This window comes from Parapedobacter tibetensis (genome assembly GCF_024704835.1).
GTDB lineage: Bacteria > Bacteroidota > Bacteroidia > Sphingobacteriales > Sphingobacteriaceae > Parapedobacter > Parapedobacter tibetensis.
Window position 1 is genome coordinate 57672 of the sequence record NZ_JAMXBE010000001.1, and the last position, 230686, is coordinate 288357.

Consider the following 230686-nt stretch of genomic DNA (forward strand, 5'->3'; position numbering starts at 1 on the left):
CCGTAGCTCCGGACGTTGGCCCCCAAGCCGAAGGCCCTCTTCACGAAAAACATCGCCGATACCTCCGCCTGCGGACGCAGGCTCTCCGAATAGGTAACCAGCACTGATGGCCTGAACTGAAAATCCGTACCCAGATCGAACAGCGCTCCCGCCGTAAGGTGGTACACATTCCGGAAGTTATAGCGGCTGTCCGAATCCACCCCCAGGCTGCCCAGCATCAGCCGCGGCAGCGAAAGCCCTACATAGTACCGCTCCGGGCGGTAGAGCACCACCCCGAAGCCCACCAGTGCGTCCGTCTCCATAATGTCCTCCCGGAAGGCCGGGTCTTGCGGGTCGAGCTGCGAAAAGCGACCGTCCAGGTAGCTGAAGCCCGCGTTGAGTGACAGCCCCAAGTATTCTGATTCCGAAATACGGATGGCCTTGGCGAAGAATACCGAGGCCTCGGTGAGTTTCTCCACCGCCATGCTTTCATGTCGCATGTTAATGCCCGCGGTGGCACCAAACCGCTGGAAGCCGAGGTGCCCGCTCCCCCAAAATACCGAGGGTGCACCGTCGAGCCCTACCCATTGTCTGCGGCCGATGATGCTGACCTCCCCTTCCCCATGGATGAGGCTCGCCGCTGGGTTGAGTACTGTGCGCAGTTGCCCATGCTGGGTGTGCGTAAGTGGCTGTTGGGCCCGAAGGCAGGTACCCGCCAACACCCCTACTATCGTTATTAAAAGATACCTTTTCATTTTTATTGCTTATTTGTCTATTCGCTGTTCCTTGATTTGCAAATCTGCCCATTCGCCAATCTGCGACATGCGTATCCGCGAATCTGCAAATTGGTTAATACCCCAGCACAAACCACCCCTTCTCGTGCCTCCAACTGCCACTCACCTTCACCTCCACGATATAGAAATACGTACCCGCCGGCAGCAATAGCTGCGCCGTGCTGATGCCCCGGAACGACACCCGGTTGTTGTCGTACCCGCTGGCCTCCCACAGCAGCGTGCCGTTGCGATTGAATATCGTTACCCGATTCTCCGGATAGTCCTGTATTGCTTCGATCATCAGGTATTCGTTGATGCCGTCGCCGTTGGGCGACACCGCGGGATGTACCCGGATCGGCAAATCGGATGATGGATCCACCACCCGGATGGTGACAGTCACCGGCTCAGCAGCTTCATAATTGCCGTCACCTACTTGCGTGGCCGTAATCGTAACCGTGCCCAAGCGCAGTATATCCAATGTCAAACCATCCAACGTAGCCACTTGGGAGTTATCCAAGGTGAGCACGATGGGCAGGCCACTTGAGGCCGTCACATCCAGTTGAATGTTGTCCGCGTCACGATGTACTTCCATCGGCGCATTGAACGTGATGGTCTGGGCGGCTTTGCGTACCATCAGTACCTGCGTGGCTTCTGGGCGGTTGCTGTAATTGCTGTTCTCGGGAACGGTGGCCGTGATGGTGGTTGTACCCGCGCCCGTGATGTGTATTTGACCATCGACGATTTCGGCCACTGCGGCATCGCTGCTGGTATAGCTTACCTCCTCACCGCTAGTGGCTGCCGCCCCGGCGTCGAAGTCCGCATCGCCATAAGTCTTCTCCGGTATTGTGGGGAAATCGATGTTGCGCGTAGCCGGTGTAATGGTCAGGTCGGCGGTCAGTATCAGGTCTTCGTAACTGTCTCCGCTAACGGTAGCGGTCACTTCCTGTGTGCCCACATCCGTACGGCTGTTGCCCGTGTAAGTTACCGAAATGCCGTCCAGCAGCTCGCCTTCTATCCCCAGCGACTTGTTCATTCCGTCGTAGGTAAAGGAGGCATCTTCCAATGTGATACCCGTGATCACAGCTGGAGTAATTGCTAGCGAGCCTTCCTCGGAGGTGATCGCATAGTTATCACCGGCCGACAGGTTGCCCTGCGTAATCGCATAGTCACCCACATCTTCTCCCGCATCTCGGGACAGTGTGCCCGTAAAGGCATCGTCACCGATCAACTCAGGGGCAAAGGTGTAGGTCAATGCCGGATCATCCGAACCGAATACCTTGGACTTATTGTCTGCTGTCACCGTAATTTCCAGCGGTGTAACGGTCAGTTCGGCCGTCAGTTCCACATCCTCATAATTGTCCCCACCGTCGATTGCCGCGGTTACCGTCTGCGTGCCCGCATCCGTGCGTCCGTTGTTCCGGTACGTCACTGACACGCCTTCCGGCAGCTCGCCGGTGATGGTCAGTGAATGCAATTGCCCGTTGTAAGCCACCGTGACGTCTTCCAACGTAATACCGTTTATGGTTGCGCTATATTGCATTTCCAATAGGTTGGATGCACTATTTCCATTGTTACCGATATTTATTGCCACATCGGCAGGCACAGAAAGCTGTACAGTTCCACCAGCGGAGGGTGTCACAAGGAAAGTGTATGTAATATTATCAGTGGTCTGCAAATCGCTCAACGTAGCGTTGGTACCCATCATATCCCCGATTGTAAATCCGGTGACCGCCTCACTGAATGTCGCAGTAACGGTGAATGGCCCGTTCACAGGAGATATGGCTTCGGTTGACAGCGTTACAGAAGGAACCCCGGCATTGACCATGATGTTGATTGTGTCATTATCTGTTTGTGCTCCACCGGATCCATTTAATCCCAGATCGTTTGTCGTAATCTGCAAACTGGCCGCTCCATTATAGCCAGGTGTTGGGTGGAACAACACCCCGTTTAGTGCTAAGTTGATATCGGCGATGGTACCTTCGAAGGTAATGGTACCGTCATTCGTCCCATCACCTGTGATGAAGGACAATCCCGTTGTGCCAGCCAACGTCATCAGACCATTGCTGGCCGTCAATGTCACCTGTACCGTGCCACCTCCAGCATCGACGTCGGATATAGATATCGCATTGCCATTGCCGCTGCTGAATACCAGCACACCGTCTTGGTCGACCGACTGGGCGGCCGGAACGGTATTCACCGGCGCATCGTTTATTGCGGTTACCATCAGTGTGACCGTAGTGGCATCCGCTTCGGAGCTGCCGGTGCCCGAATTGCCCGGATCGGCTCCGGTATGGCCGCCGTCATCAATGCTTACCGTGAGCGTTACATTATTCGTAGCGTTGAGCGCAGTGGTGAAATTAAGGCCACTTGCTACGATAAACAAATTGAGGTCTGCGATTGTCCCCACCAATGTCAATGACGTCGTTCCCGATCCACTGACCGTCACTCCGCTGCCCGATGTGGCGGAGAGCGCTCCACTGGGTATCGAAAATGTTGCCGTAACATCCCCGCTGCCTGCATCTACATCGGCAAAGCTGATGCCCGTGAGCGGCGTTGGTACATCCTCATCCACCGCGATGGTGGCCGGTGCGGTAATGGATGGTGCGTCATTGATTGCTTCCACGTTAAAATATACCAGCGCTGTATCACACAAGGAAGGTGTTCCATTATCGCACACTTGATACCTCAGGCTATCCCGTCCGTTATAATCGGCATTGGGGGTATAGGTGAAACTGCCATCCGCATTCAGCACGACCGTCCCATTGACTGGCGCAATGACCAGCGAAGCCGTCAATGCATCTCCTTCCGCATCCGAATCGTTGGTCAAGACATTTCCGGTTGCAGGCAAATCCTCATTGACCGTTATTTCATCATTCACTGCTGCCGGAGCCGTATTCACCGCCACCACGTTAATGTCTTTTGTGGCCGGACTGCCATCGTCTGTGCCGTCATTGGCCACGAAACTGACCGTTCGGGTCGCGGTACTTGGATTCGATGAACTATTGCTATAGGTAACCGCCTGAAGGGCTGCTTCCCACTCCGTCAACGTCGCGGTAGCGCCTGCTGAGGTGAGTGTAAGCACGCCAGCCACGTCATCGTAACTGCCGGCGATATTATCCATCGAGCTGCCATCATTTTCGAAGGCGAGCATATCCTGGCCGCCTTGGAAATTACCTGTAATGGCCACTGTAGCCGAAGCCAGCGTGGTGTTGTCGGGATCGGACACCGTCAGCCCCGGATCGATCGTTACCGGTACTGGGTCGCCATCAGTTGGTTCGATAAAGGTGGTGCTTCCGCCAGTGGTCGTTACCTCCGGTGGTGCCGGGGGCAACACCCGTACTTCGACTGGAATACGAACTTCGCACCCGGCGGCATTCACCGTCGCCACATGATAGGTGGTCGTTTCCGAAAGGACCGGAGTCTCAAAACTCGACCCAGTATGCAGCAGGGCGTTGCCTTCTGAATACCAGTGATAGGTCAATCCCGGAATAGGATCGGTAATGGTAAACGTTGCCGACTCGTTTTCAGAAATATTGATCTGCGTCTGGTCGACAGCGGCAACCGGCGGAGCAATCCGTGCATAGTGAATATTTATGGCCGAAACGCTGGCAAGCAGTGCATTGAACTCAATCCTCAAGCTATCAAAGGCCACGCCCGGTGCGAAATGGAGTTCGGCGGGATTTCCGCCTTCAGCCGGATGTAACTCAAACACTGTATTATCATTATTATACTGTCTTACCTGTGTGTTTCCATCATATAACGTAAATGTAAGCCCTGTAAGTAAGCTTGCGTCCGTTAGTGGAACACCTGCGCTTATTCCAATCCGAAGGACATCGTGCGTAGCGGAAGTTGCTGCAAAGCCCAGTGCTTGGTATACTCCGCCCAGCAGCCCTGGACTCACTTGCAGTTCTGAATACGTATCTTTATCGGCATCAATGGCCAGTGGAGCATCTACAACGGTACAGCCCAGGCATGCCACACCAGCAGTACCTGCGAACTGTGTTTCGGCCCACCCGCAGGGCAACGGTACCACTACTGTAATCGTAAAGGATGCCTCGTATGTTCCTCCATTATTATCGGTGGTCCGGATGCGCACGCTCTTCGGCCCTGTGGACAATGACGACGGATTGGTTGCCCGCAGCGTTGAACTATCGATGTTAAAGCTGCCGTTGTCGTTATCCCCATCTCCGACTACCAAGGTATAGGTATGCGTATCGCCCGCATCGGCATCGGTGGAGGTGAGTGTGCCCACAACCGCGTTGGCACCCGCGCTTTGGTTTACGGAGCTGTTGCTGAGATCGATATCGGTGGGCGCATTGTTTACAGCGGTGATCATGAATCTGACCGTAGCTGTATCGCAAAGTGAAGGTGTACCGTTGTCGCAAACCTGATAGATCAGGCTGTCAAGACCGCTGTAATTGGCATTTGGTGTATACGTAAAGCTACCATCCGCATTCAATACCACGGTTCCGTTAACGGGTGCGATAACGAGGGATGCCGTCAGTGCGTCTCCTTCCGCGTCTGAGTCGTTCGTCAAGACATTGCCGGATGTGGGTATATCTTCCTCAACCGCGACCTCGTCATCCACAGCGGTCGGCCGTGCATTCACCTCCCCCTGAAACTCATACGCTCCCATGTCAATCACTCCATCACCTGTGAAATTATACACTCGCGGGTTGCCGGCGAGGTCTAAGTCGTTCGCCAGGTCTCCGCCCGCATCGGTATACGCCTGGTTGCCGCCCACACTGATGGCGGGGCTATTTGCTGACAACGAATAATCGCCGTTTGCAGGATCGGCGAATAGCGGATTATCGTGCAAGACCGCCGTGGTATTAAAAACGGTACCTTCATTACTGGAGATATCGTTATCGCCATCCGCATATAGGCTATGCGAGAGGCTGAGGTGATTCCCAACGATAGTAAGGTTAAACAGCTGATTACCAGCTCCATCAGCCGTATTCGCCCAGATGATGGTGTTTGTCAGGTTAGCCGTGTGGGCCCCGAGATTCGCTATCCCCCCGCCTCTGCCTGCTGCGTTATGGGAAATGGTACCGTTGGTTATGGTTAATATTCCTTCATAATTTTCGATCCCACCAGCTATAAGACTTGCTGCATTTTTGGAAACTACCGCGTTTATTAACGTAAGCATATGAAAACTCGTTATCCCCCCGCCCCGCGATGCTTGATTATGGGTAATCACACCATTGGCTATTGTGATGTCGCTATTCAGTTCACTAAACAGACCACCACCGTAGCCCATCACAGAATTATTTGCAATGACGATATGGCTAAGCAAAGTTGACGTCCCAAGGAAGTACATTCCGCCACCGTGTGCCCTCGTGACGCCTATCCCGTTTACGTTTAATCGGCCAGTGCCGTTCGCATTCCCGCCGGTCACCGTAAACCCATCCACGAGCGCACTGCCCACATCACTGACACTGACGATCAGGTGATGGGCGTTTTCTAGGTGATTATCGAAATTATCCGTATTGTCATTACCTGCAAAATCACCACTCAGGATGCTGCCCACTTGGGGGTCGTTGTTATCAGGCAGGATACGCGCATCATCCAGCGCTTCGATTCCGGCAGTTGGGTCAAACCCACCATACAGTTGTACATCGGGAACCAGCACAAAGCTGTTATCCCGACCGCCATCAGTGGTATATTGCCCGTCAGCCGCACTGTATAACGGTAGGTAAGTACCTACAGCCACGAAGACGCGCAGGGGTTCGGCTTCCGTCCAGCCGGGGCTGTCGCCATCGTGCTGCTCGCGCGCCCATTTCAGCGCATCAGCCAGCTCGGGAACAGCGTTCGCCCAGCTATCGCCTGCGCCAGTATAACCACCGGCCGTGGTATTGACGTTGATGTCTACGTAGAGGACGTTATTGGCATCAGGAATGAGGTCTCCGTCGCAATCTGCAGCTTGCGTATCGCCCGAGATCGTCCAGCCATGATCGTCGATCAGCGACTGCCGCTCACTGGCAGCGGCACAGTATTCCAGGCCGTCTGCGCCGAGGGTTACGTCGTTCTGCAGCGCCTGCCCGGCCCAACCAATCAAGGTGGCGTCGTAGTTTTCCGGGGAGAGGCCGGAATTACTTAACATTTCGAACATATCGGTCACGTTGGAAACATCCCAATTACCCAAATTCACATTAAAGGCAGGGGTATTAAAAAACATTCTTTGCATAATCGTAACCTTTGCTACGTTCCACCCGCTAAGGTCCTGACTGAACTCCACTGCGTTACGAAACATACTATTCATGTTGGTCACATTTCCCACCAGCCAGCTGCTGATATCCTGATTGAATGCATAGGCGTTGACAAACAGGCCATCCATATTGGTCACATTTGAGACAATCCAACTACCTATATCCTGATTAAAGCTGTTTGCACTGGTAAACATCCCGGACATATTCGTTACGCCGGATATATCCCAGCTGCCGATGTTCCCGTTGAACATGCTGGCACCCTGGAACATCCAGGCCAGGCTGGTGACCCCGCTCAGATCCGGTGTGTCTGTTGCATTGCCCATGAGGTTAGAGGCGCCATTGAATGCTCCCTCCATAGAGCTCCACGCAATATCTCCCCATTGCTCAATGGAAAGGATTTTCTGGCGGTCTCCGCCACCATTGAAGAAGATGCGGGGGAAGTCGCCGGTGATTTCAACGGTGTAGGTTCCGGGTGCGGCATAGGTGTGGGTGAGCCCCTCCGGGGTGTCTCCATCCTGCCAGGTGGTCTGGTTTCCATCCCCCCAGGCAATGCTGAAGTTGTACCCACCGTCCTGGTGAATGGGGATGGTGATCTGGTTGTCTTCCGAGTCGCCGGGATTGTCGGTTTTCCAGGTGGTGATGAAATTGGTGGGGTCGCCGGGGATGATATCGGGGCTGGTACTGCTATTCCTCAGCAACGTGATATTATCATTGGATATATTATGTACTACGACGATGTCACGCCGGCTGTCATTATTAAAGTCATCCATCGCAAGCGATACCGGCGTGCCATCCAGGCCGACTGTAAATTGATCGGCAAAGGTACCATCCCCATTGTTCAGCAGGATAGACAACGTCCTTCCGTTGACATTAACGATGGCGAGGTCTGGCTTGTCATCATCGTTTAAATCGCCGATGATCACCGAATCAGTGTTTTCTCCTGCATCGTATAGTTCGTGGGGAAGAAACGTACCATCGCCCTTGTTCAACAATATCGATACGTTGCCGGAATTTCTGTTGACAACAACCAGATCAGCTGCATCGTCGTCATTTAAATCTCCGATTGCTACACAACGAGCATAATTGCCGGTAGGGTACGACACCTGTGCAGCAAACGTGCCGTCGCCCTGGTTCAAGAGCACTGAAACGCTATTCGCCCCCCCATTTGACGCGGCCAAATCTGCATAGCCGTCGCCGTCCAAATCGCCAATGGCCAACTGCGTACCTCCGGCTACGGGGTAGGTAACAGGTGCCACAAATGTACCATCGCCATTATTCAGTAATACAGCGACACTTTCACCAAAATTTGACGTCGCAATGTCAAGCGCACCGTCATGATCGAAGTCGCCGATAACGATCCCCGACAGACCAGACCCAACACCATAATAGGCTGCCTCCGAAAATGTGCCATCGCCTTCATTCAATAAGATCGCCAGGGAGTTGGTGGCACTCCCCAAAATCACCGCCAAATCGAGATGTCCATCTTGGTTCAAATCGCCCACGGCAACAGCAGCTGGCGGATCATCGAAGGAATAAATAGCAGGCGGTTCAAAATCACCATTCCCATCATTCAACAATATCGCCACATTGTAGGGCGACGGAAAGGTTGATAACCAATCATTATTGACGACCACGATATCCGCATGACCATCGTCATTGACGTCTGCTGTCGTGACAAACCAAGCCAGTCCGTCTGAATGGTCTTTGGATTCGATAAAGTCAATTTGCGCCGAAGCCGTAGTGCCCGACAGGAAAAAGAATAACAAAGTTGTCCAAAGGCAAACCAGCCTAACGGGCAGACGTGGTAGAGATCTTTCCATAGCGCTACAAAGTGACGATAAATCAACCAGAAATAATACCCCTCTTTTGGGGGGTCTCGGGGTGTTCCAAAAAGAGGACTGTAAATCTCCGGTTTAGGATCGGTTTTCGGAAAATACCGAATGCTTTTTTCGGAAAACCGATCCTCTTTTGCCGGGAGAGAATTGGTTTTCGGGGATTACCGATTAGTTTCTGTGGATTTCCGATTGGCGCCGTTGGATTTCCGATTCATTGATGGAAATTTCCGATTGGTATAAGGCAAAAGAGCATTTACAATGGTGAAGGGAGAATTGGTTTTCGGGGATAACCAATTGGAAAACGTTGCGAACGGGTTGACGAGCGTAAAAAACCAATTCGCTTTTGCGCTGTGCCGATTGGAAACCGCGGAAAACCGATTGTAATCCACCGCGGACCGGTCGTATTTTTGCGAAAACCGTTCGGTATGTTGCGCCTGGGGATTGGTTTTTGCAGAAAGGCAATTGGCTTGGCGATCGGACGAATTGCTTTTTATAAAAGAGCAATTCACAAGAGGCAAAAGGCAACTGTAAAATCCAGAAAAGCAGTTGTGAACTGGAGCATTCCGATTGTAAAATCCTAACAACCAATCGGCATTCCCTAAGTTACCATTGGTTTGCGGGAATTTCCGAATCTCATCTCCCGTAACCGTTCCTTTTTTTGGGGGGGTATTGTGCTGCGACAAAGGCGGAGGTGACTGTTGATTTTTGTAGTGAAAAGAAAAAATAGTTGTTTTTTTCATTCAACAAGTGTAAATTTACACTTTACAATAAGGCATGATTAAAAGTTTTAAGCATAAAGGGCTTAAATTGCTATGGGAAGACGGCAAAACAAACAAGCTGCCAGCAGAGCAGGTTGCCCGTATCGAACGAATGCTTGAGACCATCGACAGTGCATCAGCGGTGCCAGAAGATTTTGGAGCGTTCCCGAATTGGAACATCCATAAGCTATCGGGCGACCTGAAAGACTTTTGGAGCGTGAAAGTAAACAAGAATTACCGCATCATTTTCCGCTTTGACGGGCAACATGCATACGATGTGGATTATATAGACTATCATTAAGGAGGGCAGAACATGAAACGGAAAATGCGACCCATCCATCCGGGCGAAATCTTGCGGGAGGAAATCGTAAATGCTTATGACCTGAAAACAGGTGAAGCGGCTAAAATGTTGGGTATTTCACGGCAGATGCTTAATAACATTATCCACGAGAAATCCGACATCACGCCTGATATGGCATTTCGGATTGCACAGGTATTTGGCGGTACAGCTGAAATCTGGGCGAACATGCAAACCAAATACAATCTGCATCTCGCAGCCGAACGCGCCAAATTGTTCAAGCTAAAGCCATATCACGGGCAATTGCAAACCGTTTAAACGACAGTTTTTTTCTGAGTTCTACTTATACTTCCTACTGATCAGCGCATGGCGACTATTGACCTGTAGCTTCTCGTAGATGTTCTTGATGTGGTATTTGACGGTTTCCAGCGAAATATCCAGGCGGATGGCGACTTCCTTATTGGTCAGCCCTTCCTCGATGGCTTCCACCACCTGGGCTTCCCGGGGGGTCAGTTTTTCCTGAAGGTCTTCGGTGTGTTTAGGATTGAAGTACTCCACAACTTTGCGGGCAATGCCGGGCGACATGGGTGCACCGCCTTCATGGAGTGACACCACCGCTTCTTTGACCTTCTGCAACGGGGTCTGCTTGAGCAGGTACCCCGATGCACCGTTGCAAAGCGCCTGGAACACCCGATTGGCATCGTCGTACACGGTGAGCATGATTACCTGACACTTCGGTGCATGTTTCTTGATACGCTGCACGCCCTTGATGCCCGACTCGCCGGGGAGGCCGATGTCTGAGAGCACAATATCCAGCGTGATATCGTCTTTCCATTGCTCGAAAAACGACTCTACCGAATGTGCGGACAGTAGACAGGAAACCCCGGTTTGGTCTTTAAAAAAATTAACCAGCATGGCCCTAATCTGTTCATCGTCCTCTATTATGCCCAAACGTATCATGGTGTAAAGGTAGGTATTGCCCACGAAATCGCATATCCCCCTTTTGGGGAGTACGGTATTTCTGCCGGGAAACTACGGGATGACCAACGTGAGCTGGAATATGCCATCCGCATCGGTAAATGAAAGCTCCCCATCCATTTTTGCTGCCCGCTGTTCCATACTTTGGATGCCCCGCCCTCCCTGCCGGTCTGCGTCATGGACATCCGCCGTTGAATAGCTGTTTTTTAGCACCAATCGTAAGGTGTGTTCGAAACTCAGTTCGATAACTATTTCCGAGCCGTCGCCGTATTTGATGGCATTTGTAAGTGCCTCCTTGAAGATAAGGAATAGGTTTTGCCGGACAATCTGCGATAACGAACGTGATTCATAATCGCCCCGCATCTCAAACCGGTACGCGATCTCCAACTCTTCGCGAAGTTTGTAGACATAATCTTTCATGCGGATTACCAACTCGCTTATGGTGTCAAAGCGTGAATCGATGGACCAAACCATGTCGCTCATGGTCAATAGTGCTTGCCTGCTCGTATCGGCGATCAGTTGCAGTTCATTTTTGGCGCCCGATGTCGCCGCGCCCTTCGACGACAGGATGTTGGCCTGGTAGTAAATTCGCGTAAGCGAACTGCCCACCTCGTCATGCAGGTCTGCCGCGATCCGGTTGCGGATGGCCTGTTCGCGCCGTATCTTGCGGACCCGGCTCCGGTACCAGAGCAGCAGGAGCAACATGACCACTGCGACGATCAACGCGCTAAACCACCATGTTTGATAGTAATGCGGGCGTTTAACGATGGCAAACTCCTTTTGCCAGCCATCCACTGCCGTACTTCGGGTCTCCAATTTTAGGCGGTAATCTCCTGGCAAGGGTTCGATGAGCGATATAAACTGACCCAATTCCAGCGGCTCCCAATCACCGGTACTGAGCGTGTAGCGTATCTCGCTATCGGCGCGGTGGTTTCCGGGTGTACCTACATATAGGCCCGTCAAACTCTGGCCCGGCTGCAGTACCAATGTCCGTTCGCCACGGTAGGGCCAAGTGTAGTCTGCCGATTTCGCTCCTGTGTTCCCTTTGGAGGTGTGTATTTCGGTCACGTAGCTCTCCAACTGGTCGTTGTTATCAAACCAACGTTGGGTCATATCCAACACGGTATAGCCCATCAGTCCACCGACGTACACCCGCTTCCTGCGCTCGTCCCAAAACGACGCGCCGGAGTTGAATTCCGATTGGCTCAGTCCTTCCGCTGTACCGATGCGCCGAACCTGTTGATTCCTGATCAGGTTTAACCCATCCGCTGTGCCGGCGATCAGGATGCCATCGGCATACTCTAAGCTGTAAATAAGGTTGTTGCTGAGGCCTTCTTCCGTAGTGAAGGTTTGCAGTATACGCCCTTCGGCGTCAATCGCTACAAGTCCTTTCCCTTGTGTGGCCACCCAAAGGGTGTCGCCCACTGCCAGTGATTTATAAACACCTAAATTTCCCGATTGGGGGTACCGCTTTGTCAACGTTTCTTGGGACACTTCAAAAAGTCCGACATTCGTGCTCAGCAACATACCGCCCTGCGGTGTCAGCTGGATGTAACGAATGTGAAGGTCCAGTCCATGGGGTTCACCGGAAATATCGGTAAACCGCCGCAGGCTATAGTTTTCCTTATTGAGCAGCCAAAGGCCGCCAGTACTACCAATCAGGTAATCCGAATCGGTCTCCGCCAAGCTCATCACTTGGGTCGGAAGGTTAAAGGCATGCTTCTCCTTGGTCTCCGGAGTAAGTGCATAATTGATATCAGTGACCTGATGCCGCCTTCGGTCAAAAACTTTCAGGAAGCCCCCTTCCGTGCCGACTAACAACTCGTTGGCGTTGATCGGGTACAACACATAGGCATGGCGCAATTGCTCAAAGGGCCACACGGTTCCGTCGGATTCGACGAATCCGGCTCCCTGATACGTGCTGTAAAAGAAAGCGCCATCGGGATAGACATAGATTCCACGTGTACTTTTATTGGTGCTTTCATTGGGCGGGATAAACTGCGAAAGGCCCTTCGTTTTCGGATAAACCACAAAAACACCCTCTTCCGTACCCAAAACAGCCTCGTCGCCAACGATGCAAACGTGTTTGGGTCCAAATTCGTTTTTTAAAGGCATAGCGATCCGCTGCTCTATTCCCAAGTCTGCATCCAATAGGTAAGCCGATTTCGTATCAGCATAGACATGCATCTGCTTACCTTCCCCCAGTACGTAATATTCGTCCTCCGCTAATGAAAAGTCGCCAGGAATAAATTCATCCCATTCACCGTTGCTTTGTAACCGATATAAGTCATTCGGAAAGACGTTCACGATCAATCCATCATCGTGGGCAATCAGGTTCAGAATAATCCGGTGGATGTCTGGCAGCTGATGGTATTGAGTTTGGTATGCGTGGTCTGGGTCTATGGACAGCAGGGTACCTGCCGATGTGCCTATCCAATATTTCCCGTCCCATAGCGTCACGCTAAGCGGCAATACTTTGTAGTTGGCTGTCATGCTCTGATGATACAAGCCATCGACACGCACATAGTTATCGCCATTGATGAGCAGCAGGTGTCCGTTTTCGTAAGCCACCATCACGGTCGAGTCTGCAACTTGTTTGATCCAGCTCACCATGCGGAGGCTTACCGGCGGCAGCAGGTTGGAATCCACGGCGTGCACGGTCCACGTTTTGAGATCGAGGTAACTCAGATTGGCATTTCCGGCCATCCACAGTCGGTTTCGGCGATCGGCGAGGATACGCTGGGGCATGTCGTCGGTGAGCCGCTGATCCGCGATGGTCTTCAGGATATCCAAAGATCGGTAGCCATCATAGCGATAGATTTCACCATTGGTCAGAAACCAGATAAAACCCAGGCTATCACACGTCACGTCCTTGATCAAGACCTCATCGCGGTCGGGGAACAACTGAAGTTTGGCAATCGCATAGTCTTGGCTGAATCCTGATCTCGCGATAACTAAGAGCCCCAGAAAAATAAGCCATTTTTTATGACAGTACAACGCTTTCGATTTCATAGGTACTTTTGGCAGATCCACTGTCAAAAGTAAAAAAAAAACCGACATGAGACGCCTCACCCCCTCATCGAAGACTCCCTGATGACCAACTCCGAGGGCAGCACCACCTGTTTAAGCCCCTTCTCTTTGCCATCAAGCTGGTTGAGCAGGATGTTGATGAGTTCATCCGCAATGGCTTCAATCGGTTGAGATACGGCCGTGATCGTGGGCGAGAATAATTTGAATAGCGTATGATCGTCGTATGAAGCAACCGCAGGCATCGGCATATGGTGCTGCTTGATGGCTTTCAGACCGGTGATGGCCAAGTAATTAGTGGCAAAAAAGACCGCATCGGGATGCTGGTCTTCCAAAAAAGAATGGAAATCATTGATGGCCGTTTGTTCATCGTCGCCCAAATTGACTTTCTTGACATAGGGCTGCAATTTATAGGTATCGATGGCTCGCATATAACCATCCATACGGTCGCGCATCTGGGTTTGGGAAGAGTATAAGGTTACGAGCGCGATACGCTTGCATCCTTGCTGGGCCAAGTGAGCCGTGGCATCGTAGGCGCCTTTCACGTTGTCGGAAACCACATAATTGGTGTCCAAATCCGGGATATACCGATCAAACAAGACTACGGGCAACTGGCTGCTCAATAAAGATTGGACGGTATCGGTTATTCCTTCCGAGGGGGTGATGATATACCCGTCCACGTGGCGGTCGCGGAATAGCTGTATAAGTTCAACGGTTTTTTCTGTTTCGTTATCGGTGCTGCAATAAATAATCCGGTAACCACGGCTGTATGCTTTGGCCTCAATGAATCGGGCAATATTGGCAAAAAAAGGATTGGCAATGTCCTCGATGACGAGCCCAATGATTTTCGTTTTGCCCGTGCGCAGGCTTTTGGCTAACTCATTGGGTTTATACCCCACTTTTTTCACATGTTCTAGTACCCGCTTCGTCAACCCCTCACTGATGCGTTTTTCCTTGGCTTTACCATTAAGGATGAACGATACCGTGGTAACCGATATACCGAGGTCCTTTGCAATATCGCTGATGAGTATTTTTTTCTTCATTTTAGCAAAAAAGCTTAATGTTTAGCAACCCGACAAACCTATGGAATTTTTTATGAAGTCAAGCAAAATATTTAATGAAATTGTTATCCTTTCAGAATAATAAATTTAGTTTTACGGCAGATTAAACAATTAACTTCTCAATAATGGGCATGCTAAGGCGTTTAAGCACTTTCATCATCTTCGGGTTCCTTTACACCCTATCGTGGGCACAGCAACCTTTGATTTCATATGTCGACCCTTTCATTGGAACCGGTGGACACGGCCATACGTTTCCCGGGGCCGCGGTCCCTTTTGGGATGGTGCAACTCAGTCCAGACAATGGGCGAGCCGGTTGGGATTGGTGCAGCGGTTACCACTATAGTGATAGCCTTATTGCTGGATTCAGCCACATGCACCTCAGTGGCACAGGCATTGGCGATTGGCTGGACATATCGGTGATGCCCTTATTGGTTCCGCTTGACGACACCACCAAAACCTTGAAAGTGCCTTTCAGCCATGACAATGAAAAAGCCTCCCCCGGATATTACGAGGTTACGTTGGACAATGGCATCAAAGCGGAATTGACCACCACCGAACGATGTGGTTACCACCGGTATACATTCCCCCAAGGTAGCACACCCACCATACGTTTCGATTTGGCGTTCCACCTCAATTGGGATACGCCTACCGAAACCCATATCAGCATCCTCAACGATAGTACCTTGGTGGGGTACCGATATTCCACCGGATGGGCCAAGGTTCAACGGGTATATTTTGCGGCAAGGACGTCGGCATCGTTTACGAAAACCATTCTCAATGATGGGCAATCGGCATCCGATATGGTGGATATGAGCGAAACCTATGATGAGGGAACAGGGGTGACTGCCCAACTCCTATTTGATGGAGGCACGAGCAAATCCATTGACCTGAAAGTAGCGCTGTCCATGACCAGTTATGAAAAGGCATTACTAGCCCTCGATGAAATCCAAGGTTGGGACTTCAATGCTGTGCGGAAATCCGCCGAAGATAAATGGGAAAACGAGTTGAAAAAGGTTCGGATTCATTCAAAAAATGACGAGCTGAAACGCATTTTCTATACGGCCTGCTATCATACGGCCATGGCGCCCACGTTGTATTCCGACGCGGATGGTGCATACCAAAACGCCAATGGCGATATCCATACCATGCCCAATGGGGCCAGTCGGTACACCTTGTTTTCGCTATGGGATACCTTCCGCGCATTGAAACCGCTATTTACGCTTACTCAACGCGAGAAATATACCGACATGCTTAATAGCATGCTGACTTTCCATGACGAAAACGGGCTCCTCCCGGTATGGGACCTCAGTACTTGGGAGACGAATACCATGACGGGATATCACGCCATACCTGTACTGGCGGATGCCATCCTTAAGGATTGGCCAGGACTGGATGCTGAACGGGCTTACCAAGCCATGATCCGGAGCGCACACCAAGATATCCGTGGCGTACCGGACTATATTGAATATGGTTACTTACCCCAAAATAAGGCTGGCGGCAGTGTGACTATCACCCTGGAATATGCATACGATGATTGGTGCATTGCCCAAGTGGCCAAGAAACTGGGTAAAAAGGCCGATTATACCACATTCATGGAACGTGCAAAGTCGTATGCCCAACTTTTTGACAAGGAATCGGGATTCATGCGGGCCAAGAACAGTGATGGCGACTTCGTGGAACCATTCGATCCTTATTGGTCGGAGCACGACTTCGACAAAAGCCAGTACATCGAAGGCAATGCCTGGCAACATTCGTTCTTTGTGCCCCATGATGTACGTGGACTGGCCAACCTATATGGGGATGACTATAAGGGATTGAGCAACAAGCTGGATGAACTGTTTTCGGCGTCTTCCGTGATGCATGGGGATAACATTTCGCCGGATGCGAGTGGATTCATCGGCCAATATGCGCATGGCAATGAGCCCAGCCATCAAATTGCTTACATGTACACTTATATCGGCGAAGCTTGGAAAACCCAGGAAAAAGTACGCCACATTCTCGATTCCATGTACCACGATGGTCCGGATGGCTATGCGGGCAACGAAGATGCTGGCCAAATGAGTGCTTGGGCAGTGTGGAGCATCGCCGGGCTCTATCCTGTGAACCCCGCTGCTGGCGAATATGTCTTCGGTAGCCCAATGGCAGATGAAACCATATTCGCGTTGACAGATGGCCAGCAGTTTACCATCCGCGCACTGAATAATAGCGAAAAAAACATGTATATCCAGTCGGCCACCTTGAATGGAGAACCCTATGAAAACACCTATATCCGGCACCAAGACATCCTCAATGGTGGTGAGCTGGTTTTTAAGATGGGATCTAGGCCCAATAAACGTTTCGGCCGCAAACCGGAGACCTGGCCAGGAAATTAGAAAGATGGAACGCGGATGGAGCAAATCGCCACGGATTTTTTGCAAAAAGCCGGATACACCCCAAGGTATATCCGGCTAATGCTATTAATTGAAGAGACAGCTTACGCTTCTTTTGTCTCTGGACGTGGAATCAATACTTTACGTGAAAGTTTCAACTTACCTTGCTTATCGATATCCAGTAATTTCACGGTCACCATATCACCTACGTTGAAGATGCCATCCATGGTCTCAAACCGTTTCCAGTCGATTTCCGAGATGTGGAGCAATCCGTCTTTGCCGGGGATGATTTCGATGAATGCACCGAATGGCATGATAGATTTCACCTTACCCTCGTAGATTTCGCCCACTTCGGGTTTGGCAGCAATCGCTTTGATGCGACGTACCGCATCATCGATGGATGCCTTATCATCGGCAAACACTTGTACCACGCCTTTATTATCCACTTCTTCAATGGCAATGGTAGCGCCGGTTTCACGCTGCATTTCCTGTATGATTTTCCCTCCTGGCCCAATCACCGCACCGATAAACTCCTTGTCGATGGTAAAGCTGACAATGCGAGGTGCATGCGGTTTGTAATCGGCACGAGGCTCAGCAAGGGTTTTCTTCATTTCGTTGAGGATATGCAAGCGGGCTTCCTTAGCTTGCTCCAGGGCTTGACTAAGCACTTCCCATTTCAGGCCATTGATTTTGAGGTCCATTTGGCAAGCCACGATCCCTTTTTCGGTACCCGTTACCTTGAAATCCATATCGCCCAAGTGATCCTCGTCACCAAGAATATCACTCAAGATGGCATATTTGCCTGTCTTTTCATCGGTAATCAAGCCCATGGCAATACCGGATACAGGTGATTTGATTTTCACTCCGGCATCCATCAGCGCCAATGCGCCGGCACAAACAGTAGCCATGGATGACGAACCATTCGATTCAAGGATATCCGAAACGATACGGATGGTATAGGGGTTTTCATCGCCAGTAGGCAACACTTGCTTCAATGAGCGCATGGCTAAGTTGCCATGGCCTACCTCGCGGCGGCCTGGCCCTCTGTTGGGCCTTGCCTCACCAGTTGAAAAGGAAGGGAAATTGTAGTGCAGGATGAACTTATTGTATCCACGGAAAAGCACGCCGTCAACCAGTTGCTCGTCGTCTTTGGCGCCCAATGTGACGGAGGTAAGGGATTGTGTTTCGCCACGGGTGAATACGGCCGAACCATGTGCTGCGGGCAGGTAATCTACCTCGCTCCATATGGGGCGTACGGTCCGTGCATCCCGACCGTCAAGCCGGATGCCTTCATCCAATACGAGGTTACGTACAGCGTCATACTGTACATCATGAAAGTATTTCTTAAATAAGAACGCGGTTTCTTCATCGATCTCCTCGCCCAATGTCAACGCAAATTCTGCTGCAATTTGTGAGAATTCTTCTGAGCGATCATGCTTAGCCGATGCGGATTTGGCCACCGCATATACCTTGTCGTAAGTAGCCGCAAAGATTTGTTCGCGCAATTCAGGATTGCTGGGTTCATGGTTATATTCCCGCTTTGTTGTTTTACCGGCCAGCTCAGCAAGTTTCACCTGTGCTGCCACCTGTTCTTGTATCGCCTTATGTGCAAACTCAATAGCTTCCACCATTTCGGCCTCTGAAATTTCCTTAGCCTCGCCTTCTACCATACCGATATCTCCGGCGGAGCCAGCGACAATAAATTCCAGTGTAGCGCGTTCCAATTCGCTCAACAGGGGGTTGATGACCAACTTCCCGTCAATTTTGGCTACACGTACTTCAGATATTGGTCCGTTGAATGGGATATCCGATACGGCAATAGCAGCCGAGGCGGCTAAACCGGCCAATGCATCAGGCATAATATCTTTATCTGCAGATATCAAGGATATCATCACCTGGGTTTCCGCATGATAGTCATCCGGAAATAAAGGTCGAAGTGCCCTATCGATCAAGCGACATATCAGGATCTCGTGGTCCGATAAACGTCCCTCGCGGCGCAAAAACCCACCGGGTACGCGCCCTGTAGCCGCATATTTCTCTTGGTAATCTACGGTAAGTGGTAAAAAATCCACTCCTGCTTTAGCTTCCTGTGCGGAAACCACTGTGGCCAATAGCATGGTGTTTCCTTGCTTGACCACCACCGCGCCATCAGCCTGTTTGGCCAACTTTCCGGTGGAGATTTCGATCTGGCGTCCCCCGCCCATATCGATTGTTGTTTTGACTTCGTTGTAATTCATTTGTTGTTTCAATTCGATGTGCCGTTCATCTTTGGGCAACACACCATATATATAATAGACCTTTTAATTTGCAAGCAAAAGTACAAAAATAAAAAGCCATCCGCCAACTGGCGGATGGCTTTCATCAAAATTTTACCTGAAAGCTATTTTATGATATCCCGCAAGCCCAAGGCTTTGATGATAGCACGGTAACGTTCGATATCTTTCTTGTACAGATAAGCCAACAATGAACGGCGTTTCCCCACTAACATTTGAAGGGAACGCTGTGTAGCGAAATCTTTTCTGTTTTTTTTCAGATGCCCTGTTAAATGGGCAATTCGTTTGGTGAATAAGGCCACCTGGCCTTCTGTGGAACCGGTGTTTATCTCACCTCCGGCAAATTCAGCGAAAATATTCGCTTTGTACTCTTTACTTAAATACATTACTTGAATAATATTAAAGCGTTTAAAACTTAGTGAAACGATCTCATTGATACCATTAAAACAAACAATAGCATCAATAAATAAATTAATTGGCTGCAAAGCTACGCTAATTTTGATTGGTTTCCAAATGGGATTTTACTGGGGGTTAGTGACTTTGGTCTTCGCAACTTTCGGACTTTGGACTCCTTTCACGCAAAGCTCGCAAAGATGCCCACGCTCTACCCAAGTACGCCAAGATTTTCTTCCTGACTTTCCGACCTCTTTCTCGCAACGAATGAACACCGATAACGCGGATGAAACAGATAATCGCAGATTGACTAAAAATAAGCAGCGTAAATCCGCATAATCGGCGTTATCCGCGTTCCAACTCCTGACTTTCGGTCTTCCATCTTCAAACCTTAATATAAATCCCTTTCCTATCCAATAGGTAGCCAATCGCCCAGCAAAGCGCTAAAAAAGCCAAGGCATAACAGAATGACCCCACTTCCGGCGGACCCGGTGCCTTGGCACAGATTTCCGTATAAAACCATCTTAATGGTGTGGTATACAAGGTTTCACCTGTGTCACCCACCCCGGTTTTGATGCGCAGCAGGCCCAGTAAGCGCGGCAACAGACCACTCAACACAAAAATAAACAACGGGTTTTTGCCAAAGACATCAAAGAACCGTGTCAGGCCATTCCTTACCTTCAACACTTCGATAAACCAAATCATTACACCTATAGACATCAAGGCCAATCCAGTGGTATACAATACATAGGAGCTGGTCCATATCTTCTTATTGATGGGGAAATCCAACCCCCAAAACATGCCCATGAGGCAGAGCAAAATCGCGACGACAAACATACCGGATAACATCCGATAGGTACGGTGGCCACCGTGTTCGGCTACGGTATCCAAACTACTCCACAGCCAGTTAACCTTGCCCCCCGAACGGATATAGCAGCCAGCCATATAGCCCAGCACCACCTGTACAATGGCTGGTAATGTGCTGACAAGCCCTTCGGGATCAAAAGGCACCCCCTCCCCTTTATATAGATGGGCAACACCCAATACCTGCTTATCGATCGCTGTGCCAAACCAGCTCGCCAAGCTATAGGGATCTTGCCCTCCGAACGCCGCACAGAGCAACCAATAAAGCAATAGCAGTGCAGCGGAGACAACGATAACGGTCTTTTCCTTCAAATAATACACCAGAATAGAAGCAAAACAATAGGCCAACGCGATACGTTGCAGCACACCTAAGATGCGGATGCCTTGTCCAGGGTCATTGGGATCGACCCATTGCTTGAACACCAAGGCGTCTCCTTGCCATTTTACAAACGGCCACCAATTGAGGAATAATCCAATAAGAAAAATAAGCACCGTTCGCTTCAGCACTTTCTTCCAGAAAACAGCGCTGCCCGATTCGCGTAGACGGGGCATCACAAAAGCCATGGCATTGCCCACAGCAAAAAGGAAAAAGGGGAAAACCAAATCCGTAGGAGTACAGCCATGCCAGTCGGCATGCCCCAATGGGGAAAACAGGTACGACCAGCTTCCGGGATTGTTTACCAAGATCATCAGTGCTACGGTAGCCCCGCGAAACACATCAAGGGAATAATAACGTTGGTTCATTTTTTTTCAGCTTTCGGTTATCAGTTTTCGGACTTTTATAGAACACTGATGGCACAGATAGAACGGATAACCGCAGATTGATTAAAATAATAATCAGTGTGAATCCGCATAATCTGGGCTATCAGCGTTCCATTATCAAATGGTTCCAATAAACAGCCTTGTCTTATAAGATAATCGTACTTTTCCTTCCTTTTCGTATTCGTTAAACAAGGCCATCAGCGAGTCTAATACTTCTTTTAGGGTATCCGACGTCTCATCCGGCATATACGAATAGGAAAGTGTCCGGCCACGTAGTTGTTCGAAGGTAAGGAAATCCGCATGTTCAAAAACCCGGTACTCCGGTACATGCGGAGAAAAAAACGCCAACACTTCAGCTGTATCGGTCTGCCGATGGCTAACGTTCAGGTAATCCATCGCATAAGTGCGGATAAATGTTTCATATCCCACTTCAAAGGGGCTATCCGTATTCCGGAGATTCCAAATGACGGCCACATACGGATTGCCACGACCGATGCGTTTGAACTCTTCCTTCGCCTGCGCTGCATTAAACCAGTGAAAAGCTTGTGCTGAAACAATGAAATCCACGGATTGGTCTGGAAGTCCCGTTTCCTCGGCCGTGCCATCTATAAAAATGCACGATTGGAATGCCGACAATCGCTGAGTTGCCATATGCCTCATGTACATATTGGGCTCCACCACATAGATGGTATTGCCCCAGTCGGCAATTTGCTCAGTGAATATTCCCGTACCCGCAGCGATATCCGCAATGCTATGCTCGGCGTCCAGCGATACATATTCCTTGAGGAAATCAACCAACTCCGGAGGATAGTTTGGCCGGAATCGATCATAATTCTCGGCCCGATACGAAAACCGTTTTACGCTATCCTGCTGCATATGCGATCCCATGTAGAAGTCGGTATTTCGATTGGTTATTTTTCATCATTCGGAGTAAAAATACATAAATAGTTTGAAAAGTAAGTTATTAGTTCCAATACAGGGCATGGGGATTGATTGATACATTGTTACGAACATGCATCACAAAACATAATAATAATTAATTGATAAACAATAATATATGTAATCTTACTATTTTTTTTTAAAAAGTTATTGCATTCGGTATTATTATTTTATTAAGTTTGCATAACTAAGATACTATCCAACCATTTATACAATGAAATTGTGAAGATCCAGCGTCAAGACCAATTGAAGAAATCCGTAATTAAGTTGTTGTATTATAAGGGGGCATTGTCTTTAGCGGAATTGAGTATGTACACCAAGAAAAGCGTACCGAATATTACCAGCATTGTAAATATCCTTGTGAAGGAAGGGTACGCGGTGGAGCATGGCCTGGCCCCTTCTACCGGTGGGCGGCGCCCAGTGAAATACCTCTTAAACAAGAAAAATAAAAAACATATCGTATCGGTGGCAATGGACCAATTTGTCACCCGCATTGTGATATACAACTTATTGAACGAAGCGGTTCACCCTGAAAAATCCATCTCGTTGCCCCTGCAAGACAATCCCGGCGCTTTTAAACAGCTATGCCATTGCATCGATGCTTACATCGATGCGTCCGGGATAAAGCAGGAGCACATCCTCGGTATCGGTATTGCCATGCCCGGGTTTGTGGATGTGGAAAAGGGGGTAAACGCTTCTTTTTTGACCAGTGAAGATGATGGATTGCCCTTACGCGACCAGCTGACCCAGTACTTCGAATTGCCCGTATTCATAGAAAACGATTCCAGCGCCATTGCCGTTGCTGAATTGCACCTCGGCATGGCCAAGGGGATGCAGGACGTCATGGTGGTCAACATGGGATGGGGCATCGGGCTGGGGATGATTGTCAACGGCAGCCTGTTCAGGGGCCATAACGGTTACGCCGGCGAGTTCAGCCATATTCCCCTGTCCCATAGCAACAAACTCTGTTCCTGTGGCAAAAGGGGTTGCCTGGAGGTGGATGCATCGTTACTCGTGGCCGTGGAAAAAGCGAAACAGGCGATGGCGGAAGGCACGAAATCAAGCTTGGAATGCCTGTTCGCCGACACGTCCAAAGCCGAAGGCGACCACCTCATTGATGCCGCCCGCAAGGGCGACCAATTGGCGGTGGCCTCGCTGTCCGATGCGGCCTTCATGATGGGCAAGGGCATTGCCACGCTCATCCACATCATGAATCCGGAGCGGGTGGTGTTGAGTGGCAGGGGCTCGGCAACCGGCAAATTGCTGCTTGCCCCCGTGCAACGGGCCATCAATGAATTTTGTATCCCCAAGCTGGCCGAACAAACGGATATCGTTTTGTCCGAACTCAGTTATCGGGCGGAGCTGCTCGGGGCCGCGAGTTTGGTGATGGAACACGGCGATCTGGGCGATGAACATGAAGTGAAACCCTCCGAAAGGCCGTCGAAAATGAGCGCACAACAATAACAATACCATTAATATATAAACAAATGAATAATTAACTAATCTTTTAACCAATCAAACACACAAGATGAAAAATTTGTACATCAGATGTTGCATGGTAGCACTGGCGCTTTTGGTAACGGCGACAACTAGCTATGGACAGCAAGCCGTGACCGGGACGGTTACGGACAGTGAGGGGGGCATCCCGGGTGTAAGCGTTGCTGTGCCGGGAACTACCCGAGGCACGCAAACTGATGCCAACGGGCGTTATTCGATTCAAGCATCGCAAGGGGAAGTGCTGCGCTTTTCCATCATCGGCTATTCGGCAAAAGACATTACCGTGGGTACTTCGCCCATCATCAATGTTCAACTTGAAATGGACGCCAGTGAAATCGGTGAAGTGGTGGTGACGGCATTAGGTATAAAACGCGCGCCCAAAGAGCTGGGTTATGCAATGAGTACCGTCCAAGCAGAAGACATCACAAAAACCGGAAGCCCAAACTTCGCAGGCGCCTTATACGGCAAAGCACCGGGCGTACGGATTTCAGCGGCCCCGGGTGGCGCTACATCCGGCATCAACATTAATATTCGGGGCACGAACTCCATCACCGGCAACTCCCAGCCCTTGGTAATCATTGACGGCATACCTATGCGTCAAAACACATTTAACAACTCGGATTATTGGGGTGATCAACGTGCGCGAGGGAATGGCTTAGAAGATCTTAACCCCGAAGACATCGAATCCATCAGTGTATTGAAAGGCGCTTCGGCTGCAGCCCTTTATGGTTCTGAAGCCATGAACGGTGTTGTTTTGGTAACCACGAAGTCGGGCAAAGGCAGTCAAGGGTTCTCGATCGATTTCAATGCGACGTATACCAACGACCAGATTGCCTACCTACCCAGATTCCAGGATGTCAGGGGCCCGGGCTACACAACCGCATTCCAAGATAATGGTCAAGCAGATGATCTATTCTATTACTATGGAAACAGTCAAGCCGTAAACGGAGTCACCCGCGGATTACTGGGCTCAACGATCAATTTTGGCCCCAAATTCGACGGCAATGACGTAATCGCATGGGATGGCCAGGTAAGACCGTACGTAGCACAAAAAGCCTACGACAAGTTCTTCAACAACCCGAATAACACCATCTTTAACCTCGCCATCGGGAATTCCACTGAAAATTCAAATACACGGTTCTCGGTTACACGCCAGGACAACCAGATGACATCTTTGGACTCCTATAACAAAAAGAATATAGCCAACCTCAATACTTCGGTCAAGTTATGGGATAAGCTTACCACCGATGTTGTGGTAAATTATGTCAATCAGCACACCCATAACAGGCCTTTCATGACAGACCGGCTTATGAACAACACTGCGGGCATGATTTCGACGTTCGATAGTCCCGAATGGTATCTTGATAAGTACCAAACGAGTCTAGGATACAAGTATGTCGTCCAATCTCCGGACGCAGAAAGTCTCACACCCGAAGAAAATATCCGGTACAACGGCTTCAGGCCCGATGTCGGCGATTTCATCTGGAACACGAAAGCCAAGCAATATGACGAATACTCAAACCGGGTCATCGGATCGGTTACCAACACCTGGCAGGTGTTCAGCGATCTTTCAGTACGCGCTCGTTTCTCTGCCGATATCACATCAATGAAAACGGAAGATCGCGAACCGAATTACAGGCCGCTGCAATTCGGCGATAGCGGTTATTTTGGTTTAGGATCGCAAAACGCCAACATTTATTACACCGATCTTTTAGCTAACTACAGGAAGCAGCTCAATCAGGGTATTTCCATCGGCGCCATGGTGGGCTATACAGCAACCAAGAGTCTGGACACCTATGTGCAACGCGAAACAACAACGGGTCTGAGCGTCAGGAACTGGTACGACATCAACGCTTCCGTGAATACCATCGGTGGCAACACACGGTTCAATTACCGCAGGAACATGCTTCGGGATGCCGTGTTCGGCACCCTGAACTTGAACGTAAAAGAATTCTGGTTTGTGGAAGGTACGCTCAGGCGCGAGCGCATCTCTACGATGCACCCGGATAACAACGTGCTGTACTATCCTTCCGTTAACTCCAGCTTAATTTTAAATGAGGCATTTGACCTGCCCGAAGCCTTTGACTACGCAAAACTGCGGGGATCCTGGGGCATTGTAGGCAACTATCCGGATATTTACAAAAGTGCGCTTAGCTACACCCAGCAAACGTTAGGTGTACAGCAAACAAATGGTGCTGCAGTGATATACAACACCGTGCCGACCGCTGAATTCGGTAATGAAAACATCCAACCCGAGCGGAAGCAGGAGATCGAATTCGGCCTTGAGACCCGGTTATTCAACAACCGATTGGGATTGGATATCACCTATTATAATGGTCGCATCGAAAATCAAATCCTTAATTATACCCTTCCTATTTCCATGGGATCAGGGTCTATTCTCGCCAACGTCGGTACATTGCGTAACAAAGGATGGGAATTTGCCATCACCGGCACTCCCGTCCGAAATGACAACTTCCGTTGGGATGCCATCCTGAACGTCGGCATGAATAAAAATACGGTCGAGGAGTTGCCGGGAGGTGTCCAGGAACTGCTCCATCGCGACTATGACGGGCAAGCAGCACAATTAGTCTCTAAGGTCGGACAACCAATGGGCGATATCATGGTGCGCCCCCTTGCTACCGACGAAAACGGCAATAAAATAGTGCAAGACAATGGCTTATACCAATTGGATGCGAATGCATGGGTTAAAGCAGGAAACGCCATGCCCAAGGCTACAGGCGGATTCATTAATACCTTTACCTATAAGAATTTCACATTAGATGCACTTGTGGATTTCCGCTGGGGCGGTCACGTGATGCCCACAGGTATTAACTGGATGATGAGCCGCGGTCTGCTGGAGGAAAGTTTGAATTACATGGATGCTGCCAGCGGTGGATTAAGTTACTACGTAAGTGGTGATAAGGGCGTCGCCTATGATGGAACGGTCGGCCCTAATGGCGAAACCGTGTATCACGATGGGATGCTTATGGACGGCGTATTGTCTGACGGCAGCGCCAACGACAATATCATTCCGCAATCCAGATATTACTTCGAAACCTACAATTGGGGCGGCCCCCAATACAGTAGCTCGCGCTATGAATTATACGTTCAGAAGAACAACTACATAAAAATGCGGGAACTCTCACTCGGGTATAGGCTACCTAGATCAATAGCGTCACGGCTGAAAGCGAAAAACCTGCAGTTATCCGTTTTTGGCAGAAACCTCTTCTTTATCTACCGTACGATCAAAGACCTGGATCCTGAGCAGATGACGGGCGGATCGAACTGGATCAATCAGGTTTCCAACGTAGGAACAAGCCCAGCGACTAGGACTTATGGTTTAATGCTACGCGCTAGCTTCTAAATTTAAAAGAACATGAAAAGATATATTTTAATATTAGGGCTTTTTACCGCCACACTGATTTACACCACATCGTGCCAGAAAAGCGCCTTTGACGACTTTTACCGCGACCCTTCAAAAGTGACCGAAGCAACCGTAGAACGGCAATTTACAGGGATGATATACAGTTACCGGCAACTGATCATGCCCGAATACAGGAATCTATTCGTGACGCTACGCCCCACGATTTTCCGGTATCTACACATTACAGGATGGGAAAATGAAGAGAACCAGCTCTTGCCGGGGGGTGCCGCCATCGAAGATCGCTGGACACGCTACTACGAAGGCCTTGCTCAATACAGGGAACTCGAAACGATCTATAATAATTCTGTAGCCGTTGAGCAGGAAGAAAAGCGGATATTTTTCTTGGCCGCGAAAGTACTTTTCTATGACCAAACGCAACAGATAGTAGACCTGCACGGCGATATTCCTTGGAGTAAAGCAGGGATGCTGAGCACGAACAATAGTGATTACCTTTCTTCTTACCCGGCGTATGACCACGGAGAAGACATTTACAACGTAATGCTGGACGATCTGAAAGCAATCGGTGCAGAGCTGAAAACCATTACGGTAAGCCAGTCTATGCAAGACCGCTTTAAAACACAGGATCTAATTAACAACGGGGATGTCGCTTTGTGGGAAAAATACTGCAATTCCTTACGGGTTCGAATGTTGATGCGCATATCTGAAAGTCCGGAATTTGCTGCCAGGGCCACGCAAGAGCTTACCGAAATCATTGGCAATCCGGCATCCTATCCGTTGATCATGACCAACGAAGAGAATGCTCAGCTTGACGTATTCAGCATCGATGATAACAGCATCCACACCAAAAATATCGAAGGGGCATTCGAAGCTGAAGGCTGGTTCGCTAACTTAGCGAGCAAACGGATGGTCGACCACATGGTCGAAAACGAAGACCCCCGCCTACCGTTCATTTTTGAGCCGGGAGCTGAGGCTGACGGGGCGTATATCGGGCTTGACCAATCACTAACTACCCCAGTGCAATCCGGCTTAGCCCGAGGTGGCACGATATCCATCTTCAATCGCTCGACTTTTTCACGAAATCAGTATTTTCCAGGTGTCTTATTTTCAGCCACCGAAACAAATCTATTGTTATCCGAATACTACCAAAAGAATGGGAATGCTGCAGCTGCAAAAAGCGCATTTGGAAACGGCGTCGCCGCATCGGTGGATCTCTATCGATTGATCCGCAGTAAGAGCGCCAACAATGTCGTACCCGCCCCTGCTGCGCCCACCCAAGCTCAGATTAACACTTATCTGACAAACTTGGATTGGGATGGAACCAGCAATAAAATCGGATTGATCGCCACCCAAAAATGGATACATTTTGGCGTCATCCAAACCACTCAATCCTGGGCCGAAATCAGGAGATACGACTATCCCACTTTTGATTTCCGTGTCCAAAATTCAGACATCCAGAAAATAGCCCCGGTAAAATGGAACTTACCCCCTTCGGAGGCTACCTACAATACGGAAAATTACAATACTGTGCGTGACCAGGATAATGTGAATACCAAACTCTTCTGGGACGTTAATTAACTATTTTAATACCACAATTTATATGCCCGAAAAGCCGCCCAAGTGGCGGCTTTTTCTTTTCTAGCGGCTTTTTGAAAAATCCCCGCTACTCGAAGGTCCTGTCAATATGATCATTGACCCGTCCAGCCCGATGTAAGCGCTTTACCATCCGGTAGCCCAGGTACTAGGTTCACATCGGAGAAATTCTGCTCCCGGACATTCAGTACCGAACCACGGGAGCCGCTAAAACAACCGTATTGACCTATCACCAGCATTCATAAACTAGAATTCACAACAATGCTAATTTCGGAATCGTCGTAAAATCCTCTGGGATGTAAACTAAATCAGCAAAAAAATGTACCTTATCAGCGTATTTCTGGATAACGAGAAACACGCTGATTTTTTTATGAAAATATGGATATGCATATCGGTTATCCTGTTGCTATGCGTTATGCTTACGATAACGGGCGGAATGCACGTAGATCAACACGCGGCGAGGATAACACAACGCGATTCCGTGCTATCCGGGGCGCAATTAGCGCGTCAATATTGCGGAATGTGCCACCGCTATCCTGATCCGTCTTTATTGGACAAAAAAACGTGGACAGCTAACGTGCTCCCCAATATGGCGCTAAGGCTAGGCATTCGAAAACCGGGTCAAGATCCGTACGATGGCATGGACAAAGCCGAGCAAGACGTCCTTCGCTCGATGAATATTTATCCGGATAGCCCACTGATCGTGCTGGATGCTTGGGAGAAAATCGTCAGTTTTTACGAGCAGGCAGCACCTGATAAACCTGTACCACAACCTCCTCACCCACCGATAAGCCGTTCACTCGGTTTATTTGATGTTAAACCATTGTATTTTGAAGAAAAGCTGATTCCGCAGACGACCCTGTTAAAATTTGACCACCATACAGATCAACTCTATGTGGGCGATGCCTCCGATTTTTTGTATGTGCTGGACCATACTTTTACATTTAAAGCTGCATGGCAATTGGAAAGTCCGGCAGTTGATATCGATTTTCCATTGCAGCAGCCTCCCAGATTGCTTACAATAGGAACCTTCAACCCGTCCGATCTGGCACGGGGTCGTTTCTTCACCTTTGATACCATTGGCACTACACCCGCATCGCAGCTGATCAATATTCCTGATTTACCCAGACCCGTTGAATTTTCCGTGGCTGACCTAAACGGGGATGAACGAGAAGACCTGATCGTTTGCGGATTTGGAAATCATACCGGAAAACTATCCTGGTACGACAACTTCCAGCCAGACAAAGAACATTTGTTGAGCACCCTACCGGGCGCTCTCAATGTTCGGATCGGCGATTTCAATCGGGATGGGAAACCGGATTTAATGGTGTTTATGGGCCAGGCATGGGAAGGGATATCCATCTTCTACAACCAAGGCGGTGGACGATTTGAGGAGAAACGCATTTTACAATTCGATCCGGTTTTCGGTTCGTCATACTTTGAACTAGCAGATTTCAACAACGACGGGCTCGTGGATATTCTCTTAACCAATGGTGACAATTGGGACTATTCCCGTGTCGACAAGAATTTCCATGGTGTGCGTATATATTTGAATGATGGTAGCTTTAACTTCCATGAGGCTTGGTTTTTCCCGTTGCACGGCGCATCCAAAGCGGTAGCCCGTGATTTCGATAACGATGGCGATCTGGATATCGCTGCCATTGCATTCTATGCTGGTGAGGATGAGCCGGGTAACGGATTTGTGTATTTTTCCAACGGAGGTTCCTTGGATTTCAAACCTCATTCCTTTGAAGAAGCCGCTACCGGCAAATGGCTGTGCATGGAAGTAGCCGATGTAGACCATGATGGTGATGAGGATATCGTATTGGGTTCTTATATCCACAACATGGCGGAGCTAAACCAATTTTTGCGTCAGCACGTTACACAATACCCACATCTCTTGGTATTGACCAATCGGTTGATGAATATCAATTAAGGAATATTAGCTCTCCTACATGATTTCAATTGCAAAGATAATCAATGCCTTACCCCAATTTTCCGGATATTATACCAGAAAAGTGCTACTTGCTATGTCGCATTTCCCTTGCGGCCTTCGTTATTCATTATAGCTAAAAAGACAAAACCATGAAATATTCCGCTATTTATGCAATAGTCATTGCACTGTTGCTTTCTTGTCAGAAAAATGGAAGGGAATCTTATGACTATTGGTCTGAACAAGCCTATCAGACGTTTCTGGAAATGCAGCAACTCAGCCAGTCGGTTCCCTGCACGGATATTGACGCGTTCGAAACTGTTATGGCAGCAAATTTTTATTTTCTTGTACATCCTTCCATTCAACATGCATTTGGCAAATTAAGCGACCGTTATCAATCCAATTCGTCCAAAGCGCTGGAAGCAGCTATCAGGGAAGGAATCATCGTAGAACCGCCGGAGCACAACCCACCTTTACGGAGAGTCTGTGATAACGAGGTAGCCACGCTGGTCTTCGCTCAACAGCTGACCCTGGAAGAAATCAATGCTGAGCTTCCCATAAGACACGATAAAATCATCAACTTCTATCACGATGTCCCCTGCACCGATGCCGATGCCTGGTTCTCCCAATTCCTCAAAACAGGTTGCTGTTATGAAGGGATAGCCGCCCATAAAACTATCGACACCAAAATCTTTTTTGACCAGCTCACGATATACAACCAGCTTATGGAACGAAAGCTTTATCTCGAAAATACACCATGCGAGTACGAGACCTGCAAACGCTTTGCAAAGCCACCCCAATGTGTAGATGGCCAGCCGGTTGTTGAGCTTGTTGATGAGTAAAACAGATTACTCTAAAGACTCTAGTCATGAAGAAATTACTATCCTTTATCTTTGTTGCCACCTTGTTATTTACGCTGCCGTCATGTGAGAAAAAAGACAGCGTATTTAAAGAAAACGCTTTCAGGGTGACATTTCTACGTGAATCGGATGGCTGCCCTGCCGGACCTTTGGTCCAATTCAAAGCAAAAGACATTGGCCGATTGAAACAGTTTCTACCGGGAGGGTATACGGAAAACTATACAGGTTCCGGCATTATATCGGCCATTAATTTGGGCAGCACATATGACCCGGGGAAACCATTATCATAAAAATCCGCCAACTCATTGCCGATGAAAACCATCCGTGCACAGCAAATATACCATGGTACCCGGGCGTTTACGTACTGGAAGCTGAAACCAATAAAGCAAATTTATGAATCATATATTTTCCAGGGTAGCAACTGCGTAATCTTACCAAAGTATAGTCATTTATAACGCTGATTTGGCCAACACACCCGATGGTTGGCACACCAAACTATCTCGGACGGGATAAGGTTATTATGTAGTCCCGGGAAAAGTAAACGACTGCTATAGGTAAGCCACGGTTTAGCCACCCTTCATCCACCTATTAGCCACGTATTAGCCACGTTTCAGTAAGTGTTTAATACCTGTATTATCAGTGCCAGACACGACTGCAATAGTTGTCTTTACCGTAGGTAATCATTAACTTAGTCCCGAGTCACTGATAGTAATCATCAAATATGCAAACATGAACCAGCGCTCCTTCTTAATCGCCATCGCTGCATCGCTATTCCTCAATAGCTGCGACGATACCGGCACGCAATCCTCTTCCCTGAAACCGAAGATTGCCATTGCTGGCCTAGCCATCGAATCAAGTACGTTTTCGCCTGCAACCACGGATACCGCCGCATTCCACCCGAAAAGAGGGAACGAAATTTTTGCCAACTATCCGTTCTTCGCCGAAGGTTCGGAACTGCGAGAGGCGGCGGAATGGGTACCTACATTGACCGGGAAATCTATCCCCGGCGGTGCGGTGACACGGGAAGCCTACGAGGCGTTGGTGGAAGAGATGCTGGATTCGCTGGAAAAGAACCTCCCGTATGATGGTATATTTTTTGACATCCACGGTGCCATGAGCGTCGTAGGACTAGACGATGCCGAGGGCGATCTCATCACACGTGTCCGCGAGGTGGTCGGCACCGAAACGGTCATTTCCACCAGCATGGACCTGCACGGCTGTGTCACCGAAACGCTTGCCGCATATTCAGACATCATTACCTGCTACCGATTGGCTCCCCATGAAGATGCCATGGAATCCAAAGAACGTTCCGTGCGAAACCTGGTGGACAGGTTGGTGGCCGGCACGGGCAAACCCGCATATAAGGCCTTGGTCCGAATCCCAATCCTTTTGGCCGGCGAACAGACCAGTACACGGATAGAGCCGGGCAAAAGCCTCTATGCCGCCGTGGAGCCGACAGCAGCCCGGAAGGGAATCGTGGATGCCGGTATCTGGATGGGCTACCCATGGGCCGATGAACCCCGCAACCATGCGAATGTAATAGTGGTGGGTGATGATGAGGCAGGGGTAAAGGCGGCCGCCGAAGCGCTGGCTACGAAATTCTGGGACGTCCGACATGAATTTGACTTCGTGGCGCCAACAACTACGTTGGATGATGCCTTGGCTCAAGCATTGAAAAGCACCAAAAAACCGTTCATCATCAGCGATATGGGTGACAATCCCACCGCCGGAGGTGCTGGCGACGTAACCAGGACGCTTACCGATGTGCTGGCCAATCCTTCCTTCGCATCCCCAAACGGCCCAACGTTCATCTATGCTTCTTTACCTGGCCCTGATCTGGTGGAAAAAGCGTTGGAGGCGGGGGTAGGGAGTCCCGTGGAAGGCCTCGTCGGCGCACTGGTGGATAACCGGTTCGCCCCGCCCCTGAAATTGAGCGGCACGGTGCATGCCATCAAGGAAGGCGACCGGAATGCCGAGGTGGAAGTTGTGGTAAAAACCGACAACAACTACATCATCGTCACGAAAAAGCGCAAACCTTATCATAGGGAGCAAGACTTCACCGACCTTGGCCTCAAGCCGAGGGAAGCCGATATCCTCATGGTGAAAATCGGTTACCTAGTACCCGAACTATACGACATGCGGGGTGATTGGGTCATGGCATTGACCGTGGGCGGTGTGGACCAAAACCTGGAAGCGCTGCCTTATAAACGCATCCCGCGGCCGATATTCCCGTTGGATAGGGATATGGAAGATCCGGATTTGTCTGCGAGGCTTATACCATTGTCGCATGAATACCAGCCCGACAACTAGTCCTGAGTGAATATAAAGCTGAGCCAAGGAGTTTGACTGTTACCTTTGGCGAAATCATTTTATCCTCTCAAGTACGTATGGTTCAAGGTGTGTGAGAGAAATGTATGGAATCTAATGTGTGAATGCGCCCTAAAAGCACGGGGTATGCCCATGCAAAGCGCATGGCGTGCAGGTCGTACCGTACTTTACCAGTACTTCAATAGTACTTGATATGTACTTTACATGCGCTTATCATACGCACATCTCCAGCATCATCGATCTTTCCATCAGTGTAATCTATGAAAACAGCTTCGAATATTCACGTTGTTTAATCACCGATTATTAGTATCTTTGTAATGTGTTGTGAATTAACAATAAGAAACCATGGCTTGGCAAGATTACATCGTTTCGGACAAAAATATATTGATTGGGAAGCCAACAATAAAGGGTACTCGTATTTCTGTTGAGTTGATTCTCGAACTGTTGTCTTCCGGGTGGACTGAACAGCAATTGCTGGAAAGCTACCCACAACTGAAAGCCGACCACATCAAAGCAGTGTTTTCCTACCTCAGGGATTGCCTGAAAAACGAACTGTTTTTTTCGTTGACCAAAACTGCCTAATGTGACATTTCTGGCAAATGAGAATTTTCCGTTTCCGAGCATCAAGTTATTGCGAGTGCTAAAATTAGACGTAAAAAGTATTGCTGAGGAAATGTTTGGCATCGCGGACAATGAAGTTGTCGCTATAGCCCAACGGGAGAATCGGATAATACTGACGTTTGACAGTGACTATGGCGAAATCATTTACCGTCATGGTTTAGATAATCCTCCCGCAGTCATCTATTTTCGAGATAAAGGCCTTGAGCCGCTATTTGCTGGCCAGATGCTTCAACATTTGATGGAGACGACCGATATCGTATTCGAAAATGCCTTCACAGTGGTGGAAGCAAACAATATACGACAGCGCCAGTACAAAATGACTTGATTGTGTTATTACATCAGCGACGGCATTAGGCATGGTTCAAGAGGTTGTTTTTCTTATTTGGAAAGCAAACGCCCCTTCACTTCCGCAAAGAACACGCCCTTATCTTGGCCTGACTTCAAATCCTGTGATCGTTTATCCAATTCCTGTACCAACAGCTCGTCTTCCCACCAGTTGTAGGCCGAACCCTCTGGGTTGATGGAATAGCTCAGGCCTAATTTATCCAGCAGCGCCTTGACTTTCCGTTCAGCACCTTGGTCATCGATATTTACCGTCAGTGTTGCCATCGTTTTTGTGTTGTCTAACAAAGATAAGACTTAAAGTTTTGGTACGCAAGTGCTGCAAAAGCGCGTTGGGAATTTGTCATTTCTACAGATAAGCGACGTATAATCGCAGTTAATGAACCAATTTTTGCTATTTTTGGATCGAGTTATAGAATTTAATTATGATCTGAATCTTGACATATACATTGAACCCAATTGATATAATAAACATGAATAGCGCATTACAACAACACCACCCTAATTACTACGGCAAGGCATTAAGGCCCTTAATGATCATGCTATTGAGCATTATACTGTCTACGGCAATATCCACTAAGGCCAGCGCCCAACACCACAACGTTTCTGCCGGATACATCCCTCCATCAGATCCGGCCGTCCAACAAAACCTTGCCGAGTGGCAGGATCTCAAATTCGGCCTCTTCATGCATTGGGGCACCTACAGCCAATGGGGCATCGTGGAAAGCTGGAGTCTCTGCCCGGAAGATGAAGGCTGGACACAGCGCCGAGGCGAACATGCCGGCAATTACGTTGACTACGTAAAAGCCTATGAAAACCTGCAGACGACTTTTAATCCGACCGATTTCAATCCGGAAAAATGGGCCGAAGCAGCCAAACAGGCAGGGATGAAATACGTGGTCTTCACCACCAAGCACCACGACGGCTTTGCGATGTTTGATACGAAACAGAACAATTATAACATCACGGATACCAAGACCCCGTTTTCTACAAACCCACGCGCCAATGTGACCAAAGAAATCTTCAACGCTTTCCGTGCCGATAATTTCAAAGTAGGCGCATATTTTTCCAAACCCGATTGGCACACGGAATATTACTGGTGGCCTTACTTCCCGCCCAAAGACCGCAATGTCAATTACGACCCGCTAAAATATCCTGAACGTTGGCAGCAATTTAGGGACTTCACCTATAACCAGATCGAGGAACTGATGACCGGATATGGCAAGGTGGATATCCTGTGGCTTGATGGGGGCTGGGTCCGCCCACTCGCCAGTGTGGATACAACGGTGGATTGGCAACGAACAATAAAAACCGAGCAGGATATTGACATGCCGCGCATCGCGCAAATGGCCCGTAAAAATCAGCCCGGCATCCTTGTAGTAGACCGCACGGTAGCTGGCGAATTTGAAAATTACGTAACCCCCGAGCAGACGGTGCCAGCACAACCTCTTGATATCCCTTGGGAAAGCTGTATCACCATGGGCAATTCATGGAGCTACGTGCCCGATGACACCTACAAGCCCGCCCGTGACATCGTGCATACCCTCATCAAGATTGTATCGCGGGGTGGAAATTACCTGCTCAACATCGGCCCCGGACCGCATGGCGACTGGGATCCGGTGGCCTACGAACGCCTTGAAGCCATTGGTAAATGGATGGCGTTAAATGGTGACGGAATTTATAACACCCGCCCCATCGCACCTTATTCGAGCGATGCGTTTTATTACACCCAAAGCAAGGACCAAAAGCACAGTTATGTATTCAGCTTGTCTGAAACTGAAAAGGTCACGGTATCGAATACCTACCGTTTCCCTATTCCAGAAAACTTCCCGGTTAAAAAAGTGGAAATCCTTGGAGAAGATCGGGCCTTGAAGTGGAAAACCGTAGGGAACGAAATAGAGGTTTCCATCCCTAAAAAAGTGCAGCAAAACCAATCTTTCAACCATGCCATAACGTTTAAATTGTCCGTTTAGCCTGCGATCATGATCTGCAAAAAATTCCTCATATCCGTATATACGTTAACATTACTATTGGTTGCCAGCCATTCAAACGCGCAGCAGCCCAATGACATCGCGGTAATCGCTTACTATACCGGCGATGAAAAGGAAATAGGCAACTATGATATTCATAAACTGACTCATATCATTTTCAGCTTCTGCCATTTGAAAGACGGTAGACTGCATGTGGATAATGCCGGAGATACCGTAACGATAAAACATTTGGTGGAATTGAAACGGGAACATCCAACATTGAAGGTCATGCTTTCCCTTGGTGGATGGGGTGGATGTGAGCCCTGTTCCGATGCCTTCTCCACGTCTGAAGGCAGGCAATTATTTGCCCGCTCCGTGAAGGAGGTTAATGATTATTTTGGAACCGATGGCATTGACCTGGATTGGGAATATCCGGCCATTGAAGGCCATCCGGGCCATCCCTATGAGCCAGCAGACCGAGCGAATTTTACAGCATTGGTGAAGGAGTTGAGGACCGTATTGGGTGAAAAGCAGGAGTTAAGTTTTGCTGCCGGCGGATTTCAGAAATTCCTGGATCAGTCGGTCGAATGGAATGAAGTGATGCCACTGGTAGATCGGGTTAATATCATGAGTTACGACTTGGTAAATGGCTACGCTACCGTGACTGGACATCACACGCCGTTATATCATACCAATCCGGATGAAGAGTCTACCAACCGTGCGGTGGAGTATTTGTTAAATTTGGGTATTCCAGCAAAAAAACTGGTTATTGGTGCTGCTTTCTATACCCGGATTTGGAAAAATGTGGCATCTGCGAATAACGGAAGATACCAAACCGGTGAACATACCCGCGGCTATCATTTTAAACGGTATGAAACCGAGCTGGTGCCTGAGAACGGTTGGGAATACTTTTACGATGAGCAGGCAGAGGCCCCTTATTGGTACAACCAGGCTGCTAATCGGTACGCCACGGGTGACGACCTGCGATCGGTTCGGGCTAAAACAACCTATGCCATCGAAAAGAAATTGGGTGGCATCATGTTTTGGGAGCTTACACTCGACACCTACCGGAAGGGGATGCTCGATGCCATCGATGAAGTCAAAAGAAGTCATTGAACGGACATGAGCATACCGATCATCCGCTCAATTATAATTACAATCACCTTATCGTAAATGTCACATCGCATCATTATTGTTATATCCCTCGTCATCTTAACCACGTTATTGGGAAGGGCCCAGCAAACCCCGGTTTATAAAAATCCTCATGCACCCATCGAAGATCGGGTGAAGGACCTGCTTGCGCGCATGACCCCCGAAGAGAAATTCTGGCAACTTTTCATGATTCCCGGCGATTTAGACGGTGTGGATAAACAACAGTATAAAAACGGTCTGTTTGGTTTTCAAGTAAGCGCCGGTACAAAAGGCGGTGGGGCTGCAGGACAGTTGCTCAGCTATAACGCCACGGAGAATGCATTGACATTGGCTAAGAAGGTGAATGCCATTCAGCGGTATTTCATGGAGGAAACCCGTCTGGGCATTCCCATGCTGGCTTTTGATGAAGCATTGCATGGATTGGTACGCGAAGGCGCCACCGCCTTCCCCCAAGCCATCGGCCTTGCTGCCACATTCGATACCGTCCTAATGGGTGAAGTGGCCGATGCCATCGCCAAGGAGACCAGCGCAAGGGGCATCCGCCAGATATTGACACCTGTAGTGAACCTAGCCAATGATGTGCGCTGGGGCCGCACGGAAGAAACTTATGGCGAAGATCCCTACCTATCATCCGCCATAGGTGTGGCTTTTGTAGGCGCATTCGAGCGCCAAAACATCATCAGCACACCCAAGCACTTCGTGGCCAATGTGGGCGATGGGGGGCGTGATAGCTACCCCATCCACTTCAGCGAACGCTTTCTGGAAGAAACTCATTTCGTGCCGTTCAAAGCAGCATTCCATCAAGGTGGAAGCCGCTCGGTGATGACAGCATATAATGCTGTCGATGGTTCGCCAGCTACCGCGAACGACTGGTTGCTCAACAAAAAACTGAAAGGCGAATGGGGGTTCACTGGCTTTGTGATTTCAGACGCTAGTGCCGTGGGGGGTGCCAACGTGCTGCATTATACGGCTAATGACTATCCCGAGGCTTCCGCACAAGCGATCACCAATGGATTGGACGTGATTTTCCAAACCGAATATGAGCATTATAAATTGTTCATCCCCCCTTTTCTCGATGGCACCATTCCCAAAGCACGCATAGATGATGCAGTTTCAAGAGTGTTGCGGGCAAAATTTGAGCTTGGTTTATTTGAAAACCCTTATGTGGATGAAGCCGAGAAGCTCCTGACTGACAAAAGCCATAAGGGTATAGCAAGGAAAGCGGCCCGTGAATCATTCGTGCTATTAAAAAATGATAATCAGACGTTGCCCATCAGTTCCGACATCAATACGATACTCGTCATCGGTGAAGACGCTACCGAAGCCCGGTTAGGCGGCTACAGTGGTCCGGGCAACGGTAAGGTGTCGATTTTGGAAGGGATTAAAAGTCGTGCTGGCGACAACCTAACCGTCCAATATACCAAAGGCTCCAGCCGAAAGACGGAAAACGTACATCCAGTACCGACCGATTTTCTGAGTCATGCGGGAGGAAGGGGATTAAAGGCCACGTATTTTGATAACGTCACCTATCAAGGTAATCCGGTGTTGGAGCGCATCGATGAAACCATCAATTTTTCGTGGACATTATTTGCGCCCGACCCCAAGCTTCCACTAGACCATTATGCCATCCGTTGGGAAGGCCAATTAACTCCTCCTGAAACTGGCGATTACCGCATTGGACTGGAAGGCAACGATGGGTTCAGGCTTTACATTGATGGCGAGCTGTTGATCGACCGGTGGAGAAAAGAGAGTTACCATACAACAACCGAGACCGTAACCCTGGAAGAAGGCAAAGCATACACGATAAAAATTGAATTTCATGAAAACCGTGGCAACGCACACATCAAGTTGGTATGGGATAATGGGGTGGTCACGAATCATCGGGAAGAAATCGAAAAGGCAACACAACTTGCGCAACAAGCGGATATGGTAATCATCGCCGCAGGAATCGAAGAAGGTGAATTTCTTGATAGGGCCATGCTATCACTGCCCGGAAACCAGGAAGAGCTGATCAACGCAATCTGCGAAACGGGCAAGCCGGTAGTCGTTTTGCTCGTAGGTGGCAGCGCCATTACCATGGGGGAATGGCTGGATGACGCCTCCGCTGTGTTAAATGTGTGGTATCCGGGTGAAGAAGGTGGCCATGCGGTGGCGGATATCGTGTTTGGCGACTATAACCCCGCGGGTAGGCTACCTATTACCTATCCGATACATGAAGCACAATTACCCTTGGTGTACAACCATAAACCCACCGGAAGGGGAGACGATTACAACAACCTGAGCGGTGAACCGTTGTTTCCCTTTGGATTTGGATTGAGCTATACGACATTTGAATACAGCAAACTTCGATTGGATAAGCAGTCCGTCGACCAAGGCGAAACCACCGTCGCCTCATTTACCCTTACGAATACCGGTAAGCTTGCTGGGGAGGAAGTCGTTCAACTCTATATCCGTGATTTGTTAAGCAGTGTATCGCGCCCGGTACTGGAACTCAAAGGATTTCAGCGCGTGCATCTAGAAGCAGGGGAAAGCAAGGAGCTGTCTTTTGATATCACCCCGGATCTATTGCAAATGCTCGATGTGGATATGAATATCCTTGTCGAACCCGGTGATTTCCGTATCATGATAGGCCCCTCCTCTCGCGATTTACCACTGAAAGCTAATTTGTCCATTATGCCATAACATTTTAACAATTTTTAACTATGAAAAGATAATATTTAGCGTTACATTTGCACAAGCAGTCAACCGGTTAAGGGTGATTTTCCCTGAGAATCTGATACCAAGAACTATCAATTCCCATTACGACTTAGGAAGATTCAAAAAAGGGTTGAATATTAGGCATTCATTTGCCTTATCATATGATAATAAGGCCCAAGGGCCATCAAGATTTTGGTTTGTTTTAATAGGTAGGAAGATGCCGATTGCCTCCCGGCGATCGGCGCTTCCGTTTTTAGTCCTTATCCAATAGCTTGCGTTTTTTCTTTCAGCCATCGCTGATCCACCGCTTCCAAATGAGGTGCAAGTTTATCATATACCATGGCATGATAGGTGTTCAGCCAAGCGATATGTACCGCATCAAGTAGCGAAGTGTCGATTAACGAAGTATCGATGTAGCATAGGGTCAACGTCTCAAAGGCCATAAACGGGCCAAAGGATGTGTCTTGGTGGTCGACACTTAACACCAGATTCTCTATACGGATACCGTATTCCCCTTCGCGGTACAATCCCGGTTCAATGGAAGTAATCATCCCCGGTTCGACCGGCACGTCCACGGCAGCCGAATTGAAGGTATGCGGCCCTTCATGCACGTTGAGGAAAAAACCCACCCCATGACCCGTGCCATGGCCATAGTTGCGCAGGTGGTCCCAAAGCGGTTTCCGGGTGATGGCATCTAGTTGGTATCCACGGGTACCCTTAGGGAAAACAGCGGTGCTCCCTTCGATCATTCCTTTCAGTACAAGTGTATAATCGGTTTTTTCCGCCTCGGAAGCATTGCCAAGTGACACCACGCGGGTGATATCAGTGGTGCCGGTGTGGTATTGCCCGCCGGAATCTACCAACAACAAGCCTTCGGGCAACAACGCGCTGTTACTTTCAGGCGTGGCTTTGTAGTGTGGCAATGCGCCATGGGCCCGATATCCGGCGATGGTATCAAAACTCTCCCCCACGAAACCTTCTAGCTCAGCCCGGAAACCACGCAGTTTTTCAGCTAAGGATATTTCCGTGATGGGTTCGTTACCAAGAGTTTCCTCCAGCCATTTGAAAAACCGGGTGAGAGCCACCCCATCTTTCACCATGGTATGGCGGGTGTGCGTCACCTCCACGTTGTTTTTTACCGCCTTGAATAGTGTTGTCGGGTTTGTTTTTTCGAGAACAGTTACCTCATCAGGAATCCGATTATAAAAGTCGAAGCAGGTCCGCTTAGGGTCGATTAGCAGTACCAACCCAGTGTCTAAGTGGGCAAGCGCATTTTCGGCTTCAGCATAGTCTTCAACCGTGACACCGGCCTCCTGCAGGGATGTTTTATCCTTATCAGTCAGCTTCCCCTGGTCAATAAATAGTATGGCTGTTGTATCCGTAATCAACGCAAAGGCCAGGGCTACCGGGTTGCAGGCCACGTCGCTTCCCCGGATATTGAAGAGCCAAGCCACGTCATCAAGCGAGGAGATGAAGTGTGCCCCTATCCCACTCCGCTCCATTTCCTTGCGCAACCGCTGGAGTTTGGAGGCTGTCGTCGCTCCCGTTATGGTCTCATAAATTAAGTAAGCAGGGGAAGTGGGCAAGGCCGGTCGGTCGTGCCACAAGGGGGTGAGTAAATCAATGGCACTTTTTACCGCAATACCCCTAGGCACCAACCGTTCTTCAATCGCCTGGGCCAGCAATACCGAGGCCAGCTTACCATCAAATGCCACCACTGCATTTTTAGGCAATGTTTGCGCCAACCAATCGGCAAATTCCGGAGCCGTCTGCACCTTTAGTTTCATCAGCTCGTAGCCGCTTCCGGCTAATTGGTCGGCAGCCTGCACGAAATACCGCGAATCCGTCCATAGGCCCGCGAATTCTTGGGTGATGGCCAATGTGCCTGCAGATCCCGTGAAACCCGATGCCCAGGCAATGCACCGGTAATGGTCGGGCAGATACTCGCTGATGTGCGGATCGGATGAGGGGATAATGTAAGCGTCAATATGTTGTTGTTTCATCATGCCGCGGAGTGCAGCCAGTTTTTCTTTAAAGGTCATTATTGTTATTTTTGAGGGCTGCAAGTTAGGAAATATTTTGTTTTTTCTTTTTGCCGCCCTGCACAGTCTTGCCTGCTTCTGTGGCCGCTCGTTTACCTGGCAAGCCAAAGCATACCAAACCATGAAATCATCAATCTTTTGACGACCGGTATCTTTTGGCTACCTTAGCCCTTATCAATCCAATGAATAATGAAACAATTTGTGTTACCTATATTAGCTATCCTTTGTCTTGTTTCCCCGGCATCAGCCCAACCCATCTCTCAAAAGATCGCAACAGCCTTCAGCACGCTCGAATCGCATGAAAGCCTTGCAAATGGTATGGCCGCCATTACGGTCATCAACGCCAATACGGGTGAAGTGGTCTTTTCCAAAAACGACAAACTGGGCATGGCTCCTGCATCCACGCTCAAAACCGTCACGGCCTCGGCGGCATACCATATCCTTGGGGCGGAATATTCCTTTGAAACAACGCTGTCTTATACCGGAAAAATCGATGCCACGGGCACATTGAATGGTGACATCGTCATCCGGGGTAGCGGCGATCCCTCATTGGGCAGCGACCGCTTTCCCCAAACTACGGATACGGCATTACTTGCTGCTTGGGTGCAGGCCATACGAGCTGCAGGCATTCGGAAAATCGAAGGTACTGTTGTGGGTGACGACCGGCTTTATAGCGGCCAGACCGCACCTCGGGGCTGGACCTGGCAAGATATGGGCAACTATTATGGAGCGGGCGTATCTGCCCTCAATTGGCGGGAGAATTCCGTAGGGGTCAATTTCATTCCCGGCCGTGCATCGGACGCCTCAACAAGCATCGCCAATACCACCGCAGATATCAGTTACCTGCAACTGGTCAATGAAACCGTTACGGGAAACCGTGGTACGGGAGACAACGTATATGCCTTTGCCGCCCCATATTCTTCGCGCATCTACCTGCGAGGCACCTACGGCATCGACTTAAAAAAAACCATATATTTATCCATACCGGATGGCGCTTATGATGCTGCCTATCAGCTGCATCATGCCTTGGAGCAAGCCCATATCAGCCAAATGGGCACCCCCACCACTACACACCTACTCCTGCTTGCCGGCAGTGAAGTACCTAATGGCGGCACCATACTACATACCCATCGCTCACCCACGCTCAGTGAGCTGGTCTATTGGTTCAATCAGAAAAGCGTTAACCTATATGGCGAAGCCCTGCTCAAAGCCATCGCCTTCCAAATGGAAGGCAAGACCGACACCCGTGATGGTGCGGAAAAGCTGCGCGATTTCTGGGCAGGGAAATTGGGTATTGCCCCCGGGGAGCTCAAAATCTTCGATGGTAGTGGCCTCTCGCCCGAAAACCGGATCACGACCAACGCCTTGGCGCGTATCATGGCTTCCCTACGCCGCGAGCCCTGGTTTGCAAGTTTCCATGAAAGCCTGCCCACTTACAATGGCATGAAGATGAAAAGCGGCACCATAGGCGGAGTACTGGGCTATACGGGTTACCATACGGCGAAAGATGGAACGCCCTTAGTGTTTGCCCTGCTGGTCAATAATTACCAAGGCTCGGCACAGTCCATGCGGAAGCGGATGTTTCGGTTACTGGATACGTTGAAATGATTTATTCTTTTCACCCTTGTTCTCCCAAAAGTATTTTACCTTTGCAAAAGAATGCTGTAGCAGAACCTTAATTATAACATGAGCAAAACTAATCGTAAGCAAGATGCCCTAGACTACCATTCGAAAGGGAGACCTGGCAAAATTGCTGTTATACCAACAAAACCGACTCATTCACAGCGTGACCTCTCACTGGCATATTCCCCCGGAGTGGCTGAACCTTGTCTAAGGATAGCCGAAAACAAGGAAAATGTCTATAAATATACCGCCAAAGGCAATCTGGTGGCTGTCATTAGCAACGGAACGGCCGTATTGGGCTTGGGAGACATCGGCCCTGAAGCTGGTAAACCCGTCATGGAAGGCAAGGGCCTGCTCTTTAAAATTTTCGCAGATATCGACGTATTTGATATCGAATTGGACACCAAAGATGTGGATGAGTTTGTACGCATCGTTAAATGCCTAGAACCTACCTTTGGCGGGATAAACCTGGAGGACATCAAGGCGCCTGAGTGCTTTGAAATAGAGCGTAGGCTCAAAGCGGAAATGAAAATCCCGGTGATGCATGACGATCAGCATGGAACAGCCATCATCTCCGGCGCAGCGCTAATCAATGCCTGCATACTACAGAAAAAGCGAATAGAAAAAGTAAAAATTGTGGTAAATGGCGCCGGTGCTGCCGCGATTTCATGCACACGTATGTATGTGGCTTTGGGAGCCCGTAAGGAGAACATCGTGATGCTCGACAGCAAAGGCTGCATCCGTCAGGGTCGCCCAGACTTGGATGCCACCAAGGCCGAATTCGCCACAAGGCAAGCTATTGATACGCTGGGTGAGGCACTGAAGGGTGCGGATGTGTTCATCGGCCTCTCTAAAGGAGACGTGATGACAGCCGACATGCTCAAGAGCATGGCCAAAAACCCCATTGTATTCGCCATGGCCAATCCCGATCCCGAAATTGCTTATCCCTTAGCCGTGAAAACGCGCAAGGACGTAATTATGGCTACGGGCCGTTCGGATTACCCCAACCAGGTGAACAATGTGCTCGGATTCCCCTATATTTTCCGCGGTGCACTTGATGTCCGTGCCACCTCCATCAACGAGGAAATGAAAATCGCGGCCGTAAAAGCGATTGCCGAATTGGCCAAACAATCCGTGCCAGAATCCGTAAATCAGGCTTACAACACCAATAACCTTAAGTTTGGGCCTGACTACATCATCCCCAAGCCCACAGATCCGCGCCTGATTACCGTGGTGGCTCCGGCGGTGGCGAGGGCAGCCATCGATTCCGGCGTTGCACGGTTAGCGATTACCGATTGGGACAAGTATTACGAAGAGTTGCGGCAGCGCCTGGGTCAGGATGACCGCATCATGCGTAATCTCAGCGAAGCGGCCAAACGTGATCCTAAACGGGTGGTCTTCGCCGAAGCCGATAATTATAAAACCCTACGTGCCGCACAAATCGTGAAAGAGGAGGGAATAGCCGTTCCCATTTTACTAGGCAACAAAGCCAAAATCAACCAACTCATCAAAGACAATCTGCTTGATTTGGATGATGTCGATATCATAAGTCCCTTGGATGAAGTGGGAACCGAACGCTTCGGGAAATATGTAGAGTTCCTGTATGCCAAACGACAAAGGAGAGGCATTTCCCTCCTCGACGCGCGGAAACTCATGCTTGACAGGAACTACTTCGGGGCTAGCATGGTGCAATTTGGTGAGGCCGACACGCTCATTTCGGGCCTTACAAAAAACTACGCCACCACCATTCGGCCGGCCTTGCATGTTATCGGCACACAACCCGGCAGCAAGCTTGCGGGCATGTACATGATGCTTACCGCCAAAGGCCCCGTATTCTTCGGGGATACTACGGTCAACGCAGACCCAACAGCCGAACAACTGGTAGACATCACCATGCTCTTGCATGAAGCGGTCAAAAAAATGAACGTATCCCCCCGGATTGCGCTCCTCTCCTACTCCAACTTCGGATCCAACAGTGGAAACGTGCCAGAGAAGGTTCGCGAGGCAGTGAAAATACTCCATGAAAAGTATCCGGATATTTTGGTGGATGGCGATATGCAGGCTAACTTTGCCATGAATAGCGACCTGCTTGCATCCAATTTCCCCTTCAGCTCATTGAATGGAAACCCTGCCAATACCTTGGTATTCCCCAACCTGGAATCGGGTAATATCGCTTATAAATTGCTGCAGGAGATCGGTAATGCGGAAGCTGTGGGCCCTATTCTATTAGGCATGAACAAACCGGTCCATGTGCTGCAGCTTGACAGCTCGGTGCGCGAAATCGTCAACATGGTCACCATCGCTGTGGTGGATGTACTGTCAAGAGAAATCGTTACCGACAAAAAGACAAGAAGAACCAAGTAGTATGTACATATCCATGATAAAACAACCCAACTAAGAAACAGCTATGTACGAATACCTAAACGGCAAATTGGCTTATAAGGCGCCCACCCACGTTGTGCTCGACGTAGGTGGCGTGGGTTATCATGTGCACATCTCGTTGCATACCTATTCGCAAATCAAGGATGTCGAACAATGCAAGCTATTCATCAGTTTTCAGGTGCGGGAAGATGCCCATACCTTCTATGGCTTTGCAGAAGAGGGTGAGCGTCGTTTGTTTGAGCACCTCATATCGGTGTCAGGGATAGGTCCCGGTACCGGAAGGATGATCCTCTCTTCCATCACGCCGGATGAAATCCAATTGGCCATCATTAATGGAAATGTACCATTAATCCAACGGATCAAAGGCATTGGCCCCAAAACGGCCCAGCGCATGGTGCTGGAATTGCAGGATAAGCTCAAAAAACAAGGGCCAGACGCGTTGATTGCCGGGCCAAGGCAGCAAAGTGTCCCGGAGGAGGCGCTCAGTGCTTTGGTAATGCTGGGATTTACCCGTACACAGGTGGAAAAAGTATTGGGAGGGATTGCACAAAACAATCCAGAGATGACCGTAGAAGCACTTATCAAGGGAGCATTGAAAAAATTGTAAAAAACTTATTTCATTATATAATTAAAAAAAATAAATTGCATGACTATCCGAGCCAGCATAAAAACGCCAATTCGACGAATCGGTAGCGTATTGATGGGTTGGAAGACGGGTGATAATTAATAATTAAAACATTTACCACTAGAGTTCATTAAAATGATTTGCACATTCCGTTTTGATCGTATAACGGCATACGGACAACACAAACTTCTAATAGGTATCAGTAAATAGCCAGTAATTGTTTTTCACTTAAATTGTTAAACCTTTGAAAAGAACAATACTGTTTCGCTGTCTGCTGCTGGTGCTGCCTTTTTCCCTGGCTATTGTAACCAATACTGCCGGACAAACCGCTATTGACTCGCTTAAGCGTGATAGTATAAAGCTCCGTTATCCGCTCAAAGACCTCCCTTTTCTCAATCTATACCCCAAAAGGGGGGCATTCGATCTCAGCATGCCATCAAATATCAATAGAGAGATTATCTTCGACCCGTTGACCCGGCAATACATCATCCGTGAGAAACTGGGCAGCCGCTTATACCGGCCACCGCAATACCTCACCATCGATGAGTTCCAAGAATATGAAAATAGCTTGCTGAAAAGCAATTATTGGCGCGAATTGTCTGACCGGCAATTGACCAATGCAAGACAGGATCGACTGATACCCACGATATATGTGCAAAGCGAGGCATTCGAAAAAATCTTTGGGGGCAATACGATTGACATTATTCCTAGGGGAAGCGCTGATATCAGCATCATGGCCCAGCGAAACACGAATGCTAACCCGATGTTCAACGAAAGGCAGCGAAGGCAGTGGGGCTTTGATTTTGACCAGCGTATCCAAATGAACCTGACGGGGCAGATTGGCGACCGGCTGAAACTAACGACCAATTACAATACGGAAGCTCAGTTTGACTTTGAAAACCAAATCCGGCTTGATTACACCGGCAAGGATGACGACATCATCAGACGGATAGAATTGGGTAATGTGAGCATGCCCCTCAATACCACACTCATCAGTGGTACCCAAGCTTTATTCGGCCTCAAGACACAATTGCAATTCGGACGGTTGAATGTTACGGGTATCTTCTCCCAACAACGCTCGCAGCAACGGGAAATTGTGATCAAAAATGGCGCACAGGAAAGTGAATTTGCTCTGAAAGCGGATGAATATGAAGACAACCAGCACTACTTCCTTGCCCAGTACTTCCGCGATAATTTCAATCGTGCGCTTTCCATCGCACCGATCATCACTACCGATGTGAATATTACGCAGATTGAGGTATGGATAAGCAACCGGAGCAATTCAGTGGACGATTCAAGGGATGTATTGGCATTGATGGATTTGGGTGAGGTTAACGCCTACAATCCCATTGTTCAGCAGGGTGCCTCCCGATATCCATCAACGGGGATTCCGGGTGAGCCAAACCAGCAGCTATCAAACAGGCTTATTCCCCAGCTTCAGGAATACGACCCTAATTTCAGGCAAACACAGTCCAACGCCGTACAGACTTTTTTCAGTGGCACCGGTCGCAACGACAACTACGCCAAACTTACCTACGCCCGGAAACTCCGTGAAGGGACGGAATATACGGTAGACAGGCGACTGGGCTTCATTTCCCTGAATATGCCACTGAACAATGACCAAATACTAGCGGTATCTTACCGATATACCGCCGGTGGCCGTGAATACCAAGTGGGGGAATTTTCTACCGATATACCCGTAACTCCTTCTCAACCTCAAATGCTGGTTGCCAAGTTGTTGAAAAACGAAATACTGAAAACAAACCTGCCGATATGGGACTTAATGATGAAAAACATCTATTCCATCGGGGCCTATGGTGTGGGGCAGAACAATTTCAGGTTCAATATCTTCCGTATCGAAGACGAAAGCGGGGTGGAACGCCCAGCCATGTATGAGGGGCAAAACACGCAAAATAAACTTTGGATACAATTGACGGGGTTGGACCGGCTTAACCCACAAAATTCGCAACGACCGGACGGTTTCTTCGATTTCCTTCCCGGCTTGACCATCGATCCGGAAAGGGGAAAGGTGATGTTTCCCGTGATTGAGCCCTTTGGCAGCGACTTGGCAAGGCAATTCATTCAGGGCGCCGAACAGGCCTTAATCGATAAGTACACCTACCAGGCCTTATACGATTCTACCAAGGTAATCGCCCAACAATTCTTCCCCAAGCAAAACCGATATTTGATTAAAGGCACCTATGAATCAGAAGTGGGCACCGAATTCCAATTGGGGGCCATCAATGTGCCCCGTGGTTCAGTGCAGGTCTTTGCTGGCCCGGCACCGCTACAAGAGGGGGTGGATTTCATGGTCGACTACGATATCGGCCGTGTACGTATCCTCAATCAGGCGCTGTTGCAATCCGGACAACCCATTCGTATCAAAATGGAGAACAACCAACTGTTTGGTCTCCAACAACGCACCATGGTGGGTGGTAGGCTCGACTACCTGGTCAATGACAAGCTCCAACTTGGTGGAACCATCATGAACCTGACCGAACGGCCGCTCACGCAAAAGGTAAATATCGGTGAGGAACCCATATCGAATACCATGTGGGGTCTGGATATGACATACAACTCGCCCTCACGTTGGCTGACCCGCATGGTGGATAAAATTCCCTTTATCGATACCAAGGAAGCTTCATCCATTTCGTTCTACGGCGAATTTGCCCAATTGCTCCCCGGCCATCCCAGGGCGTTAAATTTTGCCGGAACAAGGAGTGGTATCTCGTATATCGACGATTTTGAAAACAGTCGCTCCTTCATCGATATCAAGGGTGCTTTTAACTGGCAGCTTTCCGGCACCCCACAACTATTCCCAGAGGCGCAGCTGATGGACGATCTTGCCTCTGGATTCAACCGCGCGCGATTGGCGTTTTACAACATCGACCCGATTTTTTACCGGAATATCAACCTTACTCCCCCAAACATTAACAACACCGAGCTGTCCAAACATCGTGTACGTGAGGTGCTCGAACAGGAAGTATTCCCCTTCCGCGAATCGACCACGGGATTGCCTATATTCCTATCCACATTGGATTTGGCATTCTATCCGACTATCCGTGGGTCATATAATTACACCACTACTAGCGTCAATCCTGATGGTACCCTAGCCAATCCCCGCAGCAGATGGGGCGGCATGTTCCGCAAAATTGATGCACCGGATTTCGAGGCACAGAACATCGAGTTTATCGAAGTGTGGATGATGGATCCTTTCCTCACTAACCCCGGGTCGCAGGGTGGCGACCTCTATTTCAACCTGGGGAACATTTCGGAAGATATCCTTAAAGACGGGCGAAAGGCGATGGAGAACGGTATGTCGCCTTCAGGCGACCTCTCTCAAATAGATGAAACCAACTGGGGACGTGTACCGCGTAACCAGCCAGTTATCCAAGCATTTGACAATGACCCTGCGGCTCGTGCACGGCAGGATATCGGATTAGATGGATTGAGCGACGCCGATGAACGCGGTTTCCATAGCAACTTCCTAAGTCAATTGCAGCCCCAACTCAACTCCATGGCGGCGCTGGCTTTGTCTGACGATCCTTCCGGGGATAACTTCCAATATTTCCGGGGGACAGGCCTCGACAATCAAAATGCGGGCATCCTCAAGCGGTATGAACGGTTCAATGGCCCCGAGGGCAACTCCAAAACCCCAGAACAGGCCACAGGCGGTGTGGAAACGTCGGCTTCTACCCTACTTCCCGATGGAGAGGATATTAACCGCGACAATAACATGAACGAGGCTGAGGAATATTACCAATACCGCATATCACTCCAGCCACAGGATATGCAGGTGGGGCAAAACTACATCAACGACATGCACACTGCCGAGGTAAGACTCCCCAATGGGACTACCGAACAGGTGAAATGGTATCAATTCCGTATTCCACTGTCGCAATACCAAGAACGTGTGGGCGACATCCGTGATTTCAAATCCATCCGCTTTATCCGCATGTTTATGACGGATTTTGCCGATACAGCAGTGGTAAGGCTCGCCCAAATGCAATTGGTACGGGGTGAATGGCGCCGCTATAATTCGGAGCGAAACACGGCCAAGGTCATTGCCGATCCTAGCATGGGCCATGTAAGCCTCGACAATTCGACGATAGAGGTGGCAGCGGTGAATATTGAGCAAAATGGCAACCGCCAGCCTATCCCCTATGTGGTGCCCCCCGGTATTGAACGCCAGTTGGACTGGGGCAACCTGAATACCAATGTACAGCTTAATGAGCAATCGCTCTCATTGGACGTGAAAAATCTCCGCGATGGATATGGACGCGCCGCATACCGTACCGCTACCAACGATTTCAGGGCTTACGGCCGATTGGAAATGTTCATCCATGCCGAGGGGCCGAATCTTCAAGATGGGGACTTCAGGGCCTTCATCCGTGTGGGCACGGACGACCAATTTAATTACTACCAGTATGACATGCCCTTGAAAATCACTCAGCCCGGCACGCGTGATCCCGAGGTGATATGGCCCCAGGAAAACCGGATGAATGTACGCATCAGTCTGTTCCAAGATGCCAAAGAGGCGCGCAACAAGGCGACACTCAATGGGCAACCTTGGCCTATTGATGTGCCGTTCTCTTATTTCGATGGTGCCAATAGGGTGACTATCCTTGGCCAACCGGACATTAGCAAAGTCCGGTTCTATATGCTTGGTGTAATGAACCCACTCCGGGGTACGGAGGCAAGCATACCGAATGACGATGGATTGGATAAGTCAGGCCTGTTTTGGTTCGACGAGATGCGGCTCACCGATTTCGACGACAAGGGCGGATGGGCAGCCATGGCAAGGGTGAACGCCCAGCTTGCCGATTTTGCCAACATCACCGTTTCTGGCAGCAAAAGCACCATCGGTTTCGGTTCCATTGAACAACGCATCGGAGAGCGAAGCCGCAGCGATGATTTGTACCTTGATTTTGTGACCAACGCCGAACTCGGCAAATTCTTCCCTGCCGATTATGGCCTCCGGATTCCGCTGTTCTTCAGCTACACCAACCAGACCAGCACACCGGAATATAATCCGCTGATGCCTGATATCGAAATGAACAGTGCCCTGGCAAACTTGTCACGAAACCAGCGCGATTCCTTGCTCCGGGTGACACAGGATTATACCACACGGAGAAGCTTTAACCTCACTAATGTCCGCAAGATACGCACCAATATAGAAAAACCCGTACGCCCATGGGATATTGAGAACTTCAGTGCCACATATGCCTATTCACAGTATTACCACCGTGATTACCTTACGGAAATTTCTTTGCAAAAAAATTACCGGGCCGCACTGGATTACAATTTCAGCAGTAGTAATGAGAAATATTTGGAACCCTTTAAAAACATCTTCAAGAAAAAATACCAAAGCTTGCTTGGGGATTTCAATTTCAACTTAGTGCCTTCATTGTTGCATTTCCGGATAGACGTAAACAGGATTTACAACGAAAATACACTCCGTGACAACTCGCCCGACAATTTCTTGCCGAGCATGGGTACTTTATATAATAAGAATTTCACCATGAACCGCATCTATGGTATCAGTTGGAACCTCAGTAAGTCGTTGAAACTTGATTTCAATGCCACCAACTATGCGATCGTCGATGAACCGGATGGACGCTTGGATGGCCTCAAACGCGATACGCTATGGGACAATTTCTGGCGATTGGGCCGTACCACCGATTACAACCACATGATGAACCTTACCTACTCGCTGCCCGTCCATAAAATACCAGGGCTGGATTGGGTGAATGTGGATGCACGGTATGGCGCCCAATTCAACTGGCAGACCGAGCCCTTGCTATCTATACAGAGTGCTGATATCGATATGGGCAACAGCATCCAGAACTCACGTACCATCCAGCTTAATCCCACGTTCAATATGGCGGGATTGTATAATAAATTTGGCTTCATCCGTAAAAACACGGGGCTGGACGCGAGCGGAGCGGGAGCGTTTTTCACCAACCTCCTTACTAGTATCAAGAACGTAAACGCTGCATATACACGAGTAGAAAACACATTCCTGCCCGGATACACACCACGGACGAACATCATGGGCTATGATTTCGATCATAACGCCCCCGGACTGGGCTTCCTTTTCGGCAGTCAGCGCGACATCCGTCAGCGAGCGGCAGTCAACGGGTGGATTACCACGGATACCTTGCAAACGCAGCTCTACATGACCTCATTGACGGAAGACCTTTCCATGCGTGCCCTTGTAGAGCCTGTCAGGGATTTGAATATCGAATTGACCGCCGTGAAGCTGAATAACAAGAACTATTCTACCTCTTTCCAATACTCCGCTCAGGAAAACGACTTCAAAAGCCTTACACCCGTTACCACAGGCAATTACAGCATCTCATACTTCTCCATTGGTACGGCCTTTAAGAACCCCGAGTCACTCTTCCGTGCCTTTGAGCAGAACAGACAAACTGTTTCCCAACGACTGGGTCAACTTAACCCCAATTCATCTGGGCAGACCGGTGGTTTTGCGGATGGCTATGGCCGCACTAACCAAGATGTGGTGGTGAATGCTTTCCTAGCGGCGTATACGGGTAAGGATGCTAGTCGCAGCAAATTGGTAAACTTCCCTAATATCCCTTTCCCGAATTGGAATGTGACGTACAGTGGATTAGGCAAAATACCGCTTTTCAGTGAACTCCTGACCTCCCTCACCCTACGTCATGGGTATAATACACGCTACTCCATCAACGGGTATAACTCCCTGATTCGGTATAACGAAACCAGTGGCTTCCCCTCCGAACGGGATGTCAATGAAGATTTCCTGCCCGAATTCCAGTTCCAGCAGGTATCACTTTTTGAGCAGTTTGTCCCACTCATCGGATTTGATGCTCGGTTTAAGAATAACATCACGGCAAACTCAGAATACCGGCGTGCCCGTACCCTGAACCTCAGCCTGCAAAACAGCCAATTGGCCATGCTGAGTGACCAGTCCTTTGTATTGGGCATGGGTTACCGTACCACAGGATTCAGGATGCCTTTCGGATGGTTCAGCAATTTCAAGATGAACAATGATCTGAATTTCAGACTGGACGTATCGCTCAATGATCTGAAAACAATGGTATATCGCGCTGACATCAATGAAGCAGAAGTATCGGCGGGCAACAGGAGCATTTCTTACCGTCCGTCGGTTGATTATGTCATCAACCAACGGTTCAATATCCGCCTGTTCTTCGACAGCAATTCAGTTCGGCCTTATACTTCACAGACGTTTGCCACCTCGTATGCCAATTTCGGATTTAACCTGAGGGTAATGTTGCAATAGCCAAAAGAATTGGTTCAACTATCATACTCCCCTTGCAAGGCATACCAGCCAAATACGCACAGTCCGCCGGTAATGATGGGCATCAGGATGAATGTATAGATAATAGCGGGCACCAAATCTTCTGATTTATCACTTTGAAACTGCGGCAAGGCTTGGCTAATCAGCAGGTAATATCCTGCTGCAAGGCCAAGACCAATCCAAACGACACCTAATATTCTTTTTATCGTATTCATAAATTCTCCTCGATTATTGGACGTTCCGATTTTTATTCTTGATATAAAGCAACCCGATTACGAAACTTACACCTGCAATGATGATTGGGTACCATAATCCTTGAAGATAAGGTTTATCATGTGGCATGGAAGCCTCGCCAGTCCCCAAAACTTCGTTTGCCATCTGCGCCTTCGCAACCAGGTAAGTGGCCACTGCCGGTAACAATCCCCCGAATATCCCATTACCGATATGGTAAGGTAGCGACATGGAGGTATACCGGATACGAACAGGGAACATCTCCACCAAGAAAGCTGCAATGGGCCCATATACCATGGTCACGTAAAGCACTTGGATAAATACGAGCAAAACAAGGGATGCAAATGTACTGTTCCCCACATGCACAGTTCCTTTGACCGTTGGCGCCGAATAATCAGCCGCATCAATCGGTTTCACCGATCGTACTTCTTCCTTGTATGTAGACCCATCATGATAGACTTTACTAATCGTGGTCACCTTTATGGATTCTCCTGTTTCGGTAGTGTGTATAAGGGGATCACTGGTTATCCGTTGATCGAGCAGCTCTTGTTTATTGCTTACATCGGCCAACTGATAGATACGATCATAAATGGGCCTGTAAGTCAATATAGCTAGCAACATACCGGTTAGCATCACCGCCTTCCGACCAATTTTATCCGATAGCCAGCCAAAAAAGACAAAGAAGCCGGTGCCTGCCAACAATGCAGCGCCTATGATGTAATTCGTCTGGTCAAAGTCGACTCGGCAGACACTTTGGAGGAAAGATAATGCATAAAACTGCCCGGTATACCAGATGACCCCCTGCCCCATGGTTGCCCCGAACAATGCCAACAATACAAACTTGAAATTATATTTTTTTCCAAAAGATTCCTGCAGTGGATTCGATGAGGTTTTTCCTTCGCTTTTAGCTTTCTTGAAAAGCGGGGATTCATCCATGTTCTTTCGAATAAAATAGGATACAACCACCATAACAGACGATATCAGGAACGGAACACGCCAGCCCCAAGCATCGAAAGCCTCTGCAGACATGCTACTTTTGGTAAGCATGATGACTCCAAGGGAAATAAAAAGACCGAAAGTAGCCGTGGTTTGAATCCAGGAAGTGCGGAGCCCCCGTTTGTGTGGTTCGGAGTATTCAGCCACATATGTAGCGGCCCCACCGTATTCCCCACCAAGTGCAAGCCCTTGTAATAGGCGCAATACCAATACGATAATAGGTGCTGCAAAACCAATGGTCTCATACCCAGGCACCAAGCCAATCGCACAGGTTGCTAACCCCATGACTAACAAGGTGACCATAAAGGTATATTTTCGGCCGATGATATCGCCCAGTCGGCCGAAAAATAAGGCTCCGAATGGCCGCACCACAAATCCTGCGGCGAATGTGGCTAATGTAGAAAGAAATGCAGCTGTAGGATTATCCGGTGGGAAAAATTTGGTAGAGATGACAATGGCTAGGCTACCAAAGATATAGAAATCATACCATTCAATCAGTGTGCCCAAGGAAGACGCACCGATGACTTTCCATAAGGTCTTTTTGTCGGGAGCCGTAACGACGGCTGGAGTTTCTTGCATAAGTTAGCGTTATAATCGTAGGTGTTCAATGAGTTTGCTAAGGCTATTGATGAAAAGCGTAGCCATTTTGCTAAAATAAACTATTTGCCCAAATAGTTGCTAAATTATTTAAAAATGTACTATCATCAATCGTTTGCATGAAATACGCATCTTTAATTCGTTTTAGCATAAGATTCCTATATTTGGACATTAGATAATCCTTTGTAATTGTTTTAACGAAATCATGATAACGAAGAAATCACCTTCCATTTTTGCAGCATGTTTACTCATGACCACCATGGCAATGGCTCAACAATCGGCTCCCAATTTGGCCATTATTCCTGCCCCTACGGAAATCCAGACTTTGTCTGGGCAGTTCCCCATTGATGCGGCAACCAAAATTGCCTATGATAATGAATCCGATAAAAGGATCGCTGAGTTTTTCCAAGCTTATGTGCAGGAGACATTGAACATGGCCATTCCCTTTCAATCGGGCGCGGAAGGAAAATCCGTTATTCATTTTTCATCCAGCAATACCGACGGAATACCGAACCGAGAAGGGTACACACTTACCGTTTCCGCAGACCGTATTAGTTTGCAAGGCAAGGAAGCCGGTCTATTCTATGCGATGCAGACTTTGGTGCAGTTATTACCTGAAAAGGCAGGAGAACAATTGGCCATTCCCGCTGTATCCATTAAGGATGAACCACGTTACATGTACCGAGGCCTTCATCTCGATGTAGGCCGGCATATGTTCCCCGTTTCATTCATCAAGAAATATATTGATTTCATCGCGGCCTATAAGCTCAACAACTTCCACTGGCATCTTACCGAAGACCAGGGTTGGCGCATTGAGATCAAGAAATACCCGAAGCTGACCGAGATCGGTGCTTACCGTGACCAAACGCTTATCGGTAACTATAAAAAAGATGGCGATTATGATGGCACACGTTATGGTGGATTTTATACCCAAGATGAGGTAAAGGAAATTGTAGCATACGCCGCTGAGCGGTATGTAAATGTTATTCCTGAAATCGAGCTTCCCGGCCACGCCCTAGGCGCCCTAGCTGCATACCCCCACCTGGGATGTGGCGACAACCCCGGACCTTACAAGGTGGCCCAAACTTGGGGTGTGTTTGACGATGTCTTCTGTGCGGGAAAAGAAGAGACCTTTGCCTTTTTGGAAGGTGTGCTTGACGAAGTCGTTGCGCTGTTCCCCAGTGAATACATCCACATCGGGGGAGATGAATGCCCTAAAACCAAATGGGAGACCTGCCCACACTGCCAAAAAAGGGTTAAGGATGAGGGCTTAAAGGATGAGCATGAACTGCAAAGCTATTTCATTCAGCGCATGGAGAAATACCTCAACAGCAAAGGCCGTCGCATCATCGGTTGGGATGAAATTCTCGAAGGCGGTTTGGCCCCCAATGCCACGGTGATGAGCTGGCGGGGTGAAGACGGTGGCATTGCAGCTGCAAAGCAAGGCCACGATGTCATCATGACAGCAAATAGCTATGGCCTTTATTTTGACCATAAACAAGGTCCAGATCCCAACCGTGAACCCTTGAACATCGGGGGATACTCCACATTACAGAAAGTGTACGCGGCAGACCCTACCCCTAAAGCACTGTCTGCCGAGGAGCAAAAGCACATCCTCGGCGTACAAGCCAATGTGTGGACGGAATATATGGAAACCGATAAAAAAGTGGAATTCATGGTCTTACCACGCTTGTATGCACTTTCGGAAATTGCCTGGACAGATCCCTCGCGCAAAAATTGGACGGATTTTTCGGAAGCGCGCGTACCGCAACACCTGGCCAAACTTGACCAAACGGAAACCGTATACCGTGTGCCAGAGGTCTTGGGTCTCAAAGATACGGTAATCTATGCCAGCGAATACACATTCCGAGCGTTGAAACCTTCGGTGGCAGGTGGAAAGATTTACTACACCATCGATAATTATAACCCTACGGATACCGATTTGGAATACCAAGATGCGGTGAAAATAGTTGTGCCGGAAGGTAAGGAAAGGGTGTTCAAGGCGGTGGTAATCGCACCATCAGGACGACAAAGCAATTATGTACGGGCGGTAATCGTAAACAGCAAAACACCCGAGGTGGCCAGTAAATAATCGAAGTTTGTCACCTCGATGACAAAACCCATGCGATTTCTGTATATTTTTGCAGTAATCACATGGGTTTTATTTTTCGTCATCATGGCAGAAGAACTATTTATAGCTAGGGGCACCAAGGAAGAACAATACCAAGCCTTATTGCCGCAGATTGAAGCGCTGGTTTCCGGAGAACCTGACTTGATTGCCAACATGGCTAATGTATCGGCTGTACTCAAGGCGCAATTTGGCTTCCTTTGGGTAGGATTCTACCTCGTTAAAGCGGAGCAACTCGTGTTGGGTCCTTTCCAAGGCCCATTGGCCTGCACCCGTATTGCTAAAGGCAAGGGCGTATGCGGCACGGCTTGGGAACGTGGAGAAACACTCATCGTATCCGATGTGGACGCTTTCCCCGGCCACATTGCATGCAGTTCGCTATCAAAATCAGAGCTAGTGGTTCCCCTTTTCCATGAGGGCGAAGTCATTGCGGTTTTGGATGTGGATAGTGAGCAACTGGACGATTTGGATGAGGTGGATGCGAAATATCTGGAGCGAATGCTGAAATTCCTTTGATAATCCAGACTCCTATAGGGAAACATCCCATACCATCGCTTTTTTATCATCGCTTACGGAAATCAATTGGTCTTTGTAGCTATTCCATATGATGTTATTGATGGATAGGAAATGGCTGTCAAAACCTTTCTCCAAACTGATGATGCGTAGCAGCTTAAAATCCTCTGCGGACCAAATTTTGATACTTTTATCCCGACTAGCCGTGGCGAAAATGGGTAGCGTAGGATGGTATTTGATGGCATACACCGTAAAGAGGTGTGGGGTAAACGTGTTAACTATTGAAAAATCCGTCCCATTAAGCACGTTCAATTGCGCGTCCCTTCCTCCAGTAAGTAAATATCGGCCATCGGGCGAAAAACAAAGTGAGGTGACCGGAAGGGTATGTGCCGCTATCTCAGACACAAAGGAATAATCCAACGCATTGTATAGTTTCAGCTTGCCGTCTTTTGTGCCAAACACCACCCATTGCTCGTCATTACTGATGGCTATGGTTCGGACGGTTTGCTGCGCTACTTTAAAGTGGTACAATAGATTGAAATTGTCGGTATCCCATACCGAAACCGTACCATCTTCCGAGGACAGGATCATTTCGGGTTTCGTTTTAAAGGATTTAACATCGAAAACCGGTCGTTGGTGATGTGCAAGTTTCGCCAAGAGCTTAGCCGTACCGATGTCGACAACATGTACTTTACCTTCACGCGTACCGATGGCTAACAGGGAAGTATTTGGAAGCAGGTGTAGCGTATATACTGAAAATTGGACGGGATGTAGGATACGCGCAAAAGCCATAGTATTCAAATCCCATTGCACCACTCCTTTATCATTGCCTCCGGTAAATACCATATGAGGCTCGGGTCCATTTTCCACAGCGAAAATTGGATTTTGATGACCTGATAAGGTTCCTGCTTTATGGATTTGGAGTTTACTCATCGTTCTTCTTTCACGCAAAGCTCGCTAAGACGCCTACGCTCTTGCCAAGTACGCCAAGGCTTTTCTTCCTGACTTTCGAACTTCCCAACTTCCGGACTTTCAGACTTTCCCTACTGATGCCTATTCTCCAAATTTTTGGCGATGGCTTCCAATGGGATATTTTTCTCTCTCAACAACACCAATAAATGGAACAAGAGGTCGGATACCTCGTCGACAAAGCCCGAATCTTTTTCGGTCAATGCAGCAATTACGGTCTCAACGGCTTCCTCACCTACTTTTTGGGCGATTTTATTTAATCCACGTTCGTGCAATCTGTTTACATAAGAATCCACCGTAGGAAATTGGTAACGATTGTTAATGATGTTGACTAATTCAAAGATAAAATTCTGATTGTAGTCCGTATTGAAACAACTTCTGGTTCCCGTATGGCATGTCGGCCCTTTAGGCAATGCCTTGATCAATATCGTATCATGGTCGCAATCGATATGTGTGCTTATGACGTCAAGGAAATGGCCGCTCTCCTCGCCCTTTGTCCACAGTCGGTTTTTACTCCGCGAGAAAAAGGTGACGCGTTGTTCTTCTTGGGTCTTCTGCCAAGCCTCTTCATTCATATGACCCAGCATCAATACTTCCAAGGTCTGGGCATGCTGTATGATGGCTGGGATAAGGCCACCGCATTTTTCAAAATCCAACATTTTTGCTTGTTCTTTTATTTGCCGATTCGTTTATTTGCCGATTTGCTTATTCGTCTATTTGCTTTGTACATCTTTACGAATCAGCGAATTCGCGCATTGGCGAATCAATACATCAGCTAATCTACCTCACTTCAATTCCTTGTTTCCGGAGCTCATCTTTTAATTCAGGGATTAGTATTTCCCCGTAATGAAACACTGAGGCCGCCAATGCAGCATCCACATTGCTCTCCTGAAATACCTCCACAAAATGCTGCATATTGCCCGCTCCGCCGGAGGCTATGAGCGGTATGGACAGCTTATCGTTTATTTTTTTCAAAAAATCGCAATCGAATCCGTTTTTGGTGCCATCATGGTCCATGGAGGTCAATAAGATCTCTCCTGCCCCACGGCTCTCCGCTTCCTTTATCCAATCTTCCGTTTCGATATCCGTTTTCAAACGCCCGCCATTGAGGTGGACATAATTTTTTCCGTCTACATGCCGGGTATCTACCGCCACCACCACAAATTGTATACCGAAAGCTTCCGCCATTTGGTTAATCAATCCGGGATTTCTTACCGCCGCCGAATTGATGGAAATCTTATCGGCGCCCGAATGTAATAACACATCGGCATCAGCCAATTCATTGATCCCCCCTCCAATTGTAAACGGGATGTTTACCTGCCGCGCTACCGCCTTTACAAGTTCCGCAGTTGTTTTCCGCCGCTCATGCGTAGCGGTTATATCCAGGAACACCAACTCGTCCGCCCCCTGCCGTGAATATTGCCATGCCAGTTCCACCGGATCCCCTGCATCGCGCAAATCCACGAAGTTGACGCCTTTTACCGTCCGTCCGTCTTTTACATCCAAGCAGGGAATGATGCGTTTTGCCAACATGACAAGCTAAAAGCGGATAAGTGATTTAAGGTTCCACTCCTTAATCTGTTCGATACTGATGCGGTTTTCATAGATGGCCTTCCCGACTACACATGCCTCTACCTTAATGGCATCCAATGTGTAAATATCGTCTATGGAGCTGATGCCTCCTGATGCTATCAGCTTGATAATGGGTGAGTGATCCAATAACTTCTTGTACAACTCCACACCTGCCCCACCCAGCTTCCCGTCCTTATCGATATCCGTGCATAGGAAACGGTAAAAACCTAATGAAAGACACCTATCGATATAGTCCATCAGTTTTACCGGGGAGCTTTCCATCCAACCGGAATACTTGATTATTTCATCCAGCACATCAATAGCGATAACCACTTGGTCTGCATACTTGTGTCGCCCATGGTTGAGTTTGCTGAGTTCATCCAGAAATTCAGGGTTTGTGATTGCTTGCGTACCTACTACCACGCGGTGTATGCCTGCATCCACCAATTCCTTCACTTTATCGATGCTTCGCACGCCTCCCCCATACTGCACCTTCATATCCGTACGTTGTATGACGCCAAATAGGTATTCCTGGTTGGAAAAATCTCCTTTGGCGCCATTGAGATCTATAATGTGGACAAATTCGGTTCCATTAGATTGGTATTTCTCAATCATCTCTTCGAGGCTCACCTCATAGACGGTCACTTCGTCATAGTTCCCTTCGCGCAGCCGGACGACTTTCTTGTCCAATACATCTATCGCTGGAATAATATACATGTCTTCTTTGGTTGATTTCTAATATAAGTTTGAAAAATTCAACAATAACCTTTCGCCCGCTTCCCCAGATTTTTCAGGATGAAATTGCACGCCATAAAAGTTTTTATCCTGTATAGCTGCTGAAAACTTCAATCCATATTGGGTAAATGCGGCCGTAAAAGTAGCATTATATTCAATAAAATAAGAGTGTACAAAGTAAAAGTATGCATCTTTTTTTATATTGTCGAATATTGGGCTTTCATTTTCGTGGAACACCTTATTCCAACCCATATGAGGTACTTTTTCAGTTATACGGCCTTCAAAATGTAACGTTTTAAGGGGTGTGATATTCAATAATGGACTGTCGCCCTCCTCTGAAAATGTGGTCAGTAATTGCATACCCACACATATACCCAACACGGGTTTTGTAATCTTACCGATGGAGGCGGCCAGTCCCGACTCTTGCAATTTCCGCATGGCGGTACCCGCATGGCCTACCCCCGGAATGACAATCCGGTCGTAGCTGGCTATCTCATCCACTTCATTGATCATGCCGTATGGAATGCCTAGCCGATTCAAAGCGGCTGTAAGTGAAAATATGTTTCCTGCCCCGTAATTGATGATTCCTATCATGTCTTTGCTATCAGCTTTCGGCAATCGGCCCTCAGCCTTGTTCTTGCATTTCTAATTTCGTGTCTCGCACTTCTAATCTCGTACCTCTCAAAGCACCCCTTTTGTGCTTGGCAATTCCATATGATCCGCATCGCGTCTCACCGCTTTTTTGACGGATTTGGCAAACGCCTTGAAAATCGCTTCTATTTTATGGTGTTCGTTTTCGCCTTCGGCTTTGATATTGAGGTTGCACTTGGCGGCATCCGAAAATGATTTGAAGAAATGGTAGAACATTTCCGTGGGCATATCCCCTATTTTCTCCCGTTTGAATTCGGCATCCCATACAATCCAGTTGCGGCCACCGAAATCAATGGCCACCTGCGCCAGGCAATCGTCCATAGGCAGCGTAAACGCATAGCGTTCGATGCCTCGCTTGTCTCCTAATGTTTTCCCAAATATTTCCCCCAATGCAATCCCCGTATCCTCGATGGTATGATGTTCATCGATGTGCAGGTCGCCTTTGGCATGTATGGTGAGATCGATATTACCGTGCCGGGCTATTTGATCGAGCATGTGATCAAAAAAAGGTAGGCCCGTGTCGATATCGGCTTTTCCTTTGCCATCGAGGTCTAGTTTGATATAGATATCCGTTTCATTGGTCTTGCGACGATGTTCTCCCATACGGGATCCTAGTTTCAAAAACTCATAAATGGTCTCCCAGTCGGAAGTTTCCAGTGCCACTACAGATGCTATTATTTGATGGGTCTCGGCCGCACCAAGCGCATCATTATTGCGCAACCAAATGGCTTTGGTACCAAGATTTTGAGCCAGTTTCACGTCATTGATGCGATCGCCAATCACAAAGGAATTGGCTAGGTCATACTTATCCTTGTCAAAATACCGGGTGAGCAATTCGGTACCCGGTTTGCGCGTGGGTGCATTTTCATGAGGAAATGTACGATCGATATGCTCAGCCGCAAACACGACTCCTTCTCCCGCAAATGTGTTGATGATAAAATGGTGCACCGGCCAAAAGTTTTCCTCGGGATGAGAAGCGGTACCCAGTCCATCCTGATTGGTCACCAATATCAATTCAAACTCCAACTCCTTGGCGATGCGTGGCAAGTATTGCAATGCTCCGGGATAAAAATGCAATTTGGCGAATGAATCAATTTGTTCATCTTCCGGTTCGGTTATCAATGTGCCGTCACGGTCTATGAATAGTAATCTTTTGATTGTATTAGGCATGGCTCACTTATTTTTATCGTATGGTTTTTCTATGCTGAATAATCCGGTTGGACATACTTAGCTAACGCTTCTACCAATACCTCGTTCTCAGTAGGTGTGCCCACAGTAATCCGAAGGCATCCTTCACACAGTGCTACCTTGGAACGGTCGCGAACGATAATGCTTTGATCTACCAGGTACTCGTATAGTTGCCGTGGTTCAGTCGTTTTGACCAGTATAAAGTTAGCATCAGAAGGGTACACGTGTTGAACAAATGACAGCGTCAGCACTTTTTTGGCTAGTTTATCTCGTTCGTCTACTGCCTCCTTAATCCACGCGTTCACTATCGCTACCTTGTCCAGCGCTTTCAAAGCCAGTTCCTGCGTGGCTTGGTTGATATTGTACGGCGGTTTGATTTTATTGAACACTTCGATGATTTCCTCACTTGCAAAGGCCATACCTAACCGCAGCCCTGCTAGTCCCCATGCTTTTGACAGTGTCTGTAACACCACCAAATTGCTATATTCCGTCAGTTCCTGGATGAATGTTTTCTGCCGGGAATAATTGATATAGGCCTCATCGATGACCACCAATCCATTGAAATTAGCTAAAATTGTCTCTACATCTTCCCTGTGCAGCGAATTTCCGGTCGGGTTATTGGGCGAGCACAGGAAAATTATTCGGGTATGGGTATCAATAGCTTCTGCAATACCCGCTAGGTCAAGCTGGAAGTCCGTTGTCAGATTCACTTTCTTTATCGCCACATCATTGATATTGGCTGATACCTCGTACATACCGTAGGTGGGTGGCACCAAAATAACATGGTCTATTCCGGGGCGGCAGAATGCTCTGAATAGGATGTCTATCGCTTCATCGCTACCATTCCCAAGAAAGATATTCCGTGCGGGGACACCTTTGATGCTACTCAATTTCAATTTCAACTGATGTTGTAACGGGTCGGGATAACGGTTGTAATCCTGATCCAATGGAGAGCCATAAGCATTTTCGTTGGCATCCAACAATACAGATGCTTCCCCGTTGAATTCGTCGCGTGCAGATGAATAGGGGATTAATTTTCTAATATTTTCCCTCAACAAACTAGTTAAGTCAAATGAATTAGCCATTTATCAATTCAAAATTAATGCTTTTTTGTATCTTACTATACGCTAAACCAAATTCCTTCCTGTGCCAATTGTGTTTCCGCAAATGTGGTTTTACTCTCTTGCAGCAATGGTCTCAAATCCCTATATCTTGCCGAATAATGTCCGATGACTAATTTTTTCGCCCCTACTTCCGTTGCCACCTCTCCCGCTTGCAAAGCAGTGGTATGGAAGGTGTCCACCGCCCTGTCGTGCATGTCGTGCAGGAAAGTGGCTTCATGGTACAGCAAATCCACCCCTCGAATGTTTGGCAGGTAGCTAGCTGTTTTGACGGTATCCGAGCAGTATGCATAGCTGCGAGGGGCAGGGGAGGCATTCGTAAGATCTTGCCAAGGGTACACTGTCCCATCTGGGGCGATGTAATCGTGTCCGCGCTTAATCATCGGCAATTGAGCATTGGGTATACCAATGGCCCCGACCTTTTCCTTATTGATGCTAGGTAGTCGTTTTTTTTCATCAAAGCGGAACCCCGTACAGGCAATCCGGTGGCTGAGCGGAAAACTACTTACTTCCATAGCACCATTTTCAAAAATCACTTCCTTTGACTGATCTTGGGTGGCGTGGAAATGTAGTGGATAACGCAATACCGTTTGAGAATGCAAGAACTGCAACCTAATGATTTCTTCCAATGCCGGTGGTGCATAGAGATGCAATTCTTCCTTACGTCCAATCAAATGCATGGATGAAATAAGACCTATCAATCCTAAATAATGGTCGCCATGCAGATGGCTGATAAAAATATGCTTGATGCGGTTGCTTTTGATGCCATATTTAACCAGTTGTATCTGCGTGCCTTCTCCGCAGTCAATCAGATACAATTGCTCATTGAGGTTGATTAATTGTGAAGTTGGGTGACGTCCATATATTGGTGTGGCTGAGCTGCATCCTAATATCAGTACTTCAAACTTCATCCTTCTTCTACAGCGCCTCTCATTTCCTTTTCCAGTTCTTTCATGAATATCAAATCTTCAGCTTTAGACATCTTAGATGCCAATGTGAGAACGCCATCCAGTTTACACATGGAAATAAGGCCTCTTATCTGTTCGTTGGCACCTACCAATACAAACACCCCACCTGCCGCCTTGCATAGTCGATGCGCCAACAGGACAGTGCGCAGCCCTGAAGAGTCCGCTTCCTGCACGTGAGATAAATCAAGCAAGATATTGCTTTGCCCTCCTGTATTTCGCAACAGGAACTCGGCCTTAATTTTGGGCGCATTATCTCCATCTAATATCTCCACATGGGGTTGGATGGCTACGTATTTTTCATGCTTATCTACGGTGAACTTCATGACGTTAATTTTTTCGTTGAACGATTCAATTCGTGATTTCCAACAGGGCAGTTGTTATATGACTGGATACCTGTTCCAACCTATCTGCACCATCGGGGTATATAAATTGCTCTCCCGTGATATGTTCAAATAGCTCGATGTACCGTTCAGAAATCGAAGATACGATTTCATTCGTCATTTCAGGAACTTCTTGGCCATCTTTTCCTTGAAATCCGTTTTCGATTAACCATTTACGTACAAATTCTTTCGATAATTGCCGCTGAGGTTTACTTTCTTTTTGCAACATATCATAGCTATCTGCATAGAAATAACGGGAAGAATCGGGTGTATGGATTTCATCGATCAGCACTATTTCCCCATCCAACTTACCGAATTCATATTTGGTGTCTACCAATATCAAACCTCGCTCGGCTGCTAAGCTGGTACCCCGACTGAACAAAGCTTTGGTATAAGCCTCCAGCTGCAGGTAATCAGCCTCCGAAACGATGCCTTGTTTCAGGATATCGGCCCGTGAGATATCTTCATCATGTCCCACGGCAGCCTTTGTGGTAGGTGTAATGATTGGTTCAGGCAAACGATCATCTTCATGAAGGCCATCAGGGAGCGCTTCCCCACAGATTTGACGTTTACCCGCATTATACTCACGCCAAGCGTGCCCTGAGAGGTAGCCACGGATAACCATTTCCACCTTAAACGGTTGGCACAAATGGCCGATGGTCACACAAGGGTCTGGTACATCAATCACCCAATTGGGCACAATATCCTGGGTGGCTTTCAAAAACTTTGCAGCAATTTGGTTGAGCACTTGTCCCTTGCATGGAATGGCGCGCGGAAGTACAACGTCAAATGCAGAAATCCGGTCTGTTGCCACCATGGCGAGGTATTTATTTGCAATCGTATACACATCGCGCACTTTGCCCCTGTAAAAAGCTGTTTGGTCTTCAAAATTGAAGTTCGTTTCTTTTAAGGTATTCATGTTCTCTTTTCGGCTGTCAGCTTACAGTCATTAGCAAGAAGCCTCTACTTATCAGTTTTATTCAGCACCCTTTAAAACCGAAGGGCTCATCAATGCCAATAATAACAAATGCGACATCAATAATCTAAAATCGTCAATCTAAAATCGTAAATCGTCAATCTAAAATCGTAAATCGTAAATCTAAAATCAAATGTCCCCATAAGCTTCCAATATCCGTCTGACTAGCTTATGCCGCACCACATCACCTCCATCGAGGTAAATGATATCTATTCCTTCGATATTTTCCAACAGCTTGAGCGCTGTATTCAGGCCCGACTGTTGTTTTTTTGGTAAATCTATTTGTGTAACATCGCCGGTAACGATAAATTTTGCCGTAGGACCCATGCGTGTCAAAAACATTTTCAATTGCATGTCGGTGGCATTTTGTGCCTCATCCAAGATGACAAAACAGTTATCGAGCGTTCGTCCCCGCATAAAGGCAAGGGGGGCCACTTCTATTGTCCGATTTTCCAGATAGGTCTTCAGTTTTTCAACTGGGATCATATCATCCAATGCATCATAAAGCGGCCTTAGATACGGATCTACTTTCTCCTTGAGGTCGCCGGGCAAAAAGCCGAGGTTTTCCCCAGCCTCCACAGCAGGTCTTGTGAGAATGATACGCTTCACCTCTTTATTACGCAGTGCCCGGACGGCCAAGGCCACCGCAGTATAGGTTTTGCCTGTTCCCGCTGGGCCAATGGCAAACAGGATATCGTTCGTCAGGATACTTTCCACGATCCGCCGTTGGTTGGCTGTGCGTGCCTTTACCACAACGCCGTTGGGGCCAAAAACAATAGGCTCTCCCCCAATGTTCATCGCCACCTTCTCTCCATTTTTGGCTGTATCACCTATGGCGACTGCAGCACCCAAAATCCTTTCCACATCGTTTGAAGTTAGATTATTGTATTGTTCAACATGTCTGATCATTTTGTCAAAATAGTTCTTGAACAAACTAATCTCCTGTCCATCTCCCAATACTTTCACCTCATTGCCCCTGGCAACGATTTTCAATTTTGGAAATTGCTTTTTGAACATTTCGAAATGTTCATTTCGTGCCCCCCACAAGACGGCAGGGCTTACATATTCCAATGTAATGTTTAATTCGCTCAAATTCTTTTACTATTAATTTTGCTGTAAGCTATATGCGCCCAAACCTTTTGCCATCAAAGATAGGTATAAATTGGCATTCGTATAATCGAAATAAAAAATCATATTTTGGCTGTTCTGTTGCCCAGAGCGAACGTTACGTCATTACATCGTTATGCGCTTTGCGGGTGCAATTCAAATTGTCGCATCGGATACGATCAACTTTGACGTCTTTGCGAGGTTGGGTAGGGTTGCGTGAGCCGACCACGAAGCAGCTCCTGCACCCCGCTCGGGTTCGCAATGACGGTAAGCGACAATTTGAATTGCACCCCACTTTGCTAATCTCAAAATTTCGCATTATACTTGCTGTAGAAGACATCAATGGTACGATTATGGTTAAAGCCATGTGGTAGAACAAGCCGACATAACTATTGGATACTTACGAATTGCGAATAATTGCATATAAAAGCAAGTTTATCTAAGTTTGCACCAATTCTCCTAGTGGTTTTCATCAATGGAAATTTGGAGGTGTATACATTTCTTTACAGGCGGCATCAACGCGTACTTGATTGCCAAATGAAAGTGACCGTTTATTTATTGGCAGGGAATATCGAAATTAAGCAGCAACGCTGGTATGGGCATCATCACCTTAACGACTGATTTAGGACATAAGGATTTTTACCAAGCGGCCCTCAAAGGCAGCATCATCAGCCAATTCCCTGCCGTGCAGTTGGTGGATATCTCCCATGATATCCCTCCTTTTGATATCCAATATGCTGCCTATGTGCTCAAAAACGCGTATACTTATTTCCCAGCGAAGACTGTGCATTTGATTGGTATTGATTCGGTTTTCGATGAAGAAGCCCGCTATCTTGCGCTCCGGTATAACAACCACTTCTTCGTGGGGGCGGATAACGGCATCTTTTCCTTGGTGTTAGATGGGGCGCCGCAGGAAATTGTCGAGCTAAACATCATCCAAGATTTGAAATACCTCCATTTCCCACTTACCGACATTTTCAGTAAAGCCGCATGTCATTTGGCCAAGGGGGGCAAGCTCACGGAAATAGGCGACCCTGTGGATTCAGTAGTGGACCGCACATTGGTACAACCCGTCGTGGAGAAAGATAGTTTGAGGGGCAGCGTAGTCTTCATCGATTCGTTTGGCAATGTGATCAGCAACATCAGCAAGGAGCTGTTCAACAAGATACAACGCGGACGGAATTTTGTCCTGTATTTCAGGCGCAATGAAACCATTGACCAAATGAGCTGGCATTACAATGAGGTGCCTGAAGGCGAAAAGCTTTGCCTATTTGGCATCAGTAATTACTTGGAAATTGCCATCAATAAAGGGAATGCCAGTGGACTATTGGGGCTCAACAAGGGAGATATCATCCGCGTGGAATTCGGGAAATAAGGGATTGGTCTGTTTTTTGAAAGGGATACCGAATGTTATTTCATAAGACTTTAAATCTGATATATAACTATATGTTGAACGTTGCATTAGCATGTTGCATCCTCACGTTTTCCTTTACCGGATCCTTCGCTCAGCAGGAGACACAAGACACATCAAGCTATGAAAGCCAGCGCCAGAAGGTGAATGAGCTATTGGTTCAGCGGAGTGCCCGATTTGGCCAATTTGATGAAAGCCTCAAGCAACGCACCGGCATCTTCGGGCTCAAAACGAAAAAAGACATGCAGGCTTCCATCGATATTCTGAAACAAATCGTATTGACGGACAATGACATTTTCCGTGAAACGAAATTGCTGCTTGACTATAAAGACTTTGAAAAATCCCAAATTGTAGAACAGGCTTCTGAGTTCGATGGGCGTATCAATGGCTACATCAAAACCATTAGTAAACTACAACGCGAACAGGAACAGCGCCGACAAGAAATACAATCCTTGCAAAACACCAATCGAATATATTCGGGACTATTGATTTTGGCTTTATTTGGCTTTGTCATCGCCGTGGTACTTTTCGCGATCCAACGTCAAAAATTGACGAAAGTGTGATATGTGCTAGTGTTATTGTCTATACTTTTGCCCCTATAAATTTTAGTTATAGGACATGGCAAGAGCAAGGTTAAATAGTGGGGACGCGCCACCTGAGGACCTACCGAAACCCAAATTGAATAAGGCTACATTACGGAAAGCTGCTAGGTTATTGGCTTATCTAAGGCCCTACCGAGCAAAGTTTATCGTGGGTATGGTCTTTCTGTTTTTGTCAAGCCTTACAGCGCTTACCTTTCCCGCCCTACTGGGGGGAATGATTGATGCCGCGCAGGGCAAACAGAGTTATGCATGGATTCCGGCTGATATTCGTAGCATTGGTGTCATCGCATTCATTATCCTATTTGCCCAATCATTTGTGTCATTTTTCCGGATACGCTTGTTTGTGGAGGTGGCCGAAAAATCCCTGGCCGATATCCGTCGCGACTCCTACTACAAACTGATTACACTGCCACTCGATTTTTTCGCCAATCGCCGGGTGGGCGAGCTCAACAGCCGGCTGTCGGCTGATTTGTCACAAATCCAGGACACGATGACGACCACGCTTGCTGAAATCATCAGGCAGGTTCTCTTCCTCACCGGTGGTGTATGCTTATTATTCGTCGTATCTGGAAAACTCACCTTACTCAACCTAAGTATACTACCCATTTTGGTGGTGACTGCGGTTGTATTCGGCAGATTCATCCGAAAACTGTCTCGGCAGGCACAGGATAAATTGGCCGAATCCAATACCGTAGTACAAGAGACGCTGCAAGGCATCAGTAATGTGAAGGCCTTTGTCAATGAAGCCTATGAGGCCGCCCGTTATGCTAAGGTATTACAATCCGTGATCAAAATTGCTGTCAAAGGCGCCACATTCCGCGGTATTTTCGCCTCGTTCATCATCTTCTGCCTCTTTGGTGCGGTGGTCGCCGTCATTTGGTATGGCTCGGCACTGGTGGCCTTAGGTGAGATTTCTGTAGGCGACCTAACCACCTATATCCTCTATTCCATATTCGTGGCAGGCTCCATGGGCAGTTTCCCTGAATTATATGCCAATATCCAGAAAGCAATAGGCGCTAGCGAACGGGTCATGGAAATCATGGATGAACAACAGGAAGATATAGGCCTACTGCAGGAGGAAAAGATTATTAAGCATCGTATCGACGGAAATGTCGCATTTGATGACGTCACATTTGCCTACCCTTCCCGTAAGGAAATCACTGTGCTGAAAAACATTTCGTTCGAAGCACGTGCTGGCGAAAAAATTGCCCTCATAGGGCCCAGTGGAACAGGTAAATCCACCATCGCCGCCTTAGTACTGCAATTCTACAAACCTGATCGCGGCCGTATTCTTTTCGATGGTCAGGAGGCCAATAGTTACCCGCTGACTGACATCCGTAATCAGGTGGCCATCGTACCACAGGATGTGCTGTTGTTTGGGGGAACCATCCGCGAAAACATTGCTTATGGTAGGTTGTCTGCCGATGCTGGAGAAATCATCACCGCAGCCGAACGTGCCAATGCACATGATTTCATCATGGCTTTTCCAGAAGGATATGACACCATGGTGGGTGAGCGTGGTGTGAAATTGTCCGGCGGCCAACGCCAACGTATTGCCATTGCAAGGGCCCTGCTCAAGGATCCTGCCATCCTCATCCTCGATGAAGCTACATCCTCATTGGATTCTGAATCGGAACGTCAAGTACAGCAAGCTTTGGAAGAGTTGATGAAAAACCGGACTTCCATCATCATTGCACACCGACTATCCACCATCCGCCAAGCCGACCAGATTGTCGTGGTTGAATCCGGACAGGTAGTCGCTTCAGGAACACATGAGGAACTCATGGATAAAGGTGAGGGGTTGTATCATCATTTGTATAAACTTCAATTAGTTGATAAATAAGGAAGGGTTAAATTACTACCTTAAGTAAATCACTTCCAGCAAACATTTTCCATCGTCTATTGTTCTCTACATAATGGAAACGAAGAAAAAGAAGCATAAAAAAACTAAAAGGGACAATACGATGAATACGAAAAACAATATCGTTGCTTTTGCTTTGGTAGGACTTGCAGCTGGCACAATTGCTTGGTTGTTAATGGGTACAAAGGATGGCAGGAAACAATTGAACCGTGCTGGTGATGGTTTACGTCATCTCTCCGAAACCATTAGAAACAACACCAAAAAGGGTGTTAAAAAAGCTTCGGAACTTGCCAACAGGGCAGCTAAAGAAATCGACGAATTACGTGCCCAGGCAAAAAGCACTGGTAAAACCGCCATCAATAAAGCAGACCAAGCAGCCAAAAAAGCTGTTAACAACGCGAATCAAGCTACTAAAGAGACTGCTAACAAGGTAGATAGTGCCATCAAAACCGCCAGACGTAAAGCCCAGAAGGTTTAAAACGGAATCATACTGCTTTCGTTCAGCAAAAACGTTCGCCCGCAATAAGGTATGAATCGTATCTTTGCGGCGATGAGTTTGCTGAAAGAGGTTAAATCCCTCATCCGTAAAGACATGGTGCTTGAGTGGCGGTCGAAATACGCCCTCAATGGCATACTGCTCTATGTGGTGTCTACGGTATTTGTATGCTACCAAGCGTTTAAATCGGTGGATCCCGCTATGTGGAATGCGTTGTTTTGGATTATCATGTTGTTTGCCTCGGTCAATGCCATCAACAAGAGCTTTGTCCAAGAAAATCAGGGTAGGCAGTTATATTATTATTCCATAGCGAGCGCAAAGGCCGTAATCCTGGCCAAGATTATTTACAATATGCTTATCATGCTGTTGCTATCGGCAATAGCATTTTTTGTATACTCCGTCATTTTCCGCAACCCCGTGGGCGATCCGATGCTTTATTTAGCTGCGGTGATATTAGGCAGTATCGGTTTTGCTTGTGTGTTTACCATGGTCTCGGGAATCAGCGCCAAAGCGGGCAACAACAGCACCTTAATGGCCATTCTCAGCTTCCCTATTATCATTCCATTGCTCCTTGTACTCATCAAGCTTTCCAAGAATGCGATGGACGGGTTGGAACGTAGCGTCAGTTATGACGAAATGATGGTATTGGCGGCCATCAATATCATAACTGTTGCTATTTCTTTATTGTTATTTCCTTACCTTTGGAGAGACTAGTTGATTTTAGATTTACGATTTTAGATTTTAGATTAATTGAACACTGATGACGCAGATTGAGCCGATACGCACAAATATTAAACATATGCACAATAAACTCAAAATGTGCCTTATTAGCCCAGTTTGATAGCTAATACCAAGTATCTCATATCTAACGTCTCATAATATAAAACAATGAAACACTACTGGTGGAAAATTTTGGGAATCCTATTGCTATTATATAGTATTATCTTGGGTTTATTGGGTCCTGTACCGGCTTTGCCCATCGTGCATGAAACCATTAGGAATACCTACTATCACGTACCCATGTGGTTTGCTATGTTTACCCTGTATTTTATTTCTGTTGTCTATAGTATCAAATACCTATCCTCAAATAATCCCCAGCATGATCTCGTGGCTGTTGAAAGTGTCAACGTCGGCATTGTTTTCTGCTTATTAGGCTTAGCAAGTGGCATGCTGTGGGCCAACTTCACTTGGGGTGATCCATGGCCCAACGATCCGAAGTTGAACGGCTCGGCAATTGCCACCTTGATGTACCTGGCATATCTTGTGCTCCGCAATGCCTTGGAGGAGGAGCAGAAACGAGCTAGGATATCGGCGATTTATAATGTCTTTGCCTTCCCGATCATGATTGTACTCATGTATATCCTTCCCAAGACCACGGATTCGCTCCATCCAGGAAGTGGTGGAAATTCAGGGTTTGGCGACTTTGACCTCGACGGTTCCATGAAAGCGGTATTATACCCCGCTGCCGTGGGTTGGATACTTATCGGTACATGGCTGATGACATTGCGATTTCGCATTCGTAAATTGGAATTCCAAAACCACACTTCACCGGAATAAATATTTGCATATTGGCAACTATAAAACGATTGAGCGTTGAAATTTGACAATTTTTATTGTAAAACGATATGAAAAAGATAATTCTTTCTTTGCTATTAGTTATCAATGGGTTAATGTGTAGTTTTGCCCAATCAAACGCCGGGGTCGAGATGGCTACGGGGTTGCGCAGTTCGGGCAAGATTTATGTGGTGGTACTCGTTTTGGTCGTTCTATTTTTAGGGTTGGCCATTTATTTGTTTACCATTGACAAAAAACTGACAAGATTGGAAAAACAACAAAAAAAATAAAAACGCCAAAGAACCCAAGACTCCTTCCGAGCTGCTTATTGTATTAACAGGTTACCAAATATGAATGTTGGATATCATACCCAAACGTACGTCATTGCGAGGCAAACGAGTAGGTTATGTTTCCACTGGACATTTCACAAATTATCATTAATCCATTATTGTTATGGCTAAGTCAATAGCAAAATCCGCAGAAGAACCCCATTTTTTTAATGACGTATCGCAGTTTTTTGACCATGCGGCACAATTCACGAAGCATCCCCAAGGCCTGCTCAACCAAATCAAAGTGTGCAACAGTGTTTATCGGTTTAGTTTCCCATTCAGAAGGGGAGACAAGTTGGAGGTCATCAACGCTTGGCGGGTGGAGCATTCACAGCACATGTCACCAACCAAAGGGGGTATCCGCTATAGCGAATTGGTAAATGAAGATGAGGTGATGGCATTAGCCGCATTGATGACTTACAAATGTGCCATCGTGAATGTCCCATTTGGTGGCGCTAAGGGCGGAATATGCATCAATCCCAAAAACTATGCGGTAGGTGAATTGGAAACCATAACACGTAGGTATACCGTTGAATTGATCAAAAAGAATTTCATCGGCCCGGCTATTGACGTACCGGCCCCTGATTATGGAACCGGCGAACGGGAAATGAGTTGGATCGCAGATACGTATACAACCATGAATCCCGGACAGTTGGATTCATTTGGTTGCGTGACTGGCAAACCCTTGTCACTCCATGGCATCGATGGCCGTAAGGCCGCCACTGGCCGCGGAGTAGCCATTGCCATCCGTGAATGTGTAAGTGTAGCGGAAGACATGGAGAAAATTGGCCATACCCCGGGCATCGCAGGCAAGAAAGTAATTGTGCAGGGCCTTGGTAATGTGGGTTATAATACCGCTAAAGTATTGATGGAATTTGGGGCAACAATCGTAGGTGTATGTGAATATGATGGTGCCTTATACAATCAAGACGGCCTAGACCCAGACGCCATTCTTGAGCACCGCAAAAATACGGGTTCCATACTCGGTTTCAAACATGCAAAGAAAGAGTTTAAAAATCCGTCAACCGGATTGGAACAAGAATGTGATATCCTCGTACCGGCCGCATTGGAAAACCAAATCACTGAAGAGAATGTCGGTAGGATAAAAGCCAAAATTATCGCTGAAGGTGCAAACGGCCCTACCACACCAGGCGCTGAAGCCGCGTTTGTCAAAAAGGGCGGCATCATCATACCGGATATGTATTGCAACGCCGGGGGTGTGACTGTTTCTTACTTCGAATGGTTGAAAAACCTATCGCACGTAGCTTTTGGGCGTATGGATAAGCGCTATGAAGAAATGGCTAACTTAAATCTCGTCAATACCGTGGAGGCGATTACTGGCGTGTCCCTTACTTTTGAGCAACGAAATACGATCGTGAAGGGAGCTACTGAGCTTGAATTGGTCAATTCGGGATTGGAAGATACCATGATCCGTGCTTACCACGAAATCAGGGAAATCAAGAATTCCAGTAAAAAAATTGATACGCTACGGACGGCGGCCTTTATCGGTTCGATTGACAAGATTGCCGTTTCGTATCAAAATTTAGGCATTTGGCCATAACATAATTTCAAAACCTCATATGCTTACTTCTCAAGCCTATGAGGTTTTTATCCATTTATTTTACTAATGCATCCCATAAAATCTCCACGGGATGATATGCCCGCCTACCCGTCCCATCTTTGATTTGATGACGGCAGCTTGTACCCGGTGCGGCGATCAGGATTTCAGCTGGCGTATTCCTTACCGTAGGGAGCAGCACCAGCTCGCCCACCTTCATGGATACTTCGTAGTGTTCCTTTTCATAACCAAATGAACCAGCCATGCCGCAGCAACCTGAAGGGATGGTTTCCACCTCATACCTTTGGGGGAAAGAAAGGATTTTTTCCGTAGCACCTACCAAATGAAGCGCTTTTTGATAGCAGTGTCCATGTAATTTGATGTTGCGAGCCCCATCGGTAAACATGGACACATCAATGTTCCCTTTTTCCATTTCCTCAGCCAAAAATTCATCGATCAACAATGCGTGCTTCGCTAGTCCATAGGCCGCTGTCAGCAGTTCCTGATCCACCAAATCGGGATATTCATCCCGGAAAGTAAGTATAGCCGAAGGTTCAATGCCCAATAGCGGTGTATCCGCAGAGATGATATCTTTCAAATCACGGACATTGCGATTGGCAATGGACTTGGCCTTTCGCACCAATCCCTTGGACAGGTAGGTGCGACCGCTTTCTAGGTGTTTGGCAAGTTTGACATCATACCCCAATGCCGTAAGCAACCGAAAAGCAGTCTGCCCAATACCCACATCATTGTAATCCGTGAATTCATCGCAAAACAGATAAACGCGTTTTTTGGGTTGAGGGGTCAATCGTTGATTGACCTTATATTCCCGCTCCATCCACTTCCGCAACGTGATCCCCCCTACTTCTGGCAAAGAACGGCCCTTGGCAAAACCTAGTGCGCGTTTTACGATATTGCTCAATGGCCTGTTATTGATAATGGCATTGTAAATACCAGGGAAATAAGAAGCCAATCGTTGAGATTTGGTGAAATTAGCAATTACCCAAGTTCGGAAAGGAGTGCCATTGGCATCGTAGTAATGTTGCAGGAATTCCGCCTTCATATTGGCGATATCCACTCCTGAGGGACACTCCGTCTTGCAACCCTTACAGCTGAGGCAAAGGTCCATTACTTCTTTAATTTCCGCATGGTCGAAACGATTGACTTTTGTGGAATGGGTAAGGAATTGCCGCAGTATATTGGCGCGGGCGCGGGTCGTATCTTTCTCCTCCCGAGTGGCCATGTAAGACGGACACATGGTGCCACCCGAAATGTGTGAGCGGCGACAATCGCCGGAGCCCGAGCATTTTTCGGCTAACCGTAGGATATTTTCCTGTCCGGTAAAATCGAAAACGGTTTCTATGTTGATTGCTGAAGTCTCCTTTTCATAGCGGAGGAATTTATCCATGGGTGGGGTATCCACGATTTTATTGGCATTGAACACGCCTTTGGGATCGAAGATGTCCTTTACCTGCTTCAATAACACATACACTTGGTTGCCAAGCACCGTGCCGATGAATTCACCACGGAGTCGCCCGTCACCATGTTCGCCACTCAGCGAGCCGTTGTATTTCTTCACCAGCGGGGCCGTCTCGGTCAATACCGAACGGAAAGCCCGTTTACCTTCGGTCGTTTTGAGGTTAATCAATGGCTCCACGTGTAGTTCACCAGCACCTGCGTGGGCGTAATAGGAAGCCTTCAGGCCGTGTCTATCCAATAGCTGCTGCACCTCTTCGATATATGCGGGTAAATCTTTGGGTGACACCGCACAATCCTCGATGAGGTTTACAGGCTGCGTATCCCCTGGCAAATTGCGGATGAGTCCCAGTCCCGCTTTGCGCACATCCCATACGAGGTCGGTTTGTGGACCGGTGACCAGGGGGTAGGCATAGCCGAGATTTTGCACAACCAACTCCGCCCGTAATGTTGCCGCCTTGTTTTCCACTTCCTCCAGTGTTTCGCCACGGAACTCCACCATTAGCAACGCTTCTGGATCGCCCTCGATGAAGAAGCGATTGTATTGGTAGGTAGGGTGGCCTTTGGTAAAATCCAAGATGTATTTGTCTACCAGCTCGGACGCTTCAGGATGGTGTTTCAATGCTACGATATTGGCATGCAGCGATTCGATGAGTGTGTGGCAGTGTATGCACAATAAGCCCACTTCCTTGGGGGGGAGTGGTAACAGGTTCAGCTTCGCTTCGGTGAGGATACCGAGTGTACCTTCTGACCCAGCAAGCAGTTTACAGAAGTTGAATGGTTGTGAAGTATCACTTAATAAATCCAACGCATAGCCCGTATTTCGACGGGTAAGAGACGCTTTAGGGTATCCATTGGCCATGGCTTCCCGGTTGGCAGGATCTGATAGCAAATCATTCATCCTTCGGTAGATGTCGCCCTCCCGCCCTTTACGTTTAAGCTTATCGAAGAGCGCGGCTTCATCCAAGGTATCGAATAGCACTTCCGACCCGTCATCCAGCAACACGTTTGCCGATAGCAGGTGGCTGCGCGTATCGCCCCATACGATGGAATGTAGACCACTGGAATTGTTGCCCACCATACCGCCCACCATTGCCCGACTGGCCGTGGAGGTTTCGGGGCCAAACATCAACCCATAGGGCTTGAGATACGCATTGAGGTCGTCACGAATAACTCCCGGTTGTACGCGCACCCAACGCTCCGCTGCGTTCACTTCCAGTATTTGGTTGAAATGCTTGGATACATCCACCACAATGCCATGGCCAACCACCTGGCCGGCCAACGAGGTACCAGCTGTACGGGGGATAAGGGTAACACCATGGGTAGATGCAAATGCAATTAGGCTCCTTAAATCATCTCCATCCTTGGGTATGGCCACGGCCAATGGCTGTTCCTGATACACCGAGGCATCGGTGGCGTAAGCACGGAGGATGGTTTGGTGTTCTGGGCTGGTATCATGGTAAAATTGTCCTTTCAACATCCGGACCAAATCCAAGAACACGCCGTCCAAATGAGTTGCATTGTTCATGATTAGGCGAAGATAGGAATATTAAGACTTTTCGCAAGTCTCTCGATAGCCATATTCGGAGACCAGTGCCACTACGACACGGATCTCCGAAGCCATTCACAACATCATCCCGAAATATTGATGGCAAAAGTTACACGCTAACGAAATTCTCCATGACGTTCATGACGTCATAACCTTCCTGAGCGCTGCAAGGGTTAGGTCCGACGCCCCTGAAATACGCGACGACGGCTGCTATCATCGGTTGTTGGACGTGGGGGAGCGGTTCAAATCGAAAATGCTGGACACCTTGCTTGTTGACCAGCTCAATCGATTGATAGTCGAATACCGAAAAAGATAGTCGTCCTTCTGAACCGACTACCTCACACACGTCAAGTGCCTCAGCGACATTGAACGCCCAATGACCGCTGAAAAGCACATCATTTTCAAATAATATATGTCCAGATACCGTATCCGCTGCTGTATATAAAGTTGATTGATTATGGGCAATCCCTTTACTGGACGCTATATTACTGAAGAAATGATGCATGAGGTCGAGTTGATGCGGTGCTAAATCATGGAACAAACCTCCTCCTGACTGCTTTGGATCTAACCGCCACTGCATACGCGGTGATTGCATTTCTTCGCTAGACAGCGGCCGCTGGTAATACCTGAGGTTGGCAATCCTCGGCACACCGATATGGAAGTCAATGAGTTCCTTTACTTTTTTGAAATAGGGTTGCTCCCTGCGGTAATGCGCTACGCTGAGTTTGCCACCAGCAGTTTGCAGCGCTTGTAAGAGTTCTTCCGCTTGCAAACGATTTAGTGTCATTGGTTTTTCGAGGTATACGGGCTTTCCTGCCCGAAGGGCCGCAGCAGCATAAAACGCATGTGAATCCGGTGGTGTGGCTATATATATGGCGTTGACCTTGGGGTCGTCGATAAGTTGCTGTGCATCGGAATACCAAGTAGGTACATGGTGTCTTTCCGCATAACTTTTTGCTTTAGCCGCATCACGACGCATGACTGCCACCAAACGCGAATGTTCAATTTTTTGAAAGGCCGGACCACTTTTTACTTCAGTTACATCGCCGGCGCCTATGATGCCCCATTTTATTTCCATAGCTTCTTTGTATTTGATTATTTGCCGATTGCAACTACAACAAGCCTTTCTCTTCCAGCGTCTCTTTGAGCTGTTTGTTTTTGTCCCAAAATTTGGTTTCGATGATATCGAATACCGCTTTGAAAGCGGGGTTATCCTTGAAACGGGCCACCATGATATCATCTTTGAACAACAGAATCCAATATTGGTAATTGTCTTCTTTTGAAAATAAGCGAAGGTGATCGATCATGTCGGAAGCGTTACCCCGGTATGCAGCATACAACGCCAAATGCATATGCCTATAGATGGATTGATCATTATCCGCAAACGTCTTGAAATGTGAAAAATGGCGTTCGGATTTCTCTCGATTACCTCGCTTGGACCAAAGTATCGCCATGTCCAAGTCGACCGTATGGAAAAAATCCAACTGCTGTTCTTCGCGCAATTGGAGAAACCGCTCATAATAACGGAAGGCGGCCTGGTCATCCCCCGTATGGAAATACAGTTTTCCCAGCTCCTGCAGGATATGCATCTGGTTTGAATCCTTGGCCAGTTGGGACAGCAGCAGCTTTTCTGCCTTGGCGGAATCCCGGTATTTGGCGTAAACCACGACAGCATTCAACCATTGGGCAAAAGAGTTGTCCGGATTGTATGCCAGCGATTGCTCGATGTACCGCAGTGACTCGTCGATGAAACCAGTCTGGACCAATGCATTACTCAAGTGCAGGTAGTTAAAACTGGCCGTGGCGCTATCATGCGCCGCAGGGTCTAACCGTATGCCCTGAAGTGCGTATTCGAGGTATTTGGCCGTATTGGGGACATACCAGTTGTAGAAATCCGAGAGGAAATGAATCACCAGCGTCGAGTTCGGATTGTATTCCAGTGCCTTCTCCAAATACGGAATCGCCAACACATAGGACTTTTGATTAACATAGTGCAGTCCCTTGGCAAACAAACTCTCGGCCAATGCAGGGTCGTAAAGTAATGCTTTATCGGCATAGGAGCCGATGGTATCGACATACTGCGGTTGTTGCTGAAATACGTCAAGATAATGATACGCGATTGCCGTCACCGCGTAGGCCAACGCAAATTCGCGGTCGCGTTCAATCGCCTTTTCAAGGAGGGCAATGGCGGCTTCCAGGTTCGCCCCTCCCCCCTGCCGCATCAGTTCCGTCGCCTTCAAAAACAAGTCGTAGGCTACCAAATCGGTTGTCGGTGTTCGCTCTATTCGCTTTCGCTCTTCCCACGTTACGATAGCACGAACCTCCTTGGCGATGTCCTTCGCAATCTCCTGTTGCAACTGGAAGATGTCTGTTACTTCCCGCTCATACCGTCGCGCCCAAAGGTGGTTGTCGTGCCGCGCATCTATCAATTGGATATTGAGCAGTATACGGTTGCCGATCTTCTGGCCACTCCCCTCCACGACATAGCTGACCTGGAGCTCATGGGCTAACTCGGGGATGGACTTAGCGGTGTGCCGGTATTTCTCGGCAGAGGTGCGGCTGACAACCCGGAGATCATTGATTTTTTGCAAGTTATTCAACGTCGACTCCATTAACCCATTGATCAGGTACACGTTGGTCGAGTCATCGCTATCATTTTTGAAGGGCAGTACAGCAATGGATTTATCGAGGGTAGATGCCAGCGAAGCCGGACGCCTAGCAAGATAAATGAATAGGCCAAGTGCTATGACCGCTCCTAGCGAGATGGCCACCAATACCCAAGGTTTGATTTTCTTGCGCGATTGTGCAATGACTTCCGATGGTTCCGCTTCCATTTTCCTTTTGCTCGCCTCCCCCGGTGGGTAGCCATAGTATTCGCGAAAACATTTGATGAAATACGACGTGCCGCTGAATCCCACTTGGTGGGATACTTCCGAGACAGATAATGAGGTCGTACCCAATAATTCCATGCCTTGCTTCAGGCGGATTTCCCGGATGAGCCGGCTGACGGACGAATTGGTCGAATGCTTGATTCGGCGAAGCAGGTTTGACCGGCTCATGTGCATCTTCTCAGCCAATTCGGACACGCCGAACCTTTCATTGGACAGGTTTTCCATGACCACAACGGTGACCTTCGCAAGGAAATCTGTATCGATGGAATGGGATTCGGACATGGCGATTTGGCGCTTTATTCTACAAACAAATATACCAGTTGTGGGCATATTTGCATCATAATTTATATCGATGCATCATAATTTTTATTAACATCATCAAACTTAACGAACTTATCCGCATAACTCTTTTGCCGATTTCGCGAATCGATTGACCTTTGCTACATCCAACGATTGAACAGTTGGTATAACTTAATAGCAGCAAATCATGAAATCACAACACATTATTTCATTCAAAGAAATCATCAAGTTTACGCTCATCATGGCCGTTGCGCTGGTAACAGCCTGCGCGGGCAATGGAAACTCGTCACAGACGAACGATACAGCAAGCACCTCCGCCATAAAAGCCCCACAGGTGGATATCCACACTGCAGTTGCTACAGGCGACGAAGAAGCATTAAGGCAACATATTGCCGCTAAATCGGACATCAACGCAAAAGATCCGTTTGGCGGGTCGAGCCCGTTGATTACCGCAGCCGTATTTGGTAAGACGGACATGGCCAAGATACTTATCGACGCAGGCGCCGACCTCAACTTTCGGAATAATGATGGTTCGACCGCGCTTATCAGCGCAGCTTTCTTTGGCCGACCCGAAATCGTTCAACTGCTGCTTGATGCAGGAGCAGACAAGACCATTAAAAACAACTACGGTGCGACGGCTTACGAATCTGTAGCAGCGCCTTTCAGCGAGGTAAAAAACACGTATGACATGATGGGCAAGATGTTGGAGCCAATGGGACTGAAACTTGATTACGCGCACCTTGAGAAAACCCGCCCCGAAATCGCCAAGATGTTGAAATAATGGGAGAGCGGCGATACGATATCGATTGGATCCGGGTCATCGCGATTGGCCTACTCCTGTTGTACCACGTGGCCATTGGCTTCCAGCCTTGGGGCATCATGATTGGTTTTATTGCCAACGATCAGCCTTGGCAGTCGTTGTGGGTACCTATGACCATACTGAATGTATGGCGAATCCCGCTGCTGTTCTTCGTCTCCGGGATGGGGGTCTATTTCGCCTTACGCAATAGAACTTGGAAGCAACTCCTAAGAGAGCGCGCCATGCGGATCTTGCTTCCTTTCTTGTTTGGTATGGTGGCCATCGTGCCCATCCATGTGTATATCTGGCAACGTTATTATCATTTTGATGTGAGTTACATGCCCGGCCCCGGTCATCTGTGGTTTCTGGGTAATCTGTTTAGTTATGTGATCGTCCTCTGGCCCATGTTCTATTATTTGCGGCGACAGGAAGGCAAGAAACTTACTTATTGGGCAGCCAAGTTGTTCCGTACACCGTTAGGCTTGCTTCCGGTATTCGCAGTATTCATCGCCGAAACGCTCATTGTCAACCCCTTGCCATTCGAGTTATACGCAATGACCTGGCATGGGTTCTTCTTGGGACTAGCGGCATTTTTCTTCGGTTTTTTCTTTGTATGGTGCGGTACTCCGTTTTGGAACATGTTGCTCCATTGGCGAGGGTTGTTTCTTGCAGCGGCTGTGGGTCTTTTTGTGCTTCGGCTCTTTATTTTTCAGCCCATGGCGCCCAACTACCTGTTGTCCATTGAATCCAATTGCTGGATATTGGCTGTCTTCGCTTTTGGCTACAAATACCTAAACTATCCCAGCAGGGCGTTGAGTTACTTAAGCCAGGCTGCATACCCTGTATATATTGTGCATATGATATTCCTCTACTTGGGGTCGCTGCTTATCTTCCCGCTTAAGGTAGCCGCGCCCGTTCAATTTATTTTGGTATTGCTGTTTACAGGGGTTGGCTGTTTCGCCTTTTATGAGTTGTTCGTCAAGCGAATCACGTTCATTCGGCCATTATTTGGGTTGAAAAAGGCCAAACCCAATCATCATTAACTATAAATTCATTTTCCGATAATATCAAGTAAATATTTGATTGTTTTATTTGTATGCATTATGGTATACCTGTTGGAAATAGCCATTTGCACTAGCATCGTCCTCTTAGGCGGGTTGATGTATTTTTTCGCCAAATACTTCGATGTACGATTTGAAGACAGGGAAGACTACTAACTACCACTGCCTATGAACAAACGGGATGTAGACTTGGTTGTCATTTCAGATGTACACCTCGGCACTTATGGATGCCATGCAAAGGAGCTTTTGCACTACCTCAAAAGCATCAAGCCTAAGAAAATCATCCTCAACGGCGACATTATCGATGTTTGGCAGTTCAGTAAGCGATATTGGCCGGAATCGCATATGAAGGTAGTAAGGAAAATTCTCAAATTCGTGACCGATGGGGTACCGGTGACTTACCTAACAGGAAACCATGATGAGATGCTCCGGAAATTCGCAGATTTCCAGTTGGGTTCACTGACCTTGACAAACAAGCTCTCCATACGCGTTGGGAAAAAACGTGCTTGGGTCTTTCATGGTGACATCTTTGATGTGACTATGCAGCATTCCAAATGGCTTGCCAGGCTTGGAGCTATCGGTTACGACAGCCTTATTTTGCTAAACAGTATGGTCAATTGGATACTCATGAAACTGGGAAGGGAAAAGATGAGCCTTTCCAAAAAAATAAAGAATAGCATCAAAAATGCGGTGAAATTCATCAATGATTTTGAAGCAACGGCTGCCTCCCTTGCCATCGAAAAAGGGTATCACTATGTCATCTGCGGCCATATACATCAACCAGAGATCAAGGAAATAAAAACCGAGAAGGGTGTAGTGACCTACCTCAACTCAGGTGACTGGGTGGAAAACCTCTCTGCATTGGAATTTCACCGGGGAATTTGGCAGGTATATCGTTACCATGCGGCTGATTACTCAACCATCGACTTAGAATCTGAGGCACTCGAAAATGATGACCTCAGTGGTAAACTCGATATCAAGCGGTTGCTCGATTTACTCAAAGCAGAGCCAACAATATAACAGCTGTCGGTCATTAGCAACTAAACTTCTCGCCAAATTGTCTTATTATTGTAGCGCCCAACCAGGCACACGCAATATGATCAATCAATTTCGGAAATACACACCACTGAACATCCTGCTGCTGTCCATCATCGGGCTCTTGCTCTGTTTGGGGGTATTCATCCACTTACCTGAGAACCTGATGCCGGTCTTTTTTGAACCGGCGATCAGTAATTTCACGGGCACATTATACCCTGAAAACATCTCGCCTGAGGCCAATGTGGTTATCACCCTTATACTAACCATTATACAGGGGCTACTCATCAATAGGGTGGTAAACGATTTTAATCTTGTGGGTCGGCCCGGTTTTCTCGCCGCACTTATGTACATGGTGTTGGCAAGTTTGATATTACCGTTCTTGGTGCTATCACCCATCTTGATTTGCAACTTCTTGTCCATTTGGATGCTTAGCAAATTGTTAAGTATTTACCGACGGGCGGAGATAAAGCCATTGATGTTTGACCTGGGTATGATTGTGGCGCTGGGCAGCTTGGTCTATTTCCCCTTCATCGTGATGTTGCTGCTCCTTTGGTTCAGCCTTGTGGTTTTCCGCCCCTTTAATTGGCGAGAATGGATAGCTGCTTTCATCGGCTTCCTAACTGTTTATTTCCTGCTGGGGGTAGTGTACCTATGGTTTGATCGTCTCGGGGAATTTTATGAAATCTGGTTGCCACTCACCCATCCTTTTCCCACCTCTATCCACATGGAAATTTATGATTACCTGGTGTTGCTTCCCGTAGTGCTTATCTTAGTGTTGTTTGCTTTCACCTTGCGTCAGAATTTCTTTAAAAGTGTGGTACATATCCGCAAATCTTTCCAGTTGCTGTTTTGCATGCTCATGCTATCCATTGTTTCGTTTTACCTCAATCCGGATTACGCGATCAATCATTTCTTGCTGGCCGTACCTCCAATATCGATATACATGGCATATTACTTCAATTATGCCACCAAACGATGGTTTTATGAAAGCGTATTTGCTTTGCTGCTGCTTACCATTCTCTATTTTCAGTTTTTCTAAGAGGCTGTATAAGTTTGGGTTGTAGCATTCAAATAGGTTATAACCCATTTATAAACAGTATTTTAACCTTTTTTAACAAAAAGGATGTCCCTCGGCAACTAAAAATTAGATAGCTTTGCATACATTTTTCGTTAAAAGCACTGCCTGTGCATGCAGGATCTGGGCGGTTTGTACCTTGGTACACCGCTGTTTATTAAATCGATAATTATCAATTAGCATATTCACATGAAGTTTGGTGTGGTTATATTTCCGGGTTCCAATTGTGATGAGGACATTATTTATGTATTGGAACATGTAATGGGTCAAGAAGTGGTTCGCCTTTGGCATAAGGACCATGATTTACAGGGAGCGGAATTTATTGTGTTGCCAGGGGGATTTTCCTATGGCGACTACCTACGATCCGGTGCTATCGCCCGTTTTTCACCCATTTTACAGGAAATCATCGCTTATGCAAACAAAGGTGGTTACCTGATGGGTATCTGCAATGGTTTTCAAATACTCGCAGAAGCCGGCTTGGTACCGGGTGCTTTGTTGCATAATAGGCAACGGAAGTTTATCTGTGATAACGTGTATTTGAAGGCCCAAACTACCAATTCCTTAATCACATCGCAATTGGACCTCAACCGCGCCTACAAAATTCCGGTTGCCCATGGGGAGGGCAACTATTTTGCCGACAATGACACCTTGAAGGCGTTGAACGATCATGACCAAGTATTATTCCGCTATTGCGATGCTGCCGGCAATGTGACAGAAGCCGCTAATCCTAATGGCTCCTCGGAAAACATTGCAGGGGTATGCAATAGATCGCGAAACGTGTTTGGCATGATGCCCCACCCCGAACGTGCCGCCGACAGCTTGCTGGGCAACGAAGACGGGCTAGGTATTTTTGAATCTGTTCTCAATACCGCATTTTCGTAACCAGTTAACTCAGCACATGCACCACCGCATTCCAACGTATCCTGACACCAACATGCATATTACTTCGAAAGCTTTTATTCTCCTTGCACTCCTCCTCGCAAGTACATTGGTACACGCACAGCGCGCAACCACCAGTTCACCCTACTCGCGGTTTGGCTTAGGAGAAATCCGGGGGGATTTTTTGCCGCAAACACGGGCCATGGGTGGCATCGGCACGGGAGTACGTTACCTGAGTGGCTACGGCAACATCAATATAGCAAATCCGGCTTCTTATTCCGCCTTGCAACTTACTACTATAGACGTTGGTGTGTTTGGCAATGTTACCCAACTAAGCAAAAACCAGCTTTCGGAAGATTCATACAACTTTTCCCTAAGTCATATCAATTTTGGGATTCCATTGGGGAGGCCCGGAGGCATCAGCTTCGGAATCATGCCTTTCTCAGATGTCGGCTACAGCTATGCCATTCCCGGCATGATTGACACAACCAGCATCCGTACGGTATATGCAGGTGAAGGAGGCACAACAAAGGCTTACTTCGGATATGGCATACAAATCAATAAGAACTTTAGTGTCGGTGTAAATACGTCCTACATCTTTGGCACCTTAAATGATATCAATTCGGTAGAATTTCCCAACGATGTGGGCGCGCTAAACATCAGGAAGGACAATAGCAAATACGTCAACGGGTTCAGCTTCGACTATGGTGTACAATATTTTAAGCCGTTTAAAAACAACGTAAGCCTCACCATTGGCTATTCAGGTACCGCCGGCACTCCGTTGAACGCAAGAGCTTCCCAAGTGGTTACCCGTACGCCTACGAGCGTGTCAGACGATGAAGAGAATCTACCATTGGATACGATTCCAGGAGATTTCGGAGACCGGCGATATCAGATAAGCATGCCCATGAAACATAGCTTGGGGTTCAGCGTGGCTAAGGGCAACAATTGGATGGTTGGTGGCGACGTGAATTACGCTAAATGGGAGAATTACAGTGAAGGGAATGACAATCCCGGGCTGACGGATAGCTATGGCTTCGCGATTGGGGGTCAAATTACACCGGATGTCACATCGGTTAGGTATCATAATGTAATTGATTACCGCTTGGGATTCAAGTACAACAAGACGTATATCAACATCGATAATCAAGATATTAACCAGATGGCCGTGACCGTGGGCTTTGGCTTTCCACTACCATCGCTATTTGGAGGTTCTTTCTATAAAATCAATTTCGCCACGGAATTCGGCCAAATGGGCACCTTATCGAATAACCTCGTACGCGAACGCTATATTAATTTCAATTTAGGGTTTACGCTCAACGACCGTTGGTTTAGGCGAACCCCGTACGACTAGGCCTTTTAACCGCAATTGGATGGCCATGAAAACATACCGCACATATCCAAACGATACCTCCCCCGTTATTAGGTGGAACCAGGTTTTTTTTGTGCTTACGTTATTATGTGGTGCCATCATCATGGCCTCCTGTGAGACCGATTTAGCAGAGGTTGACCGCATTGCGACCATCCAGGCAGAGGAGCCCGTAGACATCTCTTTGGGGGTATCTATCGTCTTCAGCGATTCTGCGCAAGTAAAAGCGAAAATGACCGCCCCAGAAATGCGGCATTATAATGTGGATGAGCCTTACTATGAATTCCAGAAAGGGGTATTGATCATATTTTACGACGAAAATAGCGTGGAGACCCAACGCATTACCTCGGATTATGCCATCCAAAAAGAAGTAGAGGAGTTGACAGAATTTCGGGGTAACGTGGTCATCACCCGTGCCGATGGGTCCGTCATCAAAACAGAAGAACTTATCCATGACCAGAAGAAAAATACGTTCTACAATCATGTATCCATTACCGCCTACTTCAAAGATGGTAGTAACATGCGGGGGGATTCATTCTCCTCAAACGGCGATTTTACAGACGTGAACGTTGAAAATTCTACAGCATTATATTTTATAGAAGAGGGCCAAGGACCAACTTTTAAATAGACCATTTCATTTCCTTATATTTTTATTCTTTTTTTGATAAAAGTCGTATCTTGCGCCTCATTTTGAAAATAGATGGCTATGACCATGCCAGCGCGATAAATGAACATAAAAACAAAAACTAAAAAAACAGTTTATATACTATGGGACTAATGAACTTTTTGCGTAACCGAGCGGGGGTAATAATCGTTGTTTGTATCGGTTTTGCAATTTTTGCGTTTTTGTTGGGAGACGTGATTAGTTACGGCACACCGTTTTGGACACGGAACCAGAACCAGGTGGGCAGCATCAATGGAGAAGCCATTGATATCAATGAATTCAATGCACAGGTAGATCAAACCTCGGAAATGTTTCGCCAGCAAATGGGCGGAGGCACCTTAAGCCCGCAAATGAAATCATGGGCAGTGGAGCAAGTATGGGGGCAATACCTCAACAGGGAGTTGCTCAAAAAGGAAATCGACCGCATTGGAATATCCGTGGGGAAGATTGAACTGAACGAACTGGTGCAGGGTGATAACCCTTCCATGCAGATCCAGCAAGCATTCAGGAACCCGCAAACTGGGCAATTTGACCGCGACCAACTCAACAATTTCCTTTCCCAGGTGCGGAGCCTTCCTCAGGGCCATGAAGCTTATGGCCAATGGGAAACCTTGTTGCAAAATGTCATCGATGAGCGGTTGAATTCCAAATATACCAGCCTGCTCAATAACAGCATTTACGTAACTACGCTTGAGGCAACCGAGGAATATAACCAACGGAATAAATTGGCCAATTTTGAATACGTCCTTCTGGACTATAATTCCATACAAGACAGTGCGGTGACCATCACCGAGCAGGATTACGAGGAATATTACAATGAAAATAAGGGGGTATTCAAGAATGCCCAGGAAACACGCAGTTTGGAATATGTGGTATTTGATGCCAGCCCCACTTCACAGGATACAGCGAGGGTACGCGCGACAATTGAGGAATTGAAAACGCAATTGGCCGAATCCACGACAGATTCACTGTTTGCTGCGGTCAACTCAGATACGAAATATCCTTACAGCTATCGTAAAAAGGGCGAATTTAGCCCCGCACTGGATTCTTTGTTATTCAGCGTGCCTGTAGGAACTACCGTGGGACCGGTGCTGTCCGCCAACGGGGTGTTCGAAATTGCCAAGGTAGTGGACTCACGCGTAGGGCCAGATTCGGTCAAAGCCAGCCATATCCTGCTCAACCCGGCCACCGAAGGGGGCTTGGATAAGGCGAAAGCCAAGGCAGATTCCATCGCGGCCTTGATACGGAAAGGCGAAAGCTTCGCTGCATTGGCTGTCCAATTCAGCATGGATGAAAACAGTAAAATAAACGGCGGTGAATTGGGAACATTTGGCCGTGGCCAAATGCCTGCACAGGCAATCGAGAATGCCGCCTTTGATGGCAAAGCGGGCGATGTGGCGATCGCCACCTCCCAATTCGGAATCCATATCATCAACATAGTGGACCAAATCGGTTCATCTCGCGTAATAAAAGCGGCTATCATCGACAAGCAGGTAAATAGTGGAAGGGAAACCATGGATGCGGCTTACGGCAAGGCTACCCAATTCTTCAGTGTCCTCAATAAAAACAATTTTCAAGAAACCGCTACACAACAGAGCATAGCGATACAGAAAGCGGATAACGTAACTGCATTGGAGACCTCATTGACCGGTACCGAAGTGCCTCGTGAGCTTGTGAGGTGGGCTTTTGAGGCTGAAAAGGGAGAGATCGTCGATAAAATCCACGAATCCAACGACAAGTATATCGTGGCAAGGCTTACCGACATACAGGAAGAAGGTCAATTGCCATTGGAGGCTGTGAAAAAAGATATCGAGAGCGTGGTACGCAACAGGGCAAAGGCAAGAACACTTATTGCCCAAGCCACAGAAGCGCTGAAAGGCGCGGGAAATATCGCCCAAGTAGGGGAGAAATTAGGGAAAGCACCGGTGTTAGCCGAAAACATTGTGTTTGCTAATCCGATAATACCCGGTGTAGCACAGGAAAATGCAGTAGTGGGCACGGTATTCGGCCTGCAGCCCAAACAACCGTCCAAACCCGTAAGCGGTTCGCAAGGTGTCTTTGTCGTTGAAGTTTCAGGTTTCGTGAATCCCGCCGCACCCACTGACTTAAATGCACAACGGCGTCAAATCACCCAATCACTGTCGCAACGCACCTCATCGTTGGCCTTCCGTGCCTTGCAGGATAAGGCTAAAATCGTAGACAACCGGGCGAGATTCTTTTAAAAGCCCAACGCTAAACATTATTTTACGTAACTTTGTATCTGGATAGTATATGATTACTATCCAGATTTTTTTGTTATGGAGATACAAGAAACCATCGTCAATAAAGTTGCGCAAAGCGGATTGGTTACCGTAGACCTCGGCAATTTTGCCCCTCTAGGTGAGCGGGTAGTATACGATATTAAGGACAACCTGTTTCATGGCCTCATCCTGAAGGAAAAAGACTTTAGAGAGTTTGTGAAACTGCATGATTGGCAGCAATTTGAGGGGAAATATGTGGCCATCACCTGTTCGGCAGACGCCATTGTGCCCACATGGGCATACATGTTGCTGGCTAACAGGCTGGAACCGTACGCGAAGGAAATCGTCTTCGGCGACTTAGCCGTGTTGGAAACCCTGCTATACGAAAAGGTATTGGAGAAATTGGACATGGAACAATATAGGGACCAACGCGTAGTGGTTAAGGGCTGCGGAGATATCCAAATTCCTGAATCTGCTTTTGTAAAATTTACAACTATGCTCTCTAAAGTAGCCAAAAGCATCATGTATGGCGAACCCTGTTCTACGGTTCCCGTTTTCAAACGTAAGGTATAAAGAGGTGATCAAAAACGGCATTTTATTTGTACGGTATAGCGCATGAAGAAAACGCTCGCCCTTGTATGTAGCCTCCTCGGGGTGGCGCTATTCGCCCATGGACAACCGCTCCCCTATCTCAAAGAATCGGCATTCCAAGCTGGGGAGGAGCTGAATTATCGTCTACGTTATGGCGTGATATCTGCTGCCACAGGCACATTAAAAGTAGAAGATTCCAGCATTAAGTTTAGCAGCCCGCACAGTTTCCACCTCACGGCAAGGGGACGCACGTCCAGCGCATTCAGTATCTTTTATACCGTAAACAACCGCTACGATTCATACATTGATTCGCGAACCTATTTACCCCATTATTATACCGAAAACATACATGAGGGGAATTACCGTCGCACAGACATCGTCCGGTTTAACCATAGGACCCGTACTGTGAATGGTAACAAGGGTACATTCAAAAGTGAATCGGCCCAAATGTTTGACTTACTTTCGGCGTATTATTTTGCTAGGAACCTGGATTTGTCAGGAGTAAAACAAGGGCAATCGTTTAAACTCACCTATTTCCTGAACGATGAAATCGCTACCTTGGGTATCGAGTACATTGGTATAGAGACCATTAAAACCCCTTTAGGTAGATTGGAATGCCTGAAATTCAGTCCCGAAATAAAGCCCGGAAGGATTTTCAGAAAGGACAGTAGGTTGTATCTATGGGTTACCAATGACGGCAACCGCATCCCCGTGAAGGCGCAGGTAGAAATATTGGTAGGTTCCGTGACACTGGAGTTGACCGATGCGAAGGGATTGAAATACGACTTGGGAGAAAAAGCGAAGTGAGCAATAACAAAACAACCACAATGATTGAGGTAGGCTCTATATTGGTGAGCGAAGATTTGATAAAAGAAGAGTTTGTGTGCAACCTTGGCAAATGCCATGGGGCTTGCTGCATAGAAGGTGTTTCGGGGGCACCGTTACAGCAAGATGAACTCGCCATGCTTCAAGCGATCTATCCAAAGGTAAAATCGTATATGACCGAAAAAGGTATCGCCGCAGTAGAGGAGTTTGGGACACATGTGACCGATCTCGATGGTGACCTTACTACGCCCTGTGTAGATGGTAACAAGGAATGCGCCTATGTAACATGGGAAAACGGCATTACCAAATGCGCCATAGAAAAAGCCCATCAAAATGGAGAAATCAGTTGGAAAAAGCCCATCTCATGCCATCTTTACCCGATCCGCACCACCGTTTACCCCGAGTTTGAAGTGTTACATTACGACCGTTGGCACATCTGCCATTCGGCATGTTCTTTGGGCAAGGAATTGAAAGTGCCTGTGTACGCCTTCCTGAAGGAACCGCTAATCCGTAAATATGGGCAGGAATGGTTTGACGAGTTGGAAGAATCGGCGGCAATGATGTAGCTAATTGTAAATTATCTTAGTATCTTGTGCCAGTTTTATCACACAAGTTATACTCGTGGTTTCCGACCATTTTACATGCTCAAACTAAACGAAATACAGAAGCCCATTGCCGGGGAACTGGCAATTTTTGAAGATAAATTCAAAGAGTCGATGCGGAGCTCGGTTCCCCTGCTCGACCGTATCACCCACTATATCGTAAAACGCAAGGGCAAACAAATGCGACCCATGTTTGTCTTTTTCTCAGCGGGGTTATGCGGCACGATCAACGATGCCACCCACCGTGGAGCGGCATTGGTAGAACTATTGCATACGGCCACGTTGGTACATGATGATGTGGTAGACAATGCCAATGTACGCCGTGGTTTCTTTTCGGTGAATGCATTATGGAAAAACAAGATTGCCGTACTAGTGGGCGACTTCCTACTGGCCAAAGGGCTATCTCTTTCCATCCGCAATAGCGACTTCAGTTTGCTTGAGGTTGTTACACATGCCGTAGAACAGATGAGTGAAGGCGAATTGCTGCAAATCGAAAAGGCGAGGCGGATGGACATTGAGGAATCGGTATACTTCGAAGTCATCCGGCAAAAGACAGCCTCCCTCATTGCTTCGTGTTGTGCGTGCGGCGCGGCATCAGCGGGCGCTGATGAAGCGACTATCAGTCAAATGCACCGATTTGGTGAGAAAGTAGGCATCGCATTCCAGATCAAGGATGATTTATTTGATTTTGGCATCGATGACGTAGGGAAGCCTTTGGGAAACGATATCAAGGAAAAAAAACTCACCCTACCGCTCATATATGCGCTGAAGCAAGCGAGTAAATCCCAAAAAAGGCATATCATCAATTTGGTGAAGAACCACAATGAGGATCATGAAAAAGTCAATGAGGTGATTGATTTCGTAAAAGCCAATGGGGGTATGGAATATGCCACGTCACAGATGCTGGCTTACCAGCAAGAAGCGTTTGAAATTCTTACCCATTTCCCCCATAATGCGTATCGGGAAGGATTGGAGCAACTCGTGAAATACACAACTGAACGGAATAAATAATATGAGCAATGAGTTTTTATTCTTTGGCGGTTTTGTCATTTTCATTGTATTGATGTTGGCCATTGATTTAGGCCTTTTCAGCAAGAGTAACAAGACGGTAAGTTTCACGCAGGCGGCGATCATGAGTGCCATTTGGGTGAGTTTTGCATTGCTCTTTTATCTTGTATTGCGGGTATGGGGGCATGAGTTGCATGATATACAGGATTTCACACACTTAACCGAAATAACCAAAAAGCACTTACACAATATCCGCTTAATACCTGATAATTTTGCTGCCAGCTTGGCGCTGTATAGAAAGAACCTCGCTTTAGAATACATCACGGGATATGTAGTGGAATACGCCTTGTCTGTAGACAATATATTTGTGATGGTATTGATCTTTAGCTCTTTTGGTGTGTCATCAAAGTATTACCATAAAGTGTTGGTATGGGGCATCATTGGTGCGATTGTCTTGCGCTTTCTGTTCATCTTCATTGGCGCAGCGTTAATTAGCAAATTTGGGTGGATACTATATGTTTTTGGGCTCTTTCTTGTCTATACAGGCATCATGATGTTCATCCATCGTGATGAGGAGGAAGAAATCGACTCAAAAAACCACAAAGTGGTTAAATTTGCTTCTAAATATTTCTCGGTATATCCCATTTTTGTCGATGGTAAATTCTTCCATAGCGAAAACGGAAAAAAGTATGTCACCCCTCTTTTCCTCGTGTTGCTGGTCATCGAATTTACCGACCTTATATTTGCCGTTGATTCCATCCCAGCAATCTTTGCTGTAACTAAAGATCCCTATATTGTATTTTTTTCCAACATCTTTGCAATCCTCGGTTTACGCTCCATGTTTTTCCTCTTAGTCAATATTATCCATAAATTCCATTACCTCAAAACAGGGTTGTCATTCTTATTGGTATTCATCGGGGCTAAGATGTTGTTACACCATTGGTTGAGTGAATGGGGGTTCACCACCTCACATTCATTGATTGTGATTGTATCTATATTGGCCATCAGTGTGGTTGCCTCGTTGGTTTTTCCCAAAAAGGAAGCAACTGACGTTTGACGGAGCTCATGCTTAACGACAACCACGGAGAAACGCTAGAACTGATACTGTAACATTTCAGAACAACAAGTCCCTTATTTCCGGTGTCTTGTCAAACACACTTTTGGCATACGGGCACAATGGCAAAATTTTAAGGTTATATTCCCTAGCAAATTCAACCGCTGCCATAACAAGCTGCTTACCTACTCCCCTGCCTGAGAAATCCGGATTCACTTCGGTGTGGTCGATGATGAATTTTTGATCGCCAGCCCAAGTATAGGTCATCAAGCCGGCCTCTTGGCCATCATCCTCCGCTTTGAAATACCCTTTTTTGCCGTTATCGTCGCGTTGGATGTCCATTGTTCCTTTGTTTTGAGCAACATAATCGTGCAGGGGCTCCCCTACATGATTATCAGCCTAGTATTATTTATAGTTATCCTATTGTTCGGCATACGAGGCTCCCATATTTTGGAATAAAAACGCCCACTTATCGGCCTGCTCAGCGATAATCATCGCGGTAGGTTTACCAGCTCCATGACCCGCCTTGGTTTCGATCCGGATAAGCACGGGATGCTGTCCTGTATGGCATTCCTGTAGATGTGCTGCAAATTTAAAGGAATGTGCAGGCACTACCCGATCATCGTGGTCAGCTGTGGTGACCATGGTTGCAGGATAGGCTGTGCCTTCCTTCAATGCATGGTAAGGCGAGTAAGTATGAAGATACCTAAACATGTCCTCGCTGTCATCAGCCGTGCCATAGTCATACGCCCATCCTGCACCAGCTGTAAACTTGTGGTACCGCAGCATATCCAGCACGCCTACCGCGGGAAGTGCCACTTTGAATAGTTCCGGACGCTGGGTCATGGCTGCCCCGACCAGCAGGCCGCCATTGGAACCGCCGGAGATACCCAATTTATCCGAAGAAGTATAGTTTTCATCGATGAGGTATTCGGCAGCGGCGATGAAATCGTCAAACACATTCTGCTTTTGGAGCTTGGTGCCCGCCAAATGCCATTTTTCGCCATATTCACCTCCACCACGCAGGTTAGCCACCGCATATACCCCACCCTGTTCCAACAGGATGATATTAGATGTGCTGAACGAGGGTGAAAGGCTAATATTAAACCCTCCATAACCGTAAAGTAGGGTAGGATTGTTTCCATCTAACGCTAAACCTTTTTTGTGGGTGATAATCATCGGCACCTTGGTACCGTCCTTTGACGTATAGAACACTTGCTTGGACTCATATTTCGAAGGATCAAAATCCACACCAGAAGCTTTATATAATTCCGATGCACCGGATTGGATGTCATATTTGAAAATAGTAGGAGGATACACATAGGAAGTAAATGAATAGTACAGCTCCTGGTCTTCAAGTTTGGCGTTGAACCCGCCCGCCGAACCCACATCGGGTAATTCGATGGTGCGCTCCAATTTGCCGGTCCGGTCATATTGTTGCACCATGGATGTCGCATCCTTGAGGTAGTTGGCAAAAAGCTTGCCCCCTCCCGTACTTGGATTCAGCACGTGTTCTGTTTCAGGGATGAGGTCTACCCAGTTTTCAGGTTTCGGGCTATTTACATCTACCGTGACGATTTTCCCATTCGGTGCGTTCAGATTGGTATATATGAACAGTTTGTCCCCATCATTATCAATGATACTGTGATTCTTTTCAAAATCGTCTACGATATTCACAATGCTACTGCCTGGTATGGATAGGTCTTGGATATATAACTCGCCGCCACTGGTAGTATTGGCTGCCGAGATGACCAGAAACCGTTCATCTTCGGTAACGTATCCCCCAATATAGCGGCGGGGTGTGCTGGGGCCGCCAAAAATCAGTTTATCTTCATGTTGAGGCGTATTGAGTTTATGGAAATAGAATTTATGCTGATCGGTTATGCCTGAAAGGGCACTACCTTCTTTAGGCTTATCATAGCTGCTATAGTAAAAACCTTCGTTACCATGCCATGCCAATCCGCTGAATTTCACATCTACCAACGTGTCGCCGACAATGGATTTATCTTCGGCCTTGATGACCACTACCTTACGCCAATCGGATCCCCCTTCCGAAAGCTGGTAAGCCACGAGGCTACCATCCTTGGTAAATGCGACACCAGCTAGCGATGTGGTGCCGTCTTCTGAAAATTTATTGGGGTCAAGGAATACTTCCACCTCCCCATCATCTCCCTTTTGTCGATACAGTACACTTTGGTTTTGCAGGCCATCATTTTTATAGAAATACGTGTATTCACCCTCTTTGAATGGTGCGGAGAATTTCTCATAGTTCCAGAGCTTCTCCAGCCGGGCATTGATGGCATCGCGGTAAGGAATTTGCGCCAGGTAATCATTGGTCACCTTATTCTGTTCGGCTACCCACTCCTTGGTATCGGCCGCTGTATCATTTTCGAGCCAACGATAAGGGTCGGCCACCTCCATGTCAAAATGGTTGTCGACGACATCGCCTTTTTTCGTCTCTGGATAGGGTAATAATGTGATGTCATTTGCCGGTTCGATGGTTTTTTGGTTTTGGCAGGCTGTGACGAGCGTAGCCAATACGATCATGCTGATATTTTTATTCATGTTGTGATGGTTTATGTTCATAATGGATCTTCTAAAACAAAGCTAACAAGATTTTTTTAATTTTCATTCAGATGATGGCTAATTGCACATCACAACAATTTTATCTAAGTTTGGCTGAAATGGCTACACGCGACAAGATTTATTTCGCTTCCGATTTTCACTTGGGGGCTCACCTCCATTCCAAGACATGCGAACGGGAGGCACGGATTGTCAGTTGGCTCGATAGCATCAAAACCAATGCCGCTGAGCTCTATTTAATGGGTGATGTTTTTGACTTTTGGTTTGAATATGCCACCGTGGTACCCAAAGGTTATGTCCGTTTCCTCGGGAAACTGGCGGAGCTGGCTGATATGGGTGTGAAAATCACGTTTTTCAAGGGCAACCACGATATGTGGATGTTTGGCTACCTTAAGGACGAACTTGGTGCCGCAGTCATTGACAACGAACTCATCATCGAACGTGGCGGAAAGACCTTCTACCTGCATCACGGCGATGGGCTTGGCCCCGGCGATAGCAAGTATAAGTTCCTTAAAAGAATTTTCAGAAGCCGATTATGCCAATGGCTTTTTGCCCGACTGCATCCCAATCTAGGTATCGGCATCGCACAACGGTGGTCGGCCCATAGCCGCATTGGATCGGGAGGCCAGGAAACATTTCTGGGGGAAGATAATGAATGGCTGGTGGTTTATGTTAAGGAAATCCTGAAAAAACAACATTCTGACTATTTCATTTTTGGGCACCGCCATCTGCCGTTGGATATCAACTTACCGAATGGCAGCCGGTACATCAACTTAGGGGAGTGGATAAACTTTAGCACATATGCCGTATTTGACGGCAAAACATTGGAGTTGAAGGAATGGTTGAAATAACTATGAACATGATATCATGAACTGGATTATCCTTATTATTGCCGGATTATTTGAAGTCGGTTTTACCGCAAGCCTTGGTAAGGCGAAAACAACTACTGGGATGGCATCGTATTGGTGGTATGGAAGTTTTGTGGTTTGCCTCACCTTAAGCATGGTGCTGTTGGTCAAAGCCACGCAGACACTGCCCATAGGCACGGCCTATGCTGTATGGACCGGCATAGGAGCTGTCGGCACCGTATTGGTAGGTATTATTTTCTTCAAGGAACCGGCCACGTTGTGGCGTTTGGTTTTCATCACCACCCTTATCGGTTCCATCATTGGCCTGAAAGCCGTTTCGCCACATTAACTAAATCACCCATCCCATGGGTTACTTTGCATTTCGAAACACCATTATACGGTTCATATTCCATTCCGGAAAACCATAAAAAAGCGTACTTTTGCATACAATTTTTGCTGTTTCGTTTTTTTGTCGTTTTATCTTGCTGCTTTTGATTGAACGTAAAAAAAACAAACAAAAACACATAAATATGTTAGAGAAGTTAAAGGCCATAAAAGATCGTTGGGAAGAGGTGGAACGCGAATTGAGTAACCCGGATACCGTCAATAATAGGAATCGGTTCGCTAAGCTCAACAAGGAATACAAGGATTTGGGCAAAATTGTAGATCAATACCATATCTATAAAAATATGGTTAGCAATATTGAAACCAATAAGGACATCCTCACCAATGAAAAAGACCAGGAATTGCGCGAGATGGCCAAAGAAGAACTGGATATATTGTTGGAACAAAAGGACCAGAAAGAAGACGAAATACGCTTGATGCTTATTCCTAAGGATCCGGAAGATTCTAAAAATGCCATCCTTGAAATCCGTGGAGGGACAGGGGGAGATGAAGCGGCCCTGTTTGCTGGCGACTTATACCGGATGTATACGCGTTATTTCGAACAGAAAGGATGGCGTGCCGAAGTGATGGATGTAACCGAAGGCACCGCTGGCGGTTACAAGGAAGTCATCCTCAAAGTAAATGGTGAAGATGTCTATGGGCAGCTGAAATATGAATCTGGTGTACACCGCGTGCAACGTGTGCCTGACACCGAAACCCAAGGTCGCGTGCATACCTCAGCAGCCTCCGTGGCTGTGCTCCCCGAAGCGGAGGAAGTAGATGTAGAAGTCAATCCAGCGGATGTTGAGATGCAGACGTCACGTTCAGGTGGTGCCGGTGGGCAGAATGTAAATAAGGTAGAAACTAAAGTGCAGCTCACGCATAAACCTTCAGGCATTGTAGTCGTATGCCAAGTAGAGCGTTCGCAATTGGCAAACCGAGAGTTGGCCATGGAAATGCTGCGGTCCAAATTATATGAGCTCGAAGTACAGAAAAAGCATGGCGATGTTTCAGCCAAGCGCAAAACAATGGTTTCAACAGGCGATCGTTCTGCCAAAATCAGGACATACAATTATCCCCAAGGCCGTGTAACCGAACATCGCATCGGGTTGACCATGTACAATCTTACAGCCATCATGGATGGTGATATACAGGGAATTATCGATGCATTACAATTCGCTGAAAACGCTGAAAAAATGAAAGAAGGGGCTACGCTATAATTATTTTAAAAAATTTGTTTGCAAATAGATAAAACACACTATATTTGCAAACCCAAAAGGGAAAGCAGGTTCGGTAGTTCAGCTGGTTAGAATACATGCCTGTCACGCATGGGGTCGCGGGTTCGAGTCCCGTCCGGACCGCCAAATTAAAACGAAAACCCTTGATAATCAAGTATTATCAAGGGTTTTTTCTTTTTACACTTACAGGATTACTTACATAAAGTTTCAGCTTATACCATACAATGATTAGTGATTATCTCAACAATATCAAAAGTTTCCCTATAGTTGCGAACTACTTAACTACACGACTACACTCCTCCAATCATTTTTGTAGTGTACACTACAATTTAGAAACTAAGGAAAATCGCTATGGCAATTATAGAAAAACAATTGCCCCCATCGAGACATTGTTTAACTACTACAACGTTGAATCATTCGATGGCCAAAAGAACTGCCTTATGAATCTAAGTCGTAAGAACGGGGCTATGGGCTTCTTTGCACCCCACAGTTGGAATAACAAGGACAGACAACGAACGGGTCATCCACAAGATTAGCGTTAACCCAGACACATTTAACATCGATGACGAGGAATTGCGGATGACGCTTGTCCAAGAAATGTGCCGCCTGTTAAAAACACAAATGCATTTTAGTGTATTTGATGTGAAATAAATACTGTATATTTGCAGTATGCAATAAGCAACGATGATAGAATCAATAAAACACAAGGGGCTTAAATTGTACTGGAACAAAGGAGACAGTAGCAAACTACCCCCCAACATGATACGTAAAATCGAAGAGGTTATGGCTATCATCGACAACATTGAAAAGGTTCCCGATGACCTATATGTTTTCCCTGCATATGGCCCGCACCCATTAAAGGGGGATAGAAAAGGAGATTGGGCGCTCGCTGTTAGTGGCAACTGGCGCATTACATTCAAGTTTGACAACAATGCGGCAATGGCAAGCGATTTGAATTTAGAAGATTATCATTAAAAAAGGAGATAAAATGGACAGGCACATCAGCACTTATATACACCCCGGACGGGTGTTCATGGAGCAAGTGGTAAAACCCCATAACCTTAAGATAGGGGAAGTAGCGGAGCTTTTACAGGTGTCCCGCTTAACAATATCGAAAATAGTCAATGGCAGGGGGGGCATAACACCAAACATAGCGTTGCGCATTCAAGATGTTTTTGGCGGTACCGCAGACTTTTGGTCACGCATGCAGAATAAATACGACATGGCAATGGCCATAAACGAATACAACAAAAACAAGCCGTCGCTAAGGAAGTTTGAACACGCATAGAGAAAGCCCCAAAAGGGGCTTCCTGATTTATTGCGAAAGATGGATTTTTTCATATGGGCATCAAAGAATATGTTCGCTTTTTGTCACATGACTGATATAGGCATCCACATCGCTATCCAATCCCGACAACTCAAAAACCAAGGCTATCGGCACCCCAAAACCAACACTGATACGCTTTGCCGCCATCCCATAGGTTTTTCCCCAATTCCTGTTTCCACTGCTTGAAACAGATTCGATAAACTTCCAATTTCTTTCCATGAAAAGATAGGTAGTAAAAGGTATTTCCCCATCGCTATCGGTATAGGTTATCAAATGCCCCCTCTCTTTGACCGTCATATCCGGTTCTATCCGGACCGTGGTAAAGTCCGGCCTCTTGGCTTTTATATTGTCCACAAAGCGGTTTACGTTGCCCGTGCGGCTATCAAAATAAATTATGGCCATTAGGGGGGTGTCTTTTGTAACAAAAGTAACCAAAAAGTGCGGAAAAACCCATAGAGGACGAAAGTTGTCCAACAACTGGGGAACATCACACACAAGCAATTTAAGAAAAAGTAGATTAAGGTAAATTATAAATGTTCGAGTCCCGTCCGGACCGCCAGCATAATGCGCAATCATCTATAAAAAAGGTGGTTGCGTTTTTGTTTTTAGGCCTGGTAGTATCAGTTGGATAGTCTACCGGTCTCCCTTCAGACACATATTCCCCTCAGGCATGCCTTGGCTTTTTTTCCGTTCATTGTAATTCTTTGCCACATAATCCACTGTTGGCTGCTTATGTAGATCGCTTGTCTCCATTTCCTGCTGCTTATTAGCTGTCGAATCCTGCTGCGTGGACTTGTTATCCACTTTTTAGCATTACTATCATAATATGGCAAAAAACCCTATATTTGTATTTAAAGTAATATCACAATGAATACTATAAGCGTAAAAAAATCAACGTCCCTGCGGATTGACCGCGATTTGTACGACTACATCGAACGCCAGGCTCGAAAGGAAAACAGGAGCGTAAACAATTACATCGAGACCATACTCTCAAAGGCTACGGATTTCAAGTTACCAAACAGGGAAACGCGAGAGGCTATAGCCGAACTGGAAAGGGACAAGGCAACGCTAAAACGGTATTCCGGTGCCAAGAACCTGTTTGAGGATTTAGAGGGATAGGATGGGCAAATACGTAGTCGTCCCGTCCGGAAGGTTTCGTAAGGACATCAAGAAATACCTAAAGAAGCAACGAGAAAGGGATGCCATCTATGAAGTCATCGACCTGTTGGTAGATGGTGGGAATTCGTCCATCCCTGTAAGCATGAAGCCCCATAAGCTATCAGGCAATTACGCAGGATATTGGGAATGCCACGTCCTGCCCGACCTGTTGATTATATGGGGACAGACGGAACAACCCGACAAAGAGGTTTACCTTGTGAGGATTGGGTCGCATTCCGAATTATTCTAAGATGAACAATATGGACAAAATGCCTCTGCGAATTCGAGTCCCGTCCGGATCGCCAGTCTTAAGGTCAAAAAAAATACAAAAGCTTGCAGTCAAATGATTGCAAGCTTTTGTATTTTACGATAATCCTAAAATATTCATTTTTCCTCCCTTACATGCACTCCGATGGTCCGAGTCATGGAACTTCCGTCTGCATCCGTAACCGTCACTTCGATCCTATGCAGACCCGGATCAGCAGCCTTAACGTGCAACGTAGTCTCTTTATTCCCTGCACCTAAGAAGGTGTAAACAGGTTGGTCGGTCAGAAAGCATCTCCAACTTTGTCGCATTTACCCCCTTACATTGTCATATTCACCCATTTCAACACACTGATTAACAGCTTATGTTTGTATTGTCATTCCTTCGCAAAATTTGCAGTGAATGAACAGGAGTTATAAACAAACCAATTAACCATGGAAAAAAGCAAAACACCTGGCTTCAGTAGCGTAGATGAGTACTTAACCAGCCTTGGGGATGAAGCATCAGCTACATTGAAACGCGTGCGAACCATTATCAAAGAGGCGGCTCCCGAAGCGGAAGAAACCATCAGCTATCAAATGCCCGCCTATAAATACCACGGCATGCTTATCTATTTTGCTGCATGGAAAAACCATTGGGGTCTATATCCTGCCAGTTCCGCAACAAGGGAGTTCTTCAAGGATGAGCTTGCGAATTACAAACAATCCAAGGGAACCATTCAATTCCCTTGGAATGCCCCCTTGCCCGAAGATTTGATAACACAGATTGTCAAAAAAAGGGTTGTGGAAAACATGGAAGCAGCAAAGGAAAAAACCACGAAGACAAGGAAAATTAAGCATTAATTATTTTAAAACAAAAAAATGGAAAAGCGAATTTCAAATCAAAAGATCACCACAAACCTATGGTTTGACAGCGAGGCTGAAGCCGCAGCGAAATTTTATACCTCGGTCTTCAAAGATTCCAAAATCGGCAGGATTTCCCGTTACACCAAAGATGGGTTTGAATTCCATCAAATGCCTGAAGGATCAGTAATGACCGTCGAATTCATCATCGAAGGGCAGGAATTTGTGGCGTTGAATGGAGGCCCAGTATTTAAATTCAATGAATCCATATCGTTTATTGTCAATTGCGAAACCCAGGAGGAAATAGACTACTATTGGAAGAAGCTTACCGAGGGTGGCGATGAAAAGGCTCAAGTATGCGGATGGCTCAAGGACAAATTCGGCGTATCGTGGCAGGTGGTACCCACGGTATTGAATGACATGATACTGGATCCAGACCCTGCTAAAGCAGGCCGAGTGATGCAAACCATGCTGCAGATGAAGAAACTGGATATTGCGCCGTTAAAGGAAGCATACGAACAAGGATGATGGGTTGCACTCAACCGGATAGGCAATGTGGATACATAAATAATAAGATTATGGCACTCTTCATAAATCGGATAAAGCCTTCGGGGAATATTGCCGAAAAGGACTCAATTGGTAAAACCGCCGTACTTTCAAATAGCAAGGTTGTATTGAATGTGCTGACATATGCCGATGCCGAACCTTTTTTCAGGCTGTATTCCAATCCGGAATTATATGATGCAGATGAGTGTCCCATCCAGTCAGGCGATACACCGGAAAGCTTCTCGCTCCGCATTGTTGCGCGTTGTGAAATGGTCTGGACCATCCGCCTGGCTACATGCCCAGATGCCATCATCGGGGACTGTGCGTTGCACCACTGGGATAGCGAAAATGCAGAAATCGAATTTGGCGGTTCGCTCTTGCCGGAGTTTTGGGGACAGGGCATTATGCCTTCGGCTTTCCAATCAGTCATCGCTTTCGCCAAAGAGGAATATGGTGTGAAGTCGGTTGTAAGCCATACACTGACGGGAAACCAAAAAGCTATCCGATTTGCCAATAAAATGGGGTTTAAGCAAGTAACCGTATCGGACGGCCATATCCATTGGGTAAAAATAGTATAGGTAGAAAGTGAAAATATCACCATAGTTTTACCCATATTTCCTCTATAAAAACTCCCTAATGGCAGAGGAGAGACCGATAAACTTGCTTTTATATGCAATCAATTATACTGCATATAAAAGCAAATTTATCTAAGTTTGTGGAAGACCCCGGGGTTATCCTTATAAAGTAAAATTGACCATGATGATTTTTTTTAACTTTATTCTTTTAGTAACCGCTATACTAATGGCTTTAATCAGTGGCCTTTTCTATGCTTATTCCTGCTCAGTGAATATCGGCTTGGGCCGATTGGCGGATGCCGAATACTTAGGTGCCATGCAATCCATCAACAAAGCCATTCTAAACCCATGGTTTTTCGCCAGTTTCATCGGCACAGCGATTGCAACGCCCCTCAGCACATGGATGTCATATCAAATGGATGGAACCTCTATGTCCTTTTATCTATTATTGATGGCATCGATTGCATACCTCATTGGTGTTTTCGGAGTAACAGTGGTAGGTAACATACCATTGAATGAATCGCTTGATAAATTCAATATCCATACTTCAACACCGGAGGAAATCACTATCCAGCGGTTGGCTTTTGAGGAATCCTGGAACAAGTATAATCTTATCCGTACGCTGGCCAACGTACTCGCGTTAATATTGTTATTATGGGGCCTCATTAAAAGGTAATCCAACCAGCCGCCGTGAATGGGTCAATTTGAAACAATTAATCAGTTCATTTCTGAAATAAATGTAATCGTTAAAACAATATAAAAAGCTAAAATATTTGGTAAATAAAATCATAATTCTTAAATTTACTAATTGTTTTAGTTTATGCGATTACAACTATGGATTTCAACGGATTAACCCTAAACGAGTACCTATTAATCATTGAGCCGGAGGCCAGTGTTAAACAGCAAATTCAACGATTCAAACGGTATTTTATACAAAGCTACCGTTTCAGCAACGCCATTGTCACCCGCACCCACCTTACACTGATGAGGTGTTTGCAATATGAAAGCTATGAGAGTCGCTTTGTGCAAAAACTACGAAACATATCGGCAACAGTTTCCCCGTTTGACATCGAATTACAGGGCTTTGGCAATTTTGGCCATACCCTTTATATTGATGTAAAAACCATCCATCCCATACTTGATGTGGTGTCAAACAGGAAGGAAGAGATTAAGCCCTTTGTCAACCGTAATATGAAACAAGCTCCTTTTTTTGTCAAGAAACCACACATCACCATTGCCCGGCAGCTTACCCCCACCCAGTGTAATATGGTATGGGCCCTATGGAGTCGGGCAAAATATGAAGGGCGCTTCCACGCGAAGAAAATGCTTCTTTTGAAGCGGAGGGTAGGCACACGTACCTATCGTAAGGTCGAAAAATTCACCTTCAGGGGTCAGATACCCTACCCTATCCAAGGACGACTTTTTAATTGAAATTCTGCGCGATTACCCAATTTTTAGGGCCAATTCCTTACCATACATCATTTTGCGGAGGTTGTTGAGTGCATAACGCATTCTACCCAAAGCCGTATTGATGCTCACATCGGTAACATCGGCGATTTCCTTAAAACTCATATCGCCATAATGGCGCATGATGAGCACTTCTTTTTGGTCATCTGGAAGAAGCTGTATCATTCTCCTCAGGTCTCTGTGAGTTTGTTCTCTGATTATTCGTGCTTCCGCACTTTCATCGGCAAAGTGGAGCACATCGAAAATATCAAAGCCCTCACTGTTTACCACTACGGGTGTACGCCGTTCTTTCCGATAGTAATCGATCACCAAGTTGTGCGCAATACGCATCACCCAAGGTAAAAATTTACCCTCTTCGTTATAACGGCCACCGCGAAGCGTGTTGATTACCTTGATAAAGGTATCTTGGAAAATATCCTCCGCAAGGTAACTGTCCTTCACCAATAAATAAATGGATGTGTATATTTTAGATTTATATCGATCTATCAAAACCTCCAGACCCACCTCATCTCCAGATATATAAAGACGGATGAGTTCTTGGTCTGTCTTTTGTTTAAGCTTCATAATACGCTACTTTCGCTTTACTATTTTCAACAAATAAGTAATTTTTTCTCTTGTAGTCGTATTTCCTATAATCGCTCTCCTATTAATAGTTTTGTTAAAAACAAAAAATAATACTGGTCACAGTATTTGTCAAAAAAAGACAAAATTTTCAGAAAATCAAAGCTTTTGTTTTAATTTAATATTACTAAAGCTAAAAAGCAGTTCTTTTGTAACAAAGATTATCATCAAAACCACTGTTACGGCAACACACCAATTAGTCTCTACAGATGGAGCGCTAATCCTTCCTTATGCATTCAATGGCAACACCAAACCCCGCCCCTATACAGAAACGGGGGGTTATATGAATGAAATAAAATCGCTTGCTATTTATACAATGGATATTCCGCCATCATACTATTTACTTTTTTGTGAATCTTTTCCAACTTCGTGTCGTCTTCGTGTTTCAACAACGCCAAATCGATGAGTTCTGCGATTTCTAACATCTGTTCTTCTTTGAGTCCACGTGTAGTGATAGCAGCTGTACCCAAGCGGATGCCCGATGTCACGAATGGTGACTTATCATCAAATGGCACCATGTTCTTGTTGATGGTGATACCAGCTTTGCCAAGCGTTGCTTCAGCGGCCTTACCGCTAATTCCTTTATTGCGGAGGTCAATCAGCATCAAGTGATTGTCCGTCCCACCGGAAATGATTTTGTAATCTTTATTGACAAAGGCTTGCGCTAAAGTGGCTGCATTTTTCTTCACTTGGATGATGTATTTCATATAGTCTTTACTGAGCGCTTCACCGAAAGCGATGGCTTTGGCAGCAATGATATGCTCCAAGGGGCCGCCCTGCGTACCGGGAAACACGGCCAAATCCAGCAAAGACGTGATACTCCGTATTTCGCCTTTAGGTGTTTTGATGCCCCAAGGGTTTTCGAAATCCTTACCCACCATAATGAGGCCACCGCGTGGACCTCGTAAGGTTTTATGGGTGGTGGTGGTCACCACATGGCAATGCGGCAGCGGATCGTTGAGCAATCCACGGGCAATGAGTCCGGCTGGATGTGAAATATCGGCTAACACCAACGCTCCGATTTCATCGGCCACCCTACGTATAAATGCGTAGTCCCAATCACGCGAATAGGCAGATGCACCGCAGATGATCACTTTCGGTTTTTCTTGTAGCGCTGTTTGCTCCAATTGTTTGTAGTCTATCAAACCCGTTTCCCTATCCACGCCATAGAATAATGGTCGGTAAAGCTTTCCGGAAAAATTGACGGGCGAGCCATGTGTAAGGTGCCCACCATGGGAGAGATCGAAACCTAAAATCTTATCGCCGGGCTGTAAAAGCGCTAAAAAAACTGCGGCATTTGCCTGAGCTCCGGAATGTGGCTGCACATTTACCCACTCGGCATTGAAAAGTTCCTTGCCACGTTCGATGGCGATGGTCTCCACCTCATCCACCACTTCGCAACCGCCATAATAGCGTTTACCGGGCAAGCCTTCGGCATATTTATTGGTCAATACCGAGCCAGCAGCCTCGAGTACCTGCTTACTTACAAAATTTTCAGATGCGATGAGTTCAATGCCTTCTTCCTGGCGTGCAAGTTCCTGATCGATTAGCTTGAATAGGATTTTATCTCTTTTCATTATGGTATCAAAGAATTGAATGTTAAAAAGTTGCGCAAAGATATGATTTTGAATATAATATTCAACCTACCATCTCATTTTTGATGGTTTTAAGTGTAAGATCATAATGGTTTTCATCCATTTCCGCAATGTGAGCAAGCAGTATCGTACTCAAGTCCTTCGCACTCGCTGTAGCAGGTAAACCAGCCATGGCATTTCGGATGAGCGCAACTGTGTTGTCTTTGATCTGTGTGGTGACGGACCAAGCCGTATCGCTCACATAGAGCTGTTGCGTAATATTGTGTTGGTACTCCGAGCGAATTTCATTGAATAAAATGCGCTGGAAATCCACTGCACTCATATTGGGTTCAAGCAAACGCACCAATAGATGAGAAGGGTTGATACGCTCAATGAACAACACGATACGTTCATAAGCCTGCAACCGCAATGGTAGTAGCTCCTTTTTGAAATCACGGTTTATATCCAACGATTTCAATCGAAAAACATGGTTGTTATACTTGGGCCAAAAAAACCAATTGGCCATACCCACTACCACACTTCCTGCCAATATGTACTTGATGAGGTCAACTAAAAACGCAATAATATCCATTTGTAATGTTTATGATAATTGTTTGAGGAACGTAAAAATCTATAATGCTTCACAAAAGTGGGTATTTTTATGTATTTTTGTATGGTTAGAAGTTATTTATTTCAAACAATATGAGTACAGATACCCTTTCACCAACAGCACCAGTAACCTTGACAGCAGGAGCCATCAAAGAGCTCAAAAAGTTAAAGGAGCAACAGGAAATAGCAGACGATTTCGGATTGCGGGTAGGCGTTGAGGGCGGCGGATGTGCCGGAATGAACTATATATTGGGTTTTGATCAAAAAAAAGAGGGTGACTCAGAATACGAGATTGGGGGCATCCGGATTTTCATGAACAAAGCGCACGGATTGTACCTTGCCGGCATGGAAATTGATTTCAAGAGCGGTTTGGATGCCCGCGGATTCACCTTCAATAATCCAAATGCAGAGAAAACCTGTGGTTGCGGGACGTCATTTTCTGCATAACTACCAAAATCATCATCGCCATTTTTCTATGTTCACCTTGATATAACCGCTTCGAAATAGGTGGGGGTGGCTATTCATGATTGGACAGCACCTTATGGATTATACGTGTGTTGTTAACCAATCGAGGAAATTAATATCAGAAGACTACCAGCTGTTTCTCCATCCTCATCCCCGTTTTATTCTTTTACCTCCCTTTCACCTTTCACCTTTATTACCTATCTTTGCATCCTCATTTTCATTAGCATAAATAGCTTTTTAGCGCAATAGAGCGATCTCAATAAATCGGGAATGGTGTTGCAGACAAAACATTGATGTACAAGGAATATAAACAGCTTAATCTGCCCGAAATCGGCAAAGAAATATTGGCTCATTGGCGAGCTGCAAATATCTTTGAAAAAAGTATCAGTTCTCGTCCCGAAAATAAGCCTTATACCTTTTACGAAGGGCCGCCATCAGCCAACGGTATGCCGGGCATTCATCATGTGATGGCACGGGCCATCAAGGATATTTTCTGTCGGTATAAAACCCTGAAGGGCTATCAGGTAAGGCGTAAGGGCGGATGGGACACACATGGCCTCCCCATCGAGCTCGCTGTGGAGAAGACCTTGGGCATCACTAAGGAAGATATCGGCAAAACGATATCCGTGACCGACTATAATGCAGCCTGCCGTAAGGAGGTGATGAAATACACGGATGTGTGGAATGACCTGACCGAAAAAATGGGTTATTGGGTAGATTTGGAAAATCCGTACGTCACTTATGAGAATGAGTACATCGAAACGCTGTGGTGGATATTGAAAGAACTCTACAACGAAAACTTGTTGTATAAAGGCTATACTATCCAACCCTATTCCCCCGCAGCCGGCACAGGACTTAGCTCACATGAGCTTAACCAGCCCGGAACATATAAACAAATCAAGGATACGACCATCGTTGCCCAGTTCCGCATCAAAAAGGACCAAGTACATCCATTGATGAGCATCTTGTTTGAGGAAGAAAACGAAGATACAGCATTCCTTGCCTGGACAACCACCCCTTGGACATTGCCGGCCAACAGTGCGTTGGTCGTGGGCAAAACCATCCGCTATGTCAAGGTCCGCACATTCAACCCATACACGTTTGAACCAATAAATGTGGTGCTAGCTAAAGATTTGGTGGGCAAGTACTTTAAACCGGAAGGCCAAAGCGCCTCCTTCCAAGACTACAAAAGCGGTGACAAAATTATCCCATGGGAAATCCGAGCCGAATTTTCGGGAGTGGAATTACTTAACCTTCGCTACCACCAATTACTTCCTTATGTCACCAACGAAGAATTGGAGCAAAAGGCATTCCGTGTCATTGCCGGGGATTTCGTGACTACCGAAGACGGTACGGGCATCGTACACTCATCGGCCACGTTTGGGGCGGATGACTTCCGGGTCAGCAAGGAAAATGATGTGCCGGGCGTATTTATAAAAGACGAAAATGGCAAAGACGCACCCATTGTAGATAAGCGGGGACGCTTTGTGAAGGACATGGGCGAATTTGGCGGACGCTTTGTGAAAGAAGAATATTACAGTGACGAAGAACGTGCTGCCGAAAGTTTCAAACCTACGGATGTGCTTATCGCTATCAAGCTGAAAGAAGAAAATAAAGCTTTTGAAGTAAAGAAATACGAACATAGTTACCCCCACTGCTGGCGGACAGACAAACCTGTATTGTATTATCCGTTAGACAGTTGGTTTATCCGCACCACAGCGGTAAAAGAAGAGTTGGTAGCGCTCAACAAAACCATCAACTGGAAGCCCGAGGCTACTGGTACAGGCCGTTTTGGCAATTGGCTGGAAAATCTCGTGGATTGGAATCTTTCGCGTTCCCGGTATTGGGGTACACCGCTGCCCATCTGGCGCAGTGAAGATGAAAACGAAGAAATCTGCATCGGGTCCATTGATGAACTGAAATCGAAAATCGAGCGTAGCTTGGCTTCGGACTTGCTCAGCGAAGCTGAAAAAGCCAAGCTTCAAGCATACTTGGATAAATTCGACACGAACCAATTGGATTTGCATCGCCCCTACGTAGACGATTTGGTATTGGTGTCTGATGCCGGGCAGAAACTATATCGTGAACCAGATCTCATTGATGTATGGTTTGATAGTGGTGCCATGCCGTTTGCCCAATGGGGGTTAGACAAGGAGAAACTAGCCGCTGGTAGCGAAACACCATTCAATGCGGGTTTTGAGGGAGCCTATCCGGCTGATTTCATTGCTGAAGGCGTAGATCAAACCAGGGGATGGTTTTTTACGTTACATGCCATTTCCACGATGTTGAGACGCTCAGTAGCGTTCAAAAACGTGGTGTCTAATGGCTTGGTATTAGATAAGAACGGCAATAAAATGTCAAAGCGCTTGGGCAATGCCGTGGATCCATTCACGACTATCGAAAAATATAGTGCCGATGCCACCCGGTGGTACATGATCAGTAACGCTTCACCTTGGGACAATCTCAAATTCAACGAACAGGGGCTCGATGAAGTACGCCGCAAATTTTTCGGTACACTGTACAATACTTATGCGTTCTTTGCCTTATATGCGAATATCGATAAGTTTGCTTATCAGGAAGCCGATTTATCCACCGAATCCCGTCCGGAAATAGATCGCTGGGTTATCTCCTTACTCAATAGCCTTACCAAGGAAGTGGATGGTTATTATGAGGACTTTGAGCCCACTAAAGCTGCTCGTGCCATACAGACGTTCGTAGATGAACACTTGAGCAATTGGTACGTACGTCTCAGCCGTAGGCGTTTCTGGAAAGGCGAGTACAGTGAAGACAAAATTTCGGCTTACCAAACCCTCTATACCTGCCTCAACACCATTGCCAAACTCATGGCACCTATAGCGCCGTTCTTCAGCGACCGGCTATATCTGGACTTAAACAATGCAACGGGTAAGGAGCAGTCCGAATCAGTGCATCTGGCGGATTTTCCTGTGTACCAGGGGAACTTGGTAGACCAGGGGCTGGAAGAACGGATGGCCTTAGCGCAAGATATCTCTTCACTCACCCTGTCATTACGTAAGAAAACGGGCATCAACGTACGGCAACCACTCAACAAAATATTGCTCCCGGTGCTGGATGACAAGTTCCGCAACAACGTGAATAACGTGAAGGAGCTGATTCTCTCGGAAACTAACATCAAGGAAATTGAGTTTATTACCGATACTTCGGGTATCATCAAAAAGAAGATAAAACCAAATTTCAAAACCCTTGGCCCAAAAGTGGGTAAGGACATGAAGTTGGTGGCCAATGCCATCCAGGCATTCACACCGGAAGACATTGCCACCTTGGAGCGTGAAGGAAAAGTTTCCATCCCCAATACGCAATATGCGATACAGCTGAGTGATGTGGAAATCATCGCTGAAGACGTTGCTGGATGGCAAGTGGCAAATTTGGGCGGGCTTACGGTCGCACTCGATGTGAATATCACGCCTGAGTTGAAAAACGAAGGCATCTCCCGCGAATTGGTAAACCGTATTCAAAACATCCGCAAAGAGCGCGGGTTTGAAGTGACCGACCGGATAAGGGTGAGTTTGAGCAACATCCCTGACATTGCTGCCGCAACGAAAGATAATTTATCTTATATTCGCACCGAGATATTGGCAGACTCTTTGATATTTGAGGATAGCCTTGCTATGGGTGATACCATAGAGATAGCTGAAAAGGAATTGAATGTATTAATCGAAAAAGTGTGAAATTATGGCAAATAATAGCGAAAAAACACGGTATAGTGATGTGGAATTACAGGAATTCAAAGGAATCATCTTGGAGAAACTCCGTGTGGCCAAAGAGGAATTATCTGCATTGACCAAGTCATTGAACAGCAGCAATGCCAATGGCACTGACGATACAGCAGGCACGTTCAAGACATTGGAAGATGGTTCTGCTACATTGGAGAAAGAACAAACCAATCAGTTGGCTGCACGCCAAAAGAAATTCATTGATAATTTGGAAGCAGCTTTGGTGCGAATCGAAAACAAAACTTATGGTATTTGCCGCGAAACGGGCAAACTCATCCAAAAAGAACGTCTCCGTGCTGTACCTCACACCACATTGAGTATGGAAGCCAAATTGAAACAGTATTAACAAAGCTATCAGCTTTAGCTAAAACATGAAAGGCTATACCAAACCCTTTATACTGATTATATCAGTAATTCTGATAGACCAGCTTTCCAAGTTATGGATCAAATTGAACATGACGCTTGGACAAGAGTACAACATCATTGGCGATTGGTTTATCATCCATTTTACTGAGAATAATGGCATGGCCTTCGGGCTTGAATTTGGTGGCGAAGCAGGCAAGTTGGCGCTGTCTCTATTCCGTATAGCCGCGGTCATTGGCATTGGATACGGATTGCATTACATGGTCAAGAGGAAATACCACCGTGGTTTTATCCTCAATGTGTCACTCATATTTGCCGGGGCATTAGGTAATATTATAGACTCCACACTGTATGGACTGATATTCAGTGAAAGTACTTGGTTTGAAACCGCTAAACTTTTTCCGGCCGAGGGTGGATACGCAAGTTTGCTCCATGGAAAAGTGGTAGACATGTTATACTTCCCCATTTTCAAAGGCAATTTTCCCTCATGGTTCCCAATATGGGGTGGCGAAGATTTCCTGTTTTTCAGACCAGTATTCAACATTGCTGATTCGGCCATCACCGTAGGTGTGATTCTTATCCTATTCTATCAAAAACGCTATTTCAAGGAAGAGGTTCTAGAACCCGCAAGCTACAACAGCGAAGTCGTAGAAGATTAATGTTTTCCTATTATACGGTCAAAGACCACGCGACATTGACTCAAACATCGTAGGTCGTTGAAGAAGTTTCTCCTCCTCTACCTGTCCAATTCGAGTGGAAAAACTCACCACGCGGTTTATCAACCCGTTCATAAGTATGGGCACCGAAATAATCACGCTGGGCCTGCAACAAATTAGCCGGCAGCCGCTCACAGCGGTAACCATCATAATAAATCAATCCAGCACTCAAGCAAGGCACCGGTATACCATTCGTAATTGCCGTAGCAACCACCTTTCTCCAACCGCTTTGAGCAGCCTGTATTTTCTCTTTGAAGAAATCATCCAAAATCAAATTCTGCAAATCTGGATTGTTATCAAACGCCTCTTTGATTTTCCCCAAGAATGCCGATCGAATGATGCAGCCTTCGCGCCACATTAAGGCAATGCTACCATAATTCAGCTCCCACCCATATTCCTCGGCGGCCGCGACCATCATTTGATAGCCCTGTGCATAGGATATCACCTTAGCTGCATATAAGGCATCACTTAGATCGTTGATGAAGGCTTGCCGATCTCCATCAAACGCGGGGGTAGGCCCATTCAGCACGTTAGACGCGGCCACACGTTCATTCTTCAAGGCCGAAAGGCAACGAGCAAATACAGATTCAGCAATTAGCGTAAGCGGAACACCCAACTCAAGCGCCACAGTGCCTGTCCACTTACCTGTTCCTTTTTGTCCGGCGGTATCTAGGATTTTGTCAACCATCGGTTGACCATCTTCATCTTTGAACGCCAGGATATCTCGCGTAATTTCAACCAAGTAGCTATCCAGCTCTCCTTCATTCCATTCCTTAAATACCTCATGCATTTCATCAGGGGTCATGCCTAGCACCTCTTTCATCATGTGATAAATCTCATTAATCAACTGCATGTCGCCATATTCAATGCCGTTGTGCACCATCTTGACGAAATGCCCGGCACCACCATCCCCTACCCAATCACAGCACGGGGAACCATCTTCCACTTTAGCCGCAATGGCCTGGAATATCGGCTTCACGGCAGGCCATGCTGCTTTCGAGCCCCCTGGCATAATGGATGGGCCCAAGAGGGCTCCTTCCTCACCTCCGGATACACCAGTACCTATAAAAAGTAGCTCCTTGCTCTCCACATATTTTGTCCGCCGTTCGGTATCCGGGAAATAGGAGTTACCACCATCAATAATAATGTCACCGGGTTCCAAATGTGGAATGAGGAGCTCAATGAAGTCATCTACAGGTTTCCCGGCTTTGACCATCAACATAACCTTGCGGGGGCGTTTAAGCGATTGAATCAAATCCGTTATGGAAGTCGCTCCATATATATTTTTGCCTTTCGCTCTACCATTGACAAAACGTGTTACCTTATCCACTGTACGGTTGTATGCCGTTACATGGAAACCTTTACTCTCCATATTCAGAATGAGGTTCTCACCCATCACGGCGATACCTATGACGCCTATATCGGATATTTCTTGCATAGTTAAGGTGTTAAATTCTTTGCTTTCCAATTCGTTCCCAAAGTTATACTTTACAGACTAAGAACAACTATAAAAGTGATGAAAATATTGTACTTTTATACATAGAGACTGGGGGATACAAAGAAATCGTTTTTTGCAGCATTGTAAAGTAAAACGTACTTTAGCATTAAACAAACCAATATCAAATGATAGATTCATTTTTCAGAAGCTGCATCACGCCATTACTGTGGCTTGGTATCTCATTTTTCCCACAAGTCCTTTTTGGCCAACAAAACCCTATCTTCCCAGGCTGGTATGCTGACCCTGAGGGCATTGTTTATGATGACCGCTTCTGGGTATATCCCACGTACTCTGCCTCCTATGAGGAGCAGGTCTTTTTCGATTCATTTTCTTCTCCTGATTTAGTCACTTGGACTAAGCATCCGAGAATCATCGATACCGCTGAAGTAAAATGGGCCAAGCGTGCCATGTGGGCACCGGGGGTGTTGGAAAAAGACGGTAAATACTATTTCTTTTTTGCGGCCAATGACGTGCATGAAGGTGAGGTAGGTGGTATTGGAGTAGCCGTAGCCAATCGGCCTGAAGGTCCATTTAAAGACCTATTAGGCAAGCCACTTATCAACGAAATAGTAAACGGTGCGCAACCCATTGATCAATTCGTGTTTAAGGATAAAGATGGCTCTTATTACATGTACTACGGCGGATGGCGGCATTGCAATATCGTGAAGCTCAATGACGATTTCACAGGACTGGTGCCCTTTGATAACGGGGAAATATATAGGGAAGTAACACCCGAAAGCTATGTGGAAGGGCCATTCATGTTCATCAGAAACGGCAAATATTATTTCATGTGGTCTGAAGGGGGTTGGGGTGGGCCCAATTACAAAGTGGCCTACGCCATCGCAGATTCCCCATTCGGTCCGTTTGAACGAATAGCCACCATATTGGAGCAGGATTCCGAAATCGCCACTGGGGCAGGTCATCATTCCGCCATCCAAATCCCCGGCAAAGATGAGTGGTATATGGTATATCATCGTCGGCCGTTGGGCAGGAAAGGAGCAAATGAACGGGTCACCTGCATCGATGAAATGCATTTTGATGAAAACGGCTGTATTCTCCCAGTAAAAATGACACACACCGGGGTAAGTCATTTGTTGGGAAAGTGAGGTACGCCGCCGCTAATCCTTAGCCTTTTCCATCCATAACCGGTTGAACAGGATTGCCTCCCCATCCGCGGGGGCAATCAGGAGGGTCACCTCATGGTAACCAGCTTCGGTAAACGTGATTTTGCCCAACGGCTTTTCCCTAAATTCATCCGTATAATAATCTTGATTGGGTTCCACAACGATTTTACCGGTATGGGGCAGCTCGTTGGTCAGTTCTGTATCGCTTGCCTGCAAGGTAATACTTGCCTCGCCTTTTCCTTGATTGCTATAAGACATATCGAAATTATACACCATGTGCTGGTCTACATAGATTTTCCAACGCAAAGTAGTGGGGCCAGTAATAACCAAATGCTCCGGCCTTGTGCCATCAAACCTCACTTTATTGGGGGCATCGAGATGATCAATTATGTTGTTACCCCGAAGGGAGTACCCGCCAAAAGAGGCTTCCGCCACCACTTCTTTATCCAATTGCATACCTGTTTCAAATTCCAGCACCACCACTGAAACAAAACGGTCTGGCGCTACCCGTGGTGCTTGAACATGGAGATAAGGGCCTTGCTGCGTATAGGTCAATGATGTTTTCAATTTATCATTCAACAGGTAAACCCCGGTCGGTTGGGAGGTGACACCTGAAATCCGTAATACCTTGTCTAACGGCCAATTATACACTTGTAGATAAACATTATCTGTTCCATTTTTTTGCTTTTTATAAGTGATTTTGCCCCAATCGTGCTGTGTGGGTGCTAAATCCACTCCCCCACTGCCGTAAATCGATTCTCCGTTTATGGCTAGCCACTGCCCAATATCCTCAAGCCTACTGACACTTTCATAGGGTATACTCCCATCGGCTCGTGGCCCAACATTAAGCATAAAATTACCGTTGAGGCTCACATTACCAATCAATGCATGCAAAAGTTGGGTGGTAGATTTCCATTGGTTTTCCAAGGCATTGTAACCCCATGAGTGGGCGATGGTACCTGGTGTTTGCCATGGATGTTTCTTGTAATTAGAACCCAACTGATTATCACCCAACGTTTCGAAATCAATGTTTTCGTTTGACACAGGTATCCCCAACCTCGAATTGATTAAGCAATTGGGCTGTAGTTCACGGATTAATGCTAACACCTGGTCAATCTGCTGACGCTCCACAACGGTCTGTTCATGGGGTATCCACATATCAAACCACAACATGGCTACCTCCCCATAATTACTGAGTAACTCCCTCAATTGCGGGATGACTTTATCTTGCCAATATTGATTGTATTGCTCCGGTGTCACTTTACCTGCCAGTTCCTGGTTATGGCTCCAACCGAAGGGATGTTCCCAATCTACCCAATGCGAGTAATAAAATCCCAATTTTATATCATGCTTTTGGCATGCCTTCGCCAATTCCGCAAGTACATCGCGGGTAGTACCGCTGAGTTTGGGCAGGGTATGGCCCCCAACCTTTGAATCCCATAATGCTATGCCATCGTGGTGTTTAGCGGTAATGGTGATGTATTTCATTCCGGCCTTCTTGGCAGCCAACACCCATTTCTCCGGATTAATCTCATCCCAATCAAACCGCTGGGCCAACTGGATGTATTCTTCCATGGGAATACTGTTCCTATACATGATCCACTCAGCGTAATTATTGAAATGCCTATGCGGCTCCCCTTTCCATATACCTTCCGCGGCGCTGTATACCCCCCAATGGATGAACATACCAAAACGTGCATCAGTAAACCATTGGGGTCGCTCACTTGGTGCAATTGGCTGGGATTTGAGTAAAACGGGCATTAACAATAAACATACTTGGACGAAAATAATGATAGGACTATATTTTTTCATGGTTATGCTTTTAATCCGTCATTCCATTAGGTTCCTAATTTATCCAAAGAAATAACAATACTTGAATATAAAAGTAAATAATCTTAACATGGTATTCAGCCAAAATTACATTTCCATCCGCTTCATTTCGTTATTTAAAGTATTCCTATCTTTGGCCTTTGATTTGTTAATATCTCAAATTTCATGTCTAACGTCTCATAGCTCATATTTAACGTTTCATGTCTAATAAAAAAATACTCGTCACCGGAAGTAATGGCCTTTTAGGGCAAAAGATCATAGACTTGGCGCCGGCCCTAAATGACATCGATTTGATAGCCTCTTCACGGGGAGAAAACCGGCATCCCATAACGGGTGGTTATCAGTATATCGATTTGGACATCCTTGATCATAACCGGCTACGGGAGGTTGTTGCTGAATATCGACCGGATACCATCATCAATACCGCTGCCATGACCAATGTGGACGCTTGCGAACATGATCCGGAAGGTTGCCGAAAACTGAATGTAGAGGCCGTGGAACAATTGGCAGCATTATGCGACGAATTCCAAATTCATCTTATCCACCTGTCCACCGATTTTATATTCGATGGCGAAGACGGACCATATGCTGAAGATGACCAACCCAATCCGCTAAGTCTGTATGGCCAAAGCAAGCTGGATGCAGAACATATTATTCAAAGATCCAACTGTAAATGGGCCATCTTACGCACCATATTGGTGTATGGTGTGGTGGCCGACATGAGCCGCAGCAACATCGTATTATGGGCCAAAAGCGCATTGGAGAAAGGTAAACCGCTCAATGTAGTCAATGACCAATGGCGTATGCCCACGCTGGCTGAAGACTTGGCACAGGCCTGTTTGCTTGCTGCTATGAAAGAAGCGGAAGGCATCTTCCACATTTCAGGCAACGATATGTTTGCCATTCACGAGTTAGTAGAGGCCGTTGCAGCGCACTGGCAGTTGGATAAATCACTTATCAACCAAGTGAGCTCATCGACATTGAGCCAAGCCGCACCGCGGCCAAAGCGAACGGGTTTTATATTGGATAAGGCGAGGACGGTATTAGGCTATGAGCCAAAAAGCTTCTCCGAAGGATTGGTGTTGGTCGATCGCCAACTTGGTAAATGAAACCGTAAAAAATAGCACACGGATAACACAGATTTGGCGGATTTAACATGGCAGAAAAATCTACGGCATCAGTAACATCCGTGTCATTCGCGTGAAAAACAAAAATTTATACCATCTTTGCAGCATGACCCAGAAATTTCCACGCGAATCATACACTATCATGAACGAACTGGTATTGCCTAACGATACCAATACACTGAATAACCTCATGGGTGGACGGCTGCTCCATTGGATGGATATTGCGGCAGCAATCTCTGCTCAGAAGCACTGCAACCGCATCGTGGTGACCGCTTCCGTCGATAATGTGTCGTTTAAGCATCCCGTGAAACTTGGTGATGTCATTAGCATCGAGGCCAAGGTGACCCGTGCTTTCAACACGTCCGTAGAAGTACGCTTGACCGTATGGGCACAGAATATCCCTTCAGGCACGAAGGTAAAATCAAACGAAGCCTACTATACGTTTGTGGCTATCGATCAGGATGGGCACACCATCGCCGTACCCCAATTGGTACCTGAAACTGACGAAGAAAAACAACTGTATAACGAAGCCTTGCAGCGCAGGGAACTCAGGTTGATTTTGGCGGGAAAGATGAAGCCCAAAGAAGCCACCCAGCTTAAATCGTTGTTTGAACAAATAGCCGCCGGGTAATCAGGTTTACGAAGCGCTCCCCAACTCCACAATCCGATCAAATTCCTCGCGTTTAAGCGGCATCACAGATAGACGCCCTTGACGCACTAAAGCAATATCTTTGAGTTGTTTGTCTTCCTTAATGGTTTCGAGCGTGATCGGCTTTTTCAAGGCCTCTACCGGTGCCAAATCTACCACCACCCAACGCTCATCTGAAGTCGTTGGATCTTGATAATATTCCTTTATTACTTTGGCGATTCCAACCACTTCCTTGCCTTCATTACTATGGTAGAACAATACCAAATCACCTTTTTTCATATCCTTAAGGCTGTTTCGGGCCTGATAATTGCGCACACCATCCCAAAAAGTTTTCTTGTCCTTACGGAACTGTTGCCAACTGTATTTGAAGGGTTCAGATTTTACGAGGAAATAGTTCATAGAATGTATAGATTTGAGATATGAGACGTGAGACTATTAGCGGCTTAATACAAAGCTATTATTACCTTTTCGTGAGTATATTTTATTCAATTTTTATTCAATCATGCCTAATATAATTGAATTTCACGGTATGTCAATAGGTTTTACAGAAAGAATCTCGTTTTTGTTAACACATATAAAGTCTCAAATCTCATATCTATTATCTCCTATCTTATTATTGCTTTTGTGTAACCTCCATCTTTTCGGCAAAGTGATCACAATAGTCACGCAGGTCGCCAATTACGGCTTTTGCCACTGGGTCATCGCCCGATGCACGAACGAATGTATCACCCAAAGTCTGTAAGGTTTCATAGAAAAAACGCTTCATTTCATCCAGAGGCATATCCTTAGTCCAAAGGTCTATGCGCATGGAGTTTTTATAATGATGATCCCACAACGCCAAAAACAAGGCTTTTGCCGGTAAGGCTTCTTTAGTTTCGCCATCCGAGGATTCCCAAATGATGTTATCTGGTACGTTGTTGTCGTCCAGTTCGATTGTTAGTTTTATTTCTGCTTTTTTCATTTCAACGTCTAAAATTAAGTTGAACGCAGATAACGCGGATCATGCAGATTTACGCAGATTCATTGAAAAATCGGCGATCATCCGTCAAATCTGTGGCATCAGTGTTCCATCCATTACCATATCTTTAAAATCCAAATAACTACCGCCACCAATACGACAAATATCCCCTCCGCTATCCATACACGTTTGAGGTTGCGGAGCATCAACCTGAAAAACTGGTCAGCTGCCACCAATATCAACAAAAATAACAAAAACCAACCAATGCCGCTAATTCCAATTTTATCATCGATGATTTGCCACAACAACCAGGTCAGCAACAAGGCGGATGCAATATTCAGCGGGGTAATTCTGACCTTCTTCATCTTTTCTTTCTTACCGGCTTTTGTTTGCCAATATACCGCTTTCCGCCATGTTGAGGTTTGTTCGTCCGTTGGTTGGCCATCTTCTTTTCATGGAATGCACCGCTGAAATCCGGGTTATCCTTCCTTTTCTGTGCATCAATTTCACGCGCAATGGCCTGCCGTTCTTCAAATCCGGTTTTCTCAATAAATACCTCCCCAGGGATATCCAATACGGGAATCTGCTGACGAATCAACTTTTCAATTTTCCGGATATAATATTCTTCCGCCGGATTGCAAAACGTAATGGCATCTCCCGTTTGGGACGCCCTGCCGGTCCGTCCAATGCGGTGCACGTAATCCTCAATGACGATTGGCACATCGAAATTGATGACATGGCTCACATTGCTCACGTCTAAGCCCCGTGCAGCCACATCAGTGGCCACCAGTATCCGAATTGTCCCCTCCTTAAAGGCATTGATAGAATTAATACGTGTATTTTGGCCTTTATTGGCATGGATCACCCTGATGTTTTCTGCCCCATATTTACGTTCAAGAAAGCTAAAAACATTGTCGGCCACCGTTTTGGTTTTGCAAAAGATGATAAGGCGGAGCAATGTTTCGTCATCTTTGAGCAAGTGTTGCAGCAGGTTGATTTTGGTCTTGAGGTTGGGCACATAATACAGCGTCTGTGTCACCGTCTGTGCCGGTGTAGCTTGTTCGGATACTTCCACGATAGTAGGGAAAGCCAAAAAATCTCCCGAAATTTTATGCACCAATTCACTCATGGTAGCCGAAAAAAGCAGGTTTTGCCGCTTGCGGGGCACTACTTCCAGTATCCGGTGTAGCTTGCTGATGAATCCCATATCCATCATCTTATCCGCTTCATCCATTACCAGCACTTTCAGGGATTTGGTCACAATGTTTCCAGCAAGGTATAGGTCGAGAAACCGACCTGGGCTGGCCACGATGATATCCACTCCCTTTTCCAATTCGGCGATTTGGGTTTTGGGGCCAAGGCCTCCATAAAGCACTACCGCACGTAAATCGGTATATTTGGCAAATTGGCGGATATTTTCCTCGATTTGCATGGCCAATTCACGGGTTGGGGAGAGAATAAGAGCCCGTGCATCCTCGCCCTGTGCATACTTGAGGTTCATGAGAAGAGGCAATACAAACGCAGCGGTTTTGCCGGTACCTGTTTGGGCAATGCCCATCACATCTTGCCCTGCCAATATTGGCGGGATAGCCTTTTGCTGGATGGGAGTGGGTATGGTATAACCCGCTTCCTCGATGGCGTTCAGGATTTGCTTATTGAACTTGAAGTCCTCAAAGGTTCGTTGCTGCATCCTGCAAAGATAGGCAAAAGGGGTTAGAATCCGCTTTCCAATGCCTCCCCTACTTCGGTGGGAAAATCCGATTCAAGGATGGATGCTCCATCCGCAATAATGGCTCGGTAGGCCGTTGCACGTTCCTCTTTAGTTTCCAACTTATCGTAGGTGGGCGCCGATGAAATCATGCACATGGTGCCCTTCGTGTTCAATAAACGATAAAGCACTTGGTTTTCAGGCTTAATATTCGGGCCTATATAGGCAATCATCCGATTGTAGGGAATCCGTGCCTTTTTATATGCTTCAAACTTCTCCATGGTTTGGATATGCGCAGAAAGCATTTGATTTTTATTTTTATCCAAATAAAAGCGGGCCTGTTCTGGAGAATGAACCGTGACCATCACAAACGAGTAGGCGTCATGTTGTTTAATAATCTCGGCAATCATTTCAAGCGGTACATCTTTATGGTCGAGGTTTAATATGGTTTTACCCCTAGCCCATTCAATGGCTTCCGCCAATGTGGGGATGCGGTGTTCCGTCAGATTTCCATCCTTGTCCTTCAGCCGCAATTGTTGCAGCTCTGCCCAGGTATGATCTAAGGCTTTGCCAGTTCCATTTGTCGTACGATCAAGCGTTGCATCATGCAACAGAATAATCACACTATCCTTTGTCAACCGAGGATCTATCTCAAAGATGGCCGGTGTATGTTCCAGCACTGTTTCGAAGCCGGCAACGGAATTTTCTGGAAGTCCAAGTTCAACTGTGCCACGGTGACCGCTGATAATGGTTTTGTCCCTGCCATACTTGAAAAACCGGTGCAACTGCTTGGGGGATTTAAAATCCAGCGTATGCAATTTTTGGGCTTGAGATGGCAATACGACACCAAAACAGCAAACGAATATAAGCAGGTACAAATAGTTAGTTGCTTGCATTTCTATTTTAAATTATTTTTCAACCGTTAACCATTCAACTTCAGCAGCGAAAATTCTTCCTCTCCCCCGAATTGAATCTGAGTAATAGACGAGTTCTCCTGCACAATCCGCCGGTAATACTTCAGGGGCATTCCCAGCTTCCAAGCAAGATACAGTCGGTTTACACCATTGTGTGCCACTACCAATATACGTTCACCATCATGCTTCTTCATCATTTCCTTAAAGAAATTATCCACGCGACGCACCACTTCCAATGCCGTATCGCCCGTACCTCCAGCAGGCGTATGGTCAGGCGATTGATTCCATGAATCCCAAAGCTCGGGGTTTTCAGTGACAAATTCTTCCCTTGTTTTGCCTTCCCATGCACCAAAGTCGAGTTCAATTAACCGGCTGTCTTTCTCGACTGGTTGTTTATGTCCGCTTGCTATTTCCGCCGTGAGGTATGCTCTCCGCAGGGGGGAAGCATACACCGCATCGATAGATACGCCACTAAGCACATCCGTCACCCGTTTGGCTTGGGCGATTCCTTTTTCAGTCAGTTCCGCGTCTGTTCTCCCACAGTAACGGTTTCCATCGGCATTATAGGTGGTTTCTCCATGCCGGAGTAAATACACATTCAGCATGTTCAAATATATTTCCGTTTCTTCATTTCATCAATAAAATGATGGTAATTCACTTCATAAGCCTCCATCAACTCCGCTTCGGGTACTATTTCCCGTTCAATGGTGGTCATTTGTTCCGCTGCTTCAGCGATGGAGCCATAATAGGTTTTCGAAGCCGCGCCAATGGCGGCACCTACAGCTCCATTGGCTTCCTTGCTTTTATAAATAGGTAATTTCAGCACATTGCTCCTGATGGTCAGCCATACGTCGCTATTGCTCCCGCCCCCCGCTGTATATACGGCTGCCACTCGCTCGCCAGAAAGCTGTTCGATCAGCTCATAAGCAAGGCGCTCGATGTAGGCCACCCCTTCCATGTTGGCCGCAAACCGTTCAGCTTCCGAAAGGCCATCGGGAGCAAACCCTCGTGCATGTGGCGCAATGAAGGGGAAGCGTTCGCCTTGCTGTTTCAATGGCCAAGCAAGTTTTCCGGTAGGTATTAATGTGGCAGCGAGCTCATTCAGGTGTTGCAATGCGGTGCCGAAATCGGTCGAAACCCAATCGGCACCCGTATTACTAGCACCACCGGGCATCCAATAACCATCGGGATGACGGTGGCTGTATATACGGCCTTGGGGGTCATTAATGGCAACCTTGGTTACCCCTTTAATCACCAGCGTTGTGCCGATGGTGGTGTTCCAATCACCTGGCTTCACCGCTCCTGAGGCGATTTGAGACGCACACCCATCGGTCATCCCCGCTACCACCTGTATTTGGGGTAGGCCCCATGCTTTCCCAAGTTCATCGTGTAATCTTCCCACAGGCTCACCGGAAGCCACTACTTCCTGTAACCATTCTTTTTTTAATGGCAATTGCGTCGTAAGATAAGGTGGCCACTCCCCTTTACCAACGTCATAACCCGACTTGAGCGCATTGGTATAATCCGTCGTGTCAAAGTTTCCACTCAGCATTCCGGTAATGTAGTCTGCAGCGTGTATCCATTTACCGATTCGGTGAGCCGTTTCAGGGAAACGGTTAGTATACCATACCATTTTAGAAAGCCCGCTAGACGCGTTAAATCCAGTATAGCCGTCAACCACATGGCGTTCGGCCACTTCCTGACAAAGCCTTCCTTCGGACGCCGAACGTGTATCACTATACATCAGGGCATCATGCAATGGTTGGTATTCGCTGTCCAAGGGGATGACGGTGCCCGATGTGGAGGCAACGGCAACGGCCAGCACGGCACTCCGATCTACATCAGGAGGCAACAATTCCAGCATCTTGCCCATCGCTTCCCGGCATGATTCCCACCAATGTTGTGGAGACTGCTCCTCACGCGAACTCGCCGTAAGCGTGAAAGGCACTGAAGATGCGGCCAATACGTTTCCATTTTGGTCAACGAAGACTGTACGTACCCCCTGTGTTCCCACATCAATCCCAATAAAATAATTCACCATAGGTCAATGCATCTGTTTAAATGTGCTTCTTGCCTTTTTCCATTCATTATGCAGCTTCAAAAAAACCTGTCGATCTTCTGGAGCTATCTCATCCAGTACTGCTGGAGTGGTGTTGGTTATACCGAGTGCATCATTGCAGAGGAATGCCCCACCCAACACAGAGGATTGCCTGAATGTATCACGAATCCTGACTTCTTTTCCAAATAGGTTGGCAATAAATTGCCTGAGTTTCCGGCTTTGCACGCCGCCACCACAAGCCCAGATATAATTCTCTTCATGGGGAGCCACGGCGCATAGCAAATTATAATTTTCATAAATGCTGCAAGCAATATCCCACAAAATGGCAAACACAAAGCCCCCACGGGTGAGCTGATGCGATACCGGAGCATTGAAGATGAACCCCCCTTTGGTAAGCGGCACATCTTCATCGGCGATGAGGGAACCTAAGGAAGCCACGCATTGCGAGTAGGTGGTTTCGTCGAGTTCCTTTTCAATAACTTCATAGGTTTCATTAGGGTAAAAAATTTCTTTCAAGCGCTGGTAATTAAGCCCCGTTACCCCAGCATTGGCCTCCAATACAAAGCGGTTTTCATCAACATGACGACTGGTCCATGTACGTTGTTGTTTATCAGTCACATAATTGTCTACCAACTTGATAATAGGTGTAGTGGTACCGGATACGATTACCACGTCGTTGGTAGCAGGTTCCATGCTTCGGATGGCCAGTTGTGTATCCGAACCACCAACCACGACGATGGCCTCCTTATCAATACCAAATTGATCGGCCACTTCAGGTATGGCCTTATTCAACACCGTTCCGGCTGCTTTCAATGGAGGCAATAAGGTTGTGGGTATTGAAAAGACCGTACACAATTCTTCAGACCATTGTTTGTTTGGCACGTCATACAGCAATGTTTCCGATGCTTGCGAATGCTCATATCCAGGTACTCCTGAAAATTTGTACTGTACCCAATCACTGATACTGAGGAATAATGCTACACGATCCCATAAATCCGTTTTCTTGGCTCTTAATCCTACCAATTTTAGGGCGGAAAATAACGATGTTGGGTAACGTCCGGTGAGGTCATACACACGTGATTTATCCAGGATGATGTCCTCCCATTGGCGTCCGCGGTGGTCGATATTAGGCATGCCTAATATCGAGCGTCCTTCCGCATCAATGGCCACAATGCCTTCCCGTTGGCTGGTCGCCGTGATGGCCTTAATCATTACTGGACCAGCTTCGGCCAATGCTTCCTGCGACAACCGCTTGATTTGCTGCCACAGCCGATCGGGGTCAAAATAAATCGAATCTTCATAATCGACATCTTTTTCATAAATGACGTTTTCACGTTTGATGCTCAGGATGTCGCCATTTGATGACACGACAGCCGCCCGTACGTTGCCGGTACCGATATCGACGATTAAATAAGCGTTTTGTTCGTTTATCATAATATTAGGACGAAGTGATGTGCTCTTCAGTATTTCTAGACTTCCTTATTCACCAATTGCCTGATATCTCGTTTGTTTTCTTTGAAAAACTCCTTCAATACCTGATTCATGATTACCGTATGGTGATCTTCCACCTCATGCGTTGCACCTGCGATGTGTGGGGTAGCCAATACATTGGGGTGCCGTATCAGGCGGTAGTCTATTTCGTCAGGAGGTTCATGGTCAAAGACATCCAGGATTGCCCCCCGGATTCGCTCGTTCTCGATGGCGTCTAGTAAATCGCCCCGCTTTACGACAGCGGCACGGGCAGTGTTCACAAAAATGGCATCGGGCTTCATCAGCGACAGTAAACGGCTGTCAACCATTCCTATGGTGTGTTCATTGACCGGTAGGTGGATGGCCACCACATCGCTTATCTTGAAAAGTTCCTCCAGTGATACCTTGACATACCTATCGTCCTCCGCTGTATAAAAGGGGTCATAGTAGCATATTTCGCAAGGAAAACCCTTCAATATATTGGCTATGGTTTGTCCCACGGCGCCAAAACCTACCATGCCCACTTTCTTTCCGGCAAGTTCATTGCCTTTAAACTGCAAATAAGACGTATGTGACCCTTGGCCCCAATTTCCATCCTGAAGCCACTGTATCGTATCCAGCGTATTGCGCATAAAAGTAATGACATTGGCAATAAAAAGCTCGGCCACGGCCTGTGCATTCCGGGCAGGGGTGTTGAAAACCGGGATTCCGTTTTTGGTGGCCGCTTGTAAAGCCACATTCGATGGTGTGCCTCGGCATACCCCAATGAATTGGAGATTTGGGCAATGCCCTATAACTTCTTCCGTGACCTCATCATGTTCGGTAATTAGGGCATCCGCTTTTGATTCATCCAACAACGCGATAAGCTCATTTTGGTTATATGCCCTGCCGTGGGACTTCCAGGGCTTATAGATTACCTGACCAAATAATTGTTTTAATTCCTGCCTACCTGTTTCATGGTAAGGCGCTGTAACCAGTATCCTCATAAATATGTCAGTGTTTGGTGTATGGCTTTTTATGGTTAACTATTTTGAATGACTTCTCCCAATGGTTCTATTTCCGTTTTATTGTGTTTGGGCAGTGTGATGAACTTGGTAAGCACTGCACTTAGGAAATACAGTCCAGCCAGCACCCAAATGACCCCTTCGCTACCAATGGTTCCGATCAGTGCACCCACAATAGCGGGGCCCACGAAAACTGGAAGGCCTGCCCCAAGGTTGAGGACAGCCATAGCCGCTCCTTTGTCTTTTTTAACCAGCGAGGGTACCAAGGCCGAAAGCGGCACATACCCAGCCAAAAGGGCTCCCCATAATACGCCACTCAACATCACTGCCCAAAAGTCGCCCCCAAACCATACCGGGGAATAGAAAAAGAGCAAGGTGGTAAGGCCGCACCCCACACCGCCAAACCATAGGATGGTGTTGCGCCAACCCAAACGGTCGCCCACAAAGCCAAATATCAAGTTGAATGCAATATTGCTAGTAAAGATAGTACCCCAAATCTGCAACCACTCCTTGGTACTAAACCCATGGGTGGCCATGTAAATGGGTAGAAAAACAGGGAAGGCAAATTGCGCCGTTGTATTGATGACCCGCACGATTCCCCCTAAAAGCACTTTGGGCTCCTCCTTCATAATGGTTAGCCCCTTCAACAACTCCCGTGTCTTTGAGCTCGCATCCCCTGAGGGAACGAAGCGATCCTTGTTGAGCACCAAGGCAAAGAATGTGCCGACCAAGACCCAGAATATCGAACTCCACAAAGTATTATGGTATCCGATCGCCTCGATGGCCCAACTCGAATAGTATGCGCCAAAAACATTCAAACCACCCGTAAATACGAACCAGAACCAGCCCACTGCCCTACCCAATTTGTTTTGCGGGGTTCGGTAGGTAATCCAAACCAGAAAAGAATAAGCAAACAATGGGTAGGCGAATCCCCTGATGCCATAAGTGATCAGCATGACGGGATAGTCCAATTTTTGCATACCTAATCCCACAAACCCTATGGTACCAATAATGTATAACACCAGTCCCAATAGCATGGCTTTCCTTGGCCCATACCCTTCTGCCAAAACACCGGAAAACCATGATGAGATCGCTATGGTAATACCATATACAGTAAAGAGAAGTGCAGATTGCTGCATGGAAAGGCCGTTTTCCAACAGGTAGGGACTCAACCAGCCTTGTTCGACCCCGTCGCCCATCATAAAGATGATGATTCCCAAATATCCCCAAGCGAGCGGTTTAGGGAGACCGGATTTGTCAAAAAAATCGGGTTTTGCGTTTATTGCCATATTCATAAATGGTTACAATTGGTTGTTATTACTTGATAAAACTCCTCAAAGATAACAAAATTTAATATAATTAAATAAATATATAATAAAATTAAATGATTTTAAACCATTAACTACTCCATACCGAACGTTAACCCTCGGCTTAAAACAGCAGGGAACACCTCACTTAATCAAGTGAGGTGCTCCCCCCTACGATAATAAGAAGGATAATAAGTTTGAATCTGCTGTCAACCCTGATTATTTGTTCTTTTCTCGGAGTAAGGTTAGGAGTTTCTCCGGTTCATCTGTGGTAATAAAATCTGCGCCTAAATCTATGAAATGCTGCATTTCTTCTTCTTCATTTATAGTCCATACATTAATGGCGAGCCCCAGTTCATGTGCAGTTTTAATCCAATCCGGGTGTTCCCGAAAAACTTTCATGTTATAATCGAGCCCATAAAAACCATCAGCCTTAGCTTGGCTCGGTTCAACATCACCATTCAGGTAGAACACTTTAGCCTGAGCATCCAGCTCAATGATCCGTTTTGCGGCATCATAGTCAAACAGGATGTACTCCACCCATTCATCGGCTCCCGAAGCCTTCACCAATTCAACAGTGAGGTCGGCCGAGCGCAATGCACGTTCTTTACCCAAATTCGAAGGTTTCAACTCAAAAACAAGTTTGGTTTGATTTTGCTTCATGCCTTCCCGAATATATGCTTCAGCTTTGGGAATGGATTCGCCATTGGGGTGCTTTTTCGACAGCAGCTCATCATATGTCGAAGTGGCGATATCAAGACCATAAAAATCCTTATCATGGTTAACCACAAGTACATCATCTTTGGTAAGATGGACATCAAACTCAGTTCCATAACATTTCAACGCTATGGCCTTTCGTAATGATGCAATAGAGTTTGAAGGAAGGCCATCCGTTTTCCATGCACCTTGATGAGCTACCACCATATTATTTTTCTGGTCTGTAAAATCAGATTGATCCCTGCAGCCAAGCATGGTCAACAATAGTAGATATAATGCGAGTTTTGCTTTCATGTTCATACAAAGTTAAAAACCATACCGCAAACCCAATTGAATCTGATAGGGGTTCCCTGAAGGAAGCGCTACACCCGTATTGGGATTAACATCGTAATTATATGTATTTGACACTGCGTCAAAACCTCTTGTTGAATAAATATTCTGTGCACCCAACACCTTGGACGAGCCCCATTCCTTGTTAAGGAGGTTCGCTACATTGAAGATTTCCGCAGAGATTTCTACATGCTGTGTTTTATAGATGTTCACCTGCTTACTGATTCTCAGGTCCCAAAAACCGAAGAAACCGTTTTCACCACCGTTCCTTTCGGCAACATCCCCAAAACTGCTACGTAAGTAATTTTTAAGATGCTGGCTTACTTCAGGATTATCAAGGATGGCTTGTATGCCCGCGCGGTAACTTTCCCTTCCATTGGGGTCATTCGGGTCAAAAATATAAGCCAAATCATTTGAATTGACAAAGTCCCCGTTTACATTTCCGCTAACCCTGACCGAATACCTGGTTCCTCCCATTCCGGAATAACGAAAGCCAACGCTGAAACCATAAAAGGTCGGCAAGGTACCGTAAACAACCACCTTATTGCGGAACTGGTTGTTGGAATAGGACATACGGCTTAAATCCCTGGGGTCATCGTATACCATCTGGCTAAGTGTTGCGGTATTTGCAACGTCACCATTAAAGGACGTGTTATCTTTTATGTCATTCCAAGTATAGCTGAAGAACAGTTCTCCATCCTTGTAATATTGGTAAGTACCATCCACAACAACGGCAAATTGATCTATTTTTCCCCCGCTGTTTAGCTCAAGAACCCGGCCCACTTGGTCAGACTTCCGGCCATGCATCCAATTTGTGGCGCCATTGACGGTATTGATCGTTTCGGAAGGCACAAACACACCTCTGTTCCCCTCATTTGATAAACGGAAAAACGGCTCATCAACCATATTGGCATCCACATACATGTAATTGTTTCGTGCGAAACTACCAAAGATACTGAGCCCCATTTTGAATTTGTTTGTGAAGAAACGGTTATAAGAAAGGTTGGCTTTATACAAGGTGGGAATCCGTGCATCCGCTCCGTTCATGTTGATAGTCGAAATTCTCGCCACACCGGGCAAATCGAAAAGCTCCACCCCTGGGGCTGTGGAAGGATCTTGGCGATAACGTACAAAATCCGGGACCGGTACATGCTCACCTTGTATATCCACAGAGGCGACCCTTACTCCATCAAATACCATGTTGTTGATCATGGCGTAGTTGTTGATATCGGAACCGAAGATACCAGCTCCCACACGTAGAATATCACGCTGCCTTTCACCGATATCCCAAGTTACTTGCACACGAGGTTGGATTTGGAAGGTAGCCAACCTATTGTCTGTGCGGAGGCCAAGTTCATCGAACACCAATTGATTGAAATTGGGCTTGTTGAAATATCGGGTATAATCAGCACGGAGCCCCGCCATCACTTCCAATCCTTTATACGATTTTGTTTGCACCTGAGCGTACAATCCCGTGTGCAAAATGTTTTGCTTGGCATTGTTTGCCCCTTCGGTAAGGGCAATTTCACGAGCATAGCGATAGGGTGCGAGGTTGTCAAAATTATCCAGTCCGGTGAAATAAAAACGACCATTCATCTCACTTCCATATAGGGAATTCATGTGCGTATACATCAAGTCCGCACCAAAGGTATAATCAATCTTGTTTGTATTGTAGTAGACGTTATTGACGATGTGGGCAACATTGTTATAGAAAAATTCAGGTGTATAACGTTGTCCTCCCAATTGGATGGTCGTAAATACATCCTTGTCATTGACGGTTGATTGTACCCGCTCTACAATGGCACGGGGTATATTATCATCGGGCAACTGTTCGCTTGGGAATGCCAGCTCGGAGGTGTACAAATGCTGAACCTTCAACTCATTGGTGACCCTACTCCCCAGCTGTGAACGCAATGTGGCCAAGAAACTATTGTCTATTGTCCGGACAGAACTGTATACCTCGTACAAGTTGATGCTACTATTATCAGAAATCCCTTGATGATTAATATCATGCACAAAATTATTCCTTACCGTTAGCAGGTGTTTTTCATTAAGCTGCCAATCAACCCTGCCAAATACGGCATCAGTCCCTCTTTTTTTATCAAATGATCCAAATTGTGGGGATTGTACCACCCCATATTTATTGCGTGCAATATCAAGATACCTATCAAGTGATTGTTGGGTAACATTGTACCGTTGCTCATCAATCGGGTTACGGATATCGGCAATCTGTAGCGGACGGGCATCGGCTTGCCGATCCCATACAACGAAAAAATGGATTTTATCTTTTACAATGGGTCCTCCAAGTGAAAACCCGAATTGATATGTCGAAAACTCGGCATCCACTTCATTCCCTCTGATGTCATAAGGACTCGATAGCCAATCCGTCCTACCGAACATGAATGCACTACCAGTCAGTGTATTTGTTCCAGATTTGGTAACCGTATTAATCAACCCACCACCACTTCTACCGTAAGTCACATCATATTGGTTGGTGACAATTTTAAATTCACGGATAGCTTCCATTGATACAGCATAGGATCCTCCGCGGCGATTTGCCGTTCCTCCAGAAGTAGGATTCCTTGCTGTCATCCCATCCACTGTAAAATTCGTTGAAGAAGCCAATTGGCCTGACAAATTATTCCCCCTACTCAATGGCGAGAGGTCAATCAATGATGTAAAATTACGACCGTTCACAGGCAGGCTTGCGATGTTTCTGGATGTAACCGAGGTCGCGGCACCAAAATTCGAAATCGTATTTTGTAAGCTATTTGCAGTCACTTCTACTTGATCAATTGCTTGCGTCGTCTCCTTGAGTTCGAAATCCAATCTCAATAAATCTCCCTGGTTAAGTGTGAACCCAGACTTCACTTGTGTTCCGTGCCCTATTAACGAAGCTGTAACGGTATATGGTTTACCAAGGGGGAGTTGCCTTAACAGGTACTCACCCATTTCATTTGTAATCGTACGTGACACAAACCCCGTGGATTCGTTTCTCGTATGAACGGATGCACCCACTACGGGTTGGTTTTGCTCGTCGGTCACTGTCCCAGTAATCGTAGCATGTGTAGCTTGCGCCAGCAATTCCATGTGAAATAACAGGCTCAATACAATCAGGAAGGAAAATTTACGAATCATCATTGATTTATTTTAAGAATAATTAGTGAAACTCCTTGTCGTTCTTAACTCATAGCAGGTCACTCCGCTATCTTTACTTTTGAATGCATTCCCACCTGATTTACGCCGCCAAACTTAACAATACAAAAAACTAAAAAATAAAAATAACCATTAAATAAATGAAATATAACATTCAGTTAAATATTTATTAACATTACAAAAAGATTTAATGCCCCTTCCGCCAAAAGCTTTTCTTTCAATTTTGATAGGAAAAATAATTCTTCAACGTTCCCTGATCATGCCCGCCGGGGGACTCTTCCCTGTTCCAGCGAATCTGATCAGCTTTGCCATCGCCATTTATATCGGCAAAGTAAAATTGAGTAACACTGCTCTGAGAAGTTCCCCTTAACGAATATATTGGATCATCAAAGGTGCCGTCGCCTTTGGAACGGTATAATTTGAGTTTTCCCAAATAAGCATTGGGATTCCAATAGATCTTATCCGCCTTGCCGTCCCCAGTTACATCGGTGAAATAAAAGGTGGTTTGGGCGCTTTCACTGCCTCCGTTGGTATTGGAGTTGCTCCAGCTAAACGTACCGTCGCCGTTAGCTATATATACCCGGGTATGCCCGGAGTCAAAGGTGGGGTTCCAGTAGATCTTATCCGCCTTGCCGTCCCCAGTTACATCGGTGAAATAAAAGGTGGTTTGGGCGCTTTCACTGCCTCCGTTGGTATTGGAGTTGCTCCAGCTAAACGTACCATCGCCGTTAGCTATATATACCCGGGTATGCCCGGAGTCAAAGGTGGGGTTCCAGTAAATCTTATCCGCCTTGCCGTCTCCGGTCACATCAGCAAAATAAAAGGTAGTGCTATTACTTTCGCTGCCTCCGTTGGTGTTGGAGTTGCTCCAGCTAAACGTACCGTCGCCGTTAGCTATATATACCCGGGTGCGCCCGGAGTCAAAAGTGGGATTCCAGTAGATCTTATCCGCCTTGCCGTCTCCGGTCACATCAGCAAAATAAAAGGTGGTTTGGGCGCTTTCACTGCCTCCGTTGGTGTTGGAGTTACTCCAGCTAAACGTACCGTCGCCGTTAGCTATATATACCCGGGTATGCCCGGAGTCAAAAGTGGGATTCCAGTAGATCTTATCCGCCTTGCCGTCTCCGGTCACATCAGCAAAATAAAAGGTAGTGCTATTACTTTCGCTGCCTCCGTTCGTATTGGAGTTCAGAAAAGTGAAGGTGCCATTCCCATTGGATTTATATACCCGAGTATGGCCAGAATCATATGTAGGATTCCAATAAATCTTTTCCTCCACCCCATCACCAGTTACATCGGCAAAATAATAGCGGGTATTAGCGCTTGCACTGATACCATTAGTATCATAGTGCCCACCGTCAAATATCGCAGGGATAAACGTAGCAGTGATCGCCCAATGATCCGATGGCCAATTACCATTATAACTAGTTGTTATCACTTTTGAATTTATATAAGCCAGATCCCTGGAACAAAAAATCCAATCCAATTTGGAGGTACCAGTAGCATCCCATCCGTGAAATGTGGGGCCACTTTCGCTGTGCGTACACACCATGTTGTTGCTCCCCTTGATGTTTTTGATGATGGAAATTTCCGGAGTACCCGGTTTTGCATTGAAGTCGCCGAACACGATTACCGGCAAGCCTTGGGAATGTTGTTCAACAACATCTTTTACCACATTGGCTGTTGCTACCCGCTCGCTCGATGATTCGGTACTCCAGTGGCTATTGCAAACAAAATACTCCTTGTTTGTGGCATTATCTAGCAAAATAACCCAGGAACCACTCCTATTTTGTATTAACTGGATCTGAAAAGTGTCTTCGTCCAGGCGCGTAAAGCGGTTGCTCTTATAAAAGATCACCTTGGGTGAGCCAAAGCCGGCAGATTCGTTCATGTAATAATCGTAACCTGCCGAAGTCATCTGGGTTTGCATCCAGGTTTCAAACCAGTTGTCAGCAAATTCTTGTAATCCAACAATATCCGGATTATTATCCGTAATGGTTTGAAGAATGATACCTTTCCGTTCATCCAACGATTGCGGGTCATTAGCATCGTGGTGCCTGATGTTGAAAGACATCACCTTAATTGCATTTGCAACATCGGCCTGTTGCGGGGAAAGCATGGCGTTCCTATTTAAAAGTAACGCATCGTTATCGGTCGGTAGTTGTATCAGCTCCGACTTGCAGCCTGCAAACGCTAAACTGACAATCAATATAGAAAACAGTCTCATATTTATCATAATTAGTTATTTCGTTATTGGTTACTCGTCCCGTTATCTTCGTTCCCTGCTGGGCCTGTACTATACAGGTCTGCAAACGTAAAACAACAATAGATAGTAGATTTGTCTCGCCATAGATAAGTTAATATTTGAGATTTAATAATTAATGATTACGATTAAACTTGAATTATACGTTATAGCATCACTATCCATCAATCCATTTCACACATGATTCTCGATAAACGAAAATGCAAAGCGCAGCCTATACCACTTCATTATTTACACAGTTCCGATATTAACACGATTAATTCTTAAGGTTTACAATCACACCGCTTATTGCAGCAGCCTCACCGGCCCTAGCAAACCCGATGGCAACAGTTCAGCATCTTTCTTAAATTCAATATTCGTGTTCGTCAGCCTTTTCTCCGGCGGGAGGGCAGCATCCCCGATCAAGCGATTTGGCCAGAGATTAATCACCTCGATTTTTAGTATATTATTACGCTCTTTTACCGCTTCCGAGATATCAATACGCCAGGGTGCTGTCCAAACAATACCAAGGTCTTTCCCATTGAGCCATACCTGAGCAATGTTTTTCACTACGCCAAGGTCCAATAATATCGACTTCCCTGTTTCGAGTGCTTGATCAAGATCAAATTCCTTCGTGTAAATAGCGCTACCTGAATAGTACATTATCTGTTCATCAGGATGTTTGCTCCAGTCTTGCAATGAATTGAATTCCACTGACTCGGGGCCACCCCATTTGGGATCGAAATGAACGTTCCATGTTTCACTGATATCCTTCATATCTGATAAAGCAGACGTGTCTTGCCACAACCATGCTTTACCTTGTTGTACCGTTGCACTCGGTGATTTCGGAAACACAATAAATACCGACTGGAACTCATCGAACTCAAGAGGTAGAGCCACCCTCTCTTCATTCACATGATATGATGGCTGTAAGATTCTGCCATTAATGGCGTCCCAGATCTCTGGCTTTCTATTTTTAACACGGAATAGGCATGTTGTTTTCGTTCGTTGTTTCTTCCGGTTCGTTAAAAAATATATCTCCGCTTCAGGAGTGGTACGATGGATAAAATCTATCCATGCATCGTTACCCGTATATTCAAAATCTGGTTTTACGCCATCCTGCAGCAGCACATTTCTGATGGTTTCGCCGGTAAACATACGGCCTTTGCCGTAGCTGTTTATTTTCACATGGACACCGTCGTTTTGCGCCCACACGTTTGATGCAATACGTTTTATTTCTTCATCGCATTCAGGATGGTTTTTTAATCCGGAATCTGTTAATGGCCTAGGCCCAATGACCGTGGCCCCTGCATGCACTAGCTCCCTGATTTTCTGTATCACGGAAAGGGGCATCTTTTCTGTATCAGGAAGCACCAGTATACGATAACTCATCCCATCGGGCAATACGACAAGGCCATTTTTAACGGCCAGTCGAGTCAAAACGACTTCCTCATTACATACATCATAATCATATCCCTTACCCAGCGATGGGTCTACATGTTTCTGTTCAACCAGATTAGGGACAATATCGCCATTATAAAACAGCACATCAGCCACAAACATGCCCGCCTGTAGTAAATACTGGCAACGCGCGATATAATCGAAAAAAGGGCCTGACTTTTCCCACCACGTTACATTCGGATTAAAATGCGTGCCGGCACCATATTCATACCCGGGTTTTCCATCACGGGGGCGGGTAGCCGTTGAGGTATGGATAGCTATTCGGTTTATTCCCTCGCAGTAAGCACGGTCCAGAGACTGCTTTAATGAGCCGGGATAGTCCAGCCAGTGCCTCATCGTAGTAAATGCTTCTGCAGAAGCCGTCTTCCGGCCGTATAAATGCGCAGCGGATGCGACCATTTTAGTTACTTTATTTTGGCCGTAGTCTAAGCGCGAAATTCCATAAGACTTGTCATCTATTAAGGTAGACTGATCTTCATGATTTGGCCCCAGCCAGAATTCGCCCATTGGCATATCACTTCTGCCAAGATTTTTCAATCCATCCAGGCAAATGGTGCCTGACCGACTGGGGCCGGCCGCCTCGTTCTGCACTTGCAGGCCCTGCTCATGACACAGTTCGGCAAAGCGCTGATAATGCTCGTCGGCCATACAATCAGCAATCGTTTTTCGGTAATCATTCAAAAACCGATCGGATATTTCTGCGCTTCCAATTAGGTATCCTGACAGGACAGGTAGGTAAAATGTGGCATCATATCCCCGATAGTGCTTAAATTTCTCAAGGATTTTTTCTGTCCAGTTTGGGAAACCGTCTTCAAAACTATCGTCACAGAAATAAGCAGGTTTCGTATCTTCTTTTGCCGCCTCGTCAATAAATATTTTCCCCAGTTTCTCAAACTGTATTTCAAGTCCCTTGCGGTCAAACCAATCAATTGACAGTCCATCGGCCTCGGGTTGAGCGATCATCAGGCGTGAGCCCGTCATGCGGTGCCCTGTACGGACAATGGTCCAGTTACCCGGTGGCACCTCCCACTCCAAATACCCATCATCCTTTACATATGATGCTAGGTCGATTACCTGTGACAAGGGGATCGGCCGATCCTCAGTCGCATTCTTCCATGGGGTCCTAGTCGGCTCCATGACGTCAGTCGCTTTGGCAAAGTTACTAGCATCTTTACGATTGGCCTTGGCAGTAAGAACGGATTCCCGGTCACTGCTAATTTTACTTTTGCCCTTATGAGGAGTTAATATCGCGATAACAGCGGTATCGCGATAATCGAGCTCCTCAAGCGGCAGATCGATATAGTCTTTATATCCCGGAGGATTAAACACATGATCATAGCCATCACGGCCACCGGGTATCGGAAGCTTCCCTGAAAACAAGGAAGGGCCCTTCACCTCCAGTTCTGTTTGTAAATACCATCTGCCAGCATGTTCAGGAGCAATCCATGGCCCTCCCATACACCAACCGGAGCTTAAATTTATCCCTACTTCAATACCAAGTCGCTTTGCTTCTTTCATGGCATGGCGATACAGCGCTTTCCATTCATCTGAAAGAAACTTTGCACCTTGAGGAAAGGGAATGCCGCCTAAGCCGCCGGATGAATTAACCAAAAGTACACCACCCATTCCCTTATCCCCGAATTCTTCCAGATCACGGGTTATTCCTTCTTTGTCAATCAAACCATTAAACCACCACCAATAGCAGGATGATTTACTCGCATCTGGTGGAGAAATAAAGTTAACGAATAGTTCATCGGATCTTGAGTTGAGGGATTTGATCGCATCATTCCCTGCCCATTCCGCCCGCCCGGAACGGGAAAGCAAAGCAAGGCTAGCTGTCGTGACTGCGCCTATTTGAATAAACTTTCTACGATCAATGCTTTTCTTCATTATGCTTTGATTTGATATATGGGTGGCTAAAAACGCTTTACACTGGATTAGTTTATATGCCCCGTTAAAATGGATAACCCGGATTCTGCGTGAGATCGGGGTTGAGTTCCCGCTCCGACTGCGGTATGGGATATAGGAGACGAGTTGCCGTTACTTCATATGAAGCAGGTACCAGGTAATTATATTTTTCCTTCTGTGCAATCCCGTAGGCGGTCAACACTTCCACCGCTTTGCCTGAACGCAGCAAATCAAACCAGCGGTGGTTCTCAAAAGCGAGTTCCACGCGACGCTCATGTGCAATCGCCTCACGCAACGCATCCTGATCCGTAATAGTCACGGGAGATATCCCTGCACCAAATGCGCGGTCTCTCACCTCATTCAAAAACAACAGCGCCTCATTTGATTTATTCTGCTCGTTTAACGCTTCGGCCAGTAACAGCAATGCATCCGCATACCGGTAAACGGGCCAGTTGTCATCGGTGTTACTCGCAATGGAATGTGGGTTCAGGTATTTCTTGATATAAGGCACACTCGTTGTACCTGGGGCAGGAGTATAACCCACGATGCTTTTATTGGCCGTGATTGCAAACACATTGCTGGCGTTGTACGTGCCTTCGGCTATAGCGATGGAGGCATCGAGCCGGGTATCATCCGGTTCATACGCAGCAATCATATTCTCGGTTGGCGTATTCCATCCACCGGCTGTTATGTTATTCGCTTGCACACCGGTTATCGGTGTAGTATTGGCTGTACGAGGCAAAAACCGGTAAATAAAATCACTTTGCTGGCCGCCTTGTGCCCCCTCCCGATATTGCACTTCAAAAATAGATTCGCGGCTGTTTTTATTGGCCGTTGAAAAAACGGAAGCATACTCGGGCAAAAGCTGGTAACCCATGGCAGGCAGTGTTTTGAGCAAACTTTCGGCATCCGGATACCGTTGCAGCGTGAGGTACACCTCGGCTAACAGCATGGTTGCCGCACCTTTGGTAGCTTCTCCCGTTTGCGGGAAGTCCGCCGGAACTTGCAACTTATCGATGGCTTCCTGAGCGTCTGCTATGATCTGCTCATATACCTCTTCGGCCGATGAACGGAGCAGAAAAGCATCTTCCGCTACTTTTGTTTCCTTTAGAAACAGCGGTACACCGCCAAAATAGCGCACAAGCCTGAAGTAATTGAAAGCTCGTAGGAATTTGGCTTGGCCTTCGATATCCACCCTTGCTTCCTCGGGTATATCAGCCAAGGGCAATCGTTCGATGACAATATTTGCTCTTGAAATACCCTTGTAGCAATGGAAGTAGACCGCATTGGTATAGGCATTGTTGGGTGCATCGGTAAAGTCCGCGATGTTCTCGCGGTATTGATATGCCGTACCGCGATTGACCTCATAGTATTCATAATGCGTGTTATCAGTACGCATTTCAGCGGTGTAAAAATCATTGACCAGTACGTCGCGCAGCGGTGCATAAGCGGCAGCAAGGGCCTGCCTGAAGTGTGCTTCGGTTTGATAAAAGGTCATGCCCGACTGTGAGTCTTCCGGCGAGAGCGCTATAAAGCTCTTGTTACAGGATGTGCTGGTAACAGCAAGTATAAAAAGGGAATAAACGATCTTCTTCATGAGAAATAGGATTATGTTTTACACGATAAATCAACCTAAGCCTTTACCTGAATGATGTGCTGATACCGAAAGAATAGGTACGTGGCACCGGGTAGGCATTCTCATCCACTCCGATGCCCCTTGTGGCATCCAGCCCGCTAAAATTAATCTCGGGATTCATCCCGGTATATCCCGTGATGACCAATGCTTGCTGTATAGAAGCATACACCCGTAAGTGTTTCATCAGGAGATTATTTTTAAGCGGCACGGTATAGCCAAGGGAAATATTCTTAACAGTTAGGTACGAACCGTTTTCTACCCACTGCGAGTTGACCGAGCGGCCAATCGCCGTGGTATTGACCAAGGTGCGGGGATAAGTACCAGACCCGGGATTTTCTTCAGACCGCCAGCGGTCTTTTGCTGCCGCCACGAGATTTCTTGATCCATCCATATTGGTTTGATAGGCCCATTTCACGGGGTTCAGTATGTCTCCGCCTACCGATCCAGCCATGGTGATGTTCAGGTCAAAGTTTTTATACCTGAAATCGTTCGAGAAGCCAAATTGAAAATCGGGGGTTGGGTCGCCAATAAACGTGCGGTCGTTTACATCATCAATTACCCCATCGGGCACCCCATTCGGACCGGAAACGTCCCGTACCTTGATCGTCCCAACAGCCGAGTAATTATTGCCCGCGATATACTGAGCAGAGTTGGCCAGATCCTCAGCATCTTTATACAGGCCTTCATATATAAATCCATAAAACTCGCCTAACCTACGTCCTTCCTGATTGCGGAAATAATCGGAAGAAACGGTGTTATTCCGCCGGATGAAGCCTGGTGCTACCAGCGATTTAATTAGGTTCCTATCAAACGATACATTCAAACTGGAGTTCCACTGGAGGTTACCGGTCAGATTGGTGGTACTCACTCCAATTTCATGTCCCCAGAACTCAAAAACCCCAATATTATATTGGATGCTGGAGAACCCCGAAGCCTGCGGGATAGGCCTACTTTGAATCATTCCGTCGGTTATCTTATGGTAGTAATCATAGGTCAATGACAGCCGGTTGGCCAGCAAACTCACATCCAATCCGATATCAAACTGTTTATTGCGTTCCCATTCCAAGTCATCATTGCCCAAATTGCCTATGGTAATACCCGGCACCATCGAACCATCAAACACGTAGTTGTAGTCTCCCAGAGTAGCCACATGCACATAGTTTCCGAAACTATTATTGCCTGTTATCCCGTAACTCGCCCGCAGCTTCAACAGGTTAATTTGCTCAAACCGATCCATAAAACTTTCATCACTAATGATCCACCCGGCAGAGATGGAGGGAAAATATCCGTATTTTCTGTTGTTTCCGAAACGCGACGATCCGTCCTGCCGGATTGCGGCCGACAGCAAATACTTACCTTTGTAATTATAATTTAAGCGGGCAATTGTTGAGAGCAAAGAATAGTGAGTGGTATTGCTGCTCCCTCCACTGATGACCGTGGCGGCATTGATCCATTCCACCTCGTCGCTCGGAAACTCGGTTCCAGTCACCGTGTTGCTTTCCTGGTCAAACCGCTGTGCGGAATACCCGAGCATAGCCTCCATGTGGTGCTCGTTGAGGAACGTCTTATTGTATTGTAGATTCGCTTCGGCCGTCCACGAGTAATTGTCGACCGCCGTACTGACGCCCGTGGCGATTCCGGTTTGGACAACCGTTGATGGGATGAAATAATTACGTGTTTCAGCACCTTTGTCGACACCCAGGTTGGTATTCAGACTCAATCCTTCCAGAAACTCATAGCTCAAGAACGCATTTCCCAGGATGCGTGTGGTTTTATAATCGTCTTTTATTTGGGTAAACAATGCATACGGGTTGATGTTGGTGACCATGCCTGGCGTATTCACGTTGATTGGGAAGCTTCCATCAGGATTTATATGCGGAGTAATCGGACTTGCTTCCACCGCTTTCTGGAACCAACCACCAACCCCGTCACTGTTCAACCGGTTATTATGGTCAATACGGTAGCTGGGAGCAATATTAAAGCCTATTTTTAATTTATCTGCCAATGTCAGGTCTTGGTTAAGGCGTAATGAAAAAAGCCTGGTACCGGTATTAATGATGACGCCCTGCTGTTCTTGGTACCCCGCAACAACGGTAGAAGTCGAATTCTCGCGGGCGGTAGAAATAGTCAGATCATAATTTTGAATGGGCGCCGTACGCGTAAGCAACTGATACCAGTTGGTGCCCTCTCCATACTGCTCCGGGTTTTGATATATGGGATCCAACGTTCCAGTAAAACCTTCATATTTTACCCGGTCTTCATGGCGCTCTTTCATGAATTGCGCGAATTCGCGGGCATTCATCATATTCGGCACCCTGTTCCCGGGTATTTGCTGGATACCGTAGTTGCTGTTGAAGTCAACCTTTGCATCACCGACCTTCGCACGTTTCGTGGTAATGAGGATTACCCCATTAGCGGCCCGGGAGCCATATAATGCAGTGGCCGAAGCATCTTTCAATACGGTAAACGTCTCTATTTCGGATGGATTTATATTGTTGATACTTCCGGTAATGGGCAATCCGTCGATCACAAACAACGGCTGACTGCTTGAAAACAATGATGCTGCCCCGCGTATCCGGAATGACATTCCTCTGCCCGGTTGTCCACTACTCTGTGCAATCTGCACACCGGCTACTTTTCCCTGAAGCTGTTGGGCAAACTGCCCTACGGGCATATCCTGTAATTGTGCGGCGCTCACCTCTGCAATGGATCCGGTGACCTCGCGTTTGCGCTGTTTACCATAGGCAACTTCTACCTCTTGCAGCAGTACGTTGCCGCTCATCTCAATATCAAGTTCTTGTTTTTCGCCCGCCGTAACTTTTACATTTGCAAACTTCACAGGCTCATAACCCACATAGCTAGCAACGACCGTGTAAACACCAGTTGCCAAGCTAATCGAGTAGTTTCCGTTGGCATCGGTTTTTGTGCCGATTGTTATTCCTGAGATAGATACAGAAGCCCCAACTAGAGGAAGCTGTCCATCAGTGATCTTTCCATGGATAATGCCGTTCCCACTTTCTTGCGAAAACACCAGCATTCCACAAAACACAAAAAGGGTTGTCAAACAGGCACTCCAACACTTTAAAATGCTTTCATAATGTTTATTTATCATAACGATTTAATTGGTATATAATGGCATTAAGTGAATTGGTAACTCAAAATTAGCGCGAATAAGTAAATTATCTGTCATGAACTGTCATGGTTTTAAATAAAAAACAAATGTATTTTAACATTATTAAAATAATATTAAACATATATTAAAATATTAAATAAATAAAAATAAATCAGGTCAGGGTGTTGCACTGTAAAAAAGCATATATGCAGCGTTCCAATTCTTAACAAAGCAACTTTTATAGCTAAAAAGTTAGCTTATGTTCATAAAATCTGTTAACATTGTATCTTGGGTGACCAAATTAAAAGATATAAGGTTAAGAAACTTAAGGCATAATCGATATTAATATTATCCCGATGAAAAATATTACTAAACGGCACCAATTCATCTTAGAGCGACTCAAAGACAAAGGCCAAATCACCATACCCGAACTCATCGATCTTACGCAAGTATCGGGGGTGACCATTAGAAAGGATCTCAAGTTTCTGGAAGACAAGGGGCTTATTTTTATCACGCGTGGTGGGGCCTCGCTCACGAATCCCTATACTGTAGACCGCCCCATTTATGAAAAAGCGACCATTAACGCCGAGCAGAAAAAGAAAATTGCCCATGCTGCCGTCAAACTAATCGGAGAAAATGACGCCATCATCATCGGGTCGGGCACCACGGCATTTGAATTCGCTCATCATCTCCATCCACAAAAACCTTTGACAGTAATCACCCCTGCCGTGAAAGTGACCATGGAACTCTGCAATCGACCCAATGTGGAGGTATTGCAGCTTGGCGGCCTCATCCGCCCCAATTCATCATCCGTAGCGGGCCCCTATGCCGAATATATGCTTGATCGGGTATCGTGTGGAGTGCTATTCATTGGTGTAGATGGCATCGACCTCGGCTTTGGATTTTCGATCAGCAACCTAACCGAAGCCAATATCAACCAAAAAATGATTAACACCTCACAAATCATCGTGGTGCTGGCAGACAGTTCTAAATTTGGGAAACGGGGCATCGGGAAGATCTGCGACTTGGAGCAGGTGCAATATATCATCACAGATGATGGCATCTCCGAGTCTACGGTGAGGGCCTTAGAGGACAATGGGGTAAAGGTAATCGTGGCCAAATAACCTGGGTATCCGCTACCGCTTCACTAAGAGCACTTCGTCATTGCCTAAGAGCAAATAGCCGTATTCATAGCAATAGCGGTATTGGTCGCCCTTCTTGGTCGTGTAAGTACTGGTGATATAACCGAAATCAAAACCTTCGTCCTGCAATGTTTTGCGTTTCAACTTTGCTTTACCATCGGGATTAAGGGTTTCAAGGATTTTCCGGTTGCGTTTAAGTATGGAATTGACCTTACGGAGATAGATAGTCTCCTCACTATGTAGTCGGTTGTTGTGGTTGCTGCGACAGGCATCGTCGCAGAATTTCTTGTCGGCTCGTCCAATGATTGGCTGTTCGCAATCTAGGCATCTTCGTTCCATAGGCAACGGCTTTGTTGAATAATTATGTTCAGATGATGGCTAAAGATAAGAGTTCTTCCATTAAATAAAAAACTTTTACGCTCACCATAACGTATGGGTATAACACCATTTTTATATTTGCGAGGCTAATTGTAGCTTTGTCTACATTCATCCTGCATAGATGCGCATACTCATTATACACAACCATTACCAATCTTCAGGTGGCGAAGATGCTGTTTTTGAGCAAGAAAAATCATTATTATCTACCACAGAAGTAGTTGCTTCACTCACTTTTCAAAATCGAAAGAGTTGGAAGGGCGCCTGGCAGACGTTATGGTCGCCCTGGAACATATGGGCAGGCCGCAGGGTAAAAAAGGCCATCCAAGCGCATCGGCCTGATGTCATCCATATCCACAATCTGCATTACGCTATCGGGCCCATTGCCATCCGTGTGGCCAAGCGACAGGGTATTCCTGTGGTAATGACTCTCCACAACTATCGCCTATTATGCCCCTCGGCCACCCTGTTCCATCAGGGGAAGCCATTTACGGACAGCATACATGTTCGCTTCCCTTGGAAGGCCATCCGGTTGGGTGTGCATGCCGGCTCTATGGCCAAAACCTTTTGGCTTGCGTTTACGGTGTGGCTGCATAAGAAAATAGGCACCTGGCAAATGGTAGACCGTTACATTGCGCTGACGGACTTTGCCAAAAGGTTATTCCTCGACTCAACGTTCGGGGTGCCTGCAAACCAGTTTACAGTGAAACCCAATTTCGTGACAGAACCAAACCTACGTCCTATGAAACGGCAACCGCATTTCCTATTTATCGGCCGGCTTACCGAAGAAAAAGGCATCGCTGTATTACTGGAAGCTTTCATGGACAGCAATCTATTGCTCCGGATAGCGGGAGACGGGCCACTAAAGGGCGCTGTTGTGAATGCCTCCAAAAAGTACACCAACATCACCTATCTTGGCAGACTTGACAGAGCCGCTATCGGCGCACAACTAGCCGAATGTAGCGCGCTGATATTCCCATCCATCTGGTATGAGGGCATGCCGATGACCATCATAGAGGCTTTTGCCGCCGGCACTCCCATGATTGCCAGCGACATTGGCGCAATGCCGTCCATGGTCGCCGAAGGCCGCTCCGGATACCTGTTCCCCGCCGGGAATGCGTCGGCATTACGAAAAAAAATACAACAATGGTTTCATACAGATGAAGCCGCCAAGGCGCAGTTGGGAAGCATTGCGCGGCAGGAATATGAGCGCAGGTATACTCCGGAAAAAAATAAAACCTTACTTTTAGGAATCTATGCAGCTGTCATACAACGATAACCTACACAGAAAAGGCCAGTTACTAAATCAAATTAAATACCATGAGATCGCTTCTTATTCACGCACTATCATTCATTTGCACGATATCGTTTATGGGCTGCACACCCCAATCAAGGCATACCGAAAAAAGCCCGAATATTGTGTTCATCCTCGCCGATGACTTAGGGTATGGTGATTTGGGTTCTTACGGCCAACAGCTTATCAAAACTCCCCATCTCGACCGGCTCGCCGCCGAAGGGATGCGTTTTACGCAGTTCTACGTGGGCACTACGGTATGCGCTCCTTCCCGATCGGCCTTGCTTACCGGACAACACACCGGGCACACGTTCGTGAGGGGCAACAAGGAAATTCAGCCTGAAGGGCAAGAGCCACTTCCTGATTCTGCCCAGACTTTTGCTCAACTGCTACAACAAACAGGCTACGTAACAGGGGCCTTTGGCAAATGGGGCTTGGGTATGGTGGGTACCAGTGGCGATCCCAACCAAAAAGGCTTCGATGTTTTCTTTGGATACAACTGCCAACGCCAATCGCACCGCTATTATCCCACCCATCTGTGGCACAACGATGAGAAAGTCGTACTGGAGGGCAATGACCTAACGGATAAGGCATACTATGCGCCAGAAATCATTCAGAATCAAACCCTGGCATTCATTGAAAGCAATAAAGATAAACCTTTCTTCCTGTTCGTGCCTATGGTTTTGCCCCATGCCGAGCTCCAAGGCCCTGAAGACGAACATTATAAACAGTATGCAGAAACCTTCGACGAGACGCCCCACCAAGGTAACGGCTATGGTCCGGATGCCACCACTGGGGGTTACGCGTCTGTGGACAAGCCCAGGGCCACATATGCTGCCATGGTAAGCCGGCTGGACGCCTATGTAGGTCAGGTATTGGAAAAACTGGATGAGCTGGGCCTGGCTGACAACACAATCGTCCTGTTCGGAAGCGACAACGGTCCGCATGTAGAAGGAGGTGCCGATCCTAATTTTTTTAACAGCGCAGGCGGACTGCGCGGTGTGAAGCGTGACTTGTATGAAGGCGGCATCCGTACGCCTTTCATTGTAAGGTGGCCGGGAAAGGTTGCTGCGGGAAGCTCTTCGGACCATATCGGTGCGTTTTGGGATATCATGCCTACATTCGTGGAAATTGCGGGCGCACCGAAGCCCAATTATACCGATGGCCTTTCGTTTTTGCCTACGCTGCTTGGACAAGAAGGGCAACAACAACACGCATACCTCTACTGGGAGTTCCACGAAGGCGGCGGCAGGCAGGCGGTACGTATGGGCAATTGGAAGGGCGTTCGGTTGCAGGTCAAGAAAAATCCGGATGCTCCCATCGAGCTTTATGACTTGGCCACCGATACCGCCGAACAGCATAATGTCGCCGACGAGCATCCGGACATTGTAAAGCAAATAGCGGAACTCATGAAGGAATCGCATCAGGAAAGCGCGGTATTCCCTTTTTTCGGCGGGCGAACGGAATAGGACAACCTAACACAATATCATTTTACTTTGTGCTTCTTCCATCACGCGGAAGAAATTACTGTACCCTATTCTGATAATTTCTTATATGTAGATAGAAAAAGGATAAGATAATCTCAGTACTAAGTGTGTTTATTATTATCTTTATAACGTTATTATATAATAGTATAAATTTTCTTCTTTGCTTATTTAATTTTTTATAAAGAGAAGCCATAGGGAGATCGTATACAATGTGTCATCCATTATGTCACTGAGGTCGTAGTCCAGCATAATATAACAACATGAAAAACAACGCTAAAACCTGTGGTTATACGAAAAATGTAACAATAGGTTTCCTTTTTCATCCAAGAATGGTAAACTTGCAAGTGTTATTATCAACATAGCTTGTTCTGTTAACCATATCACAGCACAATGAAGAAAATTCTATCAGCCCTTGCGTTTGCCGGTTTACTGTTGCATGCAGTTACTCCCGCAAATGCCCAAAACAGCATTGAGTTCAAGGAATTCAAGCTGGATAATGGCCTCACGGTCATCCTCCACCAAGACAAGACCACTCCTATCGTGGCTGTATCTGTCATGTATCATGTGGGCTCGAAAAACGAGAACCCGGAGCGTACCGGCTTTGCCCACTTCTTTGAACACTTGCTCTTCGAGGGCACCGAAAACATTGGCCGGGGCGAGTACATGAAAAAAATCGAATCCATCGGCGGCACGCTCAATGCATTTACCTCCAATGACATCACCTACTACCATGAAGTGGTACCTTCCAATTATCTAGAGACTGCGCTTTATATGGAAAGCGAACGCATGCTACATGCTAAGATTGATTCCATAGGCATCGCCACGCAACGCAGCGTCGTCAAAGAGGAGAAGAAACAATCGTATGACAACCGCCCATATGGTACCATTCTGTTGGAGACCTTCAAACGTACCCATCAAGTGCATCCCTATAATTGGACGGTCATCGGTTCAACCGAGCATTTGGATGCAGCCACGTTGGATGAATTCATGCAGTTTTACCGAACTTATTATGTACCCAACAATGCCGTGCTTTCCATCGCGGGCGATATCGATTATGCCCAAACCGAGGAATGGATAAGGAAATACTTTACGGAGATACCGATCGGCATTGGCACCATCAATCGCCCTTCGGTTAAGGAGCCGAAGCGCACCGCGGAAATACGTGATATCGTCTATGACAACATCCAATTGCCTGCGGTCATCCATGCCTATAACCTACCTCCAAAAAAACACAAAGATGGCCCTGCACTGGAAATGTTATCCACTTATCTTACCGGTGGAAAAAGCTCGTTGCTAACCAAGGAAGTGGTAGACAGGCAGCAAAAAGCCGTGGCCGTGGCAGCTTTCCCATTGGATTTGGAAGATGGGGGTGTATTCCTGCTGTATGGAATTGCTAACATGGGCGTAGCGGCAGACACGGTTGAACAAGCTATTGATGAGCAAATCAATAAAGTCATGGCCAATGGGATTTCGGAAACTGATTTCCAGAAGCTCAAAGCGCAGATTGAAAACTCCGTAGTAAACCGACATGCCTCCGTGGCGGGCATTGCACAAAGCCTTGCCGAAGCCAAGACATTTTTCGGCGATGCCAATGCCGTGAACAAAGAGCTGGACAAATACAATAAAGTTTCCCGCTCCGACATTCAACGGGTGGCAAAGGAGTATCTCAACAAGGATGGCCGGGTAGTATTGTATTACTTACCCAAACCTGCCCAAGCACAGCAATAGGCCGTATCATTTTATCAATAAATAGGAAAAGCCATGAACAAGATCAGCATATACCTCTTAGTTGCATTATGCAGCACTGCGGCTGCTTTTGCCCAAGTAGATCGCAGCAAATACCCCGAACCCGGTCCGGCGCCACAAATCAATATCGGCGAACCTGCCACGTTCACCTTGCCTAATGGATTGAACGTGTTCGTGGTAGAAAATCACAAATTACCGCGGGTCACCTACTCGTTGGTATTGGACCGTGATCCCCTCTTCGAAGGCGATAAGGCCGGCATCACTTCCCTCATGGGCGACATGCTCTTGGGTGGCACCACCGGCCGTAGTAAGGACGAACTGGATGAGGCCATCGACCGCATCGGCGCACGCATCGGCGCATCCTCCACTTCGGCAAATGCTTCATCCTTGAAAAAATACAACGGCCAATTGCTTGAACTATTTGCCGATGTACTGTTCAATCCTTCGTTCCCACAGGCAGAGTTAGATAAGCTCAAGAAACAGACTATCTCAGGCCTGGCTGCTGCCAAGGACGACCCCAATAGCATCGTGGGTGTGGTGAGAAACGCTGCCATGTATGGCAAGGACCATCCTTATGGGGAAACCGAAACCGAAAAGACGGTGGAAAACATCCAGGTAGAAGACATTAAAAACTACTACAACACTTATTTTAAGCCCAACATTTCCTACCTAGCCATCGTGGGTGATATTACCGTAGACGAGGCAAAAAGACTTGTGGATAAGTACTTTGCAAATTGGCAAAAAGGCGAGGTACCCAAGCACGAATGGCCGGCTCCCAAAACTCCCCAAGGCAACAAGGTGGTGCTGGCAAACCGTACCGCAAGCGCCCAATCCATCATTAATGTGGGTTACCCGTTTGATCTCAAGCCCAATGACCCGGATGTCATTGCCGCCAGCGTAGTGAGCCGTGTACTTGGGGGTGGTTCGTCGGGCCGTTTGTTCCTCAATCTACGCGAAGACAAGGGATACACCTATGGTGCGTATGGAGGCATCAGCCCAGGCAAACTCACCGCTACCATCAATACCAACGCCAGCGTGAGTACAGCCGTCACCGATAGCGCCACGCAGGAATTCATCCATGAGTTGAAAAGGCTAAGCGAGAAAACGATCACACAGGATGAGCTCGACCTCGCTAAGGCCGCGCTGGCAGGCAGCTTTGGCCGTTCGCTGGAGCAGCCATCTACAATAGCCAGCTTTGCCATCAATACGGAATTACAGAAGCTTCCGAATGATTATTATAAAAATTACCTAAAAAACCTCGACGCCATTACACTGGATCAGATAAATGACATTGCTTCCAAGTATGTCCGTGGTGATAACCTACAAATTACCGTCGTGGGCAAGACGGATGACTTCGCCGACAAGATGGCACGTTTTGGCGATGTACAATTCTATACCGTCACAGGTGATCCAGAAGTGAAAGTGGAAATCACCGATGCCAGTATCACCGCCGAAGGCGTTATCGCGAAATACATCGAAGCCATTGGTGGCCCAGAAAAACTAAAGGCGGTGAAAACTTTGAAATCCGTAATCGAAGCAGAGATTCAAGGGATGGCCATCAGTATCGAACAATTGGTAGACAAAGACAAAGGCATTGCCGTGCAAAACACCAAAATGGGTGGGCAGGTGCTATCAAAAGTGCTCATTACGAAAGACAAGGTAAACATAACGGCACAAGGGCAACCGCAAGAACTCCCTGCCGAAGCAGCTAAGGCCTACCAGATACTTTTGGATATTTTCCCGGAACTTACTTATGGGGAGAAGGGTGCTAGCCTGGAGTTGGACGGTATAACCAAGGTGAATGATGAGGATGCATATAAAGTGAAAATAACTCAGGGAAGCATCTCTACCGTCGACTACTTCAGCATCGCATCTGGCCTCAAACTAAAATCAGAAAGCGAATTGTCTGGCGAAACAACCATTGCACAATATGGCACATACGGCGGTATACAATTCCCGGAAACCATCACCATCGTTAACAAGATGATGCCCATGCCGTTGAAAGCGGTGACCAAAGAAGTGGTCATTAATGGGGAAATCAGCGCTGAAGAACTGAAATAATAGCTAAACCTGATGGGTTAGAAATCAGGTCTGATAGCTTTTTAAAAACCTATCAGGCCTTAAAACCGAATAAACGCCTCTATCTGTTCATTGGTGAAACGTAGCGTATCGACTTTATAAAGGTCGCCCGCTTCATTTAGCTCACTGAAAATATGCGGGATGTGGATGCGTAGAGGCAGTACGTTCAAGCGAACATAATGGCAAACACCCGTGAAATGGTCTACACCACGCACATTGCCATATTTGCCACTGGAAAGCCCCACCAATGCTGCTTTCTTATTGAAAAAACTATCAGGGAACTTGCAAGCATCCACAAATGTCTTTAAGATGCCCGGGAAGCTGCCATTATACTCAGGAATCACGAAGATAAACTTTTCCGTGGCTATGATGCGTTCCTGTACGGGCTTGAACGTAGCGCTGCACTTGCCGTACATATCTGCCGAAATGAAATTGGCTTGTAGGTCGGCAAGCGAAAGCACATGCGCACCTACGCCTTTTTCCACTAGCTTGCGCTGGTAGTAACTGGCCAATTTGAATGTATTGCTATGCGGACGATTTGTCCCCGAGACGATTGTAATCATTATAATATCATTTAAAAAGCATAGGTGATAACTTATCTTGAACGCTTAATGCTCATATGGACATTATTTCTTCGTTATCAGCCATATGGAATATTCATGTGAATTTGCGCTATAAGGCATCATGAATATTTCGTATCTTAGCCCCTCGTATTCGTACCTGTTGAAATGCCCAAAAGTACAAATTAACGGATACTTCTGGGCGCCCAACAACAATGTTTGTATGGTTTGGCTCGTTTTTATTCCAAACGTAGCCACCAAATGTGGGATATTCCCACATTTGGTAAACAGATACGAACGAAAAAGGATCATTTTTTATCATTATTCATGGGTAAAATTATTGCAATAGCCAATCAAAAAGGAGGTGTTGGCAAGACTACCTCATCCATCAACCTGGCGGCGAGCTTGGCGGTGTTAGAGTATAAAACGTTGTTGGTGGATGCTGACCCACAGGCCAATTCTACATCGGGGATCGGGTTCGATCCGCGTACCATCAAATCCAGTGTCTATGAGTGTTTAATCAATGACCTGGATCCACATGAAGCCATCCAGCATACCGATACGCCCAATCTGGATTTGATGCCTGCGCATATTGACCTTGTAGGTGCTGAAATTGAAATGATCAACCTGCATGAGCGGGAATTCAAAATGAAGCAAGTATTGCGTCAAATCAGCGATGAGTACGATTTCATCGTAATCGATTGTTCGCCCTCTTTGGGCTTGATTACCATTAATGCCTTGTCAGCCGCCAATTCGGTTATCATCCCTGTACAATGTGAATATTTCGCACTCGAAGGATTGGGCAAATTGCTCAATACCATCAAAATCGTACAAAACAGGCTCAACACCGACTTGGAAATCGAAGGTATTTTACTGACCATGTACGATGTACGTTTACGGCTGTCTAACCAAGTGGTGGAAGAAGTGAAATCGCATTTCAACGAATTGGTCTTTGACACCATCATACAGCGCAACACACGGCTAAGCGAAGCACCAAGCTTCGGCATATCCGTCATCATGCACGACGCCAATTGCAAAGGCGCTATTAACTATTTGAATTTGGCACGCGAGATACTCCAAAAAAACGGCCTAGCAAAAGAAGAGAAAGAACAGGTAACTGTATAACATGGCAGCACAACAACGGAAAATTGGATTGGGTAAGGGATTGAGTGCATTGCTCAATGATTCGGAAGATGTAAAGCGGCAATCCGAAAATAAATCGGTGGGGGAAGTGCCGGCACAAAAAGTGCCCGGCAATATCAGTACAGTAAACGTTTCACAAATCGCTATCAACCCTTTTCAACCGCGGACGGATTTCGATGAGGACGCACTGCGCGAATTGGCGGATTCCATCAAGTTACAAGGTCTCATACAACCCATAACGGTGCGCCAAACAGCTAATGGCACCTATCAATTGATTAGTGGCGAACGACGGTTGAGAGCCTCAAAACTCGCTGGACTCACTGAAATACCAGCATACATCCGCACAGCCAATGACCAGCAGATGTTGGAAATGGCCCTCATCGAGAATATCCAACGCGAAAACCTCAATGCCATCGAGGTAGCGCTGAGTTTTCGGCGGATGATCGAGGAATGCAACCTCAATCAAGAGGAGCTTGGCGAACGGGTGAGCAAAAACCGTTCAACAGTGACCAATTACCTACGCTTGCTGAAATTACCTCCAGTCATACAGGCTGCCATTCGTGATGGACAGCTCAGTATGGGGCATGCACGAGCACTTGTCAATGCGCCTGAGGTGGATAAGCAACTATATATTTTCCGCGAAATCATCAAGAAAGGACTTTCTGTGCGAAGGACCGAGGAACTGGTGCGCGAAATGCAACAACAGGCTACCAAGCAATCCAGTAAACGTGACAAACCTTCCCCCCTATCCTTCCAGTACCAGAAAGTGGAAGATGACTTGGCTTCCAAATTCGCGACGCGGGTGAAGCTTAAGGTCACTGACAGAAAGGGCATCGGTGCCATTGAAATCCCATTCCATTCCGAAGATGATCTGAATAGAATCCTCGAATTATTAGACTGGTGATGAATCGCTTGTTACTCATCATGTTTTTTATTTTCGTAGCCATGGGCACCATTCGGGCGCAGGAACCGGACAGCCTCCGGCGTGATACCATACCGAAAGTGGCCGATAGCCTTGCCGTAGATAGCGATACCACGGAAACCCGTAGAGAAAGAAGGCAACGGGAAAAGCGCGAAAGAGAGGCCAAGGAACAGGAGCAGGTGATTTTCAAGGATTCAGCCAGATTGGCGCTTGAAGCACTCTCAAACAAAGCTTGGAAACGTTCATTGGCGATTCCCGGATGGGGGCAATACACCAACGGTGGACTTTGGTGGATTAAGGTGCCTGTTATTTATGGAGGATTTGTTTCGACCGCATTGATATTCGAATTTAATAATAGATACTATAGCGATATACTTGAAGAAGTGCAGTACCGACTCGCCAACAATCATGCACAGCCTCCTAATACAAAATATCCTAATTTACCCACAGATAGCTGGGCCACGGAACGCTTGATAAACGCAAAAGACGTTTACCGCCGTAACCGTGATCTTTCGATTTTAATCACCGTAGGTTGGTGGGGAATTAATGCCATCGAAGCCTATGTCAATTCCATGTTAAAGTATCGATGGGATATCGGTGATGATTTGGGATTCAAGGTTACCCCAACGCTATTGCCCCAACCCGCCACCTCATTAGCCTACCAGCCATTTGCCCTTGGCGTCAAAGTAAGCATCAATATTGGTAAGTGAAAGCGATGTGAGAAAAAATCACGTTCCAATGAAATTGCTGGACATTTTATACTAAGTTTGCGAATTGGCAATTAACCAGAGATAGACAAACGACAATCACCCAGTCATTTACTGAAATGAACATTACATTACTTGGATACGGCAAAATGGGGCAGCTCATCGAGAAATTTGCGCTACAGCGTGGTCACCAGATCCACCTTATTGTGGACGAAAACAATCGAGAAAACATCCGTGCCTCAGATATCGAGGGAGCCGACATGGCCATTGATTTCAGTAGGCCAGAGGCCGCGGTAAGTAATATCGATTTATGTTTCAAAGCAAATGTGCCCCTTGTAGTGGGTACTACCGGTTGGTATGACCAGCTCGATGAAATAAAAAATAGGTGTCTTGACGGTAACAAAACGCTACTTTATGGCTCTAATTTCAGTATTGGGATAAATGTTTTTTTCCATATCAATAAGCTATTGGCAGCCGTGATGAATCCGTATAAACAATATGATGTACAGGTAGAGGAAATCCACCATACCCACAAACTGGATGCTCCCAGCGGCACAGCCATTACCATTGCCGAGGGAATCATCGATCATACGGATTCCAAGTCGGAATGGTTAAACAACCTTATTGGTGAAGGAGAGGAGACTATTCCCAAAGCCCACCAGTTGCTCATTGAAAGCCACCGTATCGATGAGGTACCGGGTACACATACCGTCTTATATAGCTCGGAGGTAGACCAGATCGAATTCAAGCACACTGCCCACAGCCGGGCGGGCTTTGCACTTGGTGCAATCATCGCCGCTGAATGGCTCGAAGGCAAAACCGGGTTTTACCAAGTGACGGAAATGTTTAACTTTGGCGGGCGCATTTAACACAGCATGGCATACATGCTTAAGCTATTTGTAAATAAACGTATTTAAACAGAACCAACCATATGGGATATATTGTTTTTGCTATCATTCTTGTCCTTATCCATTTTGGTCTTTGGAAACTCTTTGTCAAAGCAGGTCGCCATGGCTGGGAATCGCTGATACCCATATATAGGGAATATGTCATTGCTAAAATCACTGGGCGACCGGGATGGTGGATTGCATTGTTACTGATACCCATTGTCAATATTTTCATTTTCTTTGGCTTATATCTTGATTTGGTCAAGAGCTTTGGGAAATATCGGTTTTGGGAACATGCGGCAACGATCTTCCTGCCATTTGTGGTCTTACCGTTCTGGGGCAATGACCTCAAGACCGCTTACCTGGGCAAATCCGCGACACCCGAATTCCGGAAGGAACACCCTTATAAAAAATCCGTAGCCCGCGAATGGGCCGATGCCATCGTGTTTGCGGTGGTAGCTGCCACCCTTATCAGGGGCTTCCTTATAGAGGCCTACATGATTCCTACCGGCTCCATGGAAAAAAGCCTGCTTGTGGGCGATTTCCTGTTCGTGAGCAAGTTGAATTATGGGCCCCGAGTACCCATGACGCCTGTGGCCTTCCCCTTTGCGCACCATACCATGCCGCTCACCGGGGGCAAAGCCTACTGGGAAGGCATTAAATTGAAATACAACCGACTGCCGGGCTTCCAGCAGATTGAGCGTAATGACGTGGTCGTGTTTAACTATCCGATGGAGGCTGATCCCCCATTCAGCAGACCCATAGACAAACGTGAAAATTACATCAAACGTGCCGTGGGTATTCCGGGCGATACCCTTGCCCTGCGGGAAGCACAAGTGTATGTCAACGGAAAAAAAGGATTCAACCCACCAAATGGACAATTGGATTATTATGTGTATACCGATGGAACCGGATTGAACCCAAAGCGGTTGCTTGATATGCGCATCGAGCATCATCTTCGCGAGCCCTATCTACTCTTTCTTACGGACAAGGCCTACGATGAAGTAAAAAACTGGGCAAACGTGACCAAGATAATCCCCAATATCAGGCACCGTGACATGGCTGAGCCAGGTGTATTTCCAAGTAACCCGTTATATGCTTGGAACATCGATAATTTTGGGCCCATCATCATACCTAAAAAAGGTTGGACCGTGAGCCTTGATACCCTTACCATGCCGCTATATGAGCGTGTCATCCGGGTTTATGAAGGCAATGAATTGGAAAGCCGTGAAGACGGGTATTATCTTAATGGAAACAAGGCTGATAGCTATACCTTCAAAATGGATTACTATTGGATGATGGGCGACAACCGCCACAATTCCGAAGATGCGCGGACCTGGGGTTTCGTACCTGAAGATCATATTGTAGGCAAGGCCTTATTTGTATGGCTTAGCTGGGACAAGGATGGCACATTCCTGAGCAAAATACGATGGAATCGCCTATTCATGGGCATCAAATAAAAATAATCCGCATAAGTTTGCCCGGGCCAGCACACGGGTAAACCTATGAGGATTAGACTTTGATGGTTATTTACTCGATGACCGCAGTAGTCGGAGCATTTTCGGCTAGTTCAATCATCAGGGCCACTTTCTGCATTTCACCTTCCGCAGACCCGGAGAAACCAACGGCCTTGAAACGAATCCGCCCATTTTTGTCTACGATGAACTTGGTAGGGATGCCGCTTACCTTATAGGCCCCCACCACATCGAAGTCATTGCCATCCCCCTCCACGGTGTCAAACAACACATTGAAGGAATATTGATTGTCGGCAATGAATTTCTTGACCGCCTCTTCTCGATCTGGAATATTTTCCCAAGTGTTTACAAAAAGGAATTCAATATCATCGCGATCCCTGAATTTATCAACCGCCAGTTGCATCCCCGGAAAAGAAGCCTTACATGGTCCGCACCAAGTGGCCCAGAAATCTACCACATATACCTTGCCTTTCAATGATTCGGAAGAAACTGTCTTGCCATCCATATTGACAAGCGAAAATACCGGAGCCTCTTCGTCGATAAGCTCCGAAACCAGTTTTTTCCGCACAGCGGCCACATGCCTTTCCTCCAATTCTGATAGGTATGAAACCCATTGTTCCTCATTGCTACCTCTGACAGTATATATTTCTTTTAAATACCCTTTCAACACTTCGGTTGCCTGACCTTTTTCGATGGATTTTTCAGCAGCGGACTGTGCCTCATCAGCCAAGCCCGATTCGCTAAGGAATTGAACGAAACGTTCGTTAACTTCAGCACTGGTATATTCACCTACAGCCTGTCTTTGGTATTCGAGTGCTCCCCCAACGTTGCCCTGTTTGTAAAGAATAAGCGCATATGTGTCGGCATTGTTGCGGTACGTGGATTCAGCATTCTTCTTCCATTGGCTAGCGGTCATCGTGGCCGGTTTGGAATTCACAGGATCTGCAATGATTTCATCCAACAAATCGAGCGACTTCTTGGATTTGGCTTCAGCAACATCAAGCTTCTCACCAGCCTCAGCAAGTGGCCATGCTACTTGGTTGAGCAGCGAGGCCCGCGTACTCTTGTTCGTTACTTTGGCCAAATACACGTCGAATTTGGGGTAATCCTTTTCCCTAAGTGCAGCTTGTGCCATCATCGAATATACCGGCTGGAGATTGGCTGCACCTCCTGTCGTGCTGTGCTTGCCGATATAGGTCTGATACAACGCAGTCTTCTTGGCGTAATCCTGCTCGGCACGCAGGGCTTCGAGTTCATTTGAAGAAGCCAACGAACCATCAGGAAACCGCTGAAGCACAATAGCTTTCAAAGAATCAGCGGTCTCCCTATCACCCAAATAACGGGCATAACCATTGGCTACGTTGATGAGGTCTGTCTCCTTGCTATTTAAATCGGCAAATACGGCATCCGCCCGCTCATCCACCAGTCCCTTCGCCTCATCCACTTTTTTATTCGCTACCAGTGCACCAATATAAGTCAGAAAGTACTTCTCCTTGGTGGCTGGATAACTAGCCATTTCCATTTCTAAATACTCTTCGTTCTTGACAACATCACGTTCAATATCGGCAAAGTATTCGCCCATACCGTTATAAATTTGTGCAAGTGCGGCATATGAACCATTGACAGGGCTACCGCTTTCATAAACCTGAAATGGATATCCTGTTTTCTTTCCCCCCTCATCTGCGGTGATGCTCACCAAGAAAGCTGTAGCGCTATCCGGCAGGGTAAAGGTACCTGAATACCCCGGTCCAGCTCCCACCATATCCAAATCATCTGCATTGAATCCTGATGGGTGAAATATATAAAGTGCAGCCTTATACGTTTGCTTAGTATCTTCGGGCGTAAAAGAAAATGTCACCTGTTTCCCCTGTCGGGGTTTTTGAGTCGACAAGGAAAATACGTTGGATTGCTGGCCTATCGCCTGCAAGCCGATAATGAGCATCCACACACTCATAATGGCTGATTTTAATCTTTTCATGGCTATTAAATTAAATGGCGGCACAAAGAATCTGTTATCGGAACAACTATCGTTTAGTAAAACGTCTAACCAAATATACAAACAAAATATTTTAAAACTAAAAAATTAGTATGTTTTTTTCGTATATAAGGCAGGGTTAATGTAATTTACTGAGGTACTGTTTGATAGTTTCTTTTAGTCCTAAATAAAGCGCATCGGCAATCAGCGCATGTCCGATACTTACTTCCAGCAATCCCCGTATATGTTGGTTAAAATACTTGAGATTATTCAGATCGAGATCATGTCCGGCATTGAGCCCCAATCCCGCTTGTTGCGCCACCTCTGCAGCCATTACATAAGGAGCGATGGCCTGCTCCCGGTCGTGGTGATATCCGCTGGCATACGCTTCCGTATATAGCTCTATACGATTGGTACCTGTTTTTGCAGCAGCTTCCACCATGGTAGGATCGGGATCTACAAAAATGGATACACGTATACCTGCCTCCTTAAACAGTGTACAGGTATCTTGGAGGTAGGATTGATGCTTGATGGTATCCCAGCCGCGGTTTGAGGTCAATTGACCAGGGTCATCTGGCACTAGGGTCACCTGAGCCGGTCGGGTATCCAGCACTAAGCTGACAAACTTCTCCTCGCGGCTATTTCCCTCTATGTTCAGCTCCGTTTTGATATTTGCCTTCAGATCATATATGTCCTGATACCGGATATGTCTTTCATCCGGGCGTGGATGCACAGTGATGCCTTGAGCGCCAAATCGTTCGCACGCCAATGCCGCATGGAGCACATCTGGGTTGTTTCCACCTCGTGAATTCCGGAGTGTTGCTATCTTATTGATATTTACAGAAAGTCTTGCCATGGGAATTACTTTTTGCAAACTTAGATAAAAAAGTTTTATACGCAGTTGTTCGCTAATTGACGATTTCAGTTCCATCCATGATGAAGCTATAAAACCTAACAGGTTTTAGAAACCTGTTAGGTTTGGGCCAAAAATTTGCTAAATTGCGTGGATTATGGAGAGCTTTGACCTCAGCTTTTTCAGTATAAGATTGCTGGACGCGATTGACATCATTTTGGTGGCTATCATCCTTTATTACATATACAGCCTTATCCGTGGCACCATTGCTGTCAACATCCTTATTGGCTTAGGGCTCATCTATGTGATATATATCATCGTAAGGCAATTCAACATGCATTTACTCACCGAGATTTTCGGGGGGTTCATCAGTGTTGGTTCCATTGCGCTCATCGTGGTTTTCCAACAGGAAATCAGACGATTTCTTATCCATATCGGTAAGAACATATCTGTAAGGCGAAAAAATCTACTGTGGTCTATCTTCGTGAACAAGAAGACTGCCGATCAGGATAACCGAGCGCACCTCAAACCCATTATCGATGCCTGTAGGAGCATGTCTAAATCATACACCGGTGCGCTGCTTGTTTTCTCTAAATACTTTGATGAGGAATACTACCAAAGCAGCGGTGAATACATTGATGCCCAGCTTTCCAAGCGTCTGCTCGAAAGTATATTCCAAAAAAATAGCCCATTGCATGACGGGGCAGTGGTCATTGTCGACTTCAAGATTAAAACCGCCAGTTGTGTGCTTCCGCTTTCAGATAGTGAGGATTTGCCACTCCATTTTGGCCTGCGCCATCGTGCCGCTATCGGGGTCACCGAAGTGAGTGATGCCGTGGCTGTGGTGGTTTCCGAGGAAACCGGTGAGATTTCGTTTGCCAAGGATGGCAATGTAAACATGAATATCAGCCACGAGGAGCTGGAAGAGCTACTCAATGCTTCGATATAGGGAATTAAAAAACCTCATAGGTTTGCGCACAGGTCACTGCACGGGGTAAACCTATGAGGTTTGTTGTTTTTATTTCTGCGCTTCCGCGATCACCTGCCCATTCAGCTTTACATACTCTTCATTGTTGGCCTGCTTTGCCAACTCTGCACCTTGTTGGGCTGTTGCAATCGCACCTTTCTTGTCTCCTGCCTTCAATTGCATCTGAGCTTTCCAGTACTTGACATGGGGAGCCTGTGGACTTGCCTTTTCGGCTTCGTTAATCCACTCCAATGCCTTAGTCAGATCTTTACCGTTCTTGAAGTAATACTGTGCTGCCGGGAAATAAGGTTTCTTTTCACCCTTCATGGCTTCATCGATGGATGCCATGATTTCGGTATCTTGGTCAACCGCCAAATCGAAACTTACCTTGGTGTTTTCCCAAGCGATGTTTAGCTTCGCACTTTGGGGTTTTACGTCCGAAAAATCCATGGTAAAGGTTTCCACAGGTTTCGCCAACCGTTCGGGTTTAACCGTAAACCGGAAAAGGTCCTCGTCTTGCTTATAGGAATAAGCTCCCCATTGCTTGCTATTTTTGCTAAAGATAACCGTCCACTCATTGGTGCCTGGTATGGTAAGTAATCCGTAGGTCCCGGCTTCCACCTTGGTGCCCGCAATGGTCACGTCACTATCAAAAGTAAGGATTGGAATGTTATTCGCCCCGGTACGCCATACGTTGTCATAAGGTTCCAACCCTCCAAATATTTTCCTCCCGTTCATATTGGGGCGGCTATATGCAAGTGTAACCGTGCTAATCCCCAAACTTTGGGTGATGGTTTGCGAACTGCTCGCTGGCGGCAGCTTCAATTGGGCTTGTGTGGGCTGCCACCCCAAGGTGACTACCGCGGCAATGATTGTCGAAGTAAATAAACGCTTTTTCATTACAATTGTTTTTAGATGGTAATGAAGCTTGCATGCACTGTTATTCATTTTTGTGAGCGGCAGCTTATGCAGGTTTCATTGGAATGATTTATTGCTTGTTATATTGTTTACAATGGTTCGAAGTTATGAAATATCTTTTGTGCAACTTGTACAATGCCGATTAAAAATTATCAAAAACTTCAACATTACCGAATTTTGACAAACCCCTAATACTATCTCTTCCCAATGGTGCGTTTAATCACTGTCATTTATTGAATGACACAGCCAGATGTTCTCAAAAATCACGTTGATTTTAACTAACTGTCTGGCCTATCAAGATTGACTACATCATTGACGATTTGTTTCACAAAGTCCTGTTTTCCTGCACCGATCAACGTGGTGCAGGAAAAACAGGCACAACTACCTTAACCGCTGTTTATGCTTGTCTCTTGCCCGTCTTATGACCGGGACCGGAATAATATAAGATATAGAGGTAGCATAGTCCCATCAATATTAAAAAGACCAACTGAAAATCGAACTTGTCTTTAAATGATGCAAATAATTGGGGGATGACGGCGCCTCCCGCAATTCCCATTACCAGCAATGCGGAACCTTTTTCTGTGAATTTGCCCAGACCTTCAATGGCCAATGGCCAAATGGCCGGCCATATCAAGGCATTAGCCAAGCCTAAAAGCGCCACGAACACCACCGAAGTATATCCCGTAGTAAAATAAGCTCCCGCGGTAAATACAATGCCTAAGATGGCAGATATCTTCAAAGCTTGTCCCTGTGTGATGATTTTTGGGATGGTGAATAGGCCGATAACATACCCAACTAACATGGCCCCCAATGTGAAGGATGTATAAATAGTAGTTTCAGCAGCAGGGATATTGAAACCCTGCGCATACGCACCAATCGCGTCGCCAGCCATCACTTCCACACCAACATACAGGAAGATGCAGAGTGCGCCTAGCAGCAAATGTGGGAACTGTAGTATACTGGTTTTTTCTTTGGCCCCCACGGCTTTACCTACCGGTTCTGCATTTACCTCGGAAGCATTGATGTCAGGCAACGTGGATTTGGCTACCCATATTGCTAGTAGCACCAATATTACGGCCATTACCATATAGGGCATATATATTTTGGCAGCAAACTCATTGAGGATGCCTTCTTGTACTTCATACGATGATGCTTCCGCTACGCGCGTCTCTAAATCTCCCACTCCCTGAAACACCAATGCACTGATGACAATAGGGCTCAGGATACCGGCCAATTTGTTGCATATTCCCATGATACTAATACGGCGTGCGGCGGTCTCGATCGGCCCTAGAATACTGATATAAGGATTCGACGCCGTTTGCAGCAACGATAAACCTGAACCGATAACAAAGAGTCCGACAAGCGAAATATTGTAATTACGCTGCGTGGCATAGGTTCCAAATATAAAGGTACCTATCGCCATCACAAACAGTCCCAAAGCCATCCCTTTCTTCATCCCCGTCCGCTCCAATATCCAGGAAGAGGGCAGTGCCAAGAAAAAATAAGCCATGTAAAATGCCGTGGTGACCATGAAGGCCTTGGCAAATGTATCCAGGTTAAAAGCCAGCTTCACAAACGTGATTAACGGGCCATTGAGCCAGGTGACAAAGCCAAAGATAAAAAAAAGGGTGCCTATAATAATCATAGGGCCTACTGTAGATTTAGGGGTAGCAGGGTTTACATTCATTTGGATTAGTAGTTAATTTGTTTAACGGTATTCGGCTACGGAATCGTGCTGCCTTATACGCTTTTACAAGACTATAAAATAAAATCAACAATTGAAACAAAAAAAATCATGCAATCGGTTGTTTAATTAAATGGTGATCGTGGGTCGGAGGTCAGTGATTGGGGCCGGAGGCAGTGGTCGAAGAGCTAAATAGGAAACGCCCCGAAAGTATCAGGGCATTTCCTACACCTAAACCGTATCATAAAACCATGGAAATGGTTTTGTAGATACCTTAACTACAAATGACACGCAAAAAAGTTTTAAGTAGTTTGTACTTTTGGCACGATAGCCACTGTCAACCTACTTATACAATTCATTTTGCCTCTTTTGTCGTATATCCTGATTTCCCAAACATGTGTTTTTGTTCCCAAATGAAGTGGGGAACATATCCCGGTTACTTGTCCGTCTTTTACTGGCCGGAGGTGGTTGGCATTCACTTCTAAACCTACCCCTATAAACTGATCACTGTCTATGATCAAATTGGATGCCACACTACCCAATGATTCAGCCAATACGACTGATGCTCCACCATGTAGGATGCCATAAGGCTGGTGTGTCCGCTCATCCACTGGCATTGTAGCTGATAATGTATCATCGGTAATGGCTGAAAAGCGGATACCCAATAAAGACGCCAAATTCTTATCAAACCGTGTGTTCAGTTCGGCTACCGATGGTTTGTTCAGCCATATCATGTTATCATTCATTGAGATACCTTTCGCGGATAATGTTACGGTGGTGGTTTAGGTGGCCCGCAATAATATACATGAAAGCTCTTACACTGATCAGTCTTTCTGAGGCAAGCCCTTTTCGGGCCAATTCATGGTCATTAAAACTTTTAAATAGTATTAAGTTTGATTTACGCACCAATACAAATTCTTCCGAGAAGCTATCCAGCGACCGATCGTTGAAGCGAGCATAGGCCACAAAATCCTCCGGTTCGAAACCAAGTAGCTCCTTTGTATCATTGCGCGCAAAGCGCAATGCCCGGTAAGCCATGATTCGTTCGGTATCAATCACATGTCCGATTACTTCCTTGATGGTCCATTTGTCTTCAGCATATGCATATTCAGATTTTCCCGCGGGGATGTTGGCCAGAAATTCGGGAAATGTTTCAATCTGCTCATCGAGCAATTCCGTCACGTCAGCGATAACGGTATCAATGTAGGCGGTATATATCGCCGGGTATTCGTCAGATTTGAGCGGGTTCATACGTTTGGTTACTTGGTAAAATGATTCTAAATGTGGTTCCTTTGTCTATTTCCGATTCCTTTACAAAAATCTGTCCTTTATGGTAGTCTATCATCCGCTTTGTGAGGCTCAGCCCCAAACCCCAACCCCGCTTCCTGGTGGTGAATCCTGGTTGGAAAACAGCATCAAATTTTGCCCGGGGAATACCCTTTCCTGTGTCGCTAATGTCTACAAAAATTTGCTCTTTTGCAATATTTTCTGAAATAACAATGTCTATCCTCCCTGCCGATTCAATAGCATTGGCCGCATTTTTGAGTAAATTTTCGAGCACCCAATCAAACAACGGCACATTGAGCATCGCTTGCGCTTTGGTATCTCCGGACACATTGAAAACGATTTTATCACTGGTGCGCACCTTAAAATAGTTAACGAAATCAACCACTACTTTATATAGGGTATGGCCCTGTAAAACGGGCGTTGAGCCAATCTTCGAAAACCTGTCTGCCACCACCTCCAACCGTTTTACGTCGTTTTCCATTTCCGTAAGCAGGGGGTCTTCCTCCGCGTCAAACTTAGCACGAACCAACTCAAGCCAAGCCATGAGCGAGGATATGGGAGTGCCCAATTGGTGTGCGGCTTCCTTGGCCATTCCCACCCATACCAGATTTTGCTCAGACTTGCGGATTGAGTTGAACACCGTGTAGGCAATGCCAAGAAAAATGGCAATCAATGTGAGCTGCACGTAAGGGAAAAAGCGTAATAGGTTCAACAGCAAAGAATCTTTGTAATAGACAAACCATTGACCGCCACTCGGCAAGTTGATGATGATAGGTGGATGACTCTTTTTCATGATGGCCAACTGCCTTTTGAAATACGCGGGATCATATACCAAATCTTTATCACCATTATCATCTAAGACTTTGGTGGAGTCTAAATCGCGCCAATAAATGATACTATCTCTTGAATCTGCGATGATAGCTGGTAAAGAAAGGCTATCACGGACAGCATAAATAAAAGTGATCATCTCATCATCAACATCGGGCATGGTGATAATGCTACGTGTACTCATTGCCCACACTTCGGCTTTTGTACGCTCGGATTTCGAAAGATTCCTTACCAAATAATTTGTATAGAGCAGCGATGCCGCCGCAATGAGGGCCGCAAATATTAGCAATGTGAATTTCCATCGCTGCTGGTTGTACTGATAAGGGTTCATTTGCCTTGTTAACGCTAATTTAATTTTCGCCAAAATACATAATTCCGACTTAAATGCCGGTTTCGGCTTATGTATTTTTTATCTTTGCCGCATGGATACCGATAGAAAAATAAGGGTGCGCTTTGCGCCGAGCCCCACAGGTGGCTTGCATTTGGGTGGCGTACGCACAGCGTTATTCAATTACTTGTTTGCCAAGCATCATGGGGGCGATTTCGTGTTACGCGTAGAGGATACGGACAAAACACGTTTTGTACTAGAGGCTGAGGAATACATCCTCGATTGCCTCAAATGGTGCGGAATAGAACCAGACGAAAGCCCTGTGCATGGGGGTAACTACGGCCCTTATCGGCAAAGCGAGCGGAAAGCATCCTACCGCCAATACGCGGAACAACTCGTGGCTGATGGGTACGCATACTATGCTTTCGATACTTCTGAAGAATTGGAAGCCCAACGCAAACTGCACCCCAACTTCAAATACAGCCATGAAAACCGGTTACAGTTGTGTAATTCCCTTAGTCTATCGGATGAAGAAACCCAACGGTTCTTGGCCGATGGCCATCCTCATGTCATCCGCATCAAAATGCCCACTGGCGAAACCATCAGTTTCGAAGACATGATCCGAGGGGTGGTGACCTTTGATTCCTCGCTGGTAGATGACAAAGTACTGCTCAAGGCCGATGGGATGCCCACATACCATCTTGCCGTAGTGGTAGACGACCACCAAATGGCCATCAGCCATACCTTCCGTGGTGAGGAATGGCTACCTTCGGCTCCTGTACACATCTTGTTGTGGGAATACCTTGGCTGGCGCGACTTGATGCCACAATGGGCGCATTTCCCGCTCATCCTTAAGCCTGATGGCAACGGCAAACTTAGCAAACGCGATGGCGACCGGCTAGGTTTCCCAGTGTATGCCATGAATTGGCAGGATTCCAAAACCGGGCAACTAACCAAGGGATTCCGTGAAATGGGATTCCTCCCCGAAGCATTTGTGAATATGCTAGCCTTACTCGGCTGGAACGATGGCACCGAGCAAGAACTCTTCACGCTCGATGAGTTGGTAACGAAATTTTCGGTGGATCGCATCAGCAAGGCCGGTGCGAAATTTGATTTCGAAAAAGCCAAATGGTTCAACCATGAATGGATAAAACGGATTGAATACAGTGGCTTATTGCCACAAATCAACAGCCTATTGGCGATTAATGGCATATTAGATGTTGACGAAAAGTACCTCAGGGAAGTATTGGCGTTGGTGAAGGAACGACTGACCTTCATTGCCGACTTTTGGGAACAGGCCTCATTCTTTTTCGTACGCCCTGAACACTACGACCTGCAGGCCGTACAGCCCAAATGGAATGATGAAAAGACGGTTTTCTTCACGGACATGATAGCGCAATTGGAAAATTTTGACCCCTGGCATAGCGCCGAGCTGGAAAGTTTCTATAAACTGGCCATCAACGCCTCGGGCATGAAAATGGGTGAACTGATGTTGCCTCTCCGTATTATGCTTGTGGGTGGCAAATTCGGGCCGCATGTCTTTGATATTGCCGCGCTATTGGGGCGGGAAGAGACCGTGGCTCGGATGAAAAAGGGCTTGGAGGCGTTCTTTACATGAACCAATTTAACCAAGCAGTTCCCTGATATCGTCCTGTGTAAGTGATTTGATAAAGCTTTCCTCGGTGGTGATCAGCGTATCGGCAATGACTTTCTTACGGTTTTGTAAAGCCAATATTTTTTCTTCCACGGTATCTTTTGTGATGAATTTATAGATAAACACATTGCGTGTTTGGCCAATGCGGTGGGTGCGATCTATAGCTTGCTGTTCTACAGCCGGATTCCACCAAGGGTCAAGGATAAACACATAATCGGCTTCCACCAAGTTGAGTCCCACCCCACCGGCCTTGATGGAAATGAGGAACAAACGGGTATCTTCGTTTTGGCGGAACTGCCTGACCACTTCTTCCCTATTCTTGGTGGCGCCATCCAAATAGGCATATCCAATATCATGCTTATCGAAATATTGCTTGAAAATCACCAATTGTTTAACGAATTGTGAAAACACCAATACCTTATTTCCGCGTTGAAGTACATTTTCAAGTGTGTGGATTACGCTTTCGAATTTGCCGGATTCCCCTTTAAACGTATTGTCCACCATCCTTGGATGATTGGCCAATTGGCGTAACTTGGTCAATCCCTGCAATAACGCTATTTGCGGTGTTTTGGTCTTTTCTTCTCCCAGGTTTTCCAGTATGGCATTGCGGTATTCAGATTTTACACGTTCATAACATTCGGTCTGCTCTATGCCCATCGCGCAATAAAACACCTGTTCGGATTTGGAAGGCAGTTCGGTTGCCACTTGGCTTTTGGTCCGTCGTAACACAAAGGGTTTGATCATCGCTTGCAGTCTCCTCGCCCTTTCCTCATCTTTTTTCTTTTCTATGGGCTGTACAAATTCTTGTTGGAAATAATGGTAACTGCCCAGTAAACCTGGATTGAGAAATGCCATCTGCGACCAAAGATCTGCCACCGAATTCTCCACCGGTGTTCCACTCAACACCAGCCGATGCTTGCCTTTAAGGCTTTTTACGGCTTTGAATGATTTCGATACCGGGTTCTTAATGCTTTGGCTCTCGTCAAGGATAATGTAGTTGAAATAAAATGATTTAAGCAATTCTTCATCGCTACGGACGATACCATACGTAGTAATGACCAAATCATAGCTTGCAAATATTATCGGATCTTTTGACCTGCTTATACCTGTATGTACCAATACGCGCAACTCAGGTACAAACTTATCTGCTTCGTTCTGCCAATTATACACTAAGGAAGTGGGCATGACGATAAGCGAAGTGAATGTGCCTTCCTCCGCCATCCTGGTTTCCTTTTGCCTTTGGAGCAATGCGAGCGTTTGGATGGTCTTTCCCAGCCCCATATCATCTGCCAAACATCCACCGAAGTGGTATTTTTGCAGGAAATGGAACCAATTGTATCCCGCCTTTTGGTACGGCCGAAGCGAACCGTTAAATTGCTGGGGCTCCTTGATATCTGCTATCTCATTAAAATCTATCAGCCGCTCCAGTTTACGGTCCATGGTCAGATTAGTATGTTCCGTGAGGTCACTAAGTAAGCCGATATGGTGTTTACTCAACCTGATGCCCTTTTTACTTTCTGAGAAATGGAAAAGATGGTTGTATTCCGCAAACCATTCTTCAGGAATGATGGCCACTTCGCCATTGGGCAGTACAAATTCCCGGATATAGTTGAGGATATGGTTGCGCAACTGGGTAAAAGGCACTTCATAATTCCCAAAGCGGGCAATCGCCTGTACATCAAACCAATCATTGTTTTCATTGATGGAAAGATCCAGCTCGGTTTGTCCGAAGAAAAACCGCTTGTGCGGGTCTTCCTGTATTATTTCAAAACCTAAATGCTGCAAATCTTCATTTTTGTTACGGAGCCAGTCGATTACCGAAATGCTATCCATCCCATTAGGCTGTGGTTCAAGGTCACTGAAAAGTGCACTAGTTCTTTGCAATCCCATGCTCAACAATTCCTGCATCCGATTCTCTTCCCATTGCAGCGAACGTTTGATGCGGTGGAAGGTATAATGATCAGTGCCTTCATCATACTGCAACCTTACAGTCACTTTATTTTCACTACCCGAAGCGAAGAGGTATGGGCCATAGCGAAAATTCAATTGCAGTTGCGATGTGCCATTTTCCACATAGCGCAATTTCAACACAGGCACCGCGTTGTGCTGGTGCGTTTCAATATCAAAACCTTCTGCGTAGACGTGGTGTTTTTCAATCAGTCCACGTACAAACGTTTCGAAATACTTGCGTTCCGTTGAACGACCTACCGAGATGTAGCGCTTTTGCAGGAACGGCGAGAGCTTTTTCCCTTCCAACGATTCGTCAAAATGATAAAGCACGTTTTCAAGCAGCAGCCACGCCTGCTGGTTGATAATCACCTGTGCATCCTTATACATAAACTCGGTGCGCTGTCCATTGTACTTGATGGTGGGAAAATAACGCGTCTCTTCACCATTGCGTCTAAAATGAAACAGCACGGAAGCTGGCTGGGGAGCTATTTCAAGCTGCTGCTCGGCAGCATACCCATCCTTGCCCATAAGAAACAGGGGTTTGTCCTTGAGTAATTCCAATGCCTGCAGTAAGCGCATCTCAATTTTTGGCCGTATGTATTCAAAAAGCTTCTTATCAAAAAACTTGGAAAAGAAATCCACAGGTCTTACCGGTTTTTTGTGGTAGCGTTTAATGATATTGGTTTGTTCAACCTCATCCAGCAACTTGATGAGCCTAAGATCGGTATCATCCAATACACGAGCATATTCAGTCGAGGTATGACTAAAAATGCGTCGATGTGTCAACGAATACCCACCATTGGGATTGAGTTGCACAACGTGTGGTTCTATCAAGTAGCCCAAATAGGGATGTTGGCAAAGCGAATAGACTAATTCATAAGGTAGCGTAGTATCAATTTGCTGCATCTAACAACTATGGTATCCAAAAAATAAAGGCACGAAAGATACGGAAATCCGTAGACATGTGCCCTATCCTTTCCAAAAAGAATAGGCGTGCTTCCTACTTAGCAAGACCTGTGCCATTCTGTTTACGCGGTTTCCGATAATGATGACGGCTTTCCTCCCTGCATTTTCCCCATTGAAACCTGCGCTACACGAATCTCATGGTAATCTACCTCGTTTCCCAACATGGCTTTTATTTCGGAGGATGATTTACCTGGATATTTCCGCAACATGGCTAGGATAGCTTCCAATTTTGGTGCATCTACCAATTGGCTGGCATCCACCCCTTTGCCGATGAAATCAATCAAGTGGCCAATGATGGTGCCTTTGGTTAAGCTGCGCTCCTTGGAAATTCCACCCACTGACTTGCCGGATTTGAATAATTCAAAACTGATCCGCTTCGTTTCGCCTTTTACAGTTTTCCGCTTTGCGGAACTATCGGGCAGTTCATCTGGGCTTATGACTATGGTAGTGAACTGCTCAGCTTTTGCCATGACGTTTTGTAAGGAGTCGCCTTTCGCTAGCGCCTCGGAAATGGTAGCACACTGCCGTAATTGCTCCCTTTTGCGCTTAATATCTACCAACAAATCCTTTAATTCCTCTACATATCGTTTTGTCCGCTTCTTAATGGCCCAGGCCTTGATGTGTGTTTCAAGGGTAGCTATCAATTGGGTATCTATCTTGGGTAGAAACCATTCCACTGCCTTGGTTGTACGCTCATGTATTTGGGGGTAATCTGCACTTGCAGACTTATTGAGTAAACGATCTAACTGGTTCCTGAATTTATTGGCCACATCCTGCAACATTCCACCAGCTTGGTATAGCGTTTGGGCAACAAGAAACGCCTCCTCCTGGTCGGCTATGTTTCGTGCTGGCAAGTCGGTCTTCAGCGCCGTCAGCGCTACCATCAAGCGATCCCAATTAAATGCGTTCAATAGGATATGTCCGATGTAATTGCGCTGTGAGGCCGCCAATAGTATAGCGGCCTCTTCTTCTGGCACCGTATTACTAGAAAAGTGTGCTACTTGGTGATCTGTGCGGATGCTATGCGATGGGATCCGCGAATGTAACACCAATCCCTCCAATGTACGCAAGCGGCTCAACGCCACATACACCTGTCCGGCAGCAAAGGAAGCGCCCGCATCGATGATGGCCCTGTCAAACGTGAGCCCTTGGCTCTTGTGGATGGTAATCGCCCAGGCCAACCGAAGGGGAAACTGTGCAAACGTGCCCAGCACTTCTTCGTTTATCTTGTCTTCGGCCTTATCATAGTTGTACTTGATGTTTTCCCACACCTCACGTTTTACCCGTACATCCTCCTCACCATTTTGAAATCCCACGGTCACCACGGCATCATCTACATCGATGTGCTTTACAAAGCCAATTTTCCCATTGTAATACCTCCGGTCATCACCGCTGTCATTACGCATGAACATCACCTGCGCCCCCACCTTCAGTTCCATTACTTCATCTACTGGAAAAGAACCTTCCGTAAAATCATCCTTCACGATAGCTTTTAACCATATAGCTTTATCAGGGAGCATTTCCAGCTCCCTTTTGTTGATCGTATCGGCACGGTGGTTGTGGGTGGTGAGGGTAATATAGGGTTCTTCCTTGGTGGGCACGAAATCAGATTTGTGATAACCGTTGAGCACCTCCAACTGCTGGGGTGAGCAACAATTGTTGCGAATATCGTTGAGGATATCGATAAATACTTGCTCACTTTGCCGGTATATTTTCTTGAGCTCCAATAATACTGGTGGATGTTCACGCAACACCTTGGCATCAAAGAAAAAGGGGCTGGGATAATATTTGCCCATGATTTCCCGTTCCCTATCCTTCACCACAGGAGGCAATTGGTACATATCGCCGATAAACAACACTTGTAGCCCTCCAAAGGGTCGAGCATCACGCCTTACTGATTTCAGGATAGTGTCTATGGCATCCAGCAAATCAGCACGGACCATGGACACCTCGTCAATAACCAATAGGTCGATCTCTTGTAGCAATGCACGCCGCTGCTTGGTCAGCTTCACTTTACCAAACAAACGGCGTCGATTGTAGATGTGGCTATCGTCATCGTTCCATGCCAGCTCATAATCCTCAATATACATCCCAAAAGGTAGCCAAAACAAGGAATGCAAGGTGGTACCACCCGCATTTATGGCTGCCACACCTGTAGGGGCCGCTACAGCCATCTTCTTATAGCTTTGCTTCTGGATGTATCTCAGGAAAGTGGTCTTGCCTGTACCAGCCTTACCGGTGAGAAAAATATTGCGGTTAGTGTGATTTACAAAAGATACCGCTTGCATGAAAGCCGTGTTTTGCACGTCCAGTTCGGCCATAATGCTGATAGGGATTAAAAGGTAAATAACAAACTTAGCTAATTTGCTATTATATGCAAAAAAAACAGGATATAAAAGCAAACTATTCGCTAGGAATCCAAAATATTTATAGACCTCCATTTAGATTTATTCTAAATTTGATACCTTTGAGGATTGTTTTCTTTTATAGCATACCATGGTTCAGCATAAATCAATCACCTCACTAAAACAGGGGGAAACAGGCACAATCATTGGGTACGGTTCAGACAGTATTCCCATCAAGGTCTATGAAATGGGGCTTTTGCCTGGGGTAGTTCTCACCATGAAACGGCTGCTGCCATTCAATGGACCAGTCTGTGTTCGTATCAAAGATAATCCAAATGCCATCGCCTTACGCAGATCCGAAGCCGACCTCATTTTAATAGAATCCTTATCAATATGACGGAAATGAAAATTGCCTTGGTTGGAAATCCTAACGTGGGAAAATCCACGTTGTTCAATAGATTAACCGGATTAAGGCAAAAAGCGGGAAATTATCCAGGAGTGACCGTAGAAAAGAAGACGGGGAGCTTTACCTTTAAGCATACGAAATACCAACTTACCGATTTGCCCGGCGCATATGGCATCCATCCCTCTTCGTTGGATGAAGAGGCGGTTTATGCTGTACTTATCGATGAGACTCACCCCAACCATCCGGAAATGGTTGTTGTCATTGGCGACCCGTTCAACCTGAAACGGTCTGTTTTGTTTTATCAGCAAATCCGTGAAATGGGATTGCCGGCGATTTTCGTAGTGAACATGATCGATGAAGCTGAACGAGCCGGCCTCGTCATCGATACTGACAAACTTGAAAAGCTTTTATCCACCAAGGTTGTTTTGACTGACGCTCGATCCGGAAAAGGTATCGAAGAGCTCAAAGTAGCATTGGCAGCAAAGCACATGCATTACGAGCCAATTTTCCAGGTACCCGAGGAGTATGGTGAAGCTGTGGCTGAAGCCAAAACACTTTTGGAGATGGACAACAATTACAGAGCTTGGTTATATCTTTCGCAGAAGCATAGCAATCACCTTAGCGCTGTATACTCAAATGGCATCGAAGAGATAAAAAACACGCACCAAATCAATCGTCATAGCCTGCAAATCCGTGAAACGATGGATCGGTATGCGGCGATTGACATGGCCTTTAACGGTTTGATGAAGGATTCTTCAAAGGAGCAAGCCAGTTTTACAGACAAGTTAGATCGGTTTTTGACGCATCCTTTTTGGGGGTATGTGACTTTCTTCACCTTACTATTGTTGATTTTCCAAGCAATCTACACCTGGTCTGGCCCCTTCATGGATGGCATTGAGAACGGCTTTGCATGGCTAGCTACTAGTGCGGGCGAATTATTGCCCGACGGGCCAATTAACGGACTCATTACCGATGGCATCATTACTGGTATCGGCGGAATCGTTATTTTCATCCCTCAGATTGCTATTCTCTTTATTTTCATCTCACTGATGGAAGAATCGGGGTATATGAGCCGGGTGGTATATTTAATGGATAGGTGGCTCCGCCCCTTTGGCCTCAGTGGCAAAAGTGCCGTACCGTTGATGTCTGGCGCGGCTTGTGCCATCCCTGCGGTCATGTCAGCCCGAACCATTGAAAATGACAAGGAACGGTTGATTACCATCTTGGTTACCCCTTTTATGACTTGCTCGGCCCGGCTTCCGATTTACATCATTATCATTGGGCTCATCATACCTGAATCTCAATTTTTGGGATTCGAATTACAGGGTTGGGTTTTGTTTGGCATGTACGTTTTAGGCTTATTGGCCGCATTGGGGAGCGCTTGGCTATTGAAGCTGTTGATGAAAACCAACTACAAAAGCTTCCTCATCATGGAGATGCCTACCTATAAATACCCCGTGGTACGGAATGTATTGTTGAACGTTTGGGACAAGACCATGGGATTTGTGCTGGGAGCCGGTAAAATCATTCTGGCCATTAGCATCATCTTATGGGTATTGGGATCATTCGGCATTGGTGAGCGGTTTACCAATGCTGAGGAAATTGTACGGATGGAAAATCCAGCGCTACATGGTAAAGATTTCGAAAACGAGGTACAATCGCAACGATTGGAATATTCCTTCCTCGGGGTAATGGGCCGGTCGATAGAACCCCTTATTGAACCGCTGGGTTATGATTGGAAAATGGGAATCGGGCTGATTGCCTCATTTGCTGCCAGGGAAGTGTTCGTTAGCACCATGGCTATTGTATATAGCTTGGGGGACTCGGATGATGAGCTAACCATCCGCTCGCGGATGGCCGGTGAAATCAACCAAAATATCGGCCGTCCGGCCTACAACTTTGCTTCAGGCATATCATTGCTATTGTTTTATGCATTCGCCATGCAGTGTATGAGTACCATTGCTATTGTCAGAAAAGAAACAAATTCTTGGAAATGGACGTTTATACAGTTGGCATTTATGACCGGATTTGCGTATTTTGCAGCTTTACTGGCATACCAGTTGTTAAAATAACGTATTATGGACGCTACGATTATTCAATATATCGGCATCGCTGTACTATTCTGTGTGGCCTTGGTGTATGTTTACCGAAGGACAAAGCAGTCTTTAAAAGGAGAGAAAACATGCTCAAAAGGGTGCGACTGCCCTGCCAACGAAAAAAATAATGCGTTCCTTAAAGCGAACACATCTCCAAACAAAACCTGACAGGTTTTTTTGAAACCTATCAGGTTTATTTTATATTAGCCGTTTCAAAGTATAAACCATGAATTACCAAGCAAAGACATCGCTTTTCAACGAAATGGAAGGAGTCCTTATCGCACAAGGGTTCCAAATTGTGCAGCAAGATCAAACCCGCCCATGGGGTGGGTTTTTCGTGATTGACGAATCACAGGCCCAACAATTCGCCAATACCTATTTCAACGGACTCGATGTCCAAGAACTTAAGATATCGGGCAAACTCAGCCCTAAAATCCTTATCGTCGCCCCAGGCAAGCGTCTTTCCTGGCAATACCACCATCGCCGTGCAGAAATTTGGCAGGTGGTACGCGGCATTGTTGGTGTGGTCACTAGTGATACGGATGAGGAACATGAATTGCAAATTCTTAATCCCGGCGATATTATCCGGTTAAATCAAGGGGAGCGACATCGTCTTGTTGGTTTGGACGAGTGGGGTATACTGGCCGAAATTTGGCAACATACGAATACCGAAAATCCTTCCGACGAAGATGACATCGTAAGGGTACAGGATGATTTTGGGAGGTAGGCTTAAGGCTATGTTAGTGGTTAATTGGTTTATAAGTTACGGGATCTTTTAACCTGAGGAGATTAACACCATCCCCAAGATTCCGGCTGCTAAAACATAATAGATAGTAGGAATAATGGTTTTCCCTAAAATGTAGCCCTCTTTGCCCATCAGCCCCACCACCGCTGAAGCAGCTACCACGTTATGTATCGCAACCATGTTTCCCGCTGCCGCCCCTACCGCTTGTAGTGATACGATAATGACATTTGATATGTCAAGTTTTGTTGCAATGCTATTCTGAAATTCAGCAAACATTAAATTACTGACGGTATTGCTGCCCGCAATAAAGGCGCCCAAAGCTCCTACCGATGGTGCCACTAGGGGCCATAGCGCACCGACTTTGGCGGCAGTCCAATCAGCTAGTGCCACTGGCATGCTATCTATTCCTTGTGGGTTTATTCCTGAGTTGATGTAAATCCTTACCATGGGAATGGTAAATACCAATACGAATGCAGCCATCATCGCCATTGAAGTTGACTCGTTAAATGCTTTCCGAAAATTGGTGACAGGCATTTTGTGGATTAACATGGCAGCAATTGCTGCTAATATGAGCATCGTTCCTGGTAAATACAAAGGAGAAGAAGAAGCGGATATGGAAGTTCCGAAAATTACTGGCCAGGATACATTCAAGTTGTTAAGAAAATCTCCTATCCCTAGATTTTGCTTCCTTGTGATGATCAATAATATCGAAACAAGCACATAGGGCATCCATGCTTTATAAATAGTTACCGATGGCGTAATTAACCCTTTTTCTTCCACTTGCACCTTGCCAGACCATGTTTTCGGCCAGTTTTTCTTCTCAGGAAAATCCCAGTTGTCCGCTGGAATCAAGAATTTATATTTCACCGCGATAACGACAAGGACAAGCCCAATCATGGCCCCCAAAAGCGATGGAAATTCAGGGCCAAGGAAAATAGCGGTACAAGCATAGGGTATGGTAAATGCCAATCCTGAAAAAATGGCAAAGGGGGCAATCGTTATTATTTTTTTCCAATCACTTTTTCGGCCGAATATGAATATGGTCGTCGCAATCATTAGCCATGGCATAAATGTTCCAATAATGGCGTGTATCATGCCTATTTGTGCGGTAGCAGCTTGTAAAAACGCAATCTTTTCATCTGGATTGGCAAAACCAGTTGTCAGTCCGTTGTTCAACCCGATCAATACAGGTGTTCCTATCGCACCAAATGTCACGGCTGTGCTTTGAACCATTAACCCGATGACAACGGCTGACAACGCCGGAAAGCCTAAAGCAACCAACAATGGGGCCACGATGGCGGCGGGTGTACCGAAGCCAGATGCCCCTTCTATAAACGATCCAAAAAGCCAAGCAATAACAATGATCTGTACCCGCCTATCCGGACTAATCTGTGTGAAATTATAACGGATACTGGCAAGACCCCCAGAATATTTCAATACAGAAAGTAGCAATAAGGCCCCAAATATGATATACAGCACATCGAAGGTGATGAACAGCCCTTGAATTGTTGACGCAGCAATATGTGCTACCCCCATATCCCAGTATTGAAAGGCGATCCAAGCCGTCACAAATAAGACCAGAGGCATAGTGTATTTTGCTGGCAGCCTACATCCTACCAACAAGACCATCGCTAGTAAAATCGGAATAAAGGCTAACGCCGCTTGTAATGCCAAACTCATATGCTATCTCGATACTTTATATGGCTTTTTAGCCATTTTGACAACCTCACCACCGGCCAATAAAAACGACCCAACAGCGTAGACTTCGGAATCATCATAACTTACCTGACCAAGAACGGCACCAATACGCTGTGACGGCCCAACACATCCCAGTTTTCGATAGTCTCAAGGCGAATATACCGAAGGGCGGGGTGTTTTCAAAATTTATTTCTTCCCCTGCCAAAGCACAAATCTTGACATAAGTGTCGGAATCTGCATTTTCCAATATCCATACGAGGTATTTTTTATGGAATTTTATTCCTTGTAGCATCCGTGTACCACTTAGCGTTATGATAACAGTTTATCAAGCATTTTTTAGTTAAGTTTGTACAACAACATTGAGGGCCTTTAATAGACACACCATGATTCGTAACATCTTTTCCGTAGCGGTAATCCTAATCACAATGGTCACCACCACCATGGCACAAAAACACCCTGAAAACACGCCGTTCCAAAAAGAATGGCGGCAAATAGACTCCCTCACGGGCAAAGGTCTACCTCAATCGGCTGCTAAAATTGCCCGCCAGGTATTGGTTGCGGCCAAAGAAAAAAAAGATAATGCCAGCGCCATCAAGGCCCAAATCTTCCTGATGGGTGTGGATGAAAGCATACAGGAAAACGCAGATATCCGTAACCTACTCTTCGTCGATTCGCTGATTACAGAAAGCCAAGGTTCCGAAAAAGCACTTTGGCAAAGCATCAACGCAGAGCAATATTGGCAATATTTTCAACAGAACCGCTGGAGGATATATAACCGTACACCCATCCAAGGGGAAGCTCCAACGGATATCGCCACATGGGATGCTCCGGCTTTCATCAACAAAGCAAGTACACTATACCTCGCCTCCATTGCTGAAAGGGAGCAGTTAAAAGCTATCCCCGTAAAACGCTACATGCCCATTCTTGCTGAAGGAAAAAATACCCGGCATCTGCGTCCCACCTTATATGATTTCCTGGTATTCAGAGCCATCGAATTTTTCCAGGATGATGAAAAGGACGTGATAAGCCCGGCATACCGATTTCAGGTGGATGGCGCACTGTGGTTTGAACCTGCCCAACGGTTTAGCGAAGTGAGGGTAAAACCTGCCGACCCAGATGCCCTGCACTTCAAAGCGCTGAGTCTCTATCAGGAAATCATTAGCTTCCATCTCAACGACAAGGAACCCGATGCACTCATCGATGCCGACCTGCATCGCTTGCAATTCGTACATACGCATTCCGTAAATCCGCACAAAGACAGCCTGTATCTAGATGCCCTGTTTAGGCTTGAAAAGCAATATCGTAAGCATCCAGCATCAGCTGAAGTGTCTTTCCGCATCGTGCAGCAACAATATGGGAATGGTGTTTCCCCTACCGATGGGCCCATACCGATGCGCTCCGGAACCCAACAGTCGGGCAAAAGGGATGTACCGGCTCTCCGAGCGAAATTGGAACAAATTATTGCGCAGCATCCTGATACGGAGGGCGCTGCCCATGCCACCGAGTTGCTCAACCAGATTCAGATGAAGGAAATCGCCCTTAAGGTAGAAGAGGTGAACATTCCTAAGCAAAATATCAGAGCCCTGATTACCTATCGGAATGTAGATAAAATCCACTTATCCCTCTATAAGATACCCATAGGGTTTGAATTTCGTAGGGGCAATGATCAAGAAAGGGAAGCAACCAGGCAGGCACTCCAAGCGTTGGCACCAGTAAAGGCTTGGGAACAATCACTGCCGGGAACTGCCGACATGGAAACACATCATACCGAAATCAAAGTGGACGCTTTGCCTGCAGGCAGCTATGCACTGGTTGCTACGGTCAGCCCAAACTCGGGGGATTTGCCGAATCTGGATTTGGGTGAAGACAATAGCCTAATACACTTGATAGATTTTCAGGTATCGCGCCTCAGCTTGATAAGCAATACTGGCGGGAAACAGGACTGGCTCTACGTTCTTGATCGCCAAACTGGGAAACCTGTTGCCCATGCCAAGGCACAGTATTGGGAGCAACGGTGGGATGCCGAAAAGCAAATAAACGTATATAGCAAGCTGGCCGAAAACACAACTGACAAGGAGGGTAAATCAACCATTCCCAATGGAGACAGGCAATATACCAGAATAAACCGCATTACCCTCATCGCCGAGACAGACACCCTGAGGGCCGATGTCCATTTATATCGTTATCGTGACAATGCCGATGAACCAAAAGCCCATAGCAGTACATTCCTTTTTACTGATCGGGCCATCTACCGCCCCGGACAAACCATCTATTTTAAAGGCATTATGGTGGAACGCATCAACGAGGGGAAGAAAAACCGCGTACTGCCTAACCGTAAAACCGAGGTAACCTTATATGATGCTAACGGCCAAGTCGTGTCTACCACCAATGCAAAAAGCAACGAATTTGGTTCGTTTGAAGGCTCCTTTATAGCTCCCGAAACTGGCCTCACAGGTGAAATGCGCATTCAAGAGGAGCATGGGTCTGTCGCTTTCTCCGTGGAAGAATACAAGCGCCCCAAATTCTTCGTGGAGTTCGACACCTTAAAAGGCAACTATGCCCTCAATGAACAACTAACTGTAAAGGCTCATGCCAAAGCCTATGCGGGCAACAATATTGATGGTGCCGAGGTCAAATACCGGGTGGTGAGGCAAACGCGCTTCCCCTATTTCTGGGCCTATTACCGTTGGGGGCAACCTCAATCCCAAGAAATGGAAATCGCCAACGGAACTGCAATAACCAAAGCTGATGGCACTTTTGAGGTGACCTTTGAAACTATACCCGACCGTAGCATCAACCCCGAAACGCTACCTACTTTTACCTATCAGATACATGCCGATGTGACGGATATCAGTGGTGAAACGCGGAGTGGAAGCCAACAGCTTCATGTTGGGTACCGATCCCTCCAAATCATAGCCGCAGTAGATGAAACCATCGAAAGCAAGGAGCTGACCCTTACGGCTTACACGCAGAATATGAATGGTGTATTCACGCCCGCGCAACTGCACCTAAACGTGGCTCCCCTGCGGTTTCCTGAAAAAATCTTCCGCAAGCGCTTATGGGAAAAACCTGACCAATTCGTATTATCCGAACAGGAATACCGGAATGCCTTTCCGGACGACGAATACCAAGAGGAATCGAACTACCTGAATTGGGAAAAGGGTGAAACGGCCTACGAGACTTCTTTTACCACTACAGCGGATGGCCAGGTGACTATCCCCCAGTCGGCCTGGGGAGAAGAAGGCTGGTATGTACTGGAATTGAAAGGCAAAGACAAACAGGGCAATGAAATCACGGAAAGAAAATACACATATTTAGTAGATCCATCGGGGAAAAGTCTGCCACAACGCACCTTGCTCGTACATACCAACCAAAAGCGATATGAACCAGGCGATCAGCTGGAGTTATCAGTGAAGGCGGGGCATGAAGGCGCTTACCTGCTTGAAAGCCGCACGCAGTCGGCCAACACACTGCCCTACCCAATAGGCGACCGGCAGCACATCGAACAACCCATCACCGAAAACGACCGCGGTGGCATAGCCTACCAGTGGATTTATGTATACAACAACCGCGTATATACCGCGCAACACCAAGTCCAAGTACCTTGGTCAAATCGTGACCTCCAATTGGAATGGGCCACGCACCGCGATAAATTATTGCCCGGTGAACAGGAAGAGTGGACACTAACCGTCAAAGGAGACAAAAAAGACAACGTGGCTGCTGAACTGCTTACAGGGATGTATGATGCCTCACTGGATGCATTCAAGCCACATCAATGGCGCTGGGATCGGTTTTCGCCCGACAATCTGTTGGGCAACTATTGGAATACCCAATACGGTTTTGGTAGTAAGGATGGCATCGAATGGAAAGACGGACTCAACTGGAGCCGCTCTGGCACGTCATATACCAAAATATACGACCGGCTGTATGATTTCGGACGGCATCTACGCCAGCTAAGCGGGACAGGGATGATGATAAGAGGCATGGCTACTCCAACCGAACAGCGTATGGCCCTACCCGCTGGCGCTGCCAAGGAGGAGGCTGCAATGAGTGAAGCGGTGATCATGGGTTACGGAAAAGACCAATCAGATGGGAGCACACCCCCCCCACCTACCGAAAATGAGGAAAACATTGAAGCAGATCCGCTGACCAGCACACAGGTGCGTACAAATCTCCAAGAAACCGCCTTCTTTCTACCCCAGCTACGCACCGATTCAGCGGGCAGCGTAACCTTCAAATTTACCATTCCCGAGGCACTTACCGAATGGAAGATGATGGCCTTTGCCCATACCCAAGACTGGAAAACGGGTTATCTGGAAGGCCGGGTGAAAACTCAGAAAGACTTGATGGTGATGCCCAACCTGCCTCGGTTTCTGCGTCAAGGTGATGATATCCATATCAGCGCCAAAATTAGCAACCTGGGCGAACAAGTAATACAGGGAACGGCTCGCTTAGAAATACTAGATGCCACCACCCTGGAACCCATCACTACTAGTTTTATTGACGACACGGCAGAAAAGAATTTTTCGGCACGGCAAAGCCAAAGCACCGCTGTGAGTTGGGCACTCCAGATCCCTAATGGTCATTTTGAACCGGTAGTGGTCCGCATCACGGCCAAAGCAGGCAATTTTACCGACGGTGAGGAAAACACACTACCCGTCATCACCAACCGGATGCTGGTAACCGAAACATTGCCCCTGCCGGTGCGGGGCAATGAAAGCAAATCATTCACGCTGCCTAAATTGCTGAATCCGGAAAGCAATACCTTATCACACCACGCCCTTACCGTGGAGTTCACCGGCAATCCGGCATGGTATGCTGTACAGGCCCTACCTTACCTGATGGAATATCCTTACGAATGCGCCGAACAGGTATTCAACCGCTTCTATGCCAATGCACTGGCTGCACATATTGTGGCGCAATCGCCAAAAGTAAGTGCCATATTTGATCAATGGCGAGAAAGCGATACAACGGCGCTATTGTCTAACCTGGAGAAAAACCAAGAACTAAAATCCGCGCTGCTTGAAGAGACACCATGGGTGATGGAAGCTAAAAATGAAAGTGAGCAGAAACGTCGGATAGCCTTGCTCTTTGACAGCCACAAGCTGGCGCAGGGCTTGCAACAAAACCTAACCAAACTGGCTGAAATGCAACTGCCGGAGGGAAGCTTCCCTTGGTTCAGGGGCATGCAAAGCAACCGTTACATCACCCAATATATCATAACGGGGATTGCACGTCTGAAACATCTTGGTGTTGAAGCAGCAAATACCACTGTGGCCAAGGGAATCATAGACAAGGCTCTCCCCTACCTTGATCAACAAATTAAGGTTGACTACGACCAATTGGTGGAACGCAAGGCAAAACTCGATGATCAGCAAATCGGGTACTCACATGTGCAATACCTATATATGCGCAGCTTCTTTGCCAGCACACCCCTGCCGGAAGCAAGTCGCAAGGCTTTTGGCTACTACCAAGCTCAAGCCAAAACATATTGGGCCCAATTCAACCCCTACCTCAAAGGCCAAATCGCCTTGGCGCTCCATCGCTCCAACAACGAGGACTCAACACCTGCTGATATCATGGCCTCCCTACGGGAAACCTCCATCCAACACGAGGAAATGGGCATGTACTGGAAATCCATGCCACGGGGCTATTGGTGGCATGAGGCCCCCATTGAAGCTCAAGCACTGCTTGTAGAGGCTTTTGCCGAGATAGGCAAAAACACCCAAGCCGTAGATGACCTGAAGGTATGGTTGCTCAAGCAAAAGCAAACCCAACACTGGAATACCACCAAAGCCACCGCAGATGCCATTTATGCGTTGCTGTTGCAGGGCAGCGACTGGTTGGCCAACGAGCCCATTGTAAATATCACCCTGGGGCAGGAACATATAAGCTCCACCGAAGTGAAGGCCGAGGCCGGAACAGGGTATTTCAAGAAGCGTTTTGAAGGCGATGCCGTAAAACAAGATATGGGCAATATTACCGTAAAGGTAGATAAAGTCGTCAACGAGGGTGTCGCTTGGGGAGCTGTGTATTGGCAATATTTCGAAAACCTCGATAAGATCACATCCGCAGAAACCCCGCTCAGCCTGCGCAAACAACTTTACATCGAGCGCAATACGGACAGTGGCCCTGTACTCACTGAAATCACGGAAGGTAATGCGCTGAAGGTAGGTGACAAGGTGAAAATTCGCATCGAACTCCGTGTAGACCGCGATATGGAATACGTGCACTTGAAGGATATGCGGGCAGCTTGCTTTGAACCAATCAACGTATTGAGCGGATACCGTTATCAAGGCGGATTGGGCTACTATGAAAGCACCAAAGATGTCTCCACCAACTTTTTCTTCGATTACCTGCGTAAAGGGACGTATGTGTTTGAGTATCCGGTGTTCGTGTCACAAGCAGGGGATTTCTCCAATGGCATCAGTACCATCCAGTGTATGTATGCACCAGAATTCAGTAGCCACAGCGCGGGGATAAGGGTGTCGGTGGAGTAGAAGATATGTGGTGTGAGATGTGAGATAGGCTATAGAATCATCAAAATTTCGTATTATTGCGTGACTTTAATACATGGTGAGATCAAGGAGTCTAATATCTAACGTCTAAATAAAATGACAGCAGCATACAACGAAGATAGCATACGATCACTAGATTGGAAAGAGCACATCCGACTAAGGCCAGGGATGTATATCGGCAAGCTGGGTGATGGCTCGGCTTATGACGATGGCATCTATGTACTCCTTAAGGAAGTGATGGATAACTCCATAGACGAATTTGTAATGGGCGCTGGAAAAACCATCGAAATCACTGTCAACGAACAAAAAGTGTCCGTACGTGATTACGGCCGAGGCATCCCGTTGGGTTCAGTAGTGGATGTGGTATCAAAAATCAATACCGGCGGCAAGTACGACAGCAAAGCTTTCCAAAAATCCGTAGGACTCAACGGGGTGGGAACTAAAGCGGTTAATGCACTTTCCTCATCATTCACTGTGCAATCCTACCGCCAAGGGAAGACCCGTATTGCTGAATTCAGTCAAGGAGAACTCCTCAAAGACGAGGAAAAAGATACCACCCAACGCAACGGTACAGCGGTAATCTTTTACCCTGACGACAGCATTTTCAGGCATTATCATTACCGTCCGGAATTTGTAGAGAACATGATTTGGTATTATGTCTTTCTAAACTCCGGACTAACCATCAATTTTAATGGGCAAAAGTTCGTGTCTGAAAATGGCCTGAAAGACTTGCTCGAACGCAACATCGATACGGAATCCATGCGTTATCCCATCATCCACCTGAAGGGAGAAGACATTGAAATCGCCATCACCCATGGACAGCAATATGGTGAGGAATATTACTCCTTTGTGAACGGGCAACATACCACCCAGGGCGGCACACATCAAGCAGCATTCCGCGAGGCAGTGGTGAAAACTGTTCGTGAGTTTTATAAGAAGGATTTCGAGGCCGCTGATGTCCGGGCATCCGTCATCGGGGCCATCGCCATCAAAGTACAGGAACCCGTTTTTGAGTCGCAGACCAAAACCAAGCTCGGATCGCAGAATATTGGTCCAGAGGGGCCTACCGTCCGCACTTTCATCAATGATTTTGTGAAAAAAGCACTTGATGATTACTTACATAGGCATTCCGATACCGCCGATGCCTTGCTCAAGCGTATCCTTCAGTCCGAACGCGAACGAAAAGATATTGCGGGTATCAAAAAACTGGCCAACGAACGGGCAAAAAAAGCATCGCTACATAACCGAAAGCTGCGCGATTGTAAAATTCACTATGGCGACAAGCATGAGCGGGCTATGGAGACCACCCTATTTATCACAGAGGGCGATTCGGCCAGTGGCTCCATTACCAAATCACGTGATGTGCAGACCCAAGCTGTATTCAGCCTCAAAGGGAAACCCCTTAACGCCTTTGGCCTCACCAAAAAGGTGGTATACGAAAATGAGGAGTTTAACCTATTGCAACATGCACTCAATATTGAAGATGGGTTAGATGGACTACGTTATAACAACATTGTCATCGCCACGGATGCCGATGTGGACGGCATGCACATCCGTTTATTGATTATGACCTTCTTCCTGCAATTTTTCCCCGATCTCGTGAAAGCGGGCCATGTATCCATCCTGCAAACGCCGTTGTTCCGTGTGCGCAACAAAAAAGAAACCATTTATTGCTATAGCGACGTGGAGCGCCAATACGCTATGCTGAAATTGGGTAGTAAACCTGAAATCACTCGCTTCAAGGGGCTGGGTGAGATTTCGCCGGACGAATTTGGGCTATTTATAGGCAAGGACATGCGCTTGGACCCTGTAATTCTTTCGAAGGATCAGAAAATTATCCAATTGCTTGAATATTACATGGGCAAGAACACTCCCGATAGGCAAAAACACATTGTAAACAACCTCCGGGTAGAGGTAGATATCGCTGAGCAGCAAAAAACAACAGCAGAAGAACTAGTGGCTTGATGTAATGTGATGACTGACCAGACCTTAATCTTAATCCAATGCCGTGATGCCGTAGGCTTGGTGGCATTGATAGCCAATACCGTTGCCGCCCATAAGCTCAACATTGTGACCATGCGTGAATATGTGGATGAAGCGGCAAACCGCTTCTATGTACGCATTGTTTGTGCCGGCGGAGCAAATAATATACAACAGCTTACTGATGAACTGTTGGTTGAACTCCCCGAAGGGGCCAATGTGCACGTAAATCCCCCGCAACAAAAACGCCTGGCCATTTTGGTTACCAAAGAACACCACTGTTTGGGTGATATCATTATCCGCCATTTTTTCAATACATTGGGGGCTGAAATTTGCTGTGTGGTGAGCAATTACGATAATTTAAGGGCTTTTACTGAACGTTTTGCCATTCCTTTCCACCATGTGGCTCATGAGGGGAAAACGAAAGAAGATTTTGAAATCGAGATTGGCCACATCCTTGAACGCTATCAACCAGATTACCTGGTGCTGGCCAAATTCATGCGTATCCTCTCGCCCACTTTCGTGGAGCGTTATCCGGGACAGATTATCAACATCCACCACTCATTCCTCCCCGCATTCATTGGAGCCAATCCATATAAGCAGGCCCACGCCCGCGGCGTCAAATTAATTGGAGCCACAGCCCATTTTGTGACCAATGATCTCGACGAAGGCCCAATCATTGCGCAGGATACCAAATCCGTAAACCACAGCTACACGGTGAAAGATATGGTACGAGCCGGAAAGGAAGTGGAAAAATCGGTGTTGAGCAAGGCGTTGTCATTGGTTATTGAAGACCGTGTCATCATCACAGGCAATAAAACGGTAATCTTTGAGTGATAATGGACTGCCTATAAAAAATCCTCGCGTACAGGACTGAATGCATCAACCAGTATACCCGCATTGATACAGTGACACCCGTGTAACGTATTGGGTGGTATCAAACAGGTGTCACCTGCCTCTATGGTAAAGGTTTCATCGGCAATGGTGTACTCAAACGTGCCGCTTTCTACATAGCTGATTTGGGTATGCGGATGCTGGTGTCCGGCGCCGATACTCCCTACTTCGAACCTAACCTTTACGACCATCAAGTCCGCATTGTAAGACATCACTTTGCGGCTGACGCCTGCTCCAAGATCTTCCCAAGCACGTTTTTCATCATTGATAAACAATCCCATCGATAGTCTAAATAGCCGTTATCCAATTTTCCTGAATTTCCCAAATACGCCTAGAGGCAGTTTGCTCCCTGCTGTAGCTTGCAGATACAATTCACCCGTTTCCAGGTTTGGCACTTGGGGCAAAAATGTTTTTACCAAATTTTCCACAATAACAGATGAAAAGCCCAGTGAGTAGGTATTAAGGATCAAAAAATGTTCGCTGGGATCCAGCAATTGTACAACATCACGCATCATCTCGGCAATATGGTCCTCAAGTTTCCATTTCTCCCCTTTGGGACCATGCCCATAGGCAGGGGGATCCAATATGATGCCCTGATAGATATTGCCACGTTTCAACTCACGCTTCACAAATTTCAACGCATCCTCCACTACCCATCGAATACCGGATAGCCCGGAAAGCTCCTGGTTTTCATTGGCCCAGGTAACCACTTGCTTGATGGAATCGATATGTGTAGTGTCGGCACCGGCAGCTTTGGCCACCAGTGAGGCCCCTCCTGTGTAAGCAAAGAGGTTCAACACTTTAGGGCTGGGTGTCTTGAAGGATTTTATGGTATTGGATATAAAATCCCAATTGACCGCCTGTTCGGGGAAAACCCCTACATGCTTGAATGCGGTGAGGCCAAGACGTAGCTTGATGGTTATATCAGCGTTTTTGTAGCTTATATGCCAACGGTCGGGTATTTTGGGGTTCTTTTTAAGCCAATCTCCACTCGTGGCAGACCGCCCTTTGAAACGAATATCATGGCGCTTGTTCCATTCGGATTCGGGCAGCGCTTTGGGCCATATAGCTTGGGGTTCAGGGCGTATCAGCACCACGTTGCCAAAGCGTTCGAGCTTTTCGAAATCACCACAATCAATGAGTTCATAATCTTCCCAGTGCTTTGGGGTGAGGAGTTGGATGTTGTTTGATGCCAAGTGTCAAGTATTTTGTGGCAAAGATAAAGATATCACGCTGTTTCTCGCAGAGAACGCTAAGGATTTCGCAAAGTCCGCTTAGAACTCCCCTTTGCGAGCTCCACGTGAAAAAACTTCGCGTCCTTTGCGTGAAATACTCAAAACCGCTCCTTCGCCACTTTCATAAATGGGCTGGCAAACACGAAGTTATTCAATTCTTCCAAATCCGAATGGGTGATTTCCTTATTGGAGCCCTCCCACCATTTTTGGCCCTGGTGTAAAAAGAGAATATAATTCCCAATACCCATCACCGAATTCATATCATGTGTTACCACCACGGTAGTGCATTGATACTCTTCCGTTAGTTCCGCTATCAATTCATCAATCACAATGGCGGTCTCGGGATCGAGGCCTGAGTTGGGCTCATCTACAAAAAGATATTTTGGGCTCATGCTGATGGCACGGGCAATACCCACGCGCTTTTTCATCCCGCCAGAAAGCTCCGCTGGATATAATTTGTTGTTCCCCACAAGGTTCACCCGTTCCAAACAAAAGTTGGCCCGGTCTATTTTCTCGCTTCTACTCATTTCGGTGAACATCTCCAGCGGAAAAATAATGTTCTGCTCCACGGTCATCGAATCAAACAGTGCCGAGTTTTGAAAAAGCATACCGATTTCCTTACGGATGGGAATGCGGGTCTCAAAGTCCATACGTGTGAAATCTTCGCCCTGATAGAGCACCTTGCCTTGCTCCGGCGCATGTAACCCCACCATGCATTTCAATAATGTGCTCTTCCCCGAACCCGAGCCACCAATGATCAAACTGATCTTACCGGCTTCGAATTTCGCGTCAATACCCCTTAATACATGGTTATCGCCAAATGATTTATGGATATTCTGGATTTCAATCATAAAGAAAAAGAAACTAAAACTAAAAATGATAATCGGCCTAAAGCATCAATGCTGTAACGATATAATCGGCCACCAAAATGGTAATGCAGCTGATAACCACACCACGAGTACTGGCCTGCCCGACTTCCAATGCTCCACCCCGCACATAAAATCCCTTGAAAGCCGAAACAGTTGTAATAATAAACCCAAAAACAAAGGCCTTAACCAACGCTACTGCAACTGTGTAGCCTCTGAAACCATCCGTAATACCATTGATATAATCTTCGGGGGTAACGGCACCAGATAGTGACCCACCCAAAAGCCCACCAGTTAAAGCAAGGAAAATGGATATAATTACCAATGCCGGAATCATGGTAATGCCCGCCAATATCTTGGGGAGAATAAGGTACCCCGGAGCATTGATCCCCATGATTTCAAGGGCATCGATTTGCTCTGTCACCCGCATGGACCCGATCTGGGAAGAAATGGACGACCCCACTTTACCGGCCAATACCAAGGCGGTGATGGTAGGGCTCAGTTCCAGGATGCTCGAATCACGGTTGATCTGTCCGATAACGGAATTGGGAATGAGATCAGAAACCAATTGAAACGCTATCTGCATGGTCATTACTGCGCCTACAAAAGTGGAAATGATGGCAACCAGACCAAGTGACCCAACACCAATCTCATTCATCTCATGGATTATTTCTTTCCAATAAATTTTCCATTTTTCCGGTCGCCTGAAGACCGCTTTCAACAAGAGCAGGTACCTGCCAAAGTAGGTGAAAAACATAAATTTCCGTTCTATATTCCGATAAATATAAATGTTTTATGCGGAAGCGAAAATAATATTGTTGCCGAAGTGGTATTTTCCCATCCCATAGCATCACAGGACAAAACAAACTTAGATAAACTTGGTTTTATATACAAGCGACGATTTATCCACCAGCATGAGCAACAAGTTTTATAATTGAAAAATAAGCATGCCGTTGTTTGACTATCCCCACAATAAACTTCTTATTTTTGGAATCAATAGAACATGCTAAAATGTCAAAATTAACTAATCAGACGGCTTTGATTACGGGCGCCACCAAAGGGATGGGACTTGCCATCGCTAAAAAACTTGCCCAACTGGGCTGTAACTTGTTACTCGCCGCGCGCAACAGTGATGCATTGAAAGCACTTAAAGTCAATTTGGAAAAATCCACCCCCAATATCAACGTGCAGTATTTTGTATGTGATTTCTCAGATAGAACCCAACTTGACGGATTGACACAATGGGTTGATCAAATAGCCCCCCATCTGGATATCCTCATCAACAATGTGGGAATATTTCATGCGGTTTCCATATTGGATGAGTCAGACGAAGATTTTGACTTGCAAATGAGTATCAACTATTACACACCCCATCTGCTCTCGCGCTCCGTGGCGCGCAATATGCGCAGAAATAGCAAGGGCCATATCTTCAACATCAGCTCTATTGCCAGCCGAGAACCCGTATCATCCGCGGGTACCTACACTGTAACAAAATATGCGGTGATGGGTCTAACTCATGTATTGCGGGATGAATTGAGGCCCTATGGAGTAAAAGTGACTGAAATCATACCCGGATCTACATTGACTTCCTCATGGGAAGGTACGGCTATCCCTGCTGACCAGTTTGTACTACCGGAAGATATTGCAGCGGCCATAGCCACATGCTTAACGATGAGTGAGGGGGCTAATGTGGATGAAATAGTAATAAAACCAAGATATGGTAACATTTAAAATAAGATAAAATGGAAAGGAAACTTCAGCGAATACCCCATGAAGGGGCGGTGGCAGGTGTTTGCGCTGGCTTGGGAGAATATTTTGGTATAGACAAAACATGGATAAGGTTAGCGTTTATCATCAGTGTCTTTTTCTCTGGGTATATGGGTGTTGGGCTTCTCGGGCCGATTGTATATATCGTGCTGTGGATTGTGTTGCCCATAAAATCATTTTCATTACCTCATGATCCATTTGATGTGGATTATCGAGCTTCGCAAAACCAAAAATCCACGGATTATGAAGCTGGCTACCCGTATAATTGGAATGTAGGGGGTAAAGCACAAACATTCAAGCAATCAAAGGATAGGTATATTGCGGGCTTAATTCTCTTGGCCGTAGGATTATTTTTCCTGTTGCATCAATTGGATGTTTTGTATTGGCGTGACTTTGCACGGTACTGGCCGGTATTGATCATCATCATGGGGCTGGCCAGCATCTTTGGCGCATTCACTAATAAAAAAGAGCAAACTTATCCTCATGAAAAAGAAGAGGAATATACCCAGGATCCCGAGCAACCAACCAATGGTGACAATGAGGAGGGACATGCTTACACCAAATAACCTAAAGTCATGAACAAAGAAAAATTAAGTTGGGGACTCATCCTGCTTTTTGTAGGGGGCATCCTATTGCTGGATAACCTGAATGTTATCAACTTTTATTGGCGCTCTGTCTTAAGTATGTGGCCAGTTATCCTTATTGTCATTGGCGTAAACCTTTTGGTACCCAAACGTGGAATTGGCAGTGCTGTTTCCATCATAGTCACCATAGTTGCCTTGGCTTTTCTGGCCTATCGAGGCACTTTCCCACCCCGCAGCAACTGGTGGGTATTTAACAAAAGCTGGGACATGGACATGGACAGAAAGCCCGCCGGCGAGCCGAAACATATGGGTGCCTCCAAAGGCACATTTAGCCATGAATACGATAGCGCTGTTACCACGGCCCACCTGAACGTCAAGGGCGGGGCGATTGAATATGAAATTGAAGGGGTTACGGATAAGCTCTTCAGTGCAGAGGCCGGTAGTACCATTGGTTCTCATGAGTTAAAAACCATAATCACAGATGCCAAGGCAGACCTCACATTCAGTATGAAAGGTACCAAGAATGGCAACTGGAAAGGGAATGTGGATGAAAATTGGGCCAAAATAAGCCTCAATGCCAACCCGATATGGCATATCACCCTTGACATGGGAGCTGGTGCTGCAGAATTCGACCTGACTGAATATAAAGTGGCCAGCCTCAACTTCAATGGTGGCGCTGCATCATTCGAGGCCAAACTGGGCATGCCACTACAGGAAACCATCATCAGCGCAGAATCTGGAGTGGCCAGCGTGGAAATTGAAATACCACGGGCGGCTGCCTGCAGGATTGTGGTCAAATCGGGGCTCTCATCCAAGGATTTTCCCGGCTTCACCAAACAGGGAGACGGTTCTTATACGACTGAAGGTTATGAAAATGCAAGCAACAAGTTTACGATCAACCTCCAGGGTGGGTTAAGCTCCTTCTCGGTGAAACGATATAATTAATAACGTGGATAACCATCCCGACCGATATTATGTGGTCATCCAAGGGAAACCCCAAGGTCCATTCACATTGGATGAATTGCGAGGCATGGACCTCCGCCCCACGGACTTCGTGAAGCCTGTGGAGCAACCAGAATTTAAGGAACTAAGGGAGCTTGCCGAGTTGAGCAAGCTATTAAACATCCAATATCAAGCTACCCTACCTCAGTATTTTGCCACATTGGATACACGCCTCCTCTCCACAGCTATCGATTATTTCATCGCATTATGTATATATGCTGTTTTGGCCGCAGTGTATCTAGGAGGAGCAACGAATACACAGGAAAGCATCCCGACGCTCATCATGGGGCTGGCTCTTGTGCCTATTTTCAAATTTATCCTATGCGTGGCAACTGAAGGGTCCAAAAAGCAAGCTTCCATAGGTAAAATGCTCATCGGCGTTAAAGTAACGGACGAGGAGGGCAAACCCATTGGATATGGGCAGGCGTTATTACGAAATATTGCCAAGCTTGTAGGTGTCATTACACTCGGTATTGGGTTTTTCACTGGTTTTTTTGACCGTAGGCAGCAATGCCTGCACGATAAGATCGCCGGAACGCTGGTCATCAAGGATAGGTTGATTTGAAATAAACGCCATCTTAATTTCTAACAAATAATATATTAATCATTATTCCTAACTTTGTATGTTGAACGACAACATGGATATTAGAATCGGAAATACCTTGCCGGGTGGCTACTGCAATTCGCTGACGGAATATTCACGATGGCGCACCCGTGAAGTGTCCATTGGCAATATACCTCTAGGTGGGAATAACCCCATCCGTATCCAAAGTATGACCACCGTGGATACGATGGATACTATTGGATCCGTAGAACAAGCCATCCGTATGGCCGATGCTGGCTGTGAATACGTGCGCATCACCGCCCCTAGTATCAAGGAATCCAATAATCTTGCCGAAATCAAAAAGGAACTACGCAAGCGGGGGTATGATATCCCATTAGTAGCTGATATCCACTTTACTCCGAATGCTGCAGAAGTGGCTGCACGAATCGTGGAAAAGGTGCGTATCAACCCTGGCAATTATGCCGATAAAAAGAAATTTGACCAACTAAACTATAGCGAGGAAGCATATAAAGCTGAATTGGAACGTATATATATCAAATTTGCACCATTGGTGAAAATTTGTAAAGAATACGGCACAGCTATGCGTATCGGCACTAACCATGGCTCCCTTTCGGACCGTATCATGAGCCATTATGGTGACACCCCTGAGGGGATGGTAGAATCGGCCATGGAATTTATCCGCATCTGCGAAGACCTTAATTATTACAACCTCGTTATCTCGATGAAATCCAGCAATCCACAGGTGATGGTACGCGCATATCGCCTGTTGGTGGAAAAGATGGTGGCTGAAGGAATGAACTATCCCTTGCATCTCGGTGTAACCGAAGCGGGCGATGGCGAAGATGGACGCATCAAATCTGCTGTGGGCATAGGCACCTTGCTCGAAGATGGCTTAGGCGACACCGTACGGGTATCCCTTACCGAAGAGCCCGAATTTGAAGCTCCAGTGGCTATTGCCTTAGTAAACCGGTATACCAAACGCCAACAAGATACCCAAGGCAGGGCTTCTACCGCTACTTCCCTGACATTCACCCGTCATGATATCAAACCCCATGTTTCCGCAGAAGTAAGCGCGTTCATCGGCGGATCGTTAGTGCCACGAGTCGTGGTGGATATATCACACAAAAATCTGAGGGATCCAGCTATTCTCAGCGATGTTGGATACAAATATGACCCCTTGCTCGATAAATACCACATGGGTGAACAGTCCGTGGATTTTGTCTATCTAGCGGATGAGCTACCCTCCTTTACTATGCCGGGTAATTTAAAACAGCTGTATAATTACCGTATCTGGGTGGGCCTCAAGAACAGGATCAATATCCATCCGGTTTATACGTTACGTGAATTTGTGGAAACAAGTCTGCATGATACTGACCTCAATTTAGTAAGGATAAATAATATCGATCTAGGAACAGTCCTTTTTGAAACACTACCATTGGACAAAACCATCGTCTTCGTATTGGAAACCGATGAACCTCATGGCATGGCAGACCAGCGCTTATTTTTTTCGACCTTATCTGAATTGGGGCTTGACAATCCGGTCATCATCCGTCGTCTTTATCCTTCAGAGGAATTTTCTACCCCCTCAGGCAATCTGATGGATCCAGAAGAGCCTATTTCTAAACTGCAATTATATGCTGCCACGGATATGGGCGCATTACTTGTAGACGGTATGGGCAATGGTGTATGGGTAGATGCACCAGCCATTCCTATGGACAAGCTGGTATCGGCGTCCTTTGGAATCTTACAGGCAACCCGCTCACGGATTTCCAAGACGGAATACATCTCTTGTCCAAGCTGTGGACGCACCTTATTTGACTTACAGGAAACCACCCATATGATACGTAGTCGTACTAACCACCTGAAAGGACTCAAAATAGGAATAATGGGCTGTATCGTAAATGGTCCTGGGGAAATGGCCGACGCCGATTATGGATATGTAGGCGCTGGGCCGGACAAGATTACGCTATACCGGGGTAAGGAAGTAGTCAAACGTAATGTCAGTTCGGCCAATGCACTCGATGAATTAATTGAAATTATACGTGAAGATGGGCGTTGGATAAATCCAGAATAGGGAAACCGACAATAAAAAACACTTATAATACAGAGATTCGTTTCACCACGGTTTCGGCACCTGCCGAAACTCGGATAAAATAAAACCCGTTAGTAAGTTTGTTGTTAGTCTCAAAAGCGTGGCTTTGGTTTCCGGCTTCCAGCTCCTGGTTAAGCAGTGTCATCACTTCATTCCCTAACGCGTCCATTACCTTAATCGATACTGAACTTTGTTTACCAAGGCTGAATGACAGGTTAATCTGCTCGGAAATGGGATTTGGGAAAATCTTTACATTACTTAACAATTTATCGTTTTCTGAATTGTTAACCCGAAACGGAAAGAAATTTCTGAAAGAAGAGAAGAAAGATCGTTGTGAATTACGATTATTAGCAGCGGAAATGCGCAAAGCTTCGTCCTTAACTTCGCTTCTACTCATCACGCTGTTAGTATCTACTGCCACCTTAGTCGTCGGTAGCAATGCTGCATTCACGTTGCCTATGAACGTGATGGCGCCTACAGCCAAAATGATAATTATGTAACGTAAAAACTTCCTCATACAGTATCGGTTTGACAAACGTCGTAATCAGAGGTTTAATTTAAAATGTTTTTCTCCCTCTCCCTTATCAGAACAAATGTAGGACAAAATTGCTATATTCCCTATAATAGAGGATGAAAAAAAAATATTTTAACAATTTTTAACATGTTTGAGCGCTACAGCCTCCAATATTAACACCAAATTACTTTTAATGGCCGTTAATCTGCGTTTGTTGATAATTTGAGGAGGTTTATTCTATTGGAATATCCACGGGTTTATTCAATTTTGAGTGTCGGTAACCATAACAAAAATAAACCACCAAACCAATAGCTAACCATACAAGGAAAATGAACCAATTGCTTGCCCCTAGTTGCGACATCAGGTAGAGGTTGACTAGAATCCCTGCTACGGGCAATAGCGAAAACCGGTAGATGTATCCCATCACACTTAGCACAATCCAAACCAACCAAAATAAGATGATCAGTATTTTATGTTCCAGTATCTGCTGAATTGATAATTGTTGCCATTCCATAATCGTGTCCTGTCCATAGTAATAAACACAAAATACAGCGGCCAATAGCGCCATTGTAATCAGATACTTCCCATTGATATAGGGCACTCGAAATTTAGCTTGCTTTGAAATGCCCGAATAATCCATATACAACACCCCCGCACATACCAATATGAACGCAAAAAAGGTACCCACACTGGTGAGGTCGACAAAGAAATCCATCTTGAAAAACAACGCGGGTATGGCCACCATAAATCCCGTGATAATCGTGGCAAAAGACGGAGTCTTATACTTGGGGTGTATCGTGGCAAATCTTTTCCATAGCAAACCATCGCGGCTCATTGTCATCCAAATACGAGGTTGGGCCAGCTGGAAAACCAATAGCGCACTAGTAATGGCCACTACAGACGTCACCGAAATAATCCCAGCCATATAATCGACACCCACATATTCGAATACATAAGCTAGTGGATCTTTGACATTTAATTCCGTATGATGCACCATTCCGGTCAACACCAATGTAATGAGGATATATAAAACGGCGCAGATAAGCAAGCATATCATCATTGCCCGCGGCAAATCGCGTTGTGGGTTTTTACATTCCTCTGCTGTAGTAGAAATGGAGTCAAACCCAATAAAGGCAAAGAACACAGCTGCAACACCAGTCATCACTCCTTTAATGCCGTTGGGCGCAAAAGGCGTCCAATTATCGGGTTTAATGAAAAAAGCGCCACCGATAATGACCAGTAGAATTACCCCCACTTTGACCACAACCATGATGTTGCTGGCCGTGCGCGACTCCTTGATGCCGATGTAGACCAACCAAGTGACCAAAACCGTAATGAGACCCGCAGGCAAATCAAAAATGACAGGGATGTCTCCCAATTTCGGGGCTTGCTCATAAGCCATGGCGGCCGTCTGCTCCACCCTTGTCAACGATTCCATGCCTTGTGACTGCAACTTGGCATAGGCCTCGGAAGCATAAGCGGGGGCCATCGTGAGCCAGCCAGGCATGTTAATGCCAAACCCTGCCAACATGCCTCCAAAATATTGCGACCATGAAATAGCCACTACCATATTGGAAACAGCATATTCCAAAATCAGTGCCCAGCCAATAATCCATGCAAACAGTTCACCAAATGCCACATACGCATAAGTATATGCGCTCCCAGATACAGGTACGGCACTGGCAAATTGCGCATAGGACAATGCTGTGAACACGCACGCGACTGCTACAAAGACAAACAACATAGATACAGCAGGTCCGCCATTGAAACTGGCCAATCCAATTGTGCTGAAGATACCCGCACCAACAATGGCAGCTATCCCCAATGACACCAAATCACGTACACCCAATACTTTCGCAAGCCCACCGGCCTTCGTTGATTGCGACGCACTTAAAATCTGCTCTATAGTTTTTTTGCGGAAAAGTCTATTTGCCATACGCGTACCTATTGGGTTTGGCTGATTACCAACCAGCCAAACTTATAAAAAAAAATTTACGAAGGAGGTTTAGTGGCTGTTTAAAATTTATATATATTTCTTGCAGCAAAGTAGGCTGGTATAAAAAGCGGATAGCCTTACGGCAGCTGGGCACGTATTTCATCAAATATATGATGGAAATTCCCCGCTAATTCCTTTACATAAGCAGTAATGGCCGTCGTTATCTGTTCCTTTTGCTTGGCCGTCAGCTCAACAACCCACAGCCGGCGGCAAATATTGATCATAGCAAACGTAATTTGGTCAAATGTTCGATAACTTCCTACATACTGTGCACGCATGAAGCTGTTGAAATAGGTAAAAAAGAATAAGGTATCCTTAACGTCGCATAGCTTCAGAAATCTATCCGTCATATCACGGTCTGCCGCCGCTAGATACTCATAAAAATCCGATTCATGCACCCAATTGTTGTGGAGTAGTAAGTGGTCAAGTAGCAATTCAAGTGCGATGTGCGACAAAAAGGAAGGTCTTATCGCTGTACTTTCTACAATAGGGGCAAGTACTGCTTTCAACTCATGTGTATGGCTATAGAAAAAAGTGGAATTATGAAAATAACGGTCGGCTTCTATATGCCTCACCCAGCCGCGATAAATACTTTGGAGTTTAGGATTGTTGCCAAATCGATCTTCGTATTTATGGGGCAGCACATTAATATTCCTGTCTGCATTTTTAATCAAATCGGGCAGTACACTCCCCAATACCAATTCAGGATCGTGACTGTATCGTTCAAAATAATAATGCGAAAGAAAATTCATGCAGCACTCTTTCCTGTTATAATACACTTATTGTGCCAATATAGCGAATTTCAACGATAATTTACGGCAGATTCTACTATCTTTGCCGTCACATTAATCACTCGATTTTAATAGTACATGAAGATGAATTTTGTTGAGGAATTGCGTTGGCGGGGCATGTTACAGGATATGATACCGGATACCGAAGAATTGCTGAACAAGGGGCCCGCGGCTGGTTATATTGGCTTTGACCCCACAGGCGATTCTTTGCATGTGGGGCATCTGACCCAAATCATGACGCTTATCCATTTTCAGCGTGCAGGGCATCAACCCATCGCATTGGTGGGTGGAGCCACAGGGATGATTGGAGACCCATCCTTCAAGTCGGCCGAACGTAACTTACTTGACGAAGAGACCTTACGGCACAATGTGAGCTGCCTCGAAGAGCAACTGCGTAGGTTCTTGAGCTTTGATGAAGGGGCAAACCCTGCCAAAATGGTGAATAACTACGACTGGTTCAAAGATTTCAAGTTTTTGGATTTCATCCGCGACGTTGGAAAATTGATTACTGTCAACTATATGATGGCCAAGGATTCGGTAAAGAGTCGTTTGGAAAGTGAAAACGGGCTTTCATTCACCGAGTTTTCATATCAGCTTATCCAAGGCTATGACTTTTATTACCTATGGAAGAACCACAATTGCCAGTTACAGATGGGTGGTTCGGATCAATGGGGTAATATTGTGACGGGAGCCGAGTTTATCCGTAGGCAAGATGGTGGTACAGCATACGGGCTTACTACCCGACTCATCAAGAAGGCCGACGGCAACAAATTTGGAAAAACCGAAAGCGGAGCCGTTTGGCTGGACGCCAACAAGACCTCTCCATACCGATATTACCAATTCTGGCTCAATGCTAGTGACGATGATGCCAAAAACTGGATTAAGATTTTCACCTTGAAATCCAAGGAAGAAATCGATGCCATCATTGCCGAACATGAGACTGCTCCTCATCTTCGCACGGTGCAAAGGGCGCTGGCCAAGGATATCACCACCCGTACACATTCCGAATCGGACTTTGAAACAGCCGTGAAAACCTCCGAATTTCTATTTGGCAATGGCCCTTTGGAATTTCTGAATGGCATGGAGCATACAGCGGTGTTGGATATTTTTGATGGCGTACCCCAGTTCCATATCGCTAAAGACCAACTGTCCGCCGGAATCAATGCAATGGACCTGCTGGCTGTTTCCACTTCGGTTTTTCCATCGAAAGGGGAAGCACGCAAAATGATACAAGGCGGTGGCGTATCTATCAATAAGGCAAAAATTGGTGACATTGATCAAATTTTTTCCTTGGATGACTTGATAAATGGCAGTTATTTAATAGTCCAACGGGGTAAGAAAAACTATTTCTTGCTGATAGCAGCGTAAAAAAACCGCCCCCGGGGAGGGAGCGGCAATCCGCCAATAGGCGGACTTCAATCAACCTAAACTTTATGGAGAAAATTGTGACCCATGTTTTTAATGGGTAATGATACCATGACCAAAACCTAACGAATCATCATTCGTGTTTTCAAGCAAGCCCTTAGCCCATATGGTATAAATCATACCGCTTGCTGGTGTAAAATCAAAGCTATGCACAACCTCATCACTACCATATTCAATGATGTTGAATGTATAGGTATCGCCAGCATCTATAACAGAAAACTCCGTGACTTCCTTAAACTTCTTATTGCTCGCCAACAACGTATCGACTTCTTCCACTTCTAAATCCAAAGCCGGAGCATCAGGGCTCAGGTGAAGAAACCGGATCTTTGCCTTTCCCTCGCTTGGGTTCGACAAGTCATCTTCTGTAACCATCAATTGGATCTCTTCATAACCCACCACATACAACGAATAGAATTTGCCAGGGGTAAAATCAACAGTTCCTTGAGCCAAAGGCGGCGTGGTTTGATTACGATTGGGATCGAACACCCTTACAAGTCTCCTTCCTGAATATGCATTTTTGTATGGTAATGTATCACCATAAGCGAATTCCTCGCCCAAAACCCTATTGTTTAGTTGGTTTTGGTCTAGTCCAATATCCAACCCTTCAGATCCAGGCACAGCATTAAGCGCCGCCGTGGCTGAAATCTGGCTTAATCCATTATCGCCATCCTTTAAGCATGCATTCAATGCAATAAAACTCACCACAATAGCCGCTATGATAAGACCTAAACGGCGTCTTTTTATTTTTCTTTCCATCAAAATTTACAGTAATTCCTTAATACAAATAACTAAATGGTGATCCAATTCGTATCACCGTTTTCATCATATAAAACGTGTCTAGTATGCAAAGTGCTACAACCTATCGGAAAAATTATCTGAAAATGCGATCCATGAATCATTGAAATCATTTATCTATAAAAATTCCGTAAGTTTGTCTCAAACAAAATGTATCCTTATAGATGTCTGGAAAAGGAAATTCTTTTAGGAAGAATGTACAGCATGATACGGAAGTCAGATCATCCACACGAAAGAAACGGGAGCGTAAATCGAAGGCTAGTTCACTATCTGGGCGCGGTCTAGGTGATAAAATCATAAAAATAACTGGTCTATTTCTGTTGATATTGGCGGTGTACTTCCTTATCGCCTTCATTTCTTATCTGTTTACCTGGCAGGAGGACCAAAGTTATGTCTCCGCGGCCAACGGTGGATGGAACACCTTATTCAAGAGTCGTGAAGAACTTGCCCTTGCCGGTATCGAGCATCCGGTGGTACAAAACTGGATGGGAAAATTTGGAGCTTTGCTTGCCCATCAGTTTGTTTACAAGTGGTTTGGAATTGCGTCTTTCCTTTTTATAGGCATCTTGTTCGTTATTGGATATCGCTTACTATTCAAGGTAAAAATTATTTCCATTTGGAAAGTTTTGGGCTACTCCTTGTTCGCATTAGTTTTCATATCCATTACATTGGGCTTTATCCATGGGTTTATCAGCAATTATCCTCATTTTCTGGAAGGCGAGTTCGGATTTTGGTCCAACAGATTGCTTCAAGCCCAGATTGGTGTGCCAGGGGTAGGAGGATTATTAATTTTTGTCATCCTTACTGTGCTGATTATCATCTATAACTTGGACTTTAAGTTGGGTGCGCGTCGCTCTAAGGATAGCAGCAATACCCCTGAGGCAGATAGTGCATCAGGAAATTCCCTCCGCAATGGAGAGCGTTATATGCAGGAGTCGGAATATCGGGTAGACCCTGTGGAATTCAACCTCAACCGGATGAAGGAATCCGAATCGCAGGAAGAAAAATTGCCACAAAACATCAATGCGCCTAAGCATGAATCCGCCGAGGATAAACCGGGACCCGATTTTACTGTCGAGGCACTCCGGGAAAAAACGGAAGCCAAGAACGAAATAAAAAACCCTCCGCTTACCGTATCAGCCATTAAGGAAGAAAAAAACATTACAGCAGATGAATTGGTTGAAAAAGTAGGCCAATATGACCCAAAACTGGATTTATCGGGTTACAAATACCCCCCCCTTGATTTGCTCCGTGATTACGGCTCAGGCAAAATCACTGTAAACAATCATGAGCTGGAGGAAAATAAGGACAAAATTGTCGATACACTTGGCAACTATAACATCGAGATAGCCAAAATAAAAGCCACCATAGGCCCTACGGTTACGTTGTACGAAATTATCCCGAAACCGGGTGTACGTATTTCCAAAATCAAGAATTTAGAAGACGATATTGCGCTGAGTTTAGCTGCCCTTGGTATCCGAATCATTGCCCCAATGCCCGGCAAAGGCACTATAGGCATTGAGGTGCCGAACAGCCACCCGGAGATGGTATCTATGCGGTCGGTATTGGCAACGGAGAAGTTCCAACACACGGATATGGACCTGCCAATCGCCTTAGGGAGAACGATTTCGAACGAAGTATACATCGCTGATCTTGCCAAAATGCCCCACCTGCTCGTGGCAGGAGCTACAGGGCAAGGTAAATCGGTAGGTATCAATGCGATCCTTACCTCCCTGCTCTACAAGAAGCATCCTGCTGAACTCAAGCTCGTGCTGGTAGACCCCAAAAAGGTAGAATTATCGTTGTTCAAAAAAATAGAACGCCATTTTCTGGCCAAGCTACCTGGCGAAGAGGATGCCATCATTACCGACACTAAAAAGGTAATCAATACACTCAATTCCCTATGTATTGAGATGGATGCCCGCTATGACTTGTTGAAAAATGGTCAAGTGCGCAATCTCAAGGAATACAATGTCAAGTTCATCAATCGTAGGCTTAATCCTGAAGAAGGCCACCGTTTCCTTCCCTTCATTGTGCTTATCATTGATGAATTTGCTGACCTAATGATGACAGCAGGCAAGGAAGTGGAAACACCGATAGCCCGATTGGCACAACTAGCGCGTGCTGTTGGAATCCATTTGGTCATTGCTACTCAACGACCGTCTGTAAACATCATTACAGGTACCATCAAGGCCAATTTCCCTGCGCGTTTGGCATTCCGTGTGCTTTCTAAAGTGGATTCGCGTACCATCCTCGACTCGGGAGGTGCTGATCAATTGATTGGAAGAGGTGATATGCTATTGGCTACTGGCAGCGAATTGATACGGATACAATGCGCTTTTGTGGACACCCCAGAGGTGGATGAAGTATCCGATTTCATAGGCAGCCAACGAGGTTATCCTTCGGCAATGTTGCTTCCCGAATACATCGATGAAAATAGTGAAAGCTCTGCGGGCGACTTTGATATCAGCGATCGTGATGCCATGTTTGAAGATGCCGCCAGGCTCATCGTCCTGCATCAACAAGGCTCAACTTCGCTCATCCAACGCAAACTCAAGCTTGGGTACAATCGTGCCGGGCGGATCATCGATCAATTGGAGGCAGCTGGCGTGGTGGGACCATTTGAAGGTAGTAAGGCCCGTGAGGTATTATTTCCTGATGAATATTCATTGGAACAGTTTTTGGATGGATTGAAGAAAGATGTATAGAATGAATATGATGTTAAGAAAATATATCGGTAACATAGCGCTGCTCCCTTTCCTATTAATTATTGCTTCGCATGGCTACGCGCAAACAGATGTCGCGGCAAAATCCTTGCTCAATAAGGTCAGCAAAACCTACGAAGGTTACAAAACCATACAGGCAGACTTCACCATTGCCGTTCAGCAGCCGCAGCAAACCGCAAATCATTCAGAATCGGGCACCATCTACATGGAGGCCGCAGCTGGTAAGTACCACATATCAATGAATAGCCAAGACCTGATTAGCGATGGGAAAACGCAGTGGACCATACTCAAGGAAGAACAGGAGGTTCAGGTGACTGAAGCAAACAACGATTCGGAAGCCATCTCTCCTATCAACATTTTCTCCTTCTATAACCAAGGTTATAAATATGTATCGGCATCTGATGAAAACGCTGGAAATATCCGATTGCGTGTGGTGGAACTGTCACCGGAAGACCCCCATGCACCTTATTTCAAAATCAAGTTGCGCATCAATGCATCCTCCAACCTGATACATGATGCAACCATTTTTGACAAAGGTGGGATCAAGTACATGTACACCATCAAAAACACAAAAGCCAATCCGCAAATTGCTGCAGATAAGTTTACATTTAATCAAAACAAGTATCCCGGGATGGAAATAGTGGATTTGAGGTAATTCTCTCTGAATCTTATAGCTTATAAAGGGGGCAAGGACTATAATTCACCTTGCCCTTGGCGTTTTTCATCCGTTGCATCAGCCAATAGAATTTTGCTCTTCCTGTAGCCATGTTGCCTAGGATTTTCGATGATTTCCTTGACCGAGATAAGCTTATAAACATAGCTTCCAGTTTCCTTGTTGAGCTTCAGCTTGAAATAATTATCTTCATGTTGATTATTGATAGCGCGCTGAAGATTCCCCTCACCAATATTAAAAGCGGCAGCCACCAATGTCCAGCTATTGAATTCCCGATATAACGCCTTGATGTATTTGGCTGCGGCCAGTGTAGATTTCTCTATGTCTTGCCGTTCGTCTACCAAACTATCCACGCGCAACCCAAAAGCTCTCGCCGTATTAGGCATAAATTGCCAATACCCGGATGCACCACGGTGTGAGGTCGTGCCGCTGGTAAACCCGCTTTCTACTAAAGGGATGTATTTGAAATCCACGGGAATCCCCTGCTTACTTAAAATCGCTGCAACCCGTGGCAAAGCACCCCGCGCCTTTCGGTGCAGTCGGTAAGACCGACGCTTATTATACGAATATTCTTTGAGGTATCGCATCATCCTATTTTCAATTTGCTTATCACCCAAAGGCAGGTTTTCATTAGCAAAATTTAATGATGCAAAGTAAGGAGTGTTGCGGACATTACTTATATCTTCCAGCAACAATGCTCCATGGAATAAGGAGTTATGTTGTAATACATCATTTGTTTCAGTGTTGGCTGCCACACGGTACGTGTACAACTTTGAAAGCAACACCAACAGCAAAACAGCACTACAACAGAACAGTTGTTTTTTTATCATTCATCACCTTCCTGCAATACATGGCACACAATAATTAACGCCATGGATTACTTGATTCAAAAGTCGGCTGCAAAAGTAAAAATTATATTGTTAATATACAAATAGTTATAACAATACCCTTTGACTTTTAACAAAAATTAACGTACCTTTTCAGGTTATTTCTATGTAAATAATCATGGCTATGGCAATTAAACGCATATTTTTAACTACCTTTGTTGCTCACATTTTTTCGCGGTAAAAATCATGCCATTAAGTAACAAAAGGAACAGTCGTGACGACAAATCCAAACAATCAGGAAAATCAACCTCTAGTTTTTCCAATACAGGTGGCCGTAAATTCCGTAGCCGAAATACTCAAGACAACGACAAAAGTCCTTCAGACAGAAAACCAAGTGATTCAGGAAGGAACCGTTCTGATTCAAACAGACCATCTAATACTGATTCGGGGAGAAACCGTTCTGATTCAGACCGGTCATCCAACAGGGACCAAGAAAGACCGTACGGAAAGGGCGGGCAAAAGCGACCATATAGCGGCGATAAACGTCCATTCAGCAACAAATCACCTTACGACCCTTCGAAGAAACGCCGTGAACGGACCGATTCTTCATCAAAACCATTTCAACGGGATCCCGAGGATGACGGATTGATAAGGCTTAACCGATATATTTCCAATGCTGGCATCTGCTCAAGGCGCAAGGCCGATGAATTGATTGAAGCAGGTGTCATTACTGTAAATGGGAATGTCATCACCGAACTGGGCGTCAAAGTAGACCCCATGAAAGACGAAGTCCGGTATAACGGAGAGCGCCTGAAACGCGAAAAAATGATCTATGTGCTTTTAAATAAACCAAAAGACTATATCACCACAACAGACGATCCCCAGGAAAGACGTACAGTGATGCATTTGGTGGCCAAGGCAACCAGAGAACGGATATATCCTGTTGGCAGGCTTGACCGCAACACCACCGGGCTCCTCTTGTTGACCAATGATGGCAACCTTGCCGAAAAGCTTTCGCATCCACGCAATAATATCAGCAAGATTTACAATGTAGAGCTAGATAAGAACCTCGCACAGGGCGACTTTAATAAAATCGCTTTTGGAATTGAACTCGAGGATGGACTTGTGAAACCTGATGTCATAAGCTATGTCCAAGGGGGAAGCAAACGTGAAGTCGGCATTCAGATCCATAGCGGGAAAAACCGTATCGTAAGACGTATTTTTGAGCACTTGGGTTATAACGTGATTAAATTGGATAGGGTAGTCTATGCCAACCTCACAAAAAAAGATCTTCCTCGTGGAAGATGGCGCTATCTGGAGGAAAAGGAAATTATCCAACTCAAGCATTTTATTAAATAAATAAACCCTAGAGGTTTTTGAAACCTTTGAAGTTTTGTACTATTTTAGCCAAATTTTTTGATTATGACCGATCCGAAAACTTTGACGGCCGTTGCCGAGTTTCATAAAACATTTAAACATCCCATTCTGCAAACTCCAACCATACCTGATGAGAAACGCTGCCAGCTACGCGTATCGCTTATTGGCGAAGAACTTAAAGAGCTTGAAGAAGCCATTTCCGACAAAAATATAACGGAAGTGGCTGACGCACTTTGCGACATACAGTACGTACTTTCTGGCGCCGTGCTGGAATTTGGATTGGCGGATAAGTTCAGCCAGTTATTTGATGAGGTGCAACGCTCCAATATGAGCAAAGCTTGCAATACCGTGCAGGAAGCTGAAGACACAGTAGCCCATTATCAGCAAAAAGGTGTGGAATGCTTTTATGAAGAAGCCGACGGACACTACCTCGTGTATCGTGCAGCAGACCGGAAAACACTCAAATCTGTGCACTATTCACCAGCAGACCTGAAAGGGATTTTAGAAGATTAATCACGATTGAATCCTACGCTTGGTACTTGCTCCCTTGGTAGGCTCCCCTTCTCTCCAATTCCTTATCGATATAGGTCTGGATAGCTGATTTCCCCTTGCCCCAGATAGGCGCTATTAGCAATTCCTGATCGGCTAGTCCAAACAACCGTTGGATGACGATGTCGGGTCTAAGCAAGGGTATAAATTCGCATAAGAAATCCGTATATTCCTCCAAGCTAAACACATGGAAAGGTTGCCGCTTATATTGGACACCCATAATGGATCCCTCAACGATATGAAGGTGGTGCAACTTCACAAATTTGATTTGTGGGAATCGATTGATTTCATCCGCATAGCGTAACATCATCTCCTTCGTTTCCCAAGGGAAACCAAAGATGGTGTGTACACAAATATCCAATGGGCTATCGCTCACCAGGCTTAGGGCTGCCCCCAGCTCCTCATGCGAGCAGCCTCTGTTTATCCGGCTAAGCGTATCGTTGTAAATGGATTCCATACCCATCTCCAAATCCACATCATAACGATCGGTATAGCTTTCAAGCAAAGCCACCTTTTCAGAATCGATACAATCGGGCCTAGTGCCCACCGATAATCCAACCACATTTTCCGGCGCTACATTCAACGCCTCATCATACATGGCCTTCAGGTAGTGGGTAGGGGCGTATGTATTGGTATTGGGCTGAAAATAAATCACGAATTTTTCGGCACCATAACCATTGATTGCGCGCTGGATACCCTCTTCCACCTGTTCGCGGATGGTGGGTAGTTTACGGGCTGAATCAGGCGTGAATGAATCTACATTGCAATAGGAACATCCACCATACCCCTTACTCCCATCGCGGTTTGGGCAGGTAAAATTGCCATCTACAATGATCTTGAATACGCGCTTACCTTCATGTTTAGCACGCAAATAAGCGCCGTAATGATTGTAAGGCTTTTGTCCGATATCCAATAAGGTGCCCATAATAGGTGCAAAGATACAACAAAAAAACCCGTCAGGCGTTATACCTGACGGGTTTAATCCTAATGACTGACAGCCAACTAATCTTCTTCTTTGGAAGCCAATAGTTGGTCGTATTCTTCCTGGGAGCCAACAATGATACGTTCGTAAGTGCGCAATCCCGTGCCAGATGGTATCAAGTGGCCTACGATTACGTTCTCTTTCAAACCTAACAAGTTATCACGCTTCCCAGCTATAGCGGCTTCGTTCAACACCTTGGTCGTTTCCTGGAAGGATGCAGCAGAGATGAACGATTTGGTACCTAAGGAAGCACGAGTGATCCCTTGGAGCAATGGGCTGGACGTAGCCGGTATGGCATCCCGAACTTCCACCAACTTCAAGTCGCGGCGTTTCAAGCTGGAATTCACATCCCTTAATTTACGCAGCGACACAATCTGTCCGGGTTTCAACTCGTTGGAATCTCCGGCCTCCACCACGACCTTCTTGTCGTAGATGGCGTCGTTTTCGATCACAAAGTCCCACCTATTCACTGCTTCTTTCTCCAAGAAACGGGTATCTCCCGGATCTTCGATTTCTACCTTCTGCATCATTTGGTGCACGATGGTTTCAAAGTGCTTATCATTGATTTTCACCCCTTGCAAACGGTAAACCTCCTGAATACCGTTGACCAAGTATTCCTGCACTGCCGATGGGCCTTTAATAGCCAGGATATCGGCAGGTGAAATGGAGCCATCAGACAATGGCATACCGGCTTTGACGAAGTCATTGTCTTGGACAAGGATGTGTTTGGACAGCGGCACCAAGTATTTCTTGATCTGTCCATCGCGCGATTCAATCGAGATTTCCCGATTACCGCGTTTCACACCGCCTAAGGTTACCACACCGTCTATTTCGGTCACCACCGCTGGGTTGGATGGATTACGGGCTTCGAACAACTCAGTCACCCGAGGCAAGCCACCCGTTATATCGCGGGTTTTACCGGTAGAACGTGGTATTTTGGCAAGGATTACACCCTCTTTCACCTCAACCCCGTCGTTAACGGAAACGTGTGCCCCTACTGGAATGTTGTAGGTACGGATAACCGCCCCTTTCTTATCAAGTATCTTGATAGCTGGGTTTTTCGTTTTATCACGTGTATCGATAATTACCTTTTCACGGTGCCCGGTTTGTTCATCGGATTCTTCACGGAAAGTTACACCTTCAATGATGGCTTCAAACTCTACCTTACCTGCAAATTCAGAAATGATGACAGCATTGTAAGGATCCCAAGAACAAATACGTTGTCCTTTTGTAACCTTATCTCCAGCTTTGACGTAGAGGAATGATCCGTAAGGGATGTTGGTGGTCATCACCACTTTGTTGGATTCTGTATCGACAATCCGGAACTCGCCCGAACGGCCAATAACCACTTCATCCGGTCCTTCCTCTCCTACATGGGGTACCGAGCGGATATTCTCCAGTTCAATAATACCATCAAATTTGGCTAGAATTTGAGATTCAGCAGCAATATTCGATGCCGTACCACCCACGTGGAATGTACGTAGTGTAAGCTGCGTTCCCGGCTCACCGATGGACTGAGCGGCAATAACACCTACGGCCTCGCCGGCCTGTACACGCTTGCCCGTGGCCAAGTTGCGCCCGTAGCAAAGGGCGCAGACACCACGCCTGCTCTCACAGGTCAATACCGATCGGATTTCCAAACCTTCCACCGGAGAATTTTCAATCTTCGATGCAATTACCTCATCGATATCCTGATCAGCGTTTACCAATAGCTCACCGGATATTGGGTCATATACATCGTGCAGGGATACCCTACCCAATATACGATCATATAGTGGCTCAATGACATCTTCATTATCCTTCAATGCCGTGGTATATACACCTCTCAATCCACCGCAGTCCTCATCCACCACAATCATATCTTGGGCCACGTCATGCAGACGTCTTGTGAGGTAACCCGCGTCGGCCGTTTTCAAGGCCGTATCCGCAAGTCCCTTACGTGCACCGTGTGTAGAAATAAAGTATTCCAATACAGACAGTCCTTCCTTGAAGTTCGAAAGGATAGGGTTTTCGATGATTTCACCTCCTGAAGAACCCGATTTCTGTGGTTTGGCCATCAATCCACGCATGCCGCAAAGCTGGCGAATCTGCTCCTTTGAGCCCCGTGCCCCAGAATCGAGCATCATGTACACAGAATTGAAACCTTGGTTGTCGGTAGACAGGATTTCCATCACATTTGCCGTCAACCTATTGTTGATACGTGTCCAGATATCGATGATTTGGTTGTAGCGCTCGTTGTTGGTAATGAAGCCCATATTATAGTTGTTCTTCACTTCTTCCACCTCCTTGGTGGCCAATTCGATCAAATCTATTTTGGCATCCGGGATATTCAAATCCTGCAGGTTGAAAGACAATCCTCCTCTAAACGCCATCAGGAAGCCTAATTCCTTAATATCGTCAAGGAACTTGGCTCCTTGCGCCATTCCGGATATTTTCACCACCAGGCCAATGGTATCCCGCAAAGATTTCTTGGTCAATAACTCATTGACGTATCCGATTTCCTCGGGAACCACTTGGTTGAACAATACGCGTCCCACCGTCGTTTCGATGATGCGTTCCTCGAACTTACCTTCCTTGTCTTTTACGGTAGCTCTCACGTTGATAAAAGCATGAAGGTCTATGCGTTTCTCATTATAGGCAATGATCACTTCTTCGGCAGAGTAGAATGTCATGTCTTCTCCTTTCATCACTCGATTCTCATCCGTCTTGCGACCTTTGGTCATGTAATAAAGACCCAATACCATGTCTTGCGAAGGTACGGTAATAGGCGTACCATTTGCAGGGTTAAGGATATTGTGCGATGCAAGCATAAGGATTTGGGCTTCCAATATGGCTGCATTACCCAAAGGAAGATGCACGGCCATTTGGTCACCGTCAAAGTCAGCGTTGAAAGCCGTACACACCAGCGGATGTAGTTGAATGGCTTTACCTTCCACCAATATCGGTTGGAAAGCCTGAATACCCAAGCGGTGTAATGTAGGCGCACGATTGAGCAGTACGGGGTGTCCTTTCAAAACATTTTCGAGAATATCCCATACTACAGGATCCTTGCGGTCCACGATTTTTTTCGCAGACTTCACGGTTTTCACGATCCCCCGTTCAATCATCTTGCGGATAATAAACGGCTTATATAATTCAGCGGCCATATCTTTCGGTAAGCCACATTCATGCATTTTCAGGTTTGGTCCAACCACGATGACCGAACGCGCGGAATAATCCACACGTTTACCCAGCAAGTTTTGGCGGAAACGACCTTGCTTGCCTTTCAGAATATCCGAAAGTGATTTCAACGCACGATTACCTTCCGTCTTCACGGCGTTCACCTTGCGCGAGTTGTCAAACAAAGAATCTACAGCTTCCTGCAACATTCGTTTTTCATTCCGCAGAATTACTTCCGGCGCCTTAATTTCCATCAGGCGTTTCAAGCGGTTATTACGGATAATCACACGGCGGTACAAATCATTCAAATCCGAAGTAGCAAAACGTCCCCCTTCCAAAGGCACCAACGGGCGCAGTTCGGGTGGGATGATGGGCACAATCTTTACAATCATCCATTCAGGCCGGTTTTCTATCCGGTCTCTGGAACCGCGGAATGCTTCAACAACCTGTAGGCGCTTCAACGCTTCATTTTTACGTTGCTGCGACGTTTCATTGGCTGCCTGGTGGCGCAAATTGTAGGAGAGTTGGTCCAAATCAAGCCTTCTCAACAGCTCCTCCAATGCTTCGGCGCCCATTTTGGCGATGAATTTTTGTGGATCTGTGTCGTCAAGGAATTGATTTTCCTTCGGCAATGTATCTAAAATATCAAGGTATTCTTCCTCGGTAAGGAAATCCATATACTGGATACCATCCTCTTCCTTCACACCTGCCTGGATCACTGCATAACGCTCATAGTAGATGATCATATCGAGTTTTTTGGTGGGCAAGCCCAACAAATAACCAATTTTATTCGGCAACGAACGGAAGTACCAGATATGCGCTACGGGTACCACCAAACTGATGTGTCCCATGCGTTCACGGCGTACCTTCTTTTCGGTTACCTCCACCCCACAGCGGTCACAGACGATACCTTTATAACGGATACGCTTGTATTTACCACAGTGGCATTCGTAATCCTTTACCGGACCAAAGATACGTTCGCAAAACAAACCATCGCGCTCGGGCTTATACGTCCGGTAATTGATGGTTTCAGGTTTCACTACTTCACCACTCGAACGCTCCAAAATCGTTTCTGGAGACGCCAAACTAATGGTAATGGAAGTGAAGTTGCTCTTTATTTTATTATCTTTCTTGTAAGACATACTTTTCTTAAATTAAAGCTCAAAGCTTGATTAATCCAACGTGATATCCAACCCTAATCCACGCAACTCATGTACCAATACATTGAATGATTCAGGTACAGACGGTGTCGGCAAGTTATTACCTTTGACGATGGATTCATATGTTTTGGCTCTACCCACCACGTCGTCAGACTTGACCGTGAGGATTTCCTGAAGGATGTTCGACGCACCGAAAGCTTCCAATGCCCAAACCTCCATCTCACCAAAACGCTGTCCACCGAACTGTGCCTTACCGCCAAGGGGTTGCTGGGTAATGAGTGAATAGGGACCAATGGAACGCGCATGCATCTTATCATCCACCATGTGTCCGAGTTTCAGCATGTAGATCACACCCACCGTTGTTGGTTGGTCGAAACGCTCACCCGTCAACCCGTTATACAGGTACGTACGTCCAGAAGCAGGAAGTTCGGCTTTTTCAACCCATCCTTCCACCTCCTCAGTGGATGCACCGTCAAAAATTGGCGTCGCAAACTTGACACCCAATTTCTGCCCAGCCCAACCCAGCACGGTCTCGTAGATCTGCCCAAGGTTCATCCGCGAAGGTACGCCCAATGGGTTCAACACAATATCTACCGGTGTACCATCCTCAAGGAAAGGCATATCTTCGTCACGTACAATACGTGCTACAATACCTTTATTCCCGTGACGGCCGGCCATTTTGTCTCCTACTTTGAGTTTTCGCTTCTTGGCAATAAACACCTTGGCCATTTGTACGATGCCTGAAGGTAGTTCGTCTCCTACGCTGATGGCAAATTTATCCCGTTTGTATGCGCCAAGTTCTTCGTTCAACTTGATGTTGTAGAAATGGAGCGTTTGTTTAATCAATTCATTTTTGTCCTCGTCGGTGGTCCATCCAGCAGGATTGATATTCACGTAATCCAGATCCATAAGGATTTTCTGGGTGAATTTGGCTCCCTTAGCCAGCAGAAGCTCCTTGTACACGTTGTACACACCTTGTGAGGTTTTACCATTGACAATGACAAACAATTTGTCCACCAATCTATCTTTCAATGCCTTCAAGGCTTTTACGTGTTGAGTATCCAGCTGATCGAGTGCTTTTTTCTCTTCTTCCTTGCCTACTTTTTTGGCCCGCGAGAACAATTTGGTATCGATGACTACCCCATGGATAGATGGCGGGGTCTTCAAGGAAGCATCCTTTACATCCCCTGCCTTATCACCAAAGATGGCACGCAGCAACTTCTCCTCAGGAGAAGGATCAGACTCACCTTTAGGCGTAATCTTACCGATCAGGATGTCTCCTTCACGTACTTCTGCACCAATACGGATGATACCGTTTTCATCCAAGTCTTTCGTTGCTTCTTCGGATACGTTAGGGATATCGGCAGTTAGCTCCTCTTCCCCACGTTTAGTATCACGCACCTCCAGCTCAAATTCCTCGATGTGCAACGAAGTGAAGATATCTTGGCTCACCACACGTTCCGAAATCACAATCGCATCCTCGAAATTGAACCCTTGCCAAGGCATGAAAGCCACTTTAAGGTTACGTCCAAGTGCCAATTCCCCGTTTTGGGTAGCATAGCCCTCGCACAATACCTGGCCCTTTTCTACCTTTTGCCCAGTTTTCACGATGGGTTTAAGGTTGATACAGGTGCTTTGGTTCGTCTTCGCGAATTTGATGAGCCTATAGGTTCTTACATCGTTATCAAACGACACGAGTCTTTCATCCTCATTACGTTCGTAACGGATTTTGATTTCCTCTGCATCTACATATTCCACCACTCCATTAGCCTCCGCATTGATCAATGTACGCGAATCACGTGCCACACGTCCTTCCAAACCTGTGCCAACCACAGGGGCCTCAGGCCGCAATAGGGGCACCGCCTGGCGCTGCATGTTTGATCCCATGAGGGCACGGTTTGCATCGTCATGCTCGAGGAAAGGAATCAGCGAGGCTGCGATGGAAGTAATCTGGTTAGGTGCTATGTCCATCAAATCCAATTTCTCAGGTTCGATAACAGGGAAATCCCCTTCATACCTCGCTTTTACTTTCGGCGTAATGAAATTACCTTTATCATCGTACTCGGCGTTGGCTTGGGCAATGGTTTTGCCGTCTTCATCCTCAGCTGAGAGGTAAATCACAGGCTCTTCAACGACTACCCTTCCTTTGTCAACCTTACGGTAAGGGGTCTCGATAAACCCTAAGTTATTGATTTTCGCATGTACACAAAGTGATGAAATCAATCCGATATTGGGTCCTTCCGGTGTTTCGATCGTACAAAGCCGACCATAATGCGTATAGTGCACGTCACGAACCTCGAAACCTGCACGTTCACGTGATAAACCACCGGGTCCCAATGCTGAAAGGCGACGCTTGTGCGTAATCTCCGCCAATGGGTTGGTTTGATCCATGAATTGCGACAGCTGATTCGTTCCGAAGAACGAATTGATCACGGACGACAAGGTCCGTGCATTAATCAGGTCGGTAGGCGTAAACACCTCGTTATCGCGGATGTTCATCCGTTCACGGATGGTACGTGCCATACGAGATAATCCCACACCAAATTGCGAGTACAATTGCTCACCCACCGTACGTACACGACGGTTGGACAGGTGGTCGATATCATCGACCTCAGCCTTGGAGTTGATCAAATTAATCAGGTACTTCACGATGGCGATGATATCCTCACGGGTCAATACCTTAGTCTCATCAGGCGTACCCAATTGCAATTTACGGTTGATCCGATACCTACCCACATCTCCGAGATCGTATCGTTTGTCCGAGAAGAACAACCGCTCTATAATACCACGGGCAGTTTCCTCATCAGGTGGTTCTGCATTACGCAATTGCCTGTAGATATGTTCCACAGCTTCCTTCTCCGAGTTGGAGGTATCTTTTTGCAAGGTATTGTAGATGATGGAGTAATCGGCATTGTTAGACGCATCTTCCTTGGTCAGGATGATGGACTTAACCCCAGCATCAATGATCAAATCAACATGATCTTCTTCCAGCACGGTTTCGCGCTCCAATACCACCTCATTCCGGTCGATAGACACTACCTCACCGGTATCTTCATCCACGAAGTCTTCAATCCATTTCTTCAACACCCTTGCGGCCAGTTTACGGCCCACATATTTCTTGAGCCCGGATTTGCTCACTTTCACTTCATCAGCCAGTTCAAACAGCTCCAGAATATCCTTGTCGGAATCGTAGCCGATGGCCCTTAAAAGTGTGGTTACCGGGAATTTTTTCTTACGGTCAATATAGGCGTACATCACGTTATTCACGTCCGTGGCGAATTCAATCCACGAACCCTTGAATGGGATGACCCGCGCTGAATACAGCTTTGTGCCGTTGGTGTGACGGCTTTGGCCGAAAAACACACCTGGTGAGCGGTGCAATTGAGATACGATGACGCGTTCGGCGCCATTGATCACAAATGTCCCTTTCGGTGTCATGTAGGGGATTGTTCCTAAATAGACATCCTGTACGATGGTCTCAAAATCCTCATGTTCCTCATCATTGCAAGACAGGCGAAGTTTTGCTTTGAGTGGGACACTATAGGTCAGTCCACGTTCGATACACTCCTGGATACCATAACGAGGCGGATCGATGAAATAATCCAAAAACTCAAGCACGAAAATGTTCCTTGAATCAGAAATGGGGAAGTTTTCTGAAAATACCTTGAACAGCCCTTCCTGGTGGCGGTTGTCCGAAGTTGTTTCTAGCTGAAAAAACTCCTTGAAAGATTGCAATTGCACATCCAGAAAATCAGGGTAATCAAGTACCTTTTTACTGCTTGCAAAATTCACTCTTTCGTTTTGAATACTTTTGTTTGCCAAGGGAATAAGAATTTAGTTTAATTAAACTGTGCATATGGTGCTGTTTTTACCGTGTACCGGCGTCCATGTACAGCAGAGACATGACTGGAAGAAGAGGAGAAGTCATAAACAGGAATAGACTCTGACGAAATCACGTCAGAGTCTAACCCATTTAGGTACGTTGTATGAGCTGAATTAGTTGATCTCAACAACAGCTCCCGCTTCTTCAAGTTGCTTTTTCAAAGCTTCGGCTTCGTCTTTAGCAACACCTGTTTTGATTTCTTTAGGTGCACCGTCAACCAAGTCTTTTGCTTCTTTCAGGCCAAGGCCTGTCAAATCTTTAACAAGCTTAACAACAGCCAATTTCTGGCCACCGGCTTCTTTCAAGATTACGTCAAAGGAAGTTTTTTCCTCAGCAGCAGGGGCATCAGCACCCGCGGCCGGACCGGCAACTGCAACTGCGGCTGCTGCTGGCTCAATACCATATTCATCCTTCAAGATTTGAGCTAACTCGTTAACTTCTTTTACTGTCAAGTTTACCAACTGCTCAGCAAACGCTTTTAAATCTGCCATTTTATTTTAAATTTTTGAATTTACTTTTGAAAATTATTAATAATCCTACGGACATTGTAATTTGGGTCTCCGTTTAACCCCTTTCTTGTAAAGTTTTAACCAGCCCAGCCAATGTATTGCCTCCGGACTGAAGACCGGAAATAACATTCTTGGCAGGGGATTGCAGCAATCCGATGATGTCGCCAATGAGCTCATTTTTGGATTTAAGATTGCTCAGCGCATCGATTTGATTGTCTCCGATAAATACTGCCGCGTCAATGTATGCTCCTTTCAATACAGGCTTATCGCCTTCTTTACGAAGCTCTTTGATCAGTTTCGCGGGTGCATTTCCCGATTCGGAAAACAACATGGTAGAAGACCCTTTCAGCACGGTAAGTAATTCTTCTGAATCAACACCGGCCTCCTCAAGCGCCTTTCTAATCAATGTGTTTTTCACCACCTGGATTGAGATACCCTTATCGAAACATTTGCGGCGGATACCGTTGATTTTAGCCACGGTCAAATCAGCAGTATCGGTAATATAAAAATTACCGTAAGATTTAATCTGCTCAGTTAAAGCTTTAACAATTTCTTGTTTTTCCTCTTTTTTCATTTGAATAAATTGCTTTTAAGCGGCTATAAAAGTTATCCCGATAGGGAGGACCTTCATGATTAAATTCCTGCTACTGATTTAGTTTCTATTTGAATACCAGGGCTCATCGTGGAAGAGATGTAAATACTCTTGAAATACGTCCCTTTTGCCGCAGAAGGCTTCAATTTGGAAATTGTCTGCAATACCTCCAAGGCATTTTCATAGATCTTTTCCTGTGGAAAAGATGATTTGCCTATGGAAGTGTGGATAATCCCTGTCTTATCTACTTTGAAATCAATCTTACCTGCCTTCACTTCAGACACCGCTTTACCAATATCCGTGGTTACGGTACCAGTCTTGGGGTTTGGCATGAGGTTGCGTGGACCGAGAATACGGCCCAATTTACCAACCTTTGCCATCACGCTGGGCATGGTAATAATGATATCAATGTCGGTCCAACCACCTTCGATCTGGCTGATATAGTCGTCCAACCCCACATAGTCAGCTCCCGCGGCCTTAGCTTCTTCCTCCTTATCAGGTGTACAAAGCACTAGCACACGAACGGTCTTACCCGTGCCATGCGGCAATGTTGCGATACCACGTACCATTTGATTTGCTTTACGGGGATCCACGCCGAGGCGTACATCGATATCCACCGAAGAATCAAATTTGGTATTGGTAATGTCCTTCACTAGGGCAGATGCCTCTTGTAAAGAATACGTTTTACCAACTTCAATCTTGGATAGTGCCGCTTTTTGATTTTTTGTTAATCTTGCCACTTTCTTAAATTGATTTCGTTAATTAATTGTTCCAGGGCGCATTCCCGTTCACAGTGATACCCATACTACGCGCCGTGCCAGCAATCATACGCATGGCCGACTCTACAGTGAACGCATTTAAATCTGGCATTTTATCCTTCGCAATGGTCTCCACTTGTTCCCAAGTTACTGAACCCACTTTTCTTCGGTTGGGTTCACCGGAGCCACCCTTCAATCCCGAAGCTTCAATCAATTGAACGGCAACCGGAGGGGTTTTGATGATAAAATCGAAAGATTTATCGCTATACACCGTAATGACAACAGGCAATACCTTGCCAGGCTTGTCTTGGGTACGTGCATTGAACTGCTTGCAAAATTCCATGATGTTCACCCCTTTTGCACCCAACGCGGGTCCAACTGGAGGTGATGGATTCGCAGCGCCGCCCTTCACTTGTAATTTTACTAACGCACTGACTTCTTTTGCCATTTCTCGATTTGAATTAAATTAATAAATGTTTGTTAGTAAGGTGGAAGCATTATAACGTAACATTTAGATTTTGAGGCACATTGTGCCAAACTGCACGAGCACCCCAAAATGGAGTGCAAAGGTACAAAAAAAAATTAAAATATATAGCGTAAAAAAAATAAAGACCAATCTCTTCAAGATGGCCTTGCACATTTTACTCTTTCTCTACTTGTATATAGTTCAGTTCCAAGGGGGTTTTGCGGCCGAACACCTTCACCATTACCTTCAACTTTTTCTTTTCCTCGTTTACCTCTTCTATTTCACCTGTAAATCCATTGAACGGACCGTCATTGACTTTCACAAGCTCCCCGACATAGTAAGGTACATTCATCATTTCACCTTGCTCAGACATTTCATCCACCTTGCCCAATATACGGTTGATCTCTGCTGGGCGAAGTGGTATCGGATTCCCTGCCTTATCGCCTAAAAATCCTACAACGCTATTGATGTTCTTGATGATGTGTTCCAACTCACCATCCAGTGCAGCTTCTAATAACACATATCCCGGATAAAAATTACGCTCCTTAGCCACCTTCTTCCCATCCCGCATCTGGTAATACTTCTCCATCGGAATCAACACTTGGGGAACAAGATGGTTGATTCCCAAACGGTTTACTTCCGATTCAATGTATTGCTTTACTTTCTTTTCCTTTCCGCTTACGGCCCGTACAACGTACCATTTCAGAGCTTGATCTGCCATTTTTTCTTTCCCAACAAGTTAAGACGCAATATTATAGAACAATTCCAGCACGTTACTTGAAGCCTTATCCATCGCAAAGATGACCAATGCGATGATAACAGATGCTACCAATACCACCACTGCAGAGCTTTGCAGCTGCGCCCAAGTAGGCCAAGTGACCTTTTGGCTCATCTCAGTATAGGAGTCTTTTACAAATTCTAGTACGTTTGCCATGTTCTATGTTCTGTCAATATTTGCACGGGCACCAGGATTCGAACCCAGATCAAAGGTTTTGGAGACCTCTATTCTACCATTGAACTATGCCCGTGTAAGTGTTATTGTATTAGACACGATTAGCTAATCAGCTGGCTCGCTGATTAGCTAATCGGTTATGGAATAACAATCATCCCAAGGGGACTGATTACTTAAGAATCTCAGTCACCTGTCCGGCACCTACAGTCCTACCACCCTCACGGATAGCGAAACGAAGGCCTTTTTCCATTGCGATTGCGTTAATCAATTTCACTGTAATTGTAACGTTATCACCTGGCATTACCATTTCTACACCATCTGGCAAGGCGATTTCGCCTGTCACATCTGTGGTACGGAAATAGAATTGTGGACGGTATTTGTTGAAGAACGGCGTGTGACGGCCACCTTCTGCTTTTGACAATACATATACCTCAGCCTTGAACTCGGTGTGCGGAGTTACCGAACCGGGTTTGCAGATAACCATACCACGGCGGATATCGGTTTTCTCAATACCACGCAACAACAAACCTACGTTATCACCAGCTTCGCCGTAATCCAAAATCTTACGGAACATTTCGACACCAGTAACAACTGATTTCAAGTTATCAGCACCCATACCCAGTATTTCCACCTGATCTCCAGAGTTGATTACACCACGCTCGATACGTCCTGTAGCTACAGTACCACGACCAGTGATGGAAAATACGTCTTCGATAGGCATCAAGAATGGAAGCTCAGTCAACCGTGGAGGAATGGGAATATGCTCATCTACTGCATCCATCAATTCCATGATTTTGTCTACCCATTCAGTTTCGCCGTTCAAACCACCAAGAGCAGAACCACGAATCACAGGGATATCATCACCAGGGTATTCGTAGAATGACAATAACTCGCGGATTTCCATTTCAACCAAGTCCAATAACTCAGGGTCATCTACCAAGTCTACTTTATTCATGAAAACCACTAACGCAGGTACACCCACTTGGCGAGCCAAGAGGATGTGCTCCCGTGTTTGAGGCATCGGGCCATCAGTAGCGGCCACAACGATGATGGCACCATCCATTTGTGCAGCACCAGTAACCATGTTTTTTACATAGTCAGCGTGACCAGGACAGTCAACGTGTGCATAGTGGCGACTTGCTGTCGAATACTCAACGTGTGCAGTATTAATAGTGATACCACGCTCTTTTTCTTCAGGAGCAGAGTCAATCGAGTCAAAAGAACGAGCTTCTGAAAGCCCTTTGTCTGACAATACTTTTGTAATTGCGGCGGTAGTCGTTGTTTTACCGTGGTCTACGTGACCGATCGTACCAATGTTTAAGTGAGGTTTACTGCGGTCAAATTTCTCTTTTGCCATGTTTTATGCGAATTAGTAATTTAAAATTTTTAGTTGTTATGCTATTTTCAATTAAAATAGTACCCTTACGAGCCAATGATGGGACTTGAACCCATGACCTCTTCCTTACCAAGGAAGTGCTCTACCGCTGAGCTACATCGGCTTTTGTGCTTACAATCCAATCCCTGTCAATATACCGAACTTGAGCGGTTTGACAGAGTATTTGACCAACACATGATGAGCGGAAGACGGGTCTCGAACCCGCAACCTATAGCTTGGAAGGCTATCGCTCTACCAATTGAGCTACTTCCGCTTTTCTGATTTTAGGCTTACGATTTTAGATTTATTAGTCCATCGTAAATCTTCCAATCTAAAATCAATATTGTGGGGGGAGAAGGATTCGAACCTTCGAAGCCGAAGCAACGGATTTACAGTCCGTCCCATTTGACCGCTCTGGAATCCCCCCTACTTAGAGCCCCCTGCCGGGATCGAACCAGCGACCTACTGATTACAAGTCAGTTGCTCTACCAGCTGAGCTAAGGAGGCAATATATCTTTTAAACAACTTAGCTCTTCCCACGCTTGTTAGGCATTTCCTGAACCGTCCACCTATTGTTACTGCTTTAGTTCATACAGCTTTACTCAGCCAAACAAAGGCAATCTTTCACCTCAAAATCCTACTCCCAAATACCCCTTTTCCTTTAGGGACTGCAAAGATATACAAACTTGTATTAATTCAAAAAAAATTTACAAAAATTAAAAGGGGGCAAGAAAACCGTATCTTCGCCGGACAAAATCGAGCTATGAGGATTGCATTACGTTGTTTCGTTAGCATAATATGCTTGGGAATGTCGTTTCAATTTGTATCGGCACAAGAGCAAAAAAGCCTTTGGGATCACAAACTTATCAAGCGGTTTGTTTCCACAGAGAAAGACAGCACACGGTCGGCAGGCTTTATGGTCATCCCCGCATTGGGGTATGCCCAGGAAACGGGATTAGAGTTTGGCCTGGCCAGTGTCTACAATTTTTATCTCAACAAAGCAGACACCACGATCCGAACCTCAAACATCACCTTCATCGGTACATTCACCACCGAAAGGCAGACCAACCTTAAACTGGAATCTGATATTTGGACCACAGGCAATCAATACCATTACATCAGCGAGTTACGCTTCCGTAATTTTCCGTTCAACTTTTACGGGCTGGGCAATGCAACCTCCCAACAGAATGAGGATGTTGTACTCATGCAACTGGCACGTGTCAGGCTGGAAGGCGAACGTAAGTTGGCACCCAACTATTACTCGGGTCTCAATTTTGCTTTTGAAAATTTCTCCTTTTCCGACAAGGAACGTGGAGGAATATTCGACAGCTTGCCACCATATGGACAGACGGGGGGCTGGCATTTCCTGTTTGGCCTCTCCCAATTGTATGATACACGTAATATTAATACGTATACGACCAAAGGCTATTATGCACGATTAAAATATGCGTATTCTCCCGGATTTGGGGGAGGCAGCCATTTCAAGGGAAGCATGGTAGATGCTGACCTGCGTGCGTTCTTCCCGCTAACAGGACAGCTCACCTTGGGGCTGAATGTCCTATACAAGACATCCTTTGGCCCACGGGTGCCATTTTATGTGTATCGTGAATTGGGTGGCGACATGATGATGCGAGGGTATTACACTGGCCGCTACCGCGACCGCAGCTTGCTTGCCGCACAAAGCGAACTTCGCTATCGCTTCCACCCCCGCCTGGGAATTACCGCCTTTGCCAGTACAGGCTCTACGTATCAAAATGGCTTGCAGCATGCACGTTTCGTGCCGTCATATGGCGGTGGCCTTCGGTATTTCTTCGATCTGGAGCACAACAGCAGCGTAAGGCTAGATTACGGATTTGGTGAACAACGCCCCGGAGAAAAGCGGCAGGGAGGGTTTTACTTGTCCTTGAGTGAGGCATTCTGAGCCTGATTAAAAATCATACGCAATAGATTTTACTATGCACCATGGACTAGCTCCGGGGGATGATTTGACAAGGGATTATCCATTTCTATTCGGGTTTTCGATAAGCTTTCTGGGTAATGCGCCTGTATAAAGTCAATGAGTTTTTCCCTGATGTAGCACCTCAAATCCCAAGCGTCTCCTGAATTGCGGCAACTCATAAGCGCCCGCACTTCCATGGTTCGTTCCTTTAAATCAGTGACCTGTAATATGTCCACTTGGCCGTCCCACAACGGATGGCCCTTGAGCAATCGGCTCAATTCTTCCCGTAAAGGTGCGAGGGGTACCGTGTAGTCTACATAAATAGACACCGTACCCAACATCTCGGCCGACGTGCGCGTCCAGTTCTGAAAAGGCTTTTCAATAAAGTACTGGATGGGCAATACCAACCGTCGCTTATCCCAGATATTGAGTACGACATATGTAAGATTTATTTCCTCAATCTTTCCCCACTCCCCTTCCACGACCAGCACGTCATCTATGCGAATAGGCTGTGTAAAGGCGATCTGGAATCCCGCCAATAAATTGCCCAATGATTTCTGTGCCGCAAACCCGATGATGATCCCACCAAGTCCCACGCCGGTCAACAAGCCCGCTCCGATGCGCTGCATGCTATCAAAACTAAGCAATATGATCGCGACGGTGATGATCACAACGATGACAATAAGCAATTGCCGGATAAACTGAATCTGCGTGCGGACTTTTCTTGCCCGGAGATTGTCTGACATACGATAATCAAACCGATGATTAAAGTAATCTTCCGCAATGCGAATAATCCGGATCAAGACAACCGAAAAACAACAAATAAGGGCAATTTCAATCGCTTTATTGACTAGATTATGCTCCTCGGCCGAAAGCCGCATAAAAGGGATGAGCGAATTGAAAAACAACAGAGGCAACAAGACATTCACTATTTTATTAAGATGCCTTACCGCTGACCTGAAAAGTGAATACACACCATCATCGATGGCTTTTAGTCTCAACAAAGGAATCAAGATCACTTTAAGCAAAAATCCGGCTAAGATGGCCAAACCGATTATCAGCAGGTTCCATACAATATCAGGGGTATCAGCAAAAAAATCATTTAAGTATGTCATCATTATCTCCTATCGAATGTGGTCCGCTATAAAGTAAACCGAGACCATCCATTATTGTTTAGGTTCATCAGGATTATCATACCAACATTGCTTAAGATATTTGCCCAAACTCGGTTTGATGGAAATAGCTATAGCGAGTGTCGAGGGCTGAAGGTCAGAAACTCCCCTCCACCGTATCGTCCCAATCTGTGCCAATTGCAATGTCAAAGCCATTAATTCTACCGATATCACCGAGCAAGCGCCCTGTGAAAACCAAACGCACGTTATTAGGTATTTGGTGAGACACGGCCACGGTATTCAGCACTTCACCGTCTTCTCCGTAAGCGATAAGTTCATAACTTACCTGTTCTAAATCAGTTAACTGCCCTAAAAATTGATTGAACTCAATTAATGCAGAAACATTACCAAATGTGATAGACTGCGCATTAGACATTGGTATATTTTCCGGAATGCCGAAAGGTGTATAGAAAAAATCCTCATGTAGCCGCTTCAGTACAATTTCTTTAACCGTCAGCAGGTCGCTTGGGTGGTCTGTAAAATTGAACTCCACCAAACTATAGCATCTTTTCAAGACCGCCGATTCTTGTGTATCCTGATCATCCACCTCTATACTTTCCATGAGCAGGGAATAAATGACAGCTTCGGGATCATCGAAATGCTGGCCAAGGTAGAGCTGACTGGCATTGGTCAGATTTTGCGGCAACAACACACCTTTATCTGAACGATAAGCCACGAAAAGCACATCGTAGATTCCGTTTTCCAAGCGCACTTCGAGCAGCCCATCCTGCAGTTCGCTCATTGGCATTTGCCGTTGTTGCACCATACTTCCATCTTCCTGTGAGAAAACGTAATATTGCAAGGTGCTGGGTGCCGAATGATTGCCTCCTCCACCTTCGGCATTATAGACGCCAGACAGACGGATATTATCAAATCTAACTGTTCCCTGCGTTGGATTGTAATCGCTAGCCTCATCACGATTACCGGCAAGAAATTCAAACTTCAGTTTCAATACTGCGGCTCCAACCATCTCCGAAAAACCACTGAGATCAACGCTGTACGTATTCCGCGACTGACTCCCCATGTTTTCAAACTGGTTTGTTGCGCTGAGGGCTTCATACGTAGTGCCGCCGTCTGTGGAATAGGATAATAAAAAATCCTTCGGCCCCGTATCCGAGCTGCTAATATCAAATGCAAAGGATTCCAAGGCAGGCACCCCTGTCAATGGCAATGATACTTCCATGCTACTTGCGCCACGTAAACTCATGGCCTGACCTGCTGCGAAGGGCCCAAAAGCAAAACCGGCATAGTACAAAGGTTGTTCTGCCGCTGCCTCAAACGATATCCCTGCCCCAACTTCATCTACGGCGATATCAGGCGCAAGCGTTTCGTCGTTGAACGACCAATAATAAAGGAATTGCGGTTCAAGGTCAGGCTCGATGTTCTTCAGGGCCATGAGGTCCGCGCCTTTCCATGCGATCTTTTCGGAACCTACCTCTCGCCCACTGAGCGGAGAAACGCTGGTTTCAAAGCCCGATATCCTGAATGCCACGCTACGCATCCCGTCCACTTTGGGTAGCGGAGCATCACGTTTGCATCCTGAAAACAAGACAAAACCAATCAATAAAAGATAAAATGGAAAAATCGATAATTGCTTTAGGCACTTCATAAATATAGTATTTAAAGGTAAAAAAATACAAAACCAGAGCAGCTCCACCTCTTCATCTCCTATATCACATTAGTATTGCTAAGCCCAACGGTTCAGAAGGCAGAAGCTTAAGTCAACTCGAAAATAGGTAATTTACAAGCCAATAGTACATATCAGCGGAAACGTAATACATTATTTACATCAATATAAAAAAACAATAATTACTTGGAAAAGTAGTGATTTTCTAATTAAGCAGGTATCCAATTCCTATGTAAAAACCGGCCTTGCAAAAATTTTGTAGTCCATGTTGATAAATTTTAGATTAATGATATATTGAAATCTTAAAAAACTTGGTTAACAATCACATCCGATGCCACCATCGCTTTCTCCTTTGTCGGTAGCATGAATAGTTTCCTTGATTGCATCAGTACTCGCTTTGGGATAACTATCCTTTAAGTGCCGGATTTCATATATAAGGAAAATCGCCTCCACCAATTTTTCAAAGTAATCCATGGTTTTAAACGGTTTGTCCGCATAGTCAAAAAAACCTTCACCCCCCTCTTTATAGGCATAAATCAACAAATCATCCAAAAGTTCATGCCATCCATCCAAATCCTTATATCCAAAGAAATCATCCAGAAATACCCGAAGATTATTTCTTTCGTCCCTTTCCAGGCATTTATAACTATTTTCATAGTTTCGGATATTTCCCGGTTTCAAGTCCATATCAGCGTGATGCAGAACATACATAGTTTCAATAACCTTGATGAGCTGCTTTTGGCTGTAGGCATAGTTTGAGTTACACCCCGCAAGGAACGTTTCGTCGTAAGAAAATGCGGTTTTTATCAGATACAATGTGTCCCTCCTGAAGTAGTACATTTCCGTCTCCTTCTCACAAAACTCATTGATGTAGATAAACGGATTCTCAATCTCCTCCGCTTTTAAATACCTGAAATGCGTTTGATCTAACGATGTTTGTTTCGTTTCCATGGTTTAGTAGATTTAAGTTTAACAAATAAGTTGACGAAACAAAGATACTATCTTTTGATATATAAAACAATATCAAAAATATATTTTTCACCAAACTAACCGCCAAAAGCCTAATACTCAGGCTCGAAAAAAATTTTCTTGTGCAAAACATTCAATCCTCATCCCATTTGACGATCTTTACGTTTGGAGCTTCGGGTTGAGACGCGGTTTTAGGGGCCTGCTCCCCTTCAAACACGACCACCTCACCATTCTTCACATACGCCGCCTCTGCCAGATATGCGGCGTAATACTTCCTATTGTTGCTTATCAATCCATCGCCGCCCGCTCCATCCGTCCGGAGGAATGATACACCTACGGCTACCAATGCCAAGCGGTCTTCCATGTTCTCGATTGGCACCACGGCCGACCGCTGCTGTTGTTTTTTCTTATGGCCGTAAGCAAAAGCCAACGGCTCAAGGGCATAAACATCAACTGTTAATTCCCGGACATCCAGCACTATGCAACGTATAGAAAGATAAGCCTCTGCCCCCCTTTCCGGCCATTTGAAGTTATCCCTGCCCATGGCGGGCAATTGAATCTTGATCCCGTCCGGTATCGGGACAATATCGGCCTTGATGAAGATGGCATGTGTCAGCCATGAAAAACTGGTATACGGATTAAGCTCCAACCCCTTTAGCAAGGCTAAATTTCCATCAGCCAATGTCCGCTCGCCTTTCTTCTCAGTCGGCCCCGTGCTGAGCACCGCGATAATGCGCGACTGCAACCGTTTATGCAGCTCATTGCCATAGTTGCCAAACACCAGTGGAGACAATGCCGTTTTCAGCGCGGAGGCTAAACGCGTGGCGTAGCTAAATTCCTTACTGGTTTTTAAGGTCTCGTCGCTGTACCGGTAGTTTATCGATTTTTTATTCTTTTCGGACATCTTAAATCGGCAGTTTTGGGCGGATTTCGTAACTTTGCATAATCATCCATTCCGGTTGAGGTAAAGATACCTTACTCCATCCAAATCTCATAAAAAATCTGATATAAAGTCCGTACAGACTCCGTTGAAAGTCCGTTCAAGTCCGTTAGAAATCCGTTATATCTTCGATGCCCCTCCAATCTCCCTCCGTTACCTCTACGTTCATACTATAGGATATAGGGATGGTATATGCAACGGCTACATCGTGTCTATGTACCAAAGGGAAAACGGATAAGGGTCGCTTATCGGATATATAACATAGGCGATACCATCAAATGGATTCCATATCGTCAATACTTGATCTTGAAATCCTCCTTGGCCTGCCCGTAGTGGAAGAACACCAAGCCAAGGTGGAATAGATCGATCGTAACGGTCACATCTGGTTTGGTTTTCATGGATCGCCAAAGCCGTTTCATGCTCGCATTACAGTATATACCGCTCAAAACTAGCACGCTCCCCAGATGCAATTGAGGCCAAAGTAGCTGAAGTTGGTGGGATGTCGTTTCGGTGTTTTTTCCTTCAATAAGGATGAAATCCAATTGTCCTGTGGGCAACTGGTCACCCAACTTATATATTTGTTTGGGTTTAATCCATGCTGTCAGTCGAGCCGTTAGCCGTTTGACCTTATCCTGTGCCTCATTTGATCGTCGCTTAGCATAAACCACTTCATCCACCAAGCAATACACGAAAGGCGAATGTGTACCATGTCTTGTTTTGGATGACAGGAAGTGC

General features: G+C 46.4%; 179 protein-coding genes and 6 tRNA genes (2 of these 185 only partly in view). 91 read left to right on the forward strand and 94 right to left on the reverse strand.

The window, feature by feature from the left end:
• Together NF543_RS00220 and NF543_RS00225 are read right to left on the reverse strand one after the other, a co-directional pair.
• Window positions 1–734, reverse strand: partial view of a PorP/SprF family type IX secretion system membrane protein gene (locus NF543_RS00220; RefSeq protein WP_257666066.1) — the 5' portion only. The gene continues 160 nt to the left of window position 1, outside the view; the window shows 734 of its 894 coding nt (coding positions 1–734); it begins with the start codon at window positions 732–734; its stop codon lies off the left edge, out of view.
• Between the two features lie 94 nt (window positions 735–828).
• On the reverse strand, window positions 829–8781 hold the full coding sequence (locus NF543_RS00225) for a BspA family leucine-rich repeat surface protein (protein ID WP_257666067.1): 7953 nt from the start codon (window positions 8779–8781) through the stop codon (window positions 829–831).
• A 789-nt stretch (window positions 8782–9570) separates the two neighbouring features.
• Here NF543_RS00225 and NF543_RS00230 point away from each other — a divergent pair.
• Together NF543_RS00230 and NF543_RS00235 are read left to right on the forward strand one after the other, a co-directional pair.
• On the forward strand, window positions 9571–9855 hold the full coding sequence (locus NF543_RS00230) for a type II toxin-antitoxin system RelE/ParE family toxin (RefSeq protein WP_257666069.1): 285 nt from the start codon (window positions 9571–9573) through the stop codon (window positions 9853–9855).
• A 12-nt stretch (window positions 9856–9867) separates the two neighbouring features.
• Entirely contained in the window at window positions 9868–10170 is a 303-nt protein-coding gene (locus NF543_RS00235; protein WP_257666070.1) for a HigA family addiction module antitoxin, read from the forward strand.
• A gap of 21 nt (window positions 10171–10191) precedes the next feature.
• Here the strand turns inward: NF543_RS00235 and NF543_RS00240 are convergent, their stop codons facing one another.
• The 3 genes from NF543_RS00240 to NF543_RS00250 form a co-directional block, all read right to left on the reverse strand.
• Window positions 10192–10812 (reverse strand): response regulator transcription factor, encoded by a 621-nt coding sequence (locus NF543_RS00240; RefSeq protein WP_257957418.1) that lies wholly within the window; start codon window positions 10810–10812, stop codon window positions 10192–10194.
• 72 nt (window positions 10813–10884) lie between these two features.
• A complete protein-coding gene (locus tag NF543_RS00245) occupies window positions 10885–13842 on the reverse strand; it encodes a sensor histidine kinase (RefSeq protein ID WP_257666072.1) in 2958 nt (985 codons plus the stop codon).
• Window positions 13843–13898: 56 nt separating this feature from the next.
• Complete coding sequence (locus NF543_RS00250; protein ID WP_257666073.1) at window positions 13899–14900, reverse strand: LacI family DNA-binding transcriptional regulator; 1002 nt, start codon at window positions 14898–14900, stop codon at window positions 13899–13901.
• 149 nt (window positions 14901–15049) lie between these two features.
• On the opposite strand from NF543_RS00250, the gene NF543_RS00255 reads away from it, so the two are divergent.
• Window positions 15050–17290 carry a GH92 family glycosyl hydrolase gene (locus NF543_RS00255; RefSeq protein WP_257666074.1) on the forward strand — a complete coding sequence of 747 codons (2241 nt, stop codon included), beginning with the start codon at window positions 15050–15052 and terminating at the stop codon, window positions 17288–17290.
• Window positions 17291–17391: 101 nt separating this feature from the next.
• On the opposite strand, the gene pnp is transcribed toward NF543_RS00255, so the two are convergent.
• The 4 genes from pnp to NF543_RS00275 all read right to left on the reverse strand — a co-directional run bounded on the left by pnp (window position 17392) and on the right by NF543_RS00275 (window position 22467).
• Window positions 17392–19524, reverse strand: coding sequence for a polyribonucleotide nucleotidyltransferase (pnp, locus tag NF543_RS00260; RefSeq protein ID WP_257666075.1), 2133 nt, complete (start codon window positions 19522–19524; stop codon window positions 17392–17394).
• 143 nt (window positions 19525–19667) lie between these two features.
• The gene (rpsO, locus tag NF543_RS00265) at window positions 19668–19946 is read right to left on the reverse strand and encodes a 30S ribosomal protein S15 (protein ID WP_257666547.1); all 279 of its coding nucleotides are present in this window, start codon (window positions 19944–19946) and stop codon (window positions 19668–19670) included.
• A gap of 391 nt (window positions 19947–20337) precedes the next feature.
• Window positions 20338–21561 carry an acyltransferase family protein gene (locus NF543_RS00270; protein ID WP_257666076.1) on the reverse strand — a complete coding sequence of 408 codons (1224 nt, stop codon included), beginning with the start codon at window positions 21559–21561 and terminating at the stop codon, window positions 20338–20340.
• Between the two features lie 135 nt (window positions 21562–21696).
• Window positions 21697–22467 carry a class I SAM-dependent methyltransferase gene (locus NF543_RS00275; protein ID WP_257666077.1) on the reverse strand — a complete coding sequence of 257 codons (771 nt, stop codon included), beginning with the start codon at window positions 22465–22467 and terminating at the stop codon, window positions 21697–21699.
• A gap of 273 nt (window positions 22468–22740) precedes the next feature.
• Between NF543_RS00275 and NF543_RS00280 the strand changes: the two genes are divergently transcribed.
• The 9 genes from NF543_RS00280 (at window position 22741) to NF543_RS00320 (ending at window position 35057) form a co-directional block, all read left to right on the forward strand.
• Window positions 22741–23982, forward strand: coding sequence for an ROK family protein (locus tag NF543_RS00280; RefSeq protein WP_257666078.1), 1242 nt, complete (start codon window positions 22741–22743; stop codon window positions 23980–23982).
• A 64-nt stretch (window positions 23983–24046) separates the two neighbouring features.
• Window positions 24047–27379 (forward strand): SusC/RagA family TonB-linked outer membrane protein, encoded by a 3333-nt coding sequence (locus NF543_RS00285; protein ID WP_257666079.1) that lies wholly within the window; start codon window positions 24047–24049, stop codon window positions 27377–27379.
• A gap of 12 nt (window positions 27380–27391) precedes the next feature.
• Window positions 27392–28975 (forward strand): SusD/RagB family nutrient-binding outer membrane lipoprotein, encoded by a 1584-nt coding sequence (locus NF543_RS00290; protein ID WP_257666080.1) that lies wholly within the window; start codon window positions 27392–27394, stop codon window positions 28973–28975.
• A 334-nt stretch (window positions 28976–29309) separates the two neighbouring features.
• Window positions 29310–30926, forward strand: a complete 1617-nt coding sequence (locus NF543_RS00295) for an FG-GAP repeat domain-containing protein (protein ID WP_257666081.1) — start codon at window positions 29310–29312, stop codon at window positions 30924–30926.
• A gap of 149 nt (window positions 30927–31075) precedes the next feature.
• Window positions 31076–31765 carry a hypothetical protein gene (locus NF543_RS00300; protein WP_257666082.1) on the forward strand — a complete coding sequence of 230 codons (690 nt, stop codon included), beginning with the start codon at window positions 31076–31078 and terminating at the stop codon, window positions 31763–31765.
• A gap of 26 nt (window positions 31766–31791) precedes the next feature.
• Window positions 31792–32073, forward strand: a complete 282-nt coding sequence (locus NF543_RS00305; RefSeq protein WP_257666083.1) for a hypothetical protein — start codon at window positions 31792–31794, stop codon at window positions 32071–32073.
• A 439-nt stretch (window positions 32074–32512) separates the two neighbouring features.
• On the forward strand, window positions 32513–34093 hold the full coding sequence (locus NF543_RS00310; protein WP_257666084.1) for a M81 family metallopeptidase: 1581 nt from the start codon (window positions 32513–32515) through the stop codon (window positions 34091–34093).
• Between the two features lie 363 nt (window positions 34094–34456).
• On the forward strand, window positions 34457–34693 hold the full coding sequence (locus NF543_RS00315) for a DUF433 domain-containing protein (RefSeq protein ID WP_257666085.1): 237 nt from the start codon (window positions 34457–34459) through the stop codon (window positions 34691–34693).
• Window position 34694: 1 nt separating this feature from the next.
• Window positions 34695–35057 carry a DUF5615 family PIN-like protein gene (locus NF543_RS00320; protein WP_257666086.1) on the forward strand — a complete coding sequence of 121 codons (363 nt, stop codon included), beginning with the start codon at window positions 34695–34697 and terminating at the stop codon, window positions 35055–35057.
• Between the two features lie 53 nt (window positions 35058–35110).
• Here NF543_RS00320 and NF543_RS00325 read toward each other — a convergent pair whose 3' ends face one another.
• Window positions 35111–35341: a hypothetical protein gene (locus tag NF543_RS00325; protein WP_257666087.1), complete on the reverse strand. Its 231-nt coding sequence runs from the start codon at window positions 35339–35341 to the stop codon at window positions 35111–35113.
• A gap of 206 nt (window positions 35342–35547) precedes the next feature.
• Between NF543_RS00325 and NF543_RS00330 the strand changes: the two genes are divergently transcribed.
• From NF543_RS00330 to NF543_RS00340, 3 genes are read left to right on the forward strand one after another with little or no spacing between them, the layout of a single operon-like run.
• Window positions 35548–37047 carry an alpha-L-fucosidase gene (locus tag NF543_RS00330; protein WP_257666088.1) on the forward strand — a complete coding sequence of 500 codons (1500 nt, stop codon included), beginning with the start codon at window positions 35548–35550 and terminating at the stop codon, window positions 37045–37047.
• Between the two features lie 9 nt (window positions 37048–37056).
• A complete protein-coding gene (locus tag NF543_RS00335) occupies window positions 37057–38160 on the forward strand; it encodes a glycoside hydrolase family 18 protein (RefSeq protein ID WP_257666089.1) in 1104 nt (367 codons plus the stop codon).
• A 57-nt stretch (window positions 38161–38217) separates the two neighbouring features.
• A complete protein-coding gene (locus tag NF543_RS00340) occupies window positions 38218–40878 on the forward strand; it encodes a beta-glucosidase (RefSeq protein ID WP_257666090.1) in 2661 nt (886 codons plus the stop codon).
• Between the two features lie 275 nt (window positions 40879–41153).
• On the opposite strand, the gene NF543_RS00345 is transcribed toward NF543_RS00340, so the two are convergent.
• The gene (locus tag NF543_RS00345) at window positions 41154–42935 is read right to left on the reverse strand and encodes an aminopeptidase P family protein (RefSeq protein ID WP_257666091.1); all 1782 of its coding nucleotides are present in this window, start codon (window positions 42933–42935) and stop codon (window positions 41154–41156) included.
• 189 nt (window positions 42936–43124) lie between these two features.
• On the opposite strand from NF543_RS00345, the gene dacB reads away from it, so the two are divergent.
• The 4 genes from dacB (at window position 43125) to sov (ending at window position 54850) form a co-directional block, all read left to right on the forward strand.
• Window positions 43125–44543: a D-alanyl-D-alanine carboxypeptidase/D-alanyl-D-alanine endopeptidase gene (gene dacB, locus NF543_RS00350; protein ID WP_257666092.1), complete on the forward strand. Its 1419-nt coding sequence runs from the start codon at window positions 43125–43127 to the stop codon at window positions 44541–44543.
• Between the two features lie 78 nt (window positions 44544–44621).
• Window positions 44622–46922, forward strand: coding sequence for an NADP-dependent malic enzyme (locus tag NF543_RS00355; protein ID WP_257666093.1), 2301 nt, complete (start codon window positions 44622–44624; stop codon window positions 46920–46922).
• A gap of 43 nt (window positions 46923–46965) precedes the next feature.
• Window positions 46966–47547: a Holliday junction branch migration protein RuvA gene (gene ruvA / locus NF543_RS00360; RefSeq protein WP_257666094.1), complete on the forward strand. Its 582-nt coding sequence runs from the start codon at window positions 46966–46968 to the stop codon at window positions 47545–47547.
• A 262-nt stretch (window positions 47548–47809) separates the two neighbouring features.
• Complete coding sequence (gene sov, locus NF543_RS00365; protein WP_257666095.1) at window positions 47810–54850, forward strand: T9SS outer membrane translocon Sov/SprA; 7041 nt, start codon at window positions 47810–47812, stop codon at window positions 54848–54850.
• Between the two features lie 14 nt (window positions 54851–54864).
• Here the strand turns inward: sov and NF543_RS00370 are convergent, their stop codons facing one another.
• Together NF543_RS00370 and NF543_RS00375 are read right to left on the reverse strand one after the other, a co-directional pair.
• Window positions 54865–55083 (reverse strand): DUF6814 family protein, encoded by a 219-nt coding sequence (locus NF543_RS00370; protein ID WP_257666096.1) that lies wholly within the window; start codon window positions 55081–55083, stop codon window positions 54865–54867.
• A gap of 13 nt (window positions 55084–55096) precedes the next feature.
• Window positions 55097–56674 (reverse strand): MFS transporter, encoded by a 1578-nt coding sequence (locus NF543_RS00375; protein WP_257666097.1) that lies wholly within the window; start codon window positions 56672–56674, stop codon window positions 55097–55099.
• 223 nt (window positions 56675–56897) lie between these two features.
• Here NF543_RS00375 and NF543_RS00380 point away from each other — a divergent pair, with 223 nt between their 5' ends.
• Window positions 56898–58784 carry a beta-N-acetylhexosaminidase gene (locus NF543_RS00380; RefSeq protein WP_257666098.1) on the forward strand — a complete coding sequence of 629 codons (1887 nt, stop codon included), beginning with the start codon at window positions 56898–56900 and terminating at the stop codon, window positions 58782–58784.
• An 84-nt stretch (window positions 58785–58868) separates the two neighbouring features.
• Window positions 58869–59336 carry a free L-methionine (R)-S-oxide reductase MsrC gene (gene msrC / locus NF543_RS00385; RefSeq protein WP_257666099.1) on the forward strand — a complete coding sequence of 156 codons (468 nt, stop codon included), beginning with the start codon at window positions 58869–58871 and terminating at the stop codon, window positions 59334–59336.
• Between the two features lie 12 nt (window positions 59337–59348).
• On the opposite strand, the gene NF543_RS00390 is transcribed toward msrC, so the two are convergent.
• The 11 genes from NF543_RS00390 to NF543_RS00440 form a co-directional block, all read right to left on the reverse strand.
• Window positions 59349–60266 carry a WD40 repeat domain-containing protein gene (locus NF543_RS00390; protein WP_257666100.1) on the reverse strand — a complete coding sequence of 306 codons (918 nt, stop codon included), beginning with the start codon at window positions 60264–60266 and terminating at the stop codon, window positions 59349–59351.
• A gap of 110 nt (window positions 60267–60376) precedes the next feature.
• The gene (hisIE, locus tag NF543_RS00395) at window positions 60377–60979 is read right to left on the reverse strand and encodes a bifunctional phosphoribosyl-AMP cyclohydrolase/phosphoribosyl-ATP diphosphatase HisIE (protein ID WP_257666548.1); all 603 of its coding nucleotides are present in this window, start codon (window positions 60977–60979) and stop codon (window positions 60377–60379) included.
• 103 nt (window positions 60980–61082) lie between these two features.
• Window positions 61083–61835: an imidazole glycerol phosphate synthase subunit HisF gene (hisF, locus tag NF543_RS00400; RefSeq protein ID WP_257666101.1), complete on the reverse strand. Its 753-nt coding sequence runs from the start codon at window positions 61833–61835 to the stop codon at window positions 61083–61085.
• A gap of 6 nt (window positions 61836–61841) precedes the next feature.
• Window positions 61842–62591 (reverse strand): 1-(5-phosphoribosyl)-5-[(5-phosphoribosylamino)methylideneamino]imidazole-4-carboxamide isomerase, encoded by a 750-nt coding sequence (locus tag NF543_RS00405; RefSeq protein WP_257666102.1) that lies wholly within the window; start codon window positions 62589–62591, stop codon window positions 61842–61844.
• An 18-nt stretch (window positions 62592–62609) separates the two neighbouring features.
• The gene (gene hisH / locus NF543_RS00410) at window positions 62610–63203 is read right to left on the reverse strand and encodes an imidazole glycerol phosphate synthase subunit HisH (protein WP_257666103.1); all 594 of its coding nucleotides are present in this window, start codon (window positions 63201–63203) and stop codon (window positions 62610–62612) included.
• Between the two features lie 87 nt (window positions 63204–63290).
• On the reverse strand, window positions 63291–64430 hold the full coding sequence (gene hisB, locus NF543_RS00415) for a bifunctional histidinol-phosphatase/imidazoleglycerol-phosphate dehydratase HisB (RefSeq protein ID WP_257666104.1): 1140 nt from the start codon (window positions 64428–64430) through the stop codon (window positions 63291–63293).
• Between the two features lie 29 nt (window positions 64431–64459).
• The gene (gene hisC / locus NF543_RS00420) at window positions 64460–65533 is read right to left on the reverse strand and encodes a histidinol-phosphate transaminase (RefSeq protein ID WP_257666105.1); all 1074 of its coding nucleotides are present in this window, start codon (window positions 65531–65533) and stop codon (window positions 64460–64462) included.
• A 35-nt stretch (window positions 65534–65568) separates the two neighbouring features.
• Window positions 65569–66480, reverse strand: a complete 912-nt coding sequence (locus NF543_RS00425) for a ribonuclease Z (protein WP_257666106.1) — start codon at window positions 66478–66480, stop codon at window positions 65569–65571.
• A complete protein-coding gene (locus NF543_RS00430) occupies window positions 66477–66860 on the reverse strand; it encodes an STAS domain-containing protein (protein WP_257666107.1) in 384 nt (127 codons plus the stop codon). The genes NF543_RS00425 and NF543_RS00430 overlap by 4 nt, the downstream gene beginning before the upstream one ends.
• A gap of 25 nt (window positions 66861–66885) precedes the next feature.
• A complete protein-coding gene (locus NF543_RS00435) occupies window positions 66886–67836 on the reverse strand; it encodes a phosphoribosylaminoimidazolesuccinocarboxamide synthase (RefSeq protein ID WP_257666108.1) in 951 nt (316 codons plus the stop codon).
• Window positions 67837–68022: 186 nt separating this feature from the next.
• Complete coding sequence (locus NF543_RS00440; RefSeq protein WP_257666109.1) at window positions 68023–68985, reverse strand: PhoH family protein; 963 nt, start codon at window positions 68983–68985, stop codon at window positions 68023–68025.
• A gap of 610 nt (window positions 68986–69595) precedes the next feature.
• Here NF543_RS00440 and NF543_RS00445 point away from each other — a divergent pair.
• The 8 genes from NF543_RS00445 to NF543_RS00480 all read left to right on the forward strand — a co-directional run bounded on the left by NF543_RS00445 (window position 69596) and on the right by NF543_RS00480 (window position 76814).
• Window positions 69596–70375, forward strand: coding sequence for an SAM hydrolase/SAM-dependent halogenase family protein (locus NF543_RS00445; protein WP_257666110.1), 780 nt, complete (start codon window positions 69596–69598; stop codon window positions 70373–70375).
• A 71-nt stretch (window positions 70376–70446) separates the two neighbouring features.
• Window positions 70447–70974 carry a hypothetical protein gene (locus NF543_RS00450; protein WP_257666111.1) on the forward strand — a complete coding sequence of 176 codons (528 nt, stop codon included), beginning with the start codon at window positions 70447–70449 and terminating at the stop codon, window positions 70972–70974.
• 55 nt (window positions 70975–71029) lie between these two features.
• Complete coding sequence (locus NF543_RS00455; protein WP_257666112.1) at window positions 71030–72856, forward strand: ABC transporter ATP-binding protein; 1827 nt, start codon at window positions 71030–71032, stop codon at window positions 72854–72856.
• A 73-nt stretch (window positions 72857–72929) separates the two neighbouring features.
• Window positions 72930–73352 (forward strand): hypothetical protein, encoded by a 423-nt coding sequence (locus tag NF543_RS00460; protein WP_257666113.1) that lies wholly within the window; start codon window positions 72930–72932, stop codon window positions 73350–73352.
• Window positions 73353–73424: 72 nt separating this feature from the next.
• Entirely contained in the window at window positions 73425–74084 is a 660-nt protein-coding gene (locus NF543_RS00465; RefSeq protein WP_257666549.1) for a heme exporter protein CcmB, read from the forward strand.
• Window positions 74085–74258: 174 nt separating this feature from the next.
• Entirely contained in the window at window positions 74259–74927 is a 669-nt protein-coding gene (gene ccsA / locus NF543_RS00470) for a cytochrome c biogenesis protein CcsA (RefSeq protein ID WP_257666114.1), read from the forward strand.
• Between the two features lie 68 nt (window positions 74928–74995).
• Window positions 74996–75214, forward strand: coding sequence for a CcmD family protein (locus NF543_RS00475; RefSeq protein WP_257666115.1), 219 nt, complete (start codon window positions 74996–74998; stop codon window positions 75212–75214).
• Window positions 75215–75377: 163 nt separating this feature from the next.
• A complete protein-coding gene (locus NF543_RS00480) occupies window positions 75378–76814 on the forward strand; it encodes a Glu/Leu/Phe/Val family dehydrogenase (RefSeq protein ID WP_257666116.1) in 1437 nt (478 codons plus the stop codon).
• Window positions 76815–76869: 55 nt separating this feature from the next.
• Here NF543_RS00480 and NF543_RS00485 read toward each other — a convergent pair whose 3' ends face one another.
• The 3 genes from NF543_RS00485 to NF543_RS00495 all read right to left on the reverse strand — a co-directional run bounded on the left by NF543_RS00485 (window position 76870) and on the right by NF543_RS00495 (window position 83009).
• Window positions 76870–79815, reverse strand: a complete 2946-nt coding sequence (locus NF543_RS00485; protein ID WP_257666117.1) for an FAD-binding and (Fe-S)-binding domain-containing protein — start codon at window positions 79813–79815, stop codon at window positions 76870–76872.
• Between the two features lie 130 nt (window positions 79816–79945).
• The gene (locus tag NF543_RS00490; RefSeq protein ID WP_257666118.1) at window positions 79946–80914 is read right to left on the reverse strand and encodes a Gfo/Idh/MocA family protein; all 969 of its coding nucleotides are present in this window, start codon (window positions 80912–80914) and stop codon (window positions 79946–79948) included.
• Window positions 80915–80948: 34 nt separating this feature from the next.
• The gene (locus NF543_RS00495) at window positions 80949–83009 is read right to left on the reverse strand and encodes a helix-turn-helix domain-containing protein (RefSeq protein WP_257666119.1); all 2061 of its coding nucleotides are present in this window, start codon (window positions 83007–83009) and stop codon (window positions 80949–80951) included.
• Window positions 83010–83214: 205 nt separating this feature from the next.
• On the opposite strand from NF543_RS00495, the gene NF543_RS00500 reads away from it, so the two are divergent.
• From NF543_RS00500 to NF543_RS00560, 13 genes are all read left to right on the forward strand, one after another.
• The gene (locus tag NF543_RS00500) at window positions 83215–83808 is read left to right on the forward strand and encodes an ankyrin repeat domain-containing protein (protein ID WP_257666120.1); all 594 of its coding nucleotides are present in this window, start codon (window positions 83215–83217) and stop codon (window positions 83806–83808) included.
• Window positions 83808–84869 (forward strand): acyltransferase family protein, encoded by a 1062-nt coding sequence (locus NF543_RS00505; protein ID WP_257666121.1) that lies wholly within the window; start codon window positions 83808–83810, stop codon window positions 84867–84869. The genes NF543_RS00500 and NF543_RS00505 overlap by 1 nt, the downstream gene beginning before the upstream one ends.
• Window positions 84870–85055: 186 nt before the next feature.
• The gene (locus NF543_RS00510) at window positions 85056–85907 is read left to right on the forward strand and encodes a UDP-2,3-diacylglucosamine diphosphatase (RefSeq protein ID WP_257666122.1); all 852 of its coding nucleotides are present in this window, start codon (window positions 85056–85058) and stop codon (window positions 85905–85907) included.
• A gap of 76 nt (window positions 85908–85983) precedes the next feature.
• A complete protein-coding gene (locus NF543_RS00515) occupies window positions 85984–86964 on the forward strand; it encodes a DUF6427 family protein (protein WP_257666123.1) in 981 nt (326 codons plus the stop codon).
• 225 nt (window positions 86965–87189) lie between these two features.
• The gene (purQ, locus tag NF543_RS00520) at window positions 87190–87882 is read left to right on the forward strand and encodes a phosphoribosylformylglycinamidine synthase subunit PurQ (RefSeq protein ID WP_257666124.1); all 693 of its coding nucleotides are present in this window, start codon (window positions 87190–87192) and stop codon (window positions 87880–87882) included.
• A 16-nt stretch (window positions 87883–87898) separates the two neighbouring features.
• Window positions 87899–89233: a BamG family beta-barrel-assembly machinery protein gene (bamG, locus tag NF543_RS00525; protein ID WP_257666125.1), complete on the forward strand. Its 1335-nt coding sequence runs from the start codon at window positions 87899–87901 to the stop codon at window positions 89231–89233.
• Between the two features lie 25 nt (window positions 89234–89258).
• Window positions 89259–89876 carry an LPS export ABC transporter periplasmic protein LptC gene (gene lptC, locus NF543_RS00530; protein WP_257666126.1) on the forward strand — a complete coding sequence of 206 codons (618 nt, stop codon included), beginning with the start codon at window positions 89259–89261 and terminating at the stop codon, window positions 89874–89876.
• A gap of 140 nt (window positions 89877–90016) precedes the next feature.
• Window positions 90017–92134 (forward strand): peptidylprolyl isomerase, encoded by a 2118-nt coding sequence (locus NF543_RS00535; RefSeq protein ID WP_257957419.1) that lies wholly within the window; start codon window positions 90017–90019, stop codon window positions 92132–92134.
• 75 nt (window positions 92135–92209) lie between these two features.
• The gene (locus NF543_RS00540) at window positions 92210–92725 is read left to right on the forward strand and encodes a DUF2480 family protein (RefSeq protein ID WP_257666128.1); all 516 of its coding nucleotides are present in this window, start codon (window positions 92210–92212) and stop codon (window positions 92723–92725) included.
• 42 nt (window positions 92726–92767) lie between these two features.
• Window positions 92768–93550: a DUF3108 domain-containing protein gene (locus NF543_RS00545; RefSeq protein WP_257666129.1), complete on the forward strand. Its 783-nt coding sequence runs from the start codon at window positions 92768–92770 to the stop codon at window positions 93548–93550.
• Between the two features lie 20 nt (window positions 93551–93570).
• Complete coding sequence (locus tag NF543_RS00550) at window positions 93571–94134, forward strand: DUF3109 family protein (RefSeq protein WP_257666130.1); 564 nt, start codon at window positions 93571–93573, stop codon at window positions 94132–94134.
• 75 nt (window positions 94135–94209) lie between these two features.
• On the forward strand, window positions 94210–95181 hold the full coding sequence (locus NF543_RS00555; RefSeq protein WP_257666131.1) for a polyprenyl synthetase family protein: 972 nt from the start codon (window positions 94210–94212) through the stop codon (window positions 95179–95181).
• A gap of 1 nt (window position 95182) precedes the next feature.
• Complete coding sequence (locus tag NF543_RS00560; RefSeq protein WP_257666132.1) at window positions 95183–96235, forward strand: TerC/Alx family metal homeostasis membrane protein; 1053 nt, start codon at window positions 95183–95185, stop codon at window positions 96233–96235.
• A gap of 57 nt (window positions 96236–96292) precedes the next feature.
• On the opposite strand, the gene NF543_RS00565 is transcribed toward NF543_RS00560, so the two are convergent.
• Both NF543_RS00565 and NF543_RS00570 read right to left on the reverse strand, forming a co-directional pair.
• Window positions 96293–96574 carry a GNAT family N-acetyltransferase gene (locus NF543_RS00565; RefSeq protein ID WP_257666133.1) on the reverse strand — a complete coding sequence of 94 codons (282 nt, stop codon included), beginning with the start codon at window positions 96572–96574 and terminating at the stop codon, window positions 96293–96295.
• 78 nt (window positions 96575–96652) lie between these two features.
• Window positions 96653–98797, reverse strand: a complete 2145-nt coding sequence (locus NF543_RS00570) for a prolyl oligopeptidase family serine peptidase (RefSeq protein WP_257666134.1) — start codon at window positions 98795–98797, stop codon at window positions 96653–96655.
• Between the two features lie 119 nt (window positions 98798–98916).
• Here NF543_RS00570 and NF543_RS00575 point away from each other — a divergent pair, with 119 nt between their 5' ends.
• The 6 genes from NF543_RS00575 (at window position 98917) to NF543_RS00600 (ending at window position 102573) form a co-directional block, all read left to right on the forward strand.
• The gene (locus NF543_RS00575; RefSeq protein WP_257666135.1) at window positions 98917–99666 is read left to right on the forward strand and encodes a UDP-2,3-diacylglucosamine diphosphatase; all 750 of its coding nucleotides are present in this window, start codon (window positions 98917–98919) and stop codon (window positions 99664–99666) included.
• 16 nt (window positions 99667–99682) lie between these two features.
• Window positions 99683–100012: a DMT family transporter gene (locus NF543_RS00580; protein ID WP_257666136.1), complete on the forward strand. Its 330-nt coding sequence runs from the start codon at window positions 99683–99685 to the stop codon at window positions 100010–100012.
• Window positions 100013–100193: 181 nt separating this feature from the next.
• Window positions 100194–101267 carry a peptide chain release factor 1 gene (prfA, locus tag NF543_RS00585; protein WP_257666137.1) on the forward strand — a complete coding sequence of 358 codons (1074 nt, stop codon included), beginning with the start codon at window positions 100194–100196 and terminating at the stop codon, window positions 101265–101267.
• A gap of 67 nt (window positions 101268–101334) precedes the next feature.
• Window positions 101335–101411, forward strand: a tRNA-Asp gene (locus NF543_RS00590).
• Between the two features lie 558 nt (window positions 101412–101969).
• Entirely contained in the window at window positions 101970–102260 is a 291-nt protein-coding gene (locus NF543_RS00595) for a type II toxin-antitoxin system RelE/ParE family toxin (protein WP_257666138.1), read from the forward strand.
• Window positions 102261–102273: 13 nt separating this feature from the next.
• Complete coding sequence (locus tag NF543_RS00600) at window positions 102274–102573, forward strand: HigA family addiction module antitoxin (protein ID WP_257666139.1); 300 nt, start codon at window positions 102274–102276, stop codon at window positions 102571–102573.
• Between the two features lie 60 nt (window positions 102574–102633).
• Here the strand turns inward: NF543_RS00600 and nrdI are convergent, their stop codons facing one another.
• Together nrdI and NF543_RS00610 are read right to left on the reverse strand one after the other, a co-directional pair.
• Window positions 102634–103014 carry a class Ib ribonucleoside-diphosphate reductase assembly flavoprotein NrdI gene (nrdI, locus tag NF543_RS00605; RefSeq protein ID WP_257666140.1) on the reverse strand — a complete coding sequence of 127 codons (381 nt, stop codon included), beginning with the start codon at window positions 103012–103014 and terminating at the stop codon, window positions 102634–102636.
• Between the two features lie 231 nt (window positions 103015–103245).
• On the reverse strand, window positions 103246–103416 hold the full coding sequence (locus NF543_RS00610; protein ID WP_257666141.1) for a hypothetical protein: 171 nt from the start codon (window positions 103414–103416) through the stop codon (window positions 103246–103248).
• A 63-nt stretch (window positions 103417–103479) separates the two neighbouring features.
• Here NF543_RS00610 and NF543_RS00615 point away from each other — a divergent pair, with 63 nt between their 5' ends.
• Entirely contained in the window at window positions 103480–103731 is a 252-nt protein-coding gene (locus NF543_RS00615) for a hypothetical protein (protein ID WP_257666142.1), read from the forward strand.
• Window position 103732: 1 nt separating this feature from the next.
• Complete coding sequence (locus NF543_RS00620; protein WP_257666143.1) at window positions 103733–104020, forward strand: type II toxin-antitoxin system YafQ family toxin; 288 nt, start codon at window positions 103733–103735, stop codon at window positions 104018–104020.
• Between the two features lie 134 nt (window positions 104021–104154).
• Here NF543_RS00620 and NF543_RS00625 read toward each other — a convergent pair whose 3' ends face one another.
• Window positions 104155–104346: a hypothetical protein gene (locus NF543_RS00625; RefSeq protein WP_257666144.1), complete on the reverse strand. Its 192-nt coding sequence runs from the start codon at window positions 104344–104346 to the stop codon at window positions 104155–104157.
• A gap of 123 nt (window positions 104347–104469) precedes the next feature.
• On the opposite strand from NF543_RS00625, the gene NF543_RS00630 reads away from it, so the two are divergent.
• The 5 genes from NF543_RS00630 (at window position 104470) to NF543_RS00650 (ending at window position 107429) form a co-directional block, all read left to right on the forward strand.
• The gene (locus NF543_RS00630; RefSeq protein ID WP_257666145.1) at window positions 104470–104877 is read left to right on the forward strand and encodes an iron chaperone; all 408 of its coding nucleotides are present in this window, start codon (window positions 104470–104472) and stop codon (window positions 104875–104877) included.
• An 18-nt stretch (window positions 104878–104895) separates the two neighbouring features.
• Window positions 104896–105405: a VOC family protein gene (locus NF543_RS00635; RefSeq protein WP_257666146.1), complete on the forward strand. Its 510-nt coding sequence runs from the start codon at window positions 104896–104898 to the stop codon at window positions 105403–105405.
• 50 nt (window positions 105406–105455) lie between these two features.
• Window positions 105456–106001, forward strand: a complete 546-nt coding sequence (locus NF543_RS00640) for a GNAT family N-acetyltransferase (protein WP_257666147.1) — start codon at window positions 105456–105458, stop codon at window positions 105999–106001.
• A 223-nt stretch (window positions 106002–106224) separates the two neighbouring features.
• Window positions 106225–106674 (forward strand): anthrone oxygenase family protein, encoded by a 450-nt coding sequence (locus NF543_RS00645; RefSeq protein WP_257666148.1) that lies wholly within the window; start codon window positions 106225–106227, stop codon window positions 106672–106674.
• 158 nt (window positions 106675–106832) lie between these two features.
• Window positions 106833–107429, forward strand: a complete 597-nt coding sequence (locus NF543_RS00650; protein ID WP_257666149.1) for a 2'-5' RNA ligase family protein — start codon at window positions 106833–106835, stop codon at window positions 107427–107429.
• A gap of 12 nt (window positions 107430–107441) precedes the next feature.
• Here the strand turns inward: NF543_RS00650 and NF543_RS00655 are convergent, their stop codons facing one another.
• The 3 genes from NF543_RS00655 to NF543_RS00665 all read right to left on the reverse strand — a co-directional run bounded on the left by NF543_RS00655 (window position 107442) and on the right by NF543_RS00665 (window position 110252).
• Entirely contained in the window at window positions 107442–108029 is a 588-nt protein-coding gene (locus tag NF543_RS00655) for an RNA polymerase sigma factor (protein WP_257666150.1), read from the reverse strand.
• Window positions 108030–108391: 362 nt separating this feature from the next.
• The gene (gene glyA / locus NF543_RS00660; protein WP_257666151.1) at window positions 108392–109663 is read right to left on the reverse strand and encodes a serine hydroxymethyltransferase; all 1272 of its coding nucleotides are present in this window, start codon (window positions 109661–109663) and stop codon (window positions 108392–108394) included.
• Between the two features lie 61 nt (window positions 109664–109724).
• On the reverse strand, window positions 109725–110252 hold the full coding sequence (locus NF543_RS00665; RefSeq protein ID WP_257666152.1) for a DUF7935 family protein: 528 nt from the start codon (window positions 110250–110252) through the stop codon (window positions 109725–109727).
• 110 nt (window positions 110253–110362) lie between these two features.
• Between NF543_RS00665 and NF543_RS00670 the strand changes: the two genes are divergently transcribed.
• The 4 genes from NF543_RS00670 (at window position 110363) to NF543_RS00685 (ending at window position 115508) form a co-directional block, all read left to right on the forward strand.
• Window positions 110363–110716, forward strand: coding sequence for a HesB/IscA family protein (locus NF543_RS00670; RefSeq protein ID WP_257666153.1), 354 nt, complete (start codon window positions 110363–110365; stop codon window positions 110714–110716).
• Between the two features lie 311 nt (window positions 110717–111027).
• Window positions 111028–114441, forward strand: coding sequence for an isoleucine--tRNA ligase (ileS, locus tag NF543_RS00675; RefSeq protein ID WP_257666154.1), 3414 nt, complete (start codon window positions 111028–111030; stop codon window positions 114439–114441).
• 4 nt (window positions 114442–114445) lie between these two features.
• A complete protein-coding gene (locus NF543_RS00680) occupies window positions 114446–114832 on the forward strand; it encodes a TraR/DksA family transcriptional regulator (RefSeq protein WP_257666155.1) in 387 nt (128 codons plus the stop codon).
• A 25-nt stretch (window positions 114833–114857) separates the two neighbouring features.
• On the forward strand, window positions 114858–115508 hold the full coding sequence (locus NF543_RS00685; RefSeq protein ID WP_257666156.1) for a lipoprotein signal peptidase: 651 nt from the start codon (window positions 114858–114860) through the stop codon (window positions 115506–115508).
• A 40-nt stretch (window positions 115509–115548) separates the two neighbouring features.
• Here the strand turns inward: NF543_RS00685 and gnd are convergent, their stop codons facing one another.
• Window positions 115549–117003 carry a decarboxylating NADP(+)-dependent phosphogluconate dehydrogenase gene (gnd, locus tag NF543_RS00690; protein WP_257666157.1) on the reverse strand — a complete coding sequence of 485 codons (1455 nt, stop codon included), beginning with the start codon at window positions 117001–117003 and terminating at the stop codon, window positions 115549–115551.
• A gap of 185 nt (window positions 117004–117188) precedes the next feature.
• Between gnd and NF543_RS00695 the strand changes: the two genes are divergently transcribed.
• Entirely contained in the window at window positions 117189–118169 is a 981-nt protein-coding gene (locus NF543_RS00695; protein WP_257666158.1) for a glycoside hydrolase family 43 protein, read from the forward strand.
• A 12-nt stretch (window positions 118170–118181) separates the two neighbouring features.
• On the opposite strand, the gene NF543_RS00700 is transcribed toward NF543_RS00695, so the two are convergent.
• Complete coding sequence (locus NF543_RS00700) at window positions 118182–119999, reverse strand: alpha-L-fucosidase (protein ID WP_257666159.1); 1818 nt, start codon at window positions 119997–119999, stop codon at window positions 118182–118184.
• 218 nt (window positions 120000–120217) lie between these two features.
• Here NF543_RS00700 and NF543_RS00705 point away from each other — a divergent pair, with 218 nt between their 5' ends.
• On the forward strand, window positions 120218–121126 hold the full coding sequence (locus NF543_RS00705; RefSeq protein ID WP_257666160.1) for an SDR family oxidoreductase: 909 nt from the start codon (window positions 120218–120220) through the stop codon (window positions 121124–121126).
• Window positions 121127–121250: 124 nt separating this feature from the next.
• Window positions 121251–121775, forward strand: a complete 525-nt coding sequence (locus tag NF543_RS00710) for an acyl-CoA thioesterase (RefSeq protein ID WP_257666161.1) — start codon at window positions 121251–121253, stop codon at window positions 121773–121775.
• A gap of 6 nt (window positions 121776–121781) precedes the next feature.
• Here the strand turns inward: NF543_RS00710 and NF543_RS00715 are convergent, their stop codons facing one another.
• The 16 genes from NF543_RS00715 to NF543_RS00790 all read right to left on the reverse strand — a co-directional run bounded on the left by NF543_RS00715 (window position 121782) and on the right by NF543_RS00790 (window position 145700).
• Window positions 121782–122192: an EVE domain-containing protein gene (locus NF543_RS00715; protein WP_257666162.1), complete on the reverse strand. Its 411-nt coding sequence runs from the start codon at window positions 122190–122192 to the stop codon at window positions 121782–121784.
• A gap of 214 nt (window positions 122193–122406) precedes the next feature.
• Window positions 122407–122754, reverse strand: a complete 348-nt coding sequence (gene gldC / locus NF543_RS00720; RefSeq protein WP_257666163.1) for a gliding motility protein GldC — start codon at window positions 122752–122754, stop codon at window positions 122407–122409.
• A gap of 113 nt (window positions 122755–122867) precedes the next feature.
• Window positions 122868–123116 (reverse strand): hypothetical protein, encoded by a 249-nt coding sequence (locus tag NF543_RS00725; RefSeq protein WP_257666164.1) that lies wholly within the window; start codon window positions 123114–123116, stop codon window positions 122868–122870.
• Window positions 123113–124441 carry a DEAD/DEAH box helicase gene (locus NF543_RS00730; RefSeq protein WP_257666165.1) on the reverse strand — a complete coding sequence of 443 codons (1329 nt, stop codon included), beginning with the start codon at window positions 124439–124441 and terminating at the stop codon, window positions 123113–123115. The genes NF543_RS00725 and NF543_RS00730 overlap by 4 nt, the downstream gene beginning before the upstream one ends.
• A gap of 23 nt (window positions 124442–124464) precedes the next feature.
• A complete protein-coding gene (locus NF543_RS00735) occupies window positions 124465–125355 on the reverse strand; it encodes a glycerophosphodiester phosphodiesterase family protein (RefSeq protein WP_257666166.1) in 891 nt (296 codons plus the stop codon).
• Between the two features lie 26 nt (window positions 125356–125381).
• Window positions 125382–125978 (reverse strand): histidine phosphatase family protein, encoded by a 597-nt coding sequence (locus tag NF543_RS00740; protein WP_257666167.1) that lies wholly within the window; start codon window positions 125976–125978, stop codon window positions 125382–125384.
• 2 nt (window positions 125979–125980) lie between these two features.
• Window positions 125981–127414: an FGGY-family carbohydrate kinase gene (locus NF543_RS00745; RefSeq protein WP_257666168.1), complete on the reverse strand. Its 1434-nt coding sequence runs from the start codon at window positions 127412–127414 to the stop codon at window positions 125981–125983.
• Between the two features lie 3 nt (window positions 127415–127417).
• Window positions 127418–128866, reverse strand: coding sequence for an FGGY-family carbohydrate kinase (locus tag NF543_RS00750; protein WP_257666169.1), 1449 nt, complete (start codon window positions 128864–128866; stop codon window positions 127418–127420).
• 35 nt (window positions 128867–128901) lie between these two features.
• Complete coding sequence (locus NF543_RS00755; protein WP_257666170.1) at window positions 128902–129888, reverse strand: 2-hydroxyacid dehydrogenase; 987 nt, start codon at window positions 129886–129888, stop codon at window positions 128902–128904.
• Window positions 129889–129923: 35 nt separating this feature from the next.
• The gene (locus NF543_RS00760; protein ID WP_257666171.1) at window positions 129924–131195 is read right to left on the reverse strand and encodes an MFS transporter; all 1272 of its coding nucleotides are present in this window, start codon (window positions 131193–131195) and stop codon (window positions 129924–129926) included.
• Between the two features lie 237 nt (window positions 131196–131432).
• Window positions 131433–132224, reverse strand: coding sequence for a glycerophosphodiester phosphodiesterase family protein (locus NF543_RS00765; RefSeq protein ID WP_257666172.1), 792 nt, complete (start codon window positions 132222–132224; stop codon window positions 131433–131435).
• Between the two features lie 12 nt (window positions 132225–132236).
• Window positions 132237–135401, reverse strand: coding sequence for a TonB-dependent receptor (locus NF543_RS00770; RefSeq protein WP_257666173.1), 3165 nt, complete (start codon window positions 135399–135401; stop codon window positions 132237–132239).
• Window positions 135402–135633: 232 nt separating this feature from the next.
• Window positions 135634–137652 (reverse strand): FG-GAP-like repeat-containing protein, encoded by a 2019-nt coding sequence (locus tag NF543_RS00775; protein ID WP_257957420.1) that lies wholly within the window; start codon window positions 137650–137652, stop codon window positions 135634–135636.
• A gap of 312 nt (window positions 137653–137964) precedes the next feature.
• Window positions 137965–141009, reverse strand: coding sequence for a glycosyl hydrolase (locus NF543_RS00780; protein WP_257666175.1), 3045 nt, complete (start codon window positions 141007–141009; stop codon window positions 137965–137967).
• Window positions 141010–141073: 64 nt separating this feature from the next.
• The gene (locus tag NF543_RS00785; protein ID WP_257666176.1) at window positions 141074–142624 is read right to left on the reverse strand and encodes a RagB/SusD family nutrient uptake outer membrane protein; all 1551 of its coding nucleotides are present in this window, start codon (window positions 142622–142624) and stop codon (window positions 141074–141076) included.
• 43 nt (window positions 142625–142667) lie between these two features.
• Window positions 142668–145700, reverse strand: coding sequence for a SusC/RagA family TonB-linked outer membrane protein (locus NF543_RS00790; RefSeq protein ID WP_257666177.1), 3033 nt, complete (start codon window positions 145698–145700; stop codon window positions 142668–142670).
• Between the two features lie 431 nt (window positions 145701–146131).
• Between NF543_RS00790 and NF543_RS00795 the strand changes: the two genes are divergently transcribed.
• Entirely contained in the window at window positions 146132–146899 is a 768-nt protein-coding gene (locus NF543_RS00795) for a DeoR/GlpR family DNA-binding transcription regulator (protein WP_257666178.1), read from the forward strand.
• Window positions 146900–146911: 12 nt separating this feature from the next.
• Here the strand turns inward: NF543_RS00795 and NF543_RS00800 are convergent, their stop codons facing one another.
• Window positions 146912–147256, reverse strand: a complete 345-nt coding sequence (locus NF543_RS00800; protein ID WP_257666179.1) for a hypothetical protein — start codon at window positions 147254–147256, stop codon at window positions 146912–146914.
• Window positions 147257–147416: 160 nt separating this feature from the next.
• On the opposite strand from NF543_RS00800, the gene NF543_RS00805 reads away from it, so the two are divergent.
• From NF543_RS00805 to NF543_RS00820, 4 genes are all read left to right on the forward strand, one after another.
• Window positions 147417–148571, forward strand: coding sequence for a glycosyltransferase (locus NF543_RS00805; protein ID WP_257666180.1), 1155 nt, complete (start codon window positions 147417–147419; stop codon window positions 148569–148571).
• Window positions 148572–148612: 41 nt separating this feature from the next.
• Window positions 148613–150055: an arylsulfatase gene (locus NF543_RS00810; protein WP_257666181.1), complete on the forward strand. Its 1443-nt coding sequence runs from the start codon at window positions 148613–148615 to the stop codon at window positions 150053–150055.
• A gap of 408 nt (window positions 150056–150463) precedes the next feature.
• Window positions 150464–151801, forward strand: coding sequence for a M16 family metallopeptidase (locus NF543_RS00815; protein WP_257666182.1), 1338 nt, complete (start codon window positions 150464–150466; stop codon window positions 151799–151801).
• Window positions 151802–151834: 33 nt separating this feature from the next.
• Entirely contained in the window at window positions 151835–153880 is a 2046-nt protein-coding gene (locus tag NF543_RS00820) for a M16 family metallopeptidase (protein ID WP_257666183.1), read from the forward strand.
• A 59-nt stretch (window positions 153881–153939) separates the two neighbouring features.
• Here the strand turns inward: NF543_RS00820 and NF543_RS00825 are convergent, their stop codons facing one another.
• The gene (locus NF543_RS00825) at window positions 153940–154461 is read right to left on the reverse strand and encodes an NADPH-dependent FMN reductase (RefSeq protein WP_257666184.1); all 522 of its coding nucleotides are present in this window, start codon (window positions 154459–154461) and stop codon (window positions 153940–153942) included.
• Between the two features lie 324 nt (window positions 154462–154785).
• On the opposite strand from NF543_RS00825, the gene NF543_RS00830 reads away from it, so the two are divergent.
• The 5 genes from NF543_RS00830 (at window position 154786) to lepB (ending at window position 159577) form a co-directional block, all read left to right on the forward strand.
• On the forward strand, window positions 154786–155583 hold the full coding sequence (locus NF543_RS00830) for a ParA family protein (RefSeq protein ID WP_257666185.1): 798 nt from the start codon (window positions 154786–154788) through the stop codon (window positions 155581–155583).
• 1 nt (window position 155584) lies between these two features.
• Window positions 155585–156505, forward strand: coding sequence for a ParB/RepB/Spo0J family partition protein (locus NF543_RS00835; RefSeq protein WP_257666186.1), 921 nt, complete (start codon window positions 155585–155587; stop codon window positions 156503–156505).
• Window positions 156505–157233 carry a DUF5683 domain-containing protein gene (locus NF543_RS00840; RefSeq protein WP_257666187.1) on the forward strand — a complete coding sequence of 243 codons (729 nt, stop codon included), beginning with the start codon at window positions 156505–156507 and terminating at the stop codon, window positions 157231–157233. The genes NF543_RS00835 and NF543_RS00840 overlap by 1 nt, the downstream gene beginning before the upstream one ends.
• A gap of 116 nt (window positions 157234–157349) precedes the next feature.
• A complete protein-coding gene (gene dapB, locus NF543_RS00845) occupies window positions 157350–158099 on the forward strand; it encodes a 4-hydroxy-tetrahydrodipicolinate reductase (RefSeq protein WP_257666188.1) in 750 nt (249 codons plus the stop codon).
• A gap of 62 nt (window positions 158100–158161) precedes the next feature.
• On the forward strand, window positions 158162–159577 hold the full coding sequence (gene lepB / locus NF543_RS00850; protein ID WP_257666189.1) for a signal peptidase I: 1416 nt from the start codon (window positions 158162–158164) through the stop codon (window positions 159575–159577).
• A 70-nt stretch (window positions 159578–159647) separates the two neighbouring features.
• Here lepB and NF543_RS00855 read toward each other — a convergent pair whose 3' ends face one another.
• Together NF543_RS00855 and NF543_RS00860 are read right to left on the reverse strand one after the other, a co-directional pair.
• Window positions 159648–161570 (reverse strand): TlpA family protein disulfide reductase, encoded by a 1923-nt coding sequence (locus tag NF543_RS00855; protein ID WP_257666190.1) that lies wholly within the window; start codon window positions 161568–161570, stop codon window positions 159648–159650.
• Between the two features lie 136 nt (window positions 161571–161706).
• Window positions 161707–162423 carry a pyridoxine 5'-phosphate synthase gene (locus NF543_RS00860; RefSeq protein WP_257666191.1) on the reverse strand — a complete coding sequence of 239 codons (717 nt, stop codon included), beginning with the start codon at window positions 162421–162423 and terminating at the stop codon, window positions 161707–161709.
• Between the two features lie 154 nt (window positions 162424–162577).
• Between NF543_RS00860 and cdaA the strand changes: the two genes are divergently transcribed.
• The gene (gene cdaA / locus NF543_RS00865; RefSeq protein WP_257666192.1) at window positions 162578–163369 is read left to right on the forward strand and encodes a diadenylate cyclase CdaA; all 792 of its coding nucleotides are present in this window, start codon (window positions 162578–162580) and stop codon (window positions 163367–163369) included.
• Window positions 163370–163438: 69 nt separating this feature from the next.
• Here the strand turns inward: cdaA and NF543_RS00870 are convergent, their stop codons facing one another.
• The 5 genes from NF543_RS00870 to NF543_RS00890 all read right to left on the reverse strand — a co-directional run bounded on the left by NF543_RS00870 (window position 163439) and on the right by NF543_RS00890 (window position 168435).
• Window positions 163439–164287, reverse strand: a complete 849-nt coding sequence (locus tag NF543_RS00870) for a DUF2911 domain-containing protein (RefSeq protein WP_257666193.1) — start codon at window positions 164285–164287, stop codon at window positions 163439–163441.
• 415 nt (window positions 164288–164702) lie between these two features.
• The gene (locus tag NF543_RS00875; RefSeq protein WP_257666194.1) at window positions 164703–165992 is read right to left on the reverse strand and encodes a sugar MFS transporter; all 1290 of its coding nucleotides are present in this window, start codon (window positions 165990–165992) and stop codon (window positions 164703–164705) included.
• A gap of 299 nt (window positions 165993–166291) precedes the next feature.
• The gene (locus NF543_RS00880) at window positions 166292–166723 is read right to left on the reverse strand and encodes a hotdog fold thioesterase (protein WP_257666195.1); all 432 of its coding nucleotides are present in this window, start codon (window positions 166721–166723) and stop codon (window positions 166292–166294) included.
• Window positions 166724–166727: 4 nt separating this feature from the next.
• Window positions 166728–167240 (reverse strand): DinB family protein, encoded by a 513-nt coding sequence (locus tag NF543_RS00885; RefSeq protein WP_257666196.1) that lies wholly within the window; start codon window positions 167238–167240, stop codon window positions 166728–166730.
• Window positions 167221–168435, reverse strand: a complete 1215-nt coding sequence (locus NF543_RS00890; RefSeq protein WP_257666197.1) for a sensor histidine kinase — start codon at window positions 168433–168435, stop codon at window positions 167221–167223. Before NF543_RS00890 ends, NF543_RS00885 begins: the two co-directional genes overlap by 20 nt.
• Before the next feature lie 91 nt (window positions 168436–168526).
• Here NF543_RS00890 and gltX point away from each other — a divergent pair, with 91 nt between their 5' ends.
• A complete protein-coding gene (gene gltX / locus NF543_RS00895; RefSeq protein WP_257666198.1) occupies window positions 168527–170050 on the forward strand; it encodes a glutamate--tRNA ligase in 1524 nt (507 codons plus the stop codon).
• Between the two features lie 6 nt (window positions 170051–170056).
• On the opposite strand, the gene NF543_RS00900 is transcribed toward gltX, so the two are convergent.
• Window positions 170057–172942 carry a DEAD/DEAH box helicase gene (locus tag NF543_RS00900; protein ID WP_257666199.1) on the reverse strand — a complete coding sequence of 962 codons (2886 nt, stop codon included), beginning with the start codon at window positions 172940–172942 and terminating at the stop codon, window positions 170057–170059.
• 122 nt (window positions 172943–173064) lie between these two features.
• The gene (locus tag NF543_RS00905; protein WP_257666200.1) at window positions 173065–175323 is read right to left on the reverse strand and encodes a helix-turn-helix domain-containing protein; all 2259 of its coding nucleotides are present in this window, start codon (window positions 175321–175323) and stop codon (window positions 173065–173067) included.
• A 175-nt stretch (window positions 175324–175498) separates the two neighbouring features.
• Here NF543_RS00905 and NF543_RS00910 point away from each other — a divergent pair, with 175 nt between their 5' ends.
• The 3 genes from NF543_RS00910 (at window position 175499) to NF543_RS00920 (ending at window position 178576) form a co-directional block, all read left to right on the forward strand.
• On the forward strand, window positions 175499–175744 hold the full coding sequence (locus NF543_RS00910) for a FeoA family protein (protein WP_257666201.1): 246 nt from the start codon (window positions 175499–175501) through the stop codon (window positions 175742–175744).
• Window positions 175741–177825, forward strand: coding sequence for a ferrous iron transport protein B (feoB, locus tag NF543_RS00915; RefSeq protein WP_257666202.1), 2085 nt, complete (start codon window positions 175741–175743; stop codon window positions 177823–177825). The genes NF543_RS00910 and feoB overlap by 4 nt, the downstream gene beginning before the upstream one ends.
• Window positions 177826–178075: 250 nt before the next feature.
• Entirely contained in the window at window positions 178076–178576 is a 501-nt protein-coding gene (locus NF543_RS00920) for a cupin domain-containing protein (protein WP_257666203.1), read from the forward strand.
• Window positions 178577–178624: 48 nt separating this feature from the next.
• Here the strand turns inward: NF543_RS00920 and NF543_RS00925 are convergent, their stop codons facing one another.
• Complete coding sequence (locus tag NF543_RS00925) at window positions 178625–180274, reverse strand: L-lactate permease (RefSeq protein ID WP_257666204.1); 1650 nt, start codon at window positions 180272–180274, stop codon at window positions 178625–178627.
• Window positions 180275–180675: 401 nt separating this feature from the next.
• On the opposite strand from NF543_RS00925, the gene NF543_RS00930 reads away from it, so the two are divergent.
• From NF543_RS00930 to purU, 3 genes are all read left to right on the forward strand, one after another.
• Complete coding sequence (locus tag NF543_RS00930; protein ID WP_257666205.1) at window positions 180676–186792, forward strand: alpha-2-macroglobulin family protein; 6117 nt, start codon at window positions 180676–180678, stop codon at window positions 186790–186792.
• A 114-nt stretch (window positions 186793–186906) separates the two neighbouring features.
• Complete coding sequence (locus NF543_RS00935; RefSeq protein WP_257666206.1) at window positions 186907–188775, forward strand: DNA topoisomerase IV subunit B; 1869 nt, start codon at window positions 186907–186909, stop codon at window positions 188773–188775.
• A 9-nt stretch (window positions 188776–188784) separates the two neighbouring features.
• The gene (gene purU / locus NF543_RS00940; RefSeq protein WP_257666207.1) at window positions 188785–189627 is read left to right on the forward strand and encodes a formyltetrahydrofolate deformylase; all 843 of its coding nucleotides are present in this window, start codon (window positions 188785–188787) and stop codon (window positions 189625–189627) included.
• Window positions 189628–189638: 11 nt separating this feature from the next.
• Here purU and NF543_RS00945 read toward each other — a convergent pair whose 3' ends face one another.
• From NF543_RS00945 to NF543_RS00960, 4 genes are all read right to left on the reverse strand, one after another.
• Entirely contained in the window at window positions 189639–189965 is a 327-nt protein-coding gene (locus NF543_RS00945; protein ID WP_257666208.1) for a cupin domain-containing protein, read from the reverse strand.
• Window positions 189966–189983: 18 nt separating this feature from the next.
• The gene (locus NF543_RS00950; RefSeq protein WP_257666209.1) at window positions 189984–190880 is read right to left on the reverse strand and encodes a class I SAM-dependent methyltransferase; all 897 of its coding nucleotides are present in this window, start codon (window positions 190878–190880) and stop codon (window positions 189984–189986) included.
• A gap of 137 nt (window positions 190881–191017) precedes the next feature.
• A complete protein-coding gene (locus NF543_RS00955; protein WP_257666210.1) occupies window positions 191018–191770 on the reverse strand; it encodes an ABC transporter ATP-binding protein in 753 nt (250 codons plus the stop codon).
• A 37-nt stretch (window positions 191771–191807) separates the two neighbouring features.
• On the reverse strand, window positions 191808–192542 hold the full coding sequence (locus NF543_RS00960; RefSeq protein WP_257666211.1) for an MlaE family ABC transporter permease: 735 nt from the start codon (window positions 192540–192542) through the stop codon (window positions 191808–191810).
• Window positions 192543–192796: 254 nt separating this feature from the next.
• Between NF543_RS00960 and NF543_RS00965 the strand changes: the two genes are divergently transcribed.
• From NF543_RS00965 to ispG, 5 genes are all read left to right on the forward strand, one after another.
• Window positions 192797–193516, forward strand: coding sequence for an SDR family oxidoreductase (locus NF543_RS00965; protein ID WP_257666212.1), 720 nt, complete (start codon window positions 192797–192799; stop codon window positions 193514–193516).
• Between the two features lie 11 nt (window positions 193517–193527).
• Window positions 193528–194118: a PspC domain-containing protein gene (locus tag NF543_RS00970; RefSeq protein ID WP_257666213.1), complete on the forward strand. Its 591-nt coding sequence runs from the start codon at window positions 193528–193530 to the stop codon at window positions 194116–194118.
• 9 nt (window positions 194119–194127) lie between these two features.
• Window positions 194128–195081 (forward strand): toast rack family protein, encoded by a 954-nt coding sequence (locus NF543_RS00975; RefSeq protein WP_257666214.1) that lies wholly within the window; start codon window positions 194128–194130, stop codon window positions 195079–195081.
• 4 nt (window positions 195082–195085) lie between these two features.
• Entirely contained in the window at window positions 195086–195703 is a 618-nt protein-coding gene (locus NF543_RS00980) for an RDD family protein (RefSeq protein WP_257666215.1), read from the forward strand.
• Between the two features lie 73 nt (window positions 195704–195776).
• Complete coding sequence (ispG, locus tag NF543_RS00985; RefSeq protein WP_257666216.1) at window positions 195777–197777, forward strand: (E)-4-hydroxy-3-methylbut-2-enyl-diphosphate synthase; 2001 nt, start codon at window positions 195777–195779, stop codon at window positions 197775–197777.
• A gap of 22 nt (window positions 197778–197799) precedes the next feature.
• Here the strand turns inward: ispG and NF543_RS00990 are convergent, their stop codons facing one another.
• The 3 genes from NF543_RS00990 to NF543_RS01000 form a co-directional block, all read right to left on the reverse strand.
• Window positions 197800–198312 carry a T9SS type A sorting domain-containing protein gene (locus NF543_RS00990; protein WP_257666217.1) on the reverse strand — a complete coding sequence of 171 codons (513 nt, stop codon included), beginning with the start codon at window positions 198310–198312 and terminating at the stop codon, window positions 197800–197802.
• Window positions 198313–198541: 229 nt separating this feature from the next.
• Entirely contained in the window at window positions 198542–200245 is a 1704-nt protein-coding gene (locus NF543_RS00995; protein WP_257666218.1) for an amino acid permease, read from the reverse strand.
• A gap of 137 nt (window positions 200246–200382) precedes the next feature.
• The gene (locus tag NF543_RS01000; protein WP_257666219.1) at window positions 200383–201057 is read right to left on the reverse strand and encodes a hypothetical protein; all 675 of its coding nucleotides are present in this window, start codon (window positions 201055–201057) and stop codon (window positions 200383–200385) included.
• Between the two features lie 123 nt (window positions 201058–201180).
• Between NF543_RS01000 and tyrS the strand changes: the two genes are divergently transcribed.
• The gene (gene tyrS, locus NF543_RS01005) at window positions 201181–202464 is read left to right on the forward strand and encodes a tyrosine--tRNA ligase (protein WP_257666220.1); all 1284 of its coding nucleotides are present in this window, start codon (window positions 201181–201183) and stop codon (window positions 202462–202464) included.
• A 90-nt stretch (window positions 202465–202554) separates the two neighbouring features.
• Here tyrS and NF543_RS01010 read toward each other — a convergent pair whose 3' ends face one another.
• Window positions 202555–203277, reverse strand: coding sequence for a DUF4397 domain-containing protein (locus NF543_RS01010; protein WP_257666221.1), 723 nt, complete (start codon window positions 203275–203277; stop codon window positions 202555–202557).
• 203 nt (window positions 203278–203480) lie between these two features.
• On the opposite strand from NF543_RS01010, the gene NF543_RS01015 reads away from it, so the two are divergent.
• Together NF543_RS01015 and lolA1 are read left to right on the forward strand one after the other, a co-directional pair.
• Entirely contained in the window at window positions 203481–206024 is a 2544-nt protein-coding gene (locus tag NF543_RS01015) for an FtsK/SpoIIIE family DNA translocase (protein WP_257666222.1), read from the forward strand.
• Window positions 206025–206031: 7 nt separating this feature from the next.
• Window positions 206032–206697 carry an outer membrane lipoprotein periplasmic chaperone LolA1 gene (lolA1, locus tag NF543_RS01020; RefSeq protein ID WP_257666223.1) on the forward strand — a complete coding sequence of 222 codons (666 nt, stop codon included), beginning with the start codon at window positions 206032–206034 and terminating at the stop codon, window positions 206695–206697.
• A gap of 38 nt (window positions 206698–206735) precedes the next feature.
• Here lolA1 and NF543_RS01025 read toward each other — a convergent pair whose 3' ends face one another.
• Window positions 206736–207545: a lytic transglycosylase domain-containing protein gene (locus tag NF543_RS01025; protein WP_257666224.1), complete on the reverse strand. Its 810-nt coding sequence runs from the start codon at window positions 207543–207545 to the stop codon at window positions 206736–206738.
• A 243-nt stretch (window positions 207546–207788) separates the two neighbouring features.
• On the opposite strand from NF543_RS01025, the gene NF543_RS01030 reads away from it, so the two are divergent.
• Both NF543_RS01030 and NF543_RS01035 read left to right on the forward strand, forming a co-directional pair.
• Window positions 207789–208901, forward strand: coding sequence for a pseudouridine synthase (locus NF543_RS01030; protein ID WP_257666225.1), 1113 nt, complete (start codon window positions 207789–207791; stop codon window positions 208899–208901).
• A gap of 63 nt (window positions 208902–208964) precedes the next feature.
• Entirely contained in the window at window positions 208965–209432 is a 468-nt protein-coding gene (locus tag NF543_RS01035) for a pyrophosphohydrolase domain-containing protein (RefSeq protein ID WP_257666226.1), read from the forward strand.
• A 13-nt stretch (window positions 209433–209445) separates the two neighbouring features.
• On the opposite strand, the gene mnmL is transcribed toward NF543_RS01035, so the two are convergent.
• From mnmL to NF543_RS01110, 15 genes are all read right to left on the reverse strand, one after another.
• Window positions 209446–210393 carry a tRNA modification radical SAM protein MnmL/YtqA gene (gene mnmL, locus NF543_RS01040; RefSeq protein ID WP_257666227.1) on the reverse strand — a complete coding sequence of 316 codons (948 nt, stop codon included), beginning with the start codon at window positions 210391–210393 and terminating at the stop codon, window positions 209446–209448.
• Between the two features lie 77 nt (window positions 210394–210470).
• Complete coding sequence (rpoC, locus tag NF543_RS01045) at window positions 210471–214751, reverse strand: DNA-directed RNA polymerase subunit beta' (protein ID WP_257666228.1); 4281 nt, start codon at window positions 214749–214751, stop codon at window positions 210471–210473.
• A 30-nt stretch (window positions 214752–214781) separates the two neighbouring features.
• The gene (gene rpoB / locus NF543_RS01050; RefSeq protein WP_257666229.1) at window positions 214782–218591 is read right to left on the reverse strand and encodes a DNA-directed RNA polymerase subunit beta; all 3810 of its coding nucleotides are present in this window, start codon (window positions 218589–218591) and stop codon (window positions 214782–214784) included.
• A gap of 174 nt (window positions 218592–218765) precedes the next feature.
• Window positions 218766–219143 carry a 50S ribosomal protein L7/L12 gene (rplL, locus tag NF543_RS01055; RefSeq protein WP_257666230.1) on the reverse strand — a complete coding sequence of 126 codons (378 nt, stop codon included), beginning with the start codon at window positions 219141–219143 and terminating at the stop codon, window positions 218766–218768.
• Between the two features lie 73 nt (window positions 219144–219216).
• Window positions 219217–219735 carry a 50S ribosomal protein L10 gene (rplJ, locus tag NF543_RS01060; protein ID WP_257666231.1) on the reverse strand — a complete coding sequence of 173 codons (519 nt, stop codon included), beginning with the start codon at window positions 219733–219735 and terminating at the stop codon, window positions 219217–219219.
• 59 nt (window positions 219736–219794) lie between these two features.
• A complete protein-coding gene (rplA, locus tag NF543_RS01065) occupies window positions 219795–220493 on the reverse strand; it encodes a 50S ribosomal protein L1 (protein WP_257666232.1) in 699 nt (232 codons plus the stop codon).
• Between the two features lie 22 nt (window positions 220494–220515).
• Window positions 220516–220959 carry a 50S ribosomal protein L11 gene (gene rplK, locus NF543_RS01070; protein WP_257666233.1) on the reverse strand — a complete coding sequence of 148 codons (444 nt, stop codon included), beginning with the start codon at window positions 220957–220959 and terminating at the stop codon, window positions 220516–220518.
• Between the two features lie 193 nt (window positions 220960–221152).
• Complete coding sequence (nusG, locus tag NF543_RS01075) at window positions 221153–221698, reverse strand: transcription termination/antitermination protein NusG (RefSeq protein ID WP_257666234.1); 546 nt, start codon at window positions 221696–221698, stop codon at window positions 221153–221155.
• Between the two features lie 18 nt (window positions 221699–221716).
• A complete protein-coding gene (gene secE, locus NF543_RS01080; protein WP_257666235.1) occupies window positions 221717–221911 on the reverse strand; it encodes a preprotein translocase subunit SecE in 195 nt (64 codons plus the stop codon).
• Window positions 221912–221934: 23 nt separating this feature from the next.
• Window positions 221935–222005 (reverse strand) — tRNA-Trp (locus tag NF543_RS01085).
• Between the two features lie 93 nt (window positions 222006–222098).
• Window positions 222099–223286, reverse strand: a complete 1188-nt coding sequence (tuf, locus tag NF543_RS01090) for an elongation factor Tu (protein ID WP_257666236.1) — start codon at window positions 223284–223286, stop codon at window positions 222099–222101.
• A 70-nt stretch (window positions 223287–223356) separates the two neighbouring features.
• Window positions 223357–223428 (reverse strand) — tRNA-Thr (locus NF543_RS01095).
• A 77-nt stretch (window positions 223429–223505) separates the two neighbouring features.
• Window positions 223506–223578 (reverse strand) — tRNA-Gly (locus NF543_RS01100).
• Between the two features lie 72 nt (window positions 223579–223650).
• Window positions 223651–223731, reverse strand: a tRNA-Tyr gene (locus NF543_RS01105).
• Between the two features lie 7 nt (window positions 223732–223738).
• Window positions 223739–223811 (reverse strand) — tRNA-Thr (locus tag NF543_RS01110).
• A 301-nt stretch (window positions 223812–224112) separates the two neighbouring features.
• On the opposite strand from NF543_RS01110, the gene NF543_RS01115 reads away from it, so the two are divergent.
• Window positions 224113–225225, forward strand: coding sequence for a BamA/TamA family outer membrane protein (locus NF543_RS01115; protein ID WP_257666237.1), 1113 nt, complete (start codon window positions 224113–224115; stop codon window positions 225223–225225).
• Between the two features lie 32 nt (window positions 225226–225257).
• Here the strand turns inward: NF543_RS01115 and NF543_RS01120 are convergent, their stop codons facing one another.
• From NF543_RS01120 to NF543_RS01140, 5 genes are all read right to left on the reverse strand, one after another.
• Window positions 225258–226361: a mechanosensitive ion channel family protein gene (locus tag NF543_RS01120; RefSeq protein ID WP_257666238.1), complete on the reverse strand. Its 1104-nt coding sequence runs from the start codon at window positions 226359–226361 to the stop codon at window positions 225258–225260.
• Window positions 226362–226512: 151 nt separating this feature from the next.
• On the reverse strand, window positions 226513–228024 hold the full coding sequence (locus NF543_RS01125) for a hypothetical protein (protein WP_257666239.1): 1512 nt from the start codon (window positions 228022–228024) through the stop codon (window positions 226513–226515).
• Between the two features lie 333 nt (window positions 228025–228357).
• Window positions 228358–228993: a hypothetical protein gene (locus NF543_RS01130; protein WP_257666240.1), complete on the reverse strand. Its 636-nt coding sequence runs from the start codon at window positions 228991–228993 to the stop codon at window positions 228358–228360.
• Window positions 228994–229144: 151 nt separating this feature from the next.
• A complete protein-coding gene (locus tag NF543_RS01135; protein WP_257666241.1) occupies window positions 229145–229915 on the reverse strand; it encodes a hypothetical protein in 771 nt (256 codons plus the stop codon).
• Between the two features lie 329 nt (window positions 229916–230244).
• Window positions 230245–230686, reverse strand: the 3' portion of a protein-coding gene (locus tag NF543_RS01140; RefSeq protein WP_257666242.1) for a hypothetical protein. It continues 74 nt past the right edge of the window; 442 of the gene's 516 nt are visible here — the last part of the coding sequence; the start codon falls outside the window, past its right edge; its stop codon occupies window positions 230245–230247.

Coding starts and splice junctions, on each gene's coding strand:
- NF543_RS00885 (WP_257666196.1), bottom strand. CDS start 167,240: ATGAACCCGCTCAAATCTGACGAATACCCGGCGATATATACCGCCTAC.
- secE (WP_257666235.1), bottom strand. CDS start 221,911: ATGGCAAACGTACTAGAATTTGTAAAAGACTCCTATACTGAGATGAGC.
- NF543_RS00390 (WP_257666100.1), bottom strand. CDS start 60,266: ATGAGTAAACTCCAAATCCATAAAGCAGGAACCTTATCAGGTCATCAA.
- NF543_RS00995 (WP_257666218.1), bottom strand. CDS start 200,245: ATGGCAAATAGACTTTTCCGCAAAAAAACTATAGAGCAGATTTTAAGT.
- NF543_RS00370 (WP_257666096.1), bottom strand. CDS start 55,083: ATGAATACGATAAAAAGAATATTAGGTGTCGTTTGGATTGGTCTTGGC.
- NF543_RS00905 (WP_257666200.1), bottom strand. CDS start 175,323: ATGGCCGAACTGGACGTGCAAAACACGGCTTTCATGCAAGCGGTATCT.
- NF543_RS00555 (WP_257666131.1), top strand. CDS start 94,210: ATGCTCAAACTAAACGAAATACAGAAGCCCATTGCCGGGGAACTGGCA.
- NF543_RS00715 (WP_257666162.1), bottom strand. CDS start 122,192: ATGAACTATTTCCTCGTAAAATCTGAACCCTTCAAATACAGTTGGCAA.
- NF543_RS00355 (WP_257666093.1), top strand. CDS start 44,622: ATGAGCAAAACTAATCGTAAGCAAGATGCCCTAGACTACCATTCGAAA.
- msrC (WP_257666099.1), top strand. CDS start 58,869: ATGGCAGAAGAACTATTTATAGCTAGGGGCACCAAGGAAGAACAATAC.
- NF543_RS00315 (WP_257666085.1), top strand. CDS start 34,457: ATGGCTTGGCAAGATTACATCGTTTCGGACAAAAATATATTGATTGGG.
- NF543_RS00820 (WP_257666183.1), top strand. CDS start 151,835: ATGAACAAGATCAGCATATACCTCTTAGTTGCATTATGCAGCACTGCG.
- NF543_RS00570 (WP_257666134.1), bottom strand. CDS start 98,797: ATGAATAAAAATATCAGCATGATCGTATTGGCTACGCTCGTCACAGCC.
- NF543_RS00735 (WP_257666166.1), bottom strand. CDS start 125,355: ATGCAAGCAACTAACTATTTGTACCTGCTTATATTCGTTTGCTGTTTT.
- bamG (WP_257666125.1), top strand. CDS start 87,899: ATGCACCACCGCATTCCAACGTATCCTGACACCAACATGCATATTACT.
- NF543_RS00775 (WP_257957420.1), bottom strand. CDS start 137,652: ATGATAAATATGAGACTGTTTTCTATATTGATTGTCAGTTTAGCGTTT.
- NF543_RS00760 (WP_257666171.1), bottom strand. CDS start 131,195: ATGGCAATAAACGCAAAACCCGATTTTTTTGACAAATCCGGTCTCCCT.
- NF543_RS00680 (WP_257666155.1), top strand. CDS start 114,446: ATGGCAAATAATAGCGAAAAAACACGGTATAGTGATGTGGAATTACAG.
- NF543_RS00255 (WP_257666074.1), top strand. CDS start 15,050: ATGCTAAGGCGTTTAAGCACTTTCATCATCTTCGGGTTCCTTTACACC.
- tyrS (WP_257666220.1), top strand. CDS start 201,181: ATGAATTTTGTTGAGGAATTGCGTTGGCGGGGCATGTTACAGGATATG.
- NF543_RS00285 (WP_257666079.1), top strand. CDS start 24,047: ATGAAAAATTTGTACATCAGATGTTGCATGGTAGCACTGGCGCTTTTG.
- NF543_RS00500 (WP_257666120.1), top strand. CDS start 83,215: ATGAAATCACAACACATTATTTCATTCAAAGAAATCATCAAGTTTACG.
- hisC (WP_257666105.1), bottom strand. CDS start 65,533: ATGGCTAATTCATTTGACTTAACTAGTTTGTTGAGGGAAAATATTAGA.
- NF543_RS00290 (WP_257666080.1), top strand. CDS start 27,392: ATGAAAAGATATATTTTAATATTAGGGCTTTTTACCGCCACACTGATT.
- NF543_RS00790 (WP_257666177.1), bottom strand. CDS start 145,700: ATGCTGGTGTTTTCGCAAGAAAGTGGGAACGGCATTATCCATGGAAAG.
- NF543_RS00965 (WP_257666212.1), top strand. CDS start 192,797: ATGTCAAAATTAACTAATCAGACGGCTTTGATTACGGGCGCCACCAAA.
- dacB (WP_257666092.1), top strand. CDS start 43,125: ATGAAACAATTTGTGTTACCTATATTAGCTATCCTTTGTCTTGTTTCC.
- NF543_RS01025 (WP_257666224.1), bottom strand. CDS start 207,545: ATGATAAAAAAACAACTGTTCTGTTGTAGTGCTGTTTTGCTGTTGGTG.
- NF543_RS00240 (WP_257957418.1), bottom strand. CDS start 10,812: ATGATACGTTTGGGCATAATAGAGGACGATGAACAGATTAGGGCCATG.
- NF543_RS00340 (WP_257666090.1), top strand. CDS start 38,218: ATGTCACATCGCATCATTATTGTTATATCCCTCGTCATCTTAACCACG.
- glyA (WP_257666151.1), bottom strand. CDS start 109,663: ATGAAAAGAGATAAAATCCTATTCAAGCTAATCGATCAGGAACTTGCA.
- NF543_RS00800 (WP_257666179.1), bottom strand. CDS start 147,256: ATGGAACGAAGATGCCTAGATTGCGAACAGCCAATCATTGGACGAGCC.
- NF543_RS00835 (WP_257666186.1), top strand. CDS start 155,585: ATGGCAGCACAACAACGGAAAATTGGATTGGGTAAGGGATTGAGTGCA.
- NF543_RS00275 (WP_257666077.1), bottom strand. CDS start 22,467: ATGGGATCGCATATGCAGCAGGATAGCGTAAAACGGTTTTCGTATCGG.
- NF543_RS00855 (WP_257666190.1), bottom strand. CDS start 161,570: ATGAAAAGATTAAAATCAGCCATTATGAGTGTGTGGATGCTCATTATC.
- tuf (WP_257666236.1), bottom strand. CDS start 223,286: ATGGCAAAAGAGAAATTTGACCGCAGTAAACCTCACTTAAACATTGGT.
- ileS (WP_257666154.1), top strand. CDS start 111,028: ATGTACAAGGAATATAAACAGCTTAATCTGCCCGAAATCGGCAAAGAA.
- gldC (WP_257666163.1), bottom strand. CDS start 122,754: ATGAAAAAAGCAGAAATAAAACTAACAATCGAACTGGACGACAACAAC.
- NF543_RS00825 (WP_257666184.1), bottom strand. CDS start 154,461: ATGATTACAATCGTCTCGGGGACAAATCGTCCGCATAGCAATACATTC.
- NF543_RS00665 (WP_257666152.1), bottom strand. CDS start 110,252: ATGGATATTATTGCGTTTTTAGTTGACCTCATCAAGTACATATTGGCA.
- NF543_RS00770 (WP_257666173.1), bottom strand. CDS start 135,401: ATGATGATTCGTAAATTTTCCTTCCTGATTGTATTGAGCCTGTTATTT.
- NF543_RS00930 (WP_257666205.1), top strand. CDS start 180,676: ATGATTCGTAACATCTTTTCCGTAGCGGTAATCCTAATCACAATGGTC.
- NF543_RS00955 (WP_257666210.1), bottom strand. CDS start 191,770: ATGATTGAAATCCAGAATATCCATAAATCATTTGGCGATAACCATGTA.
- NF543_RS00630 (WP_257666145.1), top strand. CDS start 104,470: ATGGAAAAAAGCAAAACACCTGGCTTCAGTAGCGTAGATGAGTACTTA.
- NF543_RS01015 (WP_257666222.1), top strand. CDS start 203,481: ATGTCTGGAAAAGGAAATTCTTTTAGGAAGAATGTACAGCATGATACG.
- purQ (WP_257666124.1), top strand. CDS start 87,190: ATGAAGTTTGGTGTGGTTATATTTCCGGGTTCCAATTGTGATGAGGAC.
- nrdI (WP_257666140.1), bottom strand. CDS start 103,014: ATGGCCATAATTTATTTTGATAGCCGCACGGGCAACGTAAACCGCTTT.
- NF543_RS00745 (WP_257666168.1), bottom strand. CDS start 127,414: ATGGTGAATTATTTTATTGGGATTGATGTGGGAACACAGGGGGTACGT.
- NF543_RS00755 (WP_257666170.1), bottom strand. CDS start 129,888: ATGAGGATACTGGTTACAGCGCCTTACCATGAAACAGGTAGGCAGGAA.
- NF543_RS00380 (WP_257666098.1), top strand. CDS start 56,898: ATGATAACGAAGAAATCACCTTCCATTTTTGCAGCATGTTTACTCATG.
- NF543_RS01035 (WP_257666226.1), top strand. CDS start 208,965: ATGACCGATCCGAAAACTTTGACGGCCGTTGCCGAGTTTCATAAAACA.
- NF543_RS00805 (WP_257666180.1), top strand. CDS start 147,417: ATGCGCATACTCATTATACACAACCATTACCAATCTTCAGGTGGCGAA.
- NF543_RS00875 (WP_257666194.1), bottom strand. CDS start 165,992: ATGAATGTAAACCCTGCTACCCCTAAATCTACAGTAGGCCCTATGATT.
- NF543_RS00990 (WP_257666217.1), bottom strand. CDS start 198,312: ATGAGGAAGTTTTTACGTTACATAATTATCATTTTGGCTGTAGGCGCC.
- gnd (WP_257666157.1), bottom strand. CDS start 117,003: ATGCAAGAAATATCCGATATAGGCGTCATAGGTATCGCCGTGATGGGT.
- NF543_RS00725 (WP_257666164.1), bottom strand. CDS start 123,116: ATGAAGAAGGTCAGAATTACCCCGCTGAATATTGCATCCGCCTTGTTG.
- NF543_RS00300 (WP_257666082.1), top strand. CDS start 31,076: ATGAAATATTCCGCTATTTATGCAATAGTCATTGCACTGTTGCTTTCT.
- NF543_RS00815 (WP_257666182.1), top strand. CDS start 150,464: ATGAAGAAAATTCTATCAGCCCTTGCGTTTGCCGGTTTACTGTTGCAT.
- NF543_RS00595 (WP_257666138.1), top strand. CDS start 101,970: ATGATAGAATCAATAAAACACAAGGGGCTTAAATTGTACTGGAACAAA.
- NF543_RS00510 (WP_257666122.1), top strand. CDS start 85,056: ATGAACAAACGGGATGTAGACTTGGTTGTCATTTCAGATGTACACCTC.
- NF543_RS00600 (WP_257666139.1), top strand. CDS start 102,274: ATGGACAGGCACATCAGCACTTATATACACCCCGGACGGGTGTTCATG.
- NF543_RS00505 (WP_257666121.1), top strand. CDS start 83,808: ATGGGAGAGCGGCGATACGATATCGATTGGATCCGGGTCATCGCGATT.
- lolA1 (WP_257666223.1), top strand. CDS start 206,032: ATGATGTTAAGAAAATATATCGGTAACATAGCGCTGCTCCCTTTCCTA.
- cdaA (WP_257666192.1), top strand. CDS start 162,578: ATGGAGAGCTTTGACCTCAGCTTTTTCAGTATAAGATTGCTGGACGCG.
- NF543_RS00245 (WP_257666072.1), bottom strand. CDS start 13,842: ATGAAATCGAAAGCGTTGTACTGTCATAAAAAATGGCTTATTTTTCTG.
- NF543_RS00330 (WP_257666088.1), top strand. CDS start 35,548: ATGAATAGCGCATTACAACAACACCACCCTAATTACTACGGCAAGGCA.
- NF543_RS00695 (WP_257666158.1), top strand. CDS start 117,189: ATGATAGATTCATTTTTCAGAAGCTGCATCACGCCATTACTGTGGCTT.
- NF543_RS00780 (WP_257666175.1), bottom strand. CDS start 141,009: ATGAAGAAAAGCATTGATCGTAGAAAGTTTATTCAAATAGGCGCAGTC.
- NF543_RS00575 (WP_257666135.1), top strand. CDS start 98,917: ATGGCTACACGCGACAAGATTTATTTCGCTTCCGATTTTCACTTGGGG.
- NF543_RS01120 (WP_257666238.1), bottom strand. CDS start 226,361: ATGATGACATACTTAAATGATTTTTTTGCTGATACCCCTGATATTGTA.
- NF543_RS00615 (WP_257666142.1), top strand. CDS start 103,480: ATGAATACTATAAGCGTAAAAAAATCAACGTCCCTGCGGATTGACCGC.
- NF543_RS00455 (WP_257666112.1), top strand. CDS start 71,030: ATGGCAAGAGCAAGGTTAAATAGTGGGGACGCGCCACCTGAGGACCTA.
- NF543_RS00310 (WP_257666084.1), top strand. CDS start 32,513: ATGAACCAGCGCTCCTTCTTAATCGCCATCGCTGCATCGCTATTCCTC.
- prfA (WP_257666137.1), top strand. CDS start 100,194: ATGTTAGAGAAGTTAAAGGCCATAAAAGATCGTTGGGAAGAGGTGGAA.
- NF543_RS00405 (WP_257666102.1), bottom strand. CDS start 62,591: ATGTATATTATTCCAGCGATAGATGTATTGGACAAGAAAGTCGTCCGG.
- NF543_RS01130 (WP_257666240.1), bottom strand. CDS start 228,993: ATGGAAACGAAACAAACATCGTTAGATCAAACGCATTTCAGGTATTTA.
- NF543_RS00785 (WP_257666176.1), bottom strand. CDS start 142,624: ATGAAGAAGATCGTTTATTCCCTTTTTATACTTGCTGTTACCAGCACA.
- NF543_RS00305 (WP_257666083.1), top strand. CDS start 31,792: ATGAAGAAATTACTATCCTTTATCTTTGTTGCCACCTTGTTATTTACG.
- NF543_RS00490 (WP_257666118.1), bottom strand. CDS start 80,914: ATGGAAATAAAATGGGGCATCATAGGCGCCGGCGATGTAACTGAAGTA.
- NF543_RS00545 (WP_257666129.1), top strand. CDS start 92,768: ATGAAGAAAACGCTCGCCCTTGTATGTAGCCTCCTCGGGGTGGCGCTA.
- NF543_RS00295 (WP_257666081.1), top strand. CDS start 29,310: ATGTACCTTATCAGCGTATTTCTGGATAACGAGAAACACGCTGATTTT.
- NF543_RS00425 (WP_257666106.1), bottom strand. CDS start 66,480: ATGAAGTTTGAAGTACTGATATTAGGATGCAGCTCAGCCACACCAATA.
- NF543_RS00580 (WP_257666136.1), top strand. CDS start 99,683: ATGAACTGGATTATCCTTATTATTGCCGGATTATTTGAAGTCGGTTTT.
- NF543_RS00635 (WP_257666146.1), top strand. CDS start 104,896: ATGGAAAAGCGAATTTCAAATCAAAAGATCACCACAAACCTATGGTTT.
- NF543_RS00730 (WP_257666165.1), bottom strand. CDS start 124,441: ATGCAGCAACGAACCTTTGAGGACTTCAAGTTCAATAAGCAAATCCTG.
- rplL (WP_257666230.1), bottom strand. CDS start 219,143: ATGGCAGATTTAAAAGCGTTTGCTGAGCAGTTGGTAAACTTGACAGTA.
- NF543_RS00270 (WP_257666076.1), bottom strand. CDS start 21,561: ATGAACCAACGTTATTATTCCCTTGATGTGTTTCGCGGGGCTACCGTA.
- NF543_RS00710 (WP_257666161.1), top strand. CDS start 121,251: ATGACCCAGAAATTTCCACGCGAATCATACACTATCATGAACGAACTG.
- NF543_RS00700 (WP_257666159.1), bottom strand. CDS start 119,999: ATGAAAAAATATAGTCCTATCATTATTTTCGTCCAAGTATGTTTATTG.
- NF543_RS00230 (WP_257666069.1), top strand. CDS start 9,571: ATGATTAAAAGTTTTAAGCATAAAGGGCTTAAATTGCTATGGGAAGAC.
- NF543_RS00740 (WP_257666167.1), bottom strand. CDS start 125,978: ATGCTGAATGTGTATTTACTCCGGCATGGAGAAACCACCTATAATGCC.
- NF543_RS00870 (WP_257666193.1), bottom strand. CDS start 164,287: ATGAAAAAGCGTTTATTTACTTCGACAATCATTGCCGCGGTAGTCACC.
- NF543_RS00650 (WP_257666149.1), top strand. CDS start 106,833: ATGGATTTCAACGGATTAACCCTAAACGAGTACCTATTAATCATTGAG.
- NF543_RS01030 (WP_257666225.1), top strand. CDS start 207,789: ATGCCATTAAGTAACAAAAGGAACAGTCGTGACGACAAATCCAAACAA.
- NF543_RS00655 (WP_257666150.1), bottom strand. CDS start 108,029: ATGAAGCTTAAACAAAAGACAGACCAAGAACTCATCCGTCTTTATATA.
- NF543_RS00480 (WP_257666116.1), top strand. CDS start 75,378: ATGGCTAAGTCAATAGCAAAATCCGCAGAAGAACCCCATTTTTTTAAT.
- gltX (WP_257666198.1), top strand. CDS start 168,527: ATGGATACCGATAGAAAAATAAGGGTGCGCTTTGCGCCGAGCCCCACA.
- ruvA (WP_257666094.1), top strand. CDS start 46,966: ATGTACGAATACCTAAACGGCAAATTGGCTTATAAGGCGCCCACCCAC.
- NF543_RS00535 (WP_257957419.1), top strand. CDS start 90,017: ATGGGACTAATGAACTTTTTGCGTAACCGAGCGGGGGTAATAATCGTT.
- NF543_RS00250 (WP_257666073.1), bottom strand. CDS start 14,900: ATGAAGAAAAAAATACTCATCAGCGATATTGCAAAGGACCTCGGTATA.
- ispG (WP_257666216.1), top strand. CDS start 195,777: ATGGATATTAGAATCGGAAATACCTTGCCGGGTGGCTACTGCAATTCG.
- NF543_RS00540 (WP_257666128.1), top strand. CDS start 92,210: ATGGAGATACAAGAAACCATCGTCAATAAAGTTGCGCAAAGCGGATTG.
- NF543_RS00495 (WP_257666119.1), bottom strand. CDS start 83,009: ATGTCCGAATCCCATTCCATCGATACAGATTTCCTTGCGAAGGTCACC.
- rplK (WP_257666233.1), bottom strand. CDS start 220,959: ATGGCAAAAGAAGTCAGTGCGTTAGTAAAATTACAAGTGAAGGGCGGC.
- lptC (WP_257666126.1), top strand. CDS start 89,259: ATGAAAACATACCGCACATATCCAAACGATACCTCCCCCGTTATTAGG.
- purU (WP_257666207.1), top strand. CDS start 188,785: ATGACTGACCAGACCTTAATCTTAATCCAATGCCGTGATGCCGTAGGC.
- NF543_RS00830 (WP_257666185.1), top strand. CDS start 154,786: ATGGGTAAAATTATTGCAATAGCCAATCAAAAAGGAGGTGTTGGCAAG.
- rplJ (WP_257666231.1), bottom strand. CDS start 219,735: ATGAAAAAAGAGGAAAAACAAGAAATTGTTAAAGCTTTAACTGAGCAG.
- NF543_RS00235 (WP_257666070.1), top strand. CDS start 9,868: ATGAAACGGAAAATGCGACCCATCCATCCGGGCGAAATCTTGCGGGAG.
- nusG (WP_257666234.1), bottom strand. CDS start 221,698: ATGGCAGATCAAGCTCTGAAATGGTACGTTGTACGGGCCGTAAGCGGA.
- NF543_RS00485 (WP_257666117.1), bottom strand. CDS start 79,815: ATGAACAATGCAACTCATTTGGACGGCGTGTTCTTGGATTTGGTCCGG.
- NF543_RS00475 (WP_257666115.1), top strand. CDS start 74,996: ATGAAAAAGATAATTCTTTCTTTGCTATTAGTTATCAATGGGTTAATG.
- pnp (WP_257666075.1), bottom strand. CDS start 19,524: ATGAATTACAACGAAGTCAAAACAACAATCGATATGGGCGGGGGACGC.
- NF543_RS00890 (WP_257666197.1), bottom strand. CDS start 168,435: ATGAACCCTTATCAGTACAACCAGCAGCGATGGAAATTCACATTGCTA.
- NF543_RS00335 (WP_257666089.1), top strand. CDS start 37,057: ATGATCTGCAAAAAATTCCTCATATCCGTATATACGTTAACATTACTA.
- NF543_RS01135 (WP_257666241.1), bottom strand. CDS start 229,915: ATGTCCGAAAAGAATAAAAAATCGATAAACTACCGGTACAGCGACGAG.
- NF543_RS00765 (WP_257666172.1), bottom strand. CDS start 132,224: ATGAAAGCAAAACTCGCATTATATCTACTATTGTTGACCATGCTTGGC.
- feoB (WP_257666202.1), top strand. CDS start 175,741: ATGACGGAAATGAAAATTGCCTTGGTTGGAAATCCTAACGTGGGAAAA.
- NF543_RS00445 (WP_257666110.1), top strand. CDS start 69,596: ATGGGCATCATCACCTTAACGACTGATTTAGGACATAAGGATTTTTAC.
- NF543_RS00225 (WP_257666067.1), bottom strand. CDS start 8,781: ATGGAAAGATCTCTACCACGTCTGCCCGTTAGGCTGGTTTGCCTTTGG.
- NF543_RS00515 (WP_257666123.1), top strand. CDS start 85,984: ATGATCAATCAATTTCGGAAATACACACCACTGAACATCCTGCTGCTG.
- NF543_RS00345 (WP_257666091.1), bottom strand. CDS start 42,935: ATGACCTTTAAAGAAAAACTGGCTGCACTCCGCGGCATGATGAAACAA.
- hisH (WP_257666103.1), bottom strand. CDS start 63,203: ATGATAGGAATCATCAATTACGGGGCAGGAAACATATTTTCACTTACA.
- NF543_RS00925 (WP_257666204.1), bottom strand. CDS start 180,274: ATGAGTTTGGCATTACAAGCGGCGTTAGCCTTTATTCCGATTTTACTA.
- NF543_RS00970 (WP_257666213.1), top strand. CDS start 193,528: ATGGAAAGGAAACTTCAGCGAATACCCCATGAAGGGGCGGTGGCAGGT.
- NF543_RS00910 (WP_257666201.1), top strand. CDS start 175,499: ATGGTTCAGCATAAATCAATCACCTCACTAAAACAGGGGGAAACAGGC.
- NF543_RS00795 (WP_257666178.1), top strand. CDS start 146,132: ATGAAAAATATTACTAAACGGCACCAATTCATCTTAGAGCGACTCAAA.
- NF543_RS00920 (WP_257666203.1), top strand. CDS start 178,076: ATGAATTACCAAGCAAAGACATCGCTTTTCAACGAAATGGAAGGAGTC.
- NF543_RS00465 (WP_257666549.1), top strand. CDS start 73,425: ATGAGTTTGCTGAAAGAGGTTAAATCCCTCATCCGTAAAGACATGGTG.
- NF543_RS00810 (WP_257666181.1), top strand. CDS start 148,613: ATGAGATCGCTTCTTATTCACGCACTATCATTCATTTGCACGATATCG.
- NF543_RS00840 (WP_257666187.1), top strand. CDS start 156,505: ATGAATCGCTTGTTACTCATCATGTTTTTTATTTTCGTAGCCATGGGC.
- NF543_RS00640 (WP_257666147.1), top strand. CDS start 105,456: ATGGCACTCTTCATAAATCGGATAAAGCCTTCGGGGAATATTGCCGAA.
- NF543_RS00375 (WP_257666097.1), bottom strand. CDS start 56,674: ATGCAAGAAACTCCAGCCGTCGTTACGGCTCCCGACAAAAAGACCTTA.
- hisB (WP_257666104.1), bottom strand. CDS start 64,430: ATGCCTAATACAATCAAAAGATTACTATTCATAGACCGTGACGGCACA.
- NF543_RS01115 (WP_257666237.1), top strand. CDS start 224,113: ATGTCGTTTCAATTTGTATCGGCACAAGAGCAAAAAAGCCTTTGGGAT.
- hisF (WP_257666101.1), bottom strand. CDS start 61,835: ATGTTGGCAAAACGCATCATTCCCTGCTTGGATGTAAAAGACGGACGG.
- NF543_RS00860 (WP_257666191.1), bottom strand. CDS start 162,423: ATGGCAAGACTTTCTGTAAATATCAATAAGATAGCAACACTCCGGAAT.
- NF543_RS00670 (WP_257666153.1), top strand. CDS start 110,363: ATGAGTACAGATACCCTTTCACCAACAGCACCAGTAACCTTGACAGCA.
- NF543_RS00645 (WP_257666148.1), top strand. CDS start 106,225: ATGGCTTTAATCAGTGGCCTTTTCTATGCTTATTCCTGCTCAGTGAAT.
- NF543_RS00430 (WP_257666107.1), bottom strand. CDS start 66,860: ATGAAGTTCACCGTAGATAAGCATGAAAAATACGTAGCCATCCAACCC.
- NF543_RS00960 (WP_257666211.1), bottom strand. CDS start 192,542: ATGTTTTTCACCTACTTTGGCAGGTACCTGCTCTTGTTGAAAGCGGTC.
- NF543_RS00900 (WP_257666199.1), bottom strand. CDS start 172,942: ATGCAGCAAATTGATACTACGCTACCTTATGAATTAGTCTATTCGCTT.
- NF543_RS00750 (WP_257666169.1), bottom strand. CDS start 128,866: ATGATAAACGAACAAAACGCTTATTTAATCGTCGATATCGGTACCGGC.
- NF543_RS00565 (WP_257666133.1), bottom strand. CDS start 96,574: ATGGACATCCAACGCGACGATAACGGCAAAAAAGGGTATTTCAAAGCG.
- NF543_RS00945 (WP_257666208.1), bottom strand. CDS start 189,965: ATGGGATTGTTTATCAATGATGAAAAACGTGCTTGGGAAGATCTTGGA.
- rpoC (WP_257666228.1), bottom strand. CDS start 214,751: ATGTCTTACAAGAAAGATAATAAAATAAAGAGCAACTTCACTTCCATT.
- NF543_RS00705 (WP_257666160.1), top strand. CDS start 120,218: ATGTCTAATAAAAAAATACTCGTCACCGGAAGTAATGGCCTTTTAGGG.
- NF543_RS00460 (WP_257666113.1), top strand. CDS start 72,930: ATGGAAACGAAGAAAAAGAAGCATAAAAAAACTAAAAGGGACAATACG.
- ccsA (WP_257666114.1), top strand. CDS start 74,259: ATGAAACACTACTGGTGGAAAATTTTGGGAATCCTATTGCTATTATAT.
- NF543_RS01125 (WP_257666239.1), bottom strand. CDS start 228,024: ATGAAGTGCCTAAAGCAATTATCGATTTTTCCATTTTATCTTTTATTG.
- lepB (WP_257666189.1), top strand. CDS start 158,162: ATGGGATATATTGTTTTTGCTATCATTCTTGTCCTTATCCATTTTGGT.
- mnmL (WP_257666227.1), bottom strand. CDS start 210,393: ATGGGCACCTTATTGGATATCGGACAAAAGCCTTACAATCATTACGGC.
- NF543_RS00625 (WP_257666144.1), bottom strand. CDS start 104,346: ATGCGACAAAGTTGGAGATGCTTTCTGACCGACCAACCTGTTTACACC.
- NF543_RS00880 (WP_257666195.1), bottom strand. CDS start 166,723: ATGATATGGCTGAACAAACCATCGGTAGCCGAACTGAACACACGGTTT.
- NF543_RS00560 (WP_257666132.1), top strand. CDS start 95,183: ATGAGCAATGAGTTTTTATTCTTTGGCGGTTTTGTCATTTTCATTGTA.
- NF543_RS00975 (WP_257666214.1), top strand. CDS start 194,128: ATGAACAAAGAAAAATTAAGTTGGGGACTCATCCTGCTTTTTGTAGGG.
- NF543_RS00685 (WP_257666156.1), top strand. CDS start 114,858: ATGAAAGGCTATACCAAACCCTTTATACTGATTATATCAGTAATTCTG.
- NF543_RS00325 (WP_257666087.1), bottom strand. CDS start 35,341: ATGGCAACACTGACGGTAAATATCGATGACCAAGGTGCTGAACGGAAA.
- NF543_RS00935 (WP_257666206.1), top strand. CDS start 186,907: ATGACAGCAGCATACAACGAAGATAGCATACGATCACTAGATTGGAAA.
- NF543_RS00550 (WP_257666130.1), top strand. CDS start 93,571: ATGATTGAGGTAGGCTCTATATTGGTGAGCGAAGATTTGATAAAAGAA.
- NF543_RS00435 (WP_257666108.1), bottom strand. CDS start 67,836: ATGAATACCTTAAAAGAAACGAACTTCAATTTTGAAGACCAAACAGCT.
- dapB (WP_257666188.1), top strand. CDS start 157,350: ATGAACATTACATTACTTGGATACGGCAAAATGGGGCAGCTCATCGAG.
- NF543_RS01000 (WP_257666219.1), bottom strand. CDS start 201,057: ATGAATTTTCTTTCGCATTATTATTTTGAACGATACAGTCACGATCCT.
- NF543_RS00450 (WP_257666111.1), top strand. CDS start 70,447: ATGTTGAACGTTGCATTAGCATGTTGCATCCTCACGTTTTCCTTTACC.
- NF543_RS01010 (WP_257666221.1), bottom strand. CDS start 203,277: ATGGAAAGAAAAATAAAAAGACGCCGTTTAGGTCTTATCATAGCGGCT.
- NF543_RS00620 (WP_257666143.1), top strand. CDS start 103,733: ATGGGCAAATACGTAGTCGTCCCGTCCGGAAGGTTTCGTAAGGACATC.
- rpsO (WP_257666547.1), bottom strand. CDS start 19,946: ATGTATTTAAGTAAAGAGTACAAAGCGAATATTTTCGCTGAATTTGCC.